Origin of the sequence: Nostoc sp. EspVER01 (assembly GCF_034530635.1) — a bacterium.
In the GTDB taxonomy this organism is placed as follows: Bacteria; Cyanobacteriota; Cyanobacteriia; order Cyanobacteriales; family Nostocaceae; genus Nostoc.
This window is the reverse complement of the sequence record NZ_JAVRCS010000008.1, coordinates 57672-219801: the sequence shown is the minus strand read 5'-3', so window position 1 is coordinate 219801 and position 162130 is coordinate 57672. Positions and strand designations below refer to the sequence as shown.

Here is a 162130-nt window from a genome sequence, read left to right as displayed (position 1 = left end):
ATCTGAATGGTTTACTTGCTATTTGAGTGTTTCTGCCAAAAGTGGATGCTCCCTTTAAAACTAGCAAATTTGTAAGTGATATACATAAAACGGTTACGCTCATTTGGAACAAATTCAGCCTGTAGGGAAGCATTTTGATTTTTAGCCATATGTATAATGTGATTGAGCATAATACTGCCTACGCCCCTAGACATAACACGACAAGACATCAGTAAAATTTTAATAGTCCATAAATTACGTTGACATTCTATTAATGACAATCCAATTTTACCGTAACTACCATACTTATCATTTAAACCTGCTATGAGTAGTTGGTGGTTATCTGATTGTCGAAATTGATTTAGTTCTTCATAGGAATAAGTATAGCCAGTTGTATTCAATTGATTGGTGCGTAAAGTTAATTCTTCAACTCGTTGTAAATCCTCTTCCTTAGCAGAAGAGATAGTCATTTGCATATTAAGGGTTGCCAAAAATTCTTCTTTAGAGCCAACAAATTCTTCTTCATTTTTTTTACGTTGAATGTCACTGACATACATTAGTCTTCGAGTTTTGGAATCTTCTGTAATAAAACAAGGCTGTATTTCTGGCATATCCAACAATCGATTGATGTTAGCTGCATTAATACACATAACTTCAGGTAAGGAAAAATTTACATCTTCTAATTCAAAGGGTTGGTCATCTATAAAAGCTATTGTATTTATGCCAATATTAATTAACTTAGAAATTTCCTGAATAGAAGCAACTTTTGAATTCCAATTTATTTGCGGATATAGGAAATATTCTTTCAAGCTTAGTTCTTCAAGTTTTGCTATTGCTCTAGCAGGTTCATTTTTACTAGCAATAGATTGTAAAATACCTCTGCTATCCAAGCTTTTAATGATGTCAACTATATTTTCTCGTACATAAACGCAGCTATCTTCTAGTAATACACCATCCCACAAGGTATTATCGAGATCCCAAACCACACACTTGATCACTTTCCGAGAGACTTTTTGGTTATTAACCAGTTTGGAAGTTAAATTAGTCATATTTTGAATTATTTCAGCTCATTGTTGAGATTATAAAAGTACGCTACGAGTAGATAAATGTTCTTGGTAAGCATATTCAGCAATGGTAAGTTGTTGCATTTGAGTACTGCCTTCGATAATTTCCATAATCTTGGCGTCTCGAAAGTACCTTTGAACAGGATAGTCACTGCTACAACCATTACCACCATGAATTTGTACAGTGTCGTTTGCTACTTTATTGGCTATTGTGGAAGCAAAATATTTTGCAATAGAGGTTTCCATGATTGATCTAGGATCACCAAGTTCTTTAAGGTAACCTGCTTCATAACACAGTAATCTGGCCGCTTTGATATTAGTGATCATCTCTGTGATCATTTGTCTTATCAACGAGTGATTTTTCAAATAAGTATCAAACTGCTTTCTTTGGCTCGTATACTGAATGCAAGCTTCTAGACAAGCTTGAGAAATGCCCACGCAACCCCAAGCTACACTATATCTACCACAATCTAATGCTGAGGAAGCTACATGAGAAAAACCAAAGCCTTGTTTACAAACAATATTTTCCTTTGGTATATGGCAATTATTAAAATTTAATTCTGCTAACATAGAAGCTCTGACACCCAAAATACCAACAATAGGTTTTACTGATAACCCTGGTGTGTTTCTCTCAACTAAAAATGCAGTAGGTTGACCTTCACATTGAGCAAAAATTAAAATTATATCAGCAATTTGACCGTAAGTAATCCACTTTTTTTGCCCATTTAAAATGTAAGACTTGTTAGCAAGTATTGCTGTAGTTTCTACTTTTTTAGCATCACTACCGACATTAGGTTCGCTCAAGCCAAAAGCAGCAATGATTTCACCAGATGCCAATTTGGGAATCCAATGTTCTTTTTGTGATTTACTACCCCATTTGATGATAGCGTGAGAAACCATCGAATGAACTGTTAACAGACTTCGTAATGAAGAGCATCCTCTTCCTATCTCTTCATTCAAAATTCCATAAGTGATCATGTCCATACCACTGTCAAACTTATTTTTGGGCAGAATGGCACCCAGATAGCCTTGCTCAGCTATCTTATCAATTAAAAACTGTGGAGTATACTCTTCTCTATCAGCTTTATCTGCATAAGGCATAATTTCTTTATCCACAAAGCTTCGGAATGCAGCTTTAGCATTTTTTTGCTGAGGAGTTAATTCTATTTGCATTGCAACACTAAATCTATTGTTAAAACTTAATCAAGCTATTTGCTTTTGATGAATATTAATCCTGTGCATATATAGCCATTTTCCTTTCAAGTAAACTACAAATAGCATTTATAGTTCTAAAATTATCAAGTTCTAAATCTTCATTATCTATAGCAATTTTAAACTCTTTTTCTAGAAAAAGAACCAATTGCATTGCAAACATTGAGTTGACAAAACCGAGAGAAAATATATTTTCATCATCTTGCAATTGATAGTTAGCAAAATACTGCGTGAGAAAGTTTTGAATTTTGGTTTTAGCTTCTTTCATAGTGAATTATTTCAATAATTTCAACTTGATATTTATCAAAAGATTGGGATAATTTACAAGAGATAACACATCAAACTTTATACGTGTAGAATCCCTGTCCATTTTTACGACCGTATAATCCGGCATCTACCATTTTTTTAAGCAAAGGGCATGGTCGATATTTACTATCATTGAAACTGTTATACAAAACTTCAATTGAGAGGAGAATAGTATCTAATCCTATTAAATCAGCTGTTTCTAGTGGTCCCATTTTATGACCAAAGCAGGTTTTAAAGATTCTATCTATTTCTTCTGCTGTAGCTACTTGATCTTGAAGGAGAAAAACAGCTTCATTAATCGTTAACATCAGAACTCGATTAGAAACAAAGCCTGGAGAATCATTTACTAAAATACATTCTTTTCCCATCTGAGCTAGTAATTTCTTAGCAGTCTGAATAGTTGCTTCAGAAGTGTGATAACCACGAATCGTTTCAACGACAGGTTTCAGTGGTACAGGATTCATAAAATGCATCCCAATGACTTGAGAAGGGCGTTTTGTAACTGAAGCAATGCGAGTAATGGGTATAGCGGATGTATTGGCCGCAAATACAATGTCTTTTGCACAAATGACATCTATTTTTTCATAGATTTCTTTCTTTACTTGCCATTTTTCTGTAGCATTTTCTATGATAAACTCTGCATCTGCTAATGAATGATAGTCAGTGGAAAATTTTATTTTAGTGAGTACATCTTCAGGTTTATTCCTTTTTTCATTTTTTGTGAATAAACTCTCAAAACGTACATTATTCATAATTTCGTGCTTTGCACGTTCTAGAATTTCTTTTGAAATATCTAGAATAATTACTTGATGGCTATTTTGGGCTAGGCTTTGTGATACACCTACTCCCATCACACCTGCTCCTATAACACCTACTACTTTAATATCCATAAATTAGGGTGAACGTTAAATTTCTCAAAATAAACAGTTAATTGGACAATCTTAGCAATCATTATTATGTATCAAGGACTAGTCAAAAAACTTAAATAATACTTGTTTGCACTACGCTAAAGCTACTTGAAGTGTGATATAGCAGCACCATAAGTTTTTATAAAATATAACCATAAAGCCAAATAAAGTTTTAGATTACGGCTATTAAAGAAACTAAATTAAGTAAATTTAAAACTTTTGTAATTCAACGAAATAATAAGGTTTCAGGCTACGTTTTTAGTCTTGATTAAAGCGAACATTTGTTCTATTCGGTAGAGTCTAGCTACAAAGCAGGAGTTTAAAGGCTTGTTATACAGGCATTTCAACTGATTAGCTTTGAAGCCTGAAATCAAATACAGAAAAGGCTTAGAGAAAATTTTATGATTTATTGAAATTACATAAATCGGGATCAATGCAACACAAAGCAAATCTTGACAAGGCTAAAGAATAACTATTTCATTAGCTTTGAGCTTAAACTACAGCATACGACGTTTTGTTATTAAGAAAAAATTTTTTTTTTGCTTTTTTTGAAGAAAAATATGTAATTACCAACTGGAAAGATTTCCAGCATTTTTAAGTTTTGTAAAGAATCTAGTAATGCTTAAAATTTCTTGTGAAAAACAAAAATTTTTTAGTAGATTTTTTTAGCTTTAGGTGTAATATTGTATCTATTCAGGGAAATATCTCACAATTAAAGTCGTTATATCACTAGTTCAATTGAGCAAGAAGAATATTAATTACTAAGCTGTGATGGTTTTAGACATTACCCATTAACCGCTTATTTAGCTCCGGTATGGTGAATTCTAAATCATTAAACTTATGTGAGTTGGCGGTGTATTCTAGGAAAGATAAGTATGGAAAAGCTTGGTCTGCTTGGATTTAGTGAAGTTGATCGGACAAAGGATCCAACTTACTACGTAAATTATTTGGATAACCTTAATGAAAGTGAATGGTTTCAAGGTTATAAGAATCGAGGCTTTGCCCGTTTAAAAATTGAAGAATCGAATCACATTTTAGATGTTGGTTGTGGAGTAGGTAAAGATGCAGAGTTATTAGCTAAAAAAGTAGGCAAATCTGGTCGAATTGTAGGTATAGATAGCAGTGAAACCATGATTGCTGAGGCTTGCAAGCGAACCAATAATTTGGATTTACCGTTAGAGTTTTACTTAAGTGATGCCCACATTATTGACTTCCCCGACAATAGCTTCGATGTTTGCCGAGCTGATCGTGTGTTGATTTATTTAGCAGAACCTATAAAGGCAATCACAGAAATGGTACGTCTAGCTCGTTCAGGAGCACGTATCGATATTAGCGAACCTGATATGGCAACACTAGTAGTTGACATGCCTAACCGAGAATTGACCCGGAAGATTTTGAATATTAGTTGTGACAATATTCCTAACGGTTGGTTAGCACATCAATTACCCACGATTTTCAAGGATTTGGGGCTGAAGGATATTACTGTTAATCCAGAGACATATATAGTGAGAGACTTTAACATGGCTAGTCACTCTTTTGATTTGACTAAATCTGCAAAGTATGCTCAAGACAATGGTATTGTCTTAGCGGAAGAGGCAGAAGAATGGTTAGTTTATCTGGAAGAAGCTAGCTATGCTGGACGTTTCTTTAGTGCTATTACAGGCTTTTGTGTTTGTGGACATAAGCCCTAGACCTAATGATAAGTCTTTAGCCGGACACGATATTACCTAATAGTCTTTAAGGTACATTTACTTCAATTTAAGGGATAGATGTGAAAAGACTTTTTTCCATAACTGTATTGCCTCTATTAAGTGCATCTGCAACGATTTTGCACCCATTAGCAGTTCAAACTGTTAAAGCGGCAACAATGTTATCTACAAGTTGCATTGAGAAGTCCTTGCCTGTAGCACTAGCTCCAGGTGAACCAGTTCAGTATCAGATTTATGGTGAATTGTGTAGTCAATATCCAATTGAAGGAAGAACCGTTCAAGTTTTAGTTTCTGGTCTTACCTACGATCATAATTATTGGGATTTTCCTTATGATAATGGGCGTTATTCTTATGTGAATTCTCAAACAGAAGCTGGTTATGCCACTTTCAATATTGATAGGATTGGAATTGGCAATAGTTCACGTCCACCTAATAACCAAGTAACATTAGAGTCTAATACTTATGTACTGGCTCAAATTAATCAAGCTTTACGGAATGGCAATATACAAGGAGTTAAGTTCGATCGCATTATCAACGTAGGGCATTCCTTTGGGTCTTTCGGACCAATTGTTAATGCCGTGAGCCAGTACGGCGGTGTTGATGGGGTGATTCTGACAGGTTTTTTACATAACGTGAATACAGAGTATGCCAACTTTGCATTAAACTCTTTCTATTCAGCCCAACTTGATCCAGTGTTAAGTAATCAAAATTTGCCGGATGGATATTTGACAACTTTACCAGGAACAAGAGGTTCGCTTTACTACAACGAGTCTAATACTGACCCACAAGTCATTGCATTAGACGAACAGATTAAATCTACGGTAACAACTAGTGAACTTGCATCACTGGCAAGTGCTGTTTTGTCTGATAGTTCAAAGCAAATTAAAGTACCTACTTTACTGGCGATTGGGGAAGAAGATAATCCTTTCTGTACTGCTAATATCTGCGATAGCGTTGAGAATGTCATAGCATTTGAGGCATCATTCTACTCGCCGGAAGCACAATTACAAGCATATGTACTACCCAATGCAGGGCACGATATTAATTTGAGTTTGAATGCTGCTTTATGGTACAGCGCGGCGCGTCAGTGGAGCGATCGCTTTGTCGGGACAAATGTTCAATCCATACCAGAACCCAGTTTTAAGTTTACCTTTTTAGCATTGCTAAGCGCGGCTATATTGCAGAAGTTCTTCGCTAATACAAAACATGCAAAACGGCACAACAAAGTGTCAAGAGCAAAAGTCAAGTTTATATACAATTATGAGGAGAACTAGATGGGTTTTTTGGAGCAAGAACGCGCCACACTTGCAAAATACTTACCAAAGCTAGATGAAACTCTAGCAAAAATACCACTATTAGACATGGAGAAGCCTGGTAATCCAGCAATATCTGAGTTCCGTGAACAGGGTGGTACAAATATCTTAATACCGAGCCAGTATGGTGGTTTAGGAGCATCACTACTTGAAGCTGTGCAGATACAACGAGCTATTGCCAGTCGTTCTCCTTCACTTGCAGTTGCTACAACTATGCATCATGGTACAGTTTTAGTCTTGATTGACCTAATTAGTCATGAGTCTGAACTTAAAATTATAGAAGACATAGCAGAACGCAAATTCTATGTATCTTCAGCTTTTGCTGAAGGGCAAACGAATGCACATATGTTTGCTATGCAAATGCAGGTAACTAAAATCGTTGGTGGTTACAAAGTAAGTGGTAGCAAAAAACCATGTAGTTTAGCTTACTCAATGAATGTGGTTACCTTTGGTGTCATGATACCAGGGAGTACAGAAGGAGAAGATGAGCTAGCTTTAGCTATATTACCTGCTGATACTCCAGGTATAGAACGCCGAAAATTTTGGGGTAACTGGGTTTTGGCTGGGGCAGAAAGTGATGAAGTAATTTTTAATGATGTCTTTCTTCCAGAAAGTAACATTTATCGGGCAGGCGATCCAAGATACATCAACACAATTCAAGCTAAAGGTCTTCTTTGGTTTGAAGTCATTATGGCAGCTTCTTATCTTGGAATTGCTAGCGCCCTAGTTGAGCGTGTAATAGTGTCCAGCAAGGGTACATCGATTGAAAGAGCATATTTAGGTATTGAACTAGAAAATTCCATGGCAGCGCTAGAAGGCTTGGCTTATTCAATCATGCTGAATAATTGTAGTGAAGAAGAATTACTAGCGAAGTCATTGTTTATACGTTTTGCTACACAAGGGGCAATTGAACGTGCTACTAAAACTGCTCTCGAACTACTAGGTGGTATGGCTTTTATAGGTTCACCTGAGGTTTCTTACTTGTTTGCTTCTGCCCATGCACTCTCATTTCATCCGCCTTCACGACTCAGTATTTCACCCTCTTTAGATAAGTACCTCATGGGCATGGAACTCAATTAAGGCATCATGTAAAAATAAGTTGTACAAATTTTATTTCAAACGGATTGCAAATCTAGCTTCCATATAAAAATTGTTCAGGTTATTTTTACACAAATCTTAAGAGGCTAAAGCCGCGCTAATTAAAAGCCTCTCCATCAGGGTACGGCAATAGAAAGAGATAAGTTTCATTGGGAATGAATGCAATGATTATTTTCCAGTTTTTTAAGTTGTTGTACTTGACTGTCTTACACTTAATAGCTTACTTATTTTTAAGTTTAGGTAAAAATGAGCAAGACCGTCAGTCACTTCGTAGTGAATGGATTTATAAATATATGCTACGAATGGGACCTTTGTATATCAAGGTTGGACAAATTCTTGCCACTCGTTCAGATTTAATAGGCAAAGAAATTGCTAATCGTTTACGTGAATTACAAGATAATACTCCTCCTTGTAGTAAAGAGTATGTTAAAGAAGTATTTACAACAGAGCTAGGTCAATCTATAGAGGAGAATTTTGAAGAATTTTCTTTTCAGCCTATTGCCAGTGCATCAATCGCTCAAGTTCATAAAGGAATATTGCAAACTGGACAGACAGTAGCAGTCAAGATTGTTAAAAAAAATATCAGACAGCAACTGAAACAAAATTTGGATAGTGTACAGCTTATCGTCAAATTTGCACATTGGTTACTGCCCAGTGTTAGACCATTAAACTTGCCTGTAAGATTTCAAGAGCTATATACTCTGTTGATTGCCCAAACTGATATGAGACAGGAGGCAGCTTGCCAACAGGATATATATAATAACTTCAAAAATCACTCCTATGTTCGTATTCCAGCTTTAATTCCAGAATTATGCACTTCTAGTGTACTTGTTATGGAATTTATGGAAGGTATTAAAGGCAAAGATGCACATCAAGTAGATTTACCTGCTCCTCTACTGGCACGACGCTTCCAAGAGGCTATTTGGGGAATGCTTTATTTTGATGGCTATAGCCACGGTGATCCTCATCCTGGAAATATAGTCTTTACTAAAGACGGCAAAGTAATCTTTATTGACTTTGGAATTACTGTTAGGTTGAGCGAAGATGAAAAATGGGGATTATCATCTTTTTATTTTGCTTGCAACCGAAAAGAGTGGAGTTTAGCAGTTGACCGCTTTACAAAATATTTTGTTGTTAATAAAGATAAGCTTCTAGGAGAATGGGCACAATATAACCAAGAAGTAGTGGATGTTTTAAAATTGCACTTTGAAGTTCGTAAAAGCCGCTGGTCAACAATTGCCTACTTTCAAGATATCAACAAAGTTCTTAGAAAATACGAAGCGCAATATACTACAACCTTCACAAAAATTGACCTTTTACTGCTTTCATTTGAGGGATTTTTAAACCAAATTGACCCTGATATTGACATTTGGGCTAACGTACGTAAATTTATTGATCGCTTTTCTCCTTACATAAACACAGCAGTTAAGGAAACATTTGATCACTATTTCTTAGAACATAGCCCTAATTCACTAGAACTACGTGATCGCGCTCAGAATTCTCTGATTGCACCAACTCACATTGACCGCTACTTTTTTCCTAGTACTTATCCCCTGTTTATTAAAAAAGCTAGTGGCTGCAAGCTTGAAGACGTTGACGGAAATACATACGTAGATATTTCCTGTGGTTATGGACCTCATTTTTTGGGTTATGCCCATCCTGCCGTTACTACTGCACTTATAGAAGCAGTACAAATGGGAGGCGTCAATGTTATGGGTAATCTACCAGAGGTTCAATTAGCAGAAACTATTGTAGATGCTTTTCCGAGTGCAAATAAGGCTATATTTTCTAACTCTGGTACAGAATCAGCGCTACATGCCATGCGATTGTGTAGAGTTTATCGCAAGCGCGATAAAATAGCCAAGTTTGAAGGACATTTCCACGGTTTTTCTGACCAAGGAATGGTAAGTTCATGGTTTCGCTTTACTGGTTCTAAAGACCAACCAGAACCAATTGACGGCACTCAAGGTTGCCACAAAGGTACAGTTCAAGAAACTCTTGTCCTACAATACGGTCATCCCAGAAGCTTAGAACGTCTGCGAGAAGCAGCAGATGAGCTAGCTTGCGTGATTTGTGAACCCATGCCTTCACTGATGGCTACCTATGATCAAGAATTTTTGACGGAACTGCGGAGTCTTTGCACTCAATTAGATTTACCACTGATTTTTGATGAAGTAGTGACGGGATTTCGAGTTGCTTATGGAGGAGTTCAAACTTTAACAGGTATTTCTCCCGATTTAACTTGTTTGGGCAAAATTATTGGTGGAGGGCTTCCTTGTGGAGCTGTAGTTGGTAAGGAAGAATTGATTAACATTGCAAAGAGTTCACGAGATCCATTTGTTGACTACGAAAGTAAGGCATTTATTGGCGGTACAATGACGGGTAATTCCCTTACCTGTAGTGCGGGTCTCGCTGCTTTAACTTATCTACGAAAGCACCCGGAAATTTATACGCGGTTAGAGCAACAAACAAACTGGTTAGCACAGGAACTGTTAAAAATAGCTCAAGATCACGCTATTCAATTTAAAGTCAGAGCTAATCGATCCATCTTCTCATTGTCATTTACACATAAGGATATTAAATTCTTCAGAGAAAAGCAGGCTGGTAGTAATTTCAAAGCTAATTTAGCCTTGGCTTACTATATGCGTAGGCATGGGGTTTATATGCCTGAGTTACATACTCTGATGCTGAATGGTAGCCACACACAAGAAGATTTAGATACTATTTGCCAAGCATTCAATCAAAGTTTGCAGGAGATGATTAGAGATAACTTCTTTGTCATGTAAAAATTGGTATCATAGCCTATTTCCCGTACCCTAACTGTCACAAATAAAAATTACGGATAGGAAAAAGTCAAGTGAGAATCAAACCAGACATCATTAGTAAAAAAAGAGATTTGAGCAACCATAAATCAGAAAAAATAGCATCAAAATATCTTGTCAATAAGGAGCAATAAAAACTGGCGCTAGAGAGATGAGTCTGAGATAAATAAATGAAGATGTTAAAGGTTGAAATCATAAATTAGAGTAATCAGTAGAGGTGACAAACTAAAATTATTGACATAGTAAATTAGAGCTATGAATTACATAAATTAGCTCTGAGTCTAAAACTTATCTATATTGTACAAAGCTAAAAAATTAATGTCATGGGCTAGGACATAAAGCTGCTAACATACCAGTGCTAAATCATTTGTGAAATACCTCCCTCAAGTCTAGCTTGTCCTCCAAGTCTGTCCAAGTCTCCTATTTTTCACGAATCAAATAGGATTGCTATAGCTCATAACAGCAGCTTGTACATGAATCATGAGTCATCTAAACTTATTTAGTTTTATTCCTGGCTAGCTAGCTATATCTACAAATTACAGTCTCTGTCCTGCTCTACACTTTGACGATAAACTAAGCTGGAAATTTAATAAGATGCGTCACAACTTAATTTCCCCAAACTTTGCTACTTTAGTTGATCTTTTAACTTACAGGGCACTTTACCAACCGAACCAGTTGGCTTATACCTTTCTAATGGATGGAGAGACAGAAGCAGGTCAGCTAACTTACAAGCAATTAGATGAGCAAGCACGTGCGATCGCCTCTTACCTTCAATCCCAAAACGCAATTGGACAAAGGGTGCTTTTATTATATCCACAGGGATTAGAATTTCTTGCTGGTTTCTTTGGCTGCTTGTATGCGAAGGCAATTGCGATTCCCGCACCACCACCTGATCCGGCAAGATTAAAACGTGCTTTGCCGAGGCTAAAAGCAATTGCAGAAGATGCTCAAGCATCTTTGGTGTTGACTACTCGCAAAATCATATCTCAGCTGACAAATACCCCAGAGGAGATATCAGAATTATTTCAGACTATGAGCTGGATAGCTAGCGAGGAAATTGATCAAGAACTAGCACACAAATGGCTACTTCCAGCAATTACCAATGACGATTTAGCTTATCTCCAGTACACTTCTGGCTCTACTTCTACGCCCAAAGGCACAATGATTAGTCATGGGAACGTTATCCACCATTCTACTTACATCCAACAAGCATGGGGATACACTTCCGACAGCGTGGCTGTCACATGGATGCCTTATTTCCATGATTATGGGCTAATTGACGGGCTGATACAACCTTTATATACAGGAATTCCATGCTACATTATGTCGTCTTTAGCTTTTCTAAAACGTCCCGTTCGTTGGCTACAAGTCATTTCAAAATATAAAGTAACTCATACCCAAGCCCCCAATTTTGCTTACGATTATTGTCTAAATAAAATTACAGAAAAACAACTTCAAACCTTAAATCTGACTAGCTTGCGTACAGCTAGTAACGGTGCGGAAACTGTTCATAAAGTTACTATAGAACGTTTTCTTAAAAAATTTGCTCCCTATAAATTTCGTCCAGAAGCCTTTTATCCAGCTTACGGATTAGCAGAAGCTACCCTGTTAGTTGCAACTAAACGGCATACAGATCAACCGACTAGTTGTGTAGTTTCATCTGCTGCTTTAGAAAAAAACCGCATAGTTGAAGTACCTCCGGGAAAGGGAGGACTTACTATAGTTAGCTGTGGAATTCCTATTTGTGGAATGAAGGTGGCGATCGCTCATCCAGAAACACTCAGAACTTGTGAATCGGATGAAGTAGGGGAAATTTGGATATCAGATCCTAGTGTAGCTCTAGGATATTGGAATAAAACAGAAGCAACAAAGCAAACTTTTCAAGCTTATCTAGCAGATACTGGCGAAGGACCTTTTCTGCGAACTGGAGATTTAGGATTTCTCAAAGACGGAGAGTTATTTGTTACTGGTCGGTTAAAAGATTTAATTATTATTGGGGGGGCTAACCATTATCCCCAAGATATTGAATGGACAGTAGAAGAGTGTCATTCTTCAATTCGTTCTAACCATTGTGCTGCATTTGCGGTAGAAGTGGAAGAAGAAGAACGGTTGGTTGTGGCTGCGGAAGTGGAACGTGCCGTTGAAAATATTGATGAGGTCGTAAAAGCTATTCGTCACGCAGTAGCCCAAGCACATGAGCTAGAAGTTTACGCTGTGTCGTTACTGAAAAAAGGTGGTATCCTGAAGACTTCTAGTGGGAAGATTCAGCGCAGTGCTTGCCGCAAAGCTTTTCTAGAAGGAAGTTTAGAAATTTTTGGCGAATGGAGAAAAGCTTTAAATAAACAGCAAATTTCGAGAAGTGGACAACAAGAAGCTGTAATTCATCAGTTTGAAGAAACAATCCAAAATTGGTTATTATTTCAACTTTCTGCAATACTTAACATTCTTCCAGCAGATATAGATATTCGAGAACCATTTGTCCGTTATGGTTTGTCATCAAGGGAAGCAGTGAGTTTGGTCGGAGACTTAGAAGAATGGCTTCAATGTCATCTTTCCCCCACCTTGTTGTGGGAGTATCCCACAATTAAGACTCTAGTTGAGCATCTGACTCATAAATCAAAGGCTTCAGTTCTCAATTCCATCAGCACTAATCCTCAGACAACAGCAGAACCAATTGCTGTCGTGGGTATTGGTTGTCGTTTTCCTGGTGCTAGAGATCCAGAAGCATTTTGGCAATTGTTGCATCAGGGAATTGATGCTATTCAAGAAGTGCCTTCATCCCGGTGGGATCTAACTACTTTTTACGACCCTAATCCAGTAACTCCAGGTAAAATGAATACCCGCTGGGGTGGTTTTTTAGAGCAAGTAGATCAGTTTGATCCTCAATTTTTTGGCATCTCTCCTCGAGAAACTGAAAGCATAGATCCTCAACAACGATTACTGCTGGAGGTCACTTGGGAAGCTTTAGAAAATGCAGCTATTGCACCAGATCATCTGGTAGGCAGTCAAACAGGGGTGTTCATTGGTATTTGCAATTATGATTATTCCCTAATGCAATTTAACGAACTTGGGTCGTTAAATGCCTATTTCGGTACAGGGAATGCTTTGAGCATTGTAGCTAATCGCCTATCCTACATACTGGATTTGCATGGGCCTAGTTGGGTGGTAGACACCGCCTGTTCCTCCTCACTGGTAGCAGTTCATCAGGCATGTCAGAGCTTACATCAAGGAGAATGCCAGATGGCAATTGTGGGAGGAGTAAACTTAATTCTAGCTCCTCAATTGAATATAGTTTTCTCCCAAGCCAATATGATGGCGGCAGATGGTCGCTGCAAGACTTTTGATGCTGCTGCTGATGGTTATGTACGCTCTGAAGGGTGTGGAGTAATAATTTTAAAGCCTCTCTCTAACGCTCAGAGGGATGGAGATAACATTCTAGCCCTAATTAAAGGCTCGGCGATCAATCAGGATGGTCGTAGTAATGGACTGACAGCCCCTAATGGACTTTCTCAACGAGCAGTTGTTCGCCAAGCTTTAGCTAATGCCAAACTTGCAGCGGCACAAATAAGTTATGTGGAAGCTCATGGTACTGGCACCTCGTTAGGAGATCCCATTGAGGTAAATTCCTTAAAAGAAGTGCTAATGGAAGGACGTTCTCCAGAACAGCCTTGCTGGATAGGCTCAGTAAAAACCAATATTGGTCATTTGGAAGCTACTGCTGGTATTGCTGGTTTAATAAAGGTTGTGCTTTCCCTGCAACATGAGGAAATTCCATCTCACTTGCACTTTAATCAGCTCAATCCGCATATTTCCCTAGAAGGCACTTCATTATCAATTCCCACTGAACGCCAGAAATGGGCAAGAGGAGAAAAGCGGCGATTTGCTGGTGTGTCTTCATTCGGTTTCGGTGGAACTAATGCCCATGTCATTGTAGAAGAAGCACCAACTACCAAGCAAGAACTGTTGAATATAGAACGCCCTCAACACCTCCTGACTCTTTCAGCCAAAACTGAGACAGCTTTGAAAGATTTGGCACAGCGTTATACAGCATTGCTCAAAGCCAATCCAGAAATACCTGTTGCAGATGTTTGCTTTACAGCCAATACTGGGCGATCGCATTTTGATTATCGCCTGGCTGTTATTGCCTCATCGCATATAGAATTGCAAGGAAAACTTAATGACTTTGTTGCAGGTGAGCAGATCCCCGGCATAGCAATTAACACAATTAACGCTAAAAATCGTCCCAAAATAGCGTTTTTATTTACTGGTCAAGGCTCCCAGTATCCAGGTATGGGACGCCTACTATACGAAACGTCCCCTGTTTTTCGTGCCACCCTTGATCGCTGCAATGAAATTTTACGTCCTTATCTAGAAGTATCTCTACTCTCAGTCCTCTACCCCGAATCAGGACATACATCTCTACTAAACCAGACAGCATATACCCAACCTGCTCTCTTCGCCTTAGAGTATTCTCTAGCACAACTATGGCAATCCTGGGGAATAAAACCAGATGCGGTAATGGGTCATAGTGTTGGGGAATATGTTGCGGCAGTTGTGGCTGGGGTCTTCAGTTTAGAGGATGGGCTAAAATTAGTTGCCATTCGCGCACGTTTGATGCAGAACCTGCCACAGATAGGAGAGATGGTGGCAGTGCTTGCTAATGAGGAAACCATACGAGCAATTACGGAAATTGACCAACAAAAGGTAGGATTTGCTGCCTATAATGGGCCAAAAAGTACAGTTATCTCTGGTGAGCAAGAAGCAGTCCAAAAAATTTGTGCTGCTTTGAACAGTGCAGGCATTCAAACTAAAAAGTTACAGACCTCTCATGCTTTTCACTCACCTTTGATGGAACCGATACTATCAGAATTCCATCAGGTAGCTGCCAGCGTGACCTATGCTGCTCCCCAAATCAGCATCATTTCCAATCTTACGGGAAAAAAATTGATGGCAGCAGACATCAACCCGGATTACTGGTATTGCCATTTACGTTCTCCAGTAAAATTTGCTGCCAGCTTGCAAACACTTCACGCCTCTAATATTGATGCCTTTGTAGAAGTAGGGCCAAAACCAACTTTATTAGGTATGGGACGCAACTGTCTGTTAGATTTCCAAGGGCTTTGGCTTCCCAGTTTGCGTCCTGGGTATGAGGATTGGGCGATACTACTCCAAAGCTTGGGACAATTATATGTGCGTGGATTATTAATAGATTGGTTTGCGTTTGATCAAGATTATCCTAGGCAACATGTAATATTACCTACTTATCCCTTTGAACGCCAGAGCTATTGGTTTGGCAAAATTGCCAGCCAACCCAAACAAATACCACTTCTCTCGCAAGAAAATTCTCAATCCTTAATTATTAACCTTCTGCAACAGGGAAATATTGCACAATTAACTCAACATCTGCAAACAGTTAAGAATTTTTCCCAAGATGAAGCAAAATTACTCCCTCAGTTGCTGAAAGTATTATTACAGCAACACCAATTAGATACACAAGCTATTACTGTTAAAAATTGGTTTTATCAAGTAGAATGGCGAGCTAAATCTAAGCGATCACAGAGTTTTCTCCAAAGAAGTCAATTACATCAACCAGCCACTTGGCTAATTTTCGTTGATTTTGGTGGTCTAGGGCAAGCCATAGCCAATCTATTACAACAGTATGGTCATAACTGCATGCTGGTTTATGCTGGAGATAGATATCAGCAAAAAGAAACTGCAATTTGGACTATCAATCCAACTCGCGCAAAAGATTTTGAGCTGGTCTTGCAAGAGGTATTTAATTCTGAGGCATTGCCTTTAATAGGAATCCTCCACTTATGGAGTTTAGACGCAACTCAGCCAAAGGAACTAACAGTTCCTAGTCTTGAACAAACCCAGCAGTTTACTTGTAGTAGTACATTACATCTGGTACAGGCGTTAGTTAAACAGAATATGTCAATCACCATTCCTAAGTTGTGGTTAGTGACACGAGGTGCAGTCCCAGTAGGTCAAACACCCATAGTAGTTAATCAAACTCCATTATGGGGGTTGGGTAAAGTGATTGCTCTAGAGCATCAAAAAATCTGGGGAGGAATGCTGGATTTAGATTCCCAGGTAAACCCAAATGAAGCAGAGATGGTATTGGCAGAGATATTGAATCCAGAACGAGAAGATCAGATTGCTTTGCGCAATGGACAGTGTTACGTAGCTCGTTTAGTACAAACTAGTTTACCGGAAGTTCAAGAGGTACAGTTACGACCAGATGCTACCTATCTGATTACGGGTGGCTTAGGAGATTTAGGATTAAAAGTAGCTCAGTGGATGGTACATCAGGGTGCGCAACATCTGATGTTAGTTGGGCGCAGTAGTCCTACCAGTGCTACACAGGAAACCTTAAACCAATTAGAGCAGTCAGGAGCCAAGATTTTTGTTGCTCAGGGCGATGTATCTCGCACAGAAGATATGATCGGGGTGCTGGAAACAGTTAAAGCATCTTGTCCACCTTTGCGGGGTATTATTCATGCTGCCGGCGTTTTAGATGATGGCATCATTTTACAGCAGAACTGGGAACGCTTGAGGCAGGTGATGGAGCCAAAAGTCAAAGGAGCATGGAATCTACACGTACTAACGCAGAATTGCCCATTGGAATTTTTTGTTTGTTTCTCTTCTATTGCTTCATTGATTGGCTCATCGGGACAGAGCAATTATGCTGCCGCCAATGCTTTCCTAGATGGTTTGTGCCATTATCGTCGGCAGCTAGGTTTACCGGGATTGAGTATAAATTGGGGGCTGTGGGCTGATGCTGGAATGGCAGCTAGGCTAGATAGCAGTTCCCAAGCGCGTATGGTTGCAATGGGATTGAATTCGATTACTTCAGAGCAAGGATTATTAGCACTTAATCTATTCTTAGGACAAACTTACCCACAAATTAGCGTTCTACCTATAGATTGGTCAGTTTTCCAACAGGAATTTAGCACTCAGCGACAATTACCGCTATTGTCTGATATTGTGGGCAAAACCAAAGCAGAAGATCGAGTTAATCTAGTTTGTATGCAGCCAAATGATCTATTGCAAAGATTAGAGAAAACACCAGTAAACGCACGTGAAGAATTTTTAGTGACTCATCTTCAAATCGAAGTTGCAAAGATTATGGGGCTTAACTCTTTCCAACTTCCTGAGTCACGAAAAGGTTTTTTTGATATGGGAATGGATTCTCTGATGGTTATTGAGATGAAAAACCGCTTAGAGATCAATTTAGGAGTTTTCTTACCTACGACTTTAGCTTTTGAAGCCCCAAGTATTCAAGATTTAAGCAAATACCTGCTTCAAAAGGTACTGAAGTGGGAAACAGCAAACAAAATTGATACTAAATCTCAAAACGGTAACAAAGGCAAAGTTCAAACTAGGTTAGAAATTGAAAAGCTCTCCTCAAATAAAATTGAAACCCTAATCGCTGAGAAACTTAACAGACTAGAAACTTTACTCAAAGAAAAATAATAATATGAATATTTCTGAATCACAGCGGCTTCTTCTTGCTTTGGATGAGGCAGTTGAAAAACTTGAAGCAGTTGAACGTACAAAAGCTGAACCAATTGCGATCGTTGGTATGAGTTGTCGTTTTCCTGGGGGTGCTAATGACCCAGAAAAATTTTGGCAGCTATTAGAAAATAGTACAGATGCAATTACTAAGATTCCCGCAGATCGTTGGGATGCTGACTTTTATTACAACCCAGACACCAATGTTTATGGAAAAATATGTACTCGCTTTGGTGGATTTTTACAACAGGTAGACCAGTTTGATCCTCAGTTTTTTGGTATTTCCCCTCGAGAAGCAATCAGTCTAGATCCTCAACAGCGATTACTATTAGAAGTAACCTGGGAAGCATTAGAAAATGCAGGTTTTTTACCAAACCAGCTTCATGGCAGCAAATCAGGTGTTTTTGTAGGAATTGGTCAGAATGACTATGCACAATTACAGTTTTATTCTGGCGATCTAACCAAAATTGGCACTTATGAAGGAACTGGAAATGGCTTTAGTTTTGCACCCGGTCGATTGTCCTATATTTTGGGACTACATGGACCTAGCATAGCAGTTGATACAGCTTGCTCTTCCTCGTTAGTGGCGATTCATTTGGCTTGTCAAAGCCTACGTACTGGAGAATGCGATATGGCGATCGCTGGTGGAGTACATCTCATCCTCTCACCTGAAGTTACTGTTTTTCTATCTGTATCTCATACTCTCTCACCGGATGGACGCTGCAAAACCTTTGATGCTTCCGGTAATGGTGCTGGTAGGGGTGAGGGCTGCGGGGTTTTGATCCTCAAGCGCCTTTCAGATGCCTTAGCTGATGGAGACAACATCTTAGCTTTGATTCGGGGTTCAGCAGTCAACCATGATGGTCGCAGTAGCGGCTTGACAGTCCCTAATCGGCGATTGCAACAAGCAGTTATTTCCCAAGCACTGAATAATAGTCGTGTAAAACCAAATGAAGTGAGCTATGTAGAAGCACATGGGACAGGGACACCGTTGGGAGACCCAATAGAAGTCAGAGCTTTAGGAACAGTATTAGGAGAAGGACGCTCGTCAGAGCAACCATTATTAATAGGCTCAGTAAAAACTAACATCGGTCACCTAGAAGCAGCAGCAGGAGTGGCAGGTTTAATTAAAGTAGTGCTATCACTGCAACACGGGGAAATTCCAGCACATCTGCACCTTCAGCAGCCCAACCCACACATCAACTGGGAGGAATTACCAGTCAAAGTACCAACAAAACCGGTAGCTTGGCCAACAGGCGAGAAAAAGAGAATCGCAGGAGTCAGTTCCTTTGGATTTAGCGGTACAAATGCCCATGTGATTTTGGAAGAAGCACCGATAGCACAGATAACCACAGCAAAACTAGAGCGACCTCTGCATTTACTAACACTCTCAGCCAAATCGCAAAAGGCTTTAGAAGAATTAGCGGCTCGATATCAAGCTCATCTAGCCAAAAATCCCCATCTTAATCTTGCAGATATTTGCTTCACAGCCAATACTGGACGGGAGCATTTCTCACACCGAGTGGCTGTAGTAGCCGAATCAGTCATACAACTGCAACAAAAGTTAGCAGATTTCACAACTGACCAAGCAACACCAGGGATAGTGTACGAGCAAGTACAAAGGACAAAGCGATCTCAAGTTGCCTTTTTGTTCACAGGTCAAGGTTCACAGTACTTGGGTATGGGACGGCAACTGTATGAAAGTCAAACAACTTTCCGTCAGACCATCGACTCTTGTGACCAAATCCTGCAACCATTACTGAACAAATCCTTAGTCCAAGTTTTGTATGCAGACAATGATGGAGCATCACTGCTGGAAGATACAGCATATGCTCAACCTGCCCTGTTTGCAGTCGAGTATGCCCTAGCTCAGTTATGGCGTTCTTGGGGCATAGAACCAGATGTGGTCATGGGTTATAGTCTGGGAGAATACGTTGCTGCAACTGTTGCAGATGTCTTCAGCCTAGAAGAGGCATTAAAACTAGTGGTTGAGCGTGGGCGTTTGATGCAAAGCTTAACCCCAAAGGCAGAAATCGTTTCTGTATTGGCGAGTGCCGCAGTGGTTGATGCCGCCATTCAACCTTATGCGGATCAAATTACGATCGCGGCGATGAATGCACCCAACAATACAGCGATTGTCGGTCAGCCAAAAGCGATTCAGGCAGTGGTTGCATCCTTGACAGCACAAGGGATTCATACAGAAAAGTTGAATGTCTCTCGTGGTTTCCATTCGCAGTTGATCAAGCCAATTTTAGAAGAATTTCGACAGGTATTAGCAACTGTGAATTATTCCTCTCCTAGGAGCAGTTTTGTTTCTACTGTGACTGGAGAAGTGATGACTACTGAGATTGCTTGCCCTGATTACTGGTGTGAACATGCTTGGCAACCAGTAAATTTTTTAGCGGGGATGAAAACTCTTGCTCAACAAGGATATGAGGTATTTATCGAAATTGGTAGCAAACCGACTTTGCTAGGAATGGCAAGTGATTGTCTGCCGTCAGATGTGGGTCTATTTTTACCTTCTCTACGTCCAGGTTTGCCTGATTGGCAAGTGTTACTAGAGACTTTGGTACGTTTATATATACGTGGTCTGTCTGTAGATTGGTCTGGTTTTGACGCCGACTATCCTCGTTATCGTCTGCCATTACCTACTTACCCTTTCCAGCGCCAACGTTATTGGGTAGAAACAACAAAGCAGACCCGTAAACTATTGACCTCATCTGAGAAAGAAATATTTCTTCACCCCTTACTCAGCAAAAAGCTACAATCTCCCTTACTCAAAGAAACTTTGTTTACATCTGAGATTAGTGTGAATAACCTACCTTATCTCAATGACCATCAAGTTTATGGGAAAACTGTAGTCGCAGGAGCATTTCATATATCCCTGATTTTAGGGGCAATAGAATTAACTTTTGGGGTCACCAATTGTATTCTAAAAGATATTTTCTTTACTCGGGCACTGGTGATTTCAGCAGAAGATGTACGCACTCTTCAGCTACTCATAACCCCTGAAGATAGTCCCACAGCATCTTTTAAACTCATTAGTTTAGAACCTGAAACGCTAGATCAAAGTAATTCTTGGAGTACACATGTCAATGGCAAAATTTCTATCGACGAAAAAGTTATAGCTGCTAAACGAAACCAAAAAAAAATCTCTATTCAGAACTTGCAAGATCGATGCCAACAAGAAATGGCTAGTAGTGAATTTTATCAGTTTTTAAAACTACGCCATATTCAACTAGGTTCAACCTTCCAGTGGATCAAGTCAATTTGGAAAGGAGATAAAGAGGCTGTATGTCAGATGCAACTTCCTCAAACACTAGATAACTTAGAGAAATATCAGTTGCATCCAAGTCTGATAGACTCTTGTTTCCAACTGCTAATGGCAACTGTAGTCCTGGAAAAGAATGAAACTTTTGTTCCATTCAGTATAGAACAATTATATTTTTATCAAAGTCCTAGTAGTTGCTCTCAATTATGGTGTCATGCCTACTCACTGCCAATGGAAAAATCCAGGGAAGAAGTAGTAGGCAACATCCAACTATTTGATCAAGAGGGGCAAATTATTGCCGAGGTTATTAGCTTTAAGGGCAGAAGAGCAAATAGTCACAGCTTCTTAGGCATCCCGCAAGAACCCTTAGAAAGTTGGCTCTATGAGGTAGAGTGGCGACGCCAGACACTTACAAGGCAAAAGTTCCTTAATGGAGGATTGCAAAAAACTATTTCTGAGCCAAAAAGTTGGTTAATCTTAGCTGATGACGATGGTATGGGTCAGCAAATAACAGAACAACTACAGGCACAAGGAGAAATATGTACTCTTGTTCTCTCAGGCAACCAGTACGAACAGTTAACAGAAACAGAATTTAAAGTTAATCCAGCTAGTCTAGAAGACTTCCAGCAGTTGTTCACAGCAATTGAGACAAGTAAATCTTCATTACATGGTGTAGTGCATCTGTGGAGCTTAAATACAGCCAAAGACAAATTGACAAGTACAAATTTAGAAACAACTCTAAACCAGATATGTGGCAGTACATTGCATTTAGTCCAATCACTAGTTAAAGCCAAACTGATTTCATCTCCCTCCATATGGTTTGTAACCCGAGGTGCTGTATCGGTGAAGTCAGAGCAAAATATTTCAGGTTTGGCTCAATCTCCCTTGTGGGGAATGGGAAAGGTAATTGCTCTAGAACACCCAGAACTAAATTGTGTACGGATCGATTTACATCCAGAAGCTCAAAAGGACGAAGTACAAAACTTATTTGAAGAAATTTGGTTGGGGGCTGCAAAAGAAGACCAAGTTGCTTATCGCGATCAAGTTCGTTATGTAGCAAGATTAGCGCGTAGTGGCCAGGCTCAAGATACTACAGCACAAGATAAATTAGAGATACCGCAATCTGAATTTTTCCGGCTAGGAGTGTCTAGTCGAGGAACTCTAGAGAATTTGCAACTGCAACCAATAACACGTCGTCAACCCGATGCTGGTGAAGTAGAAATTCAGATATGTGCCACAGGACTGAACTTTAGAGACGTTCTCAATGTATTAGGTTTGTATCCAGGAGATCCCGGACCTTTGGGATTAGAGTGTTCTGGTTTGATAGTGGGTATTGGGGAAGGGGTCCAAAACTTTAAGATAGGAGATCCAGTTATTGCCCTAATCCAGGGTAGCTTTAGCCAATACATTACCGTCAAGACCGCTATGGTTGTTCACAAACCAGAGCATCTTAGCTTTGAGGATGCAGCAACAATTCCAGTAACATTTTTAACTGTGTGCTGTAGTCTGCTACATATCAAGATATCTCCAGGAGACCGAGTACTGGTTCATGCTGCCACTGGCGGAGTAGGGATAGCAGCTATCCAACTATTGCAGCAAGCTGGAGCAGAAATCTTTGCCACTGCCAGCCCTCAAAAATGGGAATTTCTTAAGTCCTTAGGGATAAAGCATATCATGAACTCTCGAACTCTTGATTTTGCCGATGAAATTATGGCAAAAACTGATGGGCAAGGGGTAGATATTGTAATCAATTCCTTAAATGGAGAATTTATACCCAAGAGCCTATCGGTTCTACGAGAAAAGGGCTGCTTTTTAGAAATTGGTAAGAATGAAGTTTGGGAAATTGAGCAAGCCAAGCAAGTAAGACCTGATATCTCTTATTTTTTAGTTGATTTAGTTAAGGAATGTTATGAGCAACCCGCATTGATCCAATCAATGTTTTATAAACTGATGCAACAGTTTCAAGAAGGTAAGCTCAAACCTCTACCACAAACAGTATTTACCTTTGCGGATATGCTCAATGCTTTCCGCTATATGCAACAGGCCAAACATATTGGCAAAATTGTCATCTCTCATAAGCCAGCTAGAGCAACAACATATCAAGAACCTGTCACCTTTCGTGAAGATGCTACTTACTTAATTACAGGTGGTTTGGGTGGTTTGGGCTTACTCACAGCTCGTTGGCTGGTAGAGCATGGTGCGAAGCATTTAGTACTGGTAGGTCGTCGTGCTGCTAACCCATCTGTAAACATCCAGTTAAAACAGTTAGAGCAAGCAGGGGCTAAAGTAGTTGTAATGTCTGCCGATATATCCCAGATAGAACAAGTCAATTATGTGTTAGCAGAAATTGAAAAATCTCTACCACTTTTGCGAGGTATCATCCATGCGGCTGGTTTGCTAGATGATGGTATCTTAGTACAACAGACTTGGGAGCGTTTTGCGAAAGTTTTAGCTCCCAAGGTGCTAGGAGCGTGGCATCTGCATAGTTTAACTCAGAAACTGCCGTTAGATTTCTTTGTGCTATTTTCTTCCGCTGCTGCTTTGCTGGGTTCTCCTGGCCAAGCTAATCATGCCGCCGCTAATACTTTTTTGGATACTTTGGCTATTTCTCGTCGGAATCAAGGACTAGCAAGCTTGAGCATCAACTGGGGTCCGTGGTCTGAAGTAGGTGCTGCTGCTCAAAGACACTTAAATCAAAAGATCGGTATGAAAGGAGTAGGCTCTATTGCCCCAGATCCTGGATTGCAGATATTAGAAAAGTTATGGTCAAATTCTCCAGCTCAAATAGGAGTTGTGCCTGTTAACTGGCAACAGTTTGATCAAGCTTTAACATCTCAATTTTTTAGTGATTTCACACAGACACTTAGCCAGGACAAGAAGCAAACAACTAGTTTTCTCAAACAACTAGAAACGATTCCTGTTAGCGATCGCCACGCTTACTTGTTAGCTCATGTCAACTCATTAGTTGCTAAAGTTTTACGGTTAGATCCATCGGAACAGCTAGATCCACAACAGGGATTTTTCCAACTAGGGATGGATTCGTTAACATCTGTAGAGCTGAGAAATCTTCTGCGCAACAACTTAGAATGTTCTCTACCTTCAACCATAGCTCTTGAATATCCCACTTTAGAAACATTAGTTGATTATTTAGCTCAGGAAGTACTCCCAATAGAATTTTTTGCTCCTGAGTCTGCTGTACAGTCTCATAAAGACGGTAGTACGACTTCATTGTCTATTTTGGAAGACTTATCTCAGGAAGAAATCGCAAATCTACTTGCCCAAGAACTAGAATTTGTTAGGGAAGAGTAAAATTAAATGAGTAAAAATTCAGCCAATATAGACTATCAGTCTTTAATGAAGAAAGCACTGGTTGAACTGAGAGAAATGAAAAGTAAGCTCAATGCTTTAGAAAGTGCTAAGACCGAATCAATAGCCATTGTTGGCATGGGTTGCCGATTGCCTGGAGGTCACGATAATCCAGAAGCCTTTTGGCAACTGTTACGTAATGGGGAAATAGCCGTTAGCGAAGTACCATCAGATCGATGGGATATTAACGCTTACTATGATCCAAATCCCAATACTCCTGGAAAGATATGTACTCGCTACGGGGGATTTATCAACCAATTACAGGAGTTCGATACTCAGTTTTTTGGTATTTCTCCTCGTGAAGCGGTTAGTTTAGATCCGCAACAGCGTCTCTTGCTAGAAGTCGCTTGGGAAGCATTAGAAAATGCAAGTATTTCACCTCAGCAACTTGCTGGCAGCCAAACAGGAGTATTTATTGGTATCTGTCACAACGACTATCTACACCAACTGCTGGATAGAGAACCCACTGAAATTGATGCCTATATGGCTACAGGTAATTCCCATTCTGTCGCATCGGGTCGTTTGTCTTACTTTCTTGGGTTGCATGGTCCTAGCATAGCAGTTGATACAGCTTGCTCTTCTTCACTAGTAGCAATTCATTTGGCTTGCCAAAGTCTACGGAACCAAGAGTCTCATTTAGCTATAACTGGTGGTGTAAATATACTTTTGTCGCCAGAAATTAGCATTAATTTCTCAAGAGCTAATATGTTAACTTCGGATAATCATTGTAAAACCTTTGATCTTGACGCAGATGGCATTGTCCGCTCTGAAGGATGTGGAATCATCATCCTCAAGCGCCTTTCAGATGCCTTAGCTGATGGAGACAACATCTTAGCTTTGATTCGGGGTTCAGCAGTCAACCATGATGGTCGCAGTAGCGGCTTGACAGTCCCTAATCGGCGATTGCAACAAGCAGTTATTTCCCAAGCACTGAATAATAGTCGTGTAAAACCAAATGAAGTGAGCTATGTAGAAGCACATGGGACAGGGACACCGTTGGGAGACCCAATAGAAGTCAGAGCTTTAGGAACAGTATTAGGAGAAGGACGCTCGTCAGAGCAACCATTATTAATAGGCTCAGTAAAAACTAACATCGGTCACCTAGAAGCAGCAGCAGGAGTGGCAGGTTTAATTAAAGTAGTGCTATCACTGCAACACGGGGAAATTCCAGCACATCTGCACCTTCAGCAGCCCAACCCACACATCAACTGGGAGGAATTACCAGTCAAAGTACCAACAAAACCGGTAGCTTGGCCAACAGGCGAGAAAAAGAGAATCGCAGGAGTCAGTTCCTTTGGATTTAGCGGTACAAATGCCCATGTGATTTTGGAAGAAGCACCGATAGCACAGATAACCACAGCAAAACTAGAGCGACCTCTGCATTTACTAACACTCTCAGCCAAATCGCAAAAGGCTTTAGAAGAATTAGCGGCTCGATATCAAGCTCATCTAGCCAAAAATCCCCATCTTAATCTTGCAGATATTTGCTTCACAGCCAATACTGGACGGGAGCATTTCTCACACCGAGTGGCTGTAGTAGCCGAATCAGTCATACAACTGCAACAAAAGTTAGCAGATTTCACAACTGACCAAGCAACACCAGGGATAGTGTACGAGCAAGTACAAAGGACAAAGCGATCTCAAGTTGCCTTTTTGTTCACAGGTCAAGGTTCACAGTACTTGGGTATGGGACGGCAACTGTATGAAAGTCAAACAACTTTCCGTCAGACCATCGACTCTTGTGACCAAATCCTGCAACCATTACTGAACAAATCCTTAGTCCAAGTTTTGTATGCAGACAATGATGGAGCATCACTGCTGGAAGATACAGCATATGCTCAACCTGCCCTGTTTGCAGTCGAGTATGCCCTAGCTCAGTTATGGCGTTCTTGGGGCATAGAACCAGATGTGGTCATGGGTTATAGTCTGGGAGAATACGTTGCTGCAACTGTTGCAGATGTCTTCAGCCTAGAAGAGGCATTAAAACTAGTGGTTGAGCGTGGGCGTTTGATGCAAAGCTTAACCCCAAAGGCAGAAATCGTTTCTGTATTGGCGAGTGCCGCAGTGGTTGATGCCGCCATTCAACCTTATGCGGATCAAATTACGATCGCGGCGATGAATGCACCCAACAATACAGCGATTGTCGGTCAGCCAAAAGCGATTCAGGCAGTGGTTGCATCCTTGACAGCACAAGGGATTCATACAGAAAAGTTGAATGTCTCTCGTGGTTTCCATTCGCAGTTGATCAAGCCAATTTTAGAAGAATTTCGACAGGTATTAGCAACTGTGAATTATTCCTCTCCTAGGAGCAGTTTTGTTTCTACTGTGACTGGAGAAGTGATGACTACTGAGATTGCTTGCCCTGATTACTGGTGTGAACATGCTTGGCAACCAGTAAATTTTTTAGCGGGGATGAAAACTCTTGCTCAACAAGGATATGAGGTATTTATCGAAATTGGTAGCAAACCGACTTTGCTAGGAATGGCAAGTGATTGTCTGCCGTCAGATGTGGGTCTATTTTTACCTTCTCTACGTCCAGGTTTGCCTGATTGGCAAGTGTTACTAGAGACTTTGGTACGTTTATATATACGTGGTCTGTCTGTAGATTGGTCTGGTTTTGACGCCGACTATCCTCGTTATCGTCTGCCATTACCTACTTACCCTTTCCAGCGCCAACGTTATTGGGTGCAAAATTCTCAAAGTAAACAATTAGACAAGAAGAATAGTAAAAAGATTCTACAAGCAGATAACTATGATAATTTCATAGCTGACTCAAAGTCTACTTCTACAGCAGTTTTGAAACAATTTACAGTAATATCTTCTGCTTCGGTTCAGAATGGTTCTCCTGAAGCAAATCAAAAACCATTTACGCAACCAGAAAAATCAACAACTTTATTTACAAATATAGAACAAACTAAACCAAATCTGATTCGCAAAGAACTTTTGGCGGCAGATCAGCAAAAGCGTCAGCAGTTGCTCAGTTTTTATTTAGCAGAACAAGTAGCCAGGGTAATGGATTTGCCAATATCAATACTTGATAGAGAGCAGTCACTTCAAGATATAGGACTAGATTCCCTTATGGCATTGGTTCTAAAAAATTGGGTGGAAACTAACCTAGAAATAACTGTACAGACAGAAAGTTTTTTCCAAGAGTCTAGCTTAGTTGAACTTGCTATGAAGCTCCTGGAAAAGATGAACAATGTTTCTGCTCCAAGCTCTGAAGCTACTGAAAATTTAGTAGAACATAAAAGTAAACATAATTTATCGTTGGATTTACTTAGATGTATTCAGCCATCTGGCTCAAGATTACCTTTTGTATGTATACATCCAGGTGGTTTAGATGTTTCTTGCTACAATAATCTTGCACATCATTTAACTAATGACCAACCATTTTACGTATTACAACCACCAGAACTTGACAACTATCAAAGTCTTAACAATGAGTTTCTGTCTTCCATTCCCATATCAGAGGTAGCATCTAAGTGTATCAAGGTTTTGCAGAATCTTCAGCCACAAGGCCCTTACTTGTTGGGAGGCTGGTCATTAGGAGGCTGTATAGCGTTAGAGATAGCGCAGCAGTTATATAGGCAAGGACAGCAAGTAGCTCTGCTCGCCTTACTAGATGTTGCTAATATAATCAACTTACCTTTTAATGAAGACTACACTTTTGTGTACTTGTTTGCCAGTTATTTGGGAGCGCGTCACAATAAAGAACTTAGACTCAAATACGATGTTCTAAAAACGGTGAACTTCAATGAGCAATTAAATTACTTATTAAAAAAATCAATAGAACTAGAAATATTACCTAAAAATACTAGTTTCGCAGAAATTTATCATCTGTTACAGACCTATAAAATAGCTATGCAAACTTCGTTAAAACGCGTAGAGAATTACATTCCAGAAGTTTATCCAAATCGTATCAGTCTATTTGAAGCTAGGGAAATTCTGGATATTGCCACTACAATTACTAATAATCCATTTCTAATATGGAAAAATTGGAGTCAGCTATCTCAAAAGTCTCTAGAGTTCCATATTGTTCCTGGTAATCATTATACAATGTTGCTCGAACCGCATGTCCAAATTCTTGCAGAAGAGCTAAAACGTTGCCTTGATGTAGCAATTTTGGATGTTGCAGAATAGTACTAACCCAAGTTGCGGGTTATTACAGCAATTTTCAGGTAATTGAACCACAGACTAGGGTAGACTCAAGAGATAGCATGAAGCTATCCCACTAATCCCCAAATATGATAGCCTATTTCTGAATTGAGAAGGGTGTATCAAGCGATGGCAGGACGTTTCCAGGGGTTAAACGATTTGGAATGGAAATTGTTTGAAGATATATTTCCTCCAGAATCAGAAAAACGTGGCAAGGGAATGCCTCATGCACCGTACTGCTATCTGCTAAATAGTCTTTTATACATCTTGATTACTGGATGTCGATGGTGTGACATCCCAAAGGGAGATATATGGGCTTCAAAAAGTGCTTCACACAGATGGTTAAAGCAATGACGAGAGGATGGAATATTTGAATATATACAGGCGCGTGTTCTTGCGATCGCGGATGAGAAAGGCTTGATAAATTGGGACTTTGGGGCTGTTGATGGCTCTTTTTCCCCCTGGAAAGGCAGGAGGTGAAGACGTTGCTTATGGCGGTAAGGGAAAAGGAGTGTTAATTCATACACTTACAGAGGGCAATGGAATGCCTTTAGCTAACTGTACAACTCCAGCTAACGGAAATGAAACAGAGCAGGTATTACCACTGCTAGATAAAGTCAAACTTAAAACTTTAAAGCCTGGTAGACCGCGTAAGAGAGTGAAGGTCTTAGCGACTGATAAAGGTTACGATTCACTTGTATAAACGCGCTGCTTTACGCAAGCGAGGAATTAGACCTCAAATTCCCAAACAAGTTTGGAAAACGAAGAAAAACAGAGGTAGACCAATCAAAATTTCTGTTCCCAGGTTTCAGCAGGAACGTTGTTTTGCCTGGTATCAACGTAAATATCGTCGTTTAGTCGTCCGATGGGAACGTCAAACAGTATATTTTGATTCATTCATTGATCTTGCAACTATCCATATATGGATTCAAAGGATTTTATTAGTGGGATAGTTTCTAACAAGCAATGTGGATAAAGCCAAACTTTATATTCAAAACACAAACATCGTCAGAGCGGACGAAACCAGCTTTAATCAAGGAAATATTGATGTTTCATCTCGCCACATTTCGTCAAGAACTTTGAGATAACTCTAGCTAATGCGACTGCCAAGGTTAATCTTTATTTTATTCGGCTGATGGTTAAGATATTTGTAACCCCTTCTTAGATATCAAATGGGTTCTATAAGATCCACGATTCAAACCAAATCAATTCATTAAATTCACGTCATCGAGGTTCGCAACAAACTGCTGCTGCAAGTATTAAACCAAACTATACCGCAGGATGGTGATGGCAGCACTGCGCCAACAGGCACAAGGGAAGAACAATTTGGTAATTGCCTCAGACGTTATTTTACTGGCAAAATTCAAACCCAAAAAAGACCCTCCAGAATTTCGGATTAGTGAGTACACGTTTGATTTTAGTATCCCTTATACTGGCTACGATGAAGCTGAGTTCGCAGCGCGACTGCTTTTCTATTTAAGAAAAGCAGCGTATGGAGTTGTTCTGATGAATTATCTTCTTCAGAAGAAAGAGGAATTGGAGGTAGCCCCAGAGAATCCATGCTTTACTCTAACCAAAATCAACGGATTGCAGAAGATGAAGTGCGATTGTACTAGATGGTTGGGCGAAAACTGAAGGTGGTGTATCTGCCTCAATGAAGATTTTGAATTTGAGGTTTGGCAGGACGTTAGCACTTCCTATGGAAGTTACAAAACTTTTACAGGTGCTTTAAAGAAAGCGGAAATTACTCAAATTTAGGCTCTGAGCAATTAGCCAGTTAATTACCCAAGCTTTTAGAAGCAGGAAAATTTTCCTACTTCTATGTTAAGTTTACAAAATCAAACAATTTTTAGTGGATAAATTGGCTCCGCAAATTTGCGGAGCCAATTCAGGAATCAATATTGCTTATACACCAGCTATTGCCATTTTGAATCAAGTAAAAGTTCCAATTTACTACACTTGGTTTGCCACTTTTATTGCTTAATTCAATGGTAGTATAATGCCCTGATTGATTACAGAGTTAAAGTAATCTACTAAGCGTGATTGAGCGGTTTGGGTTGCAGACGGTTGGGTTGTTGGTTTTGGTATAGCCAGCAGTTACCATGACTACAGATGGCTGCCTCAATGCATAGCTCAAATTGCTTTGATACTTAATTATTTTGGTTTGTGCCGTGACATAATTGGGACTGGTTTTCGGCGCAGATTTCATGAGCGCGATCGCTTCTTGCCACTGAGCCTGGGCTAATTTCCGGTCATTTGAAGATAGACTCGTCTTAGAAATGATGGCTGCACTAATGCCTCGACTAAGAGCTTCTTCAAAAGGGTCAGGGAAAAGTGCTATCTGGGGTGCTAACAGTTTGAGTTCCAGGGACTCTTGGCTCTTGGCTGGGGATTTGGGGCGGCAGTTGACAGCCGGCTAAAAGTAGTAGTACAGCACTCGATTTTGGATTTCTAGTCATAAAGCATCCTTCTTTCTTATTTCTAGTTAGCCCAAAACCAGCCACATAAATTCAATTAACTAGCTCTGTGAAGACTCCGGATTCAAATACAACTTTTAAGAGTCATATTAATAGCGTATCTTACAAGTTACAAGGAATCCTTGACTCGCTCCAGTAACAAATCTTTCACTGGTGAGTATGGGTAGTTTGTACACACGGGTTGGATTAGAAAAATTAGCAGAGATAGTGAGATCGGCGCGAGGACATGATTCTGTGCGAGCTTTTGCTAAAAAAGCTGGTATCAGTCATCGAACAGTTACGCGGATAGAAGAGACGGATTTGCAAGAGCCGGAGATTACTACGCTGCAAAAAATCGCACCTTTGACTGGCTATTCAAAAGAAGAACTGATAGCGATCTTGGAAGCAAAACCACACGCACCAGAGATCCGGCAATATCGGGTTGCTGAGGATGTGATTCCGCTCATTAATCAGCTCCCAGACACCGAGGCGGCGAAAGTGGCGCAGCATATAATCGCTCGATTGGCTCGTCCAAAAGTTTCGCTCAACGGCGTTCAAAGAGAAGGCGTCAGTTTCCACATGGAGCTGATGAATCAAAAAGCAATGGCTGATGTATTGAGAGCGATCGCAGAACAGATTGAACAGTAAAAGCACTTAAGAGAATGGGTTAAACTCCGTCCCCCTAAGCGCTTGCTAAAGTCGGAAGTTTTTGGATGAGCTGACAGAATTTAAACGAGATGTTTTAGAATTTCTGCGCCAACCTTTAGAAGATGGCTACGTCACAATTTCCCGCACCAAACTATCGGTAATGTTTCCCGCGCAGTTTACTTTAGTTGCAAGTACGAATCCTTGTCCTTGTGGTTACTATGGCGATACTATTCAACAATGTACTTGTTCTCCCCGCCAACGCGAGCAATATTGGGCAAAACTTTCTGGGCCATTGATGGATCGAATTGATTTACAAGTTGCGGTGAATCGATTGAAACCAGAAGAAATTACCCAACAACCGACGGGAGAAACATCAATATCAGTCCGCGAACGAGTCCAACAAGCAAGCGATCGCGCCATTACCCGTTTCCAAGGAGAAGCAAATCTGCGTTGCAATGCCCATCTGCAAAGTAGTCATCTCCAGAAATGGTGCAAGTTAGACGATCCTAGCCGCAATTTATTAGAAGCAGCAATTAGAAAATTAGGCTTATCGGCAAGAGCAAGCGATCGCATTCTCAAAGTAGCACGAACTATTGCAGATTTAGCAGGAGAAGATGAGTTAAAAACCAATCATGTAGCGGAAGCGATTCAATATCGCACGATAGATAGGATGCAGTAGCAATCTTGTTATTATCGCTCAGATAGTTCCTGTTCCCAGCAGCTAGAACAACAAGGCTAATTTAAAAGTCAATATTTGGCTGGAAACTAGAGAATAGGGTTGTGCGATCGCATCTACTTTGGAACTTCCACAGTATCGTGTTGAACCTAATACTTGAAAGTGGGTTAAGTAGGAAAAGTAGGATCTTTTCTCTAAAACATTAAGTAAACTCTTATTTAAGTGTATTCTTGACGGGTTAGGCATAACTAGTATTGACAGAATTAATTTTGTCTTAACCTGTCAAAAATGATTCCAGTGTAATCTGTAGTCATCAGTAAGCTTTAACCATTAATCCTTTTAGTAAAGGATAGGTCGTTGCTGAATCAAAATCAGAAAATTTTATCTTGGAGTGTAGGATGAAAGCTTTGATCACACGAAAAATTGCCCTTGTCGTTACTGTAGTCACTGCAAGTCTTGGCTTGACTGCTAACAAAATTTCAGCTGACGTTGGGATCACTAAATTAGCTGATATCCTTCAAATTAATGTTACAGGCAAATGGTCTGCTTTAAGATTCATTGGCTTGACCTCAAACAATACTCTTGTAAATATAGATCCGAGTGGATTTGCCAAAGCAATAAAAGTTAAAGGAATTGACGGCAACTTACAAGGTATTGACTTCCGTCCAGCAAACGGTCTGCTTTATGGTGTCACAGATACTGACAACATATACACGATCAACTCTAGAACTGGTCAGGCTACCTTTGTGAGCAAACTATCTAGCAGCTTTAATGGAGGATTTCAGTCAGGGTTTGACTTTAATCCTGTACCAGACCGCTTACGGATAGTAGGTAGCAATGACCAAAATTTCCGTACTAATGTAGATACTGGTGCAGTCACTGTCGATAAACCCCTAGCTTATGCTACTGATGATGTCAACGCCACAGCTGACCCCAACATTACCGCTGTTGCTTACATAAATTCGGTTGCTGGAGCCACATCAACTCAACTTTTTGGCATTGATTACGATCTTGACGTGTTAGTACTGCAAAACCCACCTAATGATGGCACTCTCAGAACGATTGGCAAGCTTGGTGTTAACTTTGCACCGATAAGCGGGTTCGACATCTTTACAAATGCACAAGGCAAAAATACTGGCTATGCACTGTCTGGTTCAGGTCTTTACACTATTAACCTATCTACTGGCACTGCAACTAAAATTGCCGATGTACCTAAAGGTAACTTCATTGGTTTAGCCATTACATCTAAGTAGGCATCCCCAAGCTCAACTTGATCTATTTGTTAAAAGCGTAAACGCGTATGCTCTGCTCTTGATTGTTAAGATATTCAATCGAGAACAGAGCAGGCGCTTCAGAAACTCTCACGAACTCCTCATAAACACATCACGAATTATGCTTGAAAAGTTTGTGATGTGTGTCTTCCACGCTGAAAAAAGATTCGCTCTTTTCGATAGAGGAAATTTAGAAATTGCTCGTCGCCTAAACATTATTGACGCTAGCGAAGTAGCAATTACAATTGTCACTGTCGAGGAACAACTTCGTGAACGATTTCAAGTTATTCGACGAGCGGTTCCTAATGATTTGGTTTCGGCTTAGAGGCTATTTATAAAAAAAATCTAAAGAGAAACAGTTGGATTAAAGACAAACGGTAGAATACAGATAAACAGTATATTTACTGACCTAAATCCCTGAATAAGTTTGTGGGTTCATTGTGCAAGACTAGTCCAACTGAAAATAAAATACAGGAGTTAAAGTTGATGTCAGCGAATCTTACAACGCCAGCAGGTTTGGCAGCAGGCATAATGCTAGGTGGTATGACGATGTTATCGCCGGGTGTAGCCCTTTCACAATCTGCTAACCCAAGCAACATTACAGGTCAGTGGAGTGCAATACTAAACGAGGGTAATTCTAGTCTTAACATTACACAATCTGCAAACGGTACTATCTCCGGCACTGTCAATGGATTCCCCTTGCAGGGGTTCTATAATAGTTCCTCACGCCGTATAGTATTTTTAGTCACAGTTAATGGAGTTCCACTTCAGTTTTATTCAGGATGGCTCTCAACTAACGGTTTGGCGATCGGGGGACAATTAAGCATTTGGGAGTTCTCAAGAGGTAATCCAGCTACTCAAGGAGTTGATTACAACTTTAGCGCTACTAAGGTCTCTGACTTCCCAAACTAGGCAGAAGGGTTCAGTGAATTCGTAGCGTACCTGCTTTATTGAACTCGGAAGTTGAGCCTTTGAACTCGGAAGTTGAGTCTTTTTACTCGAAAGTTGAGCCTCTGAACTCGGAATAAGCTAAAAAACATCTAATTTGCATAATCGAATTAAATATAACTCTTGTGGGGTGGGCATCCTGCCCGCCCAGCTTATGCAATTTAAATGTGGAACAGCTTACCACCTTGACATTTTCAAACAACCTCTAAGACGCAGGAGAAATTAACTGACCAATACGCTTGAGAATTTGCAAAACGGCGTACAGTTCTCTCGCGGATGCAAATGGAGCAAAAACTCTTGACAAATCGTACTGTGGTGTATTTGTTTGCGTCACTTTGACAAATAAAATATCGTCTCCATTCGTCACCATCCCAAACACAGGTTTACTGGGATTGGGGTTAGCCATCATATAAGCTAGAGCTTGCGGTACAGCCGACCAAACTGAGAGTGTGGTTTTTTTCGACTCCAACACCATCACCCACAATTGATCTTGTAACACTAAAACATCAATCCGTCCGCGCAGTATCTCCTCGCCATCATTCAGTATGAGTTCCACAGATGATTCAGCCTTAATTCTGAAAGGAGGATCGTAAAATCCAGAGAGTGCAAGTATTGGTGACACCAACAACAATATGACTGTCCCTTCTAGTAAATCACCTCCGGCACGGTGATAGAGATACCTGCGGCGCACGACATCCACAGAAGCTTTTTCCGCTTCCGTAATTTCAGACAATCCTTCATACCACTCTGGGAAAAATTGCTCGTTTTCAACACGGACAAAACCGAATCGATTTTCTGCATCCTCTAGAGTGGTAATCGCTTCTGTAATTGCTGCGGTCTGTGTCATATCATGTCCGCCAAATTACCCATAATAAAATAACCCCACCCCCAACCCCCTCCCCGCCTGTGGGGAGGGGAGACAAAGCACAGGGCGGGGTGGGGTTCTTCGGGTTTAATAAGCAATCAAGCGGACATGATATCATTGCTTCTAGGTAAAAATTACTTTGCTATAAGATCAACATCAGCGCATCTTTATTATCGCCAATTAGCGCCGCAGCTACGCCCGCCGTAGACATCGCGTTGTCATGTGACTATAAAATTCTAAATTCCTCCCCAAGAACGTTTCACCAATACCCTTGGGAGGATGTCACAACTCAGTAAATCAGTATCCAATATATCAGGGACTAAGCAACATCCCCTAGAAGGAGACTGATTGGATGAATTTGCAAGAAATTTGGAAGTTATTACAAGAGACATTCAAAGAATGGAGTGACGATAAAGCCTCACGGTTAGCAGCGGCGTTAGCTTATTACACGATTTTTTCCATTGCACCATTGCTAATTATTGTAATTGCGATCGCAGGTGCAGTATTTGGAGAGGAAGCGGCAAGAGGTCAAATTGTCGGGCAAATTCAAGGTTTAGTCGGGGTAGATGGCGCAAAGTTTCTCGAAACAGCCATCAAAAATGCTAACCAACCAAAAACAGGAGCGATCGCTTCGATTATTAGTGTCCTAGTTCTGTTATTGGGTGCTACAGGCTTATTTACTGAGTTGCAAGATGCCATGAACACGATTTGGGAAGTTAAACCCAAACCTGGACGTGGCATAAATAACATAATTCGTCTCCGGTTTTTGTCCTTTGCAATGGTGATCGGAATTGGCTTTTTACTTTTAGTTTCTCTAGTAATTAGTACGATATTAGCAACATTAGTTACATACTTTAGCAACTTATTGCCAGGTTTCGATTTCATCTGGCAGATTGCTAATTTAATCATCTCTTTTGCAATCACAACAGTACTGTTCGGACTAATTTTTAAAGTTTTACCAGATGTCAAAATTGCATGGAGTGATGTTTTAGTTGGAGCGGCTCTCACTTCAGTTTTATTCTCTATTGGGAAATTTTTATTAGGACAATATTTGGGTAATGGCAGCTTTGGCTCGACTTATGGTGCTGCTGGTTCACTGGTGGTAGTTTTAGCTTGGGTTAACTATGCCGCACAGATTCTTTTCTTCGGTGCAGAATTTACTCAAGTTTATTCCCGAAGGCATGGAAGCGGCATAGTTCCAACTAAAAATGCTGTACATGTATCTGATAACACAAACTATAATGGCAAGGCTCCAAGAGAACAAGCATCAACTAATAAAAATAAAAAGCCATCTTCTCGCTTTATTAATCGCTTCTTTCAGTATTTTAGAAAGCCCAAACGCTTAAAGCAGAGAAGAAAAAATCAGCGATTTTAATCCTTGATTACTGGAGATTTATATTTGTAAATCTGATAGATATGGAAGTATTTAATATCCAGTCCAGCCAATTAGTTATTCTTGCCACAGTTGAGTGATTTTTTGGAGTTACTTGCTGAACTGGTTGGGTTACAAACTTCCCCAGTTCCAACGTTTCCTGAATCCACCACTGCTGCTATTGGTAAAAAATGGGCGGATGATTGAGCGCCATCTGCAACGAGAGTTAATTACAGATGATGAATTGATGAGCAAGTTACGTCAGCAAGGTGTAGAATTTTTAGCTGACGTGAAGTTCGCGTATATAGAGGCTGACGGCAGGATCAGTATTATCATGTCCGATTCAAAAACTAGTTCCGTCCCTGAGCAAAAAGTAGCGTTAAAAAGCGATCTACATTAATTAGACTGTAAAATATGACGGTTGTATTCTGTGCCGAACTGTGATTGAGCGTTATACTTTGCCCGAAATGGCTAATCTGTGGAGTGAAGCTTATAAACTAAAAACTTGGCTGCAAGTGGAAATTGCTGTTTGTGAGGCTCAAGCTGAACTTGGTTACATTCCATCTGAAGCAGTTGAGGAAATTAAGGCCAAGGCAGATTTTGATCCAAAGCGGGTGTTAGAAATTGAGGCTGTAGTCCGCCACGATGTCATTGCTTTCTTGACAAATGTCAATGAATATGTTGGTGATGCCGGACGCTACATTCACCTGGGTTTAACTAGTTCGGATGTTTTGGATACGGCTTTGGCACTACAATTAGTTGCCAGCCTGGATCTGTTATTGCAACGTTTGGAAGATTTGATTCAGGTAATTCGCCAAAAAGCACGGGAACATCGTCATACAGTGATGGCTGGCCGATCGCACGGTATTCATGCTGAACCGATTACTTTTGGTTTTAAACTAGCTGGTTGGTTAGCAGAAGTGTTGCGACACCAAGAACGCCTAAGAATACTCCGCAAAACGATCGCTGTGGGTAAAATTTCTGGTGCGGTGGGAACCTATGCCAATATTGAACCCCGTGTAGAAGCGATCGCTTGTCAAAAACTCGGACTCGAACCCGATACGGCCTCAACCCAAGTTATTTCCCGCGATCGCCACGCCGACTACGTGCAACAATTAGCTTTGGTAGCTGCAACCATCGATCGCTTTGCTGTAGAAATTCGCAATCTCCAAAAAACAGACGTTTTAGAAGTTGAAGAATTCTTCGCCAAAGGTCAAAAAGGCTCCTCAGCCATGCCACACAAGCGCAACCCCATCCGTTCGGAACGACTGACGGGGATGGCACGACTCGTTAGAAGTCATGCCGGTGCAGCTTTAGAAAACGTGGCTTTATGGCATGAGCGAGACATTTCTCACAGTTCTGTAGAACGGGTAATTTTGCCAGATGCTTGTACTTTGACGCATTTTATGTTGTCAGAAATAACCGATTTGGTCAAAAACCTGTTGGTTTATCCTGAGAACATGAAACGCAATCTCAACTGTTACGGCGGCGTTGTGTTCAGCCAAAAAGTGTTACTGGCTTTGATAGACAAGGGAAGCAGCCGAGAAGAGGCTTATGCGATCGTTCAAGAAAGCGCTCACGCTGCTTGGAATCAGCCAGAAGGCAACTTCCAAGACTTAATTAGCAAAGATCCGCGTGTCACCCAAAAGTTGTCTCCAGCAGAACTAGAGGTTTGTTTCGACCCCCAGCAACATCTGCGGCATTTAGAAGAAGTTTACCAACGATTAGGTATTTAGAATTAATTTGCTTGTAGTAAGCGTTTAAGCGCTTAGGGACTTCCAAATAAAAAAATATTCAATTATTGATTGTGGGGTGGGCAACATGAGCGCCCAGTTTGTATGGCGGGCAAGATGCCCACCCCACAAGATTGGATCATTTATTTCTTGGAGTTCCCTTACTACAAACCTGTTACCCAAAAATACGCAGATATGCTCAAAAAAGATATACAGCGGATTTCAAGTTAGTGAGGTACGCAAGCTAAGTCTCAAAGTCAGGTCTTAGCGCAGCCCATTCTAACCCTTCTCTAGGTTCGCACGGCGTGTCGTAGACAGACGCTCCGTGTAGTTTGCTTCCCCGGAGGGGTACGGTAGGCTCAGGGCATCGCTCCTGAATTCTGAATTCTGCTGTATAAAGATACCAACAAAATTTAATATTGCAATCTGTTTGATGCTCGAATTATTGCTAGCACTGGGTAGTATACATAACAAATACTTACTTATTTATTAATATTACGAGTGCTTTGATGATTGAAATCCTAGCCACACTTTCTGCCTCTGCGGCAGCAGGAATGAGAATAGGCATACCTTTGCTGATTATTGGATTATTGCAGGGTAGCAACTTGTGGTCACAAGTTCCAATTTTATCTCACATTTCCCCACCAATATTATTATGTTGCCTCACCAGTTGGTCATTAATTGAATTATTAGCTTCAAAAAAGCTCTGGGGGCAAAGATTGCTCCAAGTGGTTCAGTTATTCATGTCTCCCCTTGTAGGCGCAATTATGGGATTAGGAGTAGCGACAGCAACAGCAACCCCAAACTGGCTGATTGCCATAATTGGAGGTTTATTAGCTTTGGTACTCCAGCTCGTCCAAATTGGTTGGTTCTATCGATTACGTGGCTTACCACTGTGGGCAGTTTTTCTTCAAGATACTTTGTGCATTGCCCTAGTACTATTTGCCTTTGATGCTCCCTGGCAAGGAGGAGTAATTGCTTTAATACTGCTCTGGTTCGCAGTTCGTAGTGCAAAGCAGTGGTATAACTGGTATCGGCAGAAAAGTTATGAATGAAGATAGAAGTTAAAAGTGAAAAGTTAGCGAGAAAAATTTAAAACTCCTAACTCCTAACTCCTAACTCCCAACTTCCAACTCCTAACTCTTGTGATTTACTGCAAAAGCCCAATCATGTGCAAGAAGCCGTGACCAGTAATCAGCTCTACGATTAAGGCAATAAAACCCAGCATCGCAATCCGACCATTCCATACTTCAGCACTAGTTGTCAGACCCCATTCCCAACGCTCTTGAGGGTACATCTTTACCATTTTTTTCATTTGGGCAGCTTGCGAAAGCTTGAAACTGGGGTTTCTCAGCGCATCAATTACTAATTGGGCTAGTGCATTAATAAATACTGGATGGGTATTGGGAGCTGGTACGCGACGGAAGTTGTGAATTCCTGCTTCTTCGGCTACTTCCCGATACTCAATATCAATTTCTTGTAGTGTCTCGATATGCTCTGAGACAAAACTGATTGGCACGACAACCAAATCTTTCACGCCTTCTGCGCCTAGTTCTTTGAGGGCATCTTCAGTATAGGGTTGCAGCCATTCTACTGGGCCGACACGACTTTGGTAAGCTAAGGTGTGGGCATTGGGTCGATTAAGAGTCTGCATAATTAACGCAGTACATTCTTCAATTTCTACCTGGTAAGGGTCGCCTGCTTCTTCTACGTAGCTTTTCGGAACGCCGTGAGCGCTGAAGAATATATGAACATCATCCGGGTTGGGGAATTGCTCAAGTTCCTGGGCTATGAGTTGCGCCATTGCTTGAAGATAGCCTGGTTGTTTATACCAAGAAGGAATGACGGTGTAATCAATCGGTTGAAGTTTTGGATCTTCTTGCCAAAGCTTATCTAAAAGCCGGAAGCTGGAACCACTGGTACTGATAGAAAACTGGGGATATAATGGTAATATTACCAGGTGTTCTACCTTATCTTGGGTAATCTGTGCGATCGCCTCTTCTGTATAGGGATGCCAGTAACGCATTCCCACGTAAATATTAACTTCTTGCCCCAAAAAACCTAACTGTTCTTTTAAAGCTTCCCCTTGGGCTTCTGTAATCCGCCGCAATGGGGAACCACCACCGATTTGCTTATAATTTTCTTGAGATGTTCTGGTTCGCCGCGTGGCAATAAACCAGGCTAGGGGCTTTTGCAACCAGCGAAATGGTAGGCGAATAATTTCCGGATCGGAAAATAGATTGTACAAAAACGGCCCAACATCTTCTAGCTTATCAGGGCCACCGAGATTGAGTAATAAGACGCCTACACGACCCATAGCAGTTACTTTCCCCCAATCTTTTCAGGTTTTTTACTAATGTTAACAATATATCTTTATTAAATATAAAGCTTAATAGCAAGGAAATATGCAATGGCAACAATTTTAAGAGATTGGAGTTACCGTTATCAGTGGTTATATGATGGTATCTCTCGTTTAGCAGCCTTAAGTGTAGGTGGTGAGGCGCGTTTTAGGCAACTTGCTTTGCAAGGCTTAACAATTCACTCAGATTCTCAGGTTTTAGATTTATGTTGTGGTAGTGGTCAAACGACGGAGTTTTTAGTAAAAACTTCACAAAACGTAACAGGTTTGGATGCTTCACCTAAGTCTTTACAACGGGCGCGGCTAAATGTACCGGAAGCTTCATACATAGAAGCTTTTGCCGAGGAGATGCCATTTGCAGACAATCTGTTTGATGTGGTGCATATCAGCGTTGCATTACACGAGATGCAGCCTCAGCAATTACGAAAAATTATTAATGAAGTTTATCGGGTACTGAAACCAGGAGGAGTGTTTACGTTGGTGGATTTTCATGCTCCGACAAATCCGATATTTTGGCCTGGGATATCAGTGTTTTTGTTGTTGTTTGAGACGGAAACAGCTTGGGAATTGTTGAAAACTGATTTAGCTGAGTTGTTAGCTAAGACTGGCTTTGAAGTGAGTAAGTCTACTTTATATGCAGGTGGAAGTTTGCAAGTGATACAGGCGCATAAATGAACAATACTACTTTATTAATGGCAGCTAAGAGACTCTGCTATTAATAAAGTATAGGTTGTTTTCATATAGTACTTAAGCAGGTAGGCGGAGAAAAAATGACGCAGGAACTAATAGACCTCAAAAAGAGTATTTTGGAAGGACGTTATGCAGATGCCTTAGCAATTGTAGATGAATTAGAAGGCATGAGTAAACAAGCTATTCTGCGGAATATCCAAGCTTATTTAAGGATTCTGCTGATTCATTTGATTAAGAACCAAGTAGAACAACGATTAACTGGTTCATGGGCAAATTCTATTCGTAATTCAATCAGAGAAATTAGAAGTCTTAATATCAAAGATAATAAAAAATCTTACTATATTAATTTAGGTGAGTGGGAGATTTTGATAGAAGAGGAAGTGATTGAAGATGCGATCGCTGATGCGAGTGATGAAGTAATGAATGGAGTATATAATCAATTTCAACTGTCTGAAATAGTAGATAGAAAACAAATTATTCAGACTGCGTTGAAGTTTTTAACGCTAACTTATTCCCATTCAGCTAAGGAGTTACCCGCAGTTTTGGCTGAAAATTTAACTCAGTTATCCGGTGGAGAAGATTGGAAAGCGGGTAGGCGGTAAAAAAAAATATTTTAATTCTTAATAGTAATTTTGATGAATTACAATTTTGTCATCATTATGATTCTTTTCCACCCATTACTAGATTTAAATCTCTAATAGAGATTTTGAGAAATTGTAATAAGCCAGATAACCAGGATTTTAAGACACTCTGGCGGCGGCGTTTCAATCCCTAATAGGGATTTTGATTAATTGCAATATATAGATGAGTCGGGTAAGAAGCGTTTAGACTATGTTTCAATCCCTAATAGGGATTTTGATTAATTGCAATATGCCTATGATGCTGGTGCTGGGGCAGTTGGTACTAAGTTTCAATCCCTAATAGGGATTTTGATTAATTGCAATAAGAAATTTGTGCGGTGTTACCAGTCCCAGAAATGAGTTTCAATCCCTAATAGGGATTTTGATTAATTGCAATTTCCTTGGCACTGCTGGCGATAACGGCAACATTATGTTTCAATCCCTAATAGGGATTTTGATTAATTGCAATCGTTGGTGCTTTTTCTGCTGGAACTCGATTTAATGGTTTCAATCCCTAATAGGGATTTTGATTAATTGCAATAATTGCAAGTGCCTGCCTAGTCTTTACTGGAAAGTTTCAATCCCTAATAGGGATTTTGATTAATTGCAATTGAATTCATCAGAAGGTTCAATTTCACCCGTTAAGTTTCAATCCCTAATAGGGATTTTGATTAATTGCAATCTTGTTCTTCATTACGTTGTTTTGTACCAAGATTAAGTTTCAATCCCTAATAGGGATTTTGATTAATTGCAATTCGCAAAAGATATGAGAGATCAGCTTTCACTCTCCGTTTCAATCCCTAATAGGGATTTTGATTAATTGCAATAGCGGGAGCCTGAAAGCCAAGCTATATTTAGTTTTCAAGGTGCGGTTGCGCGATTCTAGAGCAATCATAGCATTAGAGAATTTCTTTGGGAAGAGTGTCGGGAAAGGTTGAAGACTGAAACTCAATTATTGTAAGCATTTCAGGGATTGCGCGGATGAATTTGGACAGTTAGTAGGGTGAAATGCTTGCTGGGGTTGAGATAGAAGTACTTTTTTTCGGGTGTGAAATTTGTACACCTACCCCTCCGCGCATTTGACCATACAGTAACCTAAATATAAGGGAACTTAGTAATTCAACGTAGAGATGATGAAAGAAATAACGCGCCGCAAATTTATTGCAACAGCTACAGTGGCGACAGGTTTCGCCCTCGCAGTACAACCCATTTCTGCCGGAGTCATCACTACTGATGCCAAGGGGTTAGTAGCTGGTGCAGTAAAAATTCCCGTCAAAGATGGCGAAATTCCTGCCTATAGAGCAGCACCAGCTAGTGGTGATAATTTCCCCATCGTTCTGGTAATCCAAGAAATTTTTGGTGTACACGAGCATATCCAGGATATCACTCGTCGCTTTGCTCGGTTAGGATATTTAGCGATCGCACCCGAATTATTTGTGCGTCAAGGCGATGTCTCGAAGTTAAGCAATATAGACGAAATTCGTCCAATTGTCGCCAAAGTACCAGATGCCCAGGTGTTATCCGATCTTGATTCCACAGTTGAGTGGGCAAAGAAGTCAGCTAAGGGTAATGGTGAGAAGTTGGGAATTACAGGCTTCTGTTGGGGCGGTCGTATTACTTGGTTATATGCTGCACATAATCCCCAAGTGAAGGCTGGTGTAGCTTGGTATGGGCGACTTGTGGGCGATGCTACCGAACTTCAGCCCCAGTATCCCGTTGATGTTGCATCAAAACTGACAGCCCCCATTCTCGGACTTTATGGTGGGAAGGATACAGGTATTCCTCTTGATACAGTAGAGCAGATGCGCGATCGCTTAAAGTCCAGCAGTAGCAAATCTGAAATTATCGTCTATCCCAACGCACCCCACGCATTTTTTGCCGATTATCGCCCCTCCTACCGCGAGAAAGAAGCTCAAGATGGTTGGAAACGCCTTTTGGCATGGTTTAAGCAAAATGGTGTTTAAAAAATTAGCTACTCATAAACTGTGACGCTGAAAAAAGTCCCAAATTGTTTCACTGGCGTTCAGCCCCAGCTTGGCATTGAATTTGTTTAGGTTCTCGCAGCAACAAAATTTTAACTAATAGAGGCTAACAACTATAGTTGTTAGCCTCTATTTAGATATTAAACTCTGACATTTACATAACGAGCAGGAACTCTAACTTTAACCCACCTGTTACCGCGTCGTACTGTTTCCCAATGTGCAGGAATTAACTTTCGTTGATATCGGACGACAACAGGTTTACGCACAATAGCAGCTCTATGAACATTGGGTCTAACAATGATTTCTGCTGCTGATGCTTGTGACGGCAAGGAGGAAATTGCAAATGGGAGAGCAAGTAATGTACCTAATAAAATACGTTTCATGTTCAAATCTCAATCAATTAATTTACTTGAGTTTTATACAGCATTTATCAATAATTTGTGAACAGGTATTCTTACTTGTGAACTTTACAGGAAGTTTTGTTTGTTGCACGAGTTAATTGATTTGCTGTATTGCTCTGAGTTTAAAATACTAAATCAGAAAACACAGTGGAATAAAGTCATAACTTCAGTATGACTTTATTCACATTTGGAACATTTGGACAAAAAAAGGGAGTTGAGAACTCCTCTTTCGTTAGTATTATTTATTACTTAATTATTTAATTTTACTGGATTTTATATACGATCATAGCAATCAATACGGCAAGACCTAGCGCTCTGCGAAAATAATTAACGCCTTGAAATAGCTCCATCCACGCCCAAGTAAACAAGGAGCCATTTGCCAGAAAGTCTAACACTGTATTAATTTTACCACTTGTAAAAACTAAGGTTAGCAAACTAGCTACTACCCAAAGAATCAGTGGTGGGTTTGGCATTTGACCCAAAACAATTTTGCCATTGCTGTCACGGAAGGTTTTATCAACTAATGTATTTTCCATTGTTTGAGATTGCTACTTAGGGAATAGTTATTAACTTGCAAAAATTACGGAGTTATTTATTGATTATAAGCTGAGGTTTGATTGCAAGTTATTTAATAATATTAAAACATTAAACTAATTCTCTTTTCACCCATCTAATTGCTGAGATTAAAGCAGTAAAGGATATTTATATATAACTATAGCAGTCCTAAATCATTTGTGAAAGTTATATATCAATACGGTTCAGTTAAGCATTGTTTTCCTCTCTCTGTTCCCTCTGTGCCTCTGCGGTTCGTTAAAAAAATTGACTTTGATAAAGAGTTTTAGCCTTAACTGAACCGTATTGAGTTATATATCTCTTTCTTCCCTTTGCGCTCTTCTCTAACGAGACGCTACGCGAAAGCGTACTTTGCGGTTCGTTTTCTTATTTATAATTTTTCACGAATCAAATAGGATTGCTATATATTGAAAGACATACTTACACAAAATTCGCCAATACGTATTTCTTTCTTAACTTTCTTCTCTACGTCCTTAAAATAGAAAAGCCTCCCAGAATGGGAGGCTGAAAAGTTAGCGGAGACAACTTGTTAAACTACAGCGATCGCTCCTCCTAATGCAGAGAAAATGGCGGAGACGAATGCTGTGGCAAACAGCCACCACGCTGCTGTAGCTGCGGCTTTGCGGGTTTCTTCTGCTTGCCGCTGTGCTTGATGTTTTACCTGTTCTAGACGGCGTTGGGCTTCGTGCTGTATGCGTTCTGCACGTTGTAATACTGTGTTGCGCGCCCGTTCAATTTGGTCGATGATTCGGTTGGCATCTGCTTCGGAGATGTCCTCACGAGAACTCATGATTGCCACTAGGGTATCACGGTCAAAGGAGGACAGGCGATCGCGCAGGGCATCAAATCCCGCTTGGGGATCGTCAAAAACTGTGCGAATATCGCGCTTAATACTATCATAGTTAAGTTCTGGGCGATCTAGGGAGTTGAGATAGTTGCGAATGCGGGCAAAAACCCCGTCAATTGCATCTTGAATGCCCCGTTGAATGCTTCGTACTTGTTCGACAAATTGATCCCTTACGGACACCATATTATCGGCAATCCGTGCTGCTTCTTCATCAGAAATATCTTCCCGAATTTTCAGCAGGGCGATGATGGTATCACGGTCAAACTGGGAAAGGCGATCGCCAAAACTTTCTACGCCGACTCGCGGATCGTGCAACAATAATTGCAAGTCGCGTTTGATACCTTCAGGGTTGAGTTCTTCTTTACCAGTTTGGCGCAGATACTCTTCCAGATAAGCTTTGAATGTTTCGGCTCTTTGTTGTGTACGGCTAGCTAGGCGACGAGGCGCACGCACAAAGTTCCGAATCGAAGTTTGGGTGGAATCAATGATTTCATTGACTTGTTCTTCGCTCAAGTCTTGGCGTTGACTGAGCAATTTCACTAGTGTATCCCGGTCTACCTGTGACAAGCGACGGCGCAGTGCGACGGCTCCCTCTTTGGGATTTTCAAACAATCTGGTCAAGTCTCGCTGAATGCCTTCTGGATTGAGTTCTTGTTTGCCAGTATTGCGGAGATAATCTGCGATCGTCGTCGTCACAGAGTCGTATTGCTCTTTCGCTTTATCGACTACAGCTTGGGGTGTGTGGCGAATACTATACCACGACTCTTCAGTAGCATTGATGATTTGATTAACTTGATCTTCACTCAAATCTTCCCGTTGACTCAACAATTGCACTAAGGTATCGCGGTCAAAGCGAGACAAGCGTGCCCGAATTGAGCTAATTCCAGCTTGCGGATCTTCTAGTAGCTTTTTGAAGTCGGCGCGGATGCCATCAGGATTCAGTTCTGATTTGCCGGTGTTACGCAGATATGATTCTACATTTAACCACAGGGTTTCTGCTTGATATTGTGCCTGTTCTGCTAATCCTTTGGATTCTACCAAGACGCGATCGCGTTGTTTTTCCAACTCATCGAGAATGCTGTCTACTTCATATAACTGGACATCATTACGTTGTAACAATATCTCCCGAATTTCTTGGCGGTCAAGGTGCGCTAGTCGCAATGTCAGAGTTTCATAATCTGCCTCTGAGTCTGCCAACAGTGGTTTAAAATTCTGCTCAATGCCTTCAGGTGTCAAATCTGCCTTGGGAGTAACGAGCAGATAACTTTCTACTGCGCGTTGCAAGTCTTGGACGATATCTCTTTCTTCAACAGCTCTGACTGTTATTAGCACTTCTTGGCGGACAGTTTCTAGCTGATTGGCAATGCGCTGAATTTGACCTTGGGTAAGCAATCCCCGTTGTTGCAAAATTTTAGCGAAATCATTGCGGGATAGTCGTTCTAGTTCCCTGCGGACGATTCCAGGGTCGGCTGCTGGGTCGTAGATGACATCACGAAATTCCTGGGCAATTCTTTCTGGACTCAGTTGCCAAGCATAAGTATTGTACAGGTAGTTTTCCACATCAGACCGAATTGGGCTGTAGGGTTGTGATGGTGTTGGCAAGCCTAACTTATCTGCTTGTTCGGTGACTTTATCTTTAGCGCTGGTGAGGCTACCCAAGATTTTTTCCACATCCAAATCAGACAAATCTGTGCGTCCCAACACAATGCCAGTTAAGGCAGATAGTCCTTGCTGGAGTGTACTTTGAATTGGCCCGGTAGCTGCCTTTTGGTCAGATTCTTTGGAACCACCGTTTTCTGCTAATAACCGCTCCAACTTGGCGTTGAGTTCGTCTGTTTTGCTTTGTCCTGGTGGAAGTGATTTTAGGTAATCCATCAACTCACCCAAACGGTCTTCGGTGGGTGGGTGCTGACTTACCACTTGCTGCCAAACTTTATACAAAGTATCAGCAATGCGACTAACGTCTTTTTTGGAAAGATCGGTGCGGCTACTGACTAACTCGATAAACTTTTGGCGGTCGATGTTGCGGATATCTGGAGTCCCTGCGATCGCTTTTAATTGCGGATCGTTGAGTAAATTTTCAAAATCACTCCGAATCTTCGATACATCGAGTTCGGGAGGACGGATCTTTTCTAAGTAATCTTCAATGTTTTCCCGGATACTTACGGGATCGATGGCGCTTCCGAGTTCTCGACGGACAGCGGCGGCGGCGGCTTCAGCTGTGGCTACCACTTGGCTATTCACAGCTTTCGCACCTAGTGCGGCGGTAGCAGTCCCCATAATCGCCTGAAACCCAGATGTTGCCGTATTGACAACTGAGCCAATTAAGGAGCCGACTGTGGTGGAACTTACCCAAACTAGAAGCAAAAAGTAAGCCCCCCAAATCACTAAACCAAGAATCGCTCCCAATCCCCGATCTGAGATGACAAGGCTCAATTTTACTGCTAGATAAGAAGCGATTAATAAGGCGACAGTCACAGTGATTAATGTCCAAATCCCGACTGCTGTGCCGATTTTGCGAATACTGCCGCCCAAACTTCCAACTTCCCCATTATCTGAATCCGAATCAGATGAGTGCCCCAGGTAGGAAATACCGGCTGCAAGGGAGAGATTAGTTAGAACTAATTGGAAAGCAAAGGCAAGAATCACACCTGAGATTAAAGCCACAAAAAAGCGTGGCCCAGAAATGAGAACTGATGCTTGTTCTGGTGTGACGTTTGAGGGTTCTGCTGAAACCTGTGCTAACCACAATAGTGGTTTATAGAGTCCCACCATGATTTCTGTACTTTGGAACATTGGATTTCCTTCTACTAAGTTTAAAGTTGGGGGAATTAAGAATTTCTTGAGAAGCAACTCTTAGTATTTATTATGTTTGTACCTATGGCAATACCTAACTCTTTAGATCAGAATCGTAGAATTTAGCTGTTTAAAGCATCTCTCCAAGGGCTGAAAGCTCTATCCAGCGGAAGATATAACTTTTACTATCTATTGATGAAAAAAATCATTTAATTGGCACGCAAGATTAATTATATACCGCTCATTTTTAATTATTAATTGCTTGTTTAATGATGTAACTTTATTTGAACTATATTTGTAAAATGAAATCCTAAATAAGATTTTTCCAGATGCCACACCAATTTATTTCTTAGCATGACAAGTGGTAATAGCAAAGAAAATTGACATTCTCACCGACCTAAAGGCGCAATGCTTTAAAGCATTGCGTGAAGCACGGGGCTTCAAACCCAAATATGTGGTTAAGGCAGGAGACAGTGTTTCGACTACGCTCAACAACCAGACAGGTGTTCACTGAGCGTAGTCGTACTCCTTTGGGAAAGCAAGCTACGCGCAGCGTCTCCGGTAAAAGAAGTGAGGCAGAAGGGAACCCACGTTTAAAAACACGGGGTTAATCTTGGACGCCTTGTGTCTCATGGCACTTTCTGCGACGCTCAATGACTTGCTCTAAGCATTGGCGAAGCCTCTCTTAGGGAAGGCTTTACGCTGTGCTATCAACACAAATTATACTTAGAACAAAAAGCGAACCAATATGTACAAAGCCGAAGCTACTAGTTGTAATAGCATCACCGGAATACCGTAGTGTAGAAAAGTTTTAAACGAGATGCGTCGTCCATGCTGCTCAGAAATTCCGGCGGCTACGATGTTAGATGATGCACCCACAAGTGTGCCATTACCTCCCAAAGTTGCACCAAACATCATTGCATAAAACAGTGGTAATACTTCTGGTGGAAACTGTCCTTGAAAATCTTGTGCAAGAACTTCGGCGGGTGCTAATCCGACAGTAACAATGTATTGTTTTAGTAATGGCACCATCCCCACCACTAAAGGAATATTTGGCACTACGCTGGACAATAGACCCACAAAAAATAATAAAACTAGGGAACCTAGCATAATATTTTTTCCTAAAACTGCTGCCAATATTCCTGATAAGCCATTAATTACACCTGTTTTTTCTAGCCCCCCAATTAGCACAAAAATGCTCATAAAAAATATTAATGTACTCCAGTCTACATCTCGTAAAATGTTGTTAACTGAATCTATATTGCTATGGTGAGATAAAAGCAAAGCTAAAGCTGCTCCTAATAAAGCTGCGGCAGCAGGCGAGATCGGAACTGGTAAAGATTCTCCAATCACAAAAAATATCATCACGAAAAATACAATAACTGCACCAAGGCTTAAAGCTCGTGGATGATTTATTTGTGGGTGTGGCAGTTCTTCAAGATTATCTAACTGTGTATTCCAAATTTTACGGAATAAAAATGGTAGTGTTATAATCACTACAAGAACGGCAATTACTCCTCCTAAACTTAATTCCAACAAATAATCTGTAAAGCTGATATTCACAGCATCACCAACAATAAATGTTGCGGGATCTCCAACTAAAGTTAGCAATCCAGCACTATTAGCAACAAATACCATTAAAATCAACAATGGTACGAAATTTATCCCAACTTCCTGCGCCATTGGTGGAATTAAAGGTGCTAGCAACATAACTGTTGTGGCATTTGGTAAGACTGCACAGATGGGTGTCACAATAGCCACAATACCAAGTAGTAGACGTTTGCCTTTTCCCCTAGCTATGAGTACTATTTGAGTAGCTAAATAATCAAATATCTTAGTAGGTTCAAAAGCCCGTACTAACACCATAACTCCAAAAAATAAACCGAGTGTTCCATGACTGTTGCCAATGTAACCAACAGCTTCTTGTAAAGTCATGACGTTGCTAAAAACTAATAACAATGCTCCTAGTAATGCCGCAATAGTCAGATGTACCCATTCCGTCATTACTAAGACGATGACACCAATAAATGTGACTATGCTAAGGATTGCTTGCCAGTTTTCCACACCTAAGCTCCCGAAGTTGAATTGTTTACTTGCTAGCGAAAAAAGTCACCTAGTTGTAGGTGACTTATCTATGATTTGATAAAAATTACTGAAATTTTAAACAGCGATTATTCATCAATACAACTGGGAATACCTAAAACGGCACAGGGAAAATTAGAACCTAGAGCTTCAATCATTGGATGATTGACAGAGTTGCAACCTAAAAATAGAATATCGGCATTTTCTAATTCAACAACTTTGTTAAGTTCTGTAGAAATGGAGCCAAACCGTAAATGAGATTTGAAACAACCCTGCCATTCTTCAGCCAAACTTCGGGCTTGCCAGAGAATTATATCTGCTTGTTGTAGGGGAGTTATTAACGCCTGTAATTTTGGTTGAGTTAATACCTGTGTGACAGACTTTGATACTTCACTAACTTCACATTCTAATGGAGATTGTTGTTGGGGAAAGCTTAAGATATTTGGATACTGATTGCTTTGATTATCTTCTACTACATAAACGGCTTGAACTGTAACTTCTGTATTGGTGGCCAAACGCGTTTGATGGGCAATCCAAAAGGCAATATCTAATGCCGTATGACTGTTGGGAGATGCGTCATAAGCAACAATTAAGTTAACTCCTTTTGAGCTTTGAGGCTTTTTAGAAAAAGGTTTTTTTGGTTCTGGCAAGAGTACCATTTGTTCAATTAAGTCATCTCGACCTGTGGCACTTTGCAGACGTGCTAACATTGGCTTGATTTGCACAGCTTTACTTCTCCCAATGAAATGAATTAGCAATGAGAAGCAGGGGGACAAATTTTGGATTTTGGACTTCGGCTACGCTCAGTCGAACGATTTTGGATTGAGTGACGATAACCAAAATTTAAAATCTTAAATCAGTCAAGGAAACCCCAATAATAACTGTATTACAGCCAAAGTCTTGGGGGTTCCTTCCATTGCCTACGGAGTTAGCTGACGGGCTAAGACTGGAAGGTGTCTCTCTCTTAGGAGTGCTGTTAGCGTAAGTGGGGCGTTTAGCCCGTGCTGAGTTAAAACTTTTTACTCTTAAATTGCCACTCTCTTCAAGATTAGCCCCAAACATTGGTTCCTCCGTTCCAAATCCAGCTTTCATGAATTTGAATTAGGCTACCCACTAAAAAAATGATAATCTAATTTACTCGTCTTGGGCAAAATATCGATCGAGGAAATTTAAGGCATGGTTTCGGAGTTCAAAATACTCTTTTGAGTTTCGCATGGCGGCGCGATCGCGTGGATGCTCAAAAGGAACTTTTAAAATCTCCCCAATACTAGCAGACGGGCCATTGGTCATCAAAACTATGCGATCGGACATATAAATTGCTTCGTCTACATCGTGGGTAATCATCATCACTGCTTGACGATTATTTTCCCAAATATCCAATACCTGCCGCTGCAATTTACCACGAGTTAGTGCATCTAGCGCCCCAAAAGGTTCATCCATTAGCAACATTTTGGGACGAATTGCTAAGGCTCTGGCAATACCTACTCTTTGTTTCATACCTCCAGAAATTTCATCGGGATATTTGTCAGCCGCCGCCGTCAAGTTTACCATTGCCAAGTGTTGATTTACAATGCTGATTTTTTCAGAGCGATTAGCATTTTTTAACACTTCATCTACGGCTAAACGGATATTTTCTCGCACTGTTAACCAAGGTAACAGTGAATAGTTCTGAAATACCATCATCCTTTCGGCTCCCGGCTGACGAATTTCTTTCCCATCTAGCCTGACTGAGCCGGAAGTTGCTTTTTCTAAACCAGCTACTATCTTTAGTAGAGTTGATTTACCACAACCTGAGTGACCGATTACAGAAATATATTCATCTTCACCAATCGTTAGATTAACTCCATCTAAAACGACAAAGTTATCTTTATCTGGTGTCGGATAAGACTTGACTAAATTTTCAATTTCTAAAAATCCAGGGCGGGGCAGAACTTTGTTCTGAGTATTAATCGGTAATGAGGTATATTCCATCATCAAAGGCTCCGCAAATAATTTAGTCAATCAATATTTGAACTTGGGATTTAAGACATGAAAAAACGACTGGGAGCGTTAGCCCTAATGGCAAAACTATTCAGATAACGCACCGGATCGCTGGGGTCGAAGCCTTTCTTATCTATAAATACTTCTGGTGGCTCGACCTTGTAATCATCCTTGGGACACTGAATGCCCATTTCAGATGCTATCTCCCGATATAAATCTGTTCTCCAGCCAAGTTCTGCTAGTTTCTCGGCATTTTTGGGGAATTCCTTAATTTGTCCCCATCGTGCTGCTTGTGTCATCAACCAGATACTTCTCGATCTCCATAAGAATGTGGAGTGTTCTCCTGGCTGTTTGGGAAGGTTGTCAGGGATATCGAAGAAAATCGTGGTGTCAGCGGCTTTAATGGTGCGGTCTTTGCCATCAAAGCCGCCATAGTTGTAGTTGCCGAGAATTCCCGGACTTGTAAATTTCGCGATTGGCGCATCTTTCTTTTTGGGTCTAGCACCTGTAAAGGAACGTTCTGTAAGTAGTTCGGCAACTTCTTGGCGGTTTTCTACTTTGCTGCAATATTGGCAAGCCTCAATCATCGCCTTGACTAAGGAACGATAGGTTTTGGGATATTTGTCAATAAAAGATTCCATCACCCCCAATAAACGGTCTGGGTGTCCCAACCAGACTTCTTTACCTTGTGCGAAGGTAAAGCCGATGTTTTCGTTACCTGTAATTGCTCGTGTATTCCAGGGTTCTGCAACCATGTAAGCTTGCATTGCACCAATCCGCACGTTTGTTACCATTTGGGGGGGCGGAACGATGATGACGCGAAACTCTTTAAGGGGATCAACACCTGCGGCGGCGGATAAGTAACGGATAAAGTATTCGTAAATGGCGGAACTTAATACTACTGCCCAAACTTTGCCTTCTGAGGGCTGCTTGTCAAAGTAGCCTCGGAAATCGCGCCCAAAGGCTTCTAGCGCGCCATCACCATATTGTTCTTGATACTCGTACCAAGGACGCAGCCCAAAATCCCACATGGCTTTGTTCATCGTCATGGCGTTACCGTGGCGATGAATGGTCATAGCTGCACACAAGGGGGCATGGCGTGCGCCTTCGGCACCAATTCTGGCGTTGGTGACGGCACCGGATACTACGGGCGAAGCATCCAGACGACCAAATATCAAACCGTCACGGGAAGTAGCCCAACTGGCTTCGCGGTTAAGTGTGACGTTCAAACCATATTTGCGGAAGAAGCCTTTTTTCCAGGCGATCGCAAATGGCGCACAATCATTAACGGGAACGTATCCAATAGTGAGATCAGATTTTTCTAGGTCTTGGGATTTAACTACTGGTTGTACAGCTAAGGCTTCTTCTGTTAGTCCTTTGGCGGATCTATCTCCTGAAATCGCACAGGAAGATAACGCTATTCCGGTTGTGGTTGCTCCGATTCCTTTGATAAAGTCTCGTCGAGTCCAGTTACTATCACCCATTCTTGTAGCTCCATTGGTGATTAATTACTCACGCTTCAGGTGCAGAGTATTGTTAGATTTTGCTGTTTTGAACGCAGGCAAATTTTGTTAGTTAGAAGTTGTAGGGCGATGGGTGACTAATTCTTGAATTTTACCCACGGCGTAATCTAAAATTAACCCAGTTAAGCCAATTATGAAAACGGCTAAAAATACTGAACTTAGGTTTAAACGACTCCATTCATCCCAGACAAAAAAGCCGATCCCAACACCGCCTGTGAGCATTTCTACGGCGACGATGACCAACCAAGCTATGCCTAAACTAATTCGCAAACCTGTAAAAATATACGGTAAGCTTGCAGGCAAAATTATTTTTGTAATCCTTCGCCAATGAGGCATTTCCAAAACTCGTGCCACATCTAAATAATCTTTGGGAACGCTAGAAACTCCTAAGGCGGTATTAATAATTGTCGGCCATAAGGAAGTAATAAATATCACAAAAATGGCGGAAGGTTCTGCTAAGTTGAAAATTGCTAAGGCGATGGGTAGCCAAGCTAGAGGCGATACAGGTTTAAAAATTTGAATGATCGGATTAAACGCTAGCATTGCCGGTCTGGACATGCCAATTAGAAACCCCAGAGGAATCGCTACTACCGCACCTAACAAAAAGCCTATTAATACCCGGCGCAGACTTGCGATCAACAGCCAACCAATTCCTAAGTTACCCGGACCTCGCTCGTAAAAGGGATTTCTTATGTAGTCTAGATTAGCGATTAGCGCTTCTGGTGGGGTGGGCATCAATTCATGATTGGCAAGTGCAATAATCCACCACAACACTATTATTCCCAAGAAGCCCAATACAGGTAGAAAGAAGACATCTCTAAGGATGACAGGTTTTGCCTTTTTCCAAGCCGCTTGTCCAGCGATCGCCGCGATCGCTGCTAAGTTTAGTTGAAATATCATTTACGACCTCAACAGGTTTAAGTGCAGGTACAAAAATTTGAGCAGTACCAGCCTTGGACACTGAATGAGATCGGAACATTATAAAAATGCCGTCTCTTCAGTCTCCTCTCAATGCCTACGAAGTTAGCTGACGGGCTAGGGCTGAGAGATGCCCTTCTAAAGAAAGTTATAAGTTATGAGTTATGAGTTACTAAATTTTATTTAATTCCTAACTCCTCACTCTCAACTCCTCACTTTCTATTAGATACGCCCCACAATTTGGTTCCTCCGCTCCAACATCACGCACTGTGATCTGTTGGATTAAGCTGACTTACTCTAAGTAAATACTAAGTTATTATGCGCATTATAACATTGATATACATAACCTAACATAGATACTTCCGTAAAAGTATCTGTCTTCTGATAGTTGTTGTTTATTTTGTTACTTAAATCAACTGCCTATCCTAACTTTTCGCTAATCCAGAAAATTGATAATTTTGGTTATCTTATGAATCAAATCCTTGCACAGTAAGCTAAATAATTTTGGCAATCAAGTCACAAGGCTGTTAACTGCTAGATTTAGATTGATGACATTAAGATATATATTATACTTTTTAAGCTTTATGTACGTATACTCATTTCACCAGCAAGAGGATTTGTAAAATCTACTTCTTTTGGTAGGTGAAAGATATTACTAATTTTGGTAAAACACGACTCTAGTCGTTAAACTATTTGCATATGGAAGTTTACTCATCTATCTCCTAGCTGAATTTAACATAATGGATTTTAGTCAACTCCTGGCTGAAAAAACGGACACCATCCTTGATAAATGGATTTTAGCAGTTCGCAAGGATAGACGGATTGAAAGTGCTGATGACCTATCTTATACAGCGGTAAAGGATCATATTCCTGATGTTTTGAAAGCTATGGTGACAGTGCTTTCAAAATCTCAAGAGAATGATATTCAATCAATGGTTACTGCCAGTTTTCAGCATGGAGCGATTCGAGCCGAACAAGGTTTTGATCCAGCAGAAATTGCTAGAGAATATCATCTGCTGCGAACAGTAATATTTGATGCTCTACAAGCAGATTTATTAAAAGGAATCCCCTCAGAGATAATTCGTTCCATGCGTTTGATTGACGCTATTATAGACGAAGCGATCGCTCGATGTTTCAAGAGTTATGTTGAGGAACGCTTGCGTGAATTACAGAAGTTGCAAGCATCACTAACGCTCCATAATGAAGAACTCACGCGGCTAATTAGCACTAATCAAGATTATCTTTCCCAACTAGCCCACGAATTGAAACATCCTCTAACTTCCATTATTGGTTATTCGGATCTATTTTTACGCCAACAACGACGAAAGACTGAGATCAAAGACAGCGTTACCAATCTAGAACATATTGAACGCGTACTACGCAATGGTAGACAGTTACTTCATCTAATTAATGATGTACTAGAACTTTCGCGCTATGACGCCGGGCAGATAAAACTCCAATTAGCACCTACCGATGTGCGTCAATTAATCGGTAATGTGTGTGAAATGTTGGAACCTTTAGCTGCGGGAAAAAATTTACAAATAGTAGTCGATTGCGATCGCATCCCGGAAAAATTAATCACAGATTCTTTTCAGTTGCAACAAATTGTTACAAATCTTATTAGTAATGCGATTCGTTATACAGAGTCGGGGACTATTATTATTATGTGTCAGGTGTTAGAGAAGCAAAGATGGGCAATCGCAGTTTCTGACACTGGAGTAGGCATTGCACCTGAAAACCAAGCCCAGATATTTGAACCCTACTTTCGCGTGAGTTCTAGCGATCGTCCCTATCTTCCTGATAGTACAGGATTGGGATTAGCGATCGTCTCGCGTTTAGTAAAACTATTGCAAGGTCAAATTAATCTAGCCTCACAGGTAGGCGTTGGTTCTACTTTCACCGCCATTTTTCCTTTACTGGAGTTTTAAAAGTATTGGGCGACTGGAAGTCACGGCTACACTAGCATTGTCTACCTCCGTGGACTAATACAAAATCAAAGGTTTAAACCCACGCAGGTGGGTTTAGTCTGTATAGCCGCGATTTCAATCGCCGGGGCTTTTCTACCATCGCCATTTCTATCTTTCGATTTCATCTATTTCTTTGGGAACCCCAGCAGTTAACACCTCATGTCCCCCAGGTGTAACTAACACATCATCCTCAATCCGAATGCCAATGCCAACCCATCGCGGATCGGTCTGTGGCTGGTCTTCTGCTAGTTTGGTATCTGGCACAATATATAGTCCCGGTTCCACTGTCAAAATTTGACCTGGTTGTAAAATCTGTGGTTTGTCTTCACCATGCTGATAAACACCGACATCATGGACATCTAAACCTAACCAATGACTGGTGCGGTGCATATAATACGGTTTGTATTTTTCTTCTTCAATTAACTTGTCGATTTCACCTTTGAGAATGCCAAGTTCGACTAAACCTTCTGTGAGAACGCGCACTGCTGTATCATGAACTAATTTGAAGGGATTACCTGGTTGGACTTGAGCGATCGCTTGTTTTTGCGCCTCCAAAACAATTTCATACAGTGTCTTTTGTTCTGGCGTAAATTTACCACCCACGGGAAATGTCCGGGTAATGTCAGAGTTGTAATAACCGTAAGCACAACCGGCATCAATTAGCAGTAATTCTCCATCCTGCATTTGACGATTATTCTCAATGTAGTGTAGTACGCAAGCATTGACACCAGAAGCCACAATCGAAGGATAAGCTGGCCCCATTCCACCCCGCACTCGAAAGATGCGTTCCATCTCCGCCTGGATTTCGTACTCATAACGTCCCGGCGCGGCAATTTCTTGGGCATAGTTGTGTGCTTCGGTGGCGATCGCAGCTGCTTGACGCATCAATTCCAACTCTGCTTCGCTTTTGATCAATCTCATGCTGTTGAGGACAGGGCCAGTATCTTCAATAGCGATCGGGCCTGTACCGCGTTTCGGATAAGTCCGCAGTAAACTTTGGTAATGTTTCAGGATTTGATCGTTAAAAGTGCGATCGCGTCCTAAGTGATAGTAAATCCGGCTAGCTTTTTCTAAATACTGCGGTAACTTTTCATCTAACTCGCTAATGGGGTAAGCTTCATCAGCACCATAAATTTCCTTCGCTGCATCTACCCCACAAAGATAACCAGTCCATACTTCCTTTTCCCGATCCTTCGGTTGGACAAACAACACAAACCGATGTTCTGCGTGATGCGGTGCTAACACTGCTACTGCTTGTGGCTCATTAAAACCAGTCAAGTAAAAAAAATCACTATCTTGGCGATAAACATACTCGACATCGTTGTGCATCACTGCCATTGGCGCACTGCGAAAAATGGCTGTTCCATCACCAATTTTTGCCATTAATTGCTCGCGACGCTGCCGATATTCTGCTTGCATAGTTGATGTATTTATGAAAGTATTGTGTTATTTTACACTTTTGACAACCAGAGTATGCACAGATTATGCCTCTGAATAGTTGCTAATCTAAGTTATTCTAACCAATATTTGTTTCGATTCAAGTCATAAATCATTGGATAATAATCAATTATCTCGAAAGACTTAGATCCCCGACTTCTTAAAGAAGTCGGGGATCTTGTTGTTATTGAATAATTTAGGATATTTATGAAATGAAATAAATTTTAAACGTTTATCTTATATAAATTTTGGTATTTCATAAATCTAACAACACACAGTATAAAAACTATGTCCACTCAACCCCTAATAAAAAAAGCGATCGCTTACGTAACTAACAAAGATGAATTAATGGTTTTTACACATACTGATTTTCCTGAAGCTGGCGTGCAAGTACCGGCTGGTACAGTTGAAGAAAGTGAGGAGCCATCTGAAGCTGTACTGCGGGAAATTTATGAAGAATCTGGTGTTAAGGGAGTTCGCATTATTGAGTTATTGGGTATTTATCAATACAACATGACTCCCTATCGTAATTAAATTCAAGAACGTTATGTTTATCATCTCGAATTAATTCAGCCTACACCATCTACTTGGCGGCATTGGGAAATACATTCAAGTACGAGCAAAAACCCTATAGCCTTCGATTTTTATTGGGTTAAATTAGATAGCTCAAATTTAGGACTAGCCGGTGGTCAAGGTTATTTTTTATCTAAGCTTGTTCACAAAATAAAAAAGAGTCACGATTCAGCTATTCCTTAAAAAAGTGCAAAGAAAATAAAGGTAAGATTATACAAAATATATTAAGAATAATGTAGCAATCGCTTCTATCTTAATTAAGTCTGTCTAATTGAACATAAAAATTTTCTGGTTCGTAGGTAGATTTTTGATACAACCTTCAAATGTCAAAGAAAATAGACAAAGTAATCATTTTTTATCTATAAATAATCATATATAGATTACAAAACATATTTTGTAATAGCTTATATAGAACTTGAAATTTATAGAATAATAGTTTAAAACAAACAAATATTTATCTTCAAAGAGTGACATTAATAAATAAAAAATAGTTATAAAGAAATGTTGAAAACCAGGTAAATGTTATTTCGTTACAGAAAGAGATTGCCAAAAAAAGTTAAAAAAATATGGCAGCCAATAATAAAAATTCACCATGCCTGACAATTCAAATTCCTCACCATTAGGTTTGAATACATCTCGATTGTTATCAGATTCTTTTGCAAAATCAGAAATCTTGACAACTTCTCTTAAGAGTTTAAATTATGATTTGGGGTTTGGAAATAAGAGTTCTTCACTAGCACTAGAAAGTCAAGCGGTGACTGCGCCCATTAAAACGTCAGCAAATCCCAATCCTAATCCTTACTTAACTAGTGCGGCGATTACTCCTGACTTTAACGGTGATGGTAAAACAGACAAAGTTTGGGTCAATGCTTCAACTGGTGAGATTATCATTCGGTTGATGGATGGCACAACAGTTGTCGAACAGGGTTCTTTGGGTCAATTTGACCTATCGGCCTATGATTACAAAATTGCTGACTTCAATGCTGATGGCAAAACCGACTTCTTGTTACGCAATAAGACAACCGGTGAAAATAGCGTTGTCCTGATGGATGGCACCAGAGTTGGTAGTGCGGCTGTTCTAAGTAGCGTTGATCCAGCCTGGAGTCCTCAGATTGGAGATTTCAACGGCGATCGCAAAACCGATATCTTCTGGCATAATGCCACAACTGGCGAGAACGCTATTTGGGAGATGGATGGCACCACCGTTCTGAATGCAACTGTTCTAGACCCTACAGACACAGCACTAACTCCTACCATTGTTGATTTCGACGGCAATGGCAAGAGTGATATCTTCTGGCGCAATGCCACAACAGGCGATAACACCGCTTGGTTTATGGATGGTACCCAAAAGACTGAATTTGCTCTGCAATCCCAAGATGCCGCCTGGACTTCTAGCCTTGGTGATTTCAACGGCGACTTTAAGACAGACATTCTGTGGAGAAACGCCCAAACAGGTGAGAACAAGGTTTGGACAATGAATGGTATCTTAGTCACAGAAGGTGCTTTGGCTACACTTGACTCATCCTGGACTTCCAAAATTGGTGACTTCAACGGTGATGGCAAGACTGATATCTTCTGGCACAATGGAACCACAGGTGCGAACACCGCTTGGTTGATGGATGGCACAACAGTTGCGACTGAAGCTTTTTTACCAGCCAATAACGCGGCCTTGACACCATCCCTTGGCGATTTCAACGGCGATGGCAAGACTGATATCTACTGGCGCGATCAGACAGCAGGTACAGACAACATTTGGACTATAAATGAAACGACAGCAGTTGAGACTCCCATTAGCGACGCAGATAAGCTTGGGCCAGAGTGGTATACGTTCTAAAATCAGAATTCAGAATTCAGAATCCTGAATTCAGGAGATGGAGGCAGGATTCATTATTTTCCCCTGCTTCCTCTGCTTCTTTCCCAATCCCCTTTATTCAAAACTTGTAACTTAAAACCTGAATTTCTCCCTTTTCCGGCAATTTACCAGGGCTAATGGAAATACTATCTCCATTGCTACGCCGCACTGGCATCCCTTGCATCAGGGTCAGAAAATTATCCAATGGCGAAAGATCGCACTTAGCAGCATCAGCAGCTTGTGTGCGGTAATGAGTCGGAATCACCAACTTGGGATTTAATACTTGAACAGCCTGCTTTGCTTCCTCAGCATTGTAGGCTTTTGCACTGCCTCCCACTGGAATAAATGCCACATCGGGACGCCCCATCAGGATTTTTTGCTCAATAGAAATGGGTGCAGCGGCTCCGCCTAAGTGTAGGATATTAATTCCGCCTTGCTTCCAACTCCAAGCAGTATTTGAGCCAAACTGCTTACCACCTTTGCGATCGTGGTCTATGGCAATTCCTTGGAACTTAATGCCTTTAAACTCATAAACACCTGGTTCGTAGATGAGTTTTGCATTTCCCGGTAGTACGTCCACAGCACCTTCATCTAGCAGTTGACTGCTAATGAGTACCAAATCTGCTGCAACTTTTGGTGGACGATACCCAGCAGTACAGCCGACCGACCGAAATGGATTGACGAGAATTTTCGCACCGCCACCAGTAAAAAGAAAGCAAGTATGACCCAACCACTGAACTGATAAACCGCTAGATTGTGCGTCAGCTTGAGATTCAGAACCCAAGGTAGTAACCAAAGCTGTGGCCAACCCCGCCCCAGCATAGCCCATCAACTGTCGTCGTTTCATTAATTATGCTCTTGACTGTAACTGTTCCAGAAAATTTCGCAATAACTGTTTTCCTGAAGATGTCAGGACACTCTCTGGGTGAAACTGGACGCCCTGAATGTGAGGATAGTTCCGGTGTCGCACTCCCATAATGGTGTTATCTTCAACCCAAGCGGTGATTTCTAACACATCTGGGCAAGTCTCACGTTCGATTACCAAACTATGATACCTGGTGGCAATTAGAGGATTTTCTAATCCCCGGAAAACTCCCACTCCAGTGTGAGACACCTGAGAGGTTTTGCCATGCATCAACTCTGGAGCAGAAATTATTTTACCACCGAACACTTGACCAATGCTTTGATGTCCCAAACAGACACCCAAGATTGGCAACTCTTGACCTAGCTGTTTAATCAACTCTAGGGAAATGCCAGCATCTTCCGGGCGACCAGGCCCAGGAGAAATAACCACAGCTTCCGGCTTTAATGCTCGAATCTCATCTATGGATATCTTGTCGTTACGAAAAACTTTAATATCATCTGCCACTGAGAATTCTGCTGCCAATTCTCCCAGATATTGCACTAAATTATAGGTAAAACTGTCGTAATTGTCGATAACTATAATCAAAGTTCATCACTCCTGGTTTTTACCACTCATCAGTTGTAAAAAGCATAGACAAGTATCTCATGCTGTTTGTTAGGTGTAAAAATAACGCTGACGTGGACGCGTAAATATAAAGCGGCTACTCTGCGACCACTTTTTAAAGATTACCAAGTAATCCTTTAGCCAGGATGCTTGGCGCGTACGCTTAGCCCGTCGTAGACATCGCACGACTTAAATTTTGAATATATTCTACAAAGGGAATTCGGACAAAGTGTGATTCTCTTAATGACTCACTTAGCGATACTTGCGATAAATGCTCGCCGACGCAAATTACCTCTACAAAGCCGATATAATTAACGTTAACAGAGGAGGAAGCAATAGCGTACCTGCTACTAACATCGCTACGAAAGCAGAGACAAGCACTGCACCAGCTGCACAATCTTTAGCAATTTTTGCCAAATCATGGTATGTCTGCTTAACGCTTAAGTCCACAACAGACTCGATCGCTGTATTTAGTAACTCTAATGCCAAAACTAAACCACTAGTTATACCAATTACCGCGATTTCTACCGCTTGCAGATGCAAAAAAACGCTTAAAGCGATCGCCATTGCACAAACACTTACATGGATGCGAAAATTACGTTGAGTTTGAAAACTATAGCTGATTCCAGCCCAGGCATATTTAAAACTAACAAATAAATTAGAGGCTACTTTCCAGGAGAATTCCCGTTCGTTAGACACCAGTGTTTGTAACGAGGTAGGCGTTGGTGATGGAGAAATTTTTTGGGACATAGACTTAAAAACACAAGAACAGAGTTGCTACAGTGGGAATATTCGCCGATCTTAATGGCAGAATTAACTTTGAGGCAATCTTTAGGCAATTTTCCACAGAAGTATTATAAAAGTATTACCCAAAATTGACATTAAGGCATACATAAGCTACTGCTATTCCATGTCAATAGCAATACCGATTGTATTCAGCAATATCACTTGCTGTTTTAACATTCGCTCCAAACTTTTTTCATCAGGATGATCCCAGCCCAACAGATGCAATAAACCGTGAGCAGCTAACCACGCTAGCTCGGTTGGCAAGCTATGTTCCTGTTGTTGAGCTTGGCGTTGTGCTGTATCTACAGACACAATAATGTCACCTAAATATAATGGGACAGAGGCAAGCATTTCTTTGCTTTGAGGAAAATCAACCTCTAAAGCTGCAAAGGCTAAAACATCTGTCGGCTTATTTTGCTGACGATATTGAGCATTCAGTTCTTGAATTTGCGAATCATCTGTCAAACGCAGTCCGATTTCATAACTTGGCGCTGGTGGAATCTGAGGCTGAAGTATTTCCAACCAGTGATTAAACCAGTTTTCCCAAGTTTCAGGGGTAATTCGGTTCTCAGTCTCGTCAATTTTTACAGATGTTGTCGGGGACAACTCATAAAAATACTCCTCTACATATAGTTCAACTCTCAGGGGCACACAGTCTCCTTGTCTGAGGTTTACAATTTGTCGTTAATGAGTGAGGTAAGCAAGACCAACAAGTAGAGCTAAAAGCCCTACAGCAGTCAATCCAAAATGCTTTAGGGAAGTTCCACCCTTCCGCACCATGTTTCGCATGGCGAGTTTGACGTAGCTAGGTTGAGGTTCTGTTGAAGGTGAGTTGCTCATAGTTATTTGTCTACCGACTCTTTTATAACTGTAACAGTTGGTCTGGGATAGAATTGCGATCGCCAATATATTGCTAAGGCGTTTCTCAGTGAAACGCCTTAGTAATCGCGGTCTTATGCAACTAGTACCTCTATGCCAGAGTGTTTTCTACTAGTTTATTTTCTTGGCGCAGATAAGCTTGGATGAATGTATCAAGTTCGCCATTCATCACATCACCAATCGCCGTTGTTTCCGTGTTTGTACGTAAATCTTTCACCATTTGATAAGGGTGAAACACATAGTTACGGATTTGGTTTCCCCAGGAGGCTTCCACCATATCGCCACGAATTTCGGCAATTTCTTGGGCACGTTGCTCTTTAGCTATGACCAACAGTTTTGCTTTGAGGCGATTTAGAGCTTTTTCTTTATTTTGCAGCTGCGATCGCTCTTCTGTACAGCGCACAGCAAGACCCGTGGGAAGGTGAACAATCCGCACCGCAGTTTCTACTTTGTTGACATTCTGCCCGCCTTTACCACCTGAGCGAGTTGTGGTGATTTCCAAATCCTTGTCTGGAATATCCAATTGCACAGAGTTATCAATCTGCGGCATTACTTCCACCCCTGCAAAACTGGTTTGGCGCTTACCGTTGGCATTAAAAGGTGAAATCCGCACTAAGCGATGTGTACCCATTTCTGAACGCAAGTAACCATAAGCATAGCGACCAGTAATTTCTAGGGTTGCCGATTTAATTCCGGCTTCATCACCCTCCGACTCTTCAGCTAAAGTTACCTTATAGCCGTGAGCTTCGCCCCAACGGGTATACATCCGCATCAGCATAAATGCCCAGTCTTGAGCATCTGTGCCACCAGCACCAGCACTAATCGTCAGTACAGCACCCTCTGCATCATAGGGACCAGAAAGTAACTGTTGTAACTCCCACTGGTCAAGGTCACGATTCAGCTTAGTGATAGTAGATTCTGCTTCTTGGAGTAGTGCCTCATCAGTTTCTAACTCCAACAACTCAACAACTGCCTTAGTATCTTCTAAATTGGCGTGCCAGCGATCGTATTGCTGAAGATGGGCTTTGAGATCGTTGAGTTCTTGTAGCGTTTGTTGGGCTTGGGTTTGCTCATTCCAAAATTCTGGTTGAGCAGATATTTTTTCGAGGTCTTGAATTTTGGCTGTCAGTGCAGGTACGTCAAAGATAGTCCTGGGTTTTACCCAGGCGGCCAGACAACGTTTCGATTTCGCGTTTGAGTTCTAGGACATCCATAATGCTTGCTTAATGAGAGATAGAGCGCTTTGGATTAAAAAATTGCTCTTTATTCTACTGATATTTCTTGATTTTAGCTGTAGTTGGGCAGGTTTTTTCAGCACTACTTGTATAAGTTACAAAATTTACTTGAAATTATCAAGCGCTTCTTTATTCGCTGAAGTAGTTTGATTTAACTGTTGCAGATAGGCTTTGATGAATAAATCAATCTTACCGTCTAATACCTCTGTCGCAGCAAGTGTTTCTACATTGGTACGTAAATCTTTCACCTTGGTGTAAGGATGCAAGATGTATTCCCGGATGAGTTTGTTGGATAGGGATTTTATCTGTCGGGGTTGAATTTCGTCAAGCTGGACACCTTGGGCTAGTGCGTAGGCGTAGCCAGCCGTAGGCATCGCAAACAATTTACTCTTGAGAATAGATAAGGCTTTCTCTTTGTGATGAAAAAAACCGTGGTTGCTAAAAATTTAACCACGGTTTTTACTTTATAAAACTTTATCTTTTGTTAGTGTCTACAGACACTTAATCGCGGCCATTAATCGCAATTAGTAACCGCAAGATAAAGACGAACAAGTTGATGTAAGTAAGGTACATTGACAAAGCAGCAGGCAGATATTGATCATCGCTGTAAGTGCGGGGCAAGATGTAGAAATCGACAACAGAAACCCCAACAAATAGGAATACTCCTAAACCGGAGATGGCGATTTCTAACCAATTTGGCGTGTAAACACCAAACATAGCAAATCCGAATTGGGCAAGGCACACAACAAGCAAGGCAATTACACCAAGATTGATGGTTTTCGTCAAAGCCATCCCATCTTGTTCAGAAAGATTTGAACCTATTTGACGGGCAGCAATAAAGGTGACACCACAACCAAGGGCAGCCAACCCAATGCCTTGAATGCCAACACCTTGGGATCTCAAGGCGACAAATACCAAGCCACTGAGAGTATATCCAGATAAGAGGCTGTAGGTTGCCAACAGGGGTAGTGCAAGACCCTTATTACCTTTTTGGGCAATATTTTGGGCAACAAAGAACAAAATTAACTCCAAAATCACTGCACCAATGAAGGTGGGAAAGAATATTTCGGGGTTAGTACGGATAACTCCCAAACCACCGTAGGTTCCTAATGCCGTTAGCACCAATCCACCACCGACGTAGGGGAGGGCGTTGGCAATCACGTTTGGGCCAACGAGGGCGTGAGATTTAGCCTCACGGATAGCTTCACGAAAATTACTGGTATTGCTCATATTGAAAAACTGTTTTTTAGGAAAACGTTCTGCTTATTCCTATTCTTACCAATCTTTGCGGTTAACGGACAAGGATTTAATATCGTTGCCAAATCTGAAGGGCGGCTTTGTTGTTGAAAATTAGAGTCGTCATTTTTTGAGGATTTTACAGCCTCTTTAGTACTGATAGCATACTCTTTACCCTTGATTGCAACCTATTTTGCGATTAATTCAGTACCGATTCATGTTGCTCTCAGTATGACAGATGGCTATTAGGTCAGTTATGCATTGTTCAGCATAAATAGCTAGTTTTCGTTGCAAAAGCTAAAGATTATGTGCCATTCAAGAGTTATGTAAAAAACAAAAATAACCTGCAACAGAGGGGTTCGCAAAATCATGCGTACAAATACTGAATTGTGGAGTTAGACCCCTAACAAGTTCAGTGAAACGACGATGGCTTATTCTTCCCTGACTCAGCAAAATAATAACAGCTTAGAAGAAAATATACGCAACTCCATTTTCTCAGCAATAGGAGTTACAACAAGGGAATGTATATGGCAACAAGTGAGTCCTCTTTACGAACTGATGGTATAGAATTATTGCACTTGTACCACCAGAATCCTTCTATTAAACTTCGTAATAAACTTGTACAGTTACATACTGGCTTAGTACGGAAGATGGCTCATAAATTCAGCCATCAATGTAATGAACCTTATGAAGATTTAGAACAAATTGGGTATTTTGGTTTGATTAGGGCTATTGAGCGTTTCGACCCTAGCCAAGGATATGCTTTTAGTTCCTTTGCAGTGCCATATATTCGCGGTGAGATGCTGCACTTTTTGCGCGATCGCAGTACTCTATTAAAAATTCCCCGTCGTTGGCAAGAATTATACAATGAAGGGCAAAAGATTCGCAAGGACTTGGCAATGTCTTTAGGTCGTCAGCCCAAGGATGCTGAAATTGCCAGCCAACTCCGGGTATCTGTGCAAGAATGGCAAGAAACCAAATTAGCGGCTCAAAACCGGATGCCTTTGAGTTTAGATGCAACCGCAGTTAACTATGTTGATTGCCAAATAACCTTGGGTGAAGCACTTCCTTGTCCTCGTTCTCATGTGCTTCTGCAACAAGAAGAAGAACGCCAACAACTCCAAGGTGCAATCAATATGTTGGAAGAAAAACCCCGCATGGCAGTTGAAATGGTATTCTTGAAGGAACTTTCTCGCAAGGATGCTGCTAAAAACATTGGTACTAGTCCAATGACTGTAACTCGCTATCTGCAAAAGGGAATTCAAGATTTGATTTGTTATTTGCAACCGCAGGTAATGCCCACTGGGTCTTGATGTCATTAGTCAATGGTCAGTGGTTGGTAGAAAAGCAACTGACAAATAACTAATAAACTAATTATCGAGATTTTAAATCAGCGATCGCACCTTTGGTCATAGCAGCAATAGCTTGATCTGTCGCTTTTGGCAAATGATAATATTTACCGCCTGCTGTTTGCGATAATTCCTTGGCAAAGCCTGTAGACACAAATTTACTTTCCGTATCAATTACTAATAGTTGCATCCCTAAAGCACGAATTCTAGCAGCAATTTCTAATAATTCTCCTTTGATATCTGGCTTTTCTCCTGGTTCTAGCTGTTCACCTAAAGAACGCGCTAAAGGAATATTACCCCGCCCATCGGTGATTGCGACAAGGACAACTTGCCCAATATCTCCACTCATCTGAGCATTTAAGCCGACGCGCACAGCTTGAGTTAAACCATGTGCTAAAGGCGAACCCCCACCACAGGGCAACCTTTCCAAACGGTTACGCGCCAAAGCAATAGAACGTGTTGGAGGTAATAATACCTCTGCCTGTTCTCCCCGGAAGGGAATTAATGCTATTTGGTCGCGGTTTTGATAAGCTTCAGTCAACAGTTGCATCACTGCACCTTTAGCCGATTGCATTCGATTCAAGGCCATTGAGCCAGAAGCATCTACCACAAATACTACCAACGCGCCGGCTTTGCGTACCAGGCGTTTCGAGCGAATATCAGGCTGTTCGACAATAACTTTTCTATCTGGTTGTCTTTCTCTTCGTGCTTTTTGATATGGAGCCGCAGCTCTCAAGGTAGCATCTACTGCAATGCGTCGCGCTTTCCCTTTGGGTAACATTGGCTTAATATAGCGTCCCCTGTCATCGGAAAAGATGATACTGCGACTACCAGATTTACCTTGCCGCTTCGCTGTTTGAGTAAAGTAAAGCACGCTGTCATCAAGAATTACCCCTTCTGGATCAAAGATAAACTCTTCCGGGATATCGGGGGGTTCTTGTTCTTGATTTTCTTCTTGTTCTTCTTGTTCTTCTTGTTCCTCTTCTGATTCGTCCTGGGGTTCTTCTTGATTCTGTTGCGGCGGCGGTGGAGGGGGTGGCGGTGCTTGATCTGGTGGTGGTGTCTGCACAACTGTGGCGCGTGGTACAATTACCAATTCCACTGCACGGCGCAAATCTTCGGCATTAACTGTTGTTCGTCCCTCTAAAGCTGCGGCGGCTTTGGCAACCCGCGTGGCGAATAACTCGGCGCGATGTCCTTGAACTCCGCCACGAATGGCTTCATCCACTAAGTAGGCAATTTGTTCGTGGGTGATGATTACTTCTTTCAACCATTCCCGCGCCAAGATGATTTGGGTTTTGAGGGAGTCTAAATCTTCGTTGTACTGTTGGAGAAAGTCTTGGGGAGATTTAGAATAAGCGATCGCAACTTCTACTGCTTCTACTCTTTGATCTAAGCCGAGTACACCGTCAGCAGAGAGTGCGATCGCAATTCTATCTAGCAAATGCTCCCGTAATCCGCCTTCTTCTGGATTGTAGGTGGCAATGAATAGGGATTTACACGGATGCTGAAAACTAATCCCTTCCCGTTCGATCTGGTTGCGTCCCTCAGATAATACTGTTAAAAGCTGATTTGATATTTGGTCATCTAATAAATTAATTTCATCTACGTACAGTACACCCCGGTTAGCTGTAGCGAGTAAACCGGGCTGAAAAATCGTATCACCTTGTTTTACAGACTTTTCCACATCCACTGAACCTAGGAGTCGGTCTTCTGTGATACCTAGAGGAATTTGCAAAAAAGGCGCAGGGATGATTTCGACGGGAACATCTTGAATATTTTTATCTGCGTACTCCGCCAATAATTGATCGTCCCATTCTTCTGGATGGTTGGGGTCACAATTGCTGATTGAACCTTTGACAACTTCAATGGGCGGTAGTAGAGCGTGGATAGCACGAGCCATTACAGATTTTGCCGTACCGCGACGACCTGCGATCGCCACTCCTCCCAAACCAGGATCAACTGCGGCTAACAGCAAGGCTAATTTAATTGCTTCTTGACCGACTACGGCTGTCAAGGGAAAAGCAGTGATGGTGGGATTGATAGTAGGCGCAGGCATTGTTTGCTTTTATAGCGAGTCTCGGCCTTTAGCATACCAATTTCTGACACATTTAGAATAGGGATTATGGCAATGAGAGAAAGGTAAGGTTATGAGTATTGCTCAGACTAAACGCTTCACACTAGATGAATACCACAGGCTTGGAGAATTGGGCTTTTTCCATGAAGATGACCATATTGAATTAATTAATGGGGAAATTATTGAAATGGCATCCAAAGGTACAGCCCATGAAACTTGTTTAAGAAATTTGTGGAAGCAACTCCCAAAAATTGTAGGAGATAGGGCAACTTTGCAATCTCAAGCCCCGATTACCTTACCACCTAAGAGCGAACCTGAACCGGATTTTGCGATTGTTCAAAACCGAGATGATAATTATCTCTCCTCTCACCCTAAACCGACTGATGTGTTATTGGTGATGGAAGTTTCAGATTCTTCTTTAGCTTATGACCAAGATGTGAAAATCCCTCTCTATGCTCAAGCAGGTATTACTGATTATTGGATATTCAATTTATTCGATAATTATTTGGAAGCTTACAGTAAACCATATCAGGATAATCAAGGTAGATATGGTTATTCAAATAAGCGAATTTTCCTGTCAGATGAGATAATAACTTTTCCCTGCTTCCCTGATTTATCTCTTGATTTAGCTAAGGTTTTTCCGCCAAAACGGAATTTTTAAACTTTGTTATAGGATTCAGTCATAAGACAAAGGAGTAAGTTTTATGGCTTATAGTGATTTTAAACTTATTGAAGTTATTGATTCTTTTGGGTTAGTTATCCACGAATCATCTGGACTATTCGCAAATGTGCAGGAGCAAGACTGTAGCGATTTATTATCTACTCTTCTTAGGGAAAATGTTGATTTAGCAGTAGCGATAAGTTCAGAAAAAGCTCGAATTGAAATGATAATCAGTCCAATTTTATTAGAAATTAGACGCAAATTTAATTATGAAATAAGCTTTTTTTCGGGAGTTGATTTTACTGTTGATAGTCAACGAGGATTAAACGGTTTTTGTGATTTTATTTTAAGTCTTTCTTCGGAGCAGTTGCTTGTGCGTAGTCCGGTAATTATGTTAGTAGAAAGTAAAAATGAAAATTTGAGGTTTGCTTTAGCCCAATGTATTGCCGAAATGGTAGCTGCTCAGTTATTTAACGAAAGAGGTGGAAATCAAATAAAAGCTGTATATGGTGCTGTTACTATCGGCACTATCTGGCAATTTCTCAAGCTTGAAGGTAATATAGTTTCGATTGACTTGAGTGAATATTATATTAAGGATATTAAGAAAATTTTAGGTATTTTGTATGGTGCGATCGCACAAAGTAAACCATAATTTATTATTAGATCGAATATTATTTACACGGCTGTTTCATTCTTCTGAAAACTCCAAAACCTGAATAATACAGGTACACGAAGTAAGTCCGCCTTTGCGGAACAAATACAAAAAATCATTTTTAATATCAAATACCTCAATGGCTATTAGTAATCGCAACCGAATCGAGAATGCTCTAATTTCTTTAAATCAGGGTCTATATCTATATTTTGAACAGGAAATGCGAAAAGTTTATGGTGAGCGCTGGCTGAAAATAGCGACATCTAGCCTATCCGATAACCAAAGTTTAAAGCGCAATCCAGAAGACATTCTACGTGATGATATTTCTGAGTTACTAAAAGTAATAATTGGACAGTGGAATCAGGTTTTTAAAAGAAAACTGGGTCATGGTGAACGTGCCTTAATTAGCGAACTCATTGAAGTTCGTAACAAATGGGCGCATGAAATGAATGGAAAGCGTTTCTCTACTGATGATACCTATCGCGCACTTGATAGTATTGTTCGACTTCTCAAAGCTATTTCAGCATCAGAAGCAGAGATAGTAGAAAAGCACAAGCAAGAAGTTCTGCGAATGCTTTCTCCAAAGCAAGCTGAAGAAGCACGCATAAGAGAAAACTTAGATGAACTCCTAAAACAATTGCCCTTTCAAGATGCATCTCTCTTGCTCCGCGCACTCACTCATACATCCTATATGCATGAAAACCCTAATTCAGGTGAAGATAATGAACGACTGGAGTTTTTGGGTGATGCCTTACTAAATTTCCTGAGTGGCGAGTATCTATATCGTCGTTATCCAGACACAAAAGAGGGCGATTTAACACCTTTACGTTCTCGGTTAGTAGATAAACCACAATTAGCAAAGTTTGCTGTTAGTTTAGACTTGGGTCGATGGATGCGGCTAGGTAGGGGTGCAGCAAAAGATGGAGGACGAACACAATCTAGCTTGCTCAGTAACACTTTTGAAGCTATTATTGGTGCTTATTTTCTAGATTCTGGAGTTGATTCAGTCCGAGATTTTGTGGAACCATTGTTTGATTCAGCAATAGTTGAAAACTCACCTGTTCCTCAAAAATCTGATAGCAACTCCAAGAATTTTGTAGACTCCAAAAATCGCTTTCAAGAATGGGTGCAACGCAGCGTTACTCCAACTCCTCCCAAATATTTCACAGAACAAATAGGAGGTTCTCCTCACGCACCAGAATTTATTGCAAAAGTATTGGTAGATGGAAAAATTTACGGCGAAGGCAACGGACGTAATAAAAGAGATGCAGAAAAAGCTGCTGCTGAAGATGCACTAGCTAAGTTGAAAAAACAAGGTTTGTTATAGTTTATGGGTTCATAAATTTTGAGAATTTTAAAATTAGAAGCTTTCTAACACTGAAAAAACGCAAAAAAATGAGGGTGGAATATACCATCCTCATTTTACTTTTTGTTACTTTACTCATTCCCAGATAGTAGCCAGAAAAGAGTCAACTATTACAGTTGCGGTACATACTGTTGCTTCTCTGGTACTTCAGCATACTCAGCTACAATCTGGCGGAATTCTTCGCCGTCAATGGTTTCTTTTTCGATGAGCAAATCTACTAAGCGATCGGTGACAGTGCGATGGTCACGGATAATCTTCTTAGCATTGTCGTAGCACTGCTCAACAATTTCTCTAACTTGAGCATCAATGCGAGAAGCAATGGATTCGGAATACTCAGATCGGGTTGTCCAATCACGACCCAAGAATACTTCTCCCTGCTGGCTTTCTAAGGACAGTGGGCCTAAGTCGGACATCCCGAACCGAGTCACCATCTGCCGTGCCATTCCCGATAGTTGCTGCAAGTCTCCACCAGCGCCAGTTGTGACTTCCGCAGCCCCAAAAATCACCTCTTCAGCGGCGCGACCACCCAAAGCACCAGTAATTCTGGCTTTCAACTGAGAACGAGAAATTAATCCCTGTTCTTCGTTGGGTGTAAACCAAGTTAAACCCTGTGCTTGTCCACGTGGAATTAGGGTAACTTTCTGTACTGGGTCATGGTCTTTTAACAAAGTCCCCACTAAGGCGTGTCCAATTTCGTGGTAAGCAATTAAGCGCTTGCTCTTGCTATCTACCAATGGAGTACCTTCCATCCCTGCAACTACCCGATCCACCGCATCATCAATTTCGCGGAGGGTGATCGCTTCTTTGCGTCTTCTCGCAGTGAGAATTGCTGCTTCGTTGAGTAAGTTAGCTAAGTCAGCACCAGTGAATCCAGGAGTACGACGAGCGATCGCATCTAAGGATACGCTAGTGTCTAGTTTCTTGTTCCGCGCATGGACTTGCAAGATTTCCAAACGCCCTTTGATATCGGGTGCATCGACTGTTACTTGGCGGTCAAAGCGACCGGGACGCAATAAGGCTGAGTCTAGTACATCGGGACGGTTGGTGGCAGCAATAATAATGATGCCTGTGTTACCTTCAAACCCGTCCATTTCGGTGAGCAATTGGTTGAGGGTTTGCTCTCTCTCGTCGTTACCGCCACCGATACCAGCACCCCGTTGGCGTCCAACGGCGTCGATTTCATCGATGAAGATGATACAGGGGGCGTTGTCTTTAGCTTTCTTGAACAAATCGCGGACGCGGGATGCACCCACACCAACGAACATTTCCACAAATTCCGAACCGGAAATACTGAAGAAAGGTACGCCTGCTTCGCCTGCGATCGCTTTTGCTAGTAAAGTTTTACCAGTTCCAGGAGGCCCAACTAACAGCACTCCCTTGGGAATCCGTGCGCCTACAGCGGTAAATCTTTCTGGCTGCTTCAGGAAGGTGACAACTTCTTGCAATTCTTCCTTAGCTTCTTCAATCCCAGCTACATCATCAAATTTGACGCCGGTTTTCGCCTCCATTTGGAAACGCGCTTTCGATTTGCCGAAGTTCATTGCTTGACCTGGCCCGCCGGGAAGGTTGCTAGAACGCCGGAACAAAAAGAATAACCCAGTAATCAATAAAACTGGAAAGATGAGATTGCCCAACAATCCCCAAATTGCGCCATCATTCCGCATGGGGTGAGCATCAAAACTAATTGATTTTTCTTTGAGCTTGCTAATTAACTCAGGAGCGTTAATAGGCAAATCCACACGCCACCTTTGGACATGATTTTCCAGGTCTGGATCGCGGGCTTCTATAATTGCTGTCCTACCGCCTTCATACAGATCCACACTGCTGACGCGATCGCCATCCAAGTATTCTAGAAAGCGACCATAAGTCATGCGGGTATTAGCTGTATTCTTACTCATGTCGGCAGGAGCGCCTGCAAAGGCCCCTTGCCAGAAGAAAAAGCCAATTACCAAAGCTGGCAACGTCCAGAGTGCTACGACTTTCCAAGAGAATTTCATTTTAATTTGCCTCTAGATGCCTATACAACTCGTTAGCTCTAGTAACCGAATGTTCATCACTCTGTCACTTTAAGCTGTTAAACGGATGTTTATAAATCCATTTTGTTTAATTTGATCTCTTACATGCACTGTCATAAGGCAATTAGAGCATTATGGCGATGCCAACAAGAATCTTAATCAAAGTTAACTTAATTTTAATACAATATCGCACGAGAAAAGGGAGCGCAACGAGATGCAAAGACAGAGAGAATTTCTCCAGAATGCTCCTCATATCGTCCAAGCCGCTCTCAATAATGATTCTGGGGGAGTGAGCGAGATGAGGAAGAAGGGGAGAAGTTACAGTAAGTTTTTCTTTTCCCCCCTGCTCCTCTGCCCCTCCGCACCTCTGCTTCTTGTGCCCAATCCCCTACTTTACTTCTGTAATTTTTAGAGTGTAAGGAAGATACTTGCCCTTTTCGTAGGAACCAACCCAAATTTGGTAACTTCCAGGTAGCCATTCACCAACAATGCCAGCATTTTTGCCATCAAAGTCGTCATTGCACCAAGTACCACCGGGCCCTTTGATAATTATGGTGGTGTCTTCAGGACTTTGCACTTGCAACTTTAGGTAGTCAAATTTACTTGTTAACGCTAATGTGTGGTCTGGTGTTTCATCCACAAATCCGGTACAAGGGCCGGTGGCTGTTTCGCTTCTCCCACCTACTTGACTCCCAGATATTGAACCACCACTCATCCCGCGAACTGTCAGGGGGTCTGGCGAAAACTGAGGGCTAAGGGTGACATCTCCAAATATCGTTGGCGCTTCCTGAGCATCAACCGCAGCATTAACTGTCGATATGATGAAGAGCGTAACTATCATAAACGATAATCTCATCCCTCTATTGAGCGCTGTTGTCGGCATTGTAATTACGTTTGCTTCTAAGTGTTTTTGAAGACATTAATTTTACACACCAAGTTCCCAACATGAGGAGAATTGACTACCTATTTTAGATGTGAAATTGGGGATAATTCATTAGTAATTAGTCAATTATTTCTTGTTCCCATAGTTGCTTTACCTTATGGATAAGGGCACACGTTTGTGCGCCCCTAAAATCTGAAATATTTCTAAAATCTGGAAGTAATCGCTACTTAGCTTCCGTCATAGCCCGACTCAAGCGCGGTTTATCTAAACCAATCTGATTTAGTAGTAACCAAGATTGGATCAAGTCGGGGCCATGAACATCTCCAGTTAAAGCTGCTCGGAGCGATCGCATCACTAAGCCTTTTTTGACTTTTTGTTCTTTCACAACTTGTTTAATAATCTCCTGGGCGGCGGCTTCTGACAGTTGCGGCTGATTGTCTAAAGCTGTGACAATCGCTTCAAGAACAGCCGCCGAGCCTTCTTGCTTCAGTTGTGTACTGCTTTCCTCGCTAAATTCAACTCTGTCGCTAAAAAACAATTGGCCTTGAGCTACTCCATCTACCAAGCGAGTCAAACTCTGACTAATTAAAGTTACTAACTGTTCTAACCAGGGGCGATCGCGTCCACCATCAAATTTATAGCCAGCTGCTTCCCAAAAGGGGATGAGTAAATCTGTGAGTTTATCTACTGGCGTTTTGTGAATATATTGACTGTTCAACCAATCCAGCTTGTCCCAGTCAAATTTTGCACCTGCTTTATTTACACGCTCAAAGCCAAATTCTTTAGCAGCTGATTCTAAGGTAAATATTTCTTGCGTCGAGTCTGGTGGCGACCAACCCAGCAATGTCATGTAATTTACCAAACCTTCAGCAGTAAAGCCCATTTTCTGGAAGTCAGAAATGGAAGTGACGCCATCTCGCTTAGAAAGCTTGCGCCCTTCCATATTCAAAATTAATGGCGTATGGGAAAACTCTGGAATTGTTGCACCCATCGCTTCATACAACAGAATTTGTTTGGCTGTGTTGGCGATGTGGTCTTCTCCGCGGATAACGTGGGTGATTTGCATATCGATGTCATCCACTACAACGACAAAGTTGTATAAAGGTTGACCGCTACCCTCTTCTGAAGCGCGGGCAATGACCATATCACCACCTAAATCGCTACCTTGCCAAGACATCTTGCCTCTTACTAAGTCGTTCCAGACAATTTCCCGCCCATCTTCGATTTTGAAGCGAATCACAAAGGAGCGACCTTCGGCTTCAAAGGCGGCGCGTTGTTCTGAGGTGAGGTTGCGGTGACGGTTGTCATAGCGAGGTGCTTCGCCTCTGGCTTTTTGAGCTTCTCGGAGCGCCTCTAGTTCTTCGGAAGTAGTGTAGCAGCGATAGGCTAATCCTTGAGCTAGCAGTTTTTCTACTGCTTCTTTATAAAAATCCAGGCGTTGGGATTGGAAAAATGGCCCTTCATCCCAGTTCAGTCCTAGCCAGCGCAATCCTTCAAGAATATTGTCGGTGTATTCGGGACGCGATCGCTCTAAATCTGTATCTTCTATTCGCAGTATAAATTTACCGCCGTGGTGACGGGCAAATAACCAGTTGAATACAGCGGTTCTAGCTGTACCAATATGTAAATTTCCGGTTGGACTCGGCGCAATACGGACTCTAACAGTCACAGTTAATTCTCTCTTTCGCGAAGCATGATAAATGTAGCTTATATTTAAACTTTGAATTCTGAGTCAACCTCTTTGGGTAATTCAAAATCCAATATCACCTAAGTTAGGTGATTTGCTACTCATAATTTTTAGAACGGGACTGACGGGGCTCGAACCCGCAACTTCCGCCGTGACAGGGCGGTGCTCTAACCAATTGAACTACAGTCCCTTGTTTGGCAACTTTGCTATTATCACTATTTTTTCTTTACTTGTCAAGTGTTTCGGAGTTAGGAATTAGGAATTATTTTTATTACGTATTTCACAGGTGCGAATTATACGTTAAAAAGACCGTGATAATACAACTTGTGGCTCTGATTCCAGATGTTGCAACATTCTGGATTGCATTTGTTTATACTGCTGCTTCAATAGCTGTTTGCTCAATTGGGGTTGAGAAACTGGCGGTAGACGATGACTCTGTTGCACCCAAGTTTTCAACATTTGCCGCTGAGTTGGCTCAATGCGACTGCTGAGAACCTTTATACAAGAATGTGGTGCTTCCAGAGTAAAGAAAATCAAAGGATATTGTTCATTTTCGGACAGAAGACCTACCATCTTAAGATTTTGAGTATTTTGCATATCTAAGTAGCAGGGTAGCCACTTAGGAGCCAATTGCCGATTGTAGAGTACAGTTACCCACAACAGCATCGGATGAGGGGATGTCACAAAGACAAACTGGTTATAACGGGTAGAAACCGCATAATTTTTGATTTCTTGTTTAGACAACATTAACCATAGCGCTGTTATAGAGCCTTGTGGGGTGTCTAGAAGCTGGGGAAAAACAATTTCTTGAATTGGTTTATTTGGAGGCCACAAAAGTTGCCGATAGCTTTGTTCTACTGTGATTGGTAATGGGGAATTTAAGGGGCGGCTAAGAACGGAGTTAGAGGCAAAATTTGTAGGTAAACTGTGACAATTAGACTGTTCTAAACTATTTAAAACTTGTAAAATTTCAGCGATATTTTGAGGGCGATCGCTTACTTTTTTAGCCAGACAAGCCATAATTAAATTATTGAGTTTTTGAGGTATTTTAAGAGTAGGTTTAACATCTGCGATCGTTTTTGGTGCTTCAAAGTGATGTGCTTTATACCAAGCACCAAAGTAATCAGTTTCCGGTTGCCAAGGTTTTTTGCCTGTAAGCATTTCAAACATCATCACGCCCAGGCTATAAATATCAGAACGACTATCTAGTTTTTCCCCATCTAGCTGTTCTGGAGAACAGTAAGGTAAAGTGCCATTAAATCCGCTACTTGTACTAGCTGTTGATGTATAATTCAAAAATCTGGCAATACCAAAATCGAGAATTTTAACTAACTGACCCAATATCGGATCGGGAATAACTAATATATTGGCAGGCTTGATATCTCGATGAACCAACGGACAAATTTTGCCATCAATATTAATCCCTTGATGGGCACACTGTAAGCCCAAACAAATTTGGCGAACGAGAGTCAAAAACATGGGCAGAGATAGCGGAATTAAATCCTTTAAACTCTTGCCACATAGATATTCCATGACATAGTATGGTTTTCCTTTCTCATTCACACCATAATCATAAGCCCGCACTATATGTACGCTCTTTTGACTCAAGGCTGCACTCATTAAAGCTTCACGAGCAAAGTCTTGTTGCATCTTAGTATTAGCAACAGTTTGAGTCAAAAACTTGATGGCAACTGGTATACCTCCTAACAAAACATCATTCGCTAAAAAAACTTCACCCATGCCACCGCTGCCAATTAATTGCTTGAGTTGATAACGATTGGCAAGTAAGCCCGTACTACTTGGAGATGTAAATGGGCTTTGATTCACTTTGTTCACCTCTGATGCTGAGTCCATTTAAAGTTAGCAATAAACACATAAAAATCTTGTTAGTTAATGGTGGCAAGCATTTTGATTTTGTTAGCAGAATTTCAACGAGGTAATAGCATTTTCAAAAACATTTCCAAAAATTTATTCATCCAAGTTTTTAAAACTTCTGTCTCAGATTTTTGATGTGTGGCTAAGTTTCGTAATATATCTAACTTCAGCTTTTCGTACTCTGTTTTTAGAATATTTTTAGCTTGACTAGGCAAAATTAATTCATTTGACTGTTGACTAATATCTAACCAATCTACAAGTTGTTGACGCTGTTTAGCTGTGAGATTTAAAGTCGTTACATGAGAGCAATGAGTTGGATCTTCTAAGGGGAAAAATAGTAAATGATAGTAGCCTACTTCTGCTAAACTACGCGCTATATTTTGACTCTTATTATCTTTTAGATCCAGAAAATAAGGTAGCCACTTAGTTGTAGAAGGTTGAGCGTCATATAGTACTGTTACCCAAAGTAGCATCGGGTACACATTCATTTTACTAATAAATTCAGTACTATGTATTTTATCCAAAAATTTTGCAATCTCTTGTTTGGGCAACATTGCCCAAAAAGTTGGTATAGGTCTTTGAGGAGTCTGTAGTAAATGGGGAAATCCAATTGGCGCAATTGGTTTATTTTTAGGCCAATTTTTCTGCAAACACTCTTTTTCTGATAGTAAAGTTGCAGGTACTAATTGAACTGGAAGTGATACTTTAATAATGTCGGTACTGTTACTATAAATAACATTATTAACTTGAGCATTAACTTTTTCTAAATCTTCTAATATTTGGTTGATATTCTGAGGGCGATCGCTTACTTCTTTAGCTAAACAACTCATCAATATTTTTTCTAATATTTCTGGTATTTTAACTTGCGGATTTACTTCTTCAACTGTAGGTGGCATTTGAAAGCGATGGGCTTGATACCAAGTACCAAAGGAGTTACTTTTTGTTTGAAATGGATGTTTCCCTGTCAGCATCTCAAACATTAATACTCCCAAACTATAAATATCAGAGCGGACATCTAACAGTTTACGCCCTTCCATGTGTTCTGGAGAACAGTAAGGCAAACTACCAATAAAAGAATCTGTTAGGGTCATCCCACTTCGCTCTGTTAAAAACTTGGCAATACCAAAATCTAGTATTTTAACAATTTCACCTTTTTTAGTATCTTCAGCAATAAATATATTTTCTGGTTTAATATCTCTGTGAACAATAGGATAAATTTCTCCTTTAAGACTGATACCTTGGTGGGCACATTGTAAACCCAAACAAATTTGATTACAAATTTCTAAAAACTTCGATATTGTTAAGGGCTGAATTTTCAGAATTTGTTTGAGATTTTTTCCTTGGAGGTATTCCATTACATAAAATGGAGTTTTATCCTCAGTAACTCCATAACTTAAAATGCGAACGATATGTTTACTTTTGCGACCCAATTGAGCGCCAATAAAAATCTCTCTGGCAAAACGTTGAGACATTTGTTGGTTTGACAAACTAAGTGATAGGATTTTGATTGCGATCGGCATACCGCCTTTAGCAGTATCTTCTGCTAGATAAACTCTACCCATGCCCCCTTTGCCAATCAAATCTCTGATTAAATAGCGATTGTTTAAAAAGTGTCCGATGTAATCGTCTAATTCTGCTTTTTGCCCTACCATACTCTCCATTTTATTTTCTGGCATAAAAATCATTTATAAAAAATGTTATTGGCAAAATCCTTCCATTCAGTCTAGCTAATTATTAAATTTAAATCTCACAAATATCTGAACTTTGAGAAAATTAATTATATGCTGTAAATATGCTTAAGCTCTATGCAAAAGCTACTAAACATTGTGTAACATATTTATTAAGGAGTACGGTTGAGAAATTACACGTAAACTATAAATAAGCTAGATAAAGTTACTTAGTAGATTCCGTGAATACACAGGAATAATCAAAAATAACTAAATAGAAGTCAAGCCGCGATATCTACGATGGTCACTGAGCTTTGCCGAAGTGCGGGCTACGCCTAAGCACTTTTATTTCTATACGGTTAAAGGTTAAAATTTGGGATGAAACGGCGTAATAATCTAATAAGTGGATTTTCAATTTTAATTTTAAAGGCCAGTATTTGGGTGCGTTGCAGGGAGTTAAAATTGTTATCACTGATAATAATTAATGATTGTTGACCATCCGGTAGTTTTGGTCCAAGAGTTAAGCCTTCGATGTTGTCTAGCAGTACATCTAATTTTCTCAAATCTAACAGCAGTTTTTTCTTAACAGGTTTAATATTTTTGGAGTCAACTGCTAAAAGGCTATCAATATTATGAATATCATCAGCTTCTTCTAAAGAAATCTGAAATAAGGAAATCGCAAATCCTAAACCAGTAAAAGACCTTTCTAAACTTAAGAAGTGTCCTTGATTATCGAGAGCAAGTAAATCAGGTAATCCACTAGCAAATTTGCCAATCAGATTCAAAAATGGTGCAACTGGTTCAGTTTGGTAAAGAAATTCTTTTTCTGACTGGTTGTTGAGCAAGTTGTATTGCAAAATTCGGCAAGGGCTACCGATATTAGGTTTAGCTGCAACACCATCTTGAATTAGAGCATTTTCGGTGGCTGTGAATAGATGCTTATTATCGGGTGTAATTGTGAGGCTTTCAAAAGCCAAATTGTTGCGGATACCTTGTTGACTAGCTTTATCTGGTAAAAATTTATTTGGTATAGGGAGTGTTGCAATTTCTCTGCCAGAAGATAGCGAGAACTCTTTAATAAAAGGATTAATTAATTTTGCAGCATCGCCTTCAGAAGAAACAAATACGGTTGCTTTATTAGTTAATGCGATACCTTCTGTATCAGTTTCACTAGGTCGAAATGTTTGACCATTTTCATTTAATAATGTGGTAACGCTGACTGGAATAATTCCACCTTTTTGTAAGGAACCTTTACTAAAGTCGATTTTCAAGGTGTAGAAACGAGCAGCAGCTTTTTGTCCACGATCATCAGAGATAGCATAATAAAGGTTGTTTTTTGGATTATATGTAATTCCAGATAAACCTCCAACTTCAGTGTTTTGAAAGATTAGACTTTTTGGTAAGTTGGCTTCTCCGATAAATTCTATACTACTGACTTCAACACCATTTGACGGTAAGTTTGCGAATATGAAGCTAATAATTACAATTAAAATCAAAATGTAAAGAATTTTTGGAAATACGAAGATTTTTTTAATTATCTGCATAATTTTTTTATTAGATAAGTATTTATAGAAACGTCCAAATTTACGTCTCTAAGAATAATATCAATTAAATAAAGAATTTGACAGATATAGCAGTCGCCAAAGCCGTTAGGACAGTTTGCGGGAAACGCGTCTTCAACAGCGTACTTTGTGATTTTATTGCTGTCCTAAGCTCCCTGTCCGTTGCTATATAAGCCTGAAAATCCTTATAAAATAAAGCTTTTTTAATCTTGGGGAAAATCTGAGCAGATGTTTCCTTTACTCAGACTTTGCAAGACGAATTTTGAATTTGAAAACCTTTAGAAAATACGAAATTATTTAAGCTAGTCGTAAATCATATTCATCTTGAAAAAAGTTGACAAGCCAATCTTTGACTTTAAGGGTGGCGCGGCAGTCATCTTCGTTGTAGCGTTGAATAATTTCCAGTAAGGTGCGATCGCCTGTTTCTAACCATTGATCGTACCAGTAAATACACTTGGCACCACTGGCTTCTTTATCGCGCCACTCAAATCCTATCCAACGAGCGATCGCTTTCAAGGCATAGCTTTCTACGGGCAATGCTACACTTTGGGTTAATTGTTCATACACATCCACAAATCGATTCAGTACAGGACGCACTAAGGAGTGTGGAGTGCCGTAAAGTTTTGCCAACCGTTTGACTGTATCAAATTCGTAGACACAAAAATGATAAATAGGCGCTTCGGGATATTGCCAAACCAAATCCAAAAATTGCTGCCAAACTAATTCTTCGTCTTCTGGTTTGTCTGCTAAAAAAGAATAAAATTGTTCTGTATTAGCTTGTCTATTAACAACTAAAACTCCTAAGAGATAATCTAAATCTAAGTCTGGCTGGGCTTCAATATCAAAATAAAGCTCTATGGGCGCTGTGAATGTAATATCTTCTGTTGGTAGCGGGTAGGGTAAAATTAAAGGTCGTTTTTCTAGTACAGATTGAGCTTGCACTACCAATTTGGGCGCTACTTCGGTGTCAAAACCAAGTAGCTTTTCTAAGCTGCTGGGACTGGTGTTAGCAAGAGATTCCAGCGTGTTAATGTCTAAGGCTTGGAGTTGAGTGTAGCGCAGGGGTGTTACACCTGGTAGTAGTGAGAGATGTTTTTCAGATTGAGCGATCGCATAACATTCACTATACCAATGGCAAAAATTGCACTTTTGGCGAGAAATAAACACCTCTGGCGGATTCGGCGACTCTAAAACTTGAATAAACTCCTCTAGAATCTGCTGCATCCGTGGCATCCATTTAAACAGATCCACTGCATAATTTGTATTTTTACTTCGCAATATCAACGAAGCTGTTTCAGGTGCAACTCCCTGCACTGTTGCCAACACTTGGGCATGAAATGCAGCGACAACCTGATATTCTTGCTTAGGGCGTTTACCCAGTTCAATATTTGCCGGGACATAGATCCAATCTCCAAAATGGGATTGTCCTGGTTGTTTCACGAGTAAATCTGGACGACTTAGCAGAGTGTCTGCTTCGGAATAATTTGCTAACAGTACTCCTTTATAGATGTATTCAACCCCACGCTGCATCAATTCTAAAGTTGCCTTCTCTGCTTTTTCCCAGTTTCCATAAGAATAATCTGGTTGGTGATAAGTCATTTGTGCCAAAGCACTCAACTGATGAGCGATTTTGTCCTGTTGGAGTTTCCGTAGCAACTCATTGGGAGCATCGCGCTGACTTTTGTCACCGTGGATATCTAGAAAAGGTCGGCGTTTACAGCGTTGGTATTGCAGTAGGAGTTCAGCATTAATTAGCATCCTTTTAAGTTAACAAGAATTAGCATAATCTGGGAGTAACTATGACAATTAAAATCTGGAAGTGGCAATACCTTCTCTAAATTCGCGCAGTGTGTCGTAGACAGACGCTACGCGTAGCTTGCTTCCCCGTAGAGGTACAGTGGGCTACGCCAAGGTGTTCACGCTTAATTTGCCGTTTATTTTATACTGTCAACAGCTAGCTATTGGCGTAAACAGCATAAACGTTTGCTTTTCTCCTAAATGACAACTGAGGGAGAGTAACAAAACCACGGTTTGTCCATTATTACAAGGGTACATGACAGAACAACATGAATAAACCGTGTCTCATCTGTGAGCGTGTCAGACTCTGGAAAAACGGTCAGAATCCCTACTTTATCCACGAATTCGAGCATTCAATCTTTGTAATTGGCGATCATCAATTTCATCGCGGATATTCCCTAATCCTTCTAAAACAACATATTCGAGAGTTGCATGAACTTCCCCCAGGTATCCAGTCTGCCCTATTTCAAGAGGTGATGCTGGCAGGAAAAGCTCTTGTTAACGCTTTTAATCCCTGGAAAATGAATTATGCCTGTTATGGAAATGGTGAGCCACATATTCATTGGCATCTCTTCCCCCGTTACGAGTCCGATCCAGACCGCAAGGCTAATCCGTGGCATCATGTATCAGAGTTCAAACACCATTTGATTACTTCTCAAACAGCCCAAAATTTAGCACATAAAGTTACAGAACATTTATCGTTACTGATGACGAGATGAAATTTAGCAGCGAAGGCTTAAATTAATTTCATCGCTTTTACCATAAAGTGCAAATACTTTTGAATATCAATAACTTGCAAACAGCAGATATTCCTTGTGAATTATGACTAGTATTTCTACATCATCAATCAAGCTGCATCGAGAGCAATTTCCTGCTTTAGCGAACAAGGCTTATTTCAATTATGGGGGACAAGGGCCGATGCCCCAAAGGGCAATGGATGCGATCGCCCAAACTCAAGCTTATGTTCAGGAAATAGGCCCCTTTGGTAATGAGGCGTATGGCTGGATAGCGCCCCAGACTCAAGCTGCTAAAGTTGCGATCGCTTCGGAGTTAAATGCACCATCTGAAACAATTACTCTCACTCAAAATGTCACTGTTGGCTGTAATATCGCCATGTGGGGCATCGAATGGCGTGCTGGCGACCATCTCCTACTTTCAGACTGCGAACATCCAGGCGTGATTGCCACAGCCCAGGAAATTTCGCGAAGATTTGCTGTGGAAGTTACCACTTGTCCCCTAAAAGCGACTTTAAATGAGGGCGATCCAGTAGAAGTTATTGTCCAGCATTTGCGCCCGAATACCCGTCTAGTAATATTGAGTCATGTTTTCTGGAATACTGGTCAAGTTTTACCTCTTGATAAAATTGCCGAAGTATGCAGGAATAATCATTCTTTTTTACTGATAGATGCTGCCCAATCTGCTGGTTTATTGCCTTTAAACTTAACTGAATTGGGAGTAGATTTTTATGCTTTCACTGGTCACAAATGGTTATGTGGCCCAGCGGGTGCTGGTGGTTTGTATGTCCGCCCAGAAGCACGAGAAAGCCTGAAACCTACATTTATTGGCTTGAATGGCATTGTTGTAGATAGTCAATCTCAGCCTGTAGATTGGCTTCCAGATGGGCGACGATACGAAGTGTCTACATTAGCTTATCCGTTGTATCTTGGGTTAAAGGAAGCGATCGCAATTCATCAGCAATGGGGAACGTCACAGGAACGTTATGAGCAAATTTGTCACAACAGTGAGTACCTCTGGCGACAATTGACGGCGTTATCCAATATTAAATGTTTGCGAAATTCCCCACCTGAAAGTGGTATAGTCTCCTTTCAACTTGAAAATAATCAACCTCAAGCTAATTTGAAGTTGGTAAAATTTTTGGACTCAAAAAGGATATTAACTCGGACAATTGCCGATCCTAGCTGTATACGTGTTACCGTTCATTACTTTACTTTAGAATCGGAAATCGACTTATTGATTGAGGCGATTCAAAATTTTTGCAAAAGTAATTAAAAGTTAGGAGTTAGAAGTCTGTAAATTATGATTTTAACTCCTAACTCCTAACTCCTAACTCCTAACTTAAAAATGGAACGCCCAATCTTATACTTAGCAATAACTAACCACGGCTTTGGTCATGCTACCCGCACGGCTTCTGTAGCTGCAACAATTCAAAAGTTATGTCCAGAAATTCTGCTAATTGTGGTGAGTACTGCCCCACGCTGGTTACTAGAGTGCTATATAGAAGGCGATTTTATCTATCGTCCCCGTGCATTTGATTTGGGTGTGGTGCAAACAGATAGTTTGACAATGGATAAAGTAGCGACTTTAGAAAAGTTGCTGGATATTAAGAAGCATCAAAATTCGCTGATAGCTTCAGAAGTGAATTTTATCCGTCAAAATCGCGTTAATCTTATTTTGGCAGATATTCCCTTCCTCGCTCCTGGGTTTGCTAAAGCTGCAAATATTCCCTGCTGGATGATGAGTAACTTTGGATGGGACTTTATCTACCGAGATTGGGGAGGTGAATTTACCGCAGTTGCAGATTGGATTAGTGATTGGTATGCAAAGTGCGATCGCCTGTTTCGTCTCCCTTTCCACGAACCAATGCCAGCTTTTAATAATATCACAGATGTCGGCTTAACAGGCGGTTCCCCCCGTCACTCTGCTGATGATTTACGTTCTCTTTGGAGAATAACTGCACCAGTTGAAAAAACTATTTTGTTGACCTTTGGCGGGTTGGGTTTGCAGCAAATTCCTTATGATAACCTACAGCGATTTCCAGATTGGCAATTTATCGTATTCGATCAATCTGCCCCTGATTTACCTAATTTAGTGAAAATTAATGACCACAAATACCGCCCTGTAGATTTTATGCCTATTTGTGGGCGAGTTGTTTCTAAACCTGGTTATAGTACTTTTTCGGAAGCCACAATACTAGGATTACCAATTGTCACCATACCGCGTGAAGACTTTGCCGAAGCAACTTTTATAGTAGAAGGCATAGCTAATTATAATCAGCATCAAATCATCACCCCATCTGAGTTTTTTCAAGGGACTTGGAATTTTCTCCATGAGTTACCCCAACCTCCAAGGCAATCTCAACCAATTGCTAAGGATGGTAATGAAACTATAGCTCAAGCTGTTATCAATTATTGCCATACTAAAGATAGTAGATAATATTTCTCAGAATAGATAGATGATATTGATAAATTACTAATATATCTTAAGTATTGTTACTGCCGAAATTGCCTTCATCACCTTATTATAGGTTTAACTGAGAATTTGCTTTTTATACCTCATTTTGAGCAGGATAAAGGCGCGGACGATCGCTTACTGCTTATCACTCACAAGGAGAACTACTGTTATGGACAAATGGTATCCAGAGGATTATTGCAAAAATTCTTCCGACCAGCAAAAATGGGCACAAGAGGCAATATTTAAACTTAATTTAAAAGGAAATGAAAGCATTTTAGACATTGGTTGTGGAGATGGAAAAGTCACTGCTGATATTGCCAGTTATATACCTAATGGTTCAGTTATAGGTATTGACAATTCTTCAGAAATGATTGAATTTGCTCAAAAAACCTTTTCTCCAAGTGATTTTCCTAATCTTACTTTCCAACTTGCAGATGCAAAAAATTTGAACTTTAATAAAAAATTTGATGTTATTGTTTCGTTTTTTTGTCTTCATTGGATTATCGATCACATTCCGGTTATTACAGGTATTGAAAGGAGTCTCAAACCAAATGGTAGAGTATTACTGCAATTTACAGGAAAAACAAATAACTCTCATATAAATACTGTTATGAGTAAAGTTATGTCGAGCGCAAGCTGGAGCAAGTATTTTGATGAATTTACTTGGCCTTGGGGTTTTTACGAACCAAATGAATATAAGAATTGGTTAGAAAATGTTGGCTTAAAAGTCAATCGTGTTGAATTACTTTCAACAACAAAAGGAATTTTTGAAGGAAAGGAAAGATTGAATGGATTTATCCGAACAATATTGTTTCCCTTTACCGCCAGGATACCAAAAGTTTTACAGCAAAACTTTGTTGAAGAGATAGGCAAAACATATTTAGAAACTTATCCTTCAGATCGCATGGGTTTTATATATGTTCCACCAGTAGTGAGATTAGAAGTAGACGCAACTAAAATTGTCAATTAACAGATTATTTGTTGTTAGTAAATATTCTTAATGGGCAGGATGTTTTGATCGGATTGCCAATTTTAATAATAGTTGAGTAGTGTAGCGATCGCAATAACAATTTGTTTAATATACTTATCATACCTTAATTTCAGTATTCTACATGACTCACTACCAAAAGTTACTCAGAATTTCTACTACTGGCAAATCTTTTCAAAACATCACCGCAAAAATTGCAGCCACAGTTGCAGAATCGGGTGTTGAAACTGGTCTTTGTACTTTATTTTTGCGCCATACTTCAGCTAGTTTAGTAATCCAAGAAAATGCTGATCCTGATGTTCTTATGGATCTAGCGAATTTTATGTCAAAACTCGTCCCAGAATCAGGCAAATATATCCATGATGCAGAAGGAGCCGATGATATGCCAGCACATATTCGTACTGCACTCACCCACACTTCTGAACATATCCCCATTAATCGCGGACACTTAGTACTGGGAACTTGGCAGGGAATTTACATTTGGGAACATCGCCAGCACAGTCATTACAGAGAATTGGTTGTTCACATTTCTGGATAGCCGATTCTCAAGTTTTATTGAAGGTGTGGTTTTGTAGAGTTTAAATACTCTGGTTATACTATCTACCTTTTGGATATAATCTCCTAAAATCACGGTGATATGCATTAAAAAATATCGCCTTGATAAATTTTTCATCACAATTATTGATACAAAAGTAGCCAGATATGCATTAAATAGTTTGTGTATATTTGTAAATCAAAAAGTTAAGTTTATTTGTGATTATTAAATAATCCGCTTATGCCGATATAAACTAATATTTAGTGTCAGCTGTCTGGGCTATTACTATGAAGCAAGAACTAACACCAACTAATACTTTTCAAGTTATTGATGAAATCCTTGCCCAGCAGTCTGTTAATTTATTGTCACTTAGTCCCCAAAAAACATTAATTACCAGCTTTGCAGAATTGGGAAATTTGATTGCGGAACAAAATACCGACATTCAAATTATCACAACTATTGAAGAAACTCTCGAAAGCATAGTCTGTACTCAAATAAAAAATTTCCCAGAAAACATATTTTGGGATTTTGATTTTCTGGTAAATAGTATGCTTAGACAGGCTTTAAATGCAGATGAGGGCGCTATTCCTTTCTTAAAAGTTTTTGGTGAAAAGATGGTTTGTCTGACAGAAATGTTCGGAAATCACACGGAAATACGCTTCCGTTATGTTCATGATTTTATCTATGGATTTGACTGGGCAAGATGGGTACAAAAAGAACCGCAAAAACGCGCACATATAGAACCTTTTAGTCTGGTATTTTTGGATTATTTGCTCGTCAAAGGTAAGGAACTTTTACAACGTATTAATCATGGTCAGGTCGTATCTTATAAACTGTGTGAGACGGGCTACCGCAACCCCTTTACCTTTTCTCGTGAACCAGAAGATGAATACCGTCTGCTAACTTATCTTGCTGAAGAAGAACTTATTCCAGTAGCAGTATGGAACTGGAATGCTAGCCCTGTGTGGAACAAACCTTTCCAAGAAATGCGCCAGCAATTAGCATTAAAATTAAATATTCAACCTCAGAGACGCTGATTAGCAATTAAAAATTGCTGAAGAAAATAATTATGAAAATTGCTGATTTAATTACTTGGTTTGAAGAATGGGCGAATCCCGCTTGGTGTGAAAGTTGGGATAATTGTGGCTGGCAAATTGAACCAGGAGTTTTGCAGGAAAAAGCACGGGTTTTGGTGTGCTTGACACCGACTTTGGCGGTAATGGAGGAAGCGATCGCAGAAAATGCTAATCTAATATTCGCCCATCACCCCTTAATTTTTCATCCCCTCAAATCTTTACGCACTGGTGAAGCGATCGCTGAAATGGTACGGTTAGCTTTTACCCATAATATTGGTATTTACACTGCTCACACGAACTTTGACCAAGTGCAAGATGGGACTGCTGACGTTTTGGCTCAGATTTTAGAACTCAAAGAAGTTACCCCCATAGAACTTACACAAGGAGTATTAGGATATGGTCGTGTTGGTTTGCTAGAGCCATTTCTAACATTACAAGAATTACTCGCTACTATTCAAACCCGACTTGCTCCCCCTAATTTGATTTTTTCTCCAACTGCTGATTTACAGCAAACAATTTCACGAGTTGCCGTTTTGGGCGGTTCGGGGGCTAGTTACATTTCAGCCGTTGCCAAAACAGGCGCCCAAGCTTATCTAACTTCTGACTGTAAATTTCATCAGTTTCAAGAAAGCCGCGATTGCAATCTTATTTTAATTGATGCTGGACATTATGCTACCGAACGTCCGGCTTGCGATCGCTTGGTGCAAAAATTCCAGTCTTTAAACTTAGACTGGGTGCAATTAAGTCAAAAAGATGAAGATTTCCGCCAGTTTTTTGCTTGATTACTGATGCTTGATTGTATTTTGTGGATACTTGTCGAAAAAATTGATTGTTGTATTTTAATTTTGTTAAAAAGTTAGCTTTTCAACATTGATGTTGAAAATTCCTCTGCCCTTTTATTTCTGTATATTAATAGACGGAGTATCGAAAAATCATATTGTGATGTAAATCACTGATTGAGCGTAATACTAATCACACAGTATTAATGTTTCATATCAATTAGTAACAGAGAAAAATGTTTCACACTAGACCTAATGATTTGCTCACTCTGCCTTAATCAAGATGATTCGCACAATTATCGCATCTGCTTTCCAAACGGGATATCTTAGTGTTGAATCTGAGGGTTTACTCCAGCAGGTGCTAGCCACTAAATGTTATCAGCCAGAGGATTTGCCAGAACTCGCAGCCCTATACGATGCAGTCCGCGCAGGAAAAATTAAACGAGAAGCATCCTCGTCGAACGTGCTTATAGAATTTCCTTTACCACATAAATCCTCCTGAGACTTCTAGAGTAGAATTTTCTCATGGTCTTTTCCCTCTACCTCTTCCCTTACGCTGTTGCCTTTTTTCAGACAAAAACCTGAAAAACTGAAAACTATTTGGGTGTTGTTGTTGAAAAGCATCAAGGTCAGCAAGAGAATGAGTTAAGATCAGATACAAGTGGGTAAAAGTAAAGCTAAGTCCCCGGACTTCCCAGTAATGCCAATGATTAAAAGTAGGCAAATTAAACAACCGCAATCAACGATTGTTTTGGAGTATTCTTTATTACATAATGGTAGGAATGACTCACCAACAAATATAAACCTGGTTAGGACAGGTACCGAATTGTTTGACTTCTATAGAAGCAGACATTCCCTAGAATAAGCTGGAGAGAGATTTAGTTCATTGGTAGAGCATCTGATTTATGACCCAACATTATCCTGATATTTTGACAACCATAAGCAAATCTTGGGATTGGGTTATGAAGCGTACTTGTTCTAAACAGTGAAATTAACCTCTTAAAGGTGTAATGTAATGGGGTAGAACCCAGATTTTGACAGGTTTAACTACGTTGTTTAAAAAGGCAGAAACAGTACATGCTACACCGCAAGATTTATCAACTGTGTTGCGATGGGCGCGAGGTATGTGTTTTCTTGCGGGACCAGCAACGCTGGATTGAACGCGCCCGCATCATAGACATAGAGGGAGATTTAGTGACCCTACGCTATGAAACAGAAGAAGAGGACGAAGTTTGTTCTTGGGAAGAAATGGTTCGCCTCGAGAGCATTGGTGCTGTAACGCAAAAATTGGCTTCAGTACCACGCGGTAATGTAGAACCTCTGATGACTGAAGATTGTCCCGAAGCAGAGCGCATTCCCAACCGTTACACTGACTCAAATCCAGAATAATTCAGTGCTGAGTGTTGAGTGCTGAGTAAAAAATCCTAACTCAGCATTAAGCATTCAGGACTCAGGATTAGATAAGCCTTCAAAGGCAGGACAGTAACCTTCGAGAGTTACCTTAAAGTTATACAACGGGGAAGCTGGGTTCCAACACCGCTGCCCCCTTTGATGTCGGCATGTACCACAACAGTCTACATCTGTCCATGTATAGCGATCGCTGTTTTGGTTGAGCAATTCTCGTTGCGACAATCCCCTTAATACTAATTCTTCCCCTTGCCAACGAGCTTCGATTAAACCAGTATCGGCAAATTGCCGCCAACGCGGATCGGCAGTAATCACATTGGGTAGGGTGATTGTGATTACTGTTCCTAACTCTGTCAGTTCGCCTTCGTAGTTAGTTTCAGGTGCTGCCGGTTGTAAAAATGTATCGCCGATGGGCAGTTCTACTAAGGTATCAGCCGCCGGGGAATGTACGTGGTAGCGGTTTTGCAACTCCTCTAAGCTAGTCAAGTCTGCCAAGTAAGCAGGAGAACCGTGGACAAAAACGACGTGCTGGGGTCGCAAATTATGAATTAGCTGCGTAGTACCAGGGCCATCACTATGCTGAGCTAAAAGATAGCTTTCGACAGTGGTGGGCGCTAAATATTCTTTGTTAACTTTTATATCAATTTTTTCTGGCAAGAGAATCAGCCAAGGCCCGGTGTCCAATTGGCAATGTTCGCCTAAATCAGATGTCGAATCGGTGAGGACAATACAAGGTGACTTGCCTACACTGGGGCGATGTTCTGGTTGTAACCGACGCACGCGGGGACGTACCCGTTCATCCCAAAATAAGGGTTGATGGCGGGCAAAGTTCTGCACCGATGGGGGGAGATGGGGTAGCAGTTCGAGGTATGCGTCACATCCAGTGGCGACAGCACCATCTACCCAGATATCTAAATCTCGTCCGGTGAAGTGGTGATGCGATCGCAAGAGCATTAATAATTCTTGACCCAATCCTAAAGCCGGGGTGGGAAGGATTACAGAACAATGGTCAGCGATCGCTCGATTAATTCGCTCGGCTAGTTGATTTTCTTGGTTGCGGCGGTGAGGATGACGGGATGTGCCATAACTACCTTCAATGATTAGCACATCTAAGTCTAAGCCCCGCAGTTCCTCTAAACGCAAACCTTCTACCAAGCGAGAGTTAGATAAGAAAAAGTCCCCTGTATACAGTAGCTTGTAAGTACGCTGCGGGGTGGTGTAGGTCAGAAGAATTGCCACTGCTCCTGGTAAATGCCCTGCGGGAAATAATTCTGCTACCAAACCATCTTGAAATTCTACAGGCGATCGTAATGGCAATGCATGACAAAATTGGGAAATTTTCTCAGGGTCTTCGTCTAGCCAATTCAGTGGCAGTAACTTGCTAGTCACCTCACTACCATATATGGGTAACTTGGGAAAAGCTTTATGCAGCGCCAGTAACCCTTTAGCATGATCTGGGTGAGCGTGACTAATCAAAACTAAATCTGCTGGCTGGGGCAAACTAGTTCCACGTACCGACTTAGTAAGCCCCTTAGCCAGCGATGAAATATTTTCAAAACCACAGTCCAAGAGGATGCGGTGTGGGCCCATTTTCACCAATAAACATACGCCCTCATTGTCATGCTGGACACTATAGGGCAAACATTCTAATTCACTACCCGCTTCCGCAGCATCTACGCGAGAGGATGCCGACAGATTATCCCTCATGCTCTCCTCCCCTCAAACCTCATCATCATGGACATATCCCAAAAGCCAAAAGTTACACAAATTTTGGTTTTGTGACTTAGGGGTAAGTTTTATCGTGCGCCCCTACACCCTGAGAATACAGATTTTTGATTGGGGAGGACGCCTCCACGAACCCGCACTGGTTCGGAAAGGTGGGCTAACGAAAAGCCATCAAGCTAGTAAGTTAAGGAGTCTGGCTCTTGTTTTTTTCCCTTTGCAAGTTCTGAGCTATTTTAGTCAAATCACCCTACAGCAAGTCGCCAAAGGGTCTACAGACTTATCTCAATGTGCCGAGCCGTTACCGTGATAGTCATCTGAATCATAGAATCCATTTTTCGTGCCAAAAAATAAGCACGAAAGCGTAAATATAACTGTTAACCCGGCTAGAATCAGCTTTACATCCATTTGTCTGCTGCCCTTTACTCAAAGACTTTCCTATATTAATTTAGTGCTTCCGCAATCAAACGGAATCACTAGAAAATCTTTACTATGCTTATGTGGATTGGGCAATAGGTAAAGTTACCGCAATCAGTCAGATTGTAGAACCTTTCGGTCAAGCTGTCTATCCATCTAGATGTAAAGCAATATGACAGCAGGAACAAGCCTCTACAGCCCGTAAAAATCCTCATCTAAAATCTGCTCAATGGAAAAAGGACAAACGGTGGGATACTCACTTTCTTGGGGTATCCGAATCCCAAACTTAGCCAACTTACCTTCTTTAATGGCTAGCTTGCGAGCATCTGGGTAGGCTTTTTCCACTGCCTCTACCAGAAAACTTTTTAGAGAAGGAGTATCTGCTAAATTATTCAGAACTCGCTGACGATGTTCAAGTATTGAGCTATACCAGTTTCCTTTCATGCTATCAGGTACATCATACTGAACTCTTAATTTGAGTAAATGCGATCGCACAACAGGCACAGGGGCAGAAGCAATACGATTCGGCGGGCAGGATGCCCACCCCACAACAATCATCCCTTAATTCAGCAACGCCTACAATCATTATTGGCGCGATGGTTTTTTACCAAAGCCATAATGCAGTGTATGCATAATCCAAGTTTGAAAGTTGTCAATGTAGCTAAATATCACTGGCACTACCACTAGTGTCAGCAGGGTAGAAGTTGTGAAACCGCCCATAATAGCAATTCCCATCGGTTGGCGAACTTCAGAACCCGCACCAATTCCTAATGCTAGGGGCAAAATACCTGCGATCGTTGCAAAAGAGGTCATTAAAATTGGGCGCAGACGTGACACACCTGATTCAATGAGTGCCTGACGTTGGGTTTTGCCTTCTTGCATGTTGATGATTGTATAGTCTACCAACAGAATCGAGTTTTTGGTGACAATCCCCAACAGCAACACAATCCCAATTAGGGCATATATTCCCAAGGGTTTTTGAGCAACCATCAACGCTACCAATGCGCCGCCTAAACAAAAGGGTAAGGCTGCCATAATCGATAATGGATGAAGAAAGTTGTTATACAGCAGTACCAGAATTGCATAGATACACATTAATGCCAGCCCTAATGCGCCGCCAAAGCGCCCAAAAATATCTTGCATAATTTTGGCGCTACCGGAAGGTTGCTGTACTACCCCTGGCGGTAAGTTTTGCATTGCAGGTAGTTGGTTAATTGTTTGCACCGCCTCTCCTAAAGAAAGCCCTTGCAAATTGGCTTCTACAGCTACTTGACGGGCGCGATCGTAACGGTTGATGGTAGCAGGGCCGCTACCAAAGCGGATATCTGCCACTGCTATGAGGGGAATCAATCTACCATTTTGACTGGGGACTTGGAGATTTGTGATTGTGTTGATGTCAGCCCGCGCTTGCGGATCGATTTGCACGCGAATGGGGATTTGACGATCGCTTAAATTAAATTTTGCCAAGTTGGCCTCATTATCGCCGATGGTGGCAAGGGAAGCAGTCCGAGCGATCGCTTGCACTGTCACTCCCAAATCTGCTGCCCGTTGGGGGTTAGGAATTACTAAAATCTCTGGTTTTACCAAACTTGCAGTCGAAGACACTTCTACTAATCCGGGTAGCGATCGCATCTGCTTTTCTAGGGCATCAGCAGCTTGATTCAAGGCTTCGGGATTTTCACTTCTGAGGACAATTGATAAACCTTTACGACTGTCACCCGGTGACTGACTTTGAAAACTAATTCTAGCTCCTGGTATTTGCTCAAAGTCAGGACGCACTTGTTCCTCAAACTGTTTTTGGGAAATATTTCGTTTTTCTCTAGGTTTGAGATTAATGGTAAGGCTGGCAGAATTGATCTCTTCTGTTGCTAGTACACGTTCAACTACCGGGTTTTGGCGGATGATATCAGTTGCTTGTGTGACTACCTTGTTAACGTCTTCTAATGTGGAACCAGGAGGTAATTCTATAGATACGCTGGAAATTCCAAAGTCGCCATCATCAACGAAACCTTTGGGAATCAAGGGAACCAGCATCAGACTGGCAATAAAAAAAGCTAATGCGATCGCCATTGTTGTCAATCTATGGCGTAACGCCCACTGTAAAAGCGATCTATAAGGTTGAAACCCTTGACGCTTTTCATCTCCAAGTTTTCTACTTCCCTTCCCGCCACCTGGAAGTATAAATTTAAAATTAAAAATTTTTATTATTCCCCTCTGCCCCTCTGCCCCCCGGTCACTGAGCCTGTCCTGAGCGTAGCCGAAGGGCGTAGTCGAAGTGTGCCCCTCTGCCTCTTTTAAAAGATACGCCCCCATCATCGGCGTAACCATCCGCGCGACAAGAGTTGAAAAAATTGTGGAAACGGCAACGGTAACGCCAAATGGTTGAAAAAATTGCCCTGGAATTCCACCCATAAAAGCAACGGGCATAAACACTGCAATAATTGTCGCTGAACTTGCGATTACTGCTAATCCTACTTCGTCGGAAGACTCAAAAGCAGCTTCCCAAGCCGACTTGCCCATAGCGATATGCCGTTCCATATTTTCAATTTCCACAACGGCATCATCTACTAAGTTGCCCACCGCCAGCGCTAATGCCAACAAAGTCATGTTGTTGAGGGTGTAACCAAGGGCTTGCTGCACTGCAAAGGTGGGAATTATTGATAGGGGTAAGGCAACAGCAGTAATTAATGTTGCTCGCCAGTCCCGCAAAAACACTAAAATAACGATGACCGCCAACACCGAGGCTTGAATCAACTCATCAATGGTGCTTTGGTAAGATTGGCGGACAATATCGGCCCTAGTAAAAATTAAATCTAACTTGACATCTGGGGGAAGGGTTTTTTCCAGTTGTTTGACTGCTGCTTTTACTCCTTCTTCCACTGTCACCAGAACGCTGCCAGTACTACGCAAGACTTGGAAAGCTACCACAGGTTGATTATTTAAACTGGCGGCTTGGCGCACGTCACCAAATTTATCTTCTACAGTTCCCAAACTGGATAAAGGTACGGAACCTCCTTGTGGTAATAGGATTTCGTAAGTTTTCAAAATATCCACACTGGTGGCACTTCCTAATGTGCGGATACTTTGTTCGCTACCACCAACTTCGGCACGTCCGCCAGGTAGGTTAATGTTCAAAGCGCGGATTTGGTCGTTTACCTGAGTGGCGGTAATCGCTAAAGATTGTAAGCGGTCTGGATTAAGATTAATGCGAATTTCTCGGTCAACGCCACCCACACGCTGAATTTGTGCTACACCACGAACTCCCAATAAGGTGCGGCTAATAGTTTGGTCTACGAGATTACTTAATTCTTCTACAGAACGCCGATCAGATTTAACCGCGTAGGTAATCACCGGGCCGCCGGCAAATTCCAGACGTTCCACAATCGGATCGTTGATGTCTTGGGGTAAATCTTGGCGAATTTGAGCGATCGCATTTCTAACATCATTGGTGGCGCGATCGCTATCTGTACCCAAAACAAAATTGATTGTCGTCTGAGAATTCCCATCGCTAACGGTAGAAATCATGTAATCGATATTGCCCAACCCCGCCACAGCATCTTCAATTTTTTTCGTCACTTGGGATTCTAGTTCTGCTGGGCCTGCACCGGGTTGAGTGACTTTGATCAAAACTGTTGGCACATCAATATTTGGGTTAGTATCAATCCCCAAGGATATGAATGAGAACCAACCCACAACGGTCAAAATTAAAAATAAAACTATGGTGGGAACAGGTTTTTTAATCGACCAGGCTGAGATATTAAAAGACATTGGGAAATTTTAGATTTGGGATTTGGGACTTCGACTACGCTCAGTCGAACGATTGGGGATTCGACATCTCAGGGTAAAAATCCAGAATTCAGAATTTAGAATTCAGAATTCAGAAAACTTTAATACTCAAGCTTGATAACACACCAATTCGCTCAAGTCGAGAAATCTTATCAAGACTGCCTTATCAATTGACTGCTCGACTTCCCGCTAAATCACTCACTGATTGGATTCAAAATTCTGACTTCTGACTCCTGAATTCTGACTTCTGAATTCTGACTCCTGCTTCAATCTACAACTCGAACCCGATCGCCATCTTTGAGATAACCTGCACCATCAACGACAACGCGATCGCCTAACTGTAACCCACTCTTGATTTCCACTGTGTCGTTATTACCAGGATCTCCCAACTCGACTTTCTGGCTGCTGACAGCATTTTCACCCGATAAGATGAATACAATTACACTTGCGTCAGCTTGGGACTGCACTGCTTTTTGTGGCACTACCATTTTCATCCCTGAGTTAGTGGTAATTGCAGCACTAGCAAACATTCCTGGTTTCAGTAAAGTTGTTGGTGGTAAGTCAATTTTCACTGTCGCTTCCCGTCTTTGATCGTTCAGCTGTGGTTGTATATCTCTGACTCGTCCTTGCGATCGCACCCGCCGATCGACATCAGAAGTAATTTGCACCGATGCGCCAATTTTCACCTGAGTTAGTTGAGTTTCGGGCACCTTCGCCTGAAGTTCTAGCTTTTCATCTCGGATAATCGAAAATAGTTTTTGTGTGCCACCAATCACGGTTCCCACCTGGGTTTGCGGCGGTACACCAGTCACATCACCAACTCTAGCTAGTTTTTCGGCGATTACTCCCGAAACCGGCGCACGTACCACAGTTTGTCCCAACTGAGTTTGCAGTTGTTGCACCTTGGCAGCACTGCTTTTGACATCGGCTTTGGCTTTATTGACGATCGCTTGGGCGTTATTAATGTTAGCTTGGGCACTGCCGATATTAGCCTGGGCACTACGTATATTTTCTTGGGACAGGTTCACAACTTCTATGGCAGTTTTCACATTGTAGGAACGAGTATCAAGTTCTTGTTTGCTAATTGTCCCAGAGTCAGCGAGTTGTTGATAGCGCTGATAATTCTTGCCTGCTTCCTCTAACCTCGCCTTAGCTTGAGCTAAATCGGCTTGTCTTTGCTGGACTATTGCTTTATTTGATGCCAAATCTGCTTGTTTCGATGCCACATCTGCTTGTTTCGATACCACATCTGCTTGTTTCGATTCTACATCTGCTTTTGCTTGGCTAATTTGGCTTTGCAGTATGGAACCATCTAACACCGCCAATACTTGACCTTGTTTGACAAAAGCTCCTTCTTTGACATTTGCGGGGATGCTTTTAATTTGTAAACCGTTTGTTTGCGGTAGTACCGGAATTAAATCACTCGCCGCTACAGTCCCAGTCGTTTTAAGGGTACGGACAACACGGGCAGTTTCTACTGTGGCGACAGTGACTGTCATCGCTGGGTTAACTTTTTTATCCGCTACGGCGCTTTGTTGACGGGATGGAAAACGATTTAATAGACTCATCACAACCAAGGCGATCGCAATTCCTAAACCAGTACCCAAGAATAATGGCTTCAACCATGCCCTGGTTTGTTTTTGATCTGATTTGCTTAAAAAACTCCTATCTTCAGAGGTTATAGCTTCTTCCACCTCAACTTCTGAAAGACTTTCATCGCTCACAGTTTCACCTCTACTTGCTGTCTGTCTATCCATACCAAATTTTGGTATTTTCTTAAGAAAACTTGAAGTTTATTTACTTCGATATCAACTATGACGTATTTCATAGTAAATGTCTTTGATCTGCAATAGTATATAATACAACTTTCTCACTAAGAGAAATTACTACTAAAAAGCGATCATAAATTTTATGTAAGTTATGATACAAAAAATTCTCTAATCTTATAGAACTACTCTATGTCACACACCATCTCTATTTAGATCACTGTCAACCAAGGCTTAGATATGAAAAACTGATATAGCTCATCTAGATTTATCTAATTAGAATCGAAAGTATTTATGTACCTTGGTACACCAGGAAATTATTCTTTATACGTAATCAACCATTTCTCTAAAGCCTTTGTTTTGCCAAAAGCCGTGTATCCAGGTACAGATAAAGCTAGCGTCTACAGCTACACGTGAGTTACAAAGGAGCAAACTCCATTGCCTTAGATTCCAGCAAGGGTAGCCTTGATTATGGAATTTTGAAATCAATCAAATCAATAAAAAATTGGTATTTACCAGAGTAAGCAGATATGTTCAATGCCACTGAAATTTTAATTGATGCCTTTGTAAATGAAATTCGAGACGGCTACCGTCGCACTTATGGCTGCTTTAAAAATGATTATCAGGATATTATCGCCTGGGCAGGTAACATGGCTTTGGAAAACATTGCCAATAGCGACGCCCTTTATCACAATGTTGAACACACAGTCCTAGTCGCCCTAGTGGGGCAAGAAATTTTACGTGGTAAACATATTAGGGAAGGCGGTGTTTCCAGTGAAGACTGGTTGCATTGTATTATTTCCTTAGTGTGTCACGATATTGGCTACGTTAAAGGGGTTTGTCGGCAAGACCGAGAAACAGCAAACTTATATGCTACAGGTAAAAATGGCAGAATGATTTCTGTGGCTGCTGGTGCTTCTGATGCCAGTTTGACGCCGTATCATGTTGATAGAGCCAAGCTTTTTATTGATGAGCGTTTTGGAGGTCACAAGTTAATAGATGCTGAGGCAATTAAGAGCAATATTGAATTGACTCGATTTCCGGTACCTGCGGCAGAAGATCATCAAGATACAAGGTGTTTTGCCGGATTAGTCCGGGCTGCTGATTTAATTGGTCAACTAAGCGACCCGCGTTACCTGAAGAAAATTACTTCTTTATTTTACGAATTTGAAGAAACTGGTGTAAATAAAGTTTTGGGCTATAAAACCCCTGCCGATTTACGCAATAACTACGCTAAGTTTTACTGGAATGGCGTATATCCCTATATTCAAGAAGGACTGCATTACCTATCATTGACACAACAGGGAAAACAAATTCTTGCAAATCTTTACTCAAACGTGTTTGTTGTGGAACATGAAAAACAACAAGAAGAACAGCAGAGGTATTTAGAAAAGTTAGCAGTTAAGAGCTAAGAGTTGGGAGTTAGGAGTTTAGGAGTTGAAAATTATTAATCATGAGTTATGAATTAAGATAAAAACTTAATAACTCATAACTCCTAACTTATAACTCCTAACTACTATGGATTGGTGGCGACGACTTAAGAAAAATCCTTTGGCACGATTTGGGGCTATTTTACTGTTAATTTTCTATATAGGAGTAATTGCAGCTGATTTCGTAGCTCCTTATGACCCCTATGCTTCACAGCCTAATGGTTCACTGCTGCCACCAACTAAGATCCACTGGGTTTCTCAGTCAGGGCAGTTTATCGGCCCCCATGTTTATCCGACGACTCAGGGAGATACTAATTTAGAAACAGGCGATCGCAAACTCATTGTAGACTTCAAAAATCCATCACCTCTGCGTCTATTTGTCTCCGGGCCAGAATACCGATTGTTGCAGATGAGTTTGCCATTACCCCCGAAGTGGGATGAAGTCACGATCTTTCCTGGTATTCCCTTAAATTGGCATTTATTTGGGACAACAAGTGGCACAAAAGTCAACATATTGGGTACTGATGACCAAGGGCGCGACCAATTCAGCCGCCTTTTACATGGCGGTCGCATCAGTATGTTTATCGGGATTTTTGGCATTATCATTACCTATCCCCTTGGTTTGCTCATTGGGGGAATTTCTGGCTATTTCGGCGGTGTAACTGATAGCCTAATTATGCGCTTGGCAGAAGTGCTAATGACTTTCCCTAGTATTTATCTTTTGGTGACATTGGGCGCAGTCTTACCAGCGGGTTTAAGTAGTACCCAGCGCTTTTTGTTGATTGTGGTGATTACTTCCGTTATTAGCTGGGCTGGTTTAGCACGAGTCATTCGGGGACAGGTACTATCAATTAAAGAGCGAGAATTTGTCCAAGCTTCGCGTGCAATGGGCGGGAACCCACTTTATATCATCCTCCGCCATGTTTTACCGCAAACGGCTAGTTATGTAGTTATCTCTGCGACTCTTGCAATTCCCAGCTTTATTGGTGCAGAGGCGATATTGAGTCTCATCGGCTTGGGTATTCAACAACCAGACCCCTCTTGGGGAAATATGCTTTCTCTGGCTAGCAATGCTTCAATTTTGGTGTTGCAACCTTGGCTAATTTGGCCGCCGGCTGTGCTGATTATCCTCACAGTGCTGGCATTCAACTTACTCGGTGATGGGCTGAGAGATGCACTTGACCCGCGCAGTTTAAGAAGATAAGCCTTCAATAAATAGCAAATGGGTACTCCGATATAGCAAATGCGATCGCCCTTTGATGTCGCTTAATGTGGGGTTAACCGACATTGCGTTAAAAGCGGCTAATTTAAAGCAATATACGTTGGTTAATGCGGGGGGTGAGTGGTGGATGAATTTGAAGAATTTATCAGGGGACGTGCTTTGGCTCAATTATTAGAGCAAGAAGCTGGAGTTGCCAAAAGATTGTAAGAATAATACTATCAAGTGGCCGCAGAACAGAACTTAAGCAAGAAAAGTGTTTGTGTTTAAAAGTTTTAAATGTGTTCGTGCCTAAAGTTTGCTAAGAAAATCAAGTAACAAAAATTTGATTAATTCGTTTTTAATGCTGTATTTGTGAGGTTTTCAGCCGCCTGTTCGTCGCAACTGACTTGCGCGGTCGAGTCTATCTCAATAGATTTGTATAAGATTGGAATTAATGATCCTTAAATAAATAATCTGATAAAAGATGATAAATATTGATTTATCAAAAGCTTTCCAAACAGGTCAAAGGCTAAATACACGATTTGGTATTTTTATTCTTAATCCCTATAAAATTGGGAAACTAAACTTAACTTCAGGAAAATTAATAGCTTGTGATCCCCTAGTTTTTCCTGGCACAGACCCCTTTAGTCCCAATTTTAAGACTGGTTGTTATCCAGTTTTTTTGAGCATTGCACGCAACCTTAATAACGAAGAACCAATGGTTGCTTATGCTATGGTTCAGATTAGCGAAGTAACCGCAGTGCGATGGGAATTAGCTACTAGAGTTGGTGAAAAATTAAGTGATTTAAAAGAAGGAGAGGGATTTTTTGGTTATGGAGTTGATTCTGGAATAGGGTGCTTTATGGATGCGGATGCTGCTCAAATTATTATTAATAATACTTGGGAAACAGAAATTTATGAACACACTTTAGCTTGCAAACTAGATAATTTACTCGAAGAAGAAAATAGCCTTGGCGTAATGTTGGCTAATATGTGTGTCAATGAGTTCAATAAAGCAAATGTTATTGCATTTGCAACGGCGTTGGGTGATGGGTTTTATTATACTTACTTTGGATACGATACGAATAATAATGTTGTTAACGTTATTACAGTGAGTTTATCTGGATATCTCCAGTAATAAAAAAGTAATAATATTTTCTGATATTTAACTCGAAACTATAAAAGACAAGGTTTTCAGTTGCCATTACTGTGTACCTTGATTGCGAGGTCGAAACTAAAGCAAACGCAATAGAAAAAATTAAATTGGTGCTGCTTAATAACATTCATAAGTAGACGAAACAGAAGGTTTTGCTACGATATAAAGTTAGCTTTCAATTGTTTAACTCCTTTGCCTGACTAATGAAAAGTTTTTTCTAAATCATTAAGTCGGTAGGCACGAGCAAACTAATATATTTTTAGTTTTGTAAAAACAGTGAAATAGTGAATATTATCTCAAAGATGTGAATAAAATTATTGGGATTTTAGCTAGTGGCATTTCTCAAGAAATTTAATATCGAATTCGCGGATCTACATAAGCGTTTAAAATATCAATCAAAATGCTGGCACTGACAACGATCGCACCAAAAAACACCAGCACTCCCTGGACTGTGGGATAATCGCGATCGGCGATCGCTTGATAAAGTCGATTAGCTAAACCAGGCCAAGAAAATGTTACCTCTGTCAAAATAGCTCCACCCAACAGAGACGCAAAAGTTAATCCCAAGACTGTAATCACTGGAATTAAAGCATTCTTTAAAGCGTGAGAGGCTAAAATCTTATTTTCACCAATACCTCTAGCTCTAGCCGCTTCTACATAATCTGCTTGCAAAGTTTGCTTTAAATTCACTCGCACAATTCGCTCAAAAATCCCACTGAGCAAAATTCCTAGTGTGAGACTCGGTAGAGCCAGATGGTGTAAGGATGTGAAAAACTGAGTGAAATTTCCACCGAGCAAGCTATCAATTGTATACAATCCAGTGACAGTAGTCGGAGCCGATAGATTGGGCGGAAACCGGTTGGAATTAGGAAACCAACCCAATTGGACTGAGAAAATCAACTGCAAAAGCATTCCCGCCCAAAACATCGGAAGTGCGTAGGTGATGATCCCAAATAAGCGCCCGCCGACATCAAAATATGTCCCAGGACGGGAAGCTGAAAGAGTTCCAACTGCAATGCCGACGATGAGTGCAACCGCCATACTACATACTGCTAACTCCACTGTCGCCGGGAAATATTGCCCAATGATGTCCCAGACATTTTGTCCGCGACTCATTAAGGAGGTTCCCAAGTCAAAGCGCAGTATGCTTCCCAAATAATTTAGATACTGTAGCCACAACGGAAGGTTTAAACCAAGTTGTTTTCGCAATTCTTCTTTAGCTGCTTCTGGCGCACGTCCACCAAGAATTGCATCTGCTGGATCTCCTGGTGTTGCTCTTAGTAAGAGAAATACAATGGTGATGATCGTTAATAGTTGAAGTGGCGCAAGAAGCAACCGAGAAATAATGTAATATTGTAAAGCTTTAGAACGAGACATAAGGAATTTAAAGTTTAAGATTCAAAATACAATTTTAGGAACTATTTTAGCTATCACCTAAATATATATTAAACATGAAATTTTTATTGAATAGTCAAAAGTCAATGGTCAACAGTTATTACTAATGACCAATGACTAATACTTCGACTACGCTCAGTACAAGTGACCAATGACTACTTTTTAAGTGTCTGGTAAACCAAAATTTGGGTAGGGTTAAGTTTTACGCCATTAACACCATTTCGGGCAAATACATAGTCTTTGTTTTGCCATAAAGGAACATAAGGTACATCAGTAGTAACTTGCGTTTGAATTTCGGTAAAAATTTTCTGACGCGCTTCGGGATTTTGTTCTTTGCGTTGCCCATCAATCAGTTTATTTATGGCTTCGTTATAGTAGAACGAACCCTGAGTTTGACTGCCTCCATCTTCGCATCCTTTCGCAGCAGAACCTTTGTCACAAGACAAAAATGGCTGGACGTAATTATCTGGATCTAAAAAGTCTGGATACCAATCAAGTAAAGCTGCCGGATACAAACCTTTGGCAATATCTTTAAAGAAGGCAGGCCCTTCCGCTTGGGTAATTTCAAATTGCAGTATTCCATCCATTTTGACATCCACAAGAGATTTGAGTGTCTGTGCTGCCAAACTCCGAGTAGGTGAACTAGAAGGATACCAAACTTGCACTTTTGCAGGATTCTCTTTGGAGAAGCCAGCGGTAGTTAATAATTTTTTAGCTTGATCGAAGTTAGCATCGCCATATTTATCTTTGAATAATGGCACAGAAACTTTAAATGTTGTGGGAATCATGCTATATAGCGGATCTGCTTGACCAAGTAACACCCGCTCATTTAAAAGTGGACGGTCAATTATGGATGCGATCGCTTGTCTTACCTCTAATTTATCTAAAGGCTTTTGATTCCGGTTTAATACCAAATAACTTACTACACTACCTTCAGCTGCGATCGCTTGCCAATCTCCTTTTTTACCACCTTCTTCCAAACTCCGATTTTGATCTGGCTGTAGCGATAGATAAGCTACATCCACCGCGCCTGTACGGAAAGCATTAAACAAATTAACTGGACTAGTTTGAATTTGGAGATTAACACCCTTGTTACCTGGTTTTTCTCCCCAGTATTTATCAAACACATCAAATCGGATGGAATCAGTACCATACTGTCCTAATTTGTAAGGGCCAGTTCCCACAAAAATATTCGGCTTGAATTTACCAGCGCCGACTTCATAAGCTTTTGGCGAAACGGCACAAATTCCAGGAAATGCCAGCAGTGAGGGAAAAGCTGCAAAGGGCTTTTTCAACTTGATGGTTAACTCATACTCGCTTGTAGGTTTGATAGAATCTACTATATCAGCTAGTAAGAATGAGGGTTTTCCTTTATTTTCAATAAATCGCTGAATGGTAAAGGCCATTGCTTGAGCATTGAAGGGAGTCCCATCGTGAAAAACGACTCCCTGACGTAAGGGGATGGTATAAGTTAAGCCGTCTTGACTGACTTTGGGTAATGCTGTAGCTAGTTGGGGTTGAATTTCGGTGCTTCCTGGTTCGTAGTTGTAGAGGCGATCGCTCATATTAAACACCAAGCCTAAAGATGCTAACTCATAAGCATCAGCCGGATCAAGGGTTCTGGGCTTTGCTGTTGTACCGATAGTAATACGACCATCACCTGTAGGGGTATTTACAGAACCGGATGGTGGCGTAGAAGGTTGCGGACGAGGAGCGCAACTAACAACTAAAAATAAACATAGACAGAACAAAGATAGGAATTGTGTAATCCGACCCCACCGTTTCACGGACAAGGAAAACCAGGTCATAGCAATAATATATTTGATATCAGCGGTCAGCAATTTTACTATATTTATGACTCTTATGCTGAATCTTCACAATTTAGAGTGGTTCTTGTTTCGATGGAACCCTCCGTAGCCATCTCAATCAAAAATTGGTGGCGGATACTCAACTTCATAATTAAGTTTACTGCTACTGTGTGATGCCTACGCCCATGCACTGTTTGGTTACAAAAAATCATTGATAAAATACAGAACTTGAAATTTAGGATTTGTTAAGTATTGAAAAGTTTTTTTTATTTAATTAAATTTTTACAACATTGGTTAAATTTGTCTTAAATTCATGGTTACTAGGAAAATAGGTCTTGTTAAGGTTTGACCTTAGCCCAAGTAGTGTACGTTGAGATTTTAAATGTTGCTGCTTGGGAACAGATACCGATAGAGCGGTTTATCGTCAAGATTGGCTGTATTGTCAAAAAGAAGAGTGTTTGAACATCAGCGACTAAAGCGATCGCGATATTGTTAACAGCAGATTGAAAGTCGAAATAGTGAGACTAAGACCGTGAAGTATTTCTTTCTATCTGAGGGATGGGCAGTTGCAAGAGTTTGGGCATCTGATGGACTCTGGCAAATAACTGCATGGCGACGCCAACCAGATATTCAGCGCATGAATATTTGTTTAGTCGAAGAAAATGAATTGCTCTGGCTTTATCGAGTTGAAGAAGCCGTTTTAACCGTAGAAGTGAAGCCAACAACACCAGTAATTGGTAGTCAGACCATCGGTCAAGTAGTACTCAAGCGTCTGATGAGCGCTGAACAGGTAATCGAACGCCTGGGTACAGCCGAGGCGAAGTGTCAACTGCAAAATATCCACTTGGTGGTTCAGTAGATATGGGGCATGGGGAGCAGAGGGGATAAAACTTATTACAACTTCTCTTCTCCCCTGCTCCCCTGCTCCCCTGCCTCCCCACTCCTCGTAAAGAAAAGATAAGAAAATTTAATCCCTGACGAGTATTGGTAGCGAAAAAACTTGGAGATGCTACGCGATCGCATCAATTTACACGCTTGCAAACAATTCCATCAATAGTTACACTTTTTAAAACATTCTCATTTTTGCTTGGCGATGGCTACCCTACATAGGTAAACCTCCCGAAGCGAGTAAGCATTGCCAAAGCACCCACGGTGTATGACTTATTAAGACTAAGCTGTGGTAATACTCTGGCTCTGGCAATAACAAAAAACAAGAGAGAGTTTTATGAGTGGCGATTTTCGTCTCTCATAACCTCAGTAAGAAAATTGCTTTGTAAACTAACTCATCGAGGAGGAGCGTAGTCGATGGGACTACCCTGGTACCGAGTACATACAGTCGTTCTGAATGATCCAGGGCGACTGATTTCTGTACACTTAATGCACACAGCCTTAGTAGCAGGCTGGGCTGGTTCGATGGCACTCTACGAACTAGCTGTTTTTGACCCTAGCGATGCAGTTCTCAACCCAATGTGGCGTCAAGGGATGTTCGTCCTACCCTTTATGGCACGTTTGGGCGTCACCCAATCTTGGGGTGGTTGGAACGTTACTGGTGGACCATCAAGCGATCCTGGCTTCTGGTCATTTGAAGGCGTTGCTGCCGCTCATATTGTTCTTTCCGGTCTGCTATTTTTAGCCGCCGTATGGCACTGGGTTTACTGGGATTTGGAACTCTTTAGAGATCCCCGCACTGGTGAACCGGCTCTCGACTTGCCAAAAATGTTTGGCATTCACCTGTTCTTATCTGGTCTACTTTGTTTTGGATTTGGTGCTTTTCACGTCACCGGGCTATTTGGGCCGGGGATATGGGTTTCTGACGCCTATGGTATAACTGGCGCAGCACAGGCAGTAGCACCAGAATGGGGGCCAGATGGCTTTAACCCCTATAACCCTGGTGGCATTGCGGCTCACCACATTGCCGCTGGTGTTGTTGGTATTATTGCAGGCTTATTCCACCTGACAGTTAGACCCCCCGAACGGCTCTACAAAGCCCTACGGATGGGGAACATTGAAACAGTACTTTCTAGCAGTATTGCAGCAGTCTTCTTCGCTGCTTTCGTGGTTGCTGGTACTATGTGGTACGGTAACGCCGCCACACCCATAGAATTGTTTGGTCCCACCCGCTATCAATGGGATCAAAGCTACTTCCGTCAAGAAATTCAGCGCCGCGTCCAAACTAGTGTTGCTCAAGGTGCAACCCTTGACCAAGCCTGGTCGCAAATTCCCGAAAAGCTGGCTTTCTATGATTATGTTGGTAATAGCCCCGCTAAAGGCGGTCTATTCCGTACAGGGCCTATGGTGAAGGGTGATGGTATTGCCCAATCTTGGCAAGGTCACGCCGTATTCAAAGATTCTGAAGGACGGGAATTGACCGTGCGTCGTCTCCCCAACTTCTTTGAAACCTTCCCAGTGATTTTGACTGATGCAGATGGAATTGTCCGCGCTGACATTCCCTTCCGTCGGGCAGAATCTAAGTATAGCTTCGAGCAATCTGGTGTCACCGTTAGTTTCTACGGTGGCAATCTGAATGGTCAGACCTTTACAGAGCCAGCTGATGTGAAGAAGTACGCCCGTAAGGCTCAAGGCGGTGAAATCTTTGAATTTGACCGAGAAACCTTGAACTCTGATGGTGTATTCCGCACCAGTCCTAGAGGTTGGTTTACCTTTGGACACGCCGTATTTGCTCTGCTGTTCTTCTTTGGTCATCTCTGGCATGGCGCTCGGACAATCTACCGAGACGTATTTGCTGGTGTTGACGCGGATCTTGAAGAGCAAGTTGAGTGGGGTCTGTTCCAGAAAGTGGGTGACAAATCAACCCGCCGGAAAGAAGCCCTTTAATTTCAGTGCTGAGTTCTGAGTGCTAAATTCTGAGTTAAGGCTCTGACTTAGCACTCAGGTGACTCAGCATTAAAAACTTTAACAACTGGCTGGATAAAGAGGAAATCGTAATAATGGAAAGCGTTGCGTACATCTTGATTTTTACTCTGTGTATAGGTACTCTCTTCTTTGCGATCGCATTTCGCGAACCCCCTCGCTTTGAGAAACCAAAAGATAAGTAGATCCTATCCATAGACTTTTAAGCGGATTTAATCTTAATATCCGTTGCTACTAAGTATGGTGGCAACGGATATTATTGTGTTCGTCCTTTGTTGGTTTTCACTACTAAGTAAATGACAAATCATTTTTATATTGTGATATAATTTCCAATCTTGGGAGTAGATATGTGTTAATGCTAGCTTTTCTGCGCTAGGATAAAAAAGGATGTTTTGTGTAAGCTGCCATAATACTGCTTACATAACACATCGCGCTTGTCGCACCACCTTTACGGAGACTAGAACCAGGAACAAATCAGCATGGTCAATCAGAATTTAACCGCTACAGAAATTGGATTCACTCACGAAGATTTCGCTGCTCTACTTGACAAATACGATTATCATTTTAGCCCTGGTGATGTTGTCCCAGGAACAGTTTTCAGTATAGAGCCGCGCGGCGCTCTGATTGACATTGGTGCTAAAACCGCAGCATATATACCTATACAAGAAATGTCTATTAACCGGGTGGATAGCCCGGAAGAAGTATTACAGTCAAACGAAACACGCGAATTTTTCATTCTTACCGATGAAAACGAAGATGGTCAATTAACCCTTTCCATTCGCCGTATTGAATATATGCGGGCTTGGGAACGCGTGCGGCAGTTGCAAGCAGAAGATGCTACTGTCCGTTCTGGCGTGTTTGCAACCAATCGTGGTGGAGCATTGGTACGAATTGAGGGATTACGTGGCTTTATCCCCGGTTCTCATATCAGTACCCGCAAACCAAAAGAAGAATTGGTAGGTGAAGATTTACCATTGAAATTCTTAGAGGTTGATGAAGAACGTAACCGCTTAGTTCTATCTCATCGTCGAGCGCTGGTTGAGCGGAAGATGAACCGCCTAGAAGTCGGCGAAGTAGTAATAGGTACTGTTCGTGGCATCAAACCCTACGGTGCTTTCATCGACATCGGCGGCGTGAGTGGTCTACTACACATTTCTGAGATTTCCCACGAACATATTGATACACCTCATAGCGTGTTCAATGTCAATGATGAAGTGAAAGTTATGATCATTGACTTGGATGCAGAAAGGGGTCGCATTTCCCTATCTACCAAGCAGCTAGAACCCGAACCCGGCGACATGATTAAAAACCGGGATTTGGTCTACGATAAGGCAGAAGAAATGGCTGCTAAGTATCGCGAACAGCTATTAGCCAAGCAGCAAGGTGCTACTGCTGCGGCTGCACCTGCGGAAGTTCTTGCAGACGAAGATATTCCACCAGCAACAGAACTTGACGAAGATATTCCACCAGCAACAGAGCTTGACGAAGATATTCCAGTAGTTGCGGCAATTGAAACAGAGATTCCAGCAGCGACAGAAACTGAAGAAGAAATTCCAGCAGCGACGGAAACTGAAGAAGAAATTCCAGCAGTTCCAGCAGCTATTGAAGAGTAATAAATTTTTTATAGTTTTACTTGTCTTTAAGTAAGAGTATTAAATCATTTTATAAAGAGGGAAAAACCCTCTTTTTTTATGTGGAGAATCGCTGAAAGTGAAGAGTTGGGAGTAGTTAGAAGTTAAATATTATGGCAACCATTAAATGTAAAAATACCACTTTTGATAATATCCAGGCAATTTTGTTTGACAAAAACGGTACTCTAGAAGATTCAGAAACGTATTTGCGATCGCTAGCACAAAAAGCAGCAAGATTAATAGATGCTCAAATTCCTGGAACTGGGGAACCCCTATTAATGGCATTTGGCATCAATGGCAATTTTCTAGATCCCGCAGGTTTAATATCAGTAGCAAGCCGCCGCGAAACAGAAGTTGCGGCTGCGGCATATATTGCCGAAACAGGAAGAGGATGGTTTGAGTGCTTAAAAATAGCCCGTCAAGCTTTAGATGAAGCGGAAAAATACATTGGACAAACTCCTTCACCACTGTTTGTAGGTAGCTTAGACTTGTTGAAATATCTACGGGAAGGGGGTTTGAAACTTGGCATTCTCTCAGCTGCGACAACTGAAGAAGTACGTAATTTTGTAGCCAATCACCAGTTAAGTGATTATATCCAGTTAGAAATGGGCGTAGATGAAGGGCCGAGTAAACCAGATCCAGTGTTATTTTTGCAAGCTTGCCAAGCTTTGGGAGTTGAACCGAACGCTACCTTGATGGTGGGTGATGCAGTTGGTGATATGCAAATGGCGCGTAATGCTAAAGCCGCAGGTTGTATTGGTATCACTTGGGTAGGTAAGTCAGATCATGTCCGAGGTGCAGATGTGGTGATTAATCAACTTGATGAAATCCAGATTTTAGAGGATTAATTTAGACGATTTTATTCTTCTTTCTTCTCTTCTAAATTGGTTATCTTTGTATTTGGCAGAAGGATATGGTCTTCCTGATTGTGTCTTTCTTCTTTCTTTTCTTGTACAACTTGAGTAGCATATATTTCCACATCTCGCTGAATAATATCTTCTACATGACTTGCAAATAGATTAAATGCCTGTTCGTGGCTTGGATAAATACGATAAGGGCCCGTCAACTGTGAGAATTGCCACCCTTGGGTTTTCAAAGACTCAACTGTTCGGCGATAGTGTCGCCAGCGTTCTCCATAGTGAAAAAACTCTTCAATGGCAGCACTAATAGCAACTATTTGGCTCAAACCAAAAGTTGACCACATAATGATATCCCTGTTGTTAGGTTTGAAATTAGTGTTGATATTTAAACTTACCAATGCTGGGAGAATTACACCACCAATAATAGTTGTTATCCGTAAAAAATAATGGCGATCGCGCGATAAATTTGCCTTCCTTTCCATCCAGAGTACTTGGTCTAACCAGCGCGATCGCAAAAAATGTTTTTGCACATCACCTAAATTAATACCTGCAAATAACTTGTTAAAATCTTCTTTTAAAAATTCGTGATAACTATCTTTTTTAGCCATTTTTTACTCCTCATTAGAAAGTAACCCCTTAATTACTTTGCCTAAACTCTCAACTCCTTTCTCTAAGTCGATTAAGTCGATGTATTGTAATGTACCAGATTTAGCTAGCTTTTCGGCTCGTTCATCAGTAGCCTTTCCACGCAAAGCATCTGCAAGTATATCTGCGGTTCTACCACTACCAGCAATCACAATAACTAACCTTCCACTATCAACGCTAGAAAACGCATCCTTAAAGGTAATTTCACCACCGTTTAAGAGTAGTGTCACCGAAGGTGCATCATTGGCCAGCATAGTCGCAACGCAAGATATCCAAGGAGACTCGTCGCCCCAATCATTACCAGGAACTAGCACGAAATGAGTATGGTTTGGCTCTAAGGGTATTAAATCAGCAGCAGTTTCTGAATAGTTAGGTAAAGCCACTTTACTTTCGGGTGTCACACCAACCAAAGCAAACTTAGCACCTATCTGGGTACGAGCCGCACCCATCATTCGCATAATTCCTACATCCGTACCTCCATCGACGACATAAGCCCCTAAAGTTTCGGCAATGGGGGCTAAAACTTCCACAAACAACCTTTGAATTCGGAGAAAGTCAGCTTCACTGATGTTACTTGCACCCCCCACTACTACTAAAACAGGACGCGAACCGCCAAGCCCTATTTCCTCAAGAGCATTTGGCAATTCCGCTTGCTGCTCAACTTGAATAGCTAATGCTGTTTGCCCATTGTCAAAGGTAAGTTTTAAACAACTTTTCATTTTTTAAAAATATTGACTGCTGAGGTTTTCCAGCGTAGTGCTTCGCAGTCCTTTTCTGCAAGTGTTGTATTCCGTTCTCACCAAAAGGACTCTCTTTTTCTAGCATAAATTGCTGCATTCTTAATTTCGTAAGCTTTTTAGCTTATTTTGTCGCCACGTCAGATGTTATCAGTAATTTTTACTTGCTACTTGTTAAAGGAATAACGATGGTAAACTCTGTTCCATATCCTGGAGTAGAATAAACTTCAATAGTTCCTCGATGTTTATCTACAACAATTTGATAAGCGATCGCCATTCCTAATCCGATTCCTTTACCCACAGGTTTAGTAGTGAACATATAGTCAAATACTCGTTGCTTTACCTCTTCTGACATCCCAATACCATTATCGGAAATCTGAATAATCACTTGTTTTTCATCAGTGAGTTCAGTCTGAATGCGAATTTGTCCTTCATTCTTTACTAATGACTCTTCTATAGCATCAATTGCATTCACTAGAACATTCATAAACACCTGATTGAGTTGCCCCGCATAGCATTCTACTAGGGGTAAATCACCGTACTTCTTAACGATCTGAATTTCTGGTTGATTAGGCGTGGCTGTCAGGCGATGATTCAGAATCATCAGAGTGTTTTCTAATCCTTCATTAATGTCTACAAATTTCATATCTGCCTCATCAAGGCGCGAGAAATTACGCAGCGACAGCACAATTTGACGAATGCGCTTGGTTCCCACTTGCATCGATGCCATTAACTTAGGTAAATCTTCTGCCAGAAACTCAATATCAAGGTCTTGGATGCGATCGCTAATTTCGGGTGTAGGATTTGGGTAGGTTTGTTGATAAAGCTTGAGCAAATCGAGGATGTCTTGGCTGTAAACGCTAGCATGGTTGAGGTTGGCATGAATAAAATTAGCAGGATTATTGATTTCATGTGCCACTCCAGCAACCAATTGTCCCAGGCTAGACATTTTTTCGGTGTGGATTAGTTGAGCTTGGGTATTTTGCAATTCTTTCAGGGTTTTGCTGAGTTGTTGCGCCTGCTGGCTAGAAACAAAGGCGCGATCGCGAATCTGTTCATATAGTTGTACTTGTCGCCATGCACTAATCAACCCAACTACCAACAATCCTCCTAAAACTGTAGCCAACAGGTTCAACGCCTGCAATGGCGATTCAATATTTTCTTTTGGCACAATTAACGCTACTGACCAATTTGCCTCTCTCAGGGGAGTGTAAGCAACATAACTCCACTTACCATCCAGTTGAAGCAATTCAATATTTGTGCGTTTATCTACCATTTTTTGGCTAATTTCAACTAATCTGGGATTACGCGAGTTCAGAAAACTCTTGGCAGCTTTTTCGGGTGTACCAATTAGTTCCGTGTTGGGATGAGCGATGGGAATTCCTTGAGAATTAAGCGCAAAGGCATAGCTGCCTTTACCTTGATGTAAATTGCTGATGACCTCAACGACCCGATTAATTGGAATTCCTCCCATTAAAACACCTGCTGGCTTTGTACCTCTTTCGGCAGGAATCGGTGAACTAATCTGAATTTGTAATTGATTGCTTGTACGTCCAAGAATTGGATCGGCAGCTACCGTGTCACCCGCCATACTCCGCTGAAAAAATTCTCGGTCTTTAACATTTGGAGCACCTCCTTGAGTATTAATCAATGAACCATCCGGTACGGCAAACGCGATGAGCAAAAACAGTTGCAGCCGCTTCAACTCAGATTGCAAGTAAGGTTCCATCGCAGACCAATCTAGCGATCGCACCACAACAGAATTTGCCAAAGTCTTAATTTCTGTCTTCCGAATGGCTAGCCAGTTATCGATATCATCTTCACCTTGCCGTGTTTTTAACAGTGCTTGCTCCTTGAGACTATCGAGTAGCAATCCCTTAACAATCTTGTAACTAGTGATAGCTGTGGCGCTAATGCTAATGGATAAAATCACCACAATTGATAACAATAGTAAGTTTCGCGATCGCTTTTTCAAAGAATAGTAGTTTTTGTTGATTTTAGCACTCCATCGGGGATTAATTTTCAACCAGATTTTTCGCATTTTAAGCATCATCGTTGCTTTACTCCAAGTTAAAATTTAAAAAGTAAAAATGAAAAGTGCTGAGTAAACTAGAAATTACTCAGCACTCATAACTCATAACTCAGCACTAATTATTGTTGTTGAGTAGAGATTTGAATGACAAACTCTGTCCCCTTTCCAAGTTCGGAAGTACAAGAGAGCGAACCACCATGTGCTTCTACCACAATTTGACGAGCGATCGCTAATCCTAATCCAGTGCCTTTTCCGACAGGTTTGGTGGTGAACAAATGGTCAAATACTTTTTGTTTAACCTCTGGTGACATCCCCACGCCATTATCAGCAATCTTAATCAAAATATTCTGACCTGAGTCTGCTACACGAGTTTGAATGGTGATGCAATTGGGGTTAGCAAGAATCGCTTCCAAACTCCGTTCTGCATTGTGTTGTTCAAGTGCATCAATGGCATTTGCTAACAAGTTCATAAACACCTGATTAAGTTGTCCAGCAAAGCATTCCACGAGGGGTAGTTTGCCATAATTCTTCACCACCTCAATTGCCGGACGGTTTTCATTAGCTTTTAAACGGTGTCTGAGAATCAGAATACTGCTGTCAATGCCTTCGTGAATATCAAAGGGAACTTTATAATCCTTATCTGCTCTAGAAAAGGTTCGCAAACTGGTACTAATACTGCGGATACGGCTAACACCCAATTTCATCGAGTCTAGCAATTTAGGTAAATCTTCACGTAAATAATTCAGGTCGATGGCATCAATTTCATCTTGAATATCTAAACCAGGATTGGGAAACTTTTCTTGATAAAGATTAATTAGACCCAACAAATCTTTGACATAATCTTTGGCTGGTTCTAAGTTGCCAGCAATGAAGCCGACAGGATTGTTAATTTCATGGGCAACACCTGCTACCAAGTTACCAAGGGCAGACATTTTTTCACCTTGCACTAATTGTAATTGCATCGTTTGGAGTTCTTGTAATGCTTGCTCTAATTGTTGCTTTTGGTGTTGTAGCAATTTTTGTGATTGCTGGTATTTAGTGATATCTTCAGACGTTCCCAGGATGCCAAAAACGTTTCCTTCTCTATCTTTTAGGGGAATTTTATTTGTATTAGACCAGATTTGTTTTCCGTCTGCTTGCTGTAATGTTTCAATAATATTTAGTTCAGCTTGTCCAGATTCCATAATGCGGCGATCGCACTCTACATACCAATCTGATTCCTCGCGAGTCCAAGATAAATCGTAGTCTGTTTTAGCAACAACATTTTCTGGTATTCCTACACCCGAAGCTTGAGCAAAGTTATGATTACAGCCTAAATAAACACTATTGCGGTCTTTCCAGAAAACAGATTGGGGGATGTTATCCATAATTAACCGCAAGAATTGTTGCGTCTGTCCCAAGTTTTCTAGAGTATTTTGTGCTTGCTGATAAAGTCGGGCATTTTCTAGGGAGATTGCAGCTTGAGTGCATAATAGATTGAGAATTTCGACGCGATCGCTAGTAAAAGCTCCACTCATCAGATTGTTTTCTAAATATAAAATTCCTAAGAGTTTCCCTTGATAGAAAATTGGTGTACACAGTAAGCTTTTGGGTTGCTGACGAATAATATAGGGATCGGCTATTAGCGCCGGATGCAATATTGCATCAAAGATAACGGTAGGTTCCAGACTGCGTTTGACGGCGCAAATTAGACTATGAGGAACGTCTGCACTATCTTCCATAAAAATGGACTGTAACACCGTTGATCTCTGCCCAACTTGAGCAGTCGCCTCAACTAGCAATCTACCTTCTTTAAGTAGTAGTAACGCACACTTATCTGCTCCAGAATTTTCAATCACCACTTGCAACAGCTTCGTAAGTAATTTATCCAGTTCAATTTCACTAGAGAGAGTCTGAGAGGCTTTTAAAACTGTTGCCAAATCTAGCATTATTGATGTGTTGCTGCTAGAAGTTACTGATTTATTAATGCTTGGGTGGAAGGTACTAATGCTGTCAATATTTGCGAACGTCTCATTGGATGTGAGTAGTGAACGCTTCTGCTGTAAAATGGGGGCTAGCAGTTGTGGATAATGCTGTTCTAGGTCATTGACTTTGGCTTTAGCATCCCAACGGGTGTAGCAATAGTAAGCATTAATCAAATATTCTTGAGCAATGCGTTCTTTGCCCCATTCTAAATAAAACTTGGCTGCAAGTTCGTTGGCGAGAGCTTCTTCATTAACGTATTCATTTTCTTTAGCTTTAGCAATGGCGCGATCGTATGATTCGATTGCATCCATATACTTGCCAGAAATTCTTGCTATTTCCGCAGATAACAAGAGATATCGATGTAGAAAGTTTTCTGGGCAACTATTCGCCCAGGTTTTCTGAATTTGTTGATGCTCTTGAATAATGTCCCAATACTGCTTTTTCTTCTCTAATGTCACATTGGGATAGAGAGCTATCAAACTGAGTGGATAATAGAAATGATACTGAATAATTGGGAAGAAACCAGAGTTACAACCAAGAGTTTTCTCAGCTTCTTCTGCTGCTTCCAAAGCATCTACATAGCGCCCATAAAGGTACGATAATTGGATTTTGAGAAAGCAGTACCAATTAATTCCATGTTCAAAGTTGTTCTTCTGTCTCCATACTTCGATATAAGGAATCTCTTCGTTATTGCGATCTTCTAATAAATCGGTGGTTTTAGATATATCTTGCAAATTCAATAAAAACTGCCGCTGTAAAGTAAATGCATACAGCATATTGACATCATTAACCTGTTGGACATAACTCAGATATTTTTCAGTTTCCGCGTAAACATCTGAGAGGCGATCGCCCTTAATTAACATCGCCCAAATCAAAAACGAAACAGCCCAAACCCCAAACACCAAATTTCCAGTTTCTTGACAGATTTGGAATGATTGTTGAGAAAGCGGCAAATTCGTTTTTAAATGCTGATTGTAGGGATTTATGGTATGTGCAAAGATATTATTGGTCTTAAAAATAAATTGGGTGCTATTGAAATGACGATCGAGTTTTAGTGCTAATGTACCAAACTCATAAGCTGTTTGATAATTTCCTTGATTTGCCAGACTCATCCCATATAAACAGTAAGCAAAACCAGAGCTTTCTGCATTGCCATACTTCAACGATAAACCGATCATTAATAGAGGAACCAAGCAACTGAGGTATTGATCTCCTCCCATATAAGCTGCTGCCCAAAGGTCAGCTAAAATACCCATACAAACCTTCTGATCTCGATCTGTCATCTCAGGCAGATCGAATAAATCTGATATACGAACCGTTTGCAGTTTAGCTTTTAATTCTTGAAGTTCAGTTTCGATAGCAGCTTGCTGTTCTTCAGAAGTAACTGGCAGATTCATCCCCATGATTCTCAAACCTTTGACTCCAGCTTCAATACTAGCTGCTAGATTTTCACCCTGAGTCATTTTCAGATACATCTGAATCCTATAAATATCTACTTTTTCAAACCTATCTTGGCTTTGAGCTAACGCTATATCAAATAATTTTTCAGCTTGGTAAAAGCTACCAGTAAGATATTCGCATTCTGCGGATTCTCGATGTAATTCAAACGTAATATTGTAATTAAATAACCAACTTTCGTCTATTAGTAATTCTCTGCCTAAAGTGAAATATTTCAGGCCTGCTCTATAAGCAGTAGAAGCTTTTGCTTTTTTACCAGCAATTAGATTTAGTTGAGCAAGTTCATCTCTTTGAGATTGTCCATCAATTATGTCAATTCCCTCATTTAGCTGATTAACAATGTCAAAAATACTGGTTTCAAGCGCTTCAGGTGATGTATTGTTTAACAGTAATTGCCCAATTTTGAAATGAGTAGCTTTTCGTTGAGATTCAGGGATAAGGGAATAGGCTGCTTGCTGAACACGGTCATGAAGAAATCTGTAAGAGCAAGAGTCAGGAGAATTGTATTGCTGAAATTCTGAATTATTAATTATAAATTCAGACTCATCATGGTAGAACTTATAAACCTCATTGGTAGGAATAATCAACCCATCTTGCACAGCTTTCCAAAAATCTGTGGCTGTTTCCAACTGGGATTTTTCATGGACGATCGCTAATGTCTTTAAATCAAATTGGTTTCCTACACAAGCTGCTAACTTCAAAACTTCTTGAGTTTCTGTTGACAACTTTTGCAGTTGAATTGCCATAAACTCTACTACATCATCACTAAGAGCGAGCGATCGCACCTGAGCAATATCACATTCCCAATAACCACCATTAAAATTAAATGTAATTAGTTGATCTTGATGTAGCGCCTTGAGAAACTGGGTACTAAAGAAAGGATTCCCTTTAGTTTTGCTCAATACTAATTCTGTTAAAGGTGTGGCTAAAGCTAAAGAGCAACTCAATGTATCTGCAACTAAATGATTGATAGAAACCCGATCGAGGGGTAATAAGGTAATCGTATTGACTGTGGCATCTAATTTCTGAATCTCTTCCAAAGTCAGCATCAGCGGATGTACTGGGTTGACTTCATTATCTCGATAAGCACCAATTAACAGTAGATAGCCGATGTCAGCTTCGCTCATTAACAAGTGCATTAACTTTAAAGAAGCAGAATCTGCCCATTGCAGATCGTCAATAAAGATCGCCAATGGATGTTCTAATGCAGTGAAGACTTGAGTGAATTTCAAAAACAGCGAATTGAAGCGATTTTGTGCCGCACTTCCAGAGAGTTCCGGCGCAGGTGGCTGTTTACCAATCATACTTTCCAGTTCTGGAATCACCTCAATCATCACTTGTCCGTTCTCACCCAAAGCAGAAAGAATTTTGCGCTTCCATTGCTCGAATTGGGCGTCAGTTTCACTCAGCAGTTGCCCGATTAAGTCTCGAAAAGCTTGCACAAAGGCAGAGAAAGGGATGTTGCGCTGGAACTGGTCAAATTTACCTTTAATGAAATAACCCCGTTGTCGCACAATTGGCTTGTGGACTTCGTTCACCACAGCAGTTTTGCCAATACCAGAGAAACCTGCTACCAAGATAATTTCAGTGCTTCCCTGGCTAACTCTTTCAAAGGCATCCAATAAGCTTTCAACTTCAGCTTGGCGACCGTAGAGTTTTTCTGGGATGATAAAGCGATCGCAAATATCCCGCTGACCTAATTCAAAAGATTTAACCCTGCCAATTTCTTGTAATTGAGACAAACATTTTTCTAAATCAAATTTTAGCCCTAATGCACTCTGATAGCGGTCTTCAGCATTTTTCGCCATCAACTTCATCACAATCTCACAAAGAACTTCGGGAATCTCCTCTTCCCCGTTGCCCCCTAATTGTTCTGGTTGCTTGGCAATATGACAGTGAACTAACTCCATCGGATCGTTAGACTCAAAAGGTAGGTGTCCAGCCAGCAATTCATAGAAGGTAACGCCGAGGGAATAGTAATCACTGCGATAGTCAATTCCGCGATTCATCCGTCCGGTTTGTTCGGGGGAAAGGTAGGCGAGAGTACCTTCTAAGACATTAGGACTGTAAATTTCCTGGGTTTCTCTGGGTAAAAGAGAGGCAATGCTAAAGTCAATCAACTTGACTTGCTTAGTTTCCGGGTTGATGAGGATGTTGGCTGGCTTGATATCTTTGTGGATAATTCGATGGCGATAAAGTTCGTCAAGAGTATTACTCAGAGCGATCGCAATATCCAAGAACTCTGTCAGAGTATATTGGTTGCTCCCTATTTTTTGGTTGAGCCAATCTTTGAGGGAAATGCCGCCAAAATCCTCCATCACCAAAGCATAGCTGTTGCGGTAAGGTTCCAGGCTGTAGGGACGAACAATACCGGGTAAATTAAGATTTTTAGCAATAGTGTACTGATTACGGAACAGCAGCAGTTCATTGAAGGTAGGATACTCTTGCTGGAGCAGTTTGATCACAACCGGAAGTCCATCCGCCTCTCGAATAGCACGGTAAACTAAGGTTCTAGAGCCTGCATAAAGTTGTTCGCTAATTTGATAGTTCAAAAACTTGTCCATCGGCTCAACTGCTGTATTCATACTTCATCAACTCTTGTTAAATCAGCTACTTATTTAAAGTAGTTTGCCCAAGAATAAGCTTTTGCTAACTCAGTTTTCTTTTAAAGAATCGCATTTTACGCGTGTAATCTATCTGTAGCTCCTTCAGCAAAACTACCGCTATTTCCGGTAAAATCAAGTTCTGAAGACTGTGGATTTGGGAGAAACTTGGGGTGGCTACACTTGGCGTTAACATTGACCACATCGCCACTATCCGGCAAGCGCGGCGGACGGTGGAACCAGATCCGGTAGCGGCGGCGGTACTGGCAGAATTAGCGGGTGCAGATGGAATTACGGTGCATCTGCGTGAAGATCGGCGACATATCCAAGATCGGGATGTGCGGATATTGCGGCAAACAGTGCGATCGCATCTTAATTTAGAAATGGCCGCTACAGACGAAATGCTAGCGATCGCTCTCGATATCAAACCAGATTACGTAACTTTAGTCCCCGAAAAGCGCGAAGAAGTCACAACAGAAGGCGGACTAGATATTATTGGTCAAATTGCTAGAATAGGTGAGATAGTCGATAAATTGCAAAGCGCTAGCATTCCAGTTAGTTTATTTATCGATGCCGAACCTGCACAAATCGAAGCATCTGTCAAGATAGAGGCGCAGTTTATCGAATTGCACACCGGACAATATGCTGAGGCTAAAGATGAAACAAATCGACACCGAGAATTATCCATATTAGCTAAAGGGTGTCAACAAGCGATTCAAGCCGGATTGCGAGTTAACGCTGGTCATGGACTCACCTATTGGAACGTCTATCCGGTGGCTGCGCTTCCAGGCATGGAAGAACTGAACATTGGTCATACCATCATCAGTCGGGCAGCATTAGTAGGTATAGAAAGGGCAGTCCGCGAGATGAAACAAGCTATAAGGGGGAATGGGGAATAGGGCATTGGGCATTGGGCATTGGGTATAGGGAAAGGGAAAGGGGTAAGGGGAAAGGGGGAAAGATTAAATTTATTCCTTTTCCCTTCAACCTTTAACCTTTTCCCCTGCTCCCCCTGCTCCCCTGCTCCCCTGCTCCCAATATAAAAAGAGGGGTTGTCACTGCGAAATCTAGAAATTGGGATCAAATCTTCAGCAAAAACTTCTATGAGCGCAACAGAGTCTAACAACCTGCCACTTTGGGTACAGAATAGAGATAAGGTGATAGCAGAAAGCACTGATGTCGAGTGGCGCTATCAGACACCGCCTGATTATTCCCGTTCAAATGAGAATCTTGCTAAAGAAAGTATCTACAATCATCTTGAAGGAACACTGGAAGCGATCGTGCAAAACTTAGTGAGAACCTTTGAGATGGAGGTATCCTTCAAAGCTAACCCGCAAGAGTGGTTATCTATTGTGAATGACAACTTTCGCGTCAGTACCAATGGCGGAGTAGAGTATACCGCAGCAGATTTATCAGCCCAAGGTACTTACAATCTATTTATGGCTGATTCAGAATATTACAAAGCTTCAGAAGAAACCTTTGAATCATCCGCAAAAGTCTTCCACACAACATTTCCCCAAGGATTTCCTTGGGAAGTTCTGGAAGTTTTCTCAGGGCCCCCAAATGTCACATTTAAATGGCGGCATTGGGGACATTTTAACGGAGAATATAAAGGCCATGCGCCTACTGGAGAGACAATAGAAATTATCGGTATGAGCATTGCAAAAGTTACCGATGACTTGAAGGTTATTTCCTTAGAACACTACTTCGACAATAATCTGTTCTTGGAAAAGCTAACATCTGGTGGCAAACAGACAAAATCTGAAAACCAGAAAAGTGCTTGTCCATTCAGTTCTTGGTTCAAGAAATCCCACAAAAGTTAGTTTGTCAGGGTACAGAGTCACTGTGCCCTGAAATTATTCACATAGCAACCAAAGGATGAAAATGCAAACATACCATTACGTTTTGGCAAGTCACCGCTTTCTTCTCGAAGAAGAACCGATACACGAAGTTCTCAAAGAACGCACCCGTAACTACCACGAACAAGAAAAACAAATCGATTTTTGGTTAGTTGAGCAACCAGCTTTCTTAGAAGCACCGCAGTTTAAAGAGCTAAAGGCAAAGTGTCCCCAACCAGCAGTCGCAATTATTTCTACAAATCCTCAATTTATTACTTGGTTAAAACTGCGTTTAGAGTACGTCATCACTGGCGAATTCCAGGCTCCTTCTGAGGCAATACCAGATGCTTTAGCATCGTTAGTTACCGTATCTTAGGCATAGGGCATTAGACATTGGGCATGGAGAAAAGACAAGGAAGATGGGGGAGACAAGGAAGAGACTTGTTCAATAATTCCCTCTTGTCTCCCTTGTCCCCCTGTCTCCCTTGTCCCTCTTGCTCCCCTGCCCCTCTGCCTCTTCCCCACACCCTAATTTTATTTTTGAGTAACAAAATATATTTTTTGACACATATTTCATCACCATACTGAAGTAGCTAGGTTTTCAGCTTTTTTCTTATAAAATCTTCTAGGACACCTTAATTTACATAATCTAACTTTTGTGCATAGATTTCAGAATTTACCAAGTGTTTTAGGATTAGCGATTGTAGGGTTGATTGGTGGTATGAGTTCTGTACTTGCTCAAAAAACCATTCCCTCTTGTCAACCACCAAATGCGGGTGAGTATCTTTTATTAGTAGTCAGTCCCACAGCAAATAATCAAAAGCAGTTACGTAGCGCCTTACCACCCGAACTTAAAACTATTACCTGCAAATATCTCAACGAAACTGTGACGCGAGTCGGGGGTTTTAATAAAATTGACGATGCCAATCGTTGGGCAAGATATGTCAGCAATATTGTTGGCTTATCTGCCATAATTACAACTCGACCGACGACAACGGCAGATGCGCAGCCACAGTCACAGCCCAAACCCAAACCACCTCAGCAGACAGTCAGTTATAATCCTCAAGCTTTAGGAGAAGGTTATGCAGTGCTGGTAGATTATTACAACCGTCCAGAACTAGTAAATAGTGTGCAGCAAGTGGTGGGAGGTAACGTCGGTTTTGTTTCTTATGGACAACGCCCTTACTTGCTAGCAGTTTATACCACTAACCAAACTGAAGCGTATAATACATTGCAAAAGCTAAACAATGGCGGTTTTGTTGCCAGCCTAGTAGATAGTCGTAAGGTGATTCTGCTGCGTTCGACTGTGCGGTTTTAGTGATATTAAGTTCACTGGTATCTTGATGCGATCTACCAGAGTGGTAATTTGTCAATTGACCTAATTTGGGATTTTAAATTCAAAATTTCAAAGGATTTTCAGCGAATATATTTATACTCGTTCTGCGAGAAGCAAGTTATTTGGAACAAATCCTTTCATCCTTAATCCCCTGAATTTATTTACGGGGTAAATCTAAAATCCAAAATTGATTGACAAATTACCAGTTACTAATTATCAATATCTCCTCAAACAAAGATTTATTGCCCTAGTTTAATAAGCAGACCTAGCTAACCAATAGATGGTTATACCCAAAGCCGATCCAGCGATTACCTGAACTGGTGTATGTCCGAGTAATTCTTTCAGACGGTCTTGGCTAAAGTCTGGTTTTTCATGGAATAATTCATCAATCATTTGATTGAGAATACGAGCTTGCTTACCAGCCGCTTGGCGAACTCCAGCTGCATCATACATGACAATGATGGCAAAAACGATCGCAACGGCAAAATCAGGAGATGCCCAACCCAGTGTTTGCCCTACACCAGCGGCTAGAGCCGTAACCAGAGCCGAATGGGCACTGGGCATACCTCCGGTTGTCACCAAAACACGCACATTCAATTTGCGATGTTTGACGATCTCAACTACGAGCTTTAATGCTTGAGCAATTAAACAAGCTACCAGAGCAACCAGCAGCACCCGGTTGTCTAAAATGTTGCCTATGTCCTGCATGTTATTTTGGTTAGGTTAGTAAATATTAGCAGCAGTTGTTGGTTGAGGAAACATTTAGATTCAACCCAAAATCCCAAATTGATCTATCAGGTTAGAAAAAGACCAGCGATTCAAAATAACCTCAAAGCTTACTTGATAAGCTTTTGTAATTTTGAATCAGTGAATTTTTAATTTCGCTGGGCAGTAGTAGTACAGTATGGTGTAAATAAACTACCCATTCCCAATCAATAAAACGCTTGCGGTACAGGAATTACGAATTACGAATTACGAACTTGTATTGAGCGTAGCCTCTCGTAGAGAAGTATTACGAATTACCCAAAGCGTTACTAGTTATTACGGCTGGTAATAAAATGAGCGATCGCTTGGAGTGGTTTAGCTTTGTCTCCAAATGGTTCTAATTCTACACAAGCTTCTTTAACTAGCTCTTGGGCTTTTGAGCGCGATTCCTCAAGTCCCCAAAGGCTGGGATAGGTAACTTTATTAGCTCTTTGGTCTTTGCCAGCTGTTTTACCTAATTGCTCTTGGGTAGAAGTGATATCCAAAATATCATCGATGATTTGGAATGCTAGCCCAATATTTTGAGCATAACGGGTTAGTCGCTGTACATCTTCAGGTGATGCATTAGCAATCAGTCCGCCACAAACTACGCAAGCTTCCAAAAGTGCGGCTGTTTTGTGTTTATGAATGAAATTTAGGGTTTCTAAGGAAATATCAGATTTACCTTCCGACTCTAAATCGACAACTTGACCGCCGACTAAACCAGCTGCCCCCAACGCCCGACCAAGACGGGCAATAACCTGCAAGACGACCTCTCTCTTAACGCTTTGGGGGGTTTGAATGGCAACAGACTCAAAAGCAAGAGCTAACAAGCCATCCCCAGCCAAAATCGCTACATCTTCACCATAGACTTTATGATTTGTCAGTTTGCCACGACGGTAATCGTCATTATCCATTGCCGGGAGGTCGTCATGAATCAACGACATTGTGTGGATCATCTCCACAGCACAAGCTGTTGGCATGGCCATCTCAATGGTTCCACCCATCATTTCACAGGTGGCAAGGCAAAGAATGGGACGTATACGCTTACCTCCAGCTAATAACGAGTAGCGCATCGCCTCATAAATCTTTTCTGGATAAATGACTGGGATAGCCCGATCCAAAGCATTATCACAAAGCTTTTGTCGCTCTTTTAGATAGCCTGCTAAGTTAAATGTGGCTTCCTCTGGTGGTGTCTTTTGGACGTTATCAGTTGCTACCATTCTTTAATTCCTGACATTTTGCGATTTTTGCCTTATACGTCACAATTTTAAGGTGCTGTGGGGCTGAAAAAAATGAAGAGTTAGGAGCAGAGACGCGATTAATCGCGTCTGTACAGGATTTGGAAGTTAAGAGTTATTAAGAATAGTTTTTAACTCTTCACTCTCTTTCTTCTTTTGCCGCTCTGGAATAGCTAGCAAATGTATTTTCCAACAATATGGCAACAGTCATCGGGCCAACACCACCAGGAACTGGGGTGATAAATCCTGCTACATCAGCGGTTGATTCAAAATGGACATCGCCAATGAGACGACTTTTGCCATTAGCATCGGTGACGCGATTCATCCCCACATCTACCACAACAGCGCCCGGTTTCACCATATCAGCAGAGATCAATCCGGGACGACCTACTGCTGCAATTAGAATATCAGCATTTTGGGTGATGGTTTTGAGGTCATGCGATCGCGAGTGAGCGATCGTGACTGTGGCATCAGCTTCTAATAACATCAGTGCCATCGGTTTACCCACCAAAATACTGCGCCCCACCACTACTGCTTGTTTTCCTTGCAAAGGAATCTCATATTCTTGTAAAAGGCGCATCACACCAGCCGGGGTGCAGCTACGTAAACCGTTTTCTCCCCGTACTAGTCGCCCCAAGTTAACTGGGTGCAGTCCATCAGCATCTTTATCGGGATCAATTTGATGTAGCAGAGTTACAGCATCCAGGTGGTTAGGTAAGGGCAATTGCACAAGAATGCCATCCACTCTTTTGTCGTGGTTGAGTGCAGCAATTACCTCTTCTAACTCCTCAAGGGTGGTTTCGGCAGGAAAATGCTTACCAAAAGAAGCGATCCCGACTTTAGCGCAGGCTTTTTCTTTATTGCGTACATAAGCGGCTGATGCTGGGTTATCACCAACCATCAACACTGCTAAACCAGGAGGTCGTCCAATTTTTGGTTGTAATTGTGTAATCGCAACAGAAAGTTCTTGCTGAATTTTTGCTGCTAATGCTTTCCCATCAAGGAGTTTGACAGTTTTTGTTTCCATGAAAATCCCCAGCTATGTTCGCTTTTTGTCCAAAGTCCAAAATGAAAATATTGATTCTTAACTCTTGACTTTCGACTATTATTGTGTTGCTGTTTGATGTCGTAGCGTTTCTCTCACAGTAAATTCATAATGTTTATTTTCTCAGATCAGCGGCATCATCTGAAGAATAAAGAATTGGGAGAGTGGGAGTGGGGAGATGAGGGAGCAGGGGAAAACAAGGGGACAAGGAAGAATTATTAAACAATTTTCTTCCTTGTCTCCCCCCTCTCTCTTGTCTTCCTTGTCTCTTGCCAATGCCCCATACCCAAAATAAATAAATCGGTGGCTTTAATGCGACAAACGAAAAATCTTTTCCTTTCGTTCTTGTACGGGCACAGTATTGTTCCTTACCGTTTAGGGTTGACTTTTTTCCTGATAACAGGACTTTGTAGTTGTGGTAACTTGACATCGCCTGGTTTGCCTGGTGCTGGCTTAAAAATTGGTAAAAATGTTACTCCAATTGGAGAGATTAAACCAAAACAAGACAATCAGGCTATAGTTTACATCCAAGGTCAGGTAGAAAAGCAAGCTCCCCTGATCAAACAGTGGGCTTATAAAATTAAGGACTCAACGGGCAAAATTTGGGTAGTCACCAATCAAAAAAATCTGGGTGAAGGTTCAGAAGTTGTAATTAAGGGTAAAGTTCGCTACCGAAGTATTCCCTTAGCTGGCAAAGAATTGGGGGAAGTTTATCTAGAAGAAGAATAATCAGCAATTAAAAATAAAGACATGAATAATCAACAGGTGCACGTAGCGATCGCAATTCTCTACCAGAAAAACAAGTTTCTCATGCAACTGCGTGACAACATCCCTGGTATTCTCTACCCTGGTTACTGGGCGCTGTTTGGCGGTCACATCGAACCTGGTGAAACGCCAGATGTAGCGGTAAAACGAGAAATTTTAGAAGAAATCGGCTATAAACTACCACCCTTTCTTGAATTTGGCTGTTATCCCAACGAAAGAGTTGTTCGTCATGTCTTTCATGCACCACTCTTGGTGGAATTAAATCAACTGGTTCTGAATGAAGGCTGGGATATGGCGTTATTTACACCAGAAGATATTCGTCAAGGTAACTGTTATTCACAAAATGCTGGCGAAGTGCGACCTTTAGGGGCAATGCATCAAAAAATTATGTTGGATTTTATTGAGAAAAATCCAACATAATTTGGGGATTAGTCATTTGTCATTGGGGATTGATTATTAATTCTTCTTCCCCTACTCTCTGATCTCCCTCATCCCCTACTCCCCACATCTCAAGAAGCCAAAATAAAGTTAGAACGAACTCTTATGGGGTCATCACTAATGCAATCAGCAAACAAACTGCCGCGATGGTTAACTATAGGATTGGCATTTCCCATTGCCATTCTCAACGGCTGGCTATTGCTCCAGGTTATACAGTATTTTCAACCCTTAGTTAGCATTATCGCCGCCGCCATCCTACTAGCTTTTGTCTTGAACTATCCAATCCAGTTTCTTCAGGAACAAGGAGTCAAACCCAACTTAGCGATCGGGGGAGTGTTGCTTTTGACTCTGGTGGTTTTAGTAGCTTTAGGCATTACTTTGGTTCCCTTGATTATTCAACAGCTGGTTGAACTGGCGAATATTTTGCCCAGTTGGATTGATTCTGGTACTCAGCAACTGCAAGCTTTTCAAGATTGGGCGTTAAGTCAACAGCAACTTCCAATTAATTTAAGTGGTTTATTTACCCAAGTTCTAGAACGATTATCTAACCAACTTCAGTCCTTCACTGGTAGAATTCTTGGTTTTGCTGTCGATACCATTGGTATTGTCCTCAATGTGCTGCTGGCAGTAGTGCTGACTATCTACTTAATATTGAATGGTGAACGTCTTTGGGACGGAGTTTTTCAGTGGTTTCCCCCTAATATTGGGTCAAGATTACGGGAATTACTGCGAGAGGATTTCCACAATTACTTCATCGGTCAAGCAACATTGGGAGCTGTGTTAGGGGTGACAATTACACTAGTGTTTTTGGCGCTGCAAGTTCCCTTAGCTCTATTGTTTGGTATTGGTATTGGCTTATTTTCACTCTTCCCCTTTGGTACGGGGGTAGGTATTGCCATAGTAAGTTTGTTGGTAGCGCTGCAAAATTTTTGGTTAGGGGTGGAAGTCTTAGGTGTAGCTGTTGCGATCGACCAAGTTAATTCTAATATTATTGCACCTCGAATTCTCAGCAATTTGACTGGCTTAAATCCTGTGTGGGTGGTGATTTCTTTATTGCTAGGCGCAAAGTTGGGAGGAGTACTGGGTTTGTTAATTGCGATCCCGATTGCCAGTTTTATCAAGGATATAACAGATAGCTGGCGGGCTGGAGAGTTTAATAAGATAGAGGATATAGAGTCAGAACCTATTACGGTAACAAGTGATAGAGCAGGGACTTATAGTTAAAATCAAATCATTCAGATTAACTTAAAAACTGGCGATCTTGTCCATAAATAAAGTGCAAAATCATAATTTATGATGCTCAAAAACAAGAAGCTCTTAATTTGTGCATCAAAAATTTTCTAGCAAGCAAAATAATCGTAAAAAATTTGATTGTAAATGTAGTCTGCACTTCTCTACGAGACCCTGACGGGGCGACAAAATAAGCTAAAAAGCTTACTAAATCAAGAATGTAACAATTTATGCTAGAAAAAAATACGTCTAGTTTTTTCAAGAAGACCTATAGCAATCCTATTTGATTTGTGAAAAATTATAAATAAGAAAACGAACCGCAAAGTACGCTTTCGCGCAGCGTCTCGTCAGAGAAGGGCGTAAAGGGAAGAAAGAAGAAAGAGATATATAACTTTCACAAATGATTTAGGACTGCTATATCTATTGATAATGTTACCTAAATATTTCCCAAACACATCTCAAAAGTCAACTGACTAGTGCCGAATATCTCTTTCTGCAAATTTTGATTAACGTGCTGCAAGTGATTAAGGTTTATTTTAACAAATCGGGAAAATTTAGAATTAGCGAACGCTGCCTATAAACGAAGGTTTGATATTGAATAAATGTTCCGTGATTTCAAAAAAGGTGGCTATAATTTCGAGGATACTAATGTATGTAATAATCGATTAATAAGTTTAATTTTATTGATAGCGATCGCCGACACTTCTGCCACAATCTCTGGACAAAACATTAAACGTCAAGGTGTCCAAAAACATGTTGGTCGTGTTAAAGAATATGGGCGCACAGCCAGGCAGCATAGCAGTTTTTATATTGGCTTATATGGTCAGATTTGGGTGAATTTTTGGGAATCATGTCAAGATTTAGTCACGGTTTTAATGAAACGTAATTTTAGAGATTGGGTGAAGAATAATTTATGATAGAAATCTAAGGCTTTCTCAGAAAGGCGATCGCTCATGACTACCGAAAACAACCCAAGAGCCATTCTAGACTGGGAACACCCCACACCGCCTACAGATTTAATTTTTGATGACGGAGAACCCTTAGAATCAAATCGCCACCGTATTGCCATGAATGTGTTGATTCGGTCATTGCAGCAAGCTTGGGCTGACCGGAATGATTTTTTTACTGGTGGCAATATGTTTATTTATTACAGCAGCGCCCAAGTACGTAATCAGGATTTCCGTGGCCCCGATTTCTTTGCTGTCCTGAATGTGGATGGGACTAATTCTCGTCAAGGTTGGGTAGTGTGGGAAGAAAACGGTCGTTATCCTGATGTGATTGTAGAATTAATGTCACCATCTACAGTCAAAATAGATCAGACTGTTAAGAAAAACCTTTACGAACAAACTTTTCATACTTCAGATTATTTTGTCTATGACCCCTTTGACCCCACTTCTTTGCAAGGGTGGCATTTAGATCATAATCAGCAATATCAATCTTTGATACCGAATGAGCGTGGTTGGTTGTGGTGTCAAAAGTTAGGTTTATGGTTGGGAACGTATGAAGGAACAATAGACAGAGAAACGGCGGTATGGTTGCGGTTTTACGATGTAGCTGGCAATTTGGTTTTGTTACCAGAAGAAGCTGCTGTTGCACAAACACAAGCCGCAGTTGCACAAGCCGAAGCTGCTGCTGCAAAAGCGGCTCGTTTAGCAGCTAGATTGAGAGAGTTGGGTGAAAATCCAGATATTTTGTGAGGGATTTTAGCAAACAAACTATTGAATTGGTGTCTAGATCCCCGACTTCTTTGAGAAGTCGGGGATCTAAATTTTCATAAATGATTTAAGAATAGTATATTTGTTTGAAGTGTAAATTAAAAAGTAGATGTAATCGCTATTTTGTAAACTCACAATAAACTGAGTGCGATCGCTATTTTAAAAAGTTATAAGAAACAAGTGCGATCGCTATTAAGTAAAGCTTCACAACTAAGGTTGAATCCGCACAAATTCATATTTATCAGTGCCAGGTATTTGTTGAACTTTGACTAGAAAGATGGGATTGTCTTTGCGATCGCCTGATTCTGAAAACTGAATCTTTCCTGTCGCACCATCGACTGAAAAACTTGGACTATGCAACGCCTTTTGTAATTCATCGCGTCTATTGGTGTTGGTTCGTTGTAAACCTGCGATGATCGCCAAGGTTGCATCATAAGCCGTAGCTGTTCGCCAATTGACAGTTGCACCCCAAAGTTTTTGGGCTTTTTGCGGAAAGATGTTATTAGGAAATGCTGCGGGATACCAAGGTGCAGAGATTATCAGTCCGTTGATACCTCTGCCCTCCTTTAAGGTTTCGTTAGTGAAAAGTGTAGGACTACCAAATACAGTCAACTGCCCTTGATTAGATTGTGCCACCGCTAGACCTTGCTTTATTTTGTCTATATAAAGACCTAACACTAAGGCATTAGCACCGCTACGTACAGCTTGAGAAATGACAACACTAGGGTTAAAGTCACGGGCAGAAATATTGCACTCTGTAGAATTAATCTGACCGCCAGCAGCTTTTATCGCTTTAACAAACTCATCGTTAAACGACTGATTATCTATCCCTTGGTAATCAACACAGATAAGAAAATTGGTTTTACCCGCTATTTTAATGGCGTAATTAGAGACGCTATCTGCTATGGATTTAACACTAGGAGCAGTGCGGAAGATATAATTGCCAACCCTGTCAAGGTTTTGGGCATAACTGGTGGGAGAGATCATCACTAACCCGTCTTTTTGATAGACTGGGGCTGCGGAGAGAGAAGCATTACTGGAATTATGTCCCACGACAGCTAAGATGTTGGTATCTTTGCCAAACCGAGTGGCAAGCTGTGCAGATTCACTTGGATCATTATCATCATTAGCGATCGCTACCTCCAAAGCTTCGCTATTGATGCCACCACTGCTATTCACCTCATCTTGAGCTTGAGCCACACCGCGCAGTATCTCTTTTGCTACATTTGGATTTGTCCCGATAGGTACGCTCACAGCAATTTTGAGCCGATCTCCTTTCTGACGAGCTTTAGCATTATTCAAGTAAATCAATGCTTCTGGGTCTGTTCTATTAGTAAGATTCGCTTGACGGTATGAATTAAACTTATTAATAGCAGTCTGACAATCACCATTTAAAAATGCTTTCACTCCAGCTTCTTTATCTGAGTTCGTATCTTGTTTTAATAAAATTTCTTCACCCAAACTAATTCTGTCACCCAAAGCATACCCCTCTTTTACACAGGAATTTACTATAGATGAAACTACAGGTTGAGGGTCATCTTTACCCCTAGAAAAGTAGACTACAGTACCACCAAAAATTACTCCGATTACTCCGAGAATGGAAGCTACTATATAGTTAAATTTTCTAGGTTCGGGAGGTGAAGGATTGACAATTACCGGAGGCGGGGTAAGTGGCTGTTCAGCAATTATTGGAGCTTCAACTAGGGCTATATCTTCATCTCTAAGTCCTAACGTTTGTTGAAGACGTTTCAAATCCGCCGCAGCTCTCTCGCTGAGAGGAAACCCTTGTTTAATCTCGTCACGGAACGCTAGCTCATATCGCTGTAATTTTCTCTTTTTGTCTTTGATAGGTGTTAAAACCTGAGTTTCAATTGCAACTGCATCTTCAGGTGATAGTTTTAGCGTCTCTTGTCGTGCGTCTAATGCAGCGCGACCAGTAACAGAAATTTTGCCGTTACCACCCTCTACCCAATACTCAACGTCTCTACGATATTTGAGTTCAGGATGGACATACCCTCGGCAAACGCGCCACTAAAGCAACAATCGAGAATCACTACCTCACGTTTGGAACGGCTCTTGTTCATTACATCATGCACAAAGCTAGCTGGCACTGTTGTTGCCCTAGCTGGTACTCCCTTGCCGATTTTGCGTGTGTTATGAGCTGCAAAGTAAAGCTTGCCGTCCTCGTCTTTAATGCCGTGACCAGAGAAAAATAGCAGCACAAGGTCATCTTTTTGACGATCGTCAAACAAGATTTCGATCGCGACCGCCATCTCATGTTGTTGAGGATTCAGCAGCACTTTTACCTCATCAAAACCGCCAATCTCTGGGTGCAGCAAAACTTGCTGCATTGCGTCAACATCTTTTGCTGCTGCTGGCAATGGAGTAAGACCAGGCTCATACTCACTGACTCCTATTAGCAGTGCTACTTTCGCCATCTCTTTATTCTTCCTTAGTGCTGGGATTTCTTAGTTACCTGCGATAAACTTTTGCGCTTGTTCAATAGCGGCATTTAACTCTTCCTGACTGCTAGCTTTCACCTTAAGTTTTTTGCCGTTAGCCTCAACTTCCAATTCAATAGTTTTGTTACCCAAGCGATCGCCCAAAAATCCCAGCAATTTCTTAAAATTGGCAAGGCTCACCTCTGCCTGCAACACCCCTACCAGAAAACCGCCAACAGACTTGGCTCCTTCAGGTATTTCTGTAGCTGCTACTAGTTCAGCACTTTCAACATCTAAGTCTTTGATTTCTCGCAGCAGATTCCGTGCTTCTCGTTCTTGCTCCTCTGCATCTAAGTCTGGATTAGAAAGAGTGAGCCTCAGTTTGACGTTAGATTCAGAACTCATTTTGTGCCCTTTTAGGTTTTTCAGCAGTTGATGGTCAATAATATTTCTGTAGTATATCGATTGACATCACTTCTTCTATGTAAATTTCCTGAAACTTTTTCAAGATTTTTCCAAAAACTCACGAAATTAAGGCAAAAATCTGGTATAAACACAGAACATCACTCTTCAATAGCTTCAAAACTTAGAGGCAATCAACAGTATTTCATCTGACAAGTTGTTTCGATACAGCAATTTGTTTTACCACGCTTGCGATCGCAAAGTAAGTTACGAGTTTGTCCTTGCAACTTCTTTAGAAGCGATCGCTAGATCAAACTATTACAGGACGGCATAAATCCAGCGACTATCTCAAATAACCAGACAAGGGGCGGAAGCCCCTTGTTAAAGGTAGGCAAACTTGCGCCACAGTTGTTAAGTTAACTAAAACAAGTCCAAATCTGTCACAGCACCAATACTGCTAGAAGATACCAATTTGGCATATTTCGCCAACACGCCTTTAGTGTAACGCGGAGCCGGAGGTTGCCAATTGGCACGACGACGGGCCAGTTCTTCTTCAGATATATTCAACTGCAATAAACGAGCCGGTGCATCAATAGTAATACTATCGCCTTCTTCTACAAGAGCGATCGCCCCACCAACTGCTGCTTCTGGTGCAACATGACCAACCACCATGCCGTAAGTACCGCCAGAAAAACGTCCGTCGGTAATTAATCCCACCGCATCACCCAAACCTGCACCGATAATTGCTGAAGTGGGAGCCAACATTTCTCGCATTCCAGGGCCGCCTTTAGGCCCTTCGTAGCGGATTATGAGAATATCACCAGCTTGAATCTTACCAGCCAAAATTGCATCTAAAGAGGCTTCTTCGGATTCAAACACCCGTGCGGGGCCGGTAATTACTGGTTTTTTCACCCCAGTAATTTTGGCGACAGCCCCTTCCGTTGCCAAATTACCTCTGAGGATGGCTAAATGTCCTTGAGGATACATCGGGTTATTCCAAGGACGAATCACATCTTGATTGGCAGATGGTTCTTCTGGGATGTCTGCTAATATCTCTGCAATGGTTTGACCGCTGATGGTGAGGCTATCACCGTGTAATAAATCATGCACAAGTAACATCTTCATTACTTGCGGAATGCCGCCAGCTTTGTGCAAATCTGTAGCAACATACTTTCCACTTGGTTTCAAATCACACAAAACGGGAACGCGGGCGCGGATAGTTTCAAAGTCGTCTATAGTTAAATCTACCTCAGCGGCACGGGCGATCGCTAAAAAGTGTAGTACTGCATTGGTCGAACCACCGACTGCCATAATCACAGAGATAGCATTCTCTATAGATTTGCGGGTGATAATTTGACGAGGCAAGATTTGTTTACGAATGGCTTCGACTAAAACGAATGCTGATTTCTCCGTGCTGTCGGCTTTTTCGGCATCTTCCGCCGCCATTGTCGAAGAATATGGTAAACTCATCCCCAGCGCTTCAAATGCTGAAGACATGGTGTTAGCTGTGAACATTCCCCCACAAGAACCAGCACCCGGACAAGCTCGACCTTCAACCTCTAATAATTCCTTTTCGTCAATTTTTCCAGCACTGTATTGACCAACAGCTTCAAAAGAACTGACAACAGTTAAATCGCGTCCGTTATAGTGACCGGGTTTAATTGTCCCACCGTAAACAAAGATAGCCGGGATATTCATCCGGGCCATTGCCAGCATTGCCCCTGGCATATTTTTATCACAACCGCCAATAGCCAGCACACCATCCATACTTTGTCCAGTACAAGCGGTTTCAATGGAATCGGCAATCACTTCCCGCGACACTAGGGAATATTTCATCCCTTCGGTTCCCATCGAAATCCCGTCGCTGATGGTTATTGTGCCGAACACTTGCGGCATCGCCCCGGCGGTTTTAATCCCTACCTCTGCTCTTTGCGCCAGTTGATTTATCCCCATATTGCAGGGAGTGATCGTGCTGTAGCCGTTGGCAATGCCCACAATGGCTTTGTTGAAATCTTCATCTTTAAAACCAACTGCACGCAGCATAGCTCGATTAGGCGATCGCTGCACCCCTTGCGTCACAATTTGGCTTCTCAAATTATCCGACATCTTTTTTCCTTCCGTGCCATCATCGCAACTGTTGCGATTGTATTACCTGATGATTTTCTCATGCCTGGGCGGTGCGATCGAATATGAGTAATTCTCTATGTTTCACCGTGTCTTTTGGTCAGCCCTAATTAGAATAAATCTTCATCTAAGCATTTGTATAAAATAGGGATGATTCTTTTTGTGTGTTAGGTATCTATAGTGCCGGAAATACTAATATAGAATCGCGTAAAAAAACATACCATTTCAAATATAAGAGCTTGGAATATAATTATTCTTTTTACTTCCGCTTTGCAGTACTTAGGGATAGCAAGACGAATTTAAATATGAAAAAAAGTCATTGCCCCAAGCTGAGGCTCTGACTTTCTATGTTTATAGCTTAGTATATTGATATTGATTCCGGTGCAAAGATGAAGAGACTCTAACTTTGCACTAGAGTTATTCTTCAAAATTATATCTGCCTTGAAAATAGTGACTAGGGACTGAGGACTGGTAAAGAGATGTTTTCATTCTCTAGTGCTTTCTGCATTCTGCCTTATTTTCAAGGCAGGAATATTAAATTTAAAGAATGAAGTCACTTGACACTACTTGTGGTGCTCCTATAAGCCGAATTTGAAACTCAGCCGACCGATCCCCATCAGTGCTACCTTCGAGAATACCTCCTGAATAACGGATTTGTCCGGGTGCGGAGAATTGGGCACTCCCAATGAAAGTGAAAGCTTGATTGCCCCCAATAGTCGAGTTGGCATCGATATCAAATAGATCAATTCGATCGCCTGGCAAATTACCGTTTCCACGAAAGTCAGTGATTAAGTCACGTGACGAAAGTGGACTATCAGAAATTGAGTTGTACTTGAAAACATCATTACCCGATCCTCCAGTGAGGATATCATTCCCACTACCGCCAGCCAGGACATCATTCCCATCACCGCCGATGAGAGTATCTTTGCCAGTACCGCCAGCGAGGATATCGTTGCCAGTACCGCCATCGAGCTTATCGTTGCCACCAGCACCGTTAAGAATATCGTTGCCAGCATTACCAAAGAGGCTATCATTGCCACTACCAGCGTTAAGGATACTGTTACCACCACCACCTACAAGGGTACTGTTGCCACCACTAACATTAGCGATATCGCTCTCGCTCTGACCATTATTGCTACTACTGCTACTGCTATGACTACTAGAGCTGGCACTAACACTGCCGCTACCGTAAGAGATTGATATTGAAGTTGCCATTGATGAGTTTCTCCTAAACTTAGATCAGAAAAAAATTACGTCTTTACTTCCCCATTATAAAACGGCATTGCTGATTAAGAGTATGAATTTGATTTCCTTCAAATGCATAAAGTAAACAATTTCAAACATGGAATTTGGGAATTTTATAGTTTCATTCAGTAATGCCGACAAAACCAGGTCAAAACATCAAGAATGGCAATATATTCTTGAACAAACCTGATTGGTACAGGTCTTTACTATTAAGTTTGAATATTTGAGAATATTTGAGAATATTTAAGAAGTACTAGATGTATTTAATGAGGTTTACATCAAAATCGTACCAAAAATCATTTGATATCCTTGTACCTTATGTTTTCAGTTGTTTTAGTTGGAAAATACTAAGGTATAAGTAGATTTTTTCTACGTAATTATATAGATTTTAGGACATTGGCACTGTATTCATAATAACAATACTATAGTATTACTCTCCAGCAGACTTTTGGATAAATAGAAAAAAGAATAATTAACTTTCTTTTATTCTCTGGTCAGAATAAAATCGAAAACCTTTGTACAGATAGAGTTGGTTTTGCATATTGGTATTTGTTTAGTGGTTTCTGTAGTTATATATAACAAATAATTGCCAATAAGTTAAAAGCTTTGTTAGATGCATGAGACGAAGAAAAGCCTAAAGATTTGTGTAACTTGAATTCGTTTCCAGTCTTAAGACTCAAAATGTATTTCGAGAGGACTGCTGCCTATGCTCAAGCCACTGGAGGCAGAGCCTTACAGGATCAAGGCTGTATTTGAACTTAGTGTCATTCCCTTGTTGACCAGTGCGTAGGCGTAGCCCGCACTTCTCTACGAGACGCTGCGCGTAGCTTGCTTCCCCGGAGGGGTACGGCTGCGCTCAGTGACACCGTAGACATCGCGCACCCCTAGCGTTACAATTTGGCTATTGTTGCATCATCACAACTTTTGCGATTGTATTAACAGATTTTCTCATGCATACGCAGCACGCTCGAACCTTAGCAAGCATTGGTAATTTTCTATTTTTGAGATGTGCTTTTGTTAGGTGCAGTTGATGTGAGCAACTTTGTTAGTATTTAACTGTGCTTGACTATAGCAATATCATTCTTGACAAGTTAAAGCCTACTGGATTTTCTCACAATTGGAGTATGTTTTGCTTTGCACCTAAATTATTCTTCAATATTAGACTTCTTGCATAAATCATAAATAAGAACCCCACTCCTAAGCGCTTGCTCTTAGAAGTAGGGTGTTCAGCGCTTTTGCAAAAGGTCTATTAGATTAGAGGATAATGTCGCTTGCCACTAGTGATGGTGCTCCTGTCAGTCCAATCTCAAACTCAGCCGACAGATCCCCATCAGTGTTAGCTTGAAGAATACCTCCTGAATAACGAACCTGACGGGCTGCTGAGAATACGCCAGCCCCGATGAAAGTGAAGGCTTGGTTGCCCGCTACACTGGAGTTAGCATCAATGGTAGATAGATCGATTTGATCGCCTACAAAGATACCGTTTCCAACGAAGTCAGTGATCACATCGCGTGACAAACCAGGAGGACTATCTGAAACTGAATTGAAATCGAAAATATCGTTGCCAGCACCGCCAGTAAGAGAATCAGTCCCAGCACCGCCAGTGAGGATATCGCTGCCAGCACCGCCATTTAGGGTATCGTTGCCAGCCCCGCCAGTGAGGAGATCGCTGCCGAGATTACCATTTAGGATATCACTGCCAGCATTACCGTTAAGGGTATCGCTGCCGAGATTACCGTTGAGGATATCGCTGCCAGCATCGCCATTTAGGCTATCGTCGCCGGCATTTCCGTTAAGGATATCGCTGCCAGCACCGCCATTTAAGATATCGTCGCCGCCATTGCCGTTAAGGATATCGCTGCCAGCACCCCCATTTAGGGCAGGGCGAAAGATAAATGGGGAACCGTTGATGGTATTGTTGTCATTAAAATTGGTACCGTTGATAATTGCCATTAGTAAGGTTCTCCTGAACTTAGTGGGTAAAAAATAACCTCGTCACTTTCCCATCAGAAAACCGTGTTGCTGATTAAGAGTATGAATTTGGTTTCCCCCAAAGGTGTAAAGGAAACAGTTTCAAATATTGAATTTTTAAATTTCACACTTTCATTCAGCAACGCCGAGAAAACAAGGCAAAGTAATAACGAGTGGGAAGAGATAACTGAACCACACCTGATTGGAGCAGGTCTTTGCTGTTAAGTTTGAAGATTTGACAAGCACTAGATGTATTGATGATTTGGCATCAAAATTAAGCCAAGAGTAATGTCATGTCCTTATCCCGCATTTCTCACAAGCTCAAGGCGTTTGATGGAGGAAAGGAGAAGTAATGAGTAATGAGTAATGAGTAATGAGTAAAAACTTCTTACTTCTTACTCATTACTTCTCCCCGGCACTTGCGCAGGCTTTAAGAGGTGTGGTGAGAAATCCGGGTTATATCTTTACTGGTTGCAGTAGTAGGCTGCTATGAAACAAGCAAAGTTCCTCCTAATTTTCAAGGCAGGTCTATTAGATTAAAGGATGATGTCGTTTGCCACTATTGGTGGTGCCCCTTTAAACCTAATTTCAAACTCAGCCGACAGATCCCCATCAGTGTTAGCTTGAAGAATACCTCCTGAATAACGAACCTGACGGGCTGCTGAGAATACGCCAGCCCCGATGAAAGTGAAGGCTTGGTTGCCCGCTACACTGGAGTTAGCATCAATGGTAGATAGATCGATTTGATCGCCTACAAAGATACCGTTTCCAACGAAGTCAGTGATCACATCGCGTGACAAACCAGGAGGACTATCTGAAACTGAATTGAAATCGAAAATATCGTTGCCAGCACCGCCAGTAAGAGAATCAGTTCCAGCACCTCCACTTATGGTATCGTTGCCAGCATCCCCATATAGAACATCACTGCCAGCACCCCCATATAGAACATCGCTGCCAGCACCCCCATATAGAACATCGCTGCCAGCACCCCCATTTAGGACATCGCTGCCAGCACCCCCATTTAGGACATCGCTGCCAGCACCCCCATTTAGGACATCGCTGCCAGCACCCCCATTTAGAGTATCATTGCCGGCATTGCCGTTAAGGACATCGCTGTTAGCACCCCCATTTAGGATATTGCCGCCGGCATCGTCGTTAATGACATAACTGCCAGCAAAGCCAAAGATAAATGGGGAATTGTTGATGCTACCGTCAAGCAAATTGTTGATAATTGCCATTAGTAAGTTTCTCCTGAACTGAGAAGGTAAAAATTAACCTCGTCACTTTTTCATTAGAAAACGAACAGTGTTGCTGATTAAGACGATGAATTTGGTTTCTCCCAAAGGTGTAAAGGAAACAGTTTAAAAGATTTAATTTTTAAATTTCACTCTGTCATTTAGCAACACTGATAAAACAAGATAAAGAAATAACGAGTGGGAAAAGATAACTGAACTACACCTGATTGGAACAGGTCTTTGCTGTTAAATTTGAAAATTTGAGAAACACTGGACATATTAATGATGTTGGAATCAAAATTATGCCAAAAGTTATGTGATTTTTTTATATCTTTACTGGTTAAAGTAGTAGGCTGCTATGAACCAAGCAAACTTCCTCCTCCAGAAGTGCATAACTTTTAGAACGTTTTGATTGTATTCACAATAATACAAACTATAGTATTACTTTCAAGCCTAACTTTTTCTATCTATAAGAAAGAGTAATTAAATCTATTTTATTTCTCTCACTAAAGCAAAATATGAAACCTTTGTTCAGATAGGGTTGGTTTTGCTTTTTGAGATTTATTTGGTGATTTATCTAGTTATGTATAACGAATTAATTGCCAATAACTTAAAAGCCTTGTTAACCAGTGCATAGGTGTAGCCCGCACTTCTCTACGAGACGCTGCGCGTAGCTTGCTTCCCCGGAGGGGTACGGCTGCGCTCAGTGACACCGTAGACATCGCGACATCCCTTGCGTTACACAATGTGCCTTCTCAAATTCTCTGACATCTTTTGAATTAATTGGCATCATTGCAAGATTGCGATTGTATTACCTGATTTTCTGATGTAGACGCGGCGCAATTTAATAACTATAAACTATCAGAGAGGCAAGCTAAACTGATCTCTATTTCCGACTATTTAATTATCAAAATTCTGCATTCTGCCTTATTTTCAAGGCAGATAATATTAAATTAAAGGATAATGTCACTTTCTACTAGTTGTGGCGCTCTTGTAAGCCGAATTTCAAACTCAGCCGACAGATCCCCATCAGTACTACCTTGGAGAATACCTCCTGAATAACGGATTTGACCGATTGCAGAGAATGCACGACTCCCGATGAAAGTGAAGGCTTGGTTGCCTTCTTTAGTGGAGTTAGCGTCGATGGTAGATAGATCGATTTGATCCCCTGCAAGGATGCCGTTTCCCACAAAATCAGCGATCGCATCCTGTAACAAACCAGGTTGACTCTCTGCAACGAAGTTAAAATCGAAAACATCGTTACCCAATCCTCCAGTGAGAACATCAGTTCCACCAACACCCGTGAGGATACCACCGTTACCAAAATCACCGCTAATCGTATCATTGCCAGATCCGCCAAGTAGGCTATCGTTGCCTAATCCGCCAACAAGGCTATCGTCGCCAGATTCGCCGTTAATCTTATCGTCGCCAGATCCGCCGTTAATCTTATCGTTGCCAGATCCGCCGTCAATCTTATCGTTGCCAGATCCAGTATTAATGATATCGTCGTCAGACCCGCCGTCAATCGTATTGTTACCATCACCGGCGTTAATCGTATCGTTGCCAAATCCGCCGACAATTGTATCGTCGCCAAATCCGGTGTTAATGCGATCGTTGCCCGATACACCGTTAATTATATTGTTCCCCGCTCCGGCGTTAATCGTATCGTTGCCTGAACCGGCGTTAATCGTATCATTGCCTGAACCAGCGTCAATCTTATCGTCGCCAGCTCCGCCGTCAATCCTATTGTTGCCAGATCCGCCGTTAATCGTGTCGTTGCCAGATCCGCCTTGAATCCGATCGTTGCCAGATCCGGTGTTAATTATATCGTTGTCATATCCACCATCAATCGTATTATTGCCATCACCAGCGTTAATCGTATCGTTGCCAAATCCGCCGACAATTGTATCGTCACCAAACCCGGTGTTAATGCGATCGTTGCCAGATACACCGTTAATTATATTGTTCCCCACTCCGGCGTTAATCGTATCGTTGCCAGAACCAGCGTTAATCGTATCGTTGCCAGAACCAGCGTCAATCTTATCGTCGCCAGCTCCGCCGTCAATCCGATCATTGCCAGATACGCCGTTAATTGTATCGTTGCCAGATCCGGCTTGAATGCGATCGTTGCCATTACCACCTTGAATTTTATCGTCACCGTCAAATCCGCCGTCAATCGTATTGTTGCCAGATCCGCCGTCAATTATATCGTTGCCTCTTCCCCCGTCAATTGTATCGCTGCCAAATCCGCCCAGAAGGCTATCATTACCGTTTCCGGCGTTAATTCTATCGTCGCCAGAACCACCATTAATCGTATCGTTGCCAGATCCGCCCCTAATCGTATCGTTACCGTCAAACCCGTTGATGATATCAGGCAAAACAGAAAAAGAATTACCAAGATTGTCAGGCTGATTAGTACCGTTAATGGTTGGCATAGTGAATTTATCCTGAATTTAGAGGGTAAAAAATTACTTCGTCACTTCCCCAGTGGAGAAATAACGAGTGAGAAGATATAACAAATTAGACCTGATTAGAACAGGTCTTTGCTGTTAAGTCTAAAGATTTGAGAAACGATCTATTGATGATATTGGCACCAAAATAGATTGTGCCAAGAGTCATTTGATGTCCTTGTACCTGATGAATTCACCGTTTCTAGCAGCAATCTGCTAGCAAATAAGCAGATTATCTCCTACGGAATTGCATAGGTTTTAGGACATTTTTACTGGATTCAGAATAACAAGAGTATGATACTACCTCAAGCTTAATTTTTTCTATCTTTCAGAAATAATAATTAACTCTTTTTTGTTACTCTTGCTATAACGAAATATGAAATATTTTTTTCAGATAGAGTTTTTTGATATATCATTCAAGGGGAAAAAGGCTTTTCCGATTTGTGCACAGATGCGGTAATCATAAGTAATTAACAGGACTTGATATCACGATACTTTTTTGATAAATCAAAAAAGTGGCATTCATTTATAAAGACTGAATGCCACTTTGTATTTCTCAAAATTTCTGATGACGGAGATATTAGACTTCTTGTATAAGTCGGTAAAAGGGTAAGGGGGAAAGGGGAAAGGAACAATAAAAACCTTTTCCCTTTAACCTTTCCCCTTTTCCCGCTTCTTGCAAAAATTACTTTTGCAAGAGGTCTATTTTACCCAGGTAGAGTTATCCCCGTCACAGCGATCGCACCTGCGATCGCACTGGCGCAAAGAGAAGTAATCGCTGTGCCAAATATCCACCACGCAGCGTTTGCAACGGTTTTCTTGGTTTCTTCGGCTTGCTTTTTAGCTTGCTCTTGAATCGCTTTCAGGCGTTTTTGAGTTTCTTTCTGGATGCGTTCGGCTCGTTGTAATACGCCATCCCGCGCCGATTCTATTTGGTTAATTATGCGATTAGCATCGGCCTCGGAAATATCTTCACGAGAACTCAATACAGCAACTAAGGTGTCACGATCGAATTCACTGAGGCGATCGCGCAAGGCTTCAAATCCGGCTTGGGGATCGTCGAAGACTTTTGCAAAGTCTTGCTTAATGCCTTCATAGTTGAGTTCAGGAAGATTCAGGGAGTTGAGATAGTTGCGAACTTTGGCAAAAACTCCGTCTAGCACTGATTGTACTCTCTGCTGAATCTGCTGGAATTGTTCGACAATCGAGCTGCGAACAGAATCAATTTGCTCGACAATTCGGTTAGCTTCCTCTTCTGAGATATCCTCACGTTGGGATAATAGCGCCACAATTGTGGAACGGTCAAATTTCGCGGCGCGATCACTTAAACTCCCAATTCCAGCGCGGGGAGAAGACAGCAGCAATTGTAAATCGCGTTTGATTCCTTCGGGGTTGAGTTCTTCTTTGTTGGTATTACGCAGATATTCTTCGAGATTGGCTTCAAAATCTAAAGCTTGTTGAGTGGTGCGCTTTGCTAAACGTCGTGGCGTTCTCAGGATATCACCAATGGCATCTTGAGCGCGATCGATAATCTGATTAACCTGCTCTTGGCTCAAGTCACCGCGTTGACTCACGAGTTTAACCAAGGTTTCTCGATCAACATTAGATAAGCGATCGCGCAGTGCTGAGGCTCCAGCTTGAGGATCGTCGAGTAATTTCTCCAAATCGGCTTTGATACCTTCTGGATTAAGTTCTTCCAAGTTGGTATTGCGGAGATATTCAGCGAACCCTTCGGGAAGCTCCGCTAACGCTTTTGTAGTCTTTTCGTACTGTTCTTTCGCTTGTTGCGGTACTTGCAAAATACTATCTCGGACTGCTTCTAGCTGATCGAGAGTTTGGTTTACCTGTTCCTCACTCAAATCTTGACGCTGACTGAGCAATTGTACCAAGGTATCGCGGTCAAATTGGGATAGGCGCGATCGTAAGAGACTAATTCCGGCTTGCGGATCGTCTAGTAAAACTCTAAACTCACGTTTGATCGCTTCGGGATTGAGTTCGTCTTTGTTAGTATTCCGCAGATATTCTTCAACTCTTTGGCGCAGTTCATCGGCTTTCGCTTTTGCTTGCTCTTGCAATTCCCTAGCACGATTCAAGAAATTATCGCGGTTGCGTTCGAGTTGACTAACAATATTATTAGCTTCCTCTTCGCTGATATCTTGACGCTGTTGGAGCAATTGTACAAAAGTATCGCGGTCAAATTGCCCAAAGCGGCTACTTAAATCTTCAAACCCAGCTTGTGGATCGTCTAGTAACTTGCCAAAGTCTCGTTCAATACCTTCGGGATTGAGTTCCTCTTTACCCGTAGAACGCAGATAATCTTCAATGCGGTTGCGGAAATCTTGACCTTTTTCGCGAGTTTGAGCCTGTTTGACAGTTTCTAAAACTTCCAGGCGATCGCTTTCCATTTGTTCGGAAATTTCTTTCACCCTAGCTTCGCTAATATCACCGCGCTGCTTCAACAAGTTGCTGAAATATTCTTGGTTGATTTCTTCCAACTCTCGTCTCACAGTTGTCGGATCTGCATTTACGTCATAGATGACTTCCTTAAATTCATCTACTAGAGTAATTCGGTTAAAGTGCCAAGGGAAGGAATGCAATATGTAGTCTTCTATATCTGCCTTAATTGCATTTTCCAGTGATATGGGTAATTTTGCAGATACTTGCTCAGTTGCCTGTTCTCTAAACTTTTGAAATTGTTCTGTGACTTGCTCAACATCGACATCTTGAACTTTTTCTTTCAGTTTTTGCAACTGAGTTGTAATTTTGTTCACATCGATATTAGAAAGGTTTACCCGTTCCATAACTGCTGGCGCAGCTGCACTTAAGCCATACCTAATAGCTTGCTTGATTACACCATTGCCATTACCGCTGCCGATTGTAACCAGTTCTTGAAGCCGTTCACCTAATTGCTCAGAATTAAGTTCTTCAGGAGTAGCGGACTTGAGTAAATTAATTACTTGTTCTGTGGGATTTTTGCGATTTAAAGCTTGTTGCCATGCACCTTCAAATTGGTCAGCAATGTTATTGATATCTTCTTTAGATAAATCGCCACGGCTGCTGATTAAATCAACAAATGTTTGGCGATTAACGTTTTGCAATAGATCGCTATTAGCAACAGATTGCAAATCTGTATCCTTCAGAAGTTGGTCAAATTGACTCCGAATTTCTTTGATATCCAGCTTTGGCAATTGCAGAGAACCTAAAGAACTTTGGAGAGTATTTTTAATACCTTCAGAATCAAAACCTGAAGTTAATTCCCGCCGGACTGCGGCTGTAATATCTTCAGCAGTAGAAATTAACTGTTTTTTTGCAGTATTCGCACCGATGCCAGCAGTTGCCGTACCCATCAGAGTTTGAAAACCAGAAGTAACAGTATTAGATATAGAACCAATTAAAGAACCTACTGCTGATGAACCCAACCAAATTACTAGTGAAAAATAGGTAGACCAAATGACTACACCAATAATTGCTCCTAAAAATGCGCTTTCGATTAGGCTAAGTTTTACTGCTAAAAAACAAGCAATAAATAATGCGATGCTAACGGTTATTAATGCCCAAGCACCAACTTTCGCTTGACCTTTACGAATTGTCTTACCCAAACCTTCAGACTCATCATCAGAATCGGAGCCAATTTCCCAAGATGAAATTCCGACAGCGACTGAAAAGTTTGTCAACAACAATTGAAAGGCAAATGCCATCAAAACCCCAGCTAGCAGTGCCACCAACAATTTAGGCCCAGAAAAAACAACTGACGCTTCTTCTGGAGTTAGTACTTCCTGAGCTAAAGTTAGGGGCGCTAATCCAAAAGATAGCCAATTCCATCCAAAAAGAGTTAAAACACCTTGAAACATAGGACTTTCCCACTTCTACTCAATTAAATAGCCATTCATAAAATGGCTTATTTATCAGCTTAATTATTATTTATGTAAGCTGGCACTTTCTTAAGTAATAGGTTGGTTGTCCAAAAGTCGTATTTAAAAAAATAAATATTTATCTGGCCTCTAAAAGAAAACATATGATTTAGTTAACATTTTTCTCGAAGAAAATTTATTAGGCAAAAGTAAATCTCATAAAACTATATCTAACGATATACTAGGTTATGAGCGGGTTAATTATAGTTAGTAGCAAATGTTAGAAAGTAACATTTTTTGGTATCAACTTTCTCAATAAAATTGATGTCAGAGATAATTGTTATAAAAACTTTAGAAAATAAAATATATTTTCTACTTAAGATTTAGTTACTAACTTTAGATAAAGACACCTATATCTAATGATAGAGATAAAAATTCTTCCAAGCGATTGATGAAAACGAAATAGAAAAATGTATTAATAAGGGTTATTACGAGCATATGAATTAGTAAATAATTGATTTTTGCTGAGGAGAAAGAATAATGGTGGTAGGTGTACATAAACGTGCTGTAGGTGTATTTTCTCATCGCCGAGATGTTGAACATGCTCTACATGAATTAAAAAAAGTTGGCTTTGACATGAACAGAGTTTCTGTCATTACCCAAGATGGGGACAGAGACGATATTGCTGGTGCAGATGTGAGCGATCGCGTTGGCGATCAATCTGACGAAGGTGCTAAAGTCGGAGCAGCTACAGGTGGTGCTTTGGGCGGATTGGCTGGCTTATTAGTCGGTCTTGGCACTTTAGCAATTCCTGGAGTCGGGCCAATTATGTTGGCTGGAGCCGCAGCAACTACCCTAGCTACAACTCTTGCTGGTGCTGGTATTGGTGCAGTGGCTGGTAGTTTGCTTGGTGCATTAATTGGTTTAGGAATTCCTGAAGAACGGGCTAAAGTTTACGACGAACGTGTTAAACGAGGACACTATTTAGTCATTCTTGATGGTACAGAGGCAGAAATACTTAGAGCAGAAGCAATTTTAAATCATCAGGGTGTGGAAGAGTTTGGCATTTACGACCACCCAGATGCGACAAATGCAACCACTGGTTATGTAACTCCAACTCCGGCTGCGGGTTATAGTGGTGTTGCGAAACGCGCGATCGGGGTATTTTCTCATCGTCGAGATGCTGAAGTCGCAATTACAGAATTGCGAGATGCAGGTTTTTCGTTGAATCAAGTCTCCATCATTGCCAAAGATACAGACGGTCATGGGATTGGTGGTGTAGATGTAGATAGAAATGTTGGTACTGGTAATAAAGCAGACGATGGTGCTAAAGCTGGAGCAGCTACAGGCGGTGTTCTGGGCGGCTTGACCGGCTTATTGGTTGGACTTGGAACTTTAGCAATTCCTGGAATCGGGCCCGTAATTGCAGGTGGTGCAGTTGCAACCACTTTGGCGACAACATTAGCTGGTGGCGCGATCGGTGCAGCAGCAGGGAGTATTGTAGGCGCACTTGTTGGCTTGGGAATTCCTGAAGACAGAGCGCGAGTATATAGCGATCGCTTCCAAAGAGGCGACTACTTAGTAATTCTCGATGGTACGGAAGCTGAAATCCACCAAGCTGAAGCGATTCTCAAACATCGAGGTATTGAAGAATTTGCAATCTATGATGCTACTGAGATTATTGAATATCGCCCAGGTTCCGACCGAGTAACGCATAATGACGCAGCAGTAGTCGATCCCATTCGCCCTAATTACTCAACAGAGGCTCATAGAAACGATCCTGCTGTAGTTATTGTTGATCGTCGTGATGAAGTACTTTAATCCAAAGTAATTGTCATTGACGCTAATCCTACAAAATTGCAGGAGCAAAAATTTGAAACCTTTTCTCCTGACTAAAAAAAACTTGCTCCTCACTTTTGCCGTAAATATCAACAAATTTCAGTTTCTAATTCAGAATTAAACCTATGCAAAAATTAACCCCCTTCGTAATTAGTTGCCTTTTAGTTTTTGGTGTTGCTGCTTGTGATAACGCTTCTAAAACAAGTGAATCTGCACCCAATAATCCTAATGAGGCTCCCCAAGCACCGAGTGCAAAAACAACAGAAGCTTCTCAAAAAGATGCACAAAGTGAAGTTCGTAGAAGACAACTCAATGAGGATATTCGCGCCCGCGAACAGCGTAATAATGTCACTGGTGGCGATACAAAAAGAGATCCAAGTGACTTAGCAAGTCAAGTTCGCTCAAAATTAGAGGCTAATATCCCCAAAGGTCAGCTAACAGTTAATGCCGCAGACGGTGGTGTTGTGACTGTCGCCGGAACTGTCACTAATCAGCAGGAGTTAGCTAAAATTGAAAGATTAGCTAAGGAAATTAAAGGTGTCAACAGTGTAGTTGTGAAAGCAACTGTCTCCACAGTAACTAACTAAAGCAGTTAACAACATTAAGTGAGCAGGTAGGCGTAAAGAGATTTAAATGCTCCTGCTCGGTCTAAGTGGTCAGTAATAAGTTTAACTGACCACTCATAATTGACAACTGACAACCTTAATAACTATATTTATTGATGCTCAGTTCAGTTATACAAAGTCTTGTAGTTACCAAACAGAAAAACTATGGAAACCGAACAACAGCAACGTGAATCCATCAATGCTTCCTTATCACAAGGTACGCTAGCACTTGAAGGTACTGATACTGCAAACTTGCCAAAGTTACCGCCAGCACATGAGCCTGAATCTCAATGGCAGCAAATTAGCAGACAAATTTCTCAATTTTTAGAGCAACTGCCCCAATACTTAAGTAGGTTTTTTCAGGACTACAAACAACCTCTAATAACCGTTGCTTTAATTTTTGCGGCGATTGTTACAGCTAGGCTAGTACTAGCGGCACTAGCTGCAATAAATGATGTTCCACTACTATCACCACTTTTTGAGTTAGTTGGAATTAGTTACACCAGTTGGTTTGTTTTCCGCTATCTACTGAAGGCTTCAACTCGCCAGGAATTAGCCGATGAAATTCAATTACTGAAAAACCAATTCGTGGGCGAGTAAATTTACTAACCATTAAAGTAAGATTTACACGGGCAAATAGAATTCGCAGCTACGCCAACTCTCATCCGCCTCTGCGGACTTGGGTAAAGCCTCTTATAGTTGCAGTTTCTAATTGCCCTTTTAATGTTAGGTTGACTCAACTAAAACCCTTGTTCTACCAAGAAATGTAAATCAACAGTATTTAACCGGATTCCATTTTAGTCTTTTGGATACATCAAAAGATAGAGAATATAACATTATTTTTAAATTTAAGTCACTTCTCAAGATAGTAGTTCGCAGATGAGAAACAACCTAATCTAGTTTTAGAAGTTATTCAATAGATTCTTTAACGAGGACATAAATTATGGCTAATGAAGCAGTTAAGAGAAGTACAGATTCATCCGATCGCGCGGAAGTCGATACATATGATCGCGGCATTATCCCTGCTGAAACCGCCGCTAGAATGGAAAGAGAAGGAAATAAGTACAAAACACTTCCCACAGAAGAAGGGGAAGCAGATGCATCTACTGACGATCAAACCGATCCAGACAGTATACGTACCACTGACGGCTATACCGTGGACAAAGAAGGTTTGTTAAACAACTATGCAGTTGAACCAGAAATGTACTACGAAGAACCGGGTGATGCACGCCAGCAAGTGGCAGAAGATACGGCAGAACGTATCGAAGAACTTGGAGAAATTAATCAGGATGAGGAAGGCAAGTTGACAGATAAGGGTGACAGCCGCGGTAGAGGCCCAGGAGTAATTTAATTAACAACTATTTTGCTGGGTGCAATTACAGGTAAGAAGGCTTAATAGGTGGTTTCTAGAGACGCAATAACTGCGTCTCTAATTTTTTATATTTTGTCTTTAAGACCGCAGAGCGGCAGGGTTTTTAAGCTTTCTGCATATATAGCAACAGACAGGGAGCTTAGGACAGCAATAAAATCACAAAGTACGCTGTTGAAGACGCGTTTCCCGCAAACTGTCCTAACGGCTTTGGCGACTGCTATATTTGAGAATTATAACTAAATGTGAATTCGACAGACCTCACCCACCCAGCCTCCCTCTCCTGCGTAAGCGCTTTGGATCTCTACGGGTTTAATACAGCAGTATTACTAGATAATCAGTGGCTCAAGTTCACAATTATGCCATTGCCGCTGATACCATTCGGCAACCAAAGGACGAACAATAAACTTAGGCTGTCCATCGCCTTTAACGTCAATACGTAAACCTGAATAAGGTCGTCGCTTCTGAGAACCTTGACCATTGCGACCGATGAAGAGATGCGATCGCGCTACTAACCTATTCTCCTCCATCAAATCTGCTCCCTCAATCCGTTGGCGTCGCAAACTAAACCCGCTACCACCACAAACAATCCAGTGGATATGAGAATCAGCGTGTCCCGTATCCATTGTTTCCAAGTGTTCCAAGCAGTGTGCGTGACCATTTATTACCAAATCGACTAAAGGACGACCCTGATTTAAAGAACCGATTTCTTTAGCTACCGCATTCAACACGCCACGCAAGCGATCGCGAACGATTAGAGTTTGTGCTTGTTCCCACTTCGTCGCCTCAGTTACATAAGGAGGATGATGAAAATAAATTATCCTTCCCCGAACTTCAGGATTATTCCAAGATTCAATTAATCTTTGCTTGAGCCAATCCAGTTGTTCAATGTCAGTCAGCGTTGTCTTATTAGTGGCTAGTTGCTTATCGATATCAACGATAATTTCTTCAATTTGTGACATCTTGGCATGGAAGTCATCTAATTGATCGGCTTCATTCGGGTTTTCCGGGCGAAGTTTGGCTGAGGTTTCAATGATTTGCTGCTTTTCTCGCTCGAAATCTTCACGACGTTTTTCTAAGAGTTTGCGATCGGCTTTACCTTTTTTTGTTTTCGGTAGCGGTGGTGGATCGTTAAAGGTATTAGAATCCAAAGCGAAGAAATCAATACCGCCATAACGAAAAGTGTAATAGCGATTGGGAAGGCGGGTAAATTGCCCAGGTTGATAAGAAAGACAACGACCTGTATCTGTCTTGGCTGTGTAGTGCCGATCTAAGTGACTGGCTAACTCTTCTGGAAGCTGAAACGCCTTCAGATAGTCGAGAAATGCCTTTGCGTAAGCGTCACCGCATCCTGAGCCATGCAAGCCCACATCTAGGTCTAACCGCGATCGCAACAGGTGACGAATGGGTAAGGTTGTTAGAGACGCCAAACTCAATAAAATCGGCAAGTTATAGTAATCGTGATTTCCCGGCACAGGTAAAATGGGCAGCTTAAAAACCATCTGGTCATAAGCAATCCGTTTGCGATGCTCTATGCCAGAGATAAACTCTCGGTAAGGCTGGATGAAGTTTTGCTGGTAATATTCACTCGATCCAACTAAATAGATCACATCCCCTGTATGCAGCATAAACCGGGAGTCGTTGTGATGAGGGAGCATCAGTTCCGCCACCTGTCGCTGGGGATTGTGTCCTCTGTGTCTACCGGAACCACTATCACCGACAACTAAAAATGAGAACTCAGAGTTGTCTGTTTGAGCATCTTCCAACACCAGCCGAGTTTGGTCGATATCCCGTTCTACAATTAACGGATCTTGCCACCGCACCCGCTGATTCATTTTCCGAATTTTCTTAGCGATCGCTGGATCAGATACAAGTTTCAATGCAACCTACTCCTGAGTTTTCAATTGAAGGGGAGCAGGGAGAGCAGAGAGGCAGGGGGAGCAGGGGAGGCAGGGGGAGCAGGGTTAAAGGTTAAAGGTTAAAGGGAAAAGGAATAAATTTAATCTTTCCCCTTTTCCCCTTACCCTTTTCCCCTTACCCCTTTCCCTTTCCCCATGCCCCATGCCCAATGCCCCATGCCCATACCCTCATTCTTCTGCCGTATCTTTCATCTCAATAGTCAGATTAGGGAGTCCCTCTAGTTTTTCGGTCGGCTCAACTTCTTCTACTAATGGCACAAAAATTCTTAAGCCTGCTGGTACACACTTAATTTCTACAGGTGTTGTGCCGACTATTTCACCATCTAGAACAACTTTTTGTGGTGGCTCAGTGGTAATTTTAAATTGTTTCGCTCGCAGAAAACCAATATCATCCCGTTCAACGGCGTTACCTGTGGAAGCCGTTTGAAATAGATGAAACGTGGCAGCGATCGCTCCTGCCTTGTTAGTTGGAGCTACAATCGTTAAATCTAGTAACCCATCATCATAAACCAGACCTGCTGGGCCTTGAGCCAAAACTGAAGTGGGAGGTGCGGCATTTGCTACCGTTACTGCACAGGCACTAGTTTTAATTATCCTGTCTTCAGTTTCAATTTCAACATCAAAGTTTTTTAAATTTCTTAATTGCTGGATTCCTGCCAAAACGTAGGCCATCATCCCAAAGCGATTTTTGGCGTCTCGGTCTGCCAATTCTACAGTTTCAGCTTCAAAGCCAATACCTGCCAAAAGTACCATTGGGCGATCGTTGCAATAAGCTACGTCTACATGGGTGGTTGCTCCCTGCAAAATTGTCTGACATGCACCTGCGATCGTGTCAGGAATTCCTAAAGCTGTGGCAAAAGCGTTCGCTGTTCCTCTAGAAATGATCCCAAAGGGGATATCAGTTCCCACTAACGCCGCCGCCGCTATTGAGAGAGTACCATCCCCCCCAGAAGCAATGATTGCATCTACTCCTCGCTCTACAGCTTGATATGCCAGTTGGTCAGCATCGATTTCTTCAGTTGTAAAATGAATATCTAGATCGATCTCTGGCTCTAATATTGCCCGAATTTCTGCTAGCTCTGTATCTGGGTCGCCCTGACCCGCAACAGGATTGAAGATTAAACAGGCGGAACGATTCATAAGGTATAATAACTAAGCTTGGATAACTAATGAAGATAACAAATTATTCTTAGCATTCCTCTAAATTTTCAACTTCCCTTTTAAGGCTGAGTTTTTTAGAGATATTGAACAAGTTTAGCGGAATATGCGATCGCATCATACACCAAGAAAAGCCAAGAATCTTTAAAACCTTCCCAAAGAAGTCTATTTTTAGCCGCCTGTTTCAAAATACTCACTCAAGTGGAAGGGTGTTTGGTTAGTCTGTAGAAAAATTTAAAGCCATCATCAGAATTGTATATAGACAGGTTTTAGGAAATTCCTATATTATGGGAAGTGAGCAAATTAATGTTCTTGAGTCGTAGTTTCAGCAAAGTGAAATCAGCGATCGCAAGTTTATCTGTTTAGTAGCAAAGGGCAATTGAATTAAACTTTAGGCATCTCTTCAGTTGCGCTCCCATCAATGCGTAAATCCAGCTACCATGTCAATTAATCAGACAAGTTGTTGCTTGAGCAACTTGTTAAAGGTATATAAAGTTCCACTACAGCCTACTATTACTTTGTCAAGTTAATCTTGAAGGTTTGTAGTAAGCACTTTAGTGCTTAGAAAATAAGGAATGAAGTCCTTACTACGAACTTAAATTTGACATACTACTAGTCAATTTTGCGGTGGTTACAACTCAAAGCGCTAGGAACTGGGGATAAGGGAGACAAAAGCAATCAATAAATGCCCTTCAGGAGTGCTGAGGTGGTAATCTTCAGAACTTGGAACTGACTCAACGCCTCGCTAACGGAACTGTTTTGCCTCATACATAATGCCCAATCCCTTCAAATTTATAGCTCTAATATGCCTATTCCATTGTTAAGCTATTCCCCTTCATCTCGAAATCATCGTGTATCTGGATATGAGATTCTTGGCGACGAGCAACCTAGAATTTATACAGCCGAATATCTGCAATCATCACTAGAAATGGATGCCTTGATTAAGGCAGCCTATCGCCAGGTTTTCCACGAACAACAGATGCTAGATAGCAACCGCCAAACCTGTCTAGAATCACAACTGAGAACTGGTCAAATTACAGTCAGGGATTTCATTCGAGGATTAGCAATATCTGATGCATTTCGGCGACTTAATTACGAAAGCAACAACAATTACCGCTTTGTGCAGATATGCGTACAGCGCTTATTGGGTCGTGAGGTTTACAATGAACGCGAAAAACTAGCCTGGTCAATTGTGCTAGCTAGTAAAGGACTGTACAGGTTTATCGACGATTTGGTGGATAGTGAGGAGTACATGAGTAACTTTGGTTACAATACAGTCCCCTATCAACGGCGACGGATTTTACAGGGACACTCTCTAGGGGAATTACCTTTTGCCAGAATGGCTCGTTATGGCGAAGATTATCGCGATAAATTGCCGCTTCCCTTGACGAGAAAGCAGGTTGAGCCTTTTAATTTAAAGACCTTCTTACGCAGTTCTGACAGAGATGTGGTGTTATTGCTATTAGCTTCGACGCTGGCACTGATTGTCTTGTTTAGTTTGCTGACTACATTTGGTTATTTCCCAAAATTTGGTGGGTACTAGCTGAAACTTGAAGGTGTAGCGATCGCCATTATGAGCGATCGCTACATCCAAGCAGTCAGAACTTTACAAACAGCTAAAAACACTCAACACTGAATTAGAACACTGCCTTCAACAACGGACTCAATAGTTAGGGAACTCCAAGAAATAAATCATCCATTATTGTGGGGTGGGCGTCTGGGCGGGCGAGACGCCCACCCCACAAGAGTTAATTGGATATTTTTTTTATTTGGAAATCCCTTAGCTAAAGTCCGCTCACAAGGAGCAATGAAAATTCCTTTTCCCTATACTTCTCATATTTGAGATTTCACAAACAAGTTTTTGGTAAAGAATTGTAATCCAAAATCCCAAATCTAAAACCCAAAATTCGTATGAGTCCCTGACTACGGTAGTCTAGATGAGAGTGAATTTATCGCCTCCTTTGATATATTGTTTTATGACTTCAGTTGTTTCTAGTCCCCCACGCACTATTCGGATTGGTTCGCGCAAAAGCCAACTTGCTCTGGTTCAAACCTATTGGGTACAAGAGCAGCTCCAGAAAAGCTTTCCTGATATCACTTTTGAAGTCCACACCATGTCTACCCAAGGCGATAAAATCTTGGATGTAGCATTAGCTAAGATTGGCGATAAAGGACTTTTTACTAAAGAACTTGAAGTTGGAATGCTCAATCAAGAGATTGACTTTGCCGTTCATTCTCTCAAGGATCTGCCGACTCACTTACCAGAAGGGTTGACGTTAGCAGCAATCACTGAACGAGAAAACCCAGCCGATGCATTAGTTGTGCATGAAAAGCACAAAGATAAACAAATCGATACGTTGCCAGAAGGTGCGGTAATTGGTACATCTTCTCTAAGACGTTTAGCACAGTTACGCCATCACTTCCCTCACTTTACATTTAAAGATGTGCGGGGAAACTTGATTACACGGTTGGCAAAACTGGATGCAGGTGAATACGATGCTTTGATTTTGGCAGCCGCAGGATTAGAGAGATTGGGAATGGGCGATCGCGTTCATCAAATCTTATCCAAAGAAATCTCCCTCCACGCGGTTGGGCAAGGAGCTTTGGGGATAGAATGCCGTGCTGATGATAGTGAAGTGCTATCTCTACTCAAAGCAATTGAACATACCGAAACACGCGATCGCTGTCTTGCCGAACGATCTTTTCTCCGTTCTCTAGAGGGTGGATGTCAAGTACCTATCGGTGTAAATACAGAAATATCGGGTGAGAATTTGACCTTAACCGGGATAGTCGCCAGTGTAGATGGTCAAAAGTTCGTAAAAGATACCGTCACCGGACTTGCCAATAATGCCGAAGCACTAGGCACAGAACTAGCAGAACTGTTGCGGCAACAGGGAGCGCAAGAAATTTTATCAGAAATTTTTGCGGTGATTCAGCGCGGTTCCTAAGCAATTGGGCAAGCCAATGTGATTAGATAAGAATTGATCGCCGTTGCACTAAATATGTGCCAGACGCGACAATTCGCGTTGGTCGGGATTTCAGAAAGTTAATTTGACAATATAGACTCAGGGAAGCAAAAATTACCATGCGGATTCTATTTGTTGCAGCAGAAGCAGCACCCGTTGCGAAAGTAGGAGGAATGGGTGATGTTGTCGGGGCATTACCCAAAGTCCTGAGAGAAATGGGGCATGATGTGCGGATATTCTTGCCTTACTACGGCTTCCTGCCAGACAAAATGGAAATTCCCCAAGAACCGATCTGGTGGGGAGATGCCATGTTCCAGCACTTTGCAGTATATGAAAGTATTCTGCCTGGTACTGATGTTCCCTTGTACTTATTTGGACATCCGTCCTTCATGCCGCGCCGCATCTATTCTGGAGATGATGAAGATTGGCGGTTCACATTGTTTGCTAATGGTGCAGCCGAGTTCGCCTGGAATTACTGGAAGCCAGATATTATCCATTGTCACGATTGGCATACAGGGATGATTCCCGTGTGGATGCACCAAGATCCTGATATCACCACAGTGTTTACCATCCATAACCTGGCTTATCAAGGGCCGTGGCGTTGGTATTTAGAAAAAATTACTTGGTGTCCCTGGTATATGCAAGGACACAACGTCATGGCGGCGGCGGTACAATTTGCCAACAAGGTAAATACAGTTTCGCCCACCTATGCCGAGCAAATCAAGACAGCTACTTACGGTGAGACATTAGAAGGTTTGCTGTCCTTTATTAGCGGTAAATTATCTGGGATTATCAACGGTATTGATACCGAGGTTTATAACCCAGAAAATGACAAATATATTGAGCAAACCTTTACTGCTGATACTTTAGAAAAACGCAAAGCCAATAAAGTTGCTTTGCAACAAGAGCTAGGATTAGAAGTTAATTCCAAAGCCTTTTTTATTGGGATTGTTACCCGATTAGTGGAACAAAAAGGCATTGATTTGATATTGCAAATCCTCGATCGCTTCCTATCTTATACAGATGCCCAGTTTGTGCTGTTAGGGACAGGCGATCGCAACTATGAAACTCAGATGTGGCAATTAGCATCCCGCTTCCCCGGACGCATGGCAACTTACTTACTGTATAACGATGCCCTGTCTCGCCGGATCTATGCTGGTACTGATGCCTTCTTGATGCCCAGCCGTTTTGAACCATGCGGTATTAGCCAAATGATGGCTTTGCGCTACGGTTCTGTACCCATTGTCCGCCGCACAGGTGGATTAGTTGACACTGTAAGCCATCACGACCCTGAAAATGCTGCTGGTACTGGTTATTGCTTCGATCGCTATGAACCGCTAGACCTTTTCACTTGTATGATCCGAGCTTGGGAAGGCTTCCGTTTCAAACCGCAATGGCAAGAACTACAAAAACGGGGTATGAGTCAAGATTTTAGTTGGTATCAATCTGCTAAGGAGTACGTAAAGTTGTACAGATCGATTTACGGTTTGCCAGAAGAAGAAGAGACTCCAGAACCAAAGTTAGTTTTAAACGAAGCAGTCACTAGCACCAGTAGCAAGTAATATCATGTCCGCTTAGATTGCTTATTAAACCCAAAGAACCCCACCCCGCCAAAGCTACGCTTTGTCTCCCCTCCCCGCTTGCGGGGAGGGGTTGGGGGTGGGGTGTAATGACAGGCTGCTAGATCCCCGACTTCTTCAAGAAGTCGGGGATCTGAACACCACTAACCTCTTAAAACTTTTGCGATAGACCAGTAGCCGTAAAGCGTCTATGTTTATGTAGCCGCGACTTCCAGTCGCCAGCGCTATTGATTACTTGTCGCTTTCGCCCTAATTAGCCAATCACGATCGCCAGTACAAATTTCCCGACCGGAGGAGTCTCCTAAGCGGTCTAGCGCTAATAAACAAGCGTATTTCAAATCCCAAATCGGTGTATTCAGGCAAATTTTGATTTCAGGAATTGCTCGTGAATCACCCAATTCACCAAGAGCGATCGCACAGGCCGCACGAGATTTTTGAAACTGGGGTTCGCGGTTGTGCAGGTTTTCTATTAATAAATCGTAGGCGGGTGCATATTTTAGCCAGCCGAAAAGTTTCATCACATGATAATGAGCGCCATAGTCGTTATATGCTTTGTCGCCATAAGTTACTAAAAGTGCTTGGGGTGCTTCTTGTGGATAGATATCTAGTAAGGTTTTTGTCGCTAAATAGCAACGTCCAAAATCGGTTTCGTAGAGTTCGTTAATCACAAAATCTAGAACAGGGGTAGCATCATACTCATGTACTAGATCGAGGTCGTTGGGATGATCGTAAAGTACTTGCTCTAAGTAAGGTTGAATTTCTGTAAAGGTAATTTCACCACTGGGAACACCTGCATCCAAAAGCATCCGCAATCCTCGCAAGCGAAACACCAGAGATACAGGACAACGGGCAATTTCTGGGATGGCTTTGTAGTAGCGGGAATCAATCAGGTCTTGAATAGAACCGCGCCGTGCATTGACGCTAGAACTTTGCAGCAGCGCCATCACCTCGGTAATTTGGGAGTAGTCACCCGTGAAGCGACAAACTGTAGCGATCGCTGCACTACGGGTAGGTTCATCCTCAACTTGGGTAAACTTCCGTACACGTTCTAGGGAAGGCTGATAGTCAGCGTTAGCTAGAGTGTGAATAATGACTCGATAGATTTGATCTGGTTTATCGAGCAGTTGTGCCACCTCTTCGAGAATTTCTGGCTCTTTAGTGCCAATTTCCCCGATTGCCCACACAGTATTTTCAACAGTATAAATATCATCATCTTTAAGACATTGCCGAATTACAGGTAAAGCTGATTGTGCCTGTAATCGCCCCAGACTTTCCACAGCTTTGCGTCGGACAATGCGGTGGTCTAACTCATCAGGGTTACTGGTTTCAATTGCCCGCACCAAAGCCGCGATCGATTGCTCAGTGGGGAAGTTAATTAAATGGGAAACAGCAATATACTTATCAGAAGCGTCTTCGAGTTGTTCTAATGGTGTATCGATAATTGCGATCGCTTCTTCTTCTGTCAGCCCAAACATTTTAAAAAAACGTTTATCCATTGATCTATAAATGGCTCTTGGATAATTGCTTTGAAGTCACTTTTACTATCGTACTAGGGACTGGCTACTAGTGATTGGGGACTGGGAAGATGAAGCGTAGACGGGGCGAGTACAAAATAACGAGGTAGAGCCAAACAAACCAAAAAACCGCATCATCGCCCTCAAAAAAACTGTATAAAAAAGCTATTCATCCTCATCTCCTGCTGGTCGTTCGCTGTCACTTTGTTGGGTGTTCCACTCTAAAACAATACGCTCTAGCATTTCGGCCTGCGTACAGTTATTTACAGCAGCGTATTGCTTAATTAGCTCTCTTACTGTAGGACTAATGTGGCGTATATCTAGTGGGTTGTTTCTTGTCGTTTCCACGATCTTTTTCCAGAATGTAGTTGGGTTAAACTTTTGAAGATTTACGTCAAAAAGCTTTACCAGTGGTAACGCGATCTGAGAAGATCATAATATAGGCATTTGTCAGCTATTAGTTCAGTTGCCTCTTGCTAATTGTTCAGTTTTATGTAACAGCTAAACGTTGGTCTTTAGCGAGTAACCAATCGCACATCATTCATATAAACACATATTTAGGAAACCAAACTTATGGATGAAACCTCTGAACTCACAACAGCCAATAACATAACCGCTCAAGATGTAGCAGAAGTGATTGCAGAACTTGAGCAATATCGGGAACGTCTAGTTCAAGAAACTACGGAAACTGCAAAACGGGCTAAGTTGATGAAAGTAAGCGTTATGGCAAAACTGGAGCCTGAGCTTGCCAAGATTGATTCTGCACTCCAGGAACTCCGTAATCAACAGGCTGCCTTGAGTGGCAGCAACTAGTCATTTGTCTTGATAATTTAGCTAGAAATTATATGCTCAACTCCGAAACTCAATCCGGGGCAGATTCGTTAAATCTGTCCCATGCAGAAAGTGACGCTTTATTTAAAGCGGTGAGTGAGCAATTAAGCTTAAACACCTTCAACTCCGATGACCAAGAGCTAATAAAGCGGATGGTTGAGAGTATGGGAGACTCACGAGGCATGGTGAGGTTGAGTTTTGCAGAGGCTTTGGGTAAAATCGGCAAACCAGCGACCCCTTTATTGATGGAAGCTGTGGCAAGTCATCCCAACCCAGTTGTGCGGAGAGCCAGCGCTAAAACCTTGACACTGATCGCCGATCCGATCGCAGTTCCGA

General features: G+C 41.3%; 122 protein-coding genes, 1 tRNA gene, 3 pseudogenes, 1 CRISPR repeat array and 2 riboswitches (1 of these 129 running past the window's edge). Of the genes and pseudogenes, 66 read left to right on the top strand and 60 right to left on the bottom strand.

Going from position 1 to position 162130, the window contains the following annotated elements:
- Positions 1–11: 11 nt before the first annotated feature.
- From RMX69_RS09935 to RMX69_RS09920, 4 genes are all read right to left on the bottom strand, one after another.
- A complete protein-coding gene (locus RMX69_RS09935; RefSeq protein ID WP_322637340.1) occupies positions 12–1028 on the bottom strand; it encodes an HAD-IIIC family phosphatase in 1017 nt (338 codons plus the stop codon).
- A 30-nt stretch (positions 1029–1058) separates the two neighbouring features.
- On the bottom strand, positions 1059–2216 hold the full coding sequence (locus tag RMX69_RS09930; protein WP_322637339.1) for an acyl-CoA dehydrogenase family protein: 1158 nt from the start codon (positions 2214–2216) through the stop codon (positions 1059–1061).
- 55 nt (positions 2217–2271) lie between these two features.
- The gene (locus tag RMX69_RS09925; RefSeq protein ID WP_322637338.1) at positions 2272–2523 is read right to left on the bottom strand and encodes an acyl carrier protein; all 252 of its coding nucleotides are present in this window, start codon (positions 2521–2523) and stop codon (positions 2272–2274) included.
- Positions 2524–2593: 70 nt separating this feature from the next.
- Complete coding sequence (locus RMX69_RS09920; RefSeq protein ID WP_322637337.1) at positions 2594–3451, bottom strand: 3-hydroxyacyl-CoA dehydrogenase family protein; 858 nt, start codon at positions 3449–3451, stop codon at positions 2594–2596.
- Between the two features lie 965 nt (positions 3452–4416).
- On the opposite strand from RMX69_RS09920, the gene RMX69_RS09915 reads away from it, so the two are divergent.
- The 10 genes from RMX69_RS09915 (at position 4417) to RMX69_RS09875 (ending at position 30353) form a co-directional block, all read left to right on the top strand.
- Positions 4417–5160: a methyltransferase domain-containing protein gene (locus tag RMX69_RS09915; RefSeq protein WP_322637336.1), complete on the top strand. Its 744-nt coding sequence runs from the start codon at positions 4417–4419 to the stop codon at positions 5158–5160.
- A gap of 80 nt (positions 5161–5240) precedes the next feature.
- Complete coding sequence (locus RMX69_RS09910) at positions 5241–6452, top strand: alpha/beta hydrolase (protein ID WP_322637335.1); 1212 nt, start codon at positions 5241–5243, stop codon at positions 6450–6452.
- Positions 6453–7571 (top strand): acyl-CoA dehydrogenase family protein, encoded by a 1119-nt coding sequence (locus tag RMX69_RS09905; protein ID WP_322637334.1) that lies wholly within the window; start codon positions 6453–6455, stop codon positions 7569–7571.
- A 182-nt stretch (positions 7572–7753) separates the two neighbouring features.
- Positions 7754–10375 carry an aminotransferase class III-fold pyridoxal phosphate-dependent enzyme gene (locus tag RMX69_RS09900; RefSeq protein ID WP_322637332.1) on the top strand — a complete coding sequence of 874 codons (2622 nt, stop codon included), beginning with the start codon at positions 7754–7756 and terminating at the stop codon, positions 10373–10375.
- Between the two features lie 630 nt (positions 10376–11005).
- The gene (locus RMX69_RS09895; protein WP_322637331.1) at positions 11006–17887 is read left to right on the top strand and encodes a type I polyketide synthase; all 6882 of its coding nucleotides are present in this window, start codon (positions 11006–11008) and stop codon (positions 17885–17887) included.
- A gap of 4 nt (positions 17888–17891) precedes the next feature.
- The gene (locus tag RMX69_RS09890) at positions 17892–24506 is read left to right on the top strand and encodes a type I polyketide synthase (protein ID WP_322637330.1); all 6615 of its coding nucleotides are present in this window, start codon (positions 17892–17894) and stop codon (positions 24504–24506) included.
- Positions 24507–24512: 6 nt separating this feature from the next.
- The gene (locus RMX69_RS09885) at positions 24513–28703 is read left to right on the top strand and encodes a type I polyketide synthase (protein ID WP_322637329.1); all 4191 of its coding nucleotides are present in this window, start codon (positions 24513–24515) and stop codon (positions 28701–28703) included.
- Positions 28704–28847: 144 nt separating this feature from the next.
- The gene (locus tag RMX69_RS29420) at positions 28848–29072 is read left to right on the top strand and encodes a transposase (RefSeq protein WP_322687430.1); all 225 of its coding nucleotides are present in this window, start codon (positions 28848–28850) and stop codon (positions 29070–29072) included.
- A gap of 91 nt (positions 29073–29163) precedes the next feature.
- Entirely contained in the window at positions 29164–29421 is a 258-nt protein-coding gene (locus RMX69_RS09880) for a transposase (protein WP_322637327.1), read from the top strand.
- A 584-nt stretch (positions 29422–30005) separates the two neighbouring features.
- Complete coding sequence (locus tag RMX69_RS09875; RefSeq protein WP_322637326.1) at positions 30006–30353, top strand: hypothetical protein; 348 nt, start codon at positions 30006–30008, stop codon at positions 30351–30353.
- Between the two features lie 689 nt (positions 30354–31042).
- Here the strand turns inward: RMX69_RS09875 and RMX69_RS09870 are convergent.
- Complete coding sequence (locus RMX69_RS09870; protein WP_322637325.1) at positions 31043–31177, bottom strand: hypothetical protein; 135 nt, start codon at positions 31175–31177, stop codon at positions 31043–31045.
- 177 nt (positions 31178–31354) lie between these two features.
- On the opposite strand from RMX69_RS09870, the gene RMX69_RS09865 reads away from it, so the two are divergent.
- The 5 genes and pseudogenes from RMX69_RS09865 (at position 31355) to RMX69_RS09845 (ending at position 34681) form a co-directional block, all read left to right on the top strand.
- Entirely contained in the window at positions 31355–31822 is a 468-nt protein-coding gene (locus RMX69_RS09865) for a helix-turn-helix transcriptional regulator (RefSeq protein WP_322637324.1), read from the top strand.
- Between the two features lie 58 nt (positions 31823–31880).
- Positions 31881–32501 (top strand): annotated as a pseudogene (locus tag RMX69_RS09860) (ATP-binding protein); the annotation flags it as partial.
- Positions 32502–32896: 395 nt separating this feature from the next.
- The gene (locus RMX69_RS09855; protein WP_322637323.1) at positions 32897–33751 is read left to right on the top strand and encodes a DUF4394 domain-containing protein; all 855 of its coding nucleotides are present in this window, start codon (positions 32897–32899) and stop codon (positions 33749–33751) included.
- A gap of 139 nt (positions 33752–33890) precedes the next feature.
- Entirely contained in the window at positions 33891–34094 is a 204-nt protein-coding gene (locus tag RMX69_RS09850) for a hypothetical protein (protein ID WP_289795475.1), read from the top strand.
- Between the two features lie 161 nt (positions 34095–34255).
- Entirely contained in the window at positions 34256–34681 is a 426-nt protein-coding gene (locus RMX69_RS09845; protein ID WP_289795474.1) for a hypothetical protein, read from the top strand.
- A 241-nt stretch (positions 34682–34922) separates the two neighbouring features.
- Here the strand turns inward: RMX69_RS09845 and RMX69_RS09840 are convergent, their stop codons facing one another.
- Positions 34923–35564 carry a type I restriction endonuclease gene (locus RMX69_RS09840; protein ID WP_322637322.1) on the bottom strand — a complete coding sequence of 214 codons (642 nt, stop codon included), beginning with the start codon at positions 35562–35564 and terminating at the stop codon, positions 34923–34925.
- A 370-nt stretch (positions 35565–35934) separates the two neighbouring features.
- Here RMX69_RS09840 and RMX69_RS09835 point away from each other — a divergent pair, with 370 nt between their 5' ends.
- The 4 genes and pseudogenes from RMX69_RS09835 (at position 35935) to RMX69_RS09820 (ending at position 39742) form a co-directional block, all read left to right on the top strand.
- Complete coding sequence (locus RMX69_RS09835) at positions 35935–36957, top strand: YihY/virulence factor BrkB family protein (protein ID WP_322637321.1); 1023 nt, start codon at positions 35935–35937, stop codon at positions 36955–36957.
- Positions 36958–37051: 94 nt separating this feature from the next.
- Positions 37052–37354, top strand: a pseudogene (locus RMX69_RS09830) (DUF421 domain-containing protein); the annotation flags it as partial.
- 40 nt (positions 37355–37394) lie between these two features.
- Entirely contained in the window at positions 37395–38690 is a 1296-nt protein-coding gene (gene purB, locus RMX69_RS09825) for an adenylosuccinate lyase (protein ID WP_322637319.1), read from the top strand.
- A gap of 506 nt (positions 38691–39196) precedes the next feature.
- A complete protein-coding gene (locus tag RMX69_RS09820) occupies positions 39197–39742 on the top strand; it encodes a DUF4126 domain-containing protein (protein WP_322637318.1) in 546 nt (181 codons plus the stop codon).
- Between the two features lie 95 nt (positions 39743–39837).
- On the opposite strand, the gene hemH is transcribed toward RMX69_RS09820, so the two are convergent.
- Positions 39838–41004, bottom strand: coding sequence for a ferrochelatase (hemH, locus tag RMX69_RS09815; RefSeq protein WP_289795469.1), 1167 nt, complete (start codon positions 41002–41004; stop codon positions 39838–39840).
- A 93-nt stretch (positions 41005–41097) separates the two neighbouring features.
- Between hemH and RMX69_RS09810 the strand changes: the two genes are divergently transcribed.
- The 3 genes from RMX69_RS09810 to RMX69_RS09800 all read left to right on the top strand — a co-directional run bounded on the left by RMX69_RS09810 (position 41098) and on the right by RMX69_RS09800 (position 44320).
- Positions 41098–41721, top strand: coding sequence for a class I SAM-dependent methyltransferase (locus RMX69_RS09810; protein WP_322637317.1), 624 nt, complete (start codon positions 41098–41100; stop codon positions 41719–41721).
- 95 nt (positions 41722–41816) lie between these two features.
- Positions 41817–42338, top strand: coding sequence for a DUF29 family protein (locus RMX69_RS09805; RefSeq protein WP_322637316.1), 522 nt, complete (start codon positions 41817–41819; stop codon positions 42336–42338).
- An 82-nt stretch (positions 42339–42420) separates the two neighbouring features.
- Positions 42421–43183: direct repeats of the CRISPR family, unit length 37 nt; unit sequence GTTTCAATCCCTAATAGGGATTTTGATTAATTGCAAT.
- Positions 43184–43489: 306 nt separating this feature from the next.
- On the top strand, positions 43490–44320 hold the full coding sequence (locus tag RMX69_RS09800) for a dienelactone hydrolase family protein (protein ID WP_322637346.1): 831 nt from the start codon (positions 43490–43492) through the stop codon (positions 44318–44320).
- Between the two features lie 158 nt (positions 44321–44478).
- Here the strand turns inward: RMX69_RS09800 and RMX69_RS09795 are convergent, their stop codons facing one another.
- From RMX69_RS09795 to RMX69_RS09785, 3 genes are all read right to left on the bottom strand, one after another.
- Positions 44479–44721 (bottom strand): hypothetical protein, encoded by a 243-nt coding sequence (locus RMX69_RS09795; RefSeq protein WP_094350423.1) that lies wholly within the window; start codon positions 44719–44721, stop codon positions 44479–44481.
- A gap of 281 nt (positions 44722–45002) precedes the next feature.
- Positions 45003–45275, bottom strand: a complete 273-nt coding sequence (locus RMX69_RS09790) for a hypothetical protein (RefSeq protein ID WP_322637315.1) — start codon at positions 45273–45275, stop codon at positions 45003–45005.
- Positions 45276–45841: 566 nt separating this feature from the next.
- Entirely contained in the window at positions 45842–48955 is a 3114-nt protein-coding gene (locus RMX69_RS09785; RefSeq protein WP_322637314.1) for an MFS transporter, read from the bottom strand.
- A 361-nt stretch (positions 48956–49316) separates the two neighbouring features.
- On the opposite strand from RMX69_RS09785, the gene RMX69_RS09780 reads away from it, so the two are divergent.
- A complete protein-coding gene (locus tag RMX69_RS09780) occupies positions 49317–49469 on the top strand; it encodes a hypothetical protein (RefSeq protein WP_289795460.1) in 153 nt (50 codons plus the stop codon).
- A gap of 212 nt (positions 49470–49681) precedes the next feature.
- Here the strand turns inward: RMX69_RS09780 and RMX69_RS09775 are convergent, their stop codons facing one another.
- The 5 genes from RMX69_RS09775 to ntrB all read right to left on the bottom strand — a co-directional run bounded on the left by RMX69_RS09775 (position 49682) and on the right by ntrB (position 55440).
- Positions 49682–51019, bottom strand: coding sequence for an SLC13 family permease (locus tag RMX69_RS09775; protein ID WP_322637313.1), 1338 nt, complete (start codon positions 51017–51019; stop codon positions 49682–49684).
- A gap of 107 nt (positions 51020–51126) precedes the next feature.
- Positions 51127–51747 (bottom strand): universal stress protein, encoded by a 621-nt coding sequence (locus RMX69_RS09770; protein WP_322637345.1) that lies wholly within the window; start codon positions 51745–51747, stop codon positions 51127–51129.
- A 195-nt stretch (positions 51748–51942) separates the two neighbouring features.
- Positions 51943–52155: riboswitch (cyclic di-AMP (ydaO/yuaA leader) on the bottom strand.
- A 16-nt stretch (positions 52156–52171) separates the two neighbouring features.
- Positions 52172–53008, bottom strand: coding sequence for an ABC transporter ATP-binding protein (locus RMX69_RS09765; protein WP_322637344.1), 837 nt, complete (start codon positions 53006–53008; stop codon positions 52172–52174).
- A 50-nt stretch (positions 53009–53058) separates the two neighbouring features.
- Positions 53059–54501: an ABC transporter substrate-binding protein gene (locus RMX69_RS09760; RefSeq protein WP_322637312.1), complete on the bottom strand. Its 1443-nt coding sequence runs from the start codon at positions 54499–54501 to the stop codon at positions 53059–53061.
- Positions 54502–54588: 87 nt separating this feature from the next.
- Positions 54589–55440 (bottom strand): nitrate ABC transporter permease, encoded by an 852-nt coding sequence (gene ntrB / locus RMX69_RS09755; protein WP_322637311.1) that lies wholly within the window; start codon positions 55438–55440, stop codon positions 54589–54591.
- Between the two features lie 97 nt (positions 55441–55537).
- A riboswitch (cyclic di-AMP (ydaO/yuaA leader) is annotated at positions 55538–55757 on the bottom strand.
- A 441-nt stretch (positions 55758–56198) separates the two neighbouring features.
- Here ntrB and RMX69_RS09750 point away from each other — a divergent pair.
- Positions 56199–57386, top strand: coding sequence for a HAMP domain-containing sensor histidine kinase (locus RMX69_RS09750; RefSeq protein WP_322637310.1), 1188 nt, complete (start codon positions 56199–56201; stop codon positions 57384–57386).
- Between the two features lie 147 nt (positions 57387–57533).
- On the opposite strand, the gene RMX69_RS09745 is transcribed toward RMX69_RS09750, so the two are convergent.
- The gene (locus RMX69_RS09745; protein WP_322637309.1) at positions 57534–58844 is read right to left on the bottom strand and encodes an aminopeptidase P N-terminal domain-containing protein; all 1311 of its coding nucleotides are present in this window, start codon (positions 58842–58844) and stop codon (positions 57534–57536) included.
- 306 nt (positions 58845–59150) lie between these two features.
- On the opposite strand from RMX69_RS09745, the gene RMX69_RS09740 reads away from it, so the two are divergent.
- On the top strand, positions 59151–59396 hold the full coding sequence (locus RMX69_RS09740) for an NUDIX domain-containing protein (protein WP_322637308.1): 246 nt from the start codon (positions 59151–59153) through the stop codon (positions 59394–59396).
- A 631-nt stretch (positions 59397–60027) separates the two neighbouring features.
- Positions 60028–61269, top strand: coding sequence for a VCBS repeat-containing protein (locus RMX69_RS09735; RefSeq protein ID WP_322637307.1), 1242 nt, complete (start codon positions 60028–60030; stop codon positions 61267–61269).
- A 97-nt stretch (positions 61270–61366) separates the two neighbouring features.
- On the opposite strand, the gene RMX69_RS09730 is transcribed toward RMX69_RS09735, so the two are convergent.
- The 8 genes from RMX69_RS09730 to RMX69_RS09695 all read right to left on the bottom strand — a co-directional run bounded on the left by RMX69_RS09730 (position 61367) and on the right by RMX69_RS09695 (position 66885).
- A complete protein-coding gene (locus RMX69_RS09730) occupies positions 61367–62134 on the bottom strand; it encodes an MBL fold metallo-hydrolase (RefSeq protein WP_322637306.1) in 768 nt (255 codons plus the stop codon).
- 3 nt (positions 62135–62137) lie between these two features.
- Positions 62138–62737, bottom strand: coding sequence for an aminodeoxychorismate/anthranilate synthase component II (locus RMX69_RS09725; protein ID WP_322637305.1), 600 nt, complete (start codon positions 62735–62737; stop codon positions 62138–62140).
- Between the two features lie 312 nt (positions 62738–63049).
- Positions 63050–63505 carry a diacylglycerol kinase family protein gene (locus RMX69_RS09720; RefSeq protein WP_322637304.1) on the bottom strand — a complete coding sequence of 152 codons (456 nt, stop codon included), beginning with the start codon at positions 63503–63505 and terminating at the stop codon, positions 63050–63052.
- A 153-nt stretch (positions 63506–63658) separates the two neighbouring features.
- Positions 63659–64186, bottom strand: coding sequence for an rRNA maturation RNase YbeY (gene ybeY, locus RMX69_RS09715; RefSeq protein WP_289799905.1), 528 nt, complete (start codon positions 64184–64186; stop codon positions 63659–63661).
- 39 nt (positions 64187–64225) lie between these two features.
- Entirely contained in the window at positions 64226–64381 is a 156-nt protein-coding gene (locus RMX69_RS09710; protein ID WP_094350437.1) for a DUF3285 domain-containing protein, read from the bottom strand.
- Positions 64382–64511: 130 nt separating this feature from the next.
- Positions 64512–65634 (bottom strand): peptide chain release factor 2 gene (gene prfB, locus RMX69_RS09705; protein ID WP_292816109.1). Its coding sequence is split into 2 segments (ribosomal slippage): positions 64512–65561 and positions 65563–65634, totalling 1122 coding nucleotides; the frame shifts between segments, so codons are not numbered across the junction.
- A gap of 125 nt (positions 65635–65759) precedes the next feature.
- Positions 65760–66029 (bottom strand): hypothetical protein, encoded by a 270-nt coding sequence (locus tag RMX69_RS09700; RefSeq protein ID WP_289800142.1) that lies wholly within the window; start codon positions 66027–66029, stop codon positions 65760–65762.
- A 127-nt stretch (positions 66030–66156) separates the two neighbouring features.
- The gene (locus RMX69_RS09695) at positions 66157–66885 is read right to left on the bottom strand and encodes a Bax inhibitor-1 family protein (protein WP_289795451.1); all 729 of its coding nucleotides are present in this window, start codon (positions 66883–66885) and stop codon (positions 66157–66159) included.
- 533 nt (positions 66886–67418) lie between these two features.
- Between RMX69_RS09695 and RMX69_RS09690 the strand changes: the two genes are divergently transcribed.
- Entirely contained in the window at positions 67419–68204 is a 786-nt protein-coding gene (locus RMX69_RS09690) for an RNA polymerase sigma factor SigF (protein ID WP_069069688.1), read from the top strand.
- Positions 68205–68265: 61 nt separating this feature from the next.
- Here the strand turns inward: RMX69_RS09690 and bchD are convergent, their stop codons facing one another.
- Complete coding sequence (gene bchD, locus RMX69_RS09685) at positions 68266–70299, bottom strand: magnesium chelatase ATPase subunit D (protein WP_322637303.1); 2034 nt, start codon at positions 70297–70299, stop codon at positions 68266–68268.
- 91 nt (positions 70300–70390) lie between these two features.
- Here bchD and RMX69_RS09680 point away from each other — a divergent pair, with 91 nt between their 5' ends.
- The 3 genes from RMX69_RS09680 to rnc all read left to right on the top strand — a co-directional run bounded on the left by RMX69_RS09680 (position 70391) and on the right by rnc (position 72957).
- Complete coding sequence (locus tag RMX69_RS09680; protein ID WP_322637302.1) at positions 70391–70978, top strand: Uma2 family endonuclease; 588 nt, start codon at positions 70391–70393, stop codon at positions 70976–70978.
- 43 nt (positions 70979–71021) lie between these two features.
- Entirely contained in the window at positions 71022–71630 is a 609-nt protein-coding gene (locus RMX69_RS09675; protein WP_322637301.1) for a hypothetical protein, read from the top strand.
- Between the two features lie 139 nt (positions 71631–71769).
- On the top strand, positions 71770–72957 hold the full coding sequence (gene rnc / locus RMX69_RS09670) for a ribonuclease III (protein ID WP_322637300.1): 1188 nt from the start codon (positions 71770–71772) through the stop codon (positions 72955–72957).
- Between the two features lie 149 nt (positions 72958–73106).
- On the opposite strand, the gene ftsH2 is transcribed toward rnc, so the two are convergent.
- The 8 genes from ftsH2 to RMX69_RS09630 form a co-directional block, all read right to left on the bottom strand.
- The gene (gene ftsH2 / locus RMX69_RS09665) at positions 73107–74993 is read right to left on the bottom strand and encodes an ATP-dependent zinc metalloprotease FtsH2 (RefSeq protein WP_322637299.1); all 1887 of its coding nucleotides are present in this window, start codon (positions 74991–74993) and stop codon (positions 73107–73109) included.
- Positions 74994–75399: 406 nt separating this feature from the next.
- Positions 75400–75894, bottom strand: coding sequence for a hypothetical protein (locus RMX69_RS09660; RefSeq protein WP_289795444.1), 495 nt, complete (start codon positions 75892–75894; stop codon positions 75400–75402).
- Positions 75895–76117: 223 nt separating this feature from the next.
- Positions 76118–77563, bottom strand: coding sequence for a glutamate--tRNA ligase (gene gltX, locus RMX69_RS09655; RefSeq protein ID WP_322637298.1), 1446 nt, complete (start codon positions 77561–77563; stop codon positions 76118–76120).
- Between the two features lie 134 nt (positions 77564–77697).
- Positions 77698–77771 (bottom strand) — tRNA-Asp (locus RMX69_RS09650).
- Between the two features lie 110 nt (positions 77772–77881).
- A complete protein-coding gene (locus RMX69_RS09645) occupies positions 77882–79408 on the bottom strand; it encodes a serine/threonine protein kinase (protein ID WP_289795442.1) in 1527 nt (508 codons plus the stop codon).
- A gap of 101 nt (positions 79409–79509) precedes the next feature.
- Entirely contained in the window at positions 79510–81108 is a 1599-nt protein-coding gene (locus RMX69_RS09640; RefSeq protein WP_409878134.1) for a serine/threonine protein kinase, read from the bottom strand.
- A gap of 374 nt (positions 81109–81482) precedes the next feature.
- The gene (locus tag RMX69_RS09635; RefSeq protein WP_289795441.1) at positions 81483–82667 is read right to left on the bottom strand and encodes an esterase-like activity of phytase family protein; all 1185 of its coding nucleotides are present in this window, start codon (positions 82665–82667) and stop codon (positions 81483–81485) included.
- A gap of 315 nt (positions 82668–82982) precedes the next feature.
- Complete coding sequence (locus tag RMX69_RS09630) at positions 82983–84443, bottom strand: TM0106 family RecB-like putative nuclease (protein ID WP_289795440.1); 1461 nt, start codon at positions 84441–84443, stop codon at positions 82983–82985.
- 308 nt (positions 84444–84751) lie between these two features.
- Between RMX69_RS09630 and RMX69_RS09625 the strand changes: the two genes are divergently transcribed.
- The 9 genes from RMX69_RS09625 (at position 84752) to RMX69_RS09585 (ending at position 92441) form a co-directional block, all read left to right on the top strand.
- Positions 84752–85201, top strand: coding sequence for an HIT family protein (locus RMX69_RS09625; protein ID WP_322637296.1), 450 nt, complete (start codon positions 84752–84754; stop codon positions 85199–85201).
- A gap of 103 nt (positions 85202–85304) precedes the next feature.
- Positions 85305–86492 (top strand): aminotransferase class V-fold PLP-dependent enzyme, encoded by a 1188-nt coding sequence (locus tag RMX69_RS09620; protein WP_322637295.1) that lies wholly within the window; start codon positions 85305–85307, stop codon positions 86490–86492.
- 72 nt (positions 86493–86564) lie between these two features.
- The gene (locus RMX69_RS09615; RefSeq protein ID WP_322637294.1) at positions 86565–87656 is read left to right on the top strand and encodes a glycosyl transferase; all 1092 of its coding nucleotides are present in this window, start codon (positions 86565–86567) and stop codon (positions 87654–87656) included.
- 187 nt (positions 87657–87843) lie between these two features.
- Positions 87844–88644, top strand: a complete 801-nt coding sequence (locus RMX69_RS09610; protein WP_322637293.1) for a class I SAM-dependent methyltransferase — start codon at positions 87844–87846, stop codon at positions 88642–88644.
- Positions 88645–88786: 142 nt separating this feature from the next.
- Positions 88787–89200, top strand: a complete 414-nt coding sequence (locus RMX69_RS09605; protein ID WP_322637292.1) for a secondary thiamine-phosphate synthase enzyme YjbQ — start codon at positions 88787–88789, stop codon at positions 89198–89200.
- Positions 89201–89484: 284 nt separating this feature from the next.
- Positions 89485–90234, top strand: coding sequence for a hypothetical protein (locus RMX69_RS09600; protein WP_289795434.1), 750 nt, complete (start codon positions 89485–89487; stop codon positions 90232–90234).
- A 32-nt stretch (positions 90235–90266) separates the two neighbouring features.
- Positions 90267–91055, top strand: coding sequence for a Nif3-like dinuclear metal center hexameric protein (locus RMX69_RS09595; RefSeq protein ID WP_322637291.1), 789 nt, complete (start codon positions 90267–90269; stop codon positions 91053–91055).
- Positions 91056–91335: 280 nt separating this feature from the next.
- Entirely contained in the window at positions 91336–91554 is a 219-nt protein-coding gene (locus tag RMX69_RS09590; RefSeq protein ID WP_094350459.1) for a hypothetical protein, read from the top strand.
- Positions 91555–92129: 575 nt separating this feature from the next.
- The gene (locus RMX69_RS09585; protein ID WP_185580559.1) at positions 92130–92441 is read left to right on the top strand and encodes a DUF6679 family protein; all 312 of its coding nucleotides are present in this window, start codon (positions 92130–92132) and stop codon (positions 92439–92441) included.
- 54 nt (positions 92442–92495) lie between these two features.
- Here the strand turns inward: RMX69_RS09585 and RMX69_RS09580 are convergent, their stop codons facing one another.
- Positions 92496–94166 (bottom strand): MBL fold metallo-hydrolase, encoded by a 1671-nt coding sequence (locus tag RMX69_RS09580; RefSeq protein WP_322637290.1) that lies wholly within the window; start codon positions 94164–94166, stop codon positions 92496–92498.
- On the opposite strand from RMX69_RS09580, the gene RMX69_RS09575 reads away from it, so the two are divergent.
- The gene (locus RMX69_RS09575; RefSeq protein ID WP_289800141.1) at positions 94165–94491 is read left to right on the top strand and encodes a hypothetical protein; all 327 of its coding nucleotides are present in this window, start codon (positions 94165–94167) and stop codon (positions 94489–94491) included. The two genes, RMX69_RS09580 and RMX69_RS09575, sit on opposite strands and share 2 nt — an antisense overlap.
- A gap of 299 nt (positions 94492–94790) precedes the next feature.
- Here RMX69_RS09575 and RMX69_RS09570 read toward each other — a convergent pair whose 3' ends face one another.
- From RMX69_RS09570 to RMX69_RS09560, 3 genes are all read right to left on the bottom strand, one after another.
- Positions 94791–95156: a DUF29 domain-containing protein gene (locus tag RMX69_RS09570; RefSeq protein WP_322637289.1), complete on the bottom strand. Its 366-nt coding sequence runs from the start codon at positions 95154–95156 to the stop codon at positions 94791–94793.
- A 27-nt stretch (positions 95157–95183) separates the two neighbouring features.
- On the bottom strand, positions 95184–98366 hold the full coding sequence (locus RMX69_RS09565; RefSeq protein ID WP_322637288.1) for an efflux RND transporter permease subunit: 3183 nt from the start codon (positions 98364–98366) through the stop codon (positions 95184–95186).
- A 284-nt stretch (positions 98367–98650) separates the two neighbouring features.
- Positions 98651–100141: an efflux RND transporter periplasmic adaptor subunit gene (locus RMX69_RS09560; protein ID WP_322637287.1), complete on the bottom strand. Its 1491-nt coding sequence runs from the start codon at positions 100139–100141 to the stop codon at positions 98651–98653.
- Between the two features lie 539 nt (positions 100142–100680).
- On the opposite strand from RMX69_RS09560, the gene RMX69_RS09555 reads away from it, so the two are divergent.
- From RMX69_RS09555 to RMX69_RS09545, 3 genes are all read left to right on the top strand, one after another.
- A complete protein-coding gene (locus tag RMX69_RS09555) occupies positions 100681–101562 on the top strand; it encodes an Npun_R2479 family HD domain-containing metalloprotein (protein ID WP_322637286.1) in 882 nt (293 codons plus the stop codon).
- 106 nt (positions 101563–101668) lie between these two features.
- Complete coding sequence (locus RMX69_RS09550) at positions 101669–102784, top strand: ABC transporter permease (protein WP_322637285.1); 1116 nt, start codon at positions 101669–101671, stop codon at positions 102782–102784.
- Between the two features lie 481 nt (positions 102785–103265).
- The gene (locus RMX69_RS09545; RefSeq protein WP_289795426.1) at positions 103266–103919 is read left to right on the top strand and encodes a DUF4241 domain-containing protein; all 654 of its coding nucleotides are present in this window, start codon (positions 103266–103268) and stop codon (positions 103917–103919) included.
- 369 nt (positions 103920–104288) lie between these two features.
- On the opposite strand, the gene RMX69_RS09540 is transcribed toward RMX69_RS09545, so the two are convergent.
- Together RMX69_RS09540 and RMX69_RS09535 are read right to left on the bottom strand one after the other, a co-directional pair.
- Positions 104289–105314: an ABC transporter permease gene (locus tag RMX69_RS09540; RefSeq protein ID WP_289795425.1), complete on the bottom strand. Its 1026-nt coding sequence runs from the start codon at positions 105312–105314 to the stop codon at positions 104289–104291.
- 173 nt (positions 105315–105487) lie between these two features.
- Complete coding sequence (locus RMX69_RS09535; protein WP_322637284.1) at positions 105488–107140, bottom strand: ABC transporter substrate-binding protein; 1653 nt, start codon at positions 107138–107140, stop codon at positions 105488–105490.
- 532 nt (positions 107141–107672) lie between these two features.
- On the opposite strand from RMX69_RS09535, the gene RMX69_RS09530 reads away from it, so the two are divergent.
- The 5 genes from RMX69_RS09530 to RMX69_RS09510 all read left to right on the top strand — a co-directional run bounded on the left by RMX69_RS09530 (position 107673) and on the right by RMX69_RS09510 (position 112490).
- Positions 107673–107999 (top strand): hypothetical protein, encoded by a 327-nt coding sequence (locus RMX69_RS09530; protein WP_289795423.1) that lies wholly within the window; start codon positions 107673–107675, stop codon positions 107997–107999.
- 446 nt (positions 108000–108445) lie between these two features.
- The gene (gene psbB / locus RMX69_RS09525) at positions 108446–109975 is read left to right on the top strand and encodes a photosystem II chlorophyll-binding protein CP47 (protein WP_322637283.1); all 1530 of its coding nucleotides are present in this window, start codon (positions 108446–108448) and stop codon (positions 109973–109975) included.
- Positions 109976–110088: 113 nt separating this feature from the next.
- Positions 110089–110196, top strand: a complete 108-nt coding sequence (locus tag RMX69_RS09520; protein WP_084227385.1) for a photosystem II reaction center protein T — start codon at positions 110089–110091, stop codon at positions 110194–110196.
- 294 nt (positions 110197–110490) lie between these two features.
- Positions 110491–111624: a 30S ribosomal protein S1 gene (locus RMX69_RS09515; RefSeq protein ID WP_289795421.1), complete on the top strand. Its 1134-nt coding sequence runs from the start codon at positions 110491–110493 to the stop codon at positions 111622–111624.
- 131 nt (positions 111625–111755) lie between these two features.
- Positions 111756–112490 (top strand): HAD family hydrolase, encoded by a 735-nt coding sequence (locus RMX69_RS09510; RefSeq protein WP_289795420.1) that lies wholly within the window; start codon positions 111756–111758, stop codon positions 112488–112490.
- Between the two features lie 11 nt (positions 112491–112501).
- Here the strand turns inward: RMX69_RS09510 and RMX69_RS09505 are convergent, their stop codons facing one another.
- The 4 genes from RMX69_RS09505 to RMX69_RS09490 form a co-directional block, all read right to left on the bottom strand.
- On the bottom strand, positions 112502–113110 hold the full coding sequence (locus RMX69_RS09505; protein ID WP_322637282.1) for a DUF4231 domain-containing protein: 609 nt from the start codon (positions 113108–113110) through the stop codon (positions 112502–112504).
- A gap of 3 nt (positions 113111–113113) precedes the next feature.
- Positions 113114–113866, bottom strand: a complete 753-nt coding sequence (locus tag RMX69_RS09500) for a hypothetical protein (RefSeq protein ID WP_289795418.1) — start codon at positions 113864–113866, stop codon at positions 113114–113116.
- 178 nt (positions 113867–114044) lie between these two features.
- Positions 114045–115937: a sensor histidine kinase gene (locus tag RMX69_RS09495; protein WP_322637281.1), complete on the bottom strand. Its 1893-nt coding sequence runs from the start codon at positions 115935–115937 to the stop codon at positions 114045–114047.
- Between the two features lie 98 nt (positions 115938–116035).
- Complete coding sequence (locus RMX69_RS09490) at positions 116036–121924, bottom strand: AAA family ATPase (protein ID WP_322637279.1); 5889 nt, start codon at positions 121922–121924, stop codon at positions 116036–116038.
- Between the two features lie 191 nt (positions 121925–122115).
- On the opposite strand from RMX69_RS09490, the gene RMX69_RS09485 reads away from it, so the two are divergent.
- The 4 genes from RMX69_RS09485 (at position 122116) to RMX69_RS09470 (ending at position 125098) form a co-directional block, all read left to right on the top strand.
- Entirely contained in the window at positions 122116–122841 is a 726-nt protein-coding gene (locus RMX69_RS09485) for a pyridoxine 5'-phosphate synthase (protein WP_322637278.1), read from the top strand.
- 204 nt (positions 122842–123045) lie between these two features.
- Positions 123046–123765, top strand: coding sequence for a SnoaL-like polyketide cyclase (locus RMX69_RS09480; protein WP_322637277.1), 720 nt, complete (start codon positions 123046–123048; stop codon positions 123763–123765).
- Between the two features lie 61 nt (positions 123766–123826).
- Entirely contained in the window at positions 123827–124156 is a 330-nt protein-coding gene (locus RMX69_RS09475) for an MgPME-cyclase complex family protein (RefSeq protein ID WP_289799903.1), read from the top strand.
- A gap of 282 nt (positions 124157–124438) precedes the next feature.
- Positions 124439–125098, top strand: a complete 660-nt coding sequence (locus RMX69_RS09470) for a hypothetical protein (RefSeq protein ID WP_289795413.1) — start codon at positions 124439–124441, stop codon at positions 125096–125098.
- A 270-nt stretch (positions 125099–125368) separates the two neighbouring features.
- On the opposite strand, the gene RMX69_RS09465 is transcribed toward RMX69_RS09470, so the two are convergent.
- The 3 genes from RMX69_RS09465 to folD form a co-directional block, all read right to left on the bottom strand.
- Positions 125369–125824: a divergent PAP2 family protein gene (locus tag RMX69_RS09465; RefSeq protein ID WP_094350479.1), complete on the bottom strand. Its 456-nt coding sequence runs from the start codon at positions 125822–125824 to the stop codon at positions 125369–125371.
- Positions 125825–126150: 326 nt separating this feature from the next.
- On the bottom strand, positions 126151–127083 hold the full coding sequence (gene crtE / locus RMX69_RS09460) for a geranylgeranyl diphosphate synthase CrtE (protein ID WP_289795412.1): 933 nt from the start codon (positions 127081–127083) through the stop codon (positions 126151–126153).
- Positions 127084–127240: 157 nt separating this feature from the next.
- Entirely contained in the window at positions 127241–128128 is an 888-nt protein-coding gene (gene folD, locus RMX69_RS09455; protein WP_322637276.1) for a bifunctional methylenetetrahydrofolate dehydrogenase/methenyltetrahydrofolate cyclohydrolase FolD, read from the bottom strand.
- A gap of 330 nt (positions 128129–128458) precedes the next feature.
- Here folD and RMX69_RS09450 point away from each other — a divergent pair, with 330 nt between their 5' ends.
- From RMX69_RS09450 to RMX69_RS09430, 5 genes and pseudogenes are all read left to right on the top strand, one after another.
- On the top strand, positions 128459–128875 hold the full coding sequence (locus RMX69_RS09450) for a hypothetical protein (protein ID WP_289795410.1): 417 nt from the start codon (positions 128459–128461) through the stop codon (positions 128873–128875).
- Positions 128876–128896: 21 nt separating this feature from the next.
- A complete protein-coding gene (locus RMX69_RS09445; RefSeq protein ID WP_289795409.1) occupies positions 128897–129331 on the top strand; it encodes an NUDIX hydrolase in 435 nt (144 codons plus the stop codon).
- 138 nt (positions 129332–129469) lie between these two features.
- Positions 129470–130573: an AI-2E family transporter gene (locus RMX69_RS09440; RefSeq protein WP_289795408.1), complete on the top strand. Its 1104-nt coding sequence runs from the start codon at positions 129470–129472 to the stop codon at positions 130571–130573.
- A 536-nt stretch (positions 130574–131109) separates the two neighbouring features.
- Positions 131110–131496, top strand: a pseudogene (locus tag RMX69_RS09435) (IS4 family transposase); the annotation flags it as partial.
- A gap of 36 nt (positions 131497–131532) precedes the next feature.
- Entirely contained in the window at positions 131533–132276 is a 744-nt protein-coding gene (locus RMX69_RS09430; RefSeq protein ID WP_322637275.1) for a Uma2 family endonuclease, read from the top strand.
- A 228-nt stretch (positions 132277–132504) separates the two neighbouring features.
- Here RMX69_RS09430 and RMX69_RS09425 read toward each other — a convergent pair whose 3' ends face one another.
- The 10 genes from RMX69_RS09425 to RMX69_RS09380 all read right to left on the bottom strand — a co-directional run bounded on the left by RMX69_RS09425 (position 132505) and on the right by RMX69_RS09380 (position 148013).
- Positions 132505–134046: an ABC transporter substrate-binding protein gene (locus RMX69_RS09425; RefSeq protein WP_322637274.1), complete on the bottom strand. Its 1542-nt coding sequence runs from the start codon at positions 134044–134046 to the stop codon at positions 132505–132507.
- A gap of 212 nt (positions 134047–134258) precedes the next feature.
- Complete coding sequence (locus tag RMX69_RS09420; protein ID WP_322637273.1) at positions 134259–134732, bottom strand: caspase family protein; 474 nt, start codon at positions 134730–134732, stop codon at positions 134259–134261.
- 30 nt (positions 134733–134762) lie between these two features.
- On the bottom strand, positions 134763–135140 hold the full coding sequence (locus RMX69_RS09415) for a hypothetical protein (protein WP_322637272.1): 378 nt from the start codon (positions 135138–135140) through the stop codon (positions 134763–134765).
- A 417-nt stretch (positions 135141–135557) separates the two neighbouring features.
- A complete protein-coding gene (gene ilvD, locus RMX69_RS09410) occupies positions 135558–137243 on the bottom strand; it encodes a dihydroxy-acid dehydratase (RefSeq protein ID WP_322637271.1) in 1686 nt (561 codons plus the stop codon).
- 558 nt (positions 137244–137801) lie between these two features.
- Positions 137802–138476: a calcium-binding protein gene (locus RMX69_RS09405; RefSeq protein WP_289795404.1), complete on the bottom strand. Its 675-nt coding sequence runs from the start codon at positions 138474–138476 to the stop codon at positions 137802–137804.
- A gap of 1284 nt (positions 138477–139760) precedes the next feature.
- On the bottom strand, positions 139761–140459 hold the full coding sequence (locus RMX69_RS09400) for a calcium-binding protein (protein WP_322637270.1): 699 nt from the start codon (positions 140457–140459) through the stop codon (positions 139761–139763).
- Between the two features lie 554 nt (positions 140460–141013).
- Positions 141014–141715 carry a hypothetical protein gene (locus RMX69_RS09395; protein WP_322637269.1) on the bottom strand — a complete coding sequence of 234 codons (702 nt, stop codon included), beginning with the start codon at positions 141713–141715 and terminating at the stop codon, positions 141014–141016.
- A 578-nt stretch (positions 141716–142293) separates the two neighbouring features.
- On the bottom strand, positions 142294–142434 hold the full coding sequence (locus RMX69_RS09390) for a hypothetical protein (RefSeq protein ID WP_322637268.1): 141 nt from the start codon (positions 142432–142434) through the stop codon (positions 142294–142296).
- A gap of 231 nt (positions 142435–142665) precedes the next feature.
- Positions 142666–144147 carry a calcium-binding protein gene (locus RMX69_RS09385; RefSeq protein ID WP_322637267.1) on the bottom strand — a complete coding sequence of 494 codons (1482 nt, stop codon included), beginning with the start codon at positions 144145–144147 and terminating at the stop codon, positions 142666–142668.
- 722 nt (positions 144148–144869) lie between these two features.
- A complete protein-coding gene (locus RMX69_RS09380; RefSeq protein WP_322637266.1) occupies positions 144870–148013 on the bottom strand; it encodes an MFS transporter in 3144 nt (1047 codons plus the stop codon).
- 540 nt (positions 148014–148553) lie between these two features.
- Here RMX69_RS09380 and RMX69_RS09375 point away from each other — a divergent pair.
- From RMX69_RS09375 to RMX69_RS09360, 4 genes are all read left to right on the top strand, one after another.
- Positions 148554–149834: a general stress protein gene (locus tag RMX69_RS09375; RefSeq protein WP_322637265.1), complete on the top strand. Its 1281-nt coding sequence runs from the start codon at positions 148554–148556 to the stop codon at positions 149832–149834.
- A 143-nt stretch (positions 149835–149977) separates the two neighbouring features.
- The gene (locus tag RMX69_RS09370; protein WP_289795397.1) at positions 149978–150439 is read left to right on the top strand and encodes a BON domain-containing protein; all 462 of its coding nucleotides are present in this window, start codon (positions 149978–149980) and stop codon (positions 150437–150439) included.
- A 183-nt stretch (positions 150440–150622) separates the two neighbouring features.
- Positions 150623–151057, top strand: coding sequence for a CAAD domain-containing protein (locus tag RMX69_RS09365; RefSeq protein ID WP_289795396.1), 435 nt, complete (start codon positions 150623–150625; stop codon positions 151055–151057).
- A gap of 343 nt (positions 151058–151400) precedes the next feature.
- Positions 151401–151808 carry a hypothetical protein gene (locus tag RMX69_RS09360; RefSeq protein ID WP_322637264.1) on the top strand — a complete coding sequence of 136 codons (408 nt, stop codon included), beginning with the start codon at positions 151401–151403 and terminating at the stop codon, positions 151806–151808.
- 347 nt (positions 151809–152155) lie between these two features.
- Here the strand turns inward: RMX69_RS09360 and RMX69_RS09355 are convergent, their stop codons facing one another.
- Together RMX69_RS09355 and RMX69_RS09350 are read right to left on the bottom strand one after the other, a co-directional pair.
- Positions 152156–153706 (bottom strand): metallophosphoesterase, encoded by a 1551-nt coding sequence (locus RMX69_RS09355; protein WP_322637263.1) that lies wholly within the window; start codon positions 153704–153706, stop codon positions 152156–152158.
- Positions 153707–153913: 207 nt separating this feature from the next.
- A complete protein-coding gene (locus tag RMX69_RS09350) occupies positions 153914–154885 on the bottom strand; it encodes a YegS/Rv2252/BmrU family lipid kinase (protein WP_289795393.1) in 972 nt (323 codons plus the stop codon).
- A gap of 823 nt (positions 154886–155708) precedes the next feature.
- Between RMX69_RS09350 and RMX69_RS09345 the strand changes: the two genes are divergently transcribed.
- The 3 genes from RMX69_RS09345 (at position 155709) to glgA (ending at position 159431) form a co-directional block, all read left to right on the top strand.
- Positions 155709–156446, top strand: coding sequence for a phycobilisome rod-core linker polypeptide (locus RMX69_RS09345; protein ID WP_322637262.1), 738 nt, complete (start codon positions 155709–155711; stop codon positions 156444–156446).
- Between the two features lie 433 nt (positions 156447–156879).
- Complete coding sequence (gene hemC / locus RMX69_RS09340) at positions 156880–157851, top strand: hydroxymethylbilane synthase (protein ID WP_322637261.1); 972 nt, start codon at positions 156880–156882, stop codon at positions 157849–157851.
- A 137-nt stretch (positions 157852–157988) separates the two neighbouring features.
- A complete protein-coding gene (gene glgA / locus RMX69_RS09335) occupies positions 157989–159431 on the top strand; it encodes a glycogen synthase GlgA (RefSeq protein ID WP_289795390.1) in 1443 nt (480 codons plus the stop codon).
- Positions 159432–159673: 242 nt separating this feature from the next.
- Here glgA and RMX69_RS09330 read toward each other — a convergent pair whose 3' ends face one another.
- Both RMX69_RS09330 and RMX69_RS09325 read right to left on the bottom strand, forming a co-directional pair.
- Positions 159674–160945, bottom strand: coding sequence for a HEAT repeat domain-containing protein (locus tag RMX69_RS09330; RefSeq protein ID WP_322637260.1), 1272 nt, complete (start codon positions 160943–160945; stop codon positions 159674–159676).
- Between the two features lie 183 nt (positions 160946–161128).
- The gene (locus RMX69_RS09325; RefSeq protein WP_099099549.1) at positions 161129–161311 is read right to left on the bottom strand and encodes a hypothetical protein; all 183 of its coding nucleotides are present in this window, start codon (positions 161309–161311) and stop codon (positions 161129–161131) included.
- Positions 161312–161536: 225 nt separating this feature from the next.
- Here RMX69_RS09325 and RMX69_RS09320 point away from each other — a divergent pair, with 225 nt between their 5' ends.
- Together RMX69_RS09320 and RMX69_RS09315 are read left to right on the top strand one after the other, a co-directional pair.
- Positions 161537–161776 (top strand): hypothetical protein, encoded by a 240-nt coding sequence (locus RMX69_RS09320; protein ID WP_322637259.1) that lies wholly within the window; start codon positions 161537–161539, stop codon positions 161774–161776.
- A gap of 32 nt (positions 161777–161808) precedes the next feature.
- Positions 161809–162130 carry the beginning of a HEAT repeat domain-containing protein gene (locus RMX69_RS09315; protein WP_289795386.1) on the top strand. The gene runs 587 nt beyond the window's last position, so 322 of the gene's 909 nt are visible here — the first part of the coding sequence; it begins with the start codon at positions 161809–161811; its stop codon lies off the right edge, out of view.

Bases quoted from the DNA above. Each gene is read 5' to 3' on its own strand.
- RMX69_RS09630 (WP_289795440.1), bottom strand. From the start codon at position 84,443: ATGCTAATTAATGCTGAACTCCTACTGCAATACCAACGCTGTAAACGC.
- rnc (WP_322637300.1), top strand. From the start codon at position 71,770: ATGGCTATTAGTAATCGCAACCGAATCGAGAATGCTCTAATTTCTTTA.
- RMX69_RS09365 (WP_289795396.1), top strand. From the start codon at position 150,623: ATGGAAACCGAACAACAGCAACGTGAATCCATCAATGCTTCCTTATCA.
- RMX69_RS09900 (WP_322637332.1), top strand. From the start codon at position 7,754: ATGATTATTTTCCAGTTTTTTAAGTTGTTGTACTTGACTGTCTTACAC.
- RMX69_RS09735 (WP_322637307.1), top strand. From the start codon at position 60,028: ATGCCTGACAATTCAAATTCCTCACCATTAGGTTTGAATACATCTCGA.
- RMX69_RS09820 (WP_322637318.1), top strand. From the start codon at position 39,197: ATGATTGAAATCCTAGCCACACTTTCTGCCTCTGCGGCAGCAGGAATG.
- RMX69_RS09620 (WP_322637295.1), top strand. From the start codon at position 85,305: ATGACTAGTATTTCTACATCATCAATCAAGCTGCATCGAGAGCAATTT.
- RMX69_RS09795 (WP_094350423.1), bottom strand. From the start codon at position 44,721: ATGAAACGTATTTTATTAGGTACATTACTTGCTCTCCCATTTGCAATT.
- RMX69_RS09805 (WP_322637316.1), top strand. From the start codon at position 41,817: ATGACGCAGGAACTAATAGACCTCAAAAAGAGTATTTTGGAAGGACGT.
- RMX69_RS09475 (WP_289799903.1), top strand. From the start codon at position 123,827: ATGCAAACATACCATTACGTTTTGGCAAGTCACCGCTTTCTTCTCGAA.
- RMX69_RS09440 (WP_289795408.1), top strand. From the start codon at position 129,470: ATGCAATCAGCAAACAAACTGCCGCGATGGTTAACTATAGGATTGGCA.
- RMX69_RS09510 (WP_289795420.1), top strand. From the start codon at position 111,756: ATGGCAACCATTAAATGTAAAAATACCACTTTTGATAATATCCAGGCA.
- RMX69_RS09360 (WP_322637264.1), top strand. From the start codon at position 151,401: ATGGCTAATGAAGCAGTTAAGAGAAGTACAGATTCATCCGATCGCGCG.
- glgA (WP_289795390.1), top strand. From the start codon at position 157,989: ATGCGGATTCTATTTGTTGCAGCAGAAGCAGCACCCGTTGCGAAAGTA.
- RMX69_RS09545 (WP_289795426.1), top strand. From the start codon at position 103,266: ATGATAAATATTGATTTATCAAAAGCTTTCCAAACAGGTCAAAGGCTA.
- crtE (WP_289795412.1), bottom strand. From the start codon at position 127,083: ATGGTAGCAACTGATAACGTCCAAAAGACACCACCAGAGGAAGCCACA.
- RMX69_RS09400 (WP_322637270.1), bottom strand. From the start codon at position 140,459: ATGGCAATTATCAACGGTACCAATTTTAATGACAACAATACCATCAAC.
- RMX69_RS09615 (WP_322637294.1), top strand. From the start codon at position 86,565: ATGGAACGCCCAATCTTATACTTAGCAATAACTAACCACGGCTTTGGT.
- psbB (WP_322637283.1), top strand. From the start codon at position 108,446: ATGGGACTACCCTGGTACCGAGTACATACAGTCGTTCTGAATGATCCA.
- hemH (WP_289795469.1), bottom strand. From the start codon at position 41,004: ATGGGTCGTGTAGGCGTCTTATTACTCAATCTCGGTGGCCCTGATAAG.
- RMX69_RS09745 (WP_322637309.1), bottom strand. From the start codon at position 58,844: ATGCAAGCAGAATATCGGCAGCGTCGCGAGCAATTAATGGCAAAAATT.
- RMX69_RS09800 (WP_322637346.1), top strand. From the start codon at position 43,490: ATGAAAGAAATAACGCGCCGCAAATTTATTGCAACAGCTACAGTGGCG.
- RMX69_RS09690 (WP_069069688.1), top strand. From the start codon at position 67,419: ATGGCAACAAGTGAGTCCTCTTTACGAACTGATGGTATAGAATTATTG.
- RMX69_RS09925 (WP_322637338.1), bottom strand. From the start codon at position 2,523: ATGAAAGAAGCTAAAACCAAAATTCAAAACTTTCTCACGCAGTATTTT.
- RMX69_RS09595 (WP_322637291.1), top strand. From the start codon at position 90,267: ATGAAAATTGCTGATTTAATTACTTGGTTTGAAGAATGGGCGAATCCC.
- RMX69_RS09760 (WP_322637312.1), bottom strand. From the start codon at position 54,501: ATGGGTGATAGTAACTGGACTCGACGAGACTTTATCAAAGGAATCGGA.
- RMX69_RS09420 (WP_322637273.1), bottom strand. From the start codon at position 134,732: ATGGCGAAAGTAGCACTGCTAATAGGAGTCAGTGAGTATGAGCCTGGT.
- RMX69_RS09500 (WP_289795418.1), bottom strand. From the start codon at position 113,866: ATGAAAAGTTGTTTAAAACTTACCTTTGACAATGGGCAAACAGCATTA.
- RMX69_RS09560 (WP_322637287.1), bottom strand. From the start codon at position 100,141: ATGGATAGACAGACAGCAAGTAGAGGTGAAACTGTGAGCGATGAAAGT.
- RMX69_RS09740 (WP_322637308.1), top strand. From the start codon at position 59,151: ATGTCCACTCAACCCCTAATAAAAAAAGCGATCGCTTACGTAACTAAC.
- RMX69_RS09930 (WP_322637339.1), bottom strand. From the start codon at position 2,216: ATGCAAATAGAATTAACTCCTCAGCAAAAAAATGCTAAAGCTGCATTC.
- RMX69_RS09935 (WP_322637340.1), bottom strand. From the start codon at position 1,028: ATGACTAATTTAACTTCCAAACTGGTTAATAACCAAAAAGTCTCTCGG.
- RMX69_RS09550 (WP_322637285.1), top strand. From the start codon at position 101,669: ATGGATTGGTGGCGACGACTTAAGAAAAATCCTTTGGCACGATTTGGG.
- RMX69_RS09880 (WP_322637327.1), top strand. From the start codon at position 29,164: ATGGCTCTTTTTCCCCCTGGAAAGGCAGGAGGTGAAGACGTTGCTTAT.
- RMX69_RS09730 (WP_322637306.1), bottom strand. From the start codon at position 62,134: ATGAAACGACGACAGTTGATGGGCTATGCTGGGGCGGGGTTGGCCACA.
- RMX69_RS09495 (WP_322637281.1), bottom strand. From the start codon at position 115,937: ATGATGCTTAAAATGCGAAAAATCTGGTTGAAAATTAATCCCCGATGG.
- RMX69_RS09350 (WP_289795393.1), bottom strand. From the start codon at position 154,885: ATGAATCGTTCCGCCTGTTTAATCTTCAATCCTGTTGCGGGTCAGGGC.
- RMX69_RS09570 (WP_322637289.1), bottom strand. From the start codon at position 95,156: ATGATTGTTGTGGGGTGGGCATCCTGCCCGCCGAATCGTATTGCTTCT.
- RMX69_RS09675 (WP_322637301.1), top strand. From the start codon at position 71,022: ATGGCTTATAGTGATTTTAAACTTATTGAAGTTATTGATTCTTTTGGG.
- RMX69_RS09695 (WP_289795451.1), bottom strand. From the start codon at position 66,885: ATGAGCAATACCAGTAATTTTCGTGAAGCTATCCGTGAGGCTAAATCT.
- RMX69_RS09850 (WP_289795475.1), top strand. From the start codon at position 33,891: ATGCTTGAAAAGTTTGTGATGTGTGTCTTCCACGCTGAAAAAAGATTC.
- RMX69_RS09905 (WP_322637334.1), top strand. From the start codon at position 6,453: ATGGGTTTTTTGGAGCAAGAACGCGCCACACTTGCAAAATACTTACCA.
- RMX69_RS09450 (WP_289795410.1), top strand. From the start codon at position 128,459: ATGCGACAAACGAAAAATCTTTTCCTTTCGTTCTTGTACGGGCACAGT.
- RMX69_RS09890 (WP_322637330.1), top strand. From the start codon at position 17,892: ATGAATATTTCTGAATCACAGCGGCTTCTTCTTGCTTTGGATGAGGCA.
- RMX69_RS09895 (WP_322637331.1), top strand. From the start codon at position 11,006: ATGCGTCACAACTTAATTTCCCCAAACTTTGCTACTTTAGTTGATCTT.
- RMX69_RS09840 (WP_322637322.1), bottom strand. From the start codon at position 35,564: ATGACACAGACCGCAGCAATTACAGAAGCGATTACCACTCTAGAGGAT.
- RMX69_RS09610 (WP_322637293.1), top strand. From the start codon at position 87,844: ATGGACAAATGGTATCCAGAGGATTATTGCAAAAATTCTTCCGACCAG.
- RMX69_RS09870 (WP_322637325.1), bottom strand. From the start codon at position 31,177: ATGACTAGAAATCCAAAATCGAGTGCTGTACTACTACTTTTAGCCGGC.
- ftsH2 (WP_322637299.1), bottom strand. From the start codon at position 74,993: ATGAAATTCTCTTGGAAAGTCGTAGCACTCTGGACGTTGCCAGCTTTG.
- RMX69_RS09605 (WP_322637292.1), top strand. From the start codon at position 88,787: ATGACTCACTACCAAAAGTTACTCAGAATTTCTACTACTGGCAAATCT.
- RMX69_RS09720 (WP_322637304.1), bottom strand. From the start codon at position 63,505: ATGTCCCAAAAAATTTCTCCATCACCAACGCCTACCTCGTTACAAACA.
- RMX69_RS09370 (WP_289795397.1), top strand. From the start codon at position 149,978: ATGCAAAAATTAACCCCCTTCGTAATTAGTTGCCTTTTAGTTTTTGGT.
- RMX69_RS09770 (WP_322637345.1), bottom strand. From the start codon at position 51,747: ATGTTAGCACGTCTGCAAAGTGCCACAGGTCGAGATGACTTAATTGAA.
- RMX69_RS09465 (WP_094350479.1), bottom strand. From the start codon at position 125,824: ATGCAGGACATAGGCAACATTTTAGACAACCGGGTGCTGCTGGTTGCT.
- RMX69_RS09865 (WP_322637324.1), top strand. From the start codon at position 31,355: ATGGGTAGTTTGTACACACGGGTTGGATTAGAAAAATTAGCAGAGATA.
- RMX69_RS09430 (WP_322637275.1), top strand. From the start codon at position 131,533: ATGACTACCGAAAACAACCCAAGAGCCATTCTAGACTGGGAACACCCC.
- ilvD (WP_322637271.1), bottom strand. From the start codon at position 137,243: ATGTCGGATAATTTGAGAAGCCAAATTGTGACGCAAGGGGTGCAGCGA.
- RMX69_RS09535 (WP_322637284.1), bottom strand. From the start codon at position 107,140: ATGACCTGGTTTTCCTTGTCCGTGAAACGGTGGGGTCGGATTACACAA.
- RMX69_RS29420 (WP_322687430.1), top strand. From the start codon at position 28,848: ATGGCAGGACGTTTCCAGGGGTTAAACGATTTGGAATGGAAATTGTTT.
- RMX69_RS09330 (WP_322637260.1), bottom strand. From the start codon at position 160,945: ATGGATAAACGTTTTTTTAAAATGTTTGGGCTGACAGAAGAAGAAGCG.
- RMX69_RS09320 (WP_322637259.1), top strand. From the start codon at position 161,537: ATGGATGAAACCTCTGAACTCACAACAGCCAATAACATAACCGCTCAA.
- RMX69_RS09680 (WP_322637302.1), top strand. From the start codon at position 70,391: ATGAGTATTGCTCAGACTAAACGCTTCACACTAGATGAATACCACAGG.
- RMX69_RS09445 (WP_289795409.1), top strand. From the start codon at position 128,897: ATGAATAATCAACAGGTGCACGTAGCGATCGCAATTCTCTACCAGAAA.
- RMX69_RS09405 (WP_289795404.1), bottom strand. From the start codon at position 138,476: ATGGCAACTTCAATATCAATCTCTTACGGTAGCGGCAGTGTTAGTGCC.
- RMX69_RS09810 (WP_322637317.1), top strand. From the start codon at position 41,098: ATGGCAACAATTTTAAGAGATTGGAGTTACCGTTATCAGTGGTTATAT.
- RMX69_RS09575 (WP_289800141.1), top strand. From the start codon at position 94,165: ATGCTCTCCTCCCCTCAAACCTCATCATCATGGACATATCCCAAAAGC.
- RMX69_RS09380 (WP_322637266.1), bottom strand. From the start codon at position 148,013: ATGTTTCAAGGTGTTTTAACTCTTTTTGGATGGAATTGGCTATCTTTT.
- RMX69_RS09565 (WP_322637288.1), bottom strand. From the start codon at position 98,366: ATGTCTTTTAATATCTCAGCCTGGTCGATTAAAAAACCTGTTCCCACC.
- RMX69_RS09385 (WP_322637267.1), bottom strand. From the start codon at position 144,147: ATGCCAACCATTAACGGTACTAATCAGCCTGACAATCTTGGTAATTCT.
- RMX69_RS09345 (WP_322637262.1), top strand. From the start codon at position 155,709: ATGCCTATTCCATTGTTAAGCTATTCCCCTTCATCTCGAAATCATCGT.
- RMX69_RS09600 (WP_289795434.1), top strand. From the start codon at position 89,485: ATGAAGCAAGAACTAACACCAACTAATACTTTTCAAGTTATTGATGAA.
- folD (WP_322637276.1), bottom strand. From the start codon at position 128,128: ATGGAAACAAAAACTGTCAAACTCCTTGATGGGAAAGCATTAGCAGCA.
- RMX69_RS09540 (WP_289795425.1), bottom strand. From the start codon at position 105,314: ATGTCTCGTTCTAAAGCTTTACAATATTACATTATTTCTCGGTTGCTT.
- bchD (WP_322637303.1), bottom strand. From the start codon at position 70,299: ATGCCTGCGCCTACTATCAATCCCACCATCACTGCTTTTCCCTTGACA.
- RMX69_RS09515 (WP_289795421.1), top strand. From the start codon at position 110,491: ATGGTCAATCAGAATTTAACCGCTACAGAAATTGGATTCACTCACGAA.
- RMX69_RS09835 (WP_322637321.1), top strand. From the start codon at position 35,935: ATGAATTTGCAAGAAATTTGGAAGTTATTACAAGAGACATTCAAAGAA.
- RMX69_RS09635 (WP_289795441.1), bottom strand. From the start codon at position 82,667: ATGCAGATAATTAAAAAAATCTTCGTATTTCCAAAAATTCTTTACATT.
- RMX69_RS09390 (WP_322637268.1), bottom strand. From the start codon at position 142,434: ATGTCTACGGTGTCACTGAGCGCAGCCGTACCCCTCCGGGGAAGCAAG.
- RMX69_RS09765 (WP_322637344.1), bottom strand. From the start codon at position 53,008: ATGGAATATACCTCATTACCGATTAATACTCAGAACAAAGTTCTGCCC.
- RMX69_RS09875 (WP_322637326.1), top strand. From the start codon at position 30,006: ATGGCAGCACTGCGCCAACAGGCACAAGGGAAGAACAATTTGGTAATT.
- RMX69_RS09885 (WP_322637329.1), top strand. From the start codon at position 24,513: ATGAGTAAAAATTCAGCCAATATAGACTATCAGTCTTTAATGAAGAAA.
- RMX69_RS09640 (WP_409878134.1), bottom strand. From the start codon at position 81,108: ATGGTAGGGCAAAAAGCAGAATTAGACGATTACATCGGACACTTTTTA.
- RMX69_RS09845 (WP_289795474.1), top strand. From the start codon at position 34,256: ATGTCAGCGAATCTTACAACGCCAGCAGGTTTGGCAGCAGGCATAATG.
- RMX69_RS09395 (WP_322637269.1), bottom strand. From the start codon at position 141,715: ATGGCAATTATCAACAATTTGCTTGACGGTAGCATCAACAATTCCCCA.
- RMX69_RS09790 (WP_322637315.1), bottom strand. From the start codon at position 45,275: ATGGAAAATACATTAGTTGATAAAACCTTCCGTGACAGCAATGGCAAA.
- RMX69_RS09555 (WP_322637286.1), top strand. From the start codon at position 100,681: ATGTTCAATGCCACTGAAATTTTAATTGATGCCTTTGTAAATGAAATT.
- RMX69_RS09505 (WP_322637282.1), bottom strand. From the start codon at position 113,110: ATGGCTAAAAAAGATAGTTATCACGAATTTTTAAAAGAAGATTTTAAC.
- RMX69_RS09660 (WP_289795444.1), bottom strand. From the start codon at position 75,894: ATGCCGACAACAGCGCTCAATAGAGGGATGAGATTATCGTTTATGATA.
- RMX69_RS09920 (WP_322637337.1), bottom strand. From the start codon at position 3,451: ATGGATATTAAAGTAGTAGGTGTTATAGGAGCAGGTGTGATGGGAGTA.
- RMX69_RS09375 (WP_322637265.1), top strand. From the start codon at position 148,554: ATGGTGGTAGGTGTACATAAACGTGCTGTAGGTGTATTTTCTCATCGC.
- RMX69_RS09590 (WP_094350459.1), top strand. From the start codon at position 91,336: ATGATTCGCACAATTATCGCATCTGCTTTCCAAACGGGATATCTTAGT.
- RMX69_RS09580 (WP_322637290.1), bottom strand. From the start codon at position 94,166: ATGAGGGATAATCTGTCGGCATCCTCTCGCGTAGATGCTGCGGAAGCG.
- RMX69_RS09785 (WP_322637314.1), bottom strand. From the start codon at position 48,955: ATGTTCCAAAGTACAGAAATCATGGTGGGACTCTATAAACCACTATTG.
- RMX69_RS09415 (WP_322637272.1), bottom strand. From the start codon at position 135,140: ATGAGTTCTGAATCTAACGTCAAACTGAGGCTCACTCTTTCTAATCCA.
- RMX69_RS09750 (WP_322637310.1), top strand. From the start codon at position 56,199: ATGGATTTTAGTCAACTCCTGGCTGAAAAAACGGACACCATCCTTGAT.
- ntrB (WP_322637311.1), bottom strand. From the start codon at position 55,440: ATGATATTTCAACTAAACTTAGCAGCGATCGCGGCGATCGCTGGACAA.
- RMX69_RS09625 (WP_322637296.1), top strand. From the start codon at position 84,752: ATGAATAAACCGTGTCTCATCTGTGAGCGTGTCAGACTCTGGAAAAAC.
- hemC (WP_322637261.1), top strand. From the start codon at position 156,880: ATGACTTCAGTTGTTTCTAGTCCCCCACGCACTATTCGGATTGGTTCG.
- RMX69_RS09855 (WP_322637323.1), top strand. From the start codon at position 32,897: ATGAAAGCTTTGATCACACGAAAAATTGCCCTTGTCGTTACTGTAGTC.
- RMX69_RS09585 (WP_185580559.1), top strand. From the start codon at position 92,130: ATGCTACACCGCAAGATTTATCAACTGTGTTGCGATGGGCGCGAGGTA.
- RMX69_RS09520 (WP_084227385.1), top strand. From the start codon at position 110,089: ATGGAAAGCGTTGCGTACATCTTGATTTTTACTCTGTGTATAGGTACT.
- RMX69_RS09480 (WP_322637277.1), top strand. From the start codon at position 123,046: ATGAGCGCAACAGAGTCTAACAACCTGCCACTTTGGGTACAGAATAGA.
- RMX69_RS09710 (WP_094350437.1), bottom strand. From the start codon at position 64,381: ATGAGCAACTCACCTTCAACAGAACCTCAACCTAGCTACGTCAAACTC.
- RMX69_RS09700 (WP_289800142.1), bottom strand. From the start codon at position 66,029: ATGCCTACGGCTGGCTACGCCTACGCACTAGCCCAAGGTGTCCAGCTT.
- RMX69_RS09490 (WP_322637279.1), bottom strand. From the start codon at position 121,924: ATGAATACAGCAGTTGAGCCGATGGACAAGTTTTTGAACTATCAAATT.